General features: G+C 43.6%; 192 protein-coding genes, 8 tRNA genes, 6 rRNA genes, 5 pseudogenes and 2 riboswitches (1 of these 213 running past the window's edge). Of the genes and pseudogenes, 106 read left to right on the top strand and 105 right to left on the bottom strand.

Annotation, left to right across the window (positions count from 1 at the left end):
* Both hisC and serC read right to left on the bottom strand, forming a co-directional pair.
* Positions 1-685 carry the 5' portion of a histidinol-phosphate transaminase gene (gene hisC, locus J5A60_RS06320; protein WP_212509819.1) on the bottom strand. It extends 413 nt beyond the left edge of the window, so the window shows 685 of its 1098 coding nt (coding positions 1-685); it begins with the start codon at positions 683-685; its stop codon lies off the left edge, out of view.
* A gap of 79 nt (positions 686-764) precedes the next feature.
* Positions 765-1847 carry a 3-phosphoserine/phosphohydroxythreonine transaminase gene (gene serC / locus J5A60_RS06315; RefSeq protein WP_212509818.1) on the bottom strand — a complete coding sequence of 361 codons (1083 nt, stop codon included), beginning with the start codon at positions 1845-1847 and terminating at the stop codon, positions 765-767.
* Between the two features lie 197 nt (positions 1848-2044).
* Here serC and J5A60_RS06310 point away from each other — a divergent pair, with 197 nt between their 5' ends.
* Positions 2045-2380 carry a DUF496 family protein gene (locus tag J5A60_RS06310; protein ID WP_212509817.1) on the top strand — a complete coding sequence of 112 codons (336 nt, stop codon included), beginning with the start codon at positions 2045-2047 and terminating at the stop codon, positions 2378-2380.
* Positions 2381-2510: 130 nt separating this feature from the next.
* On the opposite strand, the gene J5A60_RS06305 is transcribed toward J5A60_RS06310, so the two are convergent.
* Both J5A60_RS06305 and J5A60_RS06300 read right to left on the bottom strand, forming a co-directional pair.
* Positions 2511-3725 (bottom strand): aromatic amino acid transporter, encoded by a 1215-nt coding sequence (locus tag J5A60_RS06305; protein ID WP_212509816.1) that lies wholly within the window; start codon positions 3723-3725, stop codon positions 2511-2513.
* A 412-nt stretch (positions 3726-4137) separates the two neighbouring features.
* Positions 4138-4401 carry a GrxA family glutaredoxin gene (locus tag J5A60_RS06300; protein WP_212509815.1) on the bottom strand — a complete coding sequence of 88 codons (264 nt, stop codon included), beginning with the start codon at positions 4399-4401 and terminating at the stop codon, positions 4138-4140.
* A 135-nt stretch (positions 4402-4536) separates the two neighbouring features.
* Here J5A60_RS06300 and nfsA point away from each other — a divergent pair, with 135 nt between their 5' ends.
* From nfsA to ycfP, 3 genes are read left to right on the top strand one after another with little or no spacing between them, the layout of a single operon-like run.
* Positions 4537-5271, top strand: a complete 735-nt coding sequence (nfsA, locus tag J5A60_RS06295) for an oxygen-insensitive NADPH nitroreductase (RefSeq protein WP_212509814.1) — start codon at positions 4537-4539, stop codon at positions 5269-5271.
* A gap of 6 nt (positions 5272-5277) precedes the next feature.
* Positions 5278-6195 (top strand): RimK family alpha-L-glutamate ligase, encoded by a 918-nt coding sequence (locus J5A60_RS06290; RefSeq protein ID WP_212509813.1) that lies wholly within the window; start codon positions 5278-5280, stop codon positions 6193-6195.
* On the top strand, positions 6192-6731 hold the full coding sequence (gene ycfP / locus J5A60_RS06285) for an alpha/beta hydrolase YcfP (RefSeq protein ID WP_212509812.1): 540 nt from the start codon (positions 6192-6194) through the stop codon (positions 6729-6731). Before J5A60_RS06290 ends, ycfP begins: the two co-directional genes overlap by 4 nt.
* Positions 6732-6783: 52 nt before the next feature.
* Here ycfP and J5A60_RS06280 read toward each other — a convergent pair whose 3' ends face one another.
* The gene (locus J5A60_RS06280) at positions 6784-7389 is read right to left on the bottom strand and encodes a hypothetical protein (RefSeq protein WP_212509811.1); all 606 of its coding nucleotides are present in this window, start codon (positions 7387-7389) and stop codon (positions 6784-6786) included.
* Positions 7390-7486: 97 nt separating this feature from the next.
* Positions 7487-8881 (bottom strand): class II fumarate hydratase, encoded by a 1395-nt coding sequence (gene fumC, locus J5A60_RS06275; protein WP_109128058.1) that lies wholly within the window; start codon positions 8879-8881, stop codon positions 7487-7489.
* A 222-nt stretch (positions 8882-9103) separates the two neighbouring features.
* Here fumC and J5A60_RS06270 point away from each other — a divergent pair, with 222 nt between their 5' ends.
* The 4 genes from J5A60_RS06270 to J5A60_RS06255 all read left to right on the top strand — a co-directional run bounded on the left by J5A60_RS06270 (position 9104) and on the right by J5A60_RS06255 (position 13306).
* Positions 9104-9550: a DNA polymerase III subunit chi gene (locus J5A60_RS06270; RefSeq protein WP_212509810.1), complete on the top strand. Its 447-nt coding sequence runs from the start codon at positions 9104-9106 to the stop codon at positions 9548-9550.
* A gap of 73 nt (positions 9551-9623) precedes the next feature.
* Positions 9624-9929: a N(4)-acetylcytidine aminohydrolase gene (gene yqfB / locus J5A60_RS06265; protein ID WP_212509809.1), complete on the top strand. Its 306-nt coding sequence runs from the start codon at positions 9624-9626 to the stop codon at positions 9927-9929.
* Positions 9920-10360 (top strand): hypothetical protein, encoded by a 441-nt coding sequence (locus tag J5A60_RS06260; RefSeq protein WP_212509808.1) that lies wholly within the window; start codon positions 9920-9922, stop codon positions 10358-10360. Before yqfB ends, J5A60_RS06260 begins: the two co-directional genes overlap by 10 nt.
* A gap of 81 nt (positions 10361-10441) precedes the next feature.
* Entirely contained in the window at positions 10442-13306 is a 2865-nt protein-coding gene (locus J5A60_RS06255) for a valine--tRNA ligase (protein WP_212509807.1), read from the top strand.
* 82 nt (positions 13307-13388) lie between these two features.
* On the opposite strand, the gene J5A60_RS06250 is transcribed toward J5A60_RS06255, so the two are convergent.
* The 5 genes from J5A60_RS06250 to J5A60_RS06230 form a co-directional block, all read right to left on the bottom strand.
* Positions 13389-14669 carry a type II toxin-antitoxin system HipA family toxin gene (locus J5A60_RS06250; protein WP_212509806.1) on the bottom strand — a complete coding sequence of 427 codons (1281 nt, stop codon included), beginning with the start codon at positions 14667-14669 and terminating at the stop codon, positions 13389-13391.
* Positions 14669-14947, bottom strand: a complete 279-nt coding sequence (locus tag J5A60_RS06245; protein ID WP_109063854.1) for a helix-turn-helix domain-containing protein — start codon at positions 14945-14947, stop codon at positions 14669-14671. Before J5A60_RS06245 ends, J5A60_RS06250 begins: the two co-directional genes overlap by 1 nt.
* Positions 14948-15101: 154 nt before the next feature.
* The gene (locus J5A60_RS06240; protein ID WP_212509805.1) at positions 15102-16157 is read right to left on the bottom strand and encodes an ABC transporter substrate-binding protein; all 1056 of its coding nucleotides are present in this window, start codon (positions 16155-16157) and stop codon (positions 15102-15104) included.
* A gap of 82 nt (positions 16158-16239) precedes the next feature.
* A riboswitch (TPP riboswitch) is annotated at positions 16240-16342 on the bottom strand.
* A gap of 67 nt (positions 16343-16409) precedes the next feature.
* The gene (locus J5A60_RS06235) at positions 16410-17927 is read right to left on the bottom strand and encodes a DHA2 family efflux MFS transporter permease subunit (protein ID WP_305825890.1); all 1518 of its coding nucleotides are present in this window, start codon (positions 17925-17927) and stop codon (positions 16410-16412) included.
* 9 nt (positions 17928-17936) lie between these two features.
* On the bottom strand, positions 17937-19097 hold the full coding sequence (locus J5A60_RS06230) for an EmrA/EmrK family multidrug efflux transporter periplasmic adaptor subunit (RefSeq protein WP_212509803.1): 1161 nt from the start codon (positions 19095-19097) through the stop codon (positions 17937-17939).
* A 195-nt stretch (positions 19098-19292) separates the two neighbouring features.
* Here J5A60_RS06230 and J5A60_RS06225 point away from each other — a divergent pair, with 195 nt between their 5' ends.
* The 3 genes from J5A60_RS06225 to J5A60_RS06215 all read left to right on the top strand — a co-directional run bounded on the left by J5A60_RS06225 (position 19293) and on the right by J5A60_RS06215 (position 21576).
* On the top strand, positions 19293-19775 hold the full coding sequence (locus J5A60_RS06225) for a Dps family protein (RefSeq protein WP_212509802.1): 483 nt from the start codon (positions 19293-19295) through the stop codon (positions 19773-19775).
* Between the two features lie 273 nt (positions 19776-20048).
* Positions 20049-20918, top strand: a complete 870-nt coding sequence (asd, locus tag J5A60_RS06220; protein ID WP_212509801.1) for an archaetidylserine decarboxylase — start codon at positions 20049-20051, stop codon at positions 20916-20918.
* A 25-nt stretch (positions 20919-20943) separates the two neighbouring features.
* Positions 20944-21576 (top strand): FKBP-type peptidyl-prolyl cis-trans isomerase, encoded by a 633-nt coding sequence (locus J5A60_RS06215; protein ID WP_212509800.1) that lies wholly within the window; start codon positions 20944-20946, stop codon positions 21574-21576.
* A gap of 56 nt (positions 21577-21632) precedes the next feature.
* On the opposite strand, the gene rnb is transcribed toward J5A60_RS06215, so the two are convergent.
* The 12 genes and pseudogenes from rnb to J5A60_RS06155 form a co-directional block, all read right to left on the bottom strand.
* Positions 21633-23612, bottom strand: coding sequence for an exoribonuclease II (gene rnb / locus J5A60_RS06210; RefSeq protein ID WP_212509799.1), 1980 nt, complete (start codon positions 23610-23612; stop codon positions 21633-21635).
* Between the two features lie 121 nt (positions 23613-23733).
* The gene (locus J5A60_RS06205; RefSeq protein WP_005703676.1) at positions 23734-24522 is read right to left on the bottom strand and encodes an enoyl-ACP reductase; all 789 of its coding nucleotides are present in this window, start codon (positions 24520-24522) and stop codon (positions 23734-23736) included.
* 116 nt (positions 24523-24638) lie between these two features.
* Positions 24639-24917 carry a hypothetical protein gene (locus J5A60_RS06200; protein WP_209364371.1) on the bottom strand — a complete coding sequence of 93 codons (279 nt, stop codon included), beginning with the start codon at positions 24915-24917 and terminating at the stop codon, positions 24639-24641.
* Positions 24918-24928: 11 nt separating this feature from the next.
* A complete protein-coding gene (locus tag J5A60_RS06195; protein ID WP_209364372.1) occupies positions 24929-25312 on the bottom strand; it encodes a phage holin family protein in 384 nt (127 codons plus the stop codon).
* A gap of 96 nt (positions 25313-25408) precedes the next feature.
* Entirely contained in the window at positions 25409-25720 is a 312-nt protein-coding gene (locus tag J5A60_RS06190) for a YqjD family protein (RefSeq protein WP_021615926.1), read from the bottom strand.
* 117 nt (positions 25721-25837) lie between these two features.
* Positions 25838-26212: pseudogene (locus J5A60_RS06185) on the bottom strand (Nif3-like dinuclear metal center hexameric protein); the annotation flags it as partial.
* A gap of 2 nt (positions 26213-26214) precedes the next feature.
* Positions 26215-26421 (bottom strand): annotated as a pseudogene (locus tag J5A60_RS06180) (exoribonuclease II); the annotation flags it as partial.
* 121 nt (positions 26422-26542) lie between these two features.
* A complete protein-coding gene (locus tag J5A60_RS06175; RefSeq protein WP_212509798.1) occupies positions 26543-27331 on the bottom strand; it encodes an enoyl-ACP reductase in 789 nt (262 codons plus the stop codon).
* 90 nt (positions 27332-27421) lie between these two features.
* Positions 27422-28177 carry a Nif3-like dinuclear metal center hexameric protein gene (locus J5A60_RS06170; protein WP_212509797.1) on the bottom strand — a complete coding sequence of 252 codons (756 nt, stop codon included), beginning with the start codon at positions 28175-28177 and terminating at the stop codon, positions 27422-27424.
* Positions 28178-28505: 328 nt separating this feature from the next.
* The gene (lysS, locus tag J5A60_RS06165) at positions 28506-30014 is read right to left on the bottom strand and encodes a lysine--tRNA ligase (protein WP_212509796.1); all 1509 of its coding nucleotides are present in this window, start codon (positions 30012-30014) and stop codon (positions 28506-28508) included.
* A gap of 49 nt (positions 30015-30063) precedes the next feature.
* Positions 30064-31162, bottom strand: a protein-coding gene (gene prfB / locus J5A60_RS06160) for a peptide chain release factor 2 (RefSeq protein ID WP_111305374.1) whose coding sequence is annotated in 2 segments (ribosomal slippage) — positions 30064-31086 and positions 31088-31162 — 1098 coding nt in all. Because the reading frame shifts where the segments join, the coding sequence is not laid out codon by codon here.
* A 140-nt stretch (positions 31163-31302) separates the two neighbouring features.
* Positions 31303-31773: a hypothetical protein gene (locus J5A60_RS06155; protein WP_048750251.1), complete on the bottom strand. Its 471-nt coding sequence runs from the start codon at positions 31771-31773 to the stop codon at positions 31303-31305.
* A gap of 193 nt (positions 31774-31966) precedes the next feature.
* Between J5A60_RS06155 and dsbC the strand changes: the two genes are divergently transcribed.
* From dsbC to hypE, 12 genes are all read left to right on the top strand, one after another.
* Positions 31967-32650, top strand: a complete 684-nt coding sequence (gene dsbC, locus J5A60_RS06150) for a bifunctional protein-disulfide isomerase/oxidoreductase DsbC (RefSeq protein WP_109128038.1) — start codon at positions 31967-31969, stop codon at positions 32648-32650.
* 12 nt (positions 32651-32662) lie between these two features.
* Complete coding sequence (gene recJ, locus J5A60_RS06145) at positions 32663-34396, top strand: single-stranded-DNA-specific exonuclease RecJ (RefSeq protein ID WP_109128037.1); 1734 nt, start codon at positions 32663-32665, stop codon at positions 34394-34396.
* Positions 34397-34403: 7 nt separating this feature from the next.
* Positions 34404-35063 (top strand): thiol:disulfide interchange protein DsbA/DsbL, encoded by a 660-nt coding sequence (locus tag J5A60_RS06140; protein WP_212509795.1) that lies wholly within the window; start codon positions 34404-34406, stop codon positions 35061-35063.
* 22 nt (positions 35064-35085) lie between these two features.
* Complete coding sequence (locus J5A60_RS06135; RefSeq protein WP_212509794.1) at positions 35086-35778, top strand: 5'-methylthioadenosine/adenosylhomocysteine nucleosidase; 693 nt, start codon at positions 35086-35088, stop codon at positions 35776-35778.
* A 150-nt stretch (positions 35779-35928) separates the two neighbouring features.
* The gene (locus J5A60_RS06130) at positions 35929-36624 is read left to right on the top strand and encodes a DUF4198 domain-containing protein (RefSeq protein WP_048750256.1); all 696 of its coding nucleotides are present in this window, start codon (positions 35929-35931) and stop codon (positions 36622-36624) included.
* 4 nt (positions 36625-36628) lie between these two features.
* Positions 36629-37129, top strand: coding sequence for a carboxypeptidase regulatory-like domain-containing protein (locus J5A60_RS06125; RefSeq protein WP_212509793.1), 501 nt, complete (start codon positions 36629-36631; stop codon positions 37127-37129).
* Positions 37130-37131: 2 nt separating this feature from the next.
* Entirely contained in the window at positions 37132-37782 is a 651-nt protein-coding gene (gene cbiM / locus J5A60_RS06120; RefSeq protein WP_212509792.1) for a cobalt transporter CbiM, read from the top strand.
* Positions 37779-38444 carry an energy-coupling factor transporter transmembrane protein EcfT gene (locus tag J5A60_RS06115; RefSeq protein ID WP_212509791.1) on the top strand — a complete coding sequence of 222 codons (666 nt, stop codon included), beginning with the start codon at positions 37779-37781 and terminating at the stop codon, positions 38442-38444. The genes cbiM and J5A60_RS06115 overlap by 4 nt, the downstream gene beginning before the upstream one ends.
* A complete protein-coding gene (locus J5A60_RS06110) occupies positions 38441-39064 on the top strand; it encodes an energy-coupling factor ABC transporter ATP-binding protein (RefSeq protein WP_212509790.1) in 624 nt (207 codons plus the stop codon). The genes J5A60_RS06115 and J5A60_RS06110 overlap by 4 nt, the downstream gene beginning before the upstream one ends.
* A 78-nt stretch (positions 39065-39142) precedes the next feature.
* Positions 39143-39949 carry a hydrogenase nickel incorporation protein HypB gene (gene hypB / locus J5A60_RS06105; protein ID WP_212509789.1) on the top strand — a complete coding sequence of 269 codons (807 nt, stop codon included), beginning with the start codon at positions 39143-39145 and terminating at the stop codon, positions 39947-39949.
* 15 nt (positions 39950-39964) lie between these two features.
* Positions 39965-41077 carry a hydrogenase formation protein HypD gene (gene hypD, locus J5A60_RS06100; RefSeq protein WP_212509788.1) on the top strand — a complete coding sequence of 371 codons (1113 nt, stop codon included), beginning with the start codon at positions 39965-39967 and terminating at the stop codon, positions 41075-41077.
* Positions 41077-42090, top strand: coding sequence for a hydrogenase expression/formation protein HypE (hypE, locus tag J5A60_RS06095; RefSeq protein ID WP_212509787.1), 1014 nt, complete (start codon positions 41077-41079; stop codon positions 42088-42090). The genes hypD and hypE overlap by 1 nt, the downstream gene beginning before the upstream one ends.
* 349 nt (positions 42091-42439) lie before the next feature.
* Here hypE and J5A60_RS06090 read toward each other — a convergent pair whose 3' ends face one another.
* The 5 genes from J5A60_RS06090 to J5A60_RS06070 form a co-directional block, all read right to left on the bottom strand.
* The gene (locus tag J5A60_RS06090) at positions 42440-42808 is read right to left on the bottom strand and encodes a hypothetical protein (RefSeq protein ID WP_212509786.1); all 369 of its coding nucleotides are present in this window, start codon (positions 42806-42808) and stop codon (positions 42440-42442) included.
* The gene (locus tag J5A60_RS06085; RefSeq protein WP_212509785.1) at positions 42801-43544 is read right to left on the bottom strand and encodes a M48 family metallopeptidase; all 744 of its coding nucleotides are present in this window, start codon (positions 43542-43544) and stop codon (positions 42801-42803) included. The genes J5A60_RS06090 and J5A60_RS06085 overlap by 8 nt, the downstream gene beginning before the upstream one ends.
* A gap of 199 nt (positions 43545-43743) precedes the next feature.
* Entirely contained in the window at positions 43744-44559 is an 816-nt protein-coding gene (locus J5A60_RS06080; RefSeq protein WP_212509784.1) for a shikimate 5-dehydrogenase, read from the bottom strand.
* 284 nt (positions 44560-44843) lie between these two features.
* Positions 44844-47135: a carbamoyltransferase HypF gene (gene hypF, locus J5A60_RS06075; protein WP_212509783.1), complete on the bottom strand. Its 2292-nt coding sequence runs from the start codon at positions 47133-47135 to the stop codon at positions 44844-44846.
* 291 nt (positions 47136-47426) lie between these two features.
* Positions 47427-48917 (bottom strand): leucyl aminopeptidase, encoded by a 1491-nt coding sequence (locus J5A60_RS06070; RefSeq protein ID WP_212509782.1) that lies wholly within the window; start codon positions 48915-48917, stop codon positions 47427-47429.
* A 152-nt stretch (positions 48918-49069) separates the two neighbouring features.
* Between J5A60_RS06070 and lptF the strand changes: the two genes are divergently transcribed.
* The 3 genes from lptF (at position 49070) to metF (ending at position 52305) form a co-directional block, all read left to right on the top strand.
* Entirely contained in the window at positions 49070-50164 is a 1095-nt protein-coding gene (gene lptF / locus J5A60_RS06065) for an LPS export ABC transporter permease LptF (RefSeq protein ID WP_048750268.1), read from the top strand.
* A 15-nt stretch (positions 50165-50179) separates the two neighbouring features.
* On the top strand, positions 50180-51247 hold the full coding sequence (gene lptG, locus J5A60_RS06060; RefSeq protein ID WP_048750269.1) for an LPS export ABC transporter permease LptG: 1068 nt from the start codon (positions 50180-50182) through the stop codon (positions 51245-51247).
* Between the two features lie 173 nt (positions 51248-51420).
* The gene (gene metF, locus J5A60_RS06055; RefSeq protein ID WP_109104167.1) at positions 51421-52305 is read left to right on the top strand and encodes a methylenetetrahydrofolate reductase; all 885 of its coding nucleotides are present in this window, start codon (positions 51421-51423) and stop codon (positions 52303-52305) included.
* 88 nt (positions 52306-52393) lie between these two features.
* On the opposite strand, the gene znuB is transcribed toward metF, so the two are convergent.
* Both znuB and znuC read right to left on the bottom strand, forming a co-directional pair.
* The gene (znuB, locus tag J5A60_RS06050) at positions 52394-53179 is read right to left on the bottom strand and encodes a zinc ABC transporter permease subunit ZnuB (protein ID WP_212509781.1); all 786 of its coding nucleotides are present in this window, start codon (positions 53177-53179) and stop codon (positions 52394-52396) included.
* 11 nt (positions 53180-53190) lie between these two features.
* Positions 53191-53964: a zinc ABC transporter ATP-binding protein ZnuC gene (gene znuC / locus J5A60_RS06045; RefSeq protein ID WP_212509780.1), complete on the bottom strand. Its 774-nt coding sequence runs from the start codon at positions 53962-53964 to the stop codon at positions 53191-53193.
* A gap of 193 nt (positions 53965-54157) precedes the next feature.
* On the opposite strand from znuC, the gene mepM reads away from it, so the two are divergent.
* A complete protein-coding gene (gene mepM, locus J5A60_RS06040) occupies positions 54158-55690 on the top strand; it encodes a murein DD-endopeptidase MepM (RefSeq protein WP_249113872.1) in 1533 nt (510 codons plus the stop codon).
* Positions 55691-55777: 87 nt separating this feature from the next.
* Here the strand turns inward: mepM and J5A60_RS06035 are convergent, their stop codons facing one another.
* The 4 genes from J5A60_RS06035 to J5A60_RS06020 form a co-directional block, all read right to left on the bottom strand.
* The gene (locus J5A60_RS06035) at positions 55778-56536 is read right to left on the bottom strand and encodes an ABC transporter ATP-binding protein (protein ID WP_212509779.1); all 759 of its coding nucleotides are present in this window, start codon (positions 56534-56536) and stop codon (positions 55778-55780) included.
* An 11-nt stretch (positions 56537-56547) separates the two neighbouring features.
* Positions 56548-57489 carry an iron chelate uptake ABC transporter family permease subunit gene (locus tag J5A60_RS06030; protein WP_212509778.1) on the bottom strand — a complete coding sequence of 314 codons (942 nt, stop codon included), beginning with the start codon at positions 57487-57489 and terminating at the stop codon, positions 56548-56550.
* On the bottom strand, positions 57479-58444 hold the full coding sequence (locus J5A60_RS06025; RefSeq protein ID WP_109058657.1) for an ABC transporter permease: 966 nt from the start codon (positions 58442-58444) through the stop codon (positions 57479-57481). The genes J5A60_RS06030 and J5A60_RS06025 overlap by 11 nt, the downstream gene beginning before the upstream one ends.
* A 75-nt stretch (positions 58445-58519) precedes the next feature.
* Entirely contained in the window at positions 58520-59419 is a 900-nt protein-coding gene (locus J5A60_RS06020; RefSeq protein ID WP_212509777.1) for a siderophore ABC transporter substrate-binding protein, read from the bottom strand.
* Between the two features lie 242 nt (positions 59420-59661).
* On the opposite strand from J5A60_RS06020, the gene cpdB reads away from it, so the two are divergent.
* Entirely contained in the window at positions 59662-61638 is a 1977-nt protein-coding gene (cpdB, locus tag J5A60_RS06015) for a 2',3'-cyclic-nucleotide 2'-phosphodiesterase (RefSeq protein ID WP_212509776.1), read from the top strand.
* An 89-nt stretch (positions 61639-61727) separates the two neighbouring features.
* Here cpdB and fdhE read toward each other — a convergent pair whose 3' ends face one another.
* Positions 61728-62645 (bottom strand): formate dehydrogenase accessory protein FdhE, encoded by a 918-nt coding sequence (fdhE, locus tag J5A60_RS06010; protein ID WP_109104175.1) that lies wholly within the window; start codon positions 62643-62645, stop codon positions 61728-61730.
* Positions 62646-62735: 90 nt separating this feature from the next.
* Complete coding sequence (locus J5A60_RS06005; RefSeq protein WP_212509775.1) at positions 62736-63851, bottom strand: pyridoxal phosphate-dependent aminotransferase; 1116 nt, start codon at positions 63849-63851, stop codon at positions 62736-62738.
* A 131-nt stretch (positions 63852-63982) separates the two neighbouring features.
* On the opposite strand from J5A60_RS06005, the gene J5A60_RS06000 reads away from it, so the two are divergent.
* The 3 genes from J5A60_RS06000 to qseC all read left to right on the top strand — a co-directional run bounded on the left by J5A60_RS06000 (position 63983) and on the right by qseC (position 66514).
* Entirely contained in the window at positions 63983-64399 is a 417-nt protein-coding gene (locus J5A60_RS06000) for a YgiW/YdeI family stress tolerance OB fold protein (protein ID WP_212509774.1), read from the top strand.
* Between the two features lie 89 nt (positions 64400-64488).
* Entirely contained in the window at positions 64489-65160 is a 672-nt protein-coding gene (locus J5A60_RS05995; RefSeq protein WP_212509773.1) for a response regulator, read from the top strand.
* The gene (qseC, locus tag J5A60_RS05990; protein WP_371817623.1) at positions 65147-66514 is read left to right on the top strand and encodes a quorum sensing histidine kinase QseC; all 1368 of its coding nucleotides are present in this window, start codon (positions 65147-65149) and stop codon (positions 66512-66514) included. Before J5A60_RS05995 ends, qseC begins: the two co-directional genes overlap by 14 nt.
* A gap of 147 nt (positions 66515-66661) precedes the next feature.
* Here the strand turns inward: qseC and argG are convergent, their stop codons facing one another.
* The 5 genes from argG to J5A60_RS09600 form a co-directional block, all read right to left on the bottom strand.
* On the bottom strand, positions 66662-67999 hold the full coding sequence (gene argG, locus J5A60_RS05985; protein WP_006718777.1) for an argininosuccinate synthase: 1338 nt from the start codon (positions 67997-67999) through the stop codon (positions 66662-66664).
* 85 nt (positions 68000-68084) lie between these two features.
* A complete protein-coding gene (locus J5A60_RS05980) occupies positions 68085-68915 on the bottom strand; it encodes an SDR family oxidoreductase (RefSeq protein WP_212509771.1) in 831 nt (276 codons plus the stop codon).
* A gap of 65 nt (positions 68916-68980) precedes the next feature.
* Positions 68981-69841 carry a phosphoribosylaminoimidazolesuccinocarboxamide synthase gene (locus J5A60_RS05975; RefSeq protein ID WP_212509770.1) on the bottom strand — a complete coding sequence of 287 codons (861 nt, stop codon included), beginning with the start codon at positions 69839-69841 and terminating at the stop codon, positions 68981-68983.
* A 221-nt stretch (positions 69842-70062) separates the two neighbouring features.
* A complete protein-coding gene (locus J5A60_RS05970; RefSeq protein WP_249113871.1) occupies positions 70063-70986 on the bottom strand; it encodes a porin in 924 nt (307 codons plus the stop codon).
* Position 70987: 1 nt separating this feature from the next.
* Positions 70988-71116, bottom strand: a complete 129-nt coding sequence (locus J5A60_RS09600) for a hypothetical protein (protein WP_256439062.1) — start codon at positions 71114-71116, stop codon at positions 70988-70990.
* Positions 71117-71824: 708 nt separating this feature from the next.
* Between J5A60_RS09600 and prfC the strand changes: the two genes are divergently transcribed.
* Complete coding sequence (prfC, locus tag J5A60_RS05965) at positions 71825-73408, top strand: peptide chain release factor 3 (protein WP_212509769.1); 1584 nt, start codon at positions 71825-71827, stop codon at positions 73406-73408.
* Positions 73409-73482: 74 nt separating this feature from the next.
* Here the strand turns inward: prfC and J5A60_RS05960 are convergent, their stop codons facing one another.
* The gene (locus J5A60_RS05960; protein WP_212509768.1) at positions 73483-74430 is read right to left on the bottom strand and encodes a bile acid:sodium symporter family protein; all 948 of its coding nucleotides are present in this window, start codon (positions 74428-74430) and stop codon (positions 73483-73485) included.
* Between the two features lie 178 nt (positions 74431-74608).
* The gene (gene glnE / locus J5A60_RS05955; RefSeq protein WP_212509767.1) at positions 74609-77542 is read right to left on the bottom strand and encodes a bifunctional [glutamate--ammonia ligase]-adenylyl-L-tyrosine phosphorylase/[glutamate--ammonia-ligase] adenylyltransferase; all 2934 of its coding nucleotides are present in this window, start codon (positions 77540-77542) and stop codon (positions 74609-74611) included.
* Between the two features lie 179 nt (positions 77543-77721).
* Here glnE and J5A60_RS05950 point away from each other — a divergent pair, with 179 nt between their 5' ends.
* The 6 genes from J5A60_RS05950 to bioB all read left to right on the top strand — a co-directional run bounded on the left by J5A60_RS05950 (position 77722) and on the right by bioB (position 85390).
* Positions 77722-79908, top strand: coding sequence for a lipopolysaccharide assembly protein LapB (locus tag J5A60_RS05950; RefSeq protein WP_212509766.1), 2187 nt, complete (start codon positions 77722-77724; stop codon positions 79906-79908).
* A 98-nt stretch (positions 79909-80006) separates the two neighbouring features.
* Positions 80007-80094: riboswitch (TPP riboswitch) on the top strand.
* Positions 80095-80221: 127 nt separating this feature from the next.
* Positions 80222-81031 (top strand): bifunctional hydroxymethylpyrimidine kinase/phosphomethylpyrimidine kinase, encoded by an 810-nt coding sequence (gene thiD, locus J5A60_RS05945; RefSeq protein ID WP_212509765.1) that lies wholly within the window; start codon positions 80222-80224, stop codon positions 81029-81031.
* A 21-nt stretch (positions 81032-81052) separates the two neighbouring features.
* Complete coding sequence (gene thiB / locus J5A60_RS05940) at positions 81053-82057, top strand: thiamine ABC transporter substrate binding subunit (RefSeq protein WP_212509764.1); 1005 nt, start codon at positions 81053-81055, stop codon at positions 82055-82057.
* A gap of 8 nt (positions 82058-82065) precedes the next feature.
* Positions 82066-83709, top strand: coding sequence for a thiamine/thiamine pyrophosphate ABC transporter permease ThiP (gene thiP, locus J5A60_RS05935; protein ID WP_212509763.1), 1644 nt, complete (start codon positions 82066-82068; stop codon positions 83707-83709).
* Positions 83693-84340, top strand: coding sequence for a thiamine ABC transporter ATP-binding protein (thiQ, locus tag J5A60_RS05930; RefSeq protein ID WP_212509762.1), 648 nt, complete (start codon positions 83693-83695; stop codon positions 84338-84340). Before thiP ends, thiQ begins: the two co-directional genes overlap by 17 nt.
* 45 nt (positions 84341-84385) lie before the next feature.
* Complete coding sequence (gene bioB / locus J5A60_RS05925; protein ID WP_109432179.1) at positions 84386-85390, top strand: biotin synthase BioB; 1005 nt, start codon at positions 84386-84388, stop codon at positions 85388-85390.
* A gap of 80 nt (positions 85391-85470) precedes the next feature.
* Here the strand turns inward: bioB and nagE are convergent, their stop codons facing one another.
* The 4 genes from nagE to J5A60_RS05905 form a co-directional block, all read right to left on the bottom strand.
* Complete coding sequence (gene nagE, locus J5A60_RS05920) at positions 85471-86937, bottom strand: N-acetylglucosamine-specific PTS transporter subunit IIBC (protein WP_109104185.1); 1467 nt, start codon at positions 86935-86937, stop codon at positions 85471-85473.
* A gap of 198 nt (positions 86938-87135) precedes the next feature.
* Positions 87136-88269, bottom strand: a complete 1134-nt coding sequence (locus tag J5A60_RS05915) for an N-acetylneuraminate epimerase (protein ID WP_212509761.1) — start codon at positions 88267-88269, stop codon at positions 87136-87138.
* A 164-nt stretch (positions 88270-88433) separates the two neighbouring features.
* Positions 88434-90284: a TRAP transporter large permease subunit gene (locus J5A60_RS05910; protein ID WP_109432182.1), complete on the bottom strand. Its 1851-nt coding sequence runs from the start codon at positions 90282-90284 to the stop codon at positions 88434-88436.
* Positions 90285-90353: 69 nt separating this feature from the next.
* Positions 90354-91340 (bottom strand): sialic acid TRAP transporter substrate-binding protein SiaP, encoded by a 987-nt coding sequence (locus tag J5A60_RS05905; RefSeq protein WP_212509760.1) that lies wholly within the window; start codon positions 91338-91340, stop codon positions 90354-90356.
* A gap of 249 nt (positions 91341-91589) precedes the next feature.
* Between J5A60_RS05905 and J5A60_RS05900 the strand changes: the two genes are divergently transcribed.
* From J5A60_RS05900 to nagA, 6 genes are all read left to right on the top strand, one after another.
* On the top strand, positions 91590-92291 hold the full coding sequence (locus tag J5A60_RS05900) for an N-acetylmannosamine-6-phosphate 2-epimerase (RefSeq protein WP_109432184.1): 702 nt from the start codon (positions 91590-91592) through the stop codon (positions 92289-92291).
* A gap of 17 nt (positions 92292-92308) precedes the next feature.
* The gene (locus J5A60_RS05895) at positions 92309-93187 is read left to right on the top strand and encodes an N-acetylmannosamine kinase (protein ID WP_048750301.1); all 879 of its coding nucleotides are present in this window, start codon (positions 92309-92311) and stop codon (positions 93185-93187) included.
* A gap of 8 nt (positions 93188-93195) precedes the next feature.
* A complete protein-coding gene (locus J5A60_RS05890; RefSeq protein WP_212509759.1) occupies positions 93196-94068 on the top strand; it encodes a MurR/RpiR family transcriptional regulator in 873 nt (290 codons plus the stop codon).
* Positions 94069-94081: 13 nt separating this feature from the next.
* Complete coding sequence (gene nanA, locus J5A60_RS05885) at positions 94082-94960, top strand: N-acetylneuraminate lyase (RefSeq protein WP_021615789.1); 879 nt, start codon at positions 94082-94084, stop codon at positions 94958-94960.
* Between the two features lie 115 nt (positions 94961-95075).
* A complete protein-coding gene (gene nagB, locus J5A60_RS05880) occupies positions 95076-95879 on the top strand; it encodes a glucosamine-6-phosphate deaminase (RefSeq protein ID WP_212509758.1) in 804 nt (267 codons plus the stop codon).
* 50 nt (positions 95880-95929) lie between these two features.
* Positions 95930-97075, top strand: coding sequence for an N-acetylglucosamine-6-phosphate deacetylase (gene nagA, locus J5A60_RS05875; protein WP_212509757.1), 1146 nt, complete (start codon positions 95930-95932; stop codon positions 97073-97075).
* Positions 97076-97191: 116 nt separating this feature from the next.
* On the opposite strand, the gene hemH is transcribed toward nagA, so the two are convergent.
* From hemH to J5A60_RS05860, 3 genes are read right to left on the bottom strand one after another with little or no spacing between them, the layout of a single operon-like run.
* Complete coding sequence (gene hemH / locus J5A60_RS05870) at positions 97192-98253, bottom strand: ferrochelatase (protein WP_212509756.1); 1062 nt, start codon at positions 98251-98253, stop codon at positions 97192-97194.
* Positions 98246-98668 (bottom strand): hotdog fold thioesterase, encoded by a 423-nt coding sequence (locus J5A60_RS05865; protein ID WP_109127984.1) that lies wholly within the window; start codon positions 98666-98668, stop codon positions 98246-98248. Before J5A60_RS05865 ends, hemH begins: the two co-directional genes overlap by 8 nt.
* Before the next feature lie 7 nt (positions 98669-98675).
* Positions 98676-101765 carry an FAD-binding and (Fe-S)-binding domain-containing protein gene (locus J5A60_RS05860; protein WP_212509755.1) on the bottom strand — a complete coding sequence of 1030 codons (3090 nt, stop codon included), beginning with the start codon at positions 101763-101765 and terminating at the stop codon, positions 98676-98678.
* A gap of 433 nt (positions 101766-102198) precedes the next feature.
* Here J5A60_RS05860 and ompA point away from each other — a divergent pair, with 433 nt between their 5' ends.
* The 10 genes from ompA to J5A60_RS05810 all read left to right on the top strand — a co-directional run bounded on the left by ompA (position 102199) and on the right by J5A60_RS05810 (position 113148).
* On the top strand, positions 102199-103236 hold the full coding sequence (gene ompA, locus J5A60_RS05855; protein ID WP_212509754.1) for a porin OmpA: 1038 nt from the start codon (positions 102199-102201) through the stop codon (positions 103234-103236).
* Positions 103237-103338: 102 nt separating this feature from the next.
* Entirely contained in the window at positions 103339-103920 is a 582-nt protein-coding gene (locus tag J5A60_RS05850; RefSeq protein WP_021615779.1) for a LemA family protein, read from the top strand.
* A 20-nt stretch (positions 103921-103940) separates the two neighbouring features.
* A complete protein-coding gene (locus J5A60_RS05845; RefSeq protein ID WP_212509753.1) occupies positions 103941-104390 on the top strand; it encodes a TPM domain-containing protein in 450 nt (149 codons plus the stop codon).
* The gene (locus J5A60_RS05840) at positions 104383-105189 is read left to right on the top strand and encodes a YgcG family protein (RefSeq protein ID WP_212509752.1); all 807 of its coding nucleotides are present in this window, start codon (positions 104383-104385) and stop codon (positions 105187-105189) included. Before J5A60_RS05845 ends, J5A60_RS05840 begins: the two co-directional genes overlap by 8 nt.
* Before the next feature lie 93 nt (positions 105190-105282).
* Positions 105283-105612, top strand: coding sequence for a Grx4 family monothiol glutaredoxin (grxD, locus tag J5A60_RS05835; protein ID WP_212509751.1), 330 nt, complete (start codon positions 105283-105285; stop codon positions 105610-105612).
* A gap of 125 nt (positions 105613-105737) precedes the next feature.
* A complete protein-coding gene (locus tag J5A60_RS05830; protein WP_048750312.1) occupies positions 105738-106190 on the top strand; it encodes a DUF441 domain-containing protein in 453 nt (150 codons plus the stop codon).
* Complete coding sequence (locus tag J5A60_RS05825) at positions 106190-106570, top strand: DUF423 domain-containing protein (RefSeq protein ID WP_212509750.1); 381 nt, start codon at positions 106190-106192, stop codon at positions 106568-106570. The genes J5A60_RS05830 and J5A60_RS05825 overlap by 1 nt, the downstream gene beginning before the upstream one ends.
* A 6-nt stretch (positions 106571-106576) precedes the next feature.
* Positions 106577-110578, top strand: a complete 4002-nt coding sequence (gene hrpA, locus J5A60_RS05820) for an ATP-dependent RNA helicase HrpA (protein ID WP_212509749.1) — start codon at positions 106577-106579, stop codon at positions 110576-110578.
* 18 nt (positions 110579-110596) lie between these two features.
* Positions 110597-111271, top strand: coding sequence for a DUF4145 domain-containing protein (locus J5A60_RS05815; protein WP_212509748.1), 675 nt, complete (start codon positions 110597-110599; stop codon positions 111269-111271).
* A 386-nt stretch (positions 111272-111657) separates the two neighbouring features.
* Positions 111658-113148, top strand: coding sequence for a YadA-like family protein (locus J5A60_RS05810; RefSeq protein WP_249113870.1), 1491 nt, complete (start codon positions 111658-111660; stop codon positions 113146-113148).
* Between the two features lie 82 nt (positions 113149-113230).
* On the opposite strand, the gene adk is transcribed toward J5A60_RS05810, so the two are convergent.
* From adk to galE, 4 genes are all read right to left on the bottom strand, one after another.
* Positions 113231-113875 carry an adenylate kinase gene (adk, locus tag J5A60_RS05805; RefSeq protein WP_212509746.1) on the bottom strand — a complete coding sequence of 215 codons (645 nt, stop codon included), beginning with the start codon at positions 113873-113875 and terminating at the stop codon, positions 113231-113233.
* Positions 113876-114006: 131 nt separating this feature from the next.
* Positions 114007-115305 (bottom strand): AmpG family muropeptide MFS transporter, encoded by a 1299-nt coding sequence (locus tag J5A60_RS05800; protein WP_371817613.1) that lies wholly within the window; start codon positions 115303-115305, stop codon positions 114007-114009.
* Between the two features lie 15 nt (positions 115306-115320).
* Positions 115321-115662 carry a hydrogenase maturation nickel metallochaperone HypA gene (hypA, locus tag J5A60_RS05795; protein WP_212509745.1) on the bottom strand — a complete coding sequence of 114 codons (342 nt, stop codon included), beginning with the start codon at positions 115660-115662 and terminating at the stop codon, positions 115321-115323.
* A 5-nt stretch (positions 115663-115667) separates the two neighbouring features.
* Positions 115668-116684, bottom strand: coding sequence for a UDP-glucose 4-epimerase GalE (galE, locus tag J5A60_RS05790; RefSeq protein ID WP_212509744.1), 1017 nt, complete (start codon positions 116682-116684; stop codon positions 115668-115670).
* Positions 116685-116955: 271 nt separating this feature from the next.
* Here galE and J5A60_RS05785 point away from each other — a divergent pair, with 271 nt between their 5' ends.
* Complete coding sequence (locus tag J5A60_RS05785) at positions 116956-118287, top strand: NCS2 family permease (RefSeq protein WP_212509743.1); 1332 nt, start codon at positions 116956-116958, stop codon at positions 118285-118287.
* Between the two features lie 52 nt (positions 118288-118339).
* Here J5A60_RS05785 and tilS read toward each other — a convergent pair whose 3' ends face one another.
* The 8 genes from tilS to guaB all read right to left on the bottom strand — a co-directional run bounded on the left by tilS (position 118340) and on the right by guaB (position 129436).
* Complete coding sequence (tilS, locus tag J5A60_RS05780; RefSeq protein ID WP_212509742.1) at positions 118340-119650, bottom strand: tRNA lysidine(34) synthetase TilS; 1311 nt, start codon at positions 119648-119650, stop codon at positions 118340-118342.
* A 44-nt stretch (positions 119651-119694) separates the two neighbouring features.
* Complete coding sequence (gene pdxY, locus J5A60_RS05775) at positions 119695-120552, bottom strand: pyridoxal kinase PdxY (RefSeq protein ID WP_212509741.1); 858 nt, start codon at positions 120550-120552, stop codon at positions 119695-119697.
* Positions 120553-120623: 71 nt separating this feature from the next.
* On the bottom strand, positions 120624-121577 hold the full coding sequence (gene accA / locus J5A60_RS05770) for an acetyl-CoA carboxylase carboxyl transferase subunit alpha (protein WP_006718686.1): 954 nt from the start codon (positions 121575-121577) through the stop codon (positions 120624-120626).
* Between the two features lie 580 nt (positions 121578-122157).
* Entirely contained in the window at positions 122158-123717 is a 1560-nt protein-coding gene (gene guaA, locus J5A60_RS05765; protein WP_212509740.1) for a glutamine-hydrolyzing GMP synthase, read from the bottom strand.
* 166 nt (positions 123718-123883) lie between these two features.
* Positions 123884-124753: a DMT family transporter gene (locus J5A60_RS05760; RefSeq protein WP_212509739.1), complete on the bottom strand. Its 870-nt coding sequence runs from the start codon at positions 124751-124753 to the stop codon at positions 123884-123886.
* 123 nt (positions 124754-124876) lie between these two features.
* A complete protein-coding gene (gene dcuC, locus J5A60_RS05755) occupies positions 124877-126232 on the bottom strand; it encodes an anaerobic C4-dicarboxylate transporter DcuC (protein ID WP_212509738.1) in 1356 nt (451 codons plus the stop codon).
* A gap of 154 nt (positions 126233-126386) precedes the next feature.
* Positions 126387-127763 (bottom strand): nucleobase:cation symporter-2 family protein, encoded by a 1377-nt coding sequence (locus J5A60_RS05750; RefSeq protein ID WP_212509737.1) that lies wholly within the window; start codon positions 127761-127763, stop codon positions 126387-126389.
* A 206-nt stretch (positions 127764-127969) separates the two neighbouring features.
* On the bottom strand, positions 127970-129436 hold the full coding sequence (guaB, locus tag J5A60_RS05745; RefSeq protein WP_212509736.1) for an IMP dehydrogenase: 1467 nt from the start codon (positions 129434-129436) through the stop codon (positions 127970-127972).
* Between the two features lie 151 nt (positions 129437-129587).
* On the opposite strand from guaB, the gene birA reads away from it, so the two are divergent.
* The 7 genes from birA to rrf (J5A60_RS05710) all read left to right on the top strand — a co-directional run bounded on the left by birA (position 129588) and on the right by rrf (J5A60_RS05710) (position 136523).
* The gene (gene birA / locus J5A60_RS05740; protein ID WP_109860067.1) at positions 129588-130520 is read left to right on the top strand and encodes a bifunctional biotin--[acetyl-CoA-carboxylase] ligase/biotin operon repressor BirA; all 933 of its coding nucleotides are present in this window, start codon (positions 129588-129590) and stop codon (positions 130518-130520) included.
* An 82-nt stretch (positions 130521-130602) separates the two neighbouring features.
* Positions 130603-130806, top strand: coding sequence for a glycine zipper 2TM domain-containing protein (locus J5A60_RS05735; protein ID WP_109860065.1), 204 nt, complete (start codon positions 130603-130605; stop codon positions 130804-130806).
* 366 nt (positions 130807-131172) lie between these two features.
* Positions 131173-132712: ribosomal RNA gene (locus J5A60_RS05730) — 16S ribosomal RNA — on the top strand.
* Positions 132713-132803: 91 nt separating this feature from the next.
* A tRNA-Ile gene (locus tag J5A60_RS05725) sits at positions 132804-132880 on the top strand.
* A 97-nt stretch (positions 132881-132977) separates the two neighbouring features.
* Positions 132978-133053, top strand: a tRNA-Ala gene (locus J5A60_RS05720).
* 307 nt (positions 133054-133360) lie between these two features.
* Positions 133361-136257 (top strand): 23S ribosomal RNA (locus J5A60_RS05715).
* Positions 136258-136407: 150 nt separating this feature from the next.
* Positions 136408-136523 (top strand): 5S ribosomal RNA (gene rrf / locus J5A60_RS05710).
* The 16S, 23S and 5S rRNA genes sit together here with 2 tRNA genes alongside, the layout of an rRNA operon.
* Before the next feature lie 203 nt (positions 136524-136726).
* On the opposite strand, the gene J5A60_RS05705 is transcribed toward rrf (J5A60_RS05710), so the two are convergent.
* From J5A60_RS05705 to J5A60_RS05650, 12 genes are all read right to left on the bottom strand, one after another.
* Positions 136727-137038: a c-type cytochrome gene (locus J5A60_RS05705; RefSeq protein ID WP_048749103.1), complete on the bottom strand. Its 312-nt coding sequence runs from the start codon at positions 137036-137038 to the stop codon at positions 136727-136729.
* Positions 137039-137046: 8 nt separating this feature from the next.
* Complete coding sequence (locus J5A60_RS05700; RefSeq protein ID WP_212509735.1) at positions 137047-137541, bottom strand: TlpA disulfide reductase family protein; 495 nt, start codon at positions 137539-137541, stop codon at positions 137047-137049.
* Positions 137531-138202: an ABC transporter ATP-binding protein gene (locus tag J5A60_RS05695; protein ID WP_006718561.1), complete on the bottom strand. Its 672-nt coding sequence runs from the start codon at positions 138200-138202 to the stop codon at positions 137531-137533. The genes J5A60_RS05700 and J5A60_RS05695 overlap by 11 nt, the downstream gene beginning before the upstream one ends.
* A 1-nt stretch (position 138203) precedes the next feature.
* Positions 138204-139343: an FtsX-like permease family protein gene (locus J5A60_RS05690; protein ID WP_109433368.1), complete on the bottom strand. Its 1140-nt coding sequence runs from the start codon at positions 139341-139343 to the stop codon at positions 138204-138206.
* Positions 139330-140655 carry an ABC transporter permease gene (locus tag J5A60_RS05685; RefSeq protein ID WP_212509734.1) on the bottom strand — a complete coding sequence of 442 codons (1326 nt, stop codon included), beginning with the start codon at positions 140653-140655 and terminating at the stop codon, positions 139330-139332. The genes J5A60_RS05690 and J5A60_RS05685 overlap by 14 nt, the downstream gene beginning before the upstream one ends.
* A gap of 2 nt (positions 140656-140657) precedes the next feature.
* Positions 140658-142076: a Fe-S-containing protein gene (locus J5A60_RS05680; RefSeq protein ID WP_212509733.1), complete on the bottom strand. Its 1419-nt coding sequence runs from the start codon at positions 142074-142076 to the stop codon at positions 140658-140660.
* A 129-nt stretch (positions 142077-142205) separates the two neighbouring features.
* The gene (locus J5A60_RS05675) at positions 142206-142727 is read right to left on the bottom strand and encodes an iron transporter (protein WP_212509732.1); all 522 of its coding nucleotides are present in this window, start codon (positions 142725-142727) and stop codon (positions 142206-142208) included.
* Positions 142728-142769: 42 nt separating this feature from the next.
* Positions 142770-144677, bottom strand: a complete 1908-nt coding sequence (locus tag J5A60_RS05670; RefSeq protein WP_212509731.1) for an FTR1 family protein — start codon at positions 144675-144677, stop codon at positions 142770-142772.
* Between the two features lie 184 nt (positions 144678-144861).
* Entirely contained in the window at positions 144862-145569 is a 708-nt protein-coding gene (locus J5A60_RS05665; protein WP_212509730.1) for a lactate utilization protein C, read from the bottom strand.
* A complete protein-coding gene (locus J5A60_RS05660) occupies positions 145569-146981 on the bottom strand; it encodes a LutB/LldF family L-lactate oxidation iron-sulfur protein (protein WP_212509729.1) in 1413 nt (470 codons plus the stop codon). Before J5A60_RS05660 ends, J5A60_RS05665 begins: the two co-directional genes overlap by 1 nt.
* A gap of 6 nt (positions 146982-146987) precedes the next feature.
* Complete coding sequence (locus J5A60_RS05655) at positions 146988-147713, bottom strand: (Fe-S)-binding protein (protein ID WP_006718553.1); 726 nt, start codon at positions 147711-147713, stop codon at positions 146988-146990.
* Positions 147714-147809: 96 nt separating this feature from the next.
* Positions 147810-149405 carry a lactate permease LctP family transporter gene (locus J5A60_RS05650; RefSeq protein ID WP_212509728.1) on the bottom strand — a complete coding sequence of 532 codons (1596 nt, stop codon included), beginning with the start codon at positions 149403-149405 and terminating at the stop codon, positions 147810-147812.
* Positions 149406-149701: 296 nt separating this feature from the next.
* On the opposite strand from J5A60_RS05650, the gene dld reads away from it, so the two are divergent.
* Positions 149702-151393 (top strand): D-lactate dehydrogenase, encoded by a 1692-nt coding sequence (gene dld, locus J5A60_RS05645; RefSeq protein ID WP_212509727.1) that lies wholly within the window; start codon positions 149702-149704, stop codon positions 151391-151393.
* A 133-nt stretch (positions 151394-151526) separates the two neighbouring features.
* On the opposite strand, the gene mrcB is transcribed toward dld, so the two are convergent.
* The 3 genes from mrcB to erpA are packed head-to-tail and all read right to left on the bottom strand — an operon-like array spanning position 151527 to position 154644.
* Positions 151527-153908: a penicillin-binding protein 1B gene (mrcB, locus tag J5A60_RS05640; RefSeq protein ID WP_212509726.1), complete on the bottom strand. Its 2382-nt coding sequence runs from the start codon at positions 153906-153908 to the stop codon at positions 151527-151529.
* A 30-nt stretch (positions 153909-153938) separates the two neighbouring features.
* A complete protein-coding gene (locus J5A60_RS05635; RefSeq protein WP_212509725.1) occupies positions 153939-154301 on the bottom strand; it encodes a YacL family protein in 363 nt (120 codons plus the stop codon).
* Between the two features lies 1 nt (position 154302).
* Complete coding sequence (gene erpA, locus J5A60_RS05630; RefSeq protein WP_109104263.1) at positions 154303-154644, bottom strand: iron-sulfur cluster insertion protein ErpA; 342 nt, start codon at positions 154642-154644, stop codon at positions 154303-154305.
* Between the two features lie 135 nt (positions 154645-154779).
* On the opposite strand from erpA, the gene map reads away from it, so the two are divergent.
* The 8 genes and pseudogenes from map (at position 154780) to J5A60_RS05585 (ending at position 162182) form a co-directional block, all read left to right on the top strand.
* Positions 154780-155583 (top strand): type I methionyl aminopeptidase, encoded by an 804-nt coding sequence (gene map / locus J5A60_RS05625; RefSeq protein ID WP_109104262.1) that lies wholly within the window; start codon positions 154780-154782, stop codon positions 155581-155583.
* Between the two features lie 66 nt (positions 155584-155649).
* A complete protein-coding gene (gene glnD / locus J5A60_RS05620) occupies positions 155650-158241 on the top strand; it encodes a bifunctional uridylyltransferase/uridylyl-removing protein GlnD (protein ID WP_212509724.1) in 2592 nt (863 codons plus the stop codon).
* 61 nt (positions 158242-158302) lie between these two features.
* Positions 158303-158678, top strand: a pseudogene (locus J5A60_RS05615) (transposase).
* A gap of 187 nt (positions 158679-158865) precedes the next feature.
* A pseudogene (locus J5A60_RS05610) lies at positions 158866-159003 on the top strand (integrase core domain-containing protein); the annotation flags it as partial.
* A gap of 120 nt (positions 159004-159123) precedes the next feature.
* Entirely contained in the window at positions 159124-161079 is a 1956-nt protein-coding gene (locus J5A60_RS05605) for a site-specific recombinase (RefSeq protein ID WP_212509722.1), read from the top strand.
* A 72-nt stretch (positions 161080-161151) separates the two neighbouring features.
* A pseudogene (locus J5A60_RS05600) lies at positions 161152-161527 on the top strand (transposase).
* A 41-nt stretch (positions 161528-161568) separates the two neighbouring features.
* Complete coding sequence (locus J5A60_RS09565) at positions 161569-161949, top strand: IS3 family transposase (protein WP_371817622.1); 381 nt, start codon at positions 161569-161571, stop codon at positions 161947-161949.
* Positions 161943-162182, top strand: a complete 240-nt coding sequence (locus tag J5A60_RS05585) for an IS3 family transposase (RefSeq protein WP_212509721.1) — start codon at positions 161943-161945, stop codon at positions 162180-162182. Before J5A60_RS09565 ends, J5A60_RS05585 begins: the two co-directional genes overlap by 7 nt.
* Before the next feature lie 88 nt (positions 162183-162270).
* Here the strand turns inward: J5A60_RS05585 and hemL are convergent, their stop codons facing one another.
* The gene (gene hemL, locus J5A60_RS05580) at positions 162271-163554 is read right to left on the bottom strand and encodes a glutamate-1-semialdehyde 2,1-aminomutase (RefSeq protein WP_212509720.1); all 1284 of its coding nucleotides are present in this window, start codon (positions 163552-163554) and stop codon (positions 162271-162273) included.
* A 126-nt stretch (positions 163555-163680) separates the two neighbouring features.
* On the opposite strand from hemL, the gene wecA reads away from it, so the two are divergent.
* The 13 genes from wecA to J5A60_RS05515 all read left to right on the top strand — a co-directional run bounded on the left by wecA (position 163681) and on the right by J5A60_RS05515 (position 173474).
* On the top strand, positions 163681-164754 hold the full coding sequence (wecA, locus tag J5A60_RS05575; RefSeq protein WP_109104254.1) for a UDP-N-acetylglucosamine--undecaprenyl-phosphate N-acetylglucosaminephosphotransferase: 1074 nt from the start codon (positions 163681-163683) through the stop codon (positions 164752-164754).
* 166 nt (positions 164755-164920) lie between these two features.
* Positions 164921-164997, top strand: a tRNA-Arg gene (locus tag J5A60_RS05570).
* Between the two features lie 31 nt (positions 164998-165028).
* A tRNA-His gene (locus J5A60_RS05565) sits at positions 165029-165104 on the top strand.
* A gap of 1 nt (position 165105) precedes the next feature.
* A tRNA-Pro gene (locus J5A60_RS05560) sits at positions 165106-165182 on the top strand.
* 186 nt (positions 165183-165368) lie between these two features.
* Positions 165369-166909, top strand: a 16S ribosomal RNA gene (locus tag J5A60_RS05555).
* 91 nt (positions 166910-167000) lie between these two features.
* A tRNA-Ile gene (locus J5A60_RS05550) sits at positions 167001-167077 on the top strand.
* Positions 167078-167174: 97 nt separating this feature from the next.
* Positions 167175-167250: transfer RNA gene (locus J5A60_RS05545), tRNA-Ala, on the top strand.
* Between the two features lie 307 nt (positions 167251-167557).
* Positions 167558-170454, top strand: a 23S ribosomal RNA gene (locus J5A60_RS05540).
* Positions 170455-170604: 150 nt separating this feature from the next.
* A 5S ribosomal RNA gene (rrf, locus tag J5A60_RS05535) occupies positions 170605-170720 on the top strand.
* Between the two features lie 181 nt (positions 170721-170901).
* Positions 170902-171828, top strand: a complete 927-nt coding sequence (locus tag J5A60_RS05530) for an SPFH domain-containing protein (RefSeq protein WP_212509719.1) — start codon at positions 170902-170904, stop codon at positions 171826-171828.
* A gap of 16 nt (positions 171829-171844) precedes the next feature.
* Positions 171845-172291: an NfeD family protein gene (locus tag J5A60_RS05525; RefSeq protein WP_109128716.1), complete on the top strand. Its 447-nt coding sequence runs from the start codon at positions 171845-171847 to the stop codon at positions 172289-172291.
* Positions 172292-172299: 8 nt separating this feature from the next.
* Positions 172300-172911 carry an NAD(P)H-dependent oxidoreductase gene (locus tag J5A60_RS05520; protein WP_212509718.1) on the top strand — a complete coding sequence of 204 codons (612 nt, stop codon included), beginning with the start codon at positions 172300-172302 and terminating at the stop codon, positions 172909-172911.
* Positions 172911-173474, top strand: coding sequence for a molecular chaperone (locus J5A60_RS05515; protein ID WP_212509717.1), 564 nt, complete (start codon positions 172911-172913; stop codon positions 173472-173474). The genes J5A60_RS05520 and J5A60_RS05515 overlap by 1 nt, the downstream gene beginning before the upstream one ends.
* A 47-nt stretch (positions 173475-173521) precedes the next feature.
* Here J5A60_RS05515 and J5A60_RS05510 read toward each other — a convergent pair whose 3' ends face one another.
* On the bottom strand, positions 173522-174457 hold the full coding sequence (locus J5A60_RS05510) for a Kdo(2)-lipid IV(A) acyltransferase (protein ID WP_212509716.1): 936 nt from the start codon (positions 174455-174457) through the stop codon (positions 173522-173524).
* Between the two features lie 117 nt (positions 174458-174574).
* Here J5A60_RS05510 and hldE point away from each other — a divergent pair, with 117 nt between their 5' ends.
* Positions 174575-176005 carry a bifunctional D-glycero-beta-D-manno-heptose-7-phosphate kinase/D-glycero-beta-D-manno-heptose 1-phosphate adenylyltransferase HldE gene (gene hldE / locus J5A60_RS05505; protein ID WP_212509715.1) on the top strand — a complete coding sequence of 477 codons (1431 nt, stop codon included), beginning with the start codon at positions 174575-174577 and terminating at the stop codon, positions 176003-176005.
* A 38-nt stretch (positions 176006-176043) separates the two neighbouring features.
* Here hldE and J5A60_RS05500 read toward each other — a convergent pair whose 3' ends face one another.
* From J5A60_RS05500 to J5A60_RS05485, 4 genes are all read right to left on the bottom strand, one after another.
* Complete coding sequence (locus J5A60_RS05500; RefSeq protein ID WP_048750547.1) at positions 176044-176424, bottom strand: SufE family protein; 381 nt, start codon at positions 176422-176424, stop codon at positions 176044-176046.
* A complete protein-coding gene (locus tag J5A60_RS05495) occupies positions 176421-177620 on the bottom strand; it encodes an aminotransferase class V-fold PLP-dependent enzyme (RefSeq protein WP_212509714.1) in 1200 nt (399 codons plus the stop codon). Before J5A60_RS05495 ends, J5A60_RS05500 begins: the two co-directional genes overlap by 4 nt.
* Before the next feature lie 5 nt (positions 177621-177625).
* Positions 177626-178102, bottom strand: a complete 477-nt coding sequence (locus tag J5A60_RS05490; protein WP_212509713.1) for a thermonuclease family protein — start codon at positions 178100-178102, stop codon at positions 177626-177628.
* 113 nt (positions 178103-178215) lie between these two features.
* Positions 178216-178301: transfer RNA gene (locus tag J5A60_RS05485), tRNA-Leu, on the bottom strand.
* A gap of 249 nt (positions 178302-178550) precedes the next feature.
* On the opposite strand from J5A60_RS05485, the gene J5A60_RS05480 reads away from it, so the two are divergent.
* The 4 genes from J5A60_RS05480 to J5A60_RS05465 all read left to right on the top strand — a co-directional run bounded on the left by J5A60_RS05480 (position 178551) and on the right by J5A60_RS05465 (position 183052).
* A complete protein-coding gene (locus J5A60_RS05480) occupies positions 178551-178961 on the top strand; it encodes a CidA/LrgA family protein (protein WP_212509712.1) in 411 nt (136 codons plus the stop codon).
* The gene (locus J5A60_RS05475) at positions 178961-179653 is read left to right on the top strand and encodes a CidB/LrgB family autolysis modulator (RefSeq protein ID WP_371817612.1); all 693 of its coding nucleotides are present in this window, start codon (positions 178961-178963) and stop codon (positions 179651-179653) included. The genes J5A60_RS05480 and J5A60_RS05475 overlap by 1 nt, the downstream gene beginning before the upstream one ends.
* 1 nt (position 179654) lies before the next feature.
* Positions 179655-181007 carry an anti-phage deoxyguanosine triphosphatase gene (locus tag J5A60_RS05470; protein ID WP_109103856.1) on the top strand — a complete coding sequence of 451 codons (1353 nt, stop codon included), beginning with the start codon at positions 179655-179657 and terminating at the stop codon, positions 181005-181007.
* A gap of 101 nt (positions 181008-181108) precedes the next feature.
* The gene (locus J5A60_RS05465; protein ID WP_212509710.1) at positions 181109-183052 is read left to right on the top strand and encodes an ABC transporter ATP-binding protein; all 1944 of its coding nucleotides are present in this window, start codon (positions 181109-181111) and stop codon (positions 183050-183052) included.
* Between the two features lie 57 nt (positions 183053-183109).
* On the opposite strand, the gene J5A60_RS05460 is transcribed toward J5A60_RS05465, so the two are convergent.
* From J5A60_RS05460 to argR, 10 genes are all read right to left on the bottom strand, one after another.
* Complete coding sequence (locus tag J5A60_RS05460; RefSeq protein ID WP_212509709.1) at positions 183110-184480, bottom strand: sodium-dependent transporter; 1371 nt, start codon at positions 184478-184480, stop codon at positions 183110-183112.
* A 16-nt stretch (positions 184481-184496) separates the two neighbouring features.
* Positions 184497-185132 carry an endonuclease III gene (gene nth, locus J5A60_RS05455; RefSeq protein ID WP_111306457.1) on the bottom strand — a complete coding sequence of 212 codons (636 nt, stop codon included), beginning with the start codon at positions 185130-185132 and terminating at the stop codon, positions 184497-184499.
* A 211-nt stretch (positions 185133-185343) separates the two neighbouring features.
* Complete coding sequence (locus J5A60_RS05450) at positions 185344-186051, bottom strand: electron transport complex subunit E (RefSeq protein WP_048750538.1); 708 nt, start codon at positions 186049-186051, stop codon at positions 185344-185346.
* Positions 186051-186662, bottom strand: coding sequence for an electron transport complex subunit RsxG (rsxG, locus tag J5A60_RS05445; protein ID WP_109858747.1), 612 nt, complete (start codon positions 186660-186662; stop codon positions 186051-186053). The genes J5A60_RS05450 and rsxG overlap by 1 nt, the downstream gene beginning before the upstream one ends.
* A gap of 10 nt (positions 186663-186672) precedes the next feature.
* Positions 186673-187764 (bottom strand): electron transport complex subunit RsxD, encoded by a 1092-nt coding sequence (gene rsxD, locus J5A60_RS05440; protein WP_109858748.1) that lies wholly within the window; start codon positions 187762-187764, stop codon positions 186673-186675.
* A gap of 9 nt (positions 187765-187773) precedes the next feature.
* Positions 187774-190167: an electron transport complex subunit RsxC gene (rsxC, locus tag J5A60_RS05435; RefSeq protein WP_212509708.1), complete on the bottom strand. Its 2394-nt coding sequence runs from the start codon at positions 190165-190167 to the stop codon at positions 187774-187776.
* Positions 190168-190761 carry an electron transport complex subunit RsxB gene (gene rsxB / locus J5A60_RS05430; protein ID WP_212509707.1) on the bottom strand — a complete coding sequence of 198 codons (594 nt, stop codon included), beginning with the start codon at positions 190759-190761 and terminating at the stop codon, positions 190168-190170.
* The gene (rsxA, locus tag J5A60_RS05425) at positions 190761-191342 is read right to left on the bottom strand and encodes an electron transport complex subunit RsxA (protein WP_212509706.1); all 582 of its coding nucleotides are present in this window, start codon (positions 191340-191342) and stop codon (positions 190761-190763) included. Before rsxA ends, rsxB begins: the two co-directional genes overlap by 1 nt.
* A gap of 153 nt (positions 191343-191495) precedes the next feature.
* Positions 191496-192389, bottom strand: a complete 894-nt coding sequence (locus tag J5A60_RS05420; RefSeq protein WP_212509705.1) for a TIGR01777 family oxidoreductase — start codon at positions 192387-192389, stop codon at positions 191496-191498.
* Positions 192390-192413: 24 nt separating this feature from the next.
* Positions 192414-192881, bottom strand: a complete 468-nt coding sequence (argR, locus tag J5A60_RS05415; protein ID WP_109432508.1) for a transcriptional regulator ArgR — start codon at positions 192879-192881, stop codon at positions 192414-192416.
* 254 nt (positions 192882-193135) lie between these two features.
* Between argR and mdh the strand changes: the two genes are divergently transcribed.
* Positions 193136-194071: a malate dehydrogenase gene (gene mdh, locus J5A60_RS05410; RefSeq protein ID WP_212509704.1), complete on the top strand. Its 936-nt coding sequence runs from the start codon at positions 193136-193138 to the stop codon at positions 194069-194071.
* A gap of 108 nt (positions 194072-194179) precedes the next feature.
* Here mdh and J5A60_RS05405 read toward each other — a convergent pair whose 3' ends face one another.
* Positions 194180-195199: a branched-chain amino acid aminotransferase gene (locus tag J5A60_RS05405; protein ID WP_212509703.1), complete on the bottom strand. Its 1020-nt coding sequence runs from the start codon at positions 195197-195199 to the stop codon at positions 194180-194182.
* A 459-nt stretch (positions 195200-195658) separates the two neighbouring features.
* Between J5A60_RS05405 and J5A60_RS05400 the strand changes: the two genes are divergently transcribed.
* The 6 genes from J5A60_RS05400 to yfbR all read left to right on the top strand — a co-directional run bounded on the left by J5A60_RS05400 (position 195659) and on the right by yfbR (position 200984).
* The gene (locus tag J5A60_RS05400) at positions 195659-196564 is read left to right on the top strand and encodes a transcriptional regulator GcvA (protein WP_006718483.1); all 906 of its coding nucleotides are present in this window, start codon (positions 195659-195661) and stop codon (positions 196562-196564) included.
* Positions 196557-197645, top strand: coding sequence for a 23S rRNA (cytidine(2498)-2'-O)-methyltransferase RlmM (gene rlmM, locus J5A60_RS05395; RefSeq protein ID WP_212509702.1), 1089 nt, complete (start codon positions 196557-196559; stop codon positions 197643-197645). Before J5A60_RS05400 ends, rlmM begins: the two co-directional genes overlap by 8 nt.
* A 133-nt stretch (positions 197646-197778) precedes the next feature.
* Complete coding sequence (nrdR, locus tag J5A60_RS05390) at positions 197779-198231, top strand: transcriptional regulator NrdR (protein ID WP_006718479.1); 453 nt, start codon at positions 197779-197781, stop codon at positions 198229-198231.
* Positions 198231-199355: a bifunctional diaminohydroxyphosphoribosylaminopyrimidine deaminase/5-amino-6-(5-phosphoribosylamino)uracil reductase RibD gene (ribD, locus tag J5A60_RS05385; protein ID WP_212509701.1), complete on the top strand. Its 1125-nt coding sequence runs from the start codon at positions 198231-198233 to the stop codon at positions 199353-199355. The genes nrdR and ribD overlap by 1 nt, the downstream gene beginning before the upstream one ends.
* 7 nt (positions 199356-199362) lie before the next feature.
* Positions 199363-200376, top strand: coding sequence for an outer membrane-stress sensor serine endopeptidase DegS (gene degS / locus J5A60_RS05380; protein WP_109103846.1), 1014 nt, complete (start codon positions 199363-199365; stop codon positions 200374-200376).
* Positions 200377-200387: 11 nt separating this feature from the next.
* Positions 200388-200984: a 5'-deoxynucleotidase gene (gene yfbR, locus J5A60_RS05375; protein WP_109103845.1), complete on the top strand. Its 597-nt coding sequence runs from the start codon at positions 200388-200390 to the stop codon at positions 200982-200984.
* A gap of 63 nt (positions 200985-201047) precedes the next feature.
* On the opposite strand, the gene J5A60_RS05370 is transcribed toward yfbR, so the two are convergent.
* Positions 201048-201827: a TOBE domain-containing protein gene (locus J5A60_RS05370; protein WP_109103844.1), complete on the bottom strand. Its 780-nt coding sequence runs from the start codon at positions 201825-201827 to the stop codon at positions 201048-201050.
* Between the two features lie 205 nt (positions 201828-202032).
* Here J5A60_RS05370 and modA point away from each other — a divergent pair, with 205 nt between their 5' ends.
* The 3 genes from modA (at position 202033) to modC (ending at position 204641) form a co-directional block, all read left to right on the top strand.
* Positions 202033-202797: a molybdate ABC transporter substrate-binding protein gene (modA, locus tag J5A60_RS05365; RefSeq protein ID WP_212509700.1), complete on the top strand. Its 765-nt coding sequence runs from the start codon at positions 202033-202035 to the stop codon at positions 202795-202797.
* 67 nt (positions 202798-202864) lie between these two features.
* Positions 202865-203593, top strand: coding sequence for a molybdate ABC transporter permease subunit (modB, locus tag J5A60_RS05360; protein ID WP_212509699.1), 729 nt, complete (start codon positions 202865-202867; stop codon positions 203591-203593).
* Entirely contained in the window at positions 203580-204641 is a 1062-nt protein-coding gene (gene modC / locus J5A60_RS05355) for a molybdenum ABC transporter ATP-binding protein ModC (protein WP_212509698.1), read from the top strand. Before modB ends, modC begins: the two co-directional genes overlap by 14 nt.
* Positions 204642-204757: 116 nt before the next feature.
* Here the strand turns inward: modC and J5A60_RS05350 are convergent, their stop codons facing one another.
* From J5A60_RS05350 to fdnG, 3 genes are read right to left on the bottom strand one after another with little or no spacing between them, the layout of a single operon-like run.
* Entirely contained in the window at positions 204758-205471 is a 714-nt protein-coding gene (locus J5A60_RS05350; RefSeq protein WP_109128682.1) for a formate dehydrogenase subunit gamma, read from the bottom strand.
* Positions 205464-206396, bottom strand: a complete 933-nt coding sequence (gene fdxH, locus J5A60_RS05345) for a formate dehydrogenase subunit beta (protein WP_212509697.1) — start codon at positions 206394-206396, stop codon at positions 205464-205466. The genes J5A60_RS05350 and fdxH overlap by 8 nt, the downstream gene beginning before the upstream one ends.
* Before the next feature lies 1 nt (position 206397).
* On the bottom strand, positions 206398-209481 hold the full coding sequence (fdnG, locus tag J5A60_RS05340) for a formate dehydrogenase-N subunit alpha (protein WP_249113868.1): 3084 nt from the start codon (positions 209479-209481) through the stop codon (positions 206398-206400).
* A gap of 239 nt (positions 209482-209720) precedes the next feature.
* Here fdnG and fdhD point away from each other — a divergent pair, with 239 nt between their 5' ends.
* Both fdhD and gntR read left to right on the top strand, forming a co-directional pair.
* Entirely contained in the window at positions 209721-210545 is an 825-nt protein-coding gene (gene fdhD, locus J5A60_RS05330; RefSeq protein WP_212509695.1) for a formate dehydrogenase accessory sulfurtransferase FdhD, read from the top strand.
* 53 nt (positions 210546-210598) lie between these two features.
* Complete coding sequence (gene gntR, locus J5A60_RS05325) at positions 210599-211597, top strand: gluconate operon transcriptional repressor GntR (RefSeq protein ID WP_212509694.1); 999 nt, start codon at positions 210599-210601, stop codon at positions 211595-211597.
* Positions 211598-211658: 61 nt separating this feature from the next.
* Here the strand turns inward: gntR and J5A60_RS05320 are convergent, their stop codons facing one another.
* Complete coding sequence (locus J5A60_RS05320) at positions 211659-212177, bottom strand: gluconokinase (protein ID WP_212509693.1); 519 nt, start codon at positions 212175-212177, stop codon at positions 211659-211661.
* Between the two features lie 212 nt (positions 212178-212389).
* Between J5A60_RS05320 and J5A60_RS05315 the strand changes: the two genes are divergently transcribed.
* Together J5A60_RS05315 and uvrD are read left to right on the top strand one after the other, a co-directional pair.
* Positions 212390-213739 carry a GntP family permease gene (locus tag J5A60_RS05315; protein ID WP_212509692.1) on the top strand — a complete coding sequence of 450 codons (1350 nt, stop codon included), beginning with the start codon at positions 212390-212392 and terminating at the stop codon, positions 213737-213739.
* Positions 213740-213906: 167 nt separating this feature from the next.
* Positions 213907-216081, top strand: coding sequence for a DNA helicase II (gene uvrD, locus J5A60_RS05310; protein ID WP_212509691.1), 2175 nt, complete (start codon positions 213907-213909; stop codon positions 216079-216081).
* Positions 216082-216130: 49 nt separating this feature from the next.
* On the opposite strand, the gene J5A60_RS05305 is transcribed toward uvrD, so the two are convergent.
* The 4 genes from J5A60_RS05305 to sfsA all read right to left on the bottom strand — a co-directional run bounded on the left by J5A60_RS05305 (position 216131) and on the right by sfsA (position 220818).
* Entirely contained in the window at positions 216131-217582 is a 1452-nt protein-coding gene (locus tag J5A60_RS05305; RefSeq protein WP_212509690.1) for a glycoside hydrolase family 32 protein, read from the bottom strand.
* A 66-nt stretch (positions 217583-217648) separates the two neighbouring features.
* On the bottom strand, positions 217649-218575 hold the full coding sequence (locus tag J5A60_RS05300; protein ID WP_212509689.1) for an aminoimidazole riboside kinase: 927 nt from the start codon (positions 218573-218575) through the stop codon (positions 217649-217651).
* A gap of 89 nt (positions 218576-218664) precedes the next feature.
* On the bottom strand, positions 218665-219852 hold the full coding sequence (gene tyrS, locus J5A60_RS05295; RefSeq protein ID WP_212509688.1) for a tyrosine--tRNA ligase: 1188 nt from the start codon (positions 219850-219852) through the stop codon (positions 218665-218667).
* 234 nt (positions 219853-220086) lie between these two features.
* Positions 220087-220818: a DNA/RNA nuclease SfsA gene (gene sfsA, locus J5A60_RS05290; RefSeq protein ID WP_006718448.1), complete on the bottom strand. Its 732-nt coding sequence runs from the start codon at positions 220816-220818 to the stop codon at positions 220087-220089.
* 299 nt (positions 220819-221117) lie between these two features.
* Between sfsA and pntA the strand changes: the two genes are divergently transcribed.
* From pntA to selD, 3 genes are all read left to right on the top strand, one after another.
* Positions 221118-222653: a Re/Si-specific NAD(P)(+) transhydrogenase subunit alpha gene (gene pntA / locus J5A60_RS05285; protein ID WP_006718446.1), complete on the top strand. Its 1536-nt coding sequence runs from the start codon at positions 221118-221120 to the stop codon at positions 222651-222653.
* Between the two features lie 11 nt (positions 222654-222664).
* Positions 222665-224089, top strand: a complete 1425-nt coding sequence (gene pntB, locus J5A60_RS05280) for a Re/Si-specific NAD(P)(+) transhydrogenase subunit beta (RefSeq protein WP_006718444.1) — start codon at positions 222665-222667, stop codon at positions 224087-224089.
* Positions 224090-224274: 185 nt separating this feature from the next.
* Positions 224275-225315, top strand: coding sequence for a selenide, water dikinase SelD (gene selD, locus J5A60_RS05275; protein WP_212510752.1), 1041 nt, complete (start codon positions 224275-224277; stop codon positions 225313-225315).
* Between the two features lie 406 nt (positions 225316-225721).
* On the opposite strand, the gene J5A60_RS05270 is transcribed toward selD, so the two are convergent.
* Together J5A60_RS05270 and metH are read right to left on the bottom strand one after the other, a co-directional pair.
* Positions 225722-226801: a hypothetical protein gene (locus J5A60_RS05270; RefSeq protein ID WP_212509687.1), complete on the bottom strand. Its 1080-nt coding sequence runs from the start codon at positions 226799-226801 to the stop codon at positions 225722-225724.
* Positions 226802-226863: 62 nt separating this feature from the next.
* Complete coding sequence (gene metH / locus J5A60_RS05265; protein ID WP_212510751.1) at positions 226864-230556, bottom strand: methionine synthase; 3693 nt, start codon at positions 230554-230556, stop codon at positions 226864-226866.
* Positions 230557-230686 lie beyond the last annotated feature (130 nt).

Below are 230686 nucleotides of genomic sequence, written 5' to 3'. Positions count from 1 at the left end.
CATAGGCTTTGGAAAGGGTGCGGCACACGATCAGGTTCGGATATTTTGCTAATAAACCGAAAGAATCCACCCGTTCGCTCTGCTCGGTAAATTCTACATAGGCTTCGTCCAATGCCACGATCACTTGCGGTGGCACTTGGGCCAAAAAGCCAGAAATTTCTACCGCACTTGAGAAGGTGCCTGTCGGGTTATTTGGGTTGGCGAGGTAAATTAATTTTGTTTTTGGCGTGATGGCGTTTAGAAAAGCTGCCAAATCGTTACCGTAATTTTTTGCCGGAATTTCTACCCGTTTGGCATTCAAGGCTTGACTAATCAACGGGTAAACAATGAAGCCGTATTGAGAATAAATCACTTCGTCCTGCTCGGAGGCAAAGGTGTGGGCGATGAGTTCAATTAAATCGTTAGAACCGTTACCAAGCGTGATTTGTTCAGGCTGTAAGCCGAATTTTTTAGCTACTGCTTGTTTGAAATAAAATCCGTTGGAGTCGGGGTAAAGATGAAGGTTGTCTAATTGTGCTTGGATAGCTTTTTTAGCACTGGGCGGTAAACCGAACGGATTTTCGTTGGATGCGAGTTTGATGATGTTTTTAATGCCTAATTCGCGTTCTAATTCTTCAATAGGTTTGCCGGCTTGATAAGGTGAAAGCGCTTTTACGCCTGCATTGGCACGATCAAGATATTGCATAAGATGCTCCGAGTAGTCATAAAGAAAAAGAAAGTGCGGTAGATTTTTACGATAAATTTCGACCGCACTTTTAAGAGGGTTATGCGTTTTCTTTCGCAAATTTTTGCATAAATTGAATCAATGCTTGTACGCCTTCAATCGGCATGGCGTTATAAATGGACGCACGCATACCGCCTAACACTTTGTGTCCTTTTAACGCTTGTAACCCTGCTGCGGTGGCTTCCGCAACGAATTTTGCGTTCAGTTCGTCATTACCGGTCGTGAAGGTGACATTCATTAAAGAGCGGTTGGCTTTTGCCACGTTATTTTGGTAGAAATCGCTACCGTCTAAATAATCGTACAACAATTTGGCTTTTGCCTGATTGCGTTGTTCGATTTCCGGTAAGGCACCGATAGACAATAAATGTTTGAACACTAAAGCACATAAATACCACGCGAACGTTGGTGGCGTATTGATCATGGAATCGCTGTTTTTCTGCGTTTCATAATTCCAAATGGATGGCGTGGCTTTACGGGCTTTGCCAATTAAATCATCACGCACGATAACAATGGTGATCCCTGCCGGGCCAAGGTTTTTTTGCGCGCCGGCGTAAATTAAGCCGAATTTGCTGATGTCTATTTTGCGGGAAAGAATGGTAGAGGAGAAATCGCCCACTAAGACAGCGTTACCAACGTTCGGCACATCAAAAATTTCCACGCCACTGATGGTTTCATTCGGGCAGTAGTGAACGTAATCGTATTGTTCGGCAATATCGCTAAAATCGAGAGATTTGACTTTGAGTTCATCGCCCGCTTCTAAAATGTTGATTTCGTCAATTTCACCAAAAGAGCGGGCCTCTTTCGCTGCGGTGGCAGACCAGTGTCCGCTGTTTAAATATAACGCTTTACCATTTTCACGCAATAAGTTCATTGGGATGGCAGCGAATTGACCGCGTGCACCACCTTGTAGAAATAACACTTGGTAGTTTTCAGGAATGTTATAGAGTTTGCGAAAATCCGCTTGGGATTGGGCGATTAATTCCATGAACAATTTTCCGCGGTGACTCACTTCCATAACCGAGGTGCCTTGCCCCTGCCAATTTAATAATTCTTGTTGTGCTTGTTCTAAAACCGCTTTGGGCATCATTGCCGGACCGGCACTGAAATTAAATACGTTTGCCATGGGATTTCCTCTGATTTAGTGAAAAATTGACTTCAGTTTTATCACCTCACCGTTTTCTAATCAATGATTTTTACGGAAATTTTTTGAATTTATCGGGAGGGGAAATAATCCCCTTTTAAAACAGGGAATTTTTTGACGAAATCTACAAAAAAGGCTACATTATCGCCAATTCATTTTTACTATAAGGGAGCAAATCAATGGAAAACGTCAACAAGTCTTTTCAGGATGTTTTGGAGTATGTGCGTATGTATCGCTTAAAAAATAAACTATTGCGCGATATGGACGATAACAATCGTAAGATTCGCGATAACCAAAAACGGGTGTTGTTGCTAGAAAACTTAGATCAATATATTCGTGATGATATGTCGATTCGAGATGTACGTACTATCATTGAAAGCATGCGGGATGATTACGAAAATCGTGTTGATGATTATATTATTCGCAACGCTGAATTATCTAAACAACGCCGCGAAATCAGTAGCAAAATGAAAAATCAAATTAATCCTTCCTGTGAATTTGCTAAAAAATCGTAAACCTTACTATTTAATTTAAAGAAACGCTGACTGAGTTCAGCGTTTTTTATGGGGTTTATTGAGAAAATAAGATAAAAATAGACCGCACTTTGAATCCCAAAATCAAAGTGCGGTCTTTTTTTAGGTGTTTTTAACCCACCACAAACGGCAGATAGCTGGCGCGGATAGCGAATGGGATGGACGTAATGATTACGCCAAGAACTAAAACGAGCATCAATGTTACTTTTCCGCCCCAGACTTTATATGGCAAATTCGGGTGAATGCGGCGCGCTTTCCATACCAGCGAAACCGGAAGAACCACGGCATAGAAAGCAAACATTTGACCCGCGTAACCTAACGCTAAAATGAAACCTTGTGGGTAGAACAACGCGAAGATGATTGGTGGGATGAACGTCATTAAACCCAAGGAAAAACGCCCTGCATTGATGTTAAAGGAACGTTTTAATAAGTCTTCAATACATTCTAATAAGCCAAGCCCCACGCCCAAGAATGAGGTGATTAACGCCAAGGTGGAGAAGATCTTCACGGCGTTTGCCATCATACTGCTTTGGGTGATGGTTAAGGTGGCGGTGACTAAGCCGTTCAACGTGGCATCTTGTTGCAAGATTTGTAGAAACTCATTTTGTGTGAGCAAACCGTGGGTGGAGAGTTGCCATAAAATGTAGGCGAACAAGGTGATACCGGAACCCACTAAAATGGATATGCGTAAGGCTTTGACATTACCGCCGAGGTATTTGTTTAAGCTTGGAATAGAACCGTGGAAACCAAACGCGGTGAAAAATACCGGGCTGGCGGAAATGATCAGCGCATTATCAATGGGCATTGCCATCAAGTTGTCGAGTTTAATTTCCGGCAACATCAAACTTAACACCATCACGAATGTGGCAATCATCACAAAGAACAACACGCGGTTAATTTTATCTACGCTGTGCGTACCGATAATGATAAACGCGCCAAAGAAAAGGGTGAAAATCAATACGGCGACTTTGCCGGAGGTATCACGATCAACGATGGTTGGCAGTGTATCGGTCAACAAAGAACCGCCGCCGCTGATGTAGGCGGCAATGAGCGCGTATAAAAAGACAATTAATACAGCGGTGGAAACAATCCGTCCCGGGCGACCGAAATATTGCTCTGCCAATGTGCCGATGCCGGCGTCACTTGGTGCAGTTTGGTAAAGTTCAACGAACAGCAACGCACTAAAGGTTAAAAGCGTCCAAAGCCCAAGTAGAAGAAATAAGGTGGCGCCAAAACCAATGCCGGCGGCGGTTAACGGCATGGCTAACATGCCTGCGCCAATCATGGTACCTGCTACGAGCAGCGTACTTCCCACTGTTTTATTCATAGATGTTCCTTATTGTGTATTTAAAAATTGACACTGATTGTATTGTAAATTTTACACTATGTAAAATAAAGAATGTGATATGACTCACAAAATGTTAATTTTCTATGAAGTTTTAGAGTGGTTTGTCTATGTTTTGGAACCTTGATTTACTAATGAACCTTTGCCATGATATGGATAAATGACTTTCAAAAGCTTGATGTATGACATATCAAAACAACATTATGCTTTTGGTTGTTGTGTAATGAATTGTTTACGGTGTAATGGTGAAATCACGTTATTGGATTAAAATAGTGAGATGGTAGTTATTTGAAAGGACAGGAAAATACCCGTCATTAAGGATATTTCTAGGTTAAAGTGCGGTTAGAAAAACGAATGGATTTTTAACCGCACTTTTGGCTTTATAAAAGAAGCATCAAGAAATGTCGGGGAATTGCTCTTGCATTAAGGCTTCAAAATCGGTGCAACCGCCAATGGATTTGTCATCAATTAATACCTGTGGCACAGTTTGTACCGGTTTGCCGATAATTTTTGCAATGTCTTCTTTTGTCATGCCCTGTTCGATGATGTCGATGTAACGATAATCAAAATTTTCCACGGCATTTTTTAGTTTTTCGGCTAAGTTTTTCGCACGTACGCAATACGGGCAACTTAAACGCCCATAAATAGTAACAAACATAATTTTTCCTTGTTGTGATTAATCAGTAGCACGATTCTACGACCTCTCTAAAAAAGAATAAAGGGGTTTTGGGGAGGGCGAGTAATTAGTGTAAGATAGGAACAAATTTGATATTTGTTACAGTAAGGAATGTTTATGTCTGAGAAAAAACTCACTTCTTCGACGTTAGATTGTATTTTAGCCCACCGTTCAATTCGTCAATTTATTCATGAACCCGTATCTGACAAGGTGATTGAGCAGCTTGTAAATGCGGCACGTTTTGCTTCTACATCTAACCATTTGCAATGTGTTTCTATCGTGCGTATCACTGATCCGGCTATTCGTGAGCAAATGATGGCGTACAGTTCCAATCAGGAATATGTGAAATCCGCACCGGAGTTTTGGGTGTTCTGCGTTGATTTCCATAAACATAAACAAATTTGCCCAACAGCACAGTTGGATTATGCGGAAGTGTTGCTCATCGGTGCGGTGGATACCGGTATCATGTCGCAAAATGTCTTGTTAGCGGCGGAAAGTTTAGGACTCGGTGGTGTGTATATCGGTTCTTTGCGTAATGAAATGGAAGCGGTCGGCAAGTTGTTAAATCTGCCGGAACATTGTTTACCGATGGTTGGCATGTGCTTGGGATATCCGGATCAGGAACCACCGACTAAACCACGTTTGCCGAAAGAAACCTTGTTCTTTGAAAACGCCTATCAGCCGTTGGATACCGCCAAACTTGACGAATATAACGCCACCGTCGCGGAATATTATCGTCAGCGTAGCAACATTGACATGGATTGGTCGCGTAATGTGATTAAGAGTTTGGATAAACCGATTCGGCCGAAAGTGTTGGCTTATTTGCAACAACAAGGTTTCATTAAAAAGTAATTTTGTATGAAGTTGTTAATGTTGTGTCGTGAGCCGCGTTTATATAGCTGTCAGCGGCTAAAACGTGCGGCGGAAGAAAACGGGCATCAAATGGATATTTTGGATCCGAATCGTTGCTTAATAAAACTCCGTAAAAATCCACCGCACTTTGCGTTGTATTACCAGGCAGATCCTGAAAGTGAAGCACAATTATTACCGCAATATGATGCGGTCTTGCCTCGTTTTGGCACGACCAGTATGCTCATGGGCTGTCGCGTGTTGCACTATTTTCAGGCATTGGGTATTCCTTGTCTGAATAATGTAGAGGCTTTTCGTCATGCTCGAGATAAGTGGCTGAGCCTGCAGATGTTATTACAACATGGCATCGCGGTGCCGGATTCTTTACTTGCCGGCATGGAAGTGGAGGCCAATCATGCGGTGCAACACATTGGCGCACCGACCATCTTGAAAACCTTAAGCGGTTCGCAAGGTATCGGTGTGATTTTGGCGGAGCGGGCACAAAGTGCGGTCAGTATTTTGGATACATTAAAGCAATCGGATGTACCCGTGTTGTTGCAAGAATTTGTAACGGAAGCCAACGGCACCGATTTACGCTGTTTCGTGATTGGCGGACGGGTAGTTGCCGCGATGCAACGTGTCGGGCAGAACGGCGAGTTTCGCGCAAATTGCCACCGTGGTGCCACTGCGGAAAAAGTGATACTGACCGAACAGGAAAAGCAAATCGCTTTAAATGCCACGAAAGCCTTGGGCTTGGATGTTGCCGGGGTGGATTTAATTCGTTCGGCAAATGGCCCGTTGGTGCTGGAAGTGAATGCCAGCCCGGGGCTTGAAATGATTGAGAAAACCAGCGGTATTAATATCGCGTTGCAGATGATTTTATATTTAGAGCAGAAAACCCGTAATCAAGTGGGAGTAATAAAATGATTATTTATTTACATGGTTTTGATTCCAGCAGCCCCGGTAATCATGAAAAAGTCATGCAGTTAAAATTTATTGATGACGACGTGCGTTTTATCAATTACAGCACATTACACCCGCGTCATGACATGACTTTTTTGCTGAATGAGGTGCATAAACTGGTGTCTGAATCGAAAGACGAAAAACCGTTGATTTGCGGTGTAGGGTTGGGTGGCTACTGGGCGGAGCGCATCGGTTTCTTGTGCGGCATTAAACAGGCAATTTTCAACCCGAATTTATTCCCGCAAGAAAATATGACGGGCAAGATCGATCGTCCGGAAGAATACGAAGACATCTCTACTAAATGCGTGGAAAATTTCCGCATGAAGAATAAAGGTCGCTGTCTGGTTTTTTTATCCGTTGAAGACGGCGTGCTGGATTCTAAACGTAGTGTGGAGGTTTTATCCCCGTATTACGACATTGTGTGGGATGAAAACGAAAGCCATAAATTCAAGCAAATTTCTCATCATTTACAGCAAATCAAGGCATTTAAAGAAGCGTAAGGTTTTGAGATAAAAAGAAGGGTAGCATTTCGCTACCCTTTATTTTTGTTTTTTAACCGAATTCCGGATTCTTGTTATTTAACGGGAAATTCGGCGGTAATTGTGGACTGGCATCATCTTCGCTCAGCGGCGCAATTTCCGGTTGCGTTTTAAATTCTTCTGCCGGCGTGGCATTTTTTTCTTTGCCTAATAATTGCGGCTGTAATTTTATAAAATTGCTGTTTGGCGCTAACCAAATGCCGGCAAATAAGCGGCTAAATTCCGGATCAAATTCATGATCTAAAATCGAGTCGTTTAACATGAAATAGCCTTTATCGGGCAACGCAATGTAACGCAATACATCGTTTGGTGAGAAATCCGGGAAAATAGCCTGCATGTCTTTTAGCCATAAATCACTTTTTGCTTTATCCGCTTTTAGAAATTCCATTTCTTTAATTAAGCTAATCGCAAAATTTTTACCTTCAACGGGCTTTTCATATTTGAAGGAAAGCATGATAGGCAATTGATTTTCCTGATATGTACCATCTTCGGTCGCCAAATCAATGGAATAAACCAAGAACGGCCCCCAGTTATAGTCGGCAGTGCCCACATTGACCCAATGGGCTGAAAGTGCGGTAGGAAATAAGCTTAAAATAAACAGCAGCGATTTTAATTTCATAAACAATCCGTCATAAAAATTTATGTGGGCGATTATAGCAAAAAAGACGGGAAATGATCCCGTCTTCTTCATTCATAACTTAATTTAACGCATCACGTTATTTTAAGCTGCCCACCATATCTTCCGGACGCACCCATTTGTCGAAGTCTTCCGCAGAAACTAAGCCAAGATTAATGGCTTCTTCGCGTAAGGTGGTACCGTTTTTGTGTGCAGTTTTCGCAATTTTCGCCGCATTTTCATAACCGATATGGGTATTAAGTGCGGTGACCAACATCAATGAATTTTCAAGTTGTTGTTTAATGCGTGGGTAGTTCGGTTCAATACCGGTTGCGCAGTGTTCGTCGAAAGAAACACAGGCATCTGCCAACAATTGAGCGGATTGTAAGAAGTTCGCAATCATTACCGGATTGAATACGTTCAATTGGAAGTGACCTTGAGAACCAACGAACGCGATAGTGGTGTCGTTACCAAACACTTGTGCGCACACCATGGTCATGGCTTCACATTGGGTTGGGTTGACTTTACCCGGCATGATGGAAGAACCCGGTTCATTTTCAGGGATTAAAATCTCACCGATACCGGAGCGCGGGCCGGACGCCAATAAACGGATGTCGTTAGCAATTTTGAACAAGCTCATAGCAAGTTGACGTAATGCACCGTGAGTTTCCACGATAGCATCATGTGCTGCCAACGCTTCAAATTTATTTTCTGCGGTAATGAACGGAAGACCGGTGAATTTAGCAATGTATTCAGCCACTTTCACATCATAGCCTTTCGGGGTGTTCAAACCGGTACCCACTGCCGTGCCGCCAAGGGCTAATTGGCGTAAGTGCGGTAGGGTATTTTTCAGTGCAAGTAAACCGAAGTGTAATTGCGCTGCATAGGCAGAGAACTCTTGACCTAATGTTAATGGGGTTGCATCCATTAAGTGCGTACGACCGATTTTCACCACGTCTTTAAAGGCTTCAGATTTTGCTGCAAAGGTTTTTTGTAAACGTTCTACGGCAGGAATAGTGGTTTCGACAACTTTTTTGTATGCGGCAATATGCATTGCGGTTGGGAAGGTATCGTTGGAAGATTGGGATTTGTTCACATCATCATTCGGGTGAATAATGGATTTTTCGCCCAATTTGCCACCGTGTAAAACGTGAGCACGGTTTGCCACCACTTCGTTCACGTTCATGTTGGATTGTGTACCGGAACCGGTTTGCCAAATTACTAACGGGAATTGATCGTCTAATTTATTTGCTAAAATTTCATCGCAAGCTTGTGCGATTAAATCACGTTTTTCAGCAGGCAACACGCCTAAATCATGGTTGGCGAATGCCGCCGCTTTTTTCAAATAACCAAAGGCTTCGATGACTTCATGTGGCATAGATGCCGCAGGACCGATTTTGAAATTGTTGCGGGAGCGTTCGGTTTGAGCAGCCCAGTATTTGTCTGCCGGAACTTGAACTTCACCCATGGTGTCTTTTTCAATACGAAATGCCATTGTAATTACCTCTTATTGATTATTAATGAAAAGTCAACCAGATTTTAACACCGCCTGACTCATCTATGAACTGAAATTACAAACAGAAAATCGGTTTTGTGACTTAGATCATAAAGTGCGGTCCGTTGGCGGCGGAAAGGTTTCGGAAATTAACATTTTATATTTAGCCCGATTTCCGCTAAAATCTTGCAATTCATTTTTCCTAATTTGGACGTGTTATTTATGCCGAAAAACGCGCAATTTTACCTGCTTTCCGACAGATCTCCTGCGCAGTCAAATTTGTCTGCTGTGGAAAGCCTTGCTTGCGATTTAGCGGCATCCGCTTGGCGTTTGGGAAAACGTGTTTTATTGGTGTGTGAAAGTGAAACCCAGGCGCTCAATATTGATGAGGCGTTGTGGCAAAGAGAACCCGACGAGTTCGTTCCGCACAACCTTTCCGGCGAAGCCACCACGTATGCCACGCCTATTGAAATTAGTTGGACGGGCAAACGCAATGCGCAAAGCCGTGATTTGCTGATTAATCTGCAACCGCAACTGCCGGAATACATTAATAGTTTTAACCAAATTATCGACTTTGTTCCTGTGGAGGAACAACCAAAAGCCTTGGCGCGTGAGCGTTATAAACAACTGAGACAGTTAGGCTGGGCGTTGAGCACGGAGCAGGCATAACGATATAAAAAAACTCCCATCTTTACCAAAGAGGAGGGTTACAAAAAACGCTTAAAAAACTGACCGCACTTTTATGAACGACATTACTTTCTACCAACGCTTTGAAGCCGATATTCTCGCCGGGCGCAAAACTATCACGATTCGAGATAAATCTGAAAGCCATTTTAAAGCAGGCGATATTCTACGTGTTGGTCGATTTGAGGATAATCAATATTTCTGCACGATTGAAGTGTTAAGTGCATCGCCGATTACCCTTGATGAACTGACGGAACAACATGCGAAGCAGGAGAATATGGGATTGGATGAATTGAAAGAAGTGATTCGGGAGATTTATCCGAGTGAAGAGCAGTTCTATATAATTGAATTTATATGCAAATAGATAAGATTAAATATAACAATTTATCAGCAAGGAAAAAAGAAATCTTTAATTTTCAAAAACTGGCTTCTATTTTTGCTGACTACGGTTTTAATTGCATTAAATTAAGTGATGATTGGGAGGGAGCAGATTTCCTTGCATATCAGGATTTAATTACATTAAAAGTTCAACTTAAATCAAGCATTATGATTTCTAAAAAATATCTCGATAAAGATTTATATATAGCTTTTCGCATAGATGATCGAGATATAAATTCTGATTGGTGTTTAATTAAACATGATATTCTTGTAAAAATTATCAAAGAAAAATTGAATTGGTTGAATACAAGCAGTTGGATAGAGAAAGGAATATATAGAGCGGGACAAGTGCCTAAAGGTATCTTATTAGAATTAGAGAAATATATTATTAATAATAAAGGTTATTTAAATCTATAATTATTGTAGGGTGGGCGAAAGCTCACCATTTCAATTAAATATCGGTGGGCTATAGCCTACCCGACAATAAAGAGAGCATCAATGACACAAAAATTCGAAATGGCAGACCGTTTTAATCCGTCTGCGGTAGAACAAGCCCTTTATCAACATTGGGAAGAGAGTGGTTATTTTAAACCGTCTGAAAATGAAAATGCGCCGAGCTATTGCATTGCAATTCCTCCACCGAACGTCACTGGTTCCCTACATATGGGGCATGCGTTCCAGCAAACTTTGATGGATACCTTAATCCGTTTTAACCGTATGGAAGGGCATAACACCTTATGGCAAGCGGGGACAGACCATGCGGGGATCGCGACCCAAATGGTGGTGGAACGTAAAATTGCCGCAGAAGAAGGCAAAACCCGCCACGATTATGGTCGTGAAGCGTTCATCAACAAAATTTGGGATTGGAAAGCCTATTCAGGCGGCACAATCAGCCAACAAATGCGCCGTTTAGGTAACTCCATCGACTGGGAACGTGAGCGTTTTACCATGGACGAGGGTTTATCCAATGCGGTAAAAGAAGTATTTGTTCGCTTGCACGAGGAAGGGTTGATTTACCGTGGCAAACGCTTGGTGAACTGGGATCCAAAACTGCACACCGCAATTTCCGATTTAGAAGTGGAAAACAAAGAGAGCAAAGGCTCCCTTTGGCATTTCCGTTATCCGTTAGCAAACGGTGCAAAAACGGCAGATGGTAAAGATTATTTAGTGGTGGCAACCACGCGTCCGGAGACCATGTTGGGCGATACGGCGGTGGCGGTGCATCCGGAAGATGAGCGTTATCAATCTTTAATCGGTAAAACGGTCGTTCTGCCACTGGCTAACCGTGAAATTCCGATTATTGCCGATGACTATGTGGATCGTGAATTTGGTACCGGTGTGGTGAAAATCACTCCTGCGCACGACTTTAATGACTATGAAGTGGGTAAACGTCACAGCTTGCCGATGGTCAACGTGTTAACCTTAAATGCGGATATTCGTGATGAAGCGGAAATTATCGGTACTGACGGCAAACCGCTTGCCGGCTATGAAGCAATGATTCCAGCTGATTTCCGTGGTTTAGAGCGTTTCGCTGCACGTAAGAAAATCGTGGCAGATTTTGAAGCGCTAGGTTTATTAGACGAAATCAAACCACACGATCTCAAAGTGCCTTATGGCGACCGTGGCGGTGTGCCGATTGAGCCGATGCTAACCGACCAATGGTATGTGAGCGTGAAACCGCTTGCTGATGTGGCGATTAAAGCGGTGGAAGACGGCGAAATCCAATTCGTACCGAAACAATATGAAAACCTTTACTTTTCTTGGATGCGTGATATTCAAGATTGGTGTATTTCTCGCCAACTTTGGTGGGGACACCGTATTCCGGCGTGGTATGACGCGGAAGGTAACGTGTATGTGGCACGTAACGAAGCAGAAGTGCGGTCAAAATACAACTTAGATTCTGCGGTTGAACTCAAACAAGATGAAGACGTGCTAGACACCTGGTTCTCATCAGGCTTATGGACGTTCTCCACTTTAGGTTGGCCGGAGCAAACCAAAGAACTCAAAATGTTCCACCCAACGGATGTGTTAATCACCGGCTTCGATATCATCTTCTTCTGGGTTGCGCGTATGATTATGTTTACGATGCACTTCGTGAAAGATGAAAATGGCAAACCACAAGTGCCATTCAAAACCGTGTATGTGACCGGCTTAATCCGTGATGAACAAGGTCAAAAAATGTCGAAATCGAAAGGTAACGTGCTCGATCCAATTGATATGATTGATGGTATTAGCCTTGAAGATTTACTTGAAAAACGCACCGGTAACATGATGCAGCCACAATTGGCAGAGAAAATCGCCAAAGCGACTCGCAAAGAGTTTGCTGAGGGGATTGCTGCTCACGGCACAGACGCATTGCGCTTTACACTAGCCGCATTGGCTTCAAACGGTCGCGATATCAACTGGGATATGAAACGCTTAGAAGGCTACCGCAACTTCTGTAATAAATTGTGGAACGCAAGCCGTTTCGTACTCACCAATGACAAATTAGATTTAAGCCAAGGCGAAATCGAATTCTCCGTGGCAGACCGCTGGATTCAATCCGAATTCAATCGCACAGTAGAAGCTTTCCGCAGCGCATTAAGCCAATACCGTTTCGACCTTTGTGCAAATGCGATTTATGAATTTACCTGGAACCAATTCTGCGACTGGTATTTGGAACTCACCAAACCGGTATTTGCCAACGGCAACGCAGCGCAAATTCGTGCAACAAGCCAAACCTTGGTTCATGTGTTGGAAAAATTGTTGCGTTTAACACACCCGCTCATGCCATTTATTACCGAAGAAATTTGGCAAAAAGTGAAAGGTTTCATGGGTATCAGCGCAGATAGCATCATGTTGCAACCTTTCCCGCGCGTGGAGGAAAACGCGTTTGATGCCGAGGCTGAAACAGAGATCAATTGGCTCAAAGAAGTGATTGTTGCCGTGCGTAACATCCGTGCCGAGTGCAACATTGCACCAAGCAAAGGCCTCGATCTGTTATTCCGTAATATTCCAGCTGACGAGCAAAAAATACTGGAAAAACAGACCGCACTTTTACAAGCCATGGCGAAGTTAGACAACGTCAGCGTACTTAAAGAGGGCGAACAAGCGCCATTAGCCGTAGCGAAGTTAGTCGGCAACACCGAAATCCTCGTGCCGATGGCAGGTTTCATCAATAAAGAAGCCGAGCTTGCCCGTTTAACCAGAGAGATTGAAAAATATCAAAACGAAGTTAAACGCATCGAAAGCAAGCTCAGCAACGAAGCTTTCGTCGCCAAAGCCCCGGAAGCGGTTATCGCCAAAGAACGCGAAAAACAAGCCGAATACCAATCCGGATTAGAAAAAATTCGTGAGCAGTATAAGGCGATTGAAGCGCTTTAACGCTAGCTATAAAAAACGTCGGTTTCTCCGACGTTTTTTCTTTTCAGAAACTAAAAGTGCGGTGAATTTCCACCGCACTTTTTTAACTTATCTTTTTCATCTGCATTTCCAATCCCATGAAAATAGGATCGACAATTTCATCAGGCAACCCATGGGTATTTATTTCACTGACTCTTGGATATAGTGCACAGATCTCATGCAAAATGTCTTCTACGGTTTCCTTTGCCAAGCCGGCAAGTTTAGCAGTATTAAAAATGTGCCGGAGTTGTATTTTATCCCATAAATAATGTTTATTTTCGCCGTGCCACGCCATTGCCATTTTGACTTTTTGCTTTTGTAGTCCGTTGTGTTTGATGAGCGGATAGGCGGACATCACGTCATAAAAAGGCGTTAGGCGATAGCGATTCTCTTGTTCCAAAAATAAACTGAAATTTTTGCCATGGCCGTCAATGGCACAAAGTAACCAAAAAATAATTTGCGCTTTAAAAAACTGCTTGCGATCTGCTTGGGCGCTGGATGAACCGTTGAGAAGCGACATAATTTGAAGAATGCTTGGCCCGCCGTCATTTTCATATTTTCGCGCAGGGGCGATGTTGAGTGCTTGGCACATATCTTCCTGTGGTAAACGAATTAGCCAACTTCTATTTTCAGACCAACGGCGATCAAAGCGTTCCACAATCAGTACTTTCATTTCACCGAAATGCTGAATTTGGCTTCGAGGAACCGGCAAACCGAAGGCTTTCATAAGATTCAAGCAAAGCCATTCATTTTCACAGCTACTGGAAAGATCAATTTGCCCTTGTGCCACCATACCAATCGGGAGTTTAAAAATATGGCTGGTCGCGGTGGAGTGCAAAGGGCGCTGCCATTGATTTTGGTAATAAAGGAGCGCTGTTTTTTCCTGAGCGCCGGCTAAAGAAATTCGGAAATCCTCGCTTTCTTCCATGCCGAGAGGAAAAGTGCGGTAGTTTTTCAGCACGTTTTCCACCTCTTTGTCATTTAACGGTTCTGCATAAATTTGACGTACCGAGCGGCTCTGCCCCTGATAAAGCTGAATTGCACCTATACAATCCTGTCCAATCGCGGAAAGCAAATCAAATGGGGATTTCGTTGAGGTTTGGAAACGTTGTTGAATGCGTGAGCGGATCTGCTCGTTGTCCGGGAGGAGATTATCGAAGAAATTGTAAACGGAATCTCCTCGATAAATTTTGTGTGACAAGGGCAGTGACAATGAAATAGGGCGCGAGCGAACAGATTCAAGCCATTTTTCTGCATACTGAAATTCAGTGGCGCCACTGGTGAGTTTTCGCCATTCACCAACTAACAAGCCATTCATGGCAACGTTTAGAATCGAGTTACTCATCACCATGCCTCATCGTCATCGTATGTTGCTGTTGGCTCTTTGATTGAATGGGCAGTATCAGATGACTTTTTACGTGGTTGCACAATAAGCTCTAGTTCTAATCCTGCCAGAATTTTAAATAGTGTTTCTAACTTAGTACGCTCCGGCTCATTTTCAAACGCTGAAATTCTAGCTTGGGTCGTTCCGGCGAGTTTAGCAACATCAGTTTGTGACAGGTCGCCTTGATAGCGAAATTCCCGAATTACATGAGAAAGCATTTTTGCGGTGGTAATAACCATTTTTACTCCTTATACGGCATAGCGTATGGAATTCACTTTATGCTTTATGGAGTATAATTTTTATTTTATATCCTGTAAAGTATAAATTATGTTTTATATCTTATGAGATATAAAACATAAAATGATTAAAATTTCCACCGCACTTTTCTCTCAGCTATTTTTCTCCTTTGACTGTTTCAACCCAACGCTCAATTAAGCGTTTGCTTTCTGCATCGGAACCAAAACGGATGAAATCAATATCCAATAATTTTAATTTGCTTGGATCGCTAGATTTAGGTGACACTTTTGCATAGATATTCGTTGGAAGTTGGTAAGAGTCAGATTCGCGCCATGGGATTTCTTGTGCTTCGGTATCAAGGACGAAGTCCACGAAGTGTTTGGCATTTTCTAGATTACGTGCGCCTTTGATGATGCTTACCGACCCTAATGTATAGCCCACGCCTTCACAAGGTAAAATGCCTTTTACCGGTGCGCCTTTGTCTTTTTCACGTACATAGCCATGCATAAAGGCAATATCAACGCCTACTTCACCGGTCGCTAAGTTGCCGGTGGCTAAGCCACTTTTGGAATATTGGGCCACGTTCGCATTGAGTTTTTTCAAGTAATCAAACGCTTTTTCTTCGCCCCAAAGCTGAACTAATGTCGTCAGAAAAGAATAGCCCGTGCCGGATACGCGAGGATCGGCATATTGAATTTGATTTTTGAATTCCGGTTTAAGCAAATCGGCAAAGCATTTTGGTTCCGGAATATTGAGCTGTTTTAATTTTTCCGTATTCACGCCAATGGCGACTTCCATTAAATAGATGATTGATGTGTAATCGCCTCGTTCATCCATTAATTTCTTAAATTGTGGCATGATGTTTTTTTGTAACGGAGAACGATAGGTCGCGAGTAAACCTTGGTCGGCGGCTTGTAAGTGCGGTTCAAATGTGCCGCCAAACCATACATCGGCTTGTGGATTTTCTTTTTCTGCTTTGATTTTACCGAGTACGGTGCCAGTGCTATTTCGTACAAATTGGGCATCGACGTTGTATTTTTCGGCAAAGCGTTTCGTAACTTTTTCACAGGTGACATTTTGTACGCTGCAATAAATGGTCAGTTTGCCTTCCGCTTGGGCGTTTTGTGTATAAAACAGCATTGGAAGTAAGCAAAGTGCGGTTGTTTTTAAGGATGTTTTTAGTGGTGAATAATTTTTAGAAAGCTTGGTCATTGATTTAATCCTTGGTGAGATTGAAAAACAAAACCAGCTAACAACTAAACGGGGAAATTGGCTGAAAGAAGCCATGGAAGCAGAGTGAAGTGCATTAGTTTCCTACGTCAGTGCTAACTGTATCAGGTTCACGGGTATTTCTCAGCTCCGTTATTTAAACCAACGGAGCACCCCGACTAACGCGCATTACTATAGGTGTTTGTTATTGATTTGTAAATAAAAGTGAAAAATATTTATTTTTTGGATCGCACTTTAGCTGCGGCTTCCAAAAGGCGGTTTGGCAAACCAGACCAAAATAAATAATGCCAAAAACAGCACGGCGGATAACCAGAAAATCTCGTTGGCGCCGAGGATAAAACCTTGCGATGTGATGTTACGGGCAAGCAGGGAAGAAGTTTGTTCTTCACCCATACCGAAACGCTCCATCATTTGGTAGTACTGTTGTGCAGTAGGGTTATACGGCGTAATGGCTTCAGTCAGCTGTGAGTGGTGAACGGCTTCACGGTTATACCACAAGAATGTCGTAAGGGAAGTACCGATGGAGCCGGCAAGGGTACGCAAAAAGTTAAACAAGCTTGAGGCGGATGCCATTTTGTGTGCCGGTAAATCGGACAGCGTAATAGTCGTAAGTGGCATGAAAAAACAGGCGACGGCTAACCCTTGCACCATTTGCGGCAGTGCTACATCGGCAAAACTCATTCCCGGCTCAAAGGTAACGGCACGCCAATAAAAGGTAATGGCATAGACCACAAAGCTGACGGTGACCAAAATACGCATATCGATTTTATGTCCAAACTTACCGATAAGAGGGGATAACAAAATAGGAAAGAGCCCTACGGGGGCGGATGCTAAACCTGCCCAAGTGGCGGTGTAGCCAAAAACCTGTTGCAACAACAAGGGAATTAATACGACGGAGCCGAGATAAATTAAAAATGCCAAGCTGGTGGATAAACAGCCCACAGTGAAATTGCGTTGCTTGAATAAGGAAATATCCACCACAGGGTTGTCGTCCGTCAGTTCCCAAATGACAAGCGCGGTTAAGGTGACGGCGGAAATGACGGCAAGGATAATGATTTCAGTGGAGTTGAACCAATCCTGTTCACGTCCTTGATCCAGCATTAATTGTAAGCAGCCTACGCCTAATACCAATAAGACTAGTCCCACCGTATCAATAGGTTGGTGCTGAATTTTACTTTCTCGTGGCATTAATATTTTCCAACTGGTACTGATAATGAACAGTCCAACGGGCACATTAATAAAGAAGATCCACCCCCAATGTAAATTATCACTGATCCAACCGCCGAGAATGGGACCGAAAATCGGTGCAACTACTATGGTCATTGCCCAAAATGCCAATGCCATGCCCCGTTTTTCCGGAGGATAGTTATTGAGTAGCAAACTCTGAGACAGCGGAATAATCGGGCCTGCCGCTAATCCTTGGAAAATACGGCACAGAATCAACATTTCCAAGCTATGGGAAATGCCGCATAGCCAAGAGGCTAACACAAAAAGTGCGGTGGAAATGAGGAATAATTTTACTTCCCCAAAACGTTTGGCAAGCCAGCCGGTAATGGGAATAGAAATGGCATTGGCGACGCCGAAAGAGGTAATCACCCAAGTGCCTTGGCTGAACGATGCGCCGAGATCGCCCGAAATCGTGGGGATCGCCACGTTTGCAATGGTGGAATCCAAGACTTGCATGAACGTGGCAAGGGATAGCGCTAATGTAATGATGCCAAGGGCTGCGCCTTCAAGGGGTTTTTGCATGATGGGCAAGCCTTAGTTTGTGTTATCGCGAATAATTTTTTCGATGAGATTTTCCACCGCACTTTGATCATAATTCAACGTATTGGTGGAATAGAGCGGCGCAGTACGTTTTTGTTGTGACAACATTTCACCACGGGTATCTGAAATATTCACTTCAACTAACGTAGATAAGCCCATACGCAACGGGTAGTTTGCGATTTGTTGTGCATCTAGGCTAATGCGAACCGGCACACGTTGCACCACTTTGATCCAGTTACCGGTGGCATTTTGGGCGGGGAGCAAAGAAAATGCGCTGCCGGTTCCCATTTCGATGCCTTCTACTTTGCCATCAAATTTCACATCATGGCCGTATAAATCAAAGGATAATTTCACCGGTTGACCGATTCGCACGTCTTTTAATTGTGTTTCTTTGAAATTGGCATCTACCCACATTTGTTCGTTGGAAACAATCGCCATTAGCGAGCTACCCACGGCAACTTTTTGTCCCACTTGCGCGCTTCGGCGCGCCACATAGCCATCGACCGGGCTGGTGATTTTGGTACGTTGTAAATTGAGCCATGCCTGTTTGACGGCACTGATGGCTTTTTGAATTTCCGGCTGCTCTTTTAGTGGCACATTCATTAATAAGGATTTATTGGCAGCAAGCTGGTTTTTCACCGCGTTTAAATTGGCCTCCGCTGTCATGACCGCTTCTCTGGCGTGTTGTAGCGATTCTTTATCAATCGCTCCGCTTTTCCCTAACTGTTCACGGCGCGCTAAATCGCCTTGTGCTTTCGTCAACGCCGTTTGGTTGGCTTGAACCGTTGCTTCCAGTTGTTTCACGGTGTAGCCAAGCTGCGAAATTTGGCGTACTGCACTTGCCAAGGTATTTTGTGCTTGGCTGAAACTCAGTTGGTAATCTGTGTCATCTAATTCAAGTAACACTTCTCCCGCACGTACAAAATCCATGTTTTCTACGTTAATTTGTCTTACGTTTCCGGCAATTTGCGAGGAAATCATCACCTGATTGCCACTCACATACGCGTCCTCAGTGGTTTGATAATTCTTAATAAAATAGAACCAATATAATCCGGCGAGGATCGCCATGAGAATAAGCAAAAAAAAGAAAATGCCTAAGGCTTTTTTGCGGGTCTTTTTAGACGTGGGGGCGGTTGGCTTGCTTGCGTCAGTCATTTATGTTCCTTTTTGATAGTTTTTAGAAATGATTATTAATAATTCCATCTTTATTATCTATCAATTCTATTCAATGTAACAATTAGCGCCATTATGTGCTTTTTTCTATACTTACGCCAACAAAAACGAACGAGGTTAAGCATTGCATCGTTCATCTTTTATAAATTAACAAAGTAAAGTATAGGAGAACATATCATGTCAAAAACATTTATTGGTTTAGATACCGCAAAATCTGAAGAATTAGCTGCAAAATTAAACGAATTATTAGCCACTTATCAAGTCTTCTACACCAACGTGCGTGGTTATCACTGGAACATTAAAGACGTGAACTTCTTTGAATTACACGCAAAATTTGAAGAAATTTACACCGATTTAGTGGAAAAAGTGGACGAAGTGGCAGAACGTATTTTAACCTTGGGCTACACACCAAACAATGCGTTTAGCCAATATTTAAGCCATTCTCGTATTAAAGAAGATATTGCTGTGAGCACTGCAGTTGCTTGCTTAAGAGGCACACTAGAGGGCTTTAAAGTGTTACTTGCTCAACAACGTGAAATTCTTGCTTTGGCGGCAGATGCCGGCGATGAAGGCACCGTTTCACAAATGAGTGATTACATTAAAGCACAAGAAAAATTAGTTTGGATGTTCCAAGCCGCTTGCCAAACTTGTGCAAACTAATTTGCGCGATTAATTAAAGAAAAACCTGCTTGATTGAGATGAAGCAGGTTTTTTTATGGGGAAAGTGCGGTGAAATTTTAGGATAGTTTATCAAATAAAAATCCTCTCATATTTCACCGCACTTTTTTGTTTCAATAAGTTGAATTGCAATTAAGCGCATTGGGAATGGTACTGTTGTTATTTGTGCGTTTGGATAAATTAAGGTTGGAAGGCGAAGAAAAGTTGATATAATCACGCCCTTATTCATTTTTATTTGTACAAGAAATAGACATTATGACGAAATTCACTTATTGGCAACGTGCGAAGGTTGCTTTTCAATACATTATGCCGCAACTGTATTTAACCCAATTCGCCGGTTGGTTTGCCCAACAAAAATGGGGTGCAGTAACACATTTCGTGATCAAGGTTTTCGCGAAGAAATACAACGTGGACATGAGCGAAGCAAAAAAAGAGAACTTTAGCGATTATGAAAGCTTCAACCAATTTTTTATTCGTGAGTTAAAAGACAACGCACGAAAAATCAATGAAAATCCGACCGCACTTTGCTTACCGGCCGACGGTCGCGTGAGCCAAATCGGGCATATTGACGATGACCGCTTATTGCAAGCCAAAGGGCATTTTTTCAGCCTATCTGATTTATTAGCCGGCGATGAAGAATTAGTTAACACCTTTAAAAACGGCGAATTTGCTACAATCTATTTATCTCCGCGTGATTATCACCGCGTCCACATGCCGTGCGATGCGACCTTGCGCAAAATGATTTATGTGCCGGGCGATTTATTCTCGGTCAATCCGTTCTTAGCGGAACACGTGCCAAATTTATTCGCCCGCAATGAGCGCGTTATTTGTGTTTTTGATACAGCGTTCGGCCCAATGGTACAAATCCTTGTGGGGGCGACCATTACTGCCAGCATGAGCACGGTTTGGGCAGGCGTCATTAATCCGCCGCGCACCGGTGAAGTCAAAGTCTGGACATATCAAGGAGACAGCGCCATCAAATTAACCAAAGGCCAAGAGATGGGCGCATTCCAATTGGGCTCAACCGTCATTAACTTATTCCCGGCGAATTCCGTGACCTTAGCAGAACATTTAGAGGTGGACGTTCCGGTAAGAATGGGCGAAATCTTAGCCACAATGAAATAGTTTTATCAACAGAAAGGAAAACAACATGACAGCAGAATTTTTCAATCAAGTGACATTAGACGATACCGAAGCCAAAGGCAGTTACGGTATTGGTTTGCAAATCGGCCAACAATTATTGGATAGCCAATTAGCGGTGAAAGCAGAAGCGGTAGCTAAAGGGATTTACGATGTGTTAAATCAACATGCGCCGGCATTAGATTTCAATGAAATCAGCCAAGCGTTACAACAATTGCAACAACAAGCTGCGGAAGCCCAACAAGCGCAATTTAAAGAAATTGAAGCCGCAGGTAAAGCTTTCTTAGAGGCGAACAAACAAAAAGACGGCGTGAAAGTCACGGATTCCGGCTTGCAATATGAAGTGTTAGTTGAAGGCAACGGCAACGTGCCATCTCCAACCGATAAAGTACGCGTTCACTACACTGGCACATTACCGGACGGTACTGTATTCGACAGTTCCGTCGCTCGCGGTCAACCGGCAGAATTCCCGGTTAACGGCGTGATCAAAGGTTGGATCGAAGCGCTTTCCATGATGCCGGTCGGTTCTAAATGGCGTTTGGCAATCCCACATGAATTAGCCTATGGCGAACGTGGCGCAGGTGCAGCCATCCCACCATTTAGTCCATTAGTCTTTGAAGTGGAATTGTTAGAGATTCTTTAATTTATCCCTCTCATAAAAAAGCCACACGCGATATTGACGTGTGGCTTTTTTTATTCCTATTTGACGACGGTTCCCACAATACTTCGGGTCGTTTCCCGCACTTCAGTGAGTTGTACACGAATTGGGTCGCCGATTTTGTATAACCGCTGATCTTTCACATAAAAAGCGATTTCATCAGGATTAATCAAAACCTCTTCTTTATTGTCGTGCAGCGTTGAGGCTGGAATAAACATGGAGGCGCCATTTTCTAGCAACATCACACGTAAGCCGCCACGGCTCACATCTTGCACTTCCGCGTCAAATTCCGGTTTTTCAGCGACTTTATCTGCTAAATAGCGACAATATAGCCAATCGGCAATATCTCGTTCTACCAAACGATTTTGGCGACGGGTTTCTTGCAAGCGGGCAAGTACGCTTTCCTCCGGTTTAGCAAAATCACGGTTGGCTAAATGGGCTTTGATTAAACGATGGTTCACCATATCCGAATATTTTCGAATCGGCGACGTCCACGTGGCGTAGCCGTTTAAGCCCAGGCCAAAGTGCGGTGCCAATTCTGCTTTAAATTCTGCGAAAGTGAGGAAACGACGCAAACGGAATTCCAAATAATCCCCTTCAATCGGTTCAATATCATGGCGCATTTCGCAGTAACCGCTTAAGGTTGCCAAATTTTCTGGTGCATAACGACTTTGTAATTCCGCTTTGTTTTCATCATTGGCTAAATTGGCTAACAAGAAATTGTGGGCGTTTTCCAAGAATTTTTTATCGAATCCGCTGTGCGTGTTGAAAATGCCGCACTGTAAGTTTTCATGTAAAAATTGGGCGGCGCAGATATTCGCGATAATCATAGATTCTTCCACGATTTGGTTGGCAATACGGCGATACTCCGCTTTAATTTCTTGCACCTTGCCGTTTTCTCCCAGCACGAAAGAATAATCCGGTTTTTCTTTAAAAAGTAGGGCGTGGGTTTTACGCCATTGCGTTCTGGTTAGGGTAAATTGGTGTAGCCAGTGAATTTGCTGTGCTGTTTCCGGATTTTCCGGCTGCCAAGCATTGTCTTTGCCTTCTAGGTAATCGGAAACATTGTTATAGGCTAATTTGGCTTTAGATTGCACTTCTGCCAATACAAATCGTGAAGGCGCGGTGATGTTGCCGGCTAAATCTGTTTGAATATAACACACTAATGCCGGGCGGATTTCGTTTGGTTTGAGGGAGCATAGCTCGTCGGACAGTTCCCGTGGCAACATCGGAATATTGAAGCCGGGCAAATAATTGGTGAAACAACGTTGTTTAGCGTCTTTTTCGATTTGTGAATTTAAACTGATATAAGCCGTCGGATCGGCAATAGCAACCACTAATTGCCAGCCGGTTTCTTCGCCGTTTGAGGTGATAGGCTCAATATACAAGGCGTCGTCCATGTCCTGCGTAGTTTCAGAGTCGATGGTGATGAAGTGAAGTGCGGTCAGATTTTCGCGCGTTTCTTGATCCTGCATTTCATAGTGATCTTGTCCTTGTACCGGTTCACGCGGTTGTTCGTGACGCGCAAGGGTCACCCACCAAGGTGCCAGTTCATCATTGGCGTGGCAAATAAATTGAGTGATTTGCGCATAGAAAAAGCGATTGTCGCGCAAAGGGTGGGTTTTTAGGGTTGCCACAACCCAATCGCCTTCCTGTAATTCTTCTTTGACCGCTTTGCTTTGTGCGGCGCCAATGGGCTGATTGATGTTAGGGTGATCAACAAGCACCTGCAATTTCTTGTCTTTATTGAACCGCACTTTCGCGATAAAACGGGTAAGCATCGGCTCGATTAAGGCTTCCGGTTCGGCTTGTTCTTTATCGCCTTGTTTTTCGATCGTGGCGCTGATTTTGTCGCCGTGCATGACTTTTTTCATGGCAGGTGGCGCAATAAAGTAGCTTTTTTTATCACATTCTAAAAAGCCATAGGCTTTATCGGAGCCTTTCACCGTGCCTTCCACACGTTCTTTGCTGTCATGAATTTGTTGTTTGAGTTGTGCGAGTAATGGATTATCTTGGAACATAATTACGTTGGGCGGATTTTTGTCCGCAGATAAAGTGAAAAACGATAACGGCAGACTGAAGTCCACCTTACAAAAGAAAAGGCAGGTCAAAAAACCTGCCAATAAATAAAGGAAGAAAAAATTATTCTTCGCCTAATTCGCCCATGGCGGTGATGCTGAAACCGGCATCAACATGGACGATTTCACCGGTGATCCCGGAGGCTAAATCAGAACATAAGAACGCCGCAGAATTGCCCACATCTTCGATCGTCACGGTGCGGCGTAATGCAGCGGTTTTCTCGAAGGTTGCCAACATTTTCTTGAAGTTTTTAATGCCGGAAGCCGCTAAGGTACGAATCGGGCCAGCAGAAATGGCGTTCACACGAATGCCGTCTTTACCTAAATCAGCTGCCATCACACGGGTTGCCGCTTCAAGAGAGGCTTTGGCTAAACACATCACGTTGTAGTTTGGAATGGCACGTTCTGCACCTAAGTAGGACAGCGTTAATAATGCCGCATTCGGATTCAAATACGGACGTGCCGCTTGCGCCATTGCCACGAAACTGTAGGCACTGATGTCGTGGGCAATGCGATAACCTTCACGGGTTGCTGCATTGACATAGTCGCCGTCTAATTGATCGCCCGGTGCGAATGCGATAGCGTGTACGAAACCATCGAATTTATCCCAATGTTTGCTTAATTCTGCAAAGCAGTTTTGAATGCTTTCATCGGTAGCAACGTCTAACGGAAGCACGATGTTTGCGCCAAATTCTTTGGCAAATTCTTCAACACGCGGTTGTAATTTTTCATTTAAATAAGTGAAAGCCAATTCTGCGCCTTGCTCTTTCATCGCTTTTGCGATGCCGTAGGCGATAGAACGATTGCTGGCGAGACCTGTAACTAAAATACGTTTACCTGTTAAGAAACCCATAATTATTCCTGTTTGTTTTAGTGAAAAAATTGGCGAAATTATACTTGTTTTGCCTTATAGGAGCAATTATCAGAGTAAGTGTTCCGATATGTTAGGGTAATTTATTAAAAGCTAATTTATTCAGATTGGTTATGCTGACTATGTTTGCCAAGTGCATAGAGCGTAACTAAGCCTAATCCAGTAACAACAATGCTGCGGGTGGTAAACAGTTTTTTACTTACTGCCGTGAATAGTAAAGAACGTATTAAGGGTTGATTTAACACTGAACCTAAGAAATTTATATTTTGGAGAGGAGATGAAATTTCTCGTTTTGTTGTATTACCCTGTGAACGTAATTTAAGTCGCAATATATTGCCCTTGAGTACTAAAAGTTCTTTTTCTTCTTCTAAACGCATTATCACTTCTCCTACTCTTGTTTGGATTTACCTATAATATTTTTTAATGCACTAATATCTTGTTGTATCTCTATTACTGTATCCATCATAAATGTTTTTTGTTTTTTTAAAAAACGCGATAACCCAAAGGCTAAAATAAAAACAATGAATAGGGAAATAACACTGATAGAGAAAAATACGGTGATTTTATTTTCTGGGGCAAGATAGGAATCTAAACCAAATAACAAGCTGATAAAAGAAACTAATAAAAGTAATGAGGAGAACAATATAATAATGAGAGATGATAATAAAGAATTTTTTAGCTGGATAAAGTCAATCCGAAGCATTTGCAAACGGATTTGTGTTAACTCAAGGGTTGTAATCAATGTATTTTTAATTTTTTGTATAATTTGCATTCCGTCTCCTTAAGAGCTGTCTGAAAGAAAAAGTGGCTGCGTAGAAAATGAGTAAACGCAGCCATTATTCAGTAGAACTCTTTTAGTAAATAGAAACTATTTTTTACTGATGAGTACGCCCAGTAATAATCCAATAACACCAGCAGTGCCGATGGCTTTGTAAGGATTTTCTTGCACTAGAGTATCGGTGCTTTTAATCACCTCTTTGGTTTTTTCAACGGCTTCTTCTTGAAGAGAACTAAATTGTCCTTTAATTGTTTTAATTTGAGAACTTAAATTTTTTTTCAATTTTTTCAGTTCTTCTGCGCCTGCTTCACTTTTTTCATTAAAAAGCTCTTCAGCATTATTTAAAATGTCATTCAGTTCTTCTAATAGTTCTTTGCGTTTTGCATCAAATTCTTTACTCATAGTGTTTCTCCTCTTGTTAAAATGTAATAATTAAAATACCAGCAGAAATAATACTTTTATTCCTACATGGTTACTATTCTATACATATATTTTATAGAGAAGTCAAGAGTAAATCAGTTATGCCGGATTATCCATATCCTTAAATTCCACCTCAAATCCCTGTTCGTTTGCCAGCCATTCACCTAACGCTTTTACGCCATAACGTTCGGTGGCATGGTGGCCTGCGGCAAAGAAATGAATTCTTTGTTCTCTAGCGGAGTGAATGGTTTGCTCAGAGACTTCGCCTGTAATAAAGGCCTCAAAACCTTGGGCTGCAGCAAGATCAATGTAACCTTGACCTCCACCGGTGCAGATGCCGATTTTGCGGATAAAGTGCGGTCCGTTTTCTGTGCAAATTAATGGTCTGCGCTTTAACATCTGTTCGATGCGTTCGGCAAATTGTTCGGCAGTTAATGGTTCTTTTAAGGCACCCCAAACAGGAATGCTGGCCGAGCTTTATCGCCTTGTTTTTCGATCGTGGCGCTGATTTTGTCGCCGTGCATGACTTTTTTCATGGCAATAGGGGAAATGAAATAGCTTTTCTTGTCGCATTCCAAAAAGCCGTAAGCCTTGTCCGTACCTTTTACCGTGCCTTCCACACGTTCTTTGCTGTCATGAATTTGTTGTTTGAGTTGTGCGAGTAATGGATTATCTTGGAACATAATTACGTTGGGCGGATTTTCGTCCGCAGATAAAGTGAAAAACGATAATGGCAGACTGAAGTCCACCTTACAAAAGAAAAGGCAGGTTAAAAAACCTGCCGATAAATAAAGGAAGAAAAAATTATTCTTCGCCTAATTCGCCCATGGCGGTGATGCTGAAACCGGCATCAACATGGACGATTTCACCGGTGATCCCGGAGGCTAAATCAGAACATAAGAACGCCGCAGAATTGCCCACATCTTCGATCGTCACGGTGCGGCGTAATGCAGCGGTTTTCTCGAAGGTTGCCAACATTTTCTTGCAGTTTTTAATGCCGGAAGCCGCTAAGGTACGAATCGGGCCAGCAGAAATGGCGTTCACACGAATGCCGTCTTTACCTAAATCAGCTGCCATCACACGGGTTGCCGCTTCAAGAGAGGCTTTGGCTAAACACATCACGTTGTAGTTTGGAATGGCACGTTCTGCACCTAAGTAGGACAGCGTTAATAATGCCGCATTCGGATTCAAATACGGACGTGCCGCTTGCGCCATTGCCACGAAACTGTAGGCACTGATGTCGTGGGCAATGCGATAACCTTCACGGGTTGCTGCATTGACATAGTCGCCGTCTAATTGATCGCCCGGTGCGAATGCGATAGCGTGTACGAAACCATCGAATTTATCCCAATGTTTGCTTAATTCTGCAAAGCAGTTTTGAATGCTTTCATCGGTAGCAACGTCTAACGGAAGCACGATGTTTGCGCCAAATTCTTTGGCAAATTCTTCAACACGCGGTTGTAATTTTTCATTTAAATAAGTGAAAGCCAATTCTGCGCCTTGCTCTTTCATCGCTTTTGCGATGCCGTAGGCGATAGAACGATTGCTGGCGAGACCTGTAACTAAAATACGTTTACCTGTTAAGAAACCCATAATTATTCCTGTTTGTTTTAGTGAAAAAATTGGCGAAATTATACTTGTTTTGCTTGTTTTGAGCAATGTAGCGATCTTTGGTTTAACCAGTTATGCTGGATTATCGATATCTTTAAATTCCACGTCAAAACCCTGTTCTTTTGCCAGCCACTCGCCCAAGGCTTTTACGCCATAACGTTCAGTGGCGTGGTGGCCTGCCGCAAAGAAATGAATCCCTTGCTCCCTCGCAGAATGGATCGTTTGTTCCGATACTTCTCCTGTGATAAAGGCGTCACAACCTTGGGCTGCAGCAAGATCAATGTAACCTTGGCCTCCACCGGTGCAGATACCGATTTTGCGGATAAAGTGCGGTCCGTTTTCTGTGCAAATTAACGGCTTGCGGTTTAAAACGCGCTCAATGCGTTCAGCAAACTGTTCGGCAGTTAAAGCTTCTTTTAAGGTTCCCCACACCGGAATGCTGACTGTGTTTTGTTCTAGCGGTTGAAGGTTGTCGATGCCGAGCAATTGGGCGAGCTGGGCGTTGTTGCCTAGCTCTGGATGAACATCTAGAGGCAAATGATAGCCGTATAAATTAATGTCATTGACTAATAACGTTTTGATTCGCTTGCCTTTCATGCCGCGAATACAAGGATTTTCGCTTTTCCAAAAATAACCATGATGAACGAGCAATGCATCGGCTTTTTGTTCAACAGCATAATCAATTAACGCTTGACTGGCAGTGACGCCGGTGATGATTTTTTTGATTTCCGCTTTGCCTTCTACTTGTAGGCCATTGGGGGCGTAGTCGTTGATGGTAGCGCTATTGAGCTTTTGATTGAGTAGATTTTCTAGGGCTAAATTGTGCATAGATGTTCTCTGAATGAAGAAAAAGAATGGCGTAATGATAATGGCTTTAGTAGGGAATAAGAAGAAAAAAATGGCCGGTGCGAATATCTTTGGTAAAGACGTGGGGGAGTGTTTGCACCGGCCACTGTGTTTAAGAATGACGACTATCTTAAATGAAAACGATCTCATTATACAAATTATTATATAGCGATCAAGTGAAATTTAACGATGTGGTTAAAAAAGTTTATTTCATATTGATGGGCTTAGTGTGTATGTAATTAACATGTTGAAAATAAAAGGTAAATAAAAAAGGAAGTCGAACGACTTCCTTTTTTTTTTTATAGGTTAATTATTTCTGACGCATTGCCGGGAATAAAATCACATCGCGGATGGATGGGGCGTTGGCGTAAAGCATGGCGAGACGGTCGATACCTAAGCCTTCGCCGGCTGTTGGTGGTAAACCGTGTTCAAGGGCGACAACGAAATCTTCATCTTTGAACATCGCTTCGTCATCGCCGGCTTCTTTAGCCGCCACTTGAGCGTCAAAGCGTTCATTTTGATCTTCCGCATCGTTTAGCTCGGAGAAACCGTTACCGATTTCACGTCCACCAATGAAGAGTTCAAAGCGATCGGTGACTTCCGGGTTTTCATCGTTACGACGTGCCAACGGTGAAATTTCCGCCGGGTGTGCCATTAAGAAAGTCGGTTGAATTAAATGATGCTCTGCCACTTCTTCAAAAATGGCGTTGACAATGCTACCTAAGCCCCAAGATTTTTGCACTTCGATACCTAAGCGAGCGGCAACTGCTTTTGCGCGATCAATATCATATAAATCTTCTTTAACGATGCCTTTGTCTGCACCGTATTTAATGGTGGCTTCGTGTAACGTGATACGCTCGAATGGTTTGCCAAAGTCAAATTCGTATTCACCGTATTTCACGATGGTTGTGCCTAAAATGTCGATGGCAAGTTTGCGTAACAATTCTTCGGTGTTATCCATTAAATCGTGGTAGTCGGCATAGGCTTGGTAGTATTCAAGCATGGTAAATTCCGGGTTGTGACGAACTGACACGCCTTCGTTACGGAAGTTACGGTTCAATTCAAATACACGTTCAAAACCGCCGACCACTAAGCGTTTTAAGTAAAGCTCAGGGGCAATACGCAGGTACATATCTACGTCTAATGCATTATGGTGTGTTACGAAAGGACGTGCTGAAGCACCGCCCGGAATCACTTGTAACATCGGAGTTTCTACTTCCATAAAGCCTTTGGAAATGAAGTAGTCACGAATACCGGCAACCACTTTTGAACGAATGATAAAAGTACGGCGGGATTCTTCGTTAGAGATTAAATCCAAGTAACGTTGACGGTAGCGCACTTCTTGGTCAGTTAAGCCATGGAATTTATCCGGTAACGGACGCAATGCTTTGGTAAGCAATTGTACTTCGGTGGCTTTAACGGTGAGTTCGTTGGTTTTGGTTTTGAATAATGATCCTTTTACGCCCACGATATCGCCTAAATCCCAGTGACCGACATCATCGGCATACACGCCCTCAGGTAGATTGTCGCGTGCAACATAAAGCTGGATTTTGCCGCTCATATCTTGGATGGTGATAAACGTGGCTTTACCCATAGCACGACGCGTCATGATACGACCGGCAACCGCAATTTCAACGTGCTGTTCTTTTAATGCTTCACCTTCTTCCGCATCATATTTATCATGCAAATCTTGAGCGAGTGCGTCACGACGGAATTGGTTTGGGAACGCATTACCTTTCGTGCGTAGGGCGGCTAATTTTTCACGACGGACTAACATTTCGCCGTTTAAATCTAATTCTTTTACTTCTTGTTCTGACATTTTTGTTTACCTTTAATTTTAAAAAACGTGTTTAAAAATGACCGCACTTTTAGAGTCCGGCCTTGAGACTGGCTTCGATAAACCGATCTAGATCACCGTCTAATACGGCTTGTGTATTGCGGTTTTCTACACCGGTACGTAAATCTTTAATACGAGAATCATCTAACACATAAGAACGAATTTGGCTGCCCCAGCCGATGTCGGATTTGTTGTCTTCCATGGCTTGTTTGTCGGCATTTTTCTTTTGCAATTCCAATTCGTACAACTTCGCTTTCAGTTGTTTCATTGCTTGATCTTTGTTCTTGTGTTGGGAGCGGTCGTTCTGACATTGCACCACAATGCCGCTTGGCATATGCGTAATTCGCACCGCACTTTCAGTTTTGTTCACGTGCTGACCACCTGCACCGGAGGCACGATACACATCGATACGCAAATCGGCAGGATTGATTTCAATATCAATATCATCGTCAATTTCAGGATACACAAACGCAGCGCTGAATGAGGTATGACGACGGTTATTGGAGTCAAACGGGCTTTTACGCACCAAACGGTGAATACCGGTTTCTGTGCGTAGCCAACCGAAGGCATATTCGCCGCTAACACGAATGGTAGCAGATTTAACACCGGCCACATCGCCGTCGGAGACTTCCATCAATTCGGTTTTGAATCCTTTGCTTTCGGCCCAGCGCAAATACATACGAAGTAACATTTCCGTCCAGTCTTGCGCTTCGGTACCACCGGAGCCTGCTTGCAAATCTACATAACAATCACACGCATCGTGTTCGCCGCTGAACATGCGGCGGAATTCCAGTTTGGCGAGTTGTTGTTCCAGTTCGTCTAATTCGGCAACGGCTTCGTTGAAGGTGTCTTCGTCTTCCGCTTCTACGGCCAGTTCCAACAAGCCGTCCACATCTTCCAAGCCTTGCTCTAAATTTTTAATGGTATTGACCACCTGTTCTAAAGAGACGCGCTCTTTGCCGAGTGCTTGCGCTTTATCTGCGTCGTTCCATACATCAGGCTGTTCCAATTCGGCGTTGACTTCTTCTAAACGCTCGGTTTTGGCGTCGAAGTCAAAGATACCCCCGAAGCACTGAAGTGCGGTCGGTTAAATCGGTGATTTTATTTTTGATAGGATTGATTTCAAACATGATGATTAACTGTGTTTAAAGACTAAATTAAGTGTGGGATTATAGGGGATTTTGCGGGGATTTGGTAGGTGATGGAATAATAAAAAACCTTATTCATAAGGAATGAATAAGGTTTTAAATTGATTTAACCTAAAACTGAATTACTCATCAGCAGGGAATTTTTCTTCTAATTGATCTGCTAATTTGTCAATAGCATCGTCTTTTGCGTTTGCTTTTGCGACAGCTTCAGGAACTTTACCAGCGTTGTCAGTAGATGGTGATTTGACTTGAGATAAAATTAGCTGAGCTACTTCTTTTTCAGCATCTACATATTCTTTATACATAGCAACAAGTGGTGAAACTTCTTCACTTTTAATGCCTAATGCTTCTAATTCAGCTACATGTTCTGCTGCTTTTTTATCAAATTCTGCAACAGCAGTTTCAGTTGCGGCCACATTGCTACTTGCAGAGGCAGTAGCAATTGCATCAAAACTTGCTTCAAGTTTTTGGCCAGCTGTTTCTTCCCAAGCTTTAAATTTTTTCACTTCTTCAGCTTGTTGAGACGCAGCGAATGCGCTAACGGAAGCTAATGTGAGTGCAGATACTGCAGCGACTTTGAAAAGTTTTTTCATTAGGATTACCTCTTATGAGTAAATTTAAGATGTAAAGTTGTTGTACAAGAAAGCTTGTACGCTTTTTAGAATATAAAAAGTTGAGTGTTATAGTCAAGTATTTTATTGGGTTAGTATAATGCGCCCAATTTTGCATAAGCCGCCAATTACTTTTATAATTCGCACTTATTTTCACAATTTAGGAACAATAGAAATGAAAAAAATTATTACCGCACTTTCTCTTTTTGCGATTTCTGTGGGGGCAACCGCAAGCGATGCCGTGTTGAAAAGTAAATTAGAAAAATTAGGCGCAAAAGACATTGAAATTCAAACCTCACCGATTAAAGGTTTGAAAACCGTTGTCAGTGATCAAGGTATTTTCTACGCCAGCGAAGATGGCAGCTATTTAATTCAAGGTAAAATTTATAAACTTACCGACAACGGCATCAGCAACGTTTCTAATAAATTGCTGATGGAAAAAGTCAATGCGTTGAAAGACGAAATGATTGTGTATCCGGCAAAAAATGAAAAACATGTTGTGACGGTTTTTATGGATATTACCTGTCATTACTGCCATTTATTGCATCAACAAGTTAAAGAATATAACGACTTAGGTATTACCGTACGCTATTTGGCCTTCCCGCGTGGTGGTTTGGATAATCAAACAGCACGTCAAATGGAAGCGATTTGGACGGCAAAAGATCCGATGTTTGCATTGAATGAAGCAGAAAAAGGCAATTTGCCGAAAGAATTGAAAACCCCGAACATGGTGAAAAAACATTATATGCTTGGTGTGCAACTAGGCGTCACCGGTACACCGACAATCATTACGTCTGAAGGTGATGTTATCGGCGGTTATTTGAAACCGGCTGATTTACTTGCTGCCTTAGAAGGTTAATGCAGGTTCTTTGTGCAAAAACGAATCTTACGCCGCGATGTGCCGGCAGGCGATAAACTTTGTGACGATCCCTTGTTGGATCGTCTTTATCGTTCGCGCCACATTAAAAACGCCAACCAATTAGACCGCACTTTAAGTGCCATGCATCATCCGAATCTCATGTCGGGCATGGATACTGCGGTAGCATTTCTTCTAGAAGCCTATCAAAAACAACAGAAAATCGTCATTGTGGGCGATTTTGATGCTGATGGTGCAACCAGTACCGCATTGGCTGTGCTCGCATTACGTCAACTGGGCTTTGCTAATGTCACCTATTTAGTGCCGAACCGTTTCGAGCAAGGTTATGGGCTCAGTGTTGCCGTGGCACAAGAGGCATTGGCTTTAGGCGTTGAACTGTTAATGACCGTAGATAACGGTGTCTCTTCTCATGAGGGCGTAGATTTTTTAAAGGCGCAAGGCGTGAAGGTGATTGTGACAGACCACCACTTGCCACCGGAAACGCTGCCGAATGCCGACGCCATTGTGAATCCGAATTTGGCGCATTGCGGTTTTCCCTCCAAACATCTGGCCGGTGTAGGCGTTACTTTTTATCTTATGCTTGCCTTGCGGGCAAAATTCCGCGAACTTGGTCTATTTGATGCAAAAAATCAGCCGAATTTCACGGAATTGTTAGATTTAGTGGCATTAGGCACAGTCTCCGATGTGGTGCCGTTAGATCAAAATAATCGTATTTTAGTTTATCAAGGCATTGCCCGTATTCGCGCCGAACGTTGTCGTTGCGGCATTCGTGCATTGGCGGAAGTGGCGAAGCGGGACGTGACCCGTTTCGTGGCGGCGGATTTAGGCTTTTCCATTGGCCCGCGTTTAAATGCGGCGGGACGGCTGGATAATATGTCCGTGGGCGTGGAGCTTTTGTTAGCCGAAAACATGGAAACGGCTCGTGCGTTGGCATTGGAGCTGGATGGTTTAAATCAAGCACGCAAGGAAATCGAGCAGGGCATGAAGTTAGAAGCCTTAACCATCTGCCAAAATTTGTTTGCAAATGCCACCGCACTTGAAACGGACATTCCCCATTCTATTGTGTTGTATCAATCGGATTGGCACCAAGGTGTGCTCGGCATTCTTGCATCACGCATTAAAGAGCAGTTTCATCGCCCGGTGATTGCGTTTGCTCAAGATCAAGGAGGCATGTTGAAAGGGTCTGCGCGTTCCATCCCCGGGTTACATATTCGCGATGTGCTGGAACGGATTTATTCACAGCATCCGGATTTAATTCTGAAATTTGGCGGGCATGCCATGGCGGCAGGATTGAGTATTCAAGAAAGCCGTTTTGACGATTTTCGTCAGATTTTTAATCAGACGGTTAGCGAATTATTGGCGGAAGACCAATTACAAGGCACGATTTGGACTGACGGTGAATTAAATGCGAATTTGTTAAATTTGGCAACGGCAGAAACCTTGCGTCAAGGTGGGCCTTGGGGACAGGCATTTCCTGAACCGATGTTCGACGGTGAATTTAAAATCCTACAACAACGCTTAGTGGGTGAAAAACACTTGAAAATGATGGTGGAACCCAAACTGGGCGGACCTTTGTTGGATGCTATCGCCTTTAACATAGATACGCGCTATTATCCTGATTTATCTATAAAAACTGCAAGATTTGCGTATAAATTAGATATCAATGAATTTCGTGGTAACCGCGATCTTCAATTATTAGTGGATTATATTGAACCATTGGAAAGTTAGGCACATTATGTCAAGGATCGGATTAGTCATCGTTTTATTCGTTCTCAGCGGATTTGCCGTTGCGCAAGAAAGCGTGTCTCATTCGCCTGCCATGGATGAAACAAACCGACCATTTGAAGATGGCAAAGATTATTTTTCCTACCAAGAACCGCTCATGTTGCCGACTCGGGAAGATAATCGCATTCCGATTCAATTCTTTTTTGATTACGATTGCCGCGTTTGTTCTTCTGCACAAGATATTCTTGAACTTTATAGTCAAATTAATCGCGATCGCGTGGTGCTTAGTGAATATCCGGTGGCAACAGCCAAAGCGCGTTTTTCTGCGACGGTTTTTTACAGTCTGCAGGCGTTAAATGCCGATAACGTGTCTTCTGCGCTAATGTTTGAAACGGCTGAAAAAAGCCAATATATCAAACTTGCTCAGCAGGAAAATCTCTTGACTTGGCTTGAGCAGCAAGGTATTGAACGTAACCTTTTTTTACAAACTTATTATTCGGAACAAGTCAAACAACAGGTGGATAACGCAGTACGTCTGACAGAAGATTACGGTGTGTTTACTTTTCCTTATGTCATTATTGACGGCAAATATGTGTTGACTGCCAGTACCTTATATAACGACGATTATGCCCTTGCGGTATTAGATTTTTTAATTAACAAAAAACAATAGCAAACAAATACAAAGGATATTTATGAAAATCGGGATTGTTGGCGCGATGGCGCAAGAAGTAGAAATTTTAGTCAATTTAATGACTGATAAGATCGTGACAAAATTAGCCTCCGGCACGATTTATGAAGGCATGATTCGCGGTAAACAAGTTGCTTTGTTGCAATCCGGTATCGGCAAAGTTGCCGCCGCCATGGGAACGACGGCGTTATTGCAGTTAACGCAACCGGATCTTGTGATTAATACCGGTTCTGCCGGTGGCGTAGCGGAAGGGTTGAACGTAGGCGATGTGATCGTTTCTACTGAAACCCAATATCATGATGCGGATGTGACGGCTTTCGGTTATGCCAAAGGGCAATTACCGGCGTGTCCGGTCACGTTTGTGTCTGATACAAAACTTGTTGAGCTGGTAGAGCGCGTTGCCACGCAATTAGGACAATATGTAAAACGTGGTTTGATTTGTTCCGGCGACAGTTTTATTCAAGGTGGTGAACGCTTGGCACAAATTAAACAAGATTTCCCGAAGGTGATTGCCGTGGAAATGGAAGCCACCGCGATTGCGCAAGTTTGTCACGCGTTTAATGTGCCTTTTGTAGTGGTTCGTGCGATTTCTGATGCGGGGGATGGTAAAGCGAATATGTCCTTTGAAGAATTTCTCCCGCTGGCGGCGAAACAATCCTCTGACATGGTTGTTGCCATGTTGGCTGAATTGAATTAATCCCTTTTCTCCGCGTACGGTGTATCGTACGCGGACGACATCTTCTGACCTATCTCTCTCATTTTTCATCTATTTTCTAAAAAACGCTTGATTCTAGAGTTACTCCATATTTTATCATGAGTCAAACTTAACGATAAAAGGAGACATCAAATGAAATTTCTAAAAACAAGCGTAATTTGCACCGCACTTTTCGCTGCATTCCTTGCTAACGCGCATAACGTTTGGTTAGAACCCGTTAAAGACGCCAATGCTGCAGGGCAATATGTGGTGAAATTTGGTCACGAACAGACAGAAGCTTACCCTGAACAAAAATTGAAAGCGATTAAGTTGCTAGATAGTAAAGGCAATGTTACTAATGCAACCTATCAATTTAAAGAAGGCGAAGCTTATCTTAATGCGGAGAAAGCCTCACAAGTGTTTATTCGTTTTGATAACGGTGTTTGGTCTAAATTGCCAAGTGGCAAATATGTAGAAAAAACCAAACAACAAGAACCGACAGCCGAACTTTCTGTGAATCCTGTGAAATTTGGTAAAGCCGTTTTACACTGGGACGAACAAGCGATGAAAGCACACGGCATGGAATACGAATTGGTGCCTCAAGCACAACCCAAAGCCGGAAAACCATTGTCGATTTTAGTGTTACACAAAGGCAAACCGGTGAAAGACATTAAAGTGGGATTGGGTGAAGATGCGCCGTTCAACTTAACCAACGACAAAGGTATCGCTGAATTTACGCCACAAGCCGGTTACAACAAAGTTTGGGCTGAATTTGAGGAAAACGTCAAAGGCAATCCGGATTACGATAGCCGTTCTATTGAATACATGTTGACCTTTGATGCCGAGTAATCGCATGAAAAAAACGTTGCGTATTCTGACCGCACTTTTTCCCCTGTTGTTTGCCCCTCATGCTTTGGCGCATGCGCTTTATGTGTTCGCCCAGTATGATGGGCAAACGGTGACGGGAAAATCCTATTATTCCGATATGACTCCTGCTGCGGAAACTTATGTGGAAGTTTTGCGCCATGGGGAAAATCAGCCATTAATGACGGGGAAAACCGATAAGCGTGGTTATTTTCATTTTCCGTTAGTGGTTGAACCGAAAGTCGCCTTAAAAGTGGTGGTTGAAGGGGAAGAAGGACATCGGGCGGCGGTAGTGGCAGATCGCATCACCGCAACGCAGAATACGCCAACTCAAGCGAATGATGAAAGCTTGTTGTTACTGCGTGGTGATATTGCGCAGTTACGCGACAAAATTTACCTGCACGATATTTTGGGTGGCATTGGTTACATCGTCGGCATTGCGGGCATCGCCGCGTGGTTAAGTGCCCGTAAATTAAGAAAAGGGCGTTAATAATGCATTTGTCGGAAGGCGTATTACATACGCCGGTGTTATTAGCAGGCGTTGCTTTGGCGGTAGTCGGTGTGGCTGTCGGATTACGTCGTTTAGAAAGTGAACGTTTGCCTTTAACAGCGTTGTTTGCTGCCGCATTTTTTGTTGCCGGCACCATTCACGTGCCTGTCGGAATCGGCAGCGTTCATCTGATTTTAAATGGCATGGCAGGTCTATTTCTCGGTTGGGCAGTCTTCCCGGCTTTTCTTATTGCGTTGTTGTTGCAAGTGCTGTTCTTCTCTTTTGGCGGCTTTGCCGTATTGGGCGTGAATTTATGCGTTATGGCATTGCCGGCGGTCGTAGCGCATTATGTATTGCGTGGTTATTTAAAGCCGGATATGGGACGCATGGCAAAATTATTCACCGGCTTGGGCGCGGGCATTATTGGTGTTGGTGGTGCCGGCGCATTAGCCTCTCTCGTTTTAGCGATAGACAGCGGCAAACATTATCAGGATTTAATCGCCTTATTGCTGTTGTCACATTTACCGGTATTCGTGTTGGACGGCATTATTAGCTACGGCGTGATTTCTCTCCTCAGCAAAATGTACCCTAGCGCATTACAATCTATTGGCACTTCACTGAACGTTGATGATAACAAACGGTGCGTACAATGAGCCCCGTTTTTCAGCGTTTTTTTTCACCGCACTTTTTTGCACCTCACTTGCGCCTGATTTACCTATTCCTTTGGGGCTTGGTGATCAGTGCCTTATCTCAACCTTCTTTGTTGCTATGGTTAAACGGCATCGCCTTAATTTTATTGGTGATCCTGATTTATTGTTGTCGTGATCCTTATTTTCCTTATCTAAAACGCTGGCTGGTCTTCAACGGATTTACCTTATTACTTTGGGCAACCTTAAGTTGGCGTATCGGCACGGAAGGCATTGAACTTAATCCCGAGGGCATGGAAACAGCCTTGTTAATTAGCTTACGCATGAACCTGTTGTTGTTTTCCGTATGGTTATTGCTATGGAAAATGAATGACACAGTGTTGGTACAAGCCATTGGTAAATTGCCCTTGCCGCCCAAATTCATTTGGCTTTTTGTCCTCACGGTGCGTTATATTGCCCTGTTAGGTGAGTTGCAACAAAAAATGGATTTGGCGATGTGTGCGCGAGGCTATCATGCCGGTTTGAATCGTCGAACGTTATATGTCACTGCACAACGGGTTGCGCTTTTACTGGTGCGTGCGTTACTCAAAGCTGAGACGGCACAAATCGCGCTCCAATGCCGCGGCTTTCGCTTTGGTGAAAAGACAAATTTAAGTGGGGAAAAATGACGGTTTTACAAGTCAACGGATTGCAAATTAAACGAGGAGAACGGCAGATTATCGACAATCTGTCTTTTCAAATTGAAGAAGGCCAACGCTTTTTTGTGCAGGGCGAAATCGGCACAGGAAAAACCACTTTATTGCTTGCTTTATTAGGCTTTGTGCCTGTTGCGCGCGGTGAGATTCGTCTATTCGGGCAATTGTGTCGAGAAGAAAAAGATTTTGCACCTTTTCGTGGCACCGTAGGGTTTTGTTTTCAGCACGCCGATGATCAACTGTTTGGTCCCACCGTGCTGGACGATGTTGCCTTCGGACCGTTAAATCAAGGCTTGTCTCACCAACAGGCGTATGCCGTTGCTTTACAGCAACTGGAACGCTTGGGTATTGCTCATTTGCAGGATCGCACTGTGCATACGCTCTCCGGTGGGGAAAAAAATTTCACAGCGTTGGCGGGCGTGTTGGCGATGCAACCGAAAATGTTATTGTTAGACGAGCCGACTAACGGATTGGATCGCAAAAATACCGAAAAACTGACCGCACTTTTGCGTGAGCTGTCACTGCCTACGTTGGTGGCGTCTCATCATCAAGGATTTACGGCTGAATTGGCTGATGATGTTCTGACTTTATGATCTCAATCAACCCGAAAAATCAAAGGTTGTGCTACCCTAGCGAGGTTTTTTGTAACCAGATAGTAAAGGGGCAATATTATGTGTACAACTTGTGGTTGTGGACATCCGGAACAAGTCAGAATCGGTGAAGTAGCACATTCTCATCATGACCATGACGGCACGCAAAGTGCGGTCAAAAATCCGAACTTTTCTCATTTCAAATTTCACTCGGTAGAATCGGCTTCTGAAGCCAGTGAAACGCAAAAACGCCTGTTAAAAGTAGAGCAGGACGTGTTAGGTAAAAATAATCAAATCGCGGCGCACAACCGCTTTCTTTTCCAGCAACAACATATTCTTGCACTGAATTTGGTGTCCAGCCCGGGTTCCGGCAAAACCACCTTACTCACCACCACGCTAAACGCGCTGAAAAATGACCGCACTTGTTATGTGATCGAAGGGGATCAACAAACGGAAAATGATGCGGATCGTATTCGTGCTACCGGTGTCTCTGCGATTCAAGTGAATACCGGCAAAGGTTGCCATTTAGATGCCCAAATGATCAATGATGCGTTGTTCAAACTTGAACCGAAACAAAACAGTCTGCTGTTTATTGAAAACGTGGGTAATCTGGTTTGTCCGTCCGAATTTGATTTGGGTGAAAAAGCTAAAGTGGTGATTTTGTCCGTGACTGAAGGTGAGGACAAACCGCTGAAATATCCACACATGTTTGCGGCGTCTAAGTTAATGATTTTAAATAAAGTCGATTTATTGCCATATCTTAATTTTGATGTGGAAAAATGTATCGCTTACGCCAAACAAGTGAACCCGCAAATTGAAGTGATTCAACTTTCCGCGACCACCGGAGAAGGCTTAAAAGCCTGGTTGGATTGGTTACAGGCACAATAAGGATTGTGGAACAAAATGCAGTTTATTGATGAGTTTCGTGATCCGAAATTAGCGAAAAGTTTAGTCAATCGCCTGAATGAATTAATGGCGAAATTGCCGCAATATACGGCAGAAAATCCGCTCTATTTAATGGAAGTTTGCGGCGGACACACCCATACGATTTTTAAATTCGGCTTAGATCGTTTGTTGCCGAAAAGCATTGAATTTATCCACGGACCAGGTTGTCCGGTGTGTGTGTTACCCATGGGGCGCATTGACGTGTGCATTGAAATTGCACAGAAACCGGATGTGATTTTCTGCACTTTTGGCGATGCAATGCGGGTGAAAGGGCGTCGTGGTTCCTTGTTGGAAGCCAAAGCTAAAGGTGCCGACGTGCGAATCGTGTATTCACCGCTGGATGCGATGAATATTGCCGTGAACAATCCTGACAAAAAAGTCGTGTTCTTTTCTCTTGGTTTTGAAACCACCATGCCGAGCGCCGCAGTGACTTTGCAGCAGGCGAATAAATTAAATATTCAGAATTTCTGGGTAGTTTGCCAAAACATCACCATCATTCCAACATTGCACAGTCTGCTTTCACAAGATTATGTGAAAATTGACGGGTTTATTGCGCCGGGTCATGTGAGCATGGTGATCGGCACGTCGCCTTATCAATCCATCGTGGATAAATACCACAAACCTTTTGTCATCACGGGCTTTGAGCCGTTAGATATTTTGCAAGCTATTGTGATGTTGGTGCAGCAATTTGTGGACGGGCGTTGCGAAATTGAAAATCAATATAAACGTATCGTGCATTCCGAAGGTAACTTGCTGGCGCAACAAGCCATGCGTGAAGTGTTCCAACTGAAAAAATCCAGCGAATGGCGTGGCTTGGGTGAAATTGAAGAGTCAGGTGTAGAACTGACCGATGCTTATAAACGCTTTGATGCAGAAGTGTATTTCCACAGCCAACCGCAACAAGTGGCAGATGACCCGAATTCTCGTTGTGGTGATGTGCTCACCGGCAAATGTAAACCTTCAGATTGCCCGTTATTTGGCACACAATGTAACCCGGACAATGCCTATGGCGCGTTGATGGTGTCCTCGGAAGGGGCGTGTGCCGCCTATTATCAATATCGGAGAGAATAATGACAGATTTCATCACCATGGCGCACGGCAACGGCGGCGGTGCCATGCAAAAACTTATTCAGGACTATTTCGTCGAAGCCTTTGATAATCCCATTCTTGCGCAGGGCGAAGACCAAGCCCGCTTGCCTTTAGCAGAGCTCATGGCACAAGGGAAACAGCTTTCTTTTAGTACCGACAGTTTCGTTATCGACCCGATTTTCTTTCCCGGTGGCAATATCGGCAAGCTCGCTGTGTGTGGTACGTTAAACGATGTGGCGGTGTGTGGTGCCGTGCCGAAATATCTCTCTTGCGGTTTTATTTTAGAAGAAGGTTTGCCGTTAGCCGAACTCAAAGACATTATTCAAGCCATGGCAAAAGCCTGCCAAGCTGCCGGTGTGCAAGTGGTGACGGGCGACACTAAAGTGGTGCAAAAAGGCGCGGTGGATAAAATCTTCATTAACACCAGCGGCATTGGCGTTATTCCGCAAGGCATCGATTGGGGTATGCATCGTATTGACGCGGGCGACAACATTATCGTCAGCGGCACCATCGGCGAACACGGCGCGACCATTCTCAACTTGCGCGAAAACCTAGGGATTCAAACGGATCTCAAAAGCGACTGCGCTGTTCTTGCACCACTCATCGATTTATTGCGCCCCATTGAGGGCGTAAAAGCGGTACGTGATGCTACTCGTGGCGGCGTAAATGCGGTGTTACACGAATTTGCCGCCGCCCAGCAATTAGGCATGCAGATCAACGAAGACGATTTACCTATCCGCCCTGAAGTCCGCGGCATTTGTGAATTACTTGGGCTAGAAGCCTTAAACTTTGCTAATGAAGGCAAATTGGTGATCATCGCCTCTCCTGAAAAAACATCTGAAATTCTGACCGCACTTCATTCCCATGAATTAGGCAAAAATGCCGCCGTGATTGGCGAAGTGACCACGGATAAAAAAGTAAGATTATTAGGCAGTTTCGGTCAGTCACGGTTGTTGGATTTACCGATGAATGAGCCGTTGCCAAGGATTTGTTAGGTTGTTCAACTTTCTTGCTTGTGCAAGAAAGTAGCAAAGAACACACCCCGGATAAATTGCTGTTCCTCCCTTTATTGCCATTTTCTTCACGGAAAATTTCGAACTCGCCACTGCGTGGCTCAAACAAAGCGAAATTTTCCTAAAAATGCCAAGTCGTTCGGGCAATTTATACGGGGATTTTATTTGAGCGTTATTGGATAAAAAGAGCGGTGGAATTTTGGATTGTTTTTTATGTGAAAAACGTTTTGGATTTCAACCGTACTTTCTTTTTCATGATGGTTCAAGCGTCCACGCTTAGACCCAAAGAAACACCAGCGTGGATGCGAGCTCTATAGGGCGAATACTGACTTTATTTAATAAGATTACTAAAACGTTCAATGTACTTTTCACATTCTAAAATATGTTGACTTGCTAACTGTTTAGTAAAATTATTCTTATCTAGAGAGTAACAAGCATTTACACGTCTATTTCTTAAACGTCTTAGTATATCTCCTAATTTTCTACCTTCTTTATCATTAATACTTTTCACTCTACCTATTAATTGTTCGTGACTACCCATTTTTTGATCATTGCAATTAATATTTTTTTCATTTAATAATAGGTACACGGTGTGATAAACATAGTAATATGAAAGTTTAATGCTTTCTCTTAATATAACTTCATTTTCATCTAGTGAGAATTCTTTTGCTGTACTCAAAAGATTATCAGGTTTAATCATTCATAACCTCACAAGATACAATGAAATTACTTAAATTAATATTAAACTCATCTTCAAATTCAATTTTCATATCTGAAATATCAAAATTACAATTCACAATATCACTAATATTTTCACTCTCTACATTAAGTATCATATATAATGAATTATCATTACCTTCAAAATATGTTCTTTTGGCTGATATTAAATTATTATTATAAATTATATATCCAACTTTTATAATAAACTTCTCAATAAGTTCTAAATTAAAGTTATTTTGATTAAAAAAATGGGTTAATAGTTTTAAATTGTTATCTTCTGGGGATTTTAATTTTGCTAATTTATTATTAATAACAAGTAGTTCATTTATGGATAGAGAAGCCATAAATGCATGATGATATCTTTGTAGTAAATCAAGATTTAAAGGATCAATAAACTTCATTCCTTCTTTTAGGTTTTCTAAAGAAAGGGATACTTCACCAACACGATTTAATGAAACTGCAAAATTATAATAGACGTAGGGATCATTTCCCAAACCAATAGCTTTTTTATAGTTAGAAATTACATTTTCTCGTTTGTTTTCTAGTGATGCTATAACACCTAATAAATCATACGCGCTTTGAGCATCTTGTTTTATTAATTTATTTGCATCACGTTTAAAGCCCTCGATAACAAGTGGAGGAATAGTTTTTTTAAATTGATATTGCAACATTCTTTTATATAGACTTGATGCAATAGACTTAGGCTGCACAGACATGATAGTTTTCTCCTTAGGTCTACTGATTCTATGTAAATTTTAAGAGAAAATCAAATAGGTGTGTAGTTTTATTACACCTATCCCCCCTTGATAGCGTACGCTTCCCAGCGTGTGCTGTAACTTCTTGAGATTAAAGGCACAGGTTATGAAACGTGCGCTAGCAAGATATTTAAAAAACACGCTCAAAACGCACCGCACTTTACGCATTTTTTCTTGCATAATCTGCCGCTTCGGCGATAAGTGCTTCGCTCGGTCTTTTGCCGGTGTAGAGTTCAAATTGTTCGACGGCTTGTAACACAATCACTTCCGCGCCGGAGATAGTTTGTTTACCGAAGGCTTGGGCGGTTTTAATTAATGGTGTGTCGGCAGGTTGAGCAACCACATCAAATGCGGTTTTGGCTTGACGGATTATGGCTTCCGGGAAGGCAAGATCGAATGCCTCTTTTCCGCCTTTCATGCCGATTGGCGTGACGTTAACGAGAATCTCGGCAGTTTGGTTGTCGAGGGAAGTGATGTAATCATAGCCATAAAGTGCGGCTAAATAGTTGCCTGTTTTTTCGTTACGGGAGAAGACGTTGAGTTTTTCAAAACCTGAGTGCTTAAACGCCGCCACGACCGCTTTCGCCATGCCACCGCTGCCATGCACGATCACGCGATCGTTCTTATTCAATTGGTATTTCTCGATGAGTTTAACAATGGCAATGTAGTCGGTGTTGTAGGCGAATAAAACACCGTTGTCATTGACGATGGTATTGACCGATTCAATGGCTTGTGCGGAAGGGGAGATTTCATCTAAAAAGGGCATGCAACTTTCTTTGAAAGGCATGGACACCGCGCTTCCGCGAATGCCTAAGGCTCGAATGCCTTTGACGGCATGTTCGATGTCATCGGTAGTGAAGGCTTTATAAATAAAATTCAAGCCGAGTTTTTGATAAAGATAATTGTGAAAGGTGGTGCCGAAATTACCGGGGCGACCGGACAGAGACATACAGATTTGGGTATCTTTGTTAAGCATAAGAAGTATTCCTTTTATAGATAAAGAAATGATGTCACGAGTATAGCAGATGGCTGTTAAAACGTTTGGAAAACCGACCGCACTTTTACGAATCATGCAAAAATAAGACGATTGAGCCCCATCTGAGCCGCCTGAGCGATTTGCAATTTTTAGGAAATTTTCGCTTGTTTGAGCGTAGCGAGTTCGAAAATTTTCGTTAAAAAAATTGCAAGTGAGCGAAGAATTGCGGTGAAGCTGGGGTCGCTTTTCTTTTGGTGACTTTTCTTTGGCGAAGCAAAGAAAAGTTACTCGGCCATCGGACGAAATCCCGATAGTTGAGCCGCGATGACTGCCTGTCCTAAACTCAATCCCCCATCTCCCATCGGAAACTGATGCGCACTCAATATCTTAAATTCAGCCAAATGTTCTTTTATCAATCGCCGTAATAATTGGTTGTGCCATACGCCACCGGAAAGCACGATTGTTTTGCACTGGTGGCGTTGCGCCTGTTGGCGAGCCAAATGAGCGAAGCCTTCTGCCAACGCATAGTGAAAAATAAAGGCTTTGTCGGCGTTGGAAGAATCGGGCGTAATCCATGCTTGCCAGAAATGGGCAAGATCCAATTTATTTTCAGCGTTAAGTGGCATTAAGGTTGGAAGTTCAATTTTATCTAGGGGCAAACTGGCGAGCGCCGATTGCGAGGCGAGCACTTCCAATTGGCAAGCGGCTTCGCCTTCCCAACTCAGTTGTGGCGGTGTGATGCCTAAGCCAAAGGCTACCGCATCAAATAAGCGACCGGCAGAGGAAATCGTCGGGCTGTTTAGGTTGCGGTCAATGGCTTTAGCGAGAAGCGGCCAGTCGTAGTCGGCACATGTTTGGGCAGAGATTTCTTGCCAATTTGGCACAAATTGATGCAAATGCGCTAACCAGTTACGCCAAGGTTGTTTGGCGGCAAGATCGCCACCCGGCAACGCCACAGCAGGTAAACCGCCTAAATAATGGCAGTGTTTTTCATCGACCAACAGACATTCTCCACCCCAAAGTTGCCCGTTTTCCCCCATACCGATGCCGTCCAACGCAAGTCCGATAACCTGTTCATGGCAATGATGTTCTGCCATCACGCTGACAATATGGGCGTGGTGGTGGAGCACTTCCACATAAGGAATTTGATGTTGTGCAGCCAGTCGTTTACCCACTTCATGGGTGAAATAACCGGCGTGGGAATCAATGGCAATAAGCTCAGGTTTGAATTGGTAGATTTGGCAAAATAGCGTGATATTCGCTTCTAATTGTGATCTCACTTTTTCGTTCGAGGTGTCGCCAATGTGTTGGCTGACAATGGCTTTATTTTGGCGCAGCAAACAGAACGTATTTTTTAAATCAGACCCCAGCGCCAGCACATTGCTAGGGCTGTGCTGATCCAACAGGGTTTCATCTGGCACATAGCCCCGAGCACGGCGTAGGGTTTCTACACCGTCGAACGCTAGTCGTACGAGGGAATCGTCGGCACGTTGTAAAATGTCGCGGTTGTGGCAGAGAAAATAATCCGCCAAATCACTTAAACATTCCACCGCACTTGTATTATCCAATACCGGCGGTTGTCCGCTTGGGTTGGCGGAGGTCATCACTAATGGGCGATTCACTTCTCTCAATAATAAATGCTGTAACGGGTTGCTTGGTAACATCACGCCGATTTCATTGAGTTGTGGCGCAATCTGTTCCGCTAATGAGGGGACTTTGTGTTTTGCCAATAGCACAATGGGCGCCGCGGTGCTGGTGAGTAATCTGATTTCTGTTTTGGTGAGCTCCTTTAAAAAAGACACATCCGGTACCATCACCGCCAAGGGTTTACTTGGGCGGCGTTTGCGGTCGCGCAGTAATTGCACGACATGAGCCTGGGTTGCATCACAGGCAAGATGAAAACCGCCGATGCCTTTTACTGCAACGATCTTGCCTTGCTGCAAGAAAAGTGCGGTGGTTTTTATTGGCGTTTTTTCATCGATAAGTTCGCCTTTCTGATCGCTTAACCAAACATGAGGGCCGCACACGGCACAGGCGTTCGGTTGCGCATGAAAACGACGGTCGGCAGGATTTTTATATTCTTCAGCGCAATCAGGGCAGAAAGGAAAATCAGCCATAGAAGTGTTTTTGCGATCGTAGGGAATGGCTTTAATAATCGTAAAACGCGGACCGCAGTGGGTGCAGTTCGTGAAAGAGTAGTGATAGCGCCGATTGGTCGGGTCAAATAAATCCTTCAAACAGGCGGGGCAAGTGGCGGCATCTGGCACGATTTGGGTATCCATGGCGTTGTTTTCGCTTTCACGGATTTCAAAGTCTTCAAAGTGCGGTGGATTTTCCCACTGTTTTTCCTGTTGCTGAATGTCGGTAATCAGCGCAAGCGGGGGCAGTTGGGTTTGCAGATCATGCAAGAATTGTTGCAGTTGTTGCGCTGTTGGTTCAAGCAGGCGGATAAGTACGCCTTGCCCGTCGTTGTTGACATCGCCGCGTAGTCCGTATTGATTCGCCAATAACCAGACGAAGGGACGAAATCCCACGCCTTGCACTTTTCCTTTTATGCGTAATTCAATGCCCTGCATATGTTTCCTGTTGTGTTTTTTATTGCTTTTAAGTATGAAAAAATATTTAACAGTATGAACAAGTTATTTACTTTTAGTGGTTTATTTTACTGGATTTATGGCTTGGCTATGAGGCGGTTTTACGAAAACCATCAAAAATGATGATCTTCGTCAAGGAATAATTCTTTTGAGATATAAGTGACCAAAGTCATGACCGCACTTTGGGATCGTTCTCAAAGTGCGGTCATTTTTTTTCATTTTTTGAAGATGTTGGCTGTGCCAGTGTTCAAAGCCTGTGCCGTTCTTCGTGTTTTATTTCACTTGATTTAACAGGAATTGTACGAGCAAGGAAACCGGTTTGCCGGTAGCGCCTTTGTTTGCGCCTTGTAGCCATGCGGTGCCGGCAATATCGAGGTGTGCCCATGGGTATTTCTTCGTGAAATTGGAGAGGAAGGCACCTGCCGTAATGGCGCCGCCCCAACGTCCGCCGATATTGGCTAAATCGGCAAAGTTGGATTTTAGCTGTTCTTGATATTCCTCGCTTAACGGCAAACGCCACGCCTTGTCGGCACTTTGTTGTGCGGCTTGTTCAAGCGCGGCTGCAATGTCGTCATGGGTGGAAACCAAACCACTGTTGTGTTGTCCTAATGCGACTACGCAAGCCCCTGTTAAGGTGGCAATGTCAATGACCACTTCAGGATCGAAACGTTCTACATAAGTGAGCGTATCGCATAAGACGAGGCGACCTTCTGCATCCGTATTTAACACTTCTACGGTTAAACCGTTCATGGTGGTGAGAATGTCGCCTGGGCGATAAGCGTTGCCGTCTGGTAAGTTTTCACAGCCAGCCATGACACCGATCACGTTTAACGACAGCTGTAGTTGTGCTAATGCATTCATCACCCCATAAACGGAGGCTGCACCACACATATCGTATTTCATTTCATCCATATCCGCAGCCGGTTTTAGGGAAATACCGCCGGCATCAAAGGTTAAGCCTTTGCCCACTAACACGATCGGTTTCGCATTCGGGTTTGGGGCATTACGGTATTCCATAATGGCTAATTTTGCCTCGTTGTGCGCTCCGCGTGATACGGCAAGATAGGCACCCATGCCTAATTTTTCCATTTCTGCTTCGTTGACAATGGTGGTTTTAATCAGCGGTGAGGTTTCGGCTAAGTTTAGCGCTTTGTCTGCCAAGTATGCCGGGTTGCACACATTCGGAGGGCAGTTTGCCACATCTTTGGCAAGGCGTACGCCGAGGGCGATTGCTGAGGCATGCTGAATCGCTTGTTCGGCGGATGCCAGCTCATCTGCGTCAACGTTAAAAATTACCTCTGAAAGTGCGGTAGATTTTTCTGCTGTTTTTTGACTTTTGAATTGAGTGAATTGATATAAATCCTGTTCGATAGTTTCAATAGCAAAGCGGATGTTCCAGTAAAGCGTCCGTTGATTAAGCGGAATTTCAGTTAAAAAACTGACCGCACTTTTGGCTTGGGTTTCTTTGAGTGCTTGTGTCGTTTTTTGCATAAGTTGCTTAAATTGACGCTCGTTGAGTTCACCGCGTTTACCACACCCCACCACGAGAAGTCGTTCGGCAGCAAGGTTTGGCACATTGCGCAATAACGTGGTTTGCCCAAGTTTGCCGCTAAGTTCACCGCTTTCCACCAAATGGAGGAGATAATTATCAGAAATCTTGTTAATTTCCACCGCACTTTGGGATAGTTTTTTTTCTTCAAAAATGCCCACAATCAGGCAATCCGTCGCTTGATTTACGGCATAATGTTGTGCGCTAAACTTCATTTTTTCCTCGCTTATTTTGCTGTTTTAAATGTCAAATTAGGGTATCATACGCCACCTATTCTTTAGGTAAGCCAAACCCGATTTGGTTTTTTCAAAGTGAAACGAATTTAATCTCTTTTGCTGAAATAGCAAGAGAAAAATAGGCAAAAAAAGTGATTTTAACCCGATATTTAACCAAAGAAGTTTTTAAAAGCCAGATTGCGATTTTGTTCATTCTGTTACTGATCTTTTTTTGTCAGCAGCTCGTTCGCGTACTGGGCTCTGCCGCGAATGGCCAGGTGCCGGCAGATTTAGTCTTTTCTTTGCTAGGTTTAGGCATGCCGACCATGGCACAACTGATGTTACCACTTTGTTTGTTCATTGCGATTTTGTTGACCTTAGGTCGTTTATACGCCGAAAGTGAAATCACCGTCATGCGTGCCTGTGGCGTCGGGTCAAAAATTTTAGTGAAAGTCGTTTTGATTCTGTCGCTATTTACCGGAGCATTGGCAGCATACAATGCATTATGGTTGAGTCCGTGGGCGATTAATAAACAAGTGGCGATCATTGAGGAAGCAAAGGCAAATCCGAATATGGGTGCCTTGTCTGCCGGTCAATTTATGACGGCAAATAACAGTGATTTTGTGCTGTTTATTGATGACATTCAAGAAAATCAAATTAATAACGTTTATGTGTTCCAAACCCAGCCAAAAGGCCAAACTAAGCCGTCAGTCATTGTGGCGGAGCAGGGGGAGTTAAAATCTTTACCAAACGGTGATCAAATCCTTCGTTTGCAAAATAGCGATCGTTTTGAAGGCACCGCGATTTTGCCGGATTTCCGCATCACTCATTTTGATGAATACCAAGCCTATTTGGGACATAAAGCGGTCGAAGATGATTCAAATGAAGCAGGTGAAATGAGCTTTATGCAACTGTTAAATGCCGATACACCAGCGATGAAAACTGAATTTCATTGGCGTTTAACCTTAATTCTTGCTGTGCCTATCATGGCATTGTTAGCCGTGCCGTTAAGTCGTGTTAATCCACGCCAAGGTCGTTTTGCCAAAGTGTTACCGGCGTTATTGTTGTATTTAATTTACTTCTTATTACAAAGCTCATTGAAATCAGCCGGTGGTGCAGGCAAATTGGATGCCTCGTTGTTTATGCCACTGGTGAATGGGGGCTTTTTCTTATTGGCGATTTTGCTCAACAGTTGGGATAGCGCATTCATGTATCGTATTCGTTATTCATTGAATAAAAAGCGCTAAAACAGGGATGACAGAATGAATACCTTAGAACGATATATCGGTAAAAGTATTTTAGGCACGATTTTCGCCACCTTGTTCATGTTAGTGGGATTATCCGCCATTATTAAATTTGTAGAACAATTCCGTAGTGTGGGGAAAGGCACTTACGACATCTTACAGGCTATTGCTTATACGGTGTTGACTATGCCGAAAGATGTCGAAACCTTTTTCCCTATGGCGGCATTGCTTGGTGCATTAATTGCCTTGGGGAATCTTGCTAGTCGTAGTGAATTAGTGGTGATGCAATCGTCAGGATTTTCACGCATACGCATCGGCATTGCGGTGATGAAAACGACTATTCCGTTGGTATTATTTACGATGGTAATTGGTGAATGGGGAATCCCACAAACCGAGCAATTTGCTCGCGATATGCGCTCCAAAGCTATTTCCGGCGGTTCTATGCTTTCGGTGAAAAATGGCATTTGGGCAAAAGACGGCAATAATTTCGTGTATGTGCGTAGCATTTCTGATGATGTGGAATTGAACGATATTTATATTTATACCTTCAATGAACAACGCCAATTAGAAAAAATGAAGCATGCAAATCAAGCATCTTTTAACAATGGCAAATGGACGTTGCGACAAGTGAATGAATCCCGTATTCAACCTGATGAAGTGGTGACCATTAATCGTTTGAATGAAGACTGGGAGACCAATTTAACGCCGGATAAACTTGGCGTGGCATCATTGCGTCCAACATCGTTGTCTATTTCGGGGTTATCGAATTACATTGCCTTCTTGAAGGAAACCGGACAGGATTCTAGAAATTTTGAGTTGACCTATTGGCGTAAATTGCTCCAACCGGTGTCGGTGGGGGTGATGATGATGTTAGCGCTTTCCTTTATTTTTGGTCCGTTGCGTAGCGTGACTGCCGGGGCGCGTATTCTTATCGGGATTTCTTTCGGCTTCTTGTTCTATGTGGTGAATGAGTTATTTGGTAAATTCAGCTTAGTGTATAACAGCACACCGCTTATTGGTGCGTTGATGCCAAGTGTACTGTTCCTGCTGATTACTTGGTGGCTGTTGGCGCGGCGTCGCAATTAGACAAAAGTGCGGTAAGAAAAAACAATGTTTTTAAAGCCCGTGATTGTCGCGGGCTTTTTACACTAAACATTAATTTCATTCATTCAATGAATGAAATATTTGAAATTGACACATATTCTCTTTCTCTTTAATTTAAATAACATCTTTGACAGAGTTGAAATGAGGTAACTTGCATGAGTTATGCAAAAGAAATTGATAATTTAAATCAACACTTAGCCGATTTGAACGGCAAAATTAACGTTTCCTTTGAATTTTTCCCGCCTAAAAATGAAAAAATGGAAAATATTTTGTGGGAATCCATTCATCGTTTAAAAGTCTTAAAGCCAAAATTTGTTTCTGTGACTTACGGGGCAAACTCCGGTGAACGTGAACGCACGCACGGTGTTGTAAAACATATTAAACAGGAAACCGGTTTAGAAGCGGCACCGCATTTAACCGGCATTGATGCGACACCGGACGAATTACGTCGCATAGCAAAAGATTATTGGGACAGTGGCATTCGCCGTATTGTGGCGTTGCGTGGTGATGAGCCGAAAGGTTATGAGAAAAAGCCTTTTTATGCCGCAGATTTAGTGACATTGCTTCGTGAAGTAGCGGACTTTGATATCTCCGTTGCAGCCTATCCGGAAGTGCACCCGGAAGCAAAATCAGCACAAGCGGATTTAATCAATTTAAAACGTAAAATTGATGCCGGCGCTAATCATGTGATTACGCAATTCTTCTTTGATATCGATAGTTATCTGCGCTTCCGTGATCGTTGTGCTTCTATCGGCATTGATGCAGAAATCGTGCCGGGCATTTTACCGGTCACTAACTTCAAACAGCTTCAAAAAATGGCAGAAATCACCAATGTGAAAATTCCTGCCTGGATGGCGAAAATGTATGATGGGTTAGATGATGACCAAACAACTCGTAATTTAGTGGCGGCAAGTATCGCCATGGATATGGTGCGCGTATTATCTCGCGAAGGGGTAAAAGACTTCCACTTCTACACCTTAAACCGTAGCGAACTCACTTATGCGATTTGCCATACTTTAGGGATTCGTCCGACGTTGTAATTTAAAAAACGAAAAAAAGCGACCGCACTTTAGATTATCCTCTTAAAGTGCGGTCGTTTTTTATGTATTTGTTGTGGTGAATGCAAATTTAATTCGGTTCTTTTTTCAGTAATGAACACAAAAAGAGAAACGTGGCGCAAATGACGACGGAGGGGCCAGCGGCGGTGTCGTAATAGGCGGATAAGGTTAACCCCATGGAAACCGCGAGCATGCTAACAAGCACGGCAACGCCAACCATGCTTTCCGGGGTGCGGGCAAAGCGCTTAGCGGCGGCAGCCGGAATAATGAGGAGGGAGGTGATAATTAATGCGCCAACAAATTTCATACTTAAGGCAATGGTTAATGCTGTTAAGATCATTAGAATAAAACGCATTCTTTTCACGTTAATGCCTTCCACTTGGGCTAATTCGGGGCTGATCGTGGTGGAAATTAGCGGTTTCCAAAAATAGATTAAGGCAGCAAGCACAACAATAGCACCAAGACTGATATAAATGAGATCGTCATAAGTGATCGCCAGTAAATCGCCGAACAAGTAGGACATCAAATCTACCCGCACATTTTGGAGTAAACCGACCGTGACAACCCCGATGGAAAGACAGCTATGCGCAATAATGCCAAGCAACGTATCCACAGAAAATTGCGTATTATTTTCCAACCAAACCATGGCAATGGAAAGCAAGATCGTGAGGACTAAAATGGCGATGTAAGGGTTGATTTGCAAAAAAATACCAAGCGCAACACCCAATAACGCCGAGTGGGAAAGCGTATCACCGAAATAGGCCATTTTGCGCCAGACCACAAACGCTCCGAGAGGCGCTGTAATCAGCGAAAGTACCATGCCTGTAATCCAGGCGGGAAAAAGAATATCAAACATAATATGAATCGTTAGTGTGAATGGGGCGATTCCATACCGCAAATATCGCCGTGCATATCATGACGATGATTGTGGTGATGGGTGTAAACCGCGATATTTTTAGAAAACTGATCGCCAAAAAAGTGAATAAACGTTGGATCGTTTGAAACAGTTTCAGGCGTGCCGGCGCAACAAATATGCTGGTTAATACACAGCACTTCGTTAGTGTCAGCCATGACAATATGTAAATCATGCGACACCATCAGAATTGCGCAATTTAATTTTTCACGGGTCTGCTGAATCAGTTGATAAAGCTCTGCTTGGCCGGTCATATCTACGCCTTGAGTAGGCTCGTCCAACACCAATAAATTCGGTTTATTTAAAATCGCTCGTGCCAGTAAAACCCGTTGCATTTCACCACCGGAAAGTTTTTGCATACTGTTGTGAATGAGATGGCTAATAGACAATAATGCCATTGCGTCTTGAATATCCTGACGACAAATTCCTTTTTTTAAGGATAAAAACTTTTCAACGGTAATGGGTAAGTTATGGTCTAAATGGATCTTTTGCGGAACGTAACCAATACGAATATTTTTGTTGTAACGCACAGATCCGGAAGTCGGTTGTTGTAGTTTGAGTAAGACTTTTAATAGTGTGGATTTACCACCGCCGTTGGGCCCCACAATAGTAATAATCGAGTTTGGGTAAATGGCGAGGTTAATATGACTGAGTGCGACTTGTTGCCCGTATTTTACATTGATGTCTTTTAATTCGACCAAGGGCACTTTTATTGCATTGATTTGCATGATGGGTTCTATTTGAGATTTCATTGGAGAAAAATTGCGCTAAAAATAGCTTATTTTTTATGATTTAACAAGTTCCCCGATAATTTATGTGTATAATTGCGCCGTTTGTCAGGAATTTCGCTTTATCCGTTGAATTTTTTTATTTTTATTGAGTCATAAGTAAACTTAGTTTATCCGTTGTAAGGAAACCACAGTGGTACAACACGTAAAATTAGCAAGAGAACGTCGCCAAAGAAAGTCGCGTATTAAAGCGCTTATTTTCTTTTTGGCGCTTTTGTTGATTTTTACCGGCTTTTTTCTGCATTTAAATGACACCGCAGAAGACAAAATCGAAAGTGTTAAAAATCCCACCTATTCGAACCTTTCGACCCAAAATACACTTTCTGATACGAATCATCTACTTCAGGAAATTCTCTCGTTAGGTGAGCTTTATCCTGTTTCTTCCTATGTCGTTTCTTTTACCAATGAAGCTGTTCAAGAAACACAAATTTTAGCCGACACCTTTAACCTCAATGCTGTAGATGAGGCCACTTCTTATGACGATGATGTGGGGAAAGACGATGAATCGGAAGAAGTCAAAACCCATGATGAATTTGATGATCTGGATACATTGCCAAGTGATGCGAAAGATGCTGTCGTGAATATTTTAGATGTTGCGGATCAAGCAATGAGAATCAAAGATCAATTTAGTCATACGGTGGTGAAAGGCGATAGCTTAAAGGATGTATTGGAACTTTCCGGTTTAGAGGATGATACCAGCAAGCAACTGATTGCTGCTTACCCTGAACTCAAACATTTGCAAGCAGGACAACAATTCTATTGGATTTTGAATAATGACGGTGAATTGGAATATTTGAATTGGTTGGTTTCACAGAAAAAAGAATACATCTACGAATTACAGTCAGAAGGCAAGTTTACCCGTCAAATTCTGGAAAAGAAAAGTGTTTGGAAACGGGAAGTATTACGTGGCGAAATGGATGGTTCTTTCGTGAATAGCCTAAGAAAATTAGGTTTAGATAATCGTCAAATTTACCAACTGATTTCTGCGTTACAGTGGCAGGTGAGTTTAAAACAACTGAAAAAAGACACCAAAATATCGATTTTAGTTTCTCGCGAATATTTGGAAGATAAACGTACCGGTCAAGGTAACGTAGAAGCTATTCATATTATGAGTGGTGGTAAAGGGTATTATGCGATTCAAGCTGCGAACGGACGTTACTATAACCGCCAAGGGGAAACCTTAGGTAAAGGTTTCTCCCGTTATCCTTTGCAACGTCAAGCGCGTGTATCTTCACCGTTTAACCCACGTCGTCTTCATCCTGTTACAGGTCGTATTGCGCCACATAAAGGCGTCGATTTTTCTATGCCGATAGGCACACCTGTGATTGCGCCGGCAGACGGTACGGTAGAAAAAATTGCATATCAGGCAAATGGCGCCGGTCGTTATGTGGTCATTCGTCATTCCCGAGAATACCAAACCGTGTATATGCACTTAAGCCATCCGTTGGTGAAAGCTGGGCAAAGTGTGAAGAAAGGGGAGCGTATTGCATTGTCGGGGAATACCGGTCGCTCAACCGGCCCGCATTTACACTATGAATTCCATATTAACGGACGCCCGGTGAATCCGCTCACGGTTAAACTTCCGGGGGGCAGTAGCGGAATGGCAACGTCTGAACGTAAACAATTCCTTGTCAAAGCCAATGAAGTAGAACGCTTGTTACGTTAGTTTTGAAAGTGCGGTGGTTTTTCCAGCTGTTTTAAAAACGTTGTGAAAATCGACCGCACTTTTTTATAAAAGCCGTACCACCATTTATCAAATATGATGTATCACTAATCTTTTCCCTTGATAATCCAACACGTCTGCATCCAAATTAAACACAGATTTTAAGTTTTCTTTCGTGATAATTTCGGTAGGTGTGCCAATCATTGCGATTTCACCGTTTTTCATGGCGACAATGGTGTCAGCGTAGGCGGCCGCCATATTGATGTCATGCACCACCATTACCGTTGTCAGTGCCAGTTCATCGGTCAGTTGGCGTAGCAAGCGCATCAGCTCGCGCGCGTGGAACATATCCAGATTATTTAACGGCTCATCAAGTAGCACATGATCGGTTTTTTGACAGAACGTCATGGCAATTAAGGCGCGTTGACGTTGACCGCCGGAAAGTTCGCTAAGAAAACGATTAGCTAACGGGGCTAATTCAAAACGTTGTAAGGCATGGTGAATAATGGCGTTGTCGTCTTCCGTTGGGCGCCCTTGATGGTGTGGGTAACGGCCGAAAATCAACAAATCTTTTACCGTAATGCGACTATGAATCACGGTATCTTGGGTGAGAATCGCCAAATTTTGCGCGATGGTACGCGAAGAGGTTGTGGCGATATTCATGTCGTTCAACCAAATTTGCCCTTGCTGAATCGGATTTAAACGCGCAATTAAAGACAGCAATGTAGATTTACCGGCGCCATTCGCACCGATTAATGCCGTAATCCCGCCATTGGGAATGGTGAGATTAATGTTATTTAAAATCGTCGCTTGATTAATTTTATAGGTTATATTTTCAATTTTTATCACAAGACATTCCTTTATTTTGCCCGTCTTAACATCAGGTAGATAAAGACTAACCCACCGACAAACTCGATAACCACGCTAAGTACACCCTGCATCTTCATCACCTGTTCAAATACGGCTTGACCGCTTACTAATGTGATGGCTGACACCATAAACGTCATTGGGATGCGAATATTGTGATGCATGGTTGGGCTGATGGCATTGACGATGGCACATACCAATAAGCCTAAAAACAGAATCGGTCCCACAAGTGCGGTGGAAATTGACACTAAAAATGCGCAGCAAATGAGTAATTGGCGGCTGAACTGATGATATTCCAAGCCTAATCCGATAGCGCGTTCACGCCCTAGTAGTAGTACATCTAATTTAAAACGTTGTTGCCAAATCCACAGGGCGCTGACCAATGTAATGACAGTACCGATCCATAATAAGGTTGGGTTCACCGTGTTAAAACTGGCAAAGGAAGATCCTTGTGCAACGGCGAATTCATTAGGATCGATCATGCGCTGTAGGAGGTTATTTACACTGCGGAAAAGCACACCGAAAATAATCCCTACCAAAATCATACGGGCGAGATCGCTGTTGTTTTTGCTGAGCGTACGGAATAACAGGAGTGCGCCAAGCAACATAAGCAAAGTTTCAAAAGCAAATTTGCCGGCCACATTGAGTTGTGTAAATCCAATCCCGCCGAAGAGAAACACTAAAATGCTTTGCACCAATAAATATAAGGAATCAAAGCCTAAAATGCTGGGTGTTAGAATCGGGTTATTAGTTAAGGTTTGGAATAGCAATGTGGATATGCCAATGGTGTAGGCCATCATCAGCAATAACAACAGTTTCTTTCCACGAAACGGCAAAATAAAATCCCAGTTACCATTGGCGTGATAGGTCATAAAAAAGACGCAAGCAAACAAGAGTAGGGCACCGAGTAATAACATGACGCGATTATTTTGCATTGGCTTTCCCCTTAAATAACAAATAGAGGAAAATCAATGTGCCGACAATGCCGAAAATGGTCGAAATCGGTACTTCATAAGGTGCGTTAATGACTCGGCCTATAATGTCACAAACTAAGACCAAATTGGCGCCGAGCAACACAACCGAAGGCAGATTTTGGCGTAATCGGTCACCGGCTAAGCGGGAAATAATATTTGGTACAACCAGGCCGATAAAGGGAATTTGCCCGACGGTGACTACGACTACCGCGGTGATCATTGCCACTACAATTAACGCAAACCACGTCATTTGACGATAATTAATCCCTAAGCCAGTACTGATATTTTTCCCCAGTCCGGTAATGCTCAGACGATCGGCCATAATATAAACCACTACGGCAAGAGCGGCGGTAAGCCATAATAATTCATAACGTCCTGCCAAAATGCCGGAAAAATCGCCGGAAAACCAAATGGACAGAGTTTGTAAGCTGTCTGTTTCGTAGGCCAGAAAGGTGGTCATCGCCTCAATAATATTGCCGAACACAATCCCTACCAACGGCACCATGAGACGTTGATGTGGCGGCAATTGCTGTAACAATAAGGTAAAAATCCCCATACCGATGAGTGCGGAGACGGTGGCGACGGACATTTTGAGAAGCAAGGCGGCGCTTGGAAATAATAGGCTGGTTAATAAAATCCCCAATGCCGCGCTTTGACTGGCGCCGATCATGCCCGGCTCAATAAAGCGATTTTTTAAGACAATTTGTAATACCATGCCTGCCACGCCAAGAGTCGCCCCCACTAAAATCACGGCGAAGGTACGAGGCAATCGACTGACTAACAGGACTTGCATTTGTTCCGGCTGAGAAAAAAATTGAGACCAATGAAAATCGGCTACGCCCACGGTAATGCTTAATGCGGCGAGTAATACAAGAATTAAAAAATTAATCCGATTTAACGTGAAAATTCCAGACATGGCGTTTTTTAGGCAATAAAAAGTTCTCTTCATTATTGCCTTAGTTTGACACAATGAAGAGAACGATAAGCGTGATTATTTTTTCTCGAAAGCGGTTTTAATCGCGTTTAAGTCCGTTTTTAATTGTTCCGCACCGCCCGGCGCTAAGTAGGAAGCGCTACTGAGATAAACGACATGACCGTTTTTCCAGGCTTTAGTGCGACGAACCAATTCATTATTCAACACTTCTTTAGCGGTTTTACCTTCTTCGCCAATAGCAGAAATGCGATCTAACACAAACAACCAGTCAGGATTGGTTTTTTCAATAAACTCAAAGCTCGCCGGTTGGCCATGACCGGTACCTTTAATGCTCGGATCCGCCATTGGTACGCCAAGTTCATCATGAATAAAACTTAAACGATAACCGCTACCGAATGCGGAAATTTTGCCACCGTTGACTAAAATAATTAAACCGTTGCCTTTGTCTTTCACGGCGGCTTTAGTGTCTTTCAATAAGGTTTCCAATTCACCTTTTAGCTTATCTGCAGCCGCTTGTTTATCAAATAAACGGCCGAAACTGTCAATGCGTTGAATGCCGCTTTCCACTAATTTATTGCCGTTATCGGTTAAATCGATCGTTTTTGCAATGGCGCTGACATCATCAAATTTTTTCGCCGTGCGGGTGCCGACAATAATTAAGTCTGGTTTTAATTCATTTAAGGCCTCTAAATTGGGTTCAAAAATAGTGCCGACATTTTTGGCTTTTTCTAGTGTTGGTTTTAAATAAGGAAGTATTTTGCCGACATCCGCCGCACCATCTACTTTTACACCTAATGCTTGCAAGGTATCAAGGCTTCCCGTATCAAACACCGCTATTTTGGCTGGCGGTGCTGCTAATGTCACTTCTCCTCGTGCCGTTGGAATCGTAATTTCTTTTGCGTAAGTAGAGACAGCGATTGTGATGCAACTTAATGCTAATAATGTTTTTTTCAACATTCTAAAACCCTTTTATTTGAAATTGAAAATTATTCTCATATATTCTATCTCAATTTAGCAAAAGGTAAATGTAAATGTTGGAAAAAATCGTTATTTCTCAATGCGGAGAAGAAGATGGAAAGATAAAAGTGCGGTTAAAAAAACGGATATTTTTCTGACCGCACTTTTCCTTTCAAAGCCCCTTTAATTTCCTTACAATAACGCCAACTTTTAACCCATTTCCCCTAATGAAGGAGTTTATTATGATGAATAGAAGACGTTTTATTCAAATCGGTGCGACCAGCGTGTTGGCGCTCAGTTGCCATCGCATGGCGTTCGCGAAAAGCGATAACCAAGTCGATTTACGCATTATCGGTACCACTGATATTCACAGTTTTTTGACGGACTTTGACTATTACAAAGACGCGCCGACAGAGAAATTCGGTTTTACCCGTGCGGCAAGTTTGATTCGCCAGGCTCGCGCTGAAGTGAAAAACAGCGTGTTGGTGGATAATGGCGATTTAATTCAAGGTAACCCGATTGCTGACTATCAAGCGGCAGTGGGCTATAAAGAAGGTAAGCCAAACCCGGCGGTGGATTGCTTAAATGCCATGCATTATGAAGTAGGCACATTGGGTAACCACGAGTTTAACTATGGATTGGATTATTTAGCCGATGCCATCAAACAGGCAAATTTCCCGATTGTGAATGCCAACGTGGTGAAAGCAGGTAGCGAGGAGCCTTATTACACGCCTTATGTGATTCAGGAAAAAATGGTGGTGGACAATAAAGGCAAGTCTCATAAGCTAAAAATCGGTTATATCGGTTTTGTGCCGCCGCAAATTATGGTGTGGGATAAAGCCAATTTAACGGGCAAAGTGGAAACCCGCGACATTGTAAAAAGTGCGCAAAAATATGTGCCGGAAATGAAGAAAAAAGGCGCGGATATTATCGTGGCGTTGGCACATACCGGCCCATCCGACGAGCCGTATCATGAAGGCGCAGAAAACTCCGCGTTCTATCTTGCCGATGTGCCGCACATTGACGCGGTGATTTTCGGTCACTCCCACCGCTTGTTCCCGAATAAAGAATTTGCAAAATTACCAAATGCGGATATTGCTAAAGGCACCGTAAAAGGCGTGCCGGAAAGTATGGCGGGCTATTGGGCGAACAATATCAGTGTCGTAGATTTAGTGTTGAGCGAGCATAACGGCAAATGGATTGTGACCGACGGCAAAGCGGTATTGCGTCCAATTTATGATGCGGAAAACAAAAAGGCGTTGGCAGAAAATGACCCGGAAATGACCGCACTTTTAAAAGAAACCCATGAAGCGACCCGTAAATTCGTGGCACAGCCGATTGGTAAAGCCACCGACAATATGTATAGCTATTTGGCATTGGTGCAAGATGACCCGACCATTCAAATTGTTAACCAAGCGCAAAAAGCTTATGTGGAAAAAGTTGCCCCAAGCGTACCGGCAATGGCGGGCTTGCCAATTTTAAGTGCGGGCGCACCGTTTAAAGCGGGCGGACGTAAAAACGATCCGACAGGTTATACCGAAGTGAACAAAGGCGAGTTAACGTTCCGTAATGCAGCGGATTTGTATTTGTATCCGAATACCTTGGTGGTCGTGAAAGTCATCGGTGAGCAATTGAAAGAATGGTTGGAATGCAGCGCGGGGATGTTTAAGCAAATCGATCCCGCGAGCGACAAACCACAATCTTTATTGGATTGGGAAGGCTTCCGCACCTATAACTTCGATGTGATCGACGGTGTCAATTACGAATACGATTTAACCCAACCGCCACGTTATGACGGCGAGTGCAAGTTAATCAATCCGGATGCACACCGCGTGGTGAATTTGACTTACCAAGACAAACCAGTGGATCCGAAAGCGGAATTTTTAATCGCCACCAATAACTACCGTGCTTATGGTAATAAATTCCCAGGTACTGGCGACAAGCACATTGTTTACGCGTCACCGGATGAAAACCGTCAAGTGTTGGCAGATTACATCAAAGCTACCAGTGAAAAAGACGGCGCAGTGAACCCACGTGCCGACAAGAACTGGCGCTTCGTGCCTATCAAAGGCAACGATAAGTTAGATGTCCGCTTTGAAACTTCACCAAGCGAACAAACGGCGCAATTTATCAAAGAAAACGCGCAATACCCAATGAAACAGGTGGGTACTGATGAAGTGGGATTTGCTGTGTATCAAATTGATTTATCTGGCAAATAATTCACTCCAAAATAAAAGGCATCCGATGGATGCCTTTTTTATTGTTAAAGTGCGGTGGTTTTTTCAAACGTTTTTTGAATTGTTTTGATTTATTCAGCCGGGAACACAAACGGATTCAAACCGCTTTTCATAAAGCCTTTTTTCTCCATTTCCATATCCAAAAAGATAGACGCCAAATCATCGGCAATCACTTCCATTTTCGGATCTTTTTCTTGGTATAAGGCTTTAAGGTAACTGTGGCAGCTTCCGCAACTTTCGCTGCGAACTGCCGCTAAATGATCATCAAGGGACCAATAATCTAAATCGCTGCTTTCTCCACAGTTTGTGCATTGTGTGCGCACCATATTCCATTCGCTTTCACATAAAGAACAGTGCATGTAGCGCAAGCCTTGATTTGTACCTAAATGAATCATGCTGGCCGTTGGAGAGGCGCTACAAACCGGGCAAAGATGTAAATCTTCGGTACTTTCTTGTTTGGCGTTGTGCGGAATTTGTTGCACTAATTGGAACCAATATAAGGATAATGCCGCCCACACAAACACCGCTTTATCGCTGGAAATAGTGGCAAATTCTTGTGCCAAGACTTTATCGGCAAGGTCTTCTAATTCACTGTCTGCGGCTTTTTCTAACCATTCGATGGTGGTGAGAATTTGGTCGTTGGCAGAAGGTTTTAATTTCTCTAAAAGTGCGGTCAATAATTTTCGCCAAATTGGGTCACGCTGCCAGTTTTTCACATCTAGTGGCTTATTTGCTAATTGCTCACCGGAAAGTGCTTGTAGTCGAGGATCTTGTGGAATCGGCATGGTTTCAAGCAATGCTAACTGCGCATCGGCAATCGCGGCGGCAAACAACAGATAATCAGCGAGTGGATGATCCTGCGCTAATTCTCTTAAACGTGCGGCACGGCGTTGATATAAGTTTTTCGGGTTGGAAAACAACAGTGGCGGCGCAGTATAAGAGGCTGCCGCTTGTTTAATTTCATTTTCAGGTAGAATTCGGATACTCATAATTTTAGGGCTTATTGTTAATAGAAAGTGAAAATTCATGCCTATTATAGGCGCATAAATTTACTGTTCAATGACCGAAACGGGTAATTTTTATTTATTTGACAGCCATTGTTTAATGCGATTTACCCCTTCTTGCAAATGCTCGATGTTGCGTGTGTAAGCAAAGCGCAAATAATGCTTCGTACCATTTTGCCCAAAATCAATGCCCGGCGTGGTGGCGACCTGAATTTCATGGAGCATTTGTTTGGCAAATTCATAGCTGTCATTAGTGTATTTGGATACATCCGCCCACAAATAAAAAGCGCCTTGCGGTTTAAATTCAATGGTAAAAATGTCTTTTAAGGCGTTATATAAAAAATCGCGACGCGCTTGGAATTGCTGTTTCACCTGCGCTAAATGCACGTCATCGAAGGCCTCTAATGCGGCATGTTGGCTTAATGTTGGTGCAGAAATAAAGATATTTTGCGCAATGATTTCCGCTTCACGCACTTTATCCTCCGGCACGATAATCCAACCTAGACGTAAGCCCGGCATACAGAAATATTTAGAAAAACCGTTGATGACATACGCTTTGTCGTTAAATTGCAAGGCGGTTGCAGCAGTTTCGTCATACACTAAACCGTGATACAACTCATCGGAAATAAAGGCAATGTCGTGCTCACGACAATAGTCGTTAAGCGCTTTCAAGCGTTCGGTGGTGTAAATATTGCCTGTTGGGTTTGCCGGCGAGGAAATTTGTAACGCTTTAATTTGATGGCGTTTTAATTGTTCCACGCTTAATTGATAACAATCTTGTTTATCCACCGGCATGAATTCCGGTTGAATATCCATCATATAAGCAAAATTTTTATAGCAAGGGTAAGAAGGATCCGTTAAACCTAATTTGTCGCCGTTATTTAAGGTAAGGGCATAAGCCACTAGGAATGCACCGCTGGTGCCGGGCGTAAGCAAAATACGATTTGGGTTAATTTTCACCTGATAAGTGCGGTCATAATACGCCGCAATTTTTTCTCGTAACGCCAGAAGCCCAAGGCTTTCTGTGTAACTAAATTGATTGTGCTGCACGGCATCTTGCAACGCGGCTTTGACCTTATCGGAAGGCGGTAAATCCGGCTGACCGATTTCAAAATGAATGGCGTTCGGGTATTTCGCTGCTTCTCGTACAATATCCATCACAATAAAAGCGGACATGTTGTCGTAACGCATAATGTTTCCTTTTTTCTCTTTTTTTAGAAAATTTTAAGCTTCTTAATCTTTTCTTAATTTTTACTTGATTTAATCGCTCTCAACAAAGCAAGGGGGCTTTGTGATAATGAACTTTATGAAGGAGATTTCAAATGAAGAAACGTAGTTTAGCAACAATTTTCGTATTAGCAACCGTTGCCGCAAGCGGCGCTTTTGCCAAAGGTGGTTTTCAAGATCTGCACGCACAACAGGCACAATATCACCACAAAGGTGAAGTCAAGCACGGTGGCTTTGTTAACAGCAATCAAACCGTCAGCAAAGCAGCAGATGCAAATACCTGGAAAGACGATCAATACATCATTTTGCAAGGTAACATTGTTAAACAAGTGGGCAAAGATGACTTTATTTTCAAAGATGCCAGCGGCGAAATCCAAGTGGAAATCGACCGTAAAGCATGGCGCGGTCAGGATATTTCCCCAAGCGATGAAGTGAAACTTTACGGCGAAGTAGATAAATCTTGGGATAAAATGGAAGTCGATATTGATCGTGTCGAAAAAATTGTAAAATAATCCGACTAAAAACAGAAAGTGGTGATGAGCCACTTTTTGTTTGTTTTTATTATGGCGATTTCTCAAGTGAAAAGTGCGGTGATTTTTTTATGCGAATTTTATTGATCGAAGACGATGCGCTTATTGGCAACGGGATTCAAATCGGTTTGACCAAATCGGGCTTTGCGGTGGATTGGTTTACTGACGGTAAAAGCGGATTGGCGGCAGCGCAAGGTGCGCCTTATGATGCGGTGGTGTTAGATTTAACGTTGCCGAAAATGGATGGCTTAGATGTGTTGCAGGCATGGCGTAAAAACGGGCAGGATGTGCCGGTGTTGATTTTAACGGCGCGAGATACCTTAGATGAGCGTATTACGGGCTTACAACGCGGCGCAGACGATTATTTATGCAAGCCGTTTGCGCTGGCGGAAGTGGTGGCACGATTGCAAGCGTTGATTCGTCGTCGTTATGGACACGCCAGCCCGATTATTCAGCATAGCTGTGTCAAATTCGATCCGAATCAACGTAAAGTATTGTTGAATGAACAAGAAATTGCATTAACCACGCGGGAATACAAACTGCTTGAGCTGTTTATGCTGAATAAAGAACGCGTTCTCACCCGTGATTTTATTGAAGAAAAACTTTATAACTGGGATGACGAAGTCAACAGCAACGCCTTGGAAGTGCATATTTATAATTTGCGCCAAAAACTCGGTAAACAATTTATTCGCACCGTGCATGGCGTGGGCTATGCCTTAGGAAAAAATGATGAAGAAGCTTAATTGGCACAAGCGTAGCCTCCGTTTTCGATTAATTGCCACTTTGTCCTTGGTGTCTGTTTTAGTGTGGTTGATCTCCACGGCGGTAGCGTGGTTTCAAGTCCGTAAAGAAGTGAATCAAGTTTTTGATGCACAACAAATTCTCTTTGCCGAACGGCTTGCTTCTTCTGATTTACGTCATCTTTTAATCGATCGCCATAACCCACAACCACGCCGTCCTTTTAAAAAACATCGTTTTGACGATGATGCATTGGCGTTTGCAATTTTTACCACCGACGGCACTATTGTGCTCAGTGACGGCGAAAATGGCGACAACTTTATTTATGCGCCTCAAAAAGGCTTTTCACTTAGTAAAATTCGTGAGGACGATGATGACTGGCGTATTTTCTGGTTACCTGTTGCCGGTGGTCGTTTAATGGTCGCCGTGGGGCAGGAACAGGAATATCGCGATGAACTGATCAATAAAATGGTATTCGGGCAAATGTGGATTTGGTTTGCCGGTTTGCCGTTTTTATTGGCTGCACTGGGATTGATTATTCGCCGAGAATTACGCAGTCTAAAAGAAGTGGGCGAACAAGTGGCGAAGCGCCCGCCGGACGACACATCTTTGTTGCCGACCGACAATCTGCCGACCGAAATTTTGCCGTTAATTCAAAATTTAAATCAATTTTTTGACCGCACTTCTGCCACCTTATTGCGTGAACGTCGTTTTACGTCAGATGCGGCTCATGAATTGCGCAGCCCGCTTGCCGCTTTGCGTATTCAAACGGAAGTGGCACAACTTGCCGGTGATGACGCTCACTTGCGTGAACAGGCATTGGAAAATCTGACCAAAGGTATCGATCGCGCAACCCAACTGATCGAGCAATTATTAACTCTTTCCCGTTTAGATAATTTGAAAGAACTGGAGAATTCACAGGAAATTCATTGGGAACAGTTAATTCCGTCGCTGATGGGGGAATTGTATTTTCATGCGGAAAAACACCAAATCACGCTGGAGTTTGAGCCAATCGCCGCGCCTCCGGTAAAAATGGGGCAGCCGTTGTTGTTGGCGCTTATGCTGCGTAATCTGATAGACAACGCCATTCGTTATTGCCCGGCGGGCAGTCAGGTCAAAGTGCGGTTGGAAAAAAATAAAATTTTGGTGGAAGACAACGGTGGCGGTGTCGATGAGGCGGATCTAGCCAAACTCGGACAACGTTTCTATCGCCCCGCCGGTCAAAATGAAAAAGGCAGTGGCTTGGGCTTATCCATTGTTCGCCGCATTGCTGAATTGCATCACTACCAACTCAACCTTTCTAACCGTAAAAATGTTGCCGGTGAACGCATCGGGTTATGTGCAGAGATTTTGTTGTAAGTCGATAAAAAGGCGGGGCTAAAAGTGCGGTGAATCTTCACCGCACTTTTTTGTTTAATGCTATTGAATAGGTTTTATGAAAACAAAAAAGCAAGCCCGAAGGCTTGCTTTTTTCCGCTGTAAAGTGCGGTCGGAAAAGAGAGCGTTTTACGCTTTTTTGTATAATTGCGGTAACGCAGAATCTTTGTTTGTCGCCAGTAAACCGGTGCGGGAATAGATACCGAGTTTGTCGCGGGTGTCGGTGATATCAAGGTTACGCATGGTTAATTGACCAATACGATCGACCGGATCAAACGGTGCATTTTCCACTTTTTCCATACTCAAACGTTCCGGATGGTAGGTTAAGTTCGGGGATTCCGTGTTGAGTAAGGAATAGTCATTACCACGACGTAGCTCTAACGTCACTTCACCGGTGACCGCGCGGGCCACCCAACGTTGAGCGGTTTCACGCAACATTAAGGCTTGCGGATCGAACCAACGACCTTGGTATAACAAGCGACCTAAACGGATACCGTTGATACGGTATTGTTCAATGGTGTCTTCGTTGTGGATGCCTGTCACTAAACGTTCGTAAGCAATGTGTAAGAGTGCCATTCCCGGGGCTTCGTAGATGCCGCGAGATTTCGCTTCGATGATACGGTTTTCGATTTGGTCGGACATACCTAAACCATGGCGACCACCAATGCGGTTGGCTTCAAGGAACAATTCTACGATGTTGTCGAAGGTTTTGCCGTTTAATGCCACCGGGATGCCTTCTTCAAAACGCACCGTCACTTCTTCCGCTTTGATTTGTACGTCTTCACGCCAGAACGGTACGCCCATGATTGGGTTGACGATACGAATACCGGAATTTAAGAATTCCAAGTCTTTTGCCTCGTGAGTCGCGCCAAGCATATTGGAGTCGGTGGAATAGGCTTTTTCGACAGACATTTTGTAATCAAAGCCGTTTTCAATTAAGAAGTTAGACATCTCAAAACGGCCACCCAATTCATCGATGAATTTTTGATCCAACCAAGGTTTATAAATTTTTAAATTTGGGTTGGTCATTAAGCCGTAACGATAGAAACGTTCGATGTCGTTGCCTTTGTAAGTACTGCCATCGCCCCAAATGTTTACGTCATCTTCTTTCATGGCAGAGACCAACATGGTGCCGGTCACCGCACGGCCTAATGGAGTAGTGTTGAAATAAGTCAAACCACCTGTCGTCACGTGAAACGCACCGCATTGGATCGCCGCAATGCCTTCTTGGGCTAATTGCGTGCGGCAGTCGATTAAGCGCGCCATTTCTGCGCCATATTCTTTGGCTTTGCGTGGAATAGCCTCGTAATCCTCTTCATCCGGTTGGCCAAGGTTCGCGGTATAAGCGCAAGGAATGGCGCCGTGTTGACGCATCCAAAGCAGTGCCGCGCTGGTGTCTAAGCCGCCGGAAAAGGCGATACCGACTTTTTCACCTTTGGGTAAGTGTTGCAAAATGGTATTTGACATATTTTCTTTCCTTATCTGTGTTTGTTTGAGTGAATGGGTTTGATAAAAGTGCGTGGTAAAAACATTTCGAAAAACAACCGCACTTTTATTCTTCTGTTGTCAGCATTAAATTCGGATCCGGATATTGGTAAACAAATTCTAATTCATGACAAATTTTTTCCGCCATGATAATGCGCTGGGGATCTTGTTCTGAGTTAATAAAGTGCGGTGGTTTTAGCCCGTATTTTTCTGCCGAATACTGATAATAGGCTTCCCGTGTTGGGTGCATTGGCGCGGCCAAATGATATAAACGATAGCCGCCCGGGGTTTCTAACAATAATTGAATGGCGCGTGCGCAATCGTCTAAATGGACTAAATTCACGGGAGAATGACCGCACTTGAGTGCTTGTTTTCCTGCAAGAGAATAAACGGGATGGCGATCGTTGCCGACTAAACCGGCAAAACGAATAATATCGCAATCAATGTCTTGCATTTTTGCCAAGCCGTTTTCAATTTCAACTAAGGCGCGCCCTATGTCACTGTCCGGCTGTGGCGTGACGGATTCATCAAAATGGGCGGAAATATCAGGAAAAACGGAGACGGAACTAATAAAAATAATGTGGCTTACGCCTTGTAATAAGGCTTCGTTAACCAGATTTTGCACGCCTTCGACATATTGATTGAGATCGAAAAAATATTGGCTTGGTGGAATATTAATGATCAGCGAATCCACATCCAGCAAGGCACTGACATCATCAGGATCCGCATTAATTTCAGGGGTAAGTTCCAAATGATAGGCTTCCAAACGCATTAAACGCATTTGTTCTACACCGTCGTGCGTGCGTTTTGTGCCTTTCACTTCCCAGCCTAGATTTTTTAAATGTCGTGCCAGTGGCAAACCTAGCCAACCTAACCCGACAATGGCGACCGACCTCATATTACTCCTATCCGGTTACAAAAAATTCCCACTATTCTAGTGCATAGCGGGAATTCCTTTAAGTGTTATTTTGTTAATAAATCCAAGGCTTCTTGGTATTTATCTACGGTCTTCTGAATGACATCTGACGGCACTTTCGGCGCCGGTGGTTGTTTATTCCAACCGCTGTTTTCCAACCAGTCACGAATAAATTGTTTATCAAAAGACGGTGGGTTTGTGCCTTCTTGATAAGTCTCTACTGACCAGAAACGGCTGGAATCCGGTGTTAACACCTCATCCATTAAGGTTAATGTGCCGTGTTCATCTAAGCCGAATTCAAATTTGGTGTCACAAATGATGATACCTTTGGTTAGGGCATATTTTGCGGCTTCGGTATAAAGGGCGATGGCTTTTTCTTTTACTTGCGCTGCTAAATCTTTGCCGATTAAGTTTTCGCACTCAGCATAGCTAATATTAATGTCGTGATTGCCGATTTCTTCTTTGCTGGATGGCGTGAAAATCGGCTCAGGCAATTTGCTTGCCTCTACTAACCCTTTTGGCAAGACTAAACCGCAAATGGTCCCTGTTTGTTTATAATCTTTCAAGCCGCTGCCGGTTAAATAACCGCGTACGATAGATTCAATTTTAATTGGGGTTAAGCGTTTGCACACCACCGCACGATCTTTTACTAAATCGGCTTCCGCTTTGGGTAACACATCGTAAACGCTGTCACCGGTAAAATGATTCGGCATAATGTGCGCCAGTTTGTTAAACCAAAAATTAGAAATTTGTGTCAGGATTTCGCCTTTACGCGGAATCGGATCATCTAAAATCACATCGAACGCCGACAATCTGTCACTGGCGACCATCAACATTCGTTTGTCATCAATTTCATACAAATCCCGTACTTTGCCGGAATAGATTTTTTTTAGACTAAGTTGTGTCATTTCATTTCCTTTTTATCTGCGTAAAAATAATGGCGCGTATTGTACCGCACTTTTTGCGCAAACGTTTGCATTTTTTGGTGAGAATTTTATTTGTGTGAGATAAGAAGGAAAGTGCGGTCAGAAAAAAACATGTTTTTAGCTGAGCTACCAACTATAAAAAGACCGATAGCTTTCGCTATCGGTCAAAAAGACAGTAGTATGTATTTTATGAATAATAAGAATTAGAACATGATACGGGTACCTAAGCCGATACGGGTTGCATCGGAAACTTTTTCACCGTTTTCTTTAACATTCGCTTTGCCGCCTTCAAGGTAAACAGCAACGTGTTTGTTAAATCTGTGGTCAACACCCATTACCCAGCCTCTGTATTTACCGTTAGCTTGGCCTTCATTTTTACCAGTACCCCATAAGTATGCACCGTAAAGGGCATTTTGTTCGGTTAAATCAACTTTCAAACCTAAGTCAAAACGGTCGATTTTTTCGTATCTGCCAACGCCAGTAGCTTTATTACCCATACTGTGTTTGAAGTTGTAGTCTCTGTGACCTTTCATTGATGTACCATGAGCCCAGTCAAAACCAACGCTAACGATTTTATATTTCACGTCAAAACCAACACCAGCAATTTTTTGTTTGTAGTCTTTAGTCATCACGTCAGCTTTTTTTACTTCGATATAGCCGGAACCGAATCTTACACCCACATCGCCCCATTGACCATCATAGAACGCACCTACGCCAAAACCTTGACCTGCATCCGCTTTGGTTTTATCTGCTTCGCCAAAGTAGTAGTCTGCAGCAAAACGGAAGCCTTCAAATTTACTAGACATAAAATGAACCGCTTTTGCTGCGCTATCGTGTAATACGTTACCACTTAATTCGTAAGAGTAGTTAGCTTTAGGAATGTGGTCACCTAAAGTTAATTGGTTACCGAAAGTCAATGAACCGATATCTTTATGTGCGAATCCACCGAATAAGCGTTTGGTGTTGATGCCATCACCAACAGTACCGTTTTGTGTGAAACGAATTTCAAATGCCGCTAATGCGCTGAAACCGTTGCCAATCTCTTGGCTTGCGCGAACGCGAACACGAGAACCACGGTCAACTAAATCAGTGCGTTTGCCACTGGTGTCGACTTTTTTATCTTTCATGTTAACGCATTTCGAATGCGCCACGTCCGTCTAATTCAACTTTTGTGCCTTCGTTTTTATAAACGACAACAGCGTTTGCTGAAGCCGCAGCCATTGCTGTTACTACTAGTGCGATAAGTGTTTTTTTCATGTTAATCACCTTGAGTTTTAGTTTTAACAAAATTGACGTTCTTATTGTATAAAATCGGATGTTTCACTCCATTTTGTTTTTATTAAATGGCGTTTTTCTCGATTTAGGTTCAACGCTAATAAAACTTTTTAGTGCTGTCAATAAACGAGAAATTTTACGTTGTTTTTAAAACCGTTATTTTTCAAATGGTTATGTAATTCTTCCATTTTGGTTTAGTGGCGAAAAGTGTTATCTGGATCACAATTTTTATATTTTCTTGATCGGCTATTTTCTACTGGATTTGATTTAACTTATTGATTTCTATTTTAATTTTTTTATTTACTAAAATGAGTGTTTAATAAAATAAATATATAAGTGATTTATTTGGGATTTCATCTTATTTTTGTGATGTTGATCACGTAACGGTTGACGGAATTCGCCTTTAAAAACAATGGGATGGGAAAAGTCTTTCACTCCATTTGAAATAAATTTTTATTTGATGAATGAAAGAGAGAATAAATTTTGTGCGTTTTTAATGCACGCCGAGTACTTATCATGGCGAAATAAAAATACCCAGAAAATACACCGCACTTTGTTGCAACGTACTCGCATTCATGCTTCTCAAACTTGAAAAAAGTGGCTAAAAAGCATATAGTTGCGCCACTTATTTTTGGACCGTCGTTTAAGGCGGTTTCTTTATTTCTTCATCAAACAACACAGACAGAACAGATGACATACCCACAAGAACAAGTTAATAAACGCCGCACTTTTGCGATTATTTCTCACCCCGATGCGGGTAAAACCACGATTACCGAAAAGGTTTTGCTTTATGGTAACGCCATTCAAAAAGCCGGTTCGGTGAAAGGCAAAGGTTCCGCACAGCACGCAAAATCCGACTGGATGGAAATGGAAAAACAACGTGGGATTTCTATCACCACTTCCGTGATGCAATTCCCGTACAACGACTGTTTGGTCAACTTGCTGGACACTCCGGGGCATGAGGATTTCTCTGAAGATACCTACCGCACTTTAACCGCAGTGGATAGCTGTTTGATGGTGATTGATTCCGCCAAAGGGGTTGAGGATCGTACCATTAAATTGATGGAAGTCGCCCGTTTGCGCGACACACCGATTATCACGTTTATGAACAAACTTGACCGTGATATTCGTGATCCGATGGAATTGTTGGATGAAGTAGAAAACGTATTGAAAATTCACTGTGCGCCGATTACTTGGCCTATCGGCTGCGGCAAATTGTTTAAAGGTGTGTATCACTTATATAAAGACGAAACTTATCTTTACCAAACCGGGCAAGGGCATACTATTCAAGAAGTGCGAATCGTAAAAGGCTTGAATAATCCTGAATTGGATAATGCCGTAGGTGACGATTTGGCACAACAATTGCGTGATGAATTGGAATTGGTCAAAGGTGCCAGCAACGAATTTGATTTAGATTTATTCCTAAACGGCGAACTGACACCGGTCTTTTTCGGTACGGCGTTAGGGAATTTCGGCGTGGATCATTTCCTTGACGGCTTAACAGAATGGGCGCCTGCGCCACAAGCCCGTCAAGCCGATGTGCGTAAAGTGTCTGCGGATGAAGAAAAATTCAGTGGTTTCGTGTTCAAAATTCAAGCCAATATGGATCCGAAACACCGCGACCGCGTTGCATTCTTACGTGTCGTGTCCGGCAAATATGAAAAAGGCATGAAACTCAAACATGTACGTATCGGCAAAGAGGTGGTGATTTCCGATGCGCTAACCTTTATGGCAGGCGACCGTGCGCATGCAGAAGAAGCCTATGCCGGCGACATTATCGGGTTACATAATCATGGTACGATTCAAATCGGCGATACGTTCACCCAAGGGGAAGAGTTAAAATTCACGGGCATTCCAAACTTTGCACCGGAATTATTCCGCCGTATTCGTTTGAAAGATCCACTCAAGCAAAAGCAATTATTAAAAGGCTTGGTACAGCTTTCCGAGGAAGGCGCCGTGCAGGTTTTCCGTCCGTTATTGAATAACGATTTAATTGTTGGGGCAGTGGGCGTGTTGCAGTTTGATGTGGTCGTTTCGCGTTTGAAATCCGAATACAACGTCGAAGCCATTTATGAAACCGTCAACGTGGCAACGGCCCGTTGGGTGGAATGTGGCGATGCGAAAAAATTTGAAGAGTTTAAACGTAAAAACGAGCAAAACTTGGCGTTAGACGGTGGCGATAACCTCACTTATATCGCCCCGACCATGGTGAACCTCAACCTTGCCCAAGAACGTTACCCTGACGTGACATTCTTCAAAACCCGTGAACATTAATTCGTTCAAAAACGTTAAAAAAAAGACCGCACTTTAAGAGATTAAAGTGCGGTCTTTTTTCTAGGTGTTTTTACTTACTTGTTTTCTTCTTCATTACCGTTTTTCAAGGTAGAGAAGTAGTTGGCTAAAATCGGGCCGGAAACGTTGTGCCAGAAACTGAACACAGCACTTGGCACGGCAGCGATTGGGTTTAAGTGTGCGGTGGCAAGTGCCGCGCCTAAACCGGAGTTTTGCATCCCCACTTCAATGGCGATGGCTTTGCTGTCGTAGTTATTTAATTTGAGTAATTTGGCTGCAATAAAGCCGATGAGGTAACCCAAACAGTTGTGCAACACAACCACGCCGAAAATCAATAAGCCGGAGTCGATGATTTTGTCTTTGCTACCGGCAACCACTGCCGCAAGAATTAAGACAATCGCGATAACAGAAACCAATGGCATGGTTTGGCTGATTTGCGACATTTGTTTTTTGAACAAGGCACGAATCACCAAGCCTAAGAAAATTGGGAAAAGCACCATTTCTAATACGGAAACGAACATCGCCGTAGCGTTAATTTCGATCCATTGGCTGGCCAACACATAGAAAATCACCGGCGTTAATAACGGCGCCAACAAGGTGGAAATAGTGGTGCAAGCCACGGAAAGTGCGGTGTTACCACGGGCTAAATAAGTCATCACGTTAGAAGATGTGCCGCCCGGGCAGGCGCCGACGAGAATCACACCGGCCGCTAAATCATCCGGCAAATTCAATGCTTTTGCGAGGACAAAAGCGATGGATGGCATAATCACAAATTGTCCGATAACACCGACAATGACGGCTTTCGGATGTTTTGCAACTTCACTGAAATCGTTGAACGTCAGCGTAATCCCCATGCCGAACATGACGATGCCGAGCAAGTAAGGAATATATTGGCGGAACCATAAAAAGGTTTCCGGCGAGAGAAAGGCGAGGAGAGCGAAAAGTAAAACCCAAAGGGCAAAGGTTTTACTGACAAATTGGGTAAATTTAAGCAATGCGTGCATAAAAAATCCTTAAAAATTAAAAGTACGAGTAGTGAAAAAAGGTAGTCAACATAGCAGAAAATAGGCGAAATGAAAAAATATTTTCGGGGCAAAAAAGGGGAAAACGTGAATTTTTTTATTTTCATAATCAATTCACGTTTTTGAGTGATGAAAAAACGTTGTTAAAAATGACCGCACTTTAACGAAACAATCGCGCCCAAATCTCTCGCACAAACGCCCGTTCTGCACAAAATTCCGACCCGTCCACCACAGAGGGTAAACCGAGCAAATTCAAATGGTGAATACGGTTTCGCAGGTCCACATAACATTGTTTTAAGCGTTCGCTGTCGGCGTCAGAAATCACGCCATATTCTGCCATGATTTCGAAAATCCGCACGTTATCTGACCAACGGGTGAGGGCGGGCTGTTGAGGCGAGTGCGCCAACACCAAATATTGTGCGATAAATTCAATGTCCGTAATACCGCCTTGGTCGGTTTTAATGTTGAATTGGGCGTCATCATGTTTTGCCAAATGTTCATACATTTTTTCCCGCATCTCGCAGACATCCTGTTTCAGTTGAACTAAGTCACGTGGGGCAGAAAGCACGTTGTGGCGAATGGTTTCAAATTCATCTCGGAGTTTCTGTTCGCCGAACACTGCACGGCTACGCACTAAGGCTTGTTTTTCCCAGGTCCAGGCTTCGTTTAGTTGATAGTTTTCAAAGGCGGTGAAAGAGCAACCAAGCAACCCCGCATCGCCGGACGGGCGTAGGCGCATATCCACGTCATATAAAATCCCGGCGCTGGTATTCATGCTGAAAATACTGACGATTTTTTGGGCTAAACGTAAATAAAATTGGTTGCTGTCGATGACTTTTTTGCCGCCAACGGTTTGGCTATTGCCGGCGGGATCATATAAGAAGACGAGATCTAAGTCAGATTTATAGCCTAATTCAATGCCGCCCAATTTGCCGTAGCCCACTACGAGGAAGTTTTTCTCTCCTTCCGCCAAATGTTCGGGCACCCCAAAACGCACGGCGATTTGTTGCCACGCCAAATTGACCACCGCGCCGATAATCGCCTCTGCCAAATAGGTAAGATGATCGCTCACTTTCATCACAGGCAACACACCGAGAATATCGGCGGCGGCAATGCGGAGCAGGGCAGCGTGCTTAAACTGGCGTAAGCCATCGATAAATTGTTCTTCGTCATCTTGCGGCAGGCGCAATAAATATTGCTGTAATTCAGAAGCGTACTCAGTAAAGTGCGGTGGATTTCGCAGGGATTTTTGATCGAGCAATTCATCGAGCAAAATCGGGTGGCGTGCCACTTGTTCCGCAATAAATTTTGATTGGGCACACAGTTCGATAAGCTGCGTCAAGGCTTGCGGATTCTCTGCCAACAGTTCGAGGTAAGTGGTACGCGTGAGAATTTTTTCAATAATCGTCAAAATCCGTGGCAGTAAAACAGGGCTGTTGGGCGTGTGTAAAACTTGTTCCAGCAGATTTGGCATTAAGCGATTGAGCACTGCCCGCCCGCGTACACCAATGGCATAACGAGGCAATTCGTTGCGAAATTGCAACAGGCGATCCAACACCGCATCTTGTTCCGCCTCCGGCACACCGTTTTGTTGTAAAATGCCGAGCAATTCCTGTTCGTCAAAATCTGCTTCGAGGAAATCTTCCCACGCATTTTCCGATGTATTTTCTTCTTGTTCATCGCCAATTAATGACTGAAAAACCGACCGCACTTTGCGCTGATGTTCTTGTAACACGGCGAGAAAACTCGCCCAATCGTGAATCGGGTAGCTGACGGAAACACTTTCTTGTTGCGCATCCCATTGGGTAAATTCCGCGCAGGCGAAGATTAAACGTTGACGATCCAATTCATTGTCTGGCAGTTGTTGGGTTTGTTGATCTTTGATGGCTTGCAGCACATTTTCCGCGCGACGTAGAAATAAATAGGCGTGGCGCAAATCGGATTCCTGTTCGATGGAAATCAAATTCAGCTTGCTCAGTTCCGGCAATAAATTCAGCAATTCGTGCTGTTGCAAGGCAATTTCCCGCCCACCGCGAATTAACTGGAAAACCTGCACGATAAACTCAATTTCACGAATGCCACCCGCGCCCAATTTGATGTTATCGGTGAGGTTGCGGCGGCGTACTTCCCGTTCGATTTTTTGTTTCATCTCGCGCAATGCTTGAATCACGCTGAAATCAATGTAGCGACGATATACAAACGGGCGCAATAAATTTTGTAAAACGGTGATATTGGGATCCGTTGCTTGCGCGCCTAAAATGCGACCTTTGATCATGGCGTAACGTTCCCAATCGCGCCCTTGATCCTGATAATACTGCTCCATGGCGTTAAAACTGAGTGCCAGCGCGCCACTGTCGCCAAAGGGACGTAAACGCATATCCGTGCGGTACACAAAGCCATCGGCGGTGTATTGATCCAACGCGTTAATCAAGCGTTGCCCCAAACGGGTGAAAAACTTCGCATTATCCACGCTGCGGCGCGCACCTACGGTTTCCCCTTGGCTTGGATAAGTAAAAATCAAATCAATGTCGGAAGAAAAATTCAGCTCAAAGCCGCCCAGTTTGCCCATGCCGAGAATATATAACTGCTGCGCGTTGCCCTGCGCATCCATCGGCGTGCCCATTTCTTCACAAGCCCGCGCATAAAGCCAATCGCGCGCACCAATAATCAGACTTTCCGCCAGTTGCGACAAGCGAATAAAAACCTGTTCCACCGTGGCGAAATTAAGACTTTGGCAAACACTCAACTTCACCATTTCTCGGGCGCGAAACAGACGTAATTCCCGATAAAGCTGTTCTTCCGTTTGCACATGCTGTAACACCTCATCTAACCGCTTGGCGTACTGGTCACAGTCCTCAAAGTGCGGTGGTTTTTCCCAACATTTTGCTAAAAACGCAGGCTGTTTCTGCCACGCCTCCGCCACAAAATCCGACATCGCCACCGCCACAGCCATCTGCCCGATATTTGTTGTGGGATCTGTTTTCTGCTGTTCGATTTGTTCAAATAAGGTGGAATCAAATTTTTCTGGAAAAGAGTGAATTAAAACTTCGGCAAGCGAATGGAGCTTATCAACAAATTGAGCAACAAAAGACATGGTGAATCCTTATGAAAAATGGTGCATAAACTTTAGCATGAAATGGGGGAGTTGGAGAATGATGAGATGTGAATCATATCAAATAATTGAAGATGCAAATTGGGGAAATAAGAAGAGGTTTGGTATGATTACCACATGAATAAAAAAATAGGTTTTTTTATTACATTAAGGGAATACCCATGCCACAAGACGGAATGAACCAATTATTTTTACGAGCCCTAGCACTAGAAGAACAAGGGAAATTAGAGGAGGCGATTGAGTTTTACCAGTTAATAAAGCGGGAAAGTTCTCCTAAATTTTTTGCTCAGGCTCAATATAATTTAGCACTTATTTGGCAAAAAAAAGGCGAGCAAGAAAAGGCGATTGCTATCTATGAAACCATTCAACGAGAAGATAACCCAAAAGCTTTTGCTAAGGCTCTGTTTAATTTAGGTTTTCTTTGGGAAGAAAAAGGCGATCAGGAAAAGGCGATTGCGGCTTATGAAGCTATTCATCGGGAAGATGATAAGGAAACTTTTGCTAAGGCTCTGTTTAATTTAGGTTTTCTTTGGAAAGAAAAAGGAGAACAGAAAAAAGCAGCGGCTACCTATCAAACTATTCAGCGGGAAGATTACCCGAAGGCTTTTGCGCGAGCTCAATTGGGTTTAGCTGAGATTTGGGAAGAAAAAGGCGAGCAGGAAAAGGCGATTGCGGCTTATGAAGCTATTCATCGGGAAGATGATAAGGAAACTTTTGCTAAAGCTCAATATAATTTGGCGGTTATGTGGGAAGAAAAAGGAGAACAGAAAAAAGCAGCGGCTACCTATAAAACTATTCAGCGGGAAGATTACCCGAAGGCTTTTGCGCGAGCTCAATTGGGTTTAGCTGAGATTTGGGAAGAAAAAGGCGAGCAGGAAAAGGCGATTGCTGCCTATGAAGTGATTCAACGGGAAGATGACAAGCAAATTTTTGCTCTTGCTCAATGGAATGTAGGGATTATTTGGGCAGAAAAAGGAGAGCAGGAAAAGGAGGTTGCAGCGTATAAGGCGATTCACCGGGAAGATTCTCCAAAACTTTTTGCTCTGGCTCAATGGAATTTAGCTAAAGTTTGGGCTGATAACGGCAAATGGAAGAAATCGGTAAATATTCTTCTAAATATAAAAAGAAGTGATTCCCAGCATTTGTATTCAAGAATTACAGAAATGTTACTTAATAGTTTTATTCCTGAATTAATTAAGAAGGGACACCGTGCTGGCAAGTTTGTTAATAATATTTTTGAAAGAGTAAAGTTTGATTATCGTCATGATATTTTAAAATTTATTTTTAAAAGTAAAGATATTCATCTTTTAAAGATATTGGACCGTGTTACAGAAATATTAAATGAACTAAAAATAGAAACTTTGGCGAGTGAGGATTTTGAGAAAAATATAGCACATTATACTCGACCATTGATTGGTTTTTCTTTATTAAATCCTACTGAGGAAAAAAGTTCATCTAAATTTAGATTGAGTACGATTAAAGGGGTGAATGATCCTACGGAGGGCACTATTTTAAAGGATTTCTTAAACTATGGTAAAAAAAGTGAAGATGATTTAATCACATTTATTAGTTGTTTTACATTTAACCACGACAGCCTTAATCAATTTAGATTGTATGGGAAAGAAAAGGGACAAGAGGCTTCAGGGATTAGTTTGGTGTTTGAGAGAGATAAATTTTTTAATCAAGAGGTGAGTGCTTTCAATACGTTAAGTCATCAAAATGCGCCTTTTAAAACGGAGGTATTTCTTGATAATAAAAAAATTGATGAAAAGCAGGGAGAGAGTAATAAGCCTAACCCTATATTGGTTTCTAAACTACCCCTTTACCGTTGCATTTATTTAGAGTCCTATTCAGATAATAAACCTTTTTATTTACAACTTGCTCAAAGAGAGGAACTGACATTTTATAGAGAAGATGAAAAGTCAAAACCTTCTACCCGCTGGAAAATATATAAGAAAAAAATAGATCAAATTGAGAAAAATGTTAGGGAGAAACTTACGGAGATAAAAGAAGAAATTTCAAAATTATCTTCAGATGAGAAAACCCATGAAATTTTAGATAAAATTCTTTTGCCATTAAGATATTTAGTGAAACATTCGGCTTTTAAAGAAGAACAGGAGTGTCGTATTATTTACATTGCTAGTATTTGTGATGATAAAATTCAAATGAATCCGGAACAGGGACAAATGTATGTTGAATACGAACAGGATGTAAAAAAGGCAATTCATAAAATATATCTTTCCTCGGGTTCTGAGAAGTATAAGGATCATTTTAGAAAGCTGCTCAATGATGAAAAAGGAAATATGGTGATGAGTTCAACGAATCCTTTTAGAGTAAAATCTTCTTAGCTTTTTGTACATTTAAAGCACCTTATTTCCCCAAGGTGCTTCTCTCCCCACCCAACAATCCCCTTGCCCTTCCTCAGCAAAATAGATAGACTGAACCCCGTTATTAGTCGGGGTGCTTTGTGCTGAGATCATACCCGTGAACCTGATACAGTTAATACTGACGTAGGAAACTAACGAGAAAATCACACTTCCTTTCTTTTTCTCCACATCTTCTTCATTCGTCATTATTGCTGATTATCTTTTTTCATTAAAAAAGGAACAATGATGCAATATGCGTTTTGTCGTTCTGTGCCGGTAAATGGCGGGGGACGTTATGAGTAAAGTCGCGCAGGCGTTGACCATTGCCGGCTCAGATAGCGGCGGTGGTGCCGGCATTCAGGCTGATTTAAAAACCTTTCAAATGCGTGGTGTGTTTGGCACCTCGGTGATTACGGCCGTCACGGCGCAAAACACCTTAGGCGTCTTTGATATTCACGCCATCCCCCTTCAAACCATTCAAAGCCAGCTGAAAGCGATTGCTGATGATTTCACGATTAGCGCCTTTAAAATCGGTATGTTAGGCACAGCAGAGATTATCGAATGTGTCGCTGAGGCATTAAATCAGTATTACTTCGGCATGTTGGTGTTAGATCCTGTTATGATCGCAAAAGGCGGTGCGCCATTGTTGCAACAAAGTGCGGTCGATTCTTTGAATACATTTTTATTGCCGTTGGCCGATGTGATTACGCCGAACTTGCCGGAAGCTAAAGCACTAACAGGCGTGGAGGTCATTGACGATCAAACGGCGCAACAAGCAGCACAAATTTTGCAGGCGCGTGGTGTGAAAACGGTGGTGATTAAAGGCGGACACAGCGCGCATTCACAAAGTGCGGTATGTCGTGATTGGGTTTTTACTCCTAGCGCACAATTTACTTTAGAACGCCCACGTTATGCGACAGCGCAAACCCATGGTACGGGTTGCACGTTCTCCGCTTGTATGACGGCGGAGCTTGCCAAAGGCGTTTCCGTGGAACAGGCAATTAAAACCGCAAAAGACTACATTACTGCGGCAATTAGCCATCCGTTAAATATCGGCCATGGACATGGACCGACCAATCATTGGGCTTATCAAAATAAAATGTAATTTAGACTGAGGAACAGACACATGAAAAAAACAACGTTAATTTTGACCGCACTTTCTTTATACACCGGTATGGCATTGGCGAATCATTACGAAGAAACCGTGAATATTTATACTTACGATTCTTTTACGTCTGATTGGGGCGCTGGCCTGAAAGTAAAACAAGCATTTGAACAGCAATTCCCACTTTGCAAGGTGAATTATATGCCATTTGAAAGCGGCGGCACGTTGTTTAACCGCGTGCGTCTGGAAGGGCATAAAACCAAAGCGGATATCGTGTTAGGCTTGGATAATTTTGTATTGGATGAAGCGAAAAAAAGCCAATTATTTGATTCAAATAGCATCGACTTAAGCCAACTTTCTTTGCCAAATCAATGGACGGATAACACGTTCTTGCCTTACGATTTCGGCACATACGCCTTTGTCTATGACAAAAATAAAGTGAAAAATCCACCGAAAAGCCTAAAAGAATTGGTAGAGCGTGAAGATTTACGTGTGATCTATCAAGATCCGCGCACCAGCAGCGTGGGACGGGGGTTATTAGTGTGGATGAATACGGTTTATCCGGCAGACCAAGTGGCGCAAGCCTGGCAACAACTTGCCAAACACACAGTTACGGTGGGCAAGGGCTGGTCTGACACTTACGGCGCATTCTTGAAAGGGGAGGCAGATGTCGTATTAAGTTACACCACTTCGCCGTTATACCATCAATTATTTGAAAATAAAGAGAATTATGCGGCAACCACGTTTGCTGAAGGCAATGTGATGCAAGTAGAATTGGCAGCGCGAATCGCAGAGCATAAAAATCAATGTGCTGATTATTTCATGGATTTTTTACTGACACCGGAAGCGCAAAAGCCGATTGTCACGGCAAACGTGATGTTCCCGGTGATCCAAGCGCCGGTTGAACCGCACTTTGATGCCCTAAAAGAAACTGTGTTGAAGCAGTCTTTTTTGAATACCTCCAATATTAGCCCAGAAACGTTGCGGAATTGGATTAATCAATGGCAAACCACATTAACTAAATAATTCGAACGATGTTTTGGTTGTCTCGTTCATTGTTTACCCGCTTATTTTTTTCTAGCCCGCAATTCCGCCCGCGTCATTATGTGGGCGGAATTAGCGTTATTTTGCTGATTTCGTTGCTTTATGGCTTTGCCATGCGTGCCGTGTTGGCGCAGGGCACTGAATTTCAGTGGCAACAGTTCTTTGCCGATCGCTATTTGCATCACGTTATTGCGTTTAGCTTCGGACAAGCGTTGCTTTCTGCGTTGTTATCCCTGTTCTTCGGTGTGCTACTCGCTCGCGCTTTTTATTATGTGGAATTTGTCGGTAAAGCCTTTTTGCTGAAAATCATGTCGCTGACTTTTGTGTTGCCGGTGTTGGTGGCGATTTTCGGCTTAATTGGCATTTATGGCGCCTCCGGTTGGATTGCACAACTCTTGCATTTTTGGGACCGCACTTGGACGGGCAGCATTTACGGCTTGTCGGGGATTTTAATTGCGCATCTTTTCTTTAACATTCCGCTGGCAACCAAACTGTTTTTACAAAGTTTGGAAAGCATTCCTTATGAACAGCATCAGTTGGCGGCACAACTGAATATTCGTGGTTGGCGTTTTGTGCGATTGGTGGAATGGCATGCACTGCGTCGTCAGATGTTGCCGACTTTCAGCTTGATTTTTATGCTCTGTTTTACCAGTTTTACGGTGGTGCTCACCTTAGGCGGTGGGCCGCAATATACCACGCTAGAAACGGCGATTTATCAGGCGATTTTATTTGAATTTGATTTGCCAAAAGCGGCAGTGTTTGCCTTATTGCAGTTTGTGTTTTGTTTGCTGCTATTTACGTTTAGTAGTCTGTTCAACACTACCTCACAAACCACGTTAAGCAGCCCGTATCGTTGGCTGAGTCCATCGAAAAGTGCGGTCAAAATTTTCCATGTTTTTTTGCTCGGCGTTTTTGTGTGTTTTATGTTGTCGCCGTTGTTAAATATTTTGTTTAGCGCACTGACATCAGGCAAGTGGCTGACGGCGTGGCACAATCCGCAACTGTGGAAAGCCTTAACCTACTCGTTAACTATTGCGCCTGCGTCCGCCTTGCTGGCATTGCTCATGGCGGTGGCATTGTTGTTACTCTCACGCCGTTTGCAATGGCTGTATTATGTAAAAACAGCGCAATTTATTCTCAATGCCGGCATGGTGATTTTGGCGATTCCCATTTTGGTATTGGCGATGGGGTTATTTTTATTGTTGCGTGACGTAGATTTTACCAATGCCCATTTATTTGCCATTGTTGTTGCGTGTAACGCCTTGAGTGCCATGCCTTTCGTACTGCGCATTTTAACTGAGCCATTCAACAACAATATGTTGTATTACGAACGTTTGTGTAACTCCCTTGGGATTGTTGGCTGGCAACGTTTTTGTCTAATTGAATGGCATTCACTTCGTACACCAATAAACTATGCGCTTGCCTTGGCATTTGCGCTTTCGTTGGGGGATTTCACGGCGATTGCGTTGTTCGGTAACCAAGAATTTACTTCGTTGCCCCATTTGTTATATCAACAATTAGGCAGTTATCGCCATCAAGAAGCTGCTGTTACCGCAGGTATTTTGCTGTTATTATGCGGTGCCATTTTTGCTTTAATTGAACATCAAAAGGAACAACATGATTCGCTTAGATAACGTATTTTTAGCTGATGACACATTGCCGATGTCGTTTGATTTGCAGGTGGCGGTAGGAGAGCGTATTGCCATTGTTGGGCCAAGCGGTGCGGGTAAAAGTACGTTGTTAAATTTAATTGCCGGTTTCGTGTTGCCAACACAAGGCAAGATTTGGTTAAACAGTGAAAACTATACGCGTAGCGCGCCGTATGAGCGGCCTGTGTCCATGTTGTTTCAAGAGAACAATTTATTTCCGCATTTAACCGTGCAACAAAATTTGGCATTGGGCTTAAAAACAAGCTTAAAATTAACCGCACTTGAGCAAGATCAGATCGAACGGTTTGCTGATGCGGTAGGATTAACATCCTTTTTATCCCGTCTGCCAAACAGTTTGTCGGGCGGACAAAAACAACGGGTCGCATTGGCGCGTTGTTTGTTGCGTGATAAACCGATTTTGTTGTTGGACGAACCGTTTTCTGCGCTCGATCCTGAGTTGAGACTGGAAATGCTCAATTTGATTGATGAACTTTGCCACAATAAAAAGCTGACGTTGTTGCTTGTCACGCACCAACCATCAGAATTGACGGGCAAAGTGGATCGTATGCTTCGCATTGAAAATGGTCGGATAAGCCAGCAAGAAAAATGCGCTTAAAATGCACCGCACTTTTTATTTACTTTGTTTTACTTAAGGAGACCTATGTCAACTAGTACCTTACAAATTTACTCCATCACACCGCATCCAACCGCAGAATATTGGTCGGTGTGCAAAGTAGAAGCCCTATTTGAAACCCCATTTTTAGATTTGGTTTATCGTGCGGCACAAGTTCATCGCAAAAACTTCAACCCGCGTGCCATTCAGCTTTCTACCTTAATGTCGATTAAAACCGGCGGCTGTCCGGAGGATTGTGGTTATTGCCCGCAATCGGCGCGTTACCATACAGGCGTCCAAAATCAAGAATTATTAAACGTGGAAGACATCGTGGCGAAAGCCAAAATCGCGAAGGCGCGTGGTGCAGGTCGCTTCTGCATGGGCGCCGCATGGCGTGGGCCGAAACCGAAAGACATTGCCAAAGTGACGGAAATTATCAAAGCGGTAAAAGCACTGGGGATGGAAACTTGCGGTACTTTTGGTTTATTGCAAGATGGCATGGCGGAAGAATTAAAAGACGCGGGCTTGGATTACTACAACCACAACCTAGACACAGCCCCGGAACATTATAGCGAAGTGATCGGCACACGCCGTTTTGACGATCGTATCAGTACCTTAGGCAAAGTGCGCAAAGCCGGCTTGAAAGTATGTTGTGGCGGGATTGTAGGTATGAACGAAACCCGCAAAGAACGAGCGGGACTTATTGCCAGCCTAGCGAATTTGGATCCGCAACCGGAATCCGTGCCAATCAACCAATTAGTGAAAATCGAAGGTACACCGCTTGCTGACGCAGAAGAACTAGATTGGACAGAATTTGTGCGCACCATTGCCGTAGCACGCATTACCATGCCAAACAGTTACGTCCGCTTATCCGCTGGCCGCCAAGGCATGAGCGAAGAAATGCAAGCAATGTGCTTCATGGCGGGAGCTAACTCCATTTTCTACGGCGACAAACTACTTGTTACCGGTAACCCAGAAGAAGACGGCGACCGTTTATTGATGGAAAAACTTGATTTAGAACCGGAAACGGAAGAGAACAAGCATCTGCGTTGATGATTAATTAAAACATATAAAAAAGCCACTTTGATTCCAAAGTGGCTTTTTTTGTTTACGGATTTTTTGGGTATTTGAAATTACTTCAATTGTCCTTTAATCGCCTCAGCAACGAATTCTGCTTCAGGACCAAGGATAACTTGTAACCCGTCGTTACCAAGTTTGACGTTACCTTTGGAACCGAGGGATTTAAGTTGTGCTTCGTCAATTTTGCTACGATCCGCCAGGGTCAAACGTAAGCGAGTGATACACGCGTCAACGGTTTTTAGGTTATCGGCACCGCCTAAAGCGTCGATAAATTTAACCGCTCTTTCTTCACGAGAATGATTGTGTTCACTTTGTTCTTCTTTTGGCTCTTCAGCTTCCTCGGTACGACCGATGGTTTTTAAGTTGAAGGCTTGGATAGCAAAGCGGAAAACGACATAGTAAATGGTGAAGAAGACTAAGCCTTGTACCAATAACATGTACCAGTCAACGGCTAATGGGTTACGTGAAGATAACACCATATCCACTAAACCTGCGCTGAAGCCGAAGCCCGCAATCCAGTGCATGCTCGCTGCGATAAACACGGAAATACCGGTTAATAGCGCGTGTAACACATAAAGAATCGGTGCCACGAACATGAAGGAGAATTCAAGCGGTTCGGTGATACCGGTGAAGAAGGAAGCAAATGCACCTGCTAACATGATGGAAGCCACTTTCACTTTTTGGCTTGGTTTTGCACATTGGTAAATTGCCAATGCCGCACCCGGTAAACCGAACATCATGACAGGGAAGAAACCAGCTTGATACATACCGGTCACACCCACCGTAGCGGTGCCTTCAGCGATGGATTTTGCACCACCTAAGAAATTCGGAATATCGTTAATACCAGCGACGTCAAACCAGAATACAGAGTTTAATGCGTGGTGTAAGCCAACCGGAATTAATAGACGGTTGAAGAAACCGTAAATACCCGCACCCACTGCGCCTAAATCTTTGATGGATTCACCGAAAGACACTAGTGCGTTGAAGATGTAAGGCCATACATAAAGCAGAATGAAAGAAAGCGCAATCATGGCGAAAGAGACCACAATCGGCACTAAACGTTTTCCGCTAAAGAAGGACAGAGCTTTTGGCAACTCTACTTGGTAGAAACGGTTGTAAAGTTCAGCAGAAAGCACACCGATTAAGATCCCGATAAATTGGTTATTGATTTTACCGAAAGCGGCAGGTACTTGAGTTGGGTCAAGATGTTGTAATTGTGCCACGCCACCCGGTGCAAGTAGAGTGGTCACCACATAGTAACCCACTAAACCGGAAAGAGCGGCAGAACCGTGTTTGTCTTTGGATAAACCGAAAGCAACACCCACGGCAAATAATAAGCCCATGTTGTCGATGATGGCAGCACCGGATTTGATGAGCAAGGCGGCAAGCTGACTATTTGCCCCCCAACCATCTGGGTCTAGCCAATAACCAATACCCATTAGTACAGCAGCTGCCGGTAATACGGCAACCGGTACCATTAAGGCTTGCCCGATTTTTTGGGCATAACTGAGAATACTCATAAGAACTCCTTTAATTTATTGATTCCATAAAATAATTTTTTAGGCCTGCGTAGCATAGCGCAATCAGATTTCTTTTTTCAAATGAAAAGGCGTGTATTTGTGAAGTTATTACAGCTCTGTTGGCGTTGTGCTAAGCAGGTTAAAAATAAAATAACGGATCAAGCGTACTTAATCCGTTAAATTGATACTAAAAGAAGATTATTCTACTTTTAATTGTTTGCCGTCATAGCTCATGGTTTGAACAGATGTTAACGCTTTGCCGCCTTCTGTTTCACCGCCGATGAGCAACACTTTGTTGTCATAAGATACGGCAACACCGTAACCGATACCTGCAGGTAATTCGCCGACAATTTTCCATTTACCGTTGTTAAGTGTGTAAATGTCTTTATGCCACGCTTTGCTCAAGCCTTTGTGAGCGTGGAGCATACCTTCTTTGAATTGTTTCACTGAACCTGGGAAGTTTGCACCACCGGTGACTAAGTAATGACCGTGGCTGTAACCTGCCATCGCACCGGCTAAACCATCTTGGCTTTGACCTTTTGGTGCAGGTAAATCAGGTAAGTTTTTCCATTGAACGCCTTTCGCCGTGAATTTACCGGAATGGGTTTCTGCAGTACGCAAGCCCGGTTTGATTTCACCGTTTACAACAACCAAGTCATTGCCTTGAATAGTAAATGCAGCACCTGCGCGACCAGAGAATGGTACACGACCTTCGTTGCGCCATTTGTTAGTGGATGGCTCATAGCTTAATAATTCAGTTGTGAAGAAATAATCTTCAGGGCGTTGTTCGAAATACGCTTTGGTGATTTCGTCTTTTTTCGCTTTGTCTTCACCTGCAGCAACAGTGTCTTGGAAGAAACCGTTGAAAATAGACAAGTTAGAACCACCCACGATATACACTTTATCACCGTGTGATGCGCCGGTAGAGCCTACTAAACCGCGTGGTGAGCGGGTTGGTAATTTGCTCCAAGTATTATCAGCCGGGTTATAGCTGTAAGCATCGTTGACTAATTGTAATTCGCCTTTTTCATTTTTTTGTAATCCGCCGAATACATATAATTTGCCGTCAACAGCCGCAGCCACCGGTTGGTTACGATCGCCACCTGGGAATACGGCGATTTCTTTCCATTGCGCGTTCGGCGTTTTTAAGTCTAATGCATAGAATTTGTCACCGCCTGTACCTAAGCCCACATAAACAGTGTCGCCAATTAACGCACCGGCACCGCTTTTAATACCGACCGGTAAGTCAGGATAAGCGGCTGCTTGTGCTGTCGCAGCAAAAGTGGTTGCAGCAAAGAAGAGTGCAGCTAATGTTGTTTTTTGAAATTTCATAATAAACCTCGTTTTTGAGTTATTGTTTGCTATTCGTAAACGGCTTGAATAGGTTTTTATGTTTTGAAATTACGGATGCTTAGACAGGTTCGCAACCGTAATCTCTTTGGTTAAGCAAAGTGCGGTTGAAATTTACTACGTTCTGCAACCGCACTTTTAGGTTCCTAAGGTATTAACAAATTCGGAATGAATGTGATGATACTTGGGAAAATGGTAATTAATACTAAAGTAACGAAAATCGGGATTAAGAATGGCAATACACCTTTCGTTACTGTGGACACGGACATGTTACCCACACGTGCGACCACGAACAATGCCATACCCATCGGTGGCGTTAAGATACCAATCATCATGTTCAAGGTTGTCATAACACCGAAGAACACAAGGTCGATACCAAATTGCATGGCGATTGGAATTAACATTGGCAATACAAGGAATTGTAATGCTAAGGCGTCAATGAACATACCGAGGAACAATAACAAGGCATTGATCATGACTAATACCATTAATGGGGAATCCGCCACAGCAACAAACACGTCTGCAATGCGCATCGCTACTTGTTCACGGGCGATCATGTCGCCGAAGAAAGTTACGGTCATAATCATTAATGCAACAACACCGGTAATGGACATCGCTTCCACGCAGCTGTTGAACAACATTTTCAAGGTTAATTCTTTATAAACGAATTTACCGATAATGACGGAGTAGGCAGCTGCAACCACCGCAGATTCAGTTGGGCTGAATAAGCCGGAGAAGATCCCGCCGATAATCAATAATGGGGTTAAAATTGCCCAGAATGCTCTTTTGAATGACGTGCAAAGTTCTTCACGGGTCGCTTTTGGTGTTCTTGGATAGCCACGTTTTTTGGAGATGTAGTAGTTCATTGCCATGAGGGCGATGGTGACTAATACACCCGGTACGAAACCGGCGATAAACAATTTTGCAATGGATTCGTTAGCGATAACACCGTAAATGATCATGGCAATACTTGGTGGAACCAATGGACCGATGATACAGGATGCTGCCGTGATACCGCCGCAGATGTCATCGTCATAGCCTGCATCACGCATCGCTTTGATTTCCAATTGACCTAAACCACCTGCATCGGCAAGTGCAGAACCGGACATCCCGGAGAACAACAAGCTTGCACCGATGTTAACGTGTCCCATACCGCCGGTATAGTGGCCAAGTAAGGCTTTGGCGAAGTTAAAGATACGTTCGGTGATACCACCGGTATTCATTAAAATCCCGGTCAGAATATAGAACGGCACTGCAAGGAGTGGGAAGCTATTCAAACTCATGGTGAGTTTTTCAGAGGCCGCATTTACTACGTTCCAACGGGTCATGGAGAAGTAAAGTAGGGTAGTGATAAATAATGACCAACCTACCGGTACGCCCAAGAACATGATGACTAACCAGAAGAGCAATGCTACATAGACCGCATTGGAACCAAATTTAACATATTCGGTTACGCGTAGCGCTTTGTACCAGTCAGGGGCAAGGAACAAAATACCTAATAAAACGACCGCACTTACGATAAAGAAGGTTGCCGGTAAATAGCTTTTGTTTTGTTTGAAGTTGTCTGCTTGCGCTTGGAAGAAGCGAACGAGCATCAATACGGCAATGATTGGTAAGGAGGCATAAATCCATTTTTCAGAAATACCGCCTAACGCATCAATCGGGAAACTGGCACCTAAATAGGTTTTGATACCAAAGTGGATAAAGAAAATCACACCGAGGAAAATCACGATTTGTACGAATGTGTTGGTGATTTTTTTGACTGCCGGTGGCATTAAGTTAGTCAAGAAGTCGATATAAACGTGCTCTTGTTTTCTGACGGCAACGCTAATACCGAGCATACCGACATAAACGAACAGCAATTTGGCAAGTTCTTCACTCCAAATTAATGGCGAGTGGAAAGCTTGTCTGAATAGAATTTGCAAAACAAGAATGCAGAATATCACGAGGAATAATGCCCCACCGATCCATTCTTCGAGTTTATTAAAGATTTTCATATTCAACTCCGTTGAATAATAAAGGAGAGAAAAAGCGTGCCTGCCGAAACAGGCACACGAATAAGAGAATTATTTGCTTACAGCTTGAATTTGTTTAAGTGCTTCTTCGCCTTTCGCACCGTTTTGTTTTACAAAGTCAGCATAGAAAGGTTTCATTGCTTCTTTGAATGGAGTGAGATCCGGATGTGTTACGGTTACACCTTGTTTTTCAAAGAAAGTCACTAATTCTTTTTCGCCGTCAACGAATAATTTGGTGTGGTATTCTGCGGCTTTTTGTGCTGCATCACGAACCACTTTTTGTAAGTCAGCCGGTAAGTCAGCAAAAGTTTCGTTACTTACAAGATAAAGTTGGTCGTTCAAAATGTGGTTGGTCATAGCCAAGTATTTTTGCACTTCATAGAATTTTTGTGCTTGAACCGTTGCCAATGGGTTTTCTTGACCGTCAACGGAGTTAGTTTGTAATGCTAAATACACTTCGGAGAATGCCATTGGTGTTGGGGATGCGCCAACGTATTTCGCATAGGCTAAGTTAGTCGCTGCGTTTGGTACGCGTAATTTTAAGCCTTTCATATCGGCAATGCTGTTGATTGCACGGTTAGAGGTGGTTTGGCGTGTACCGTTATAGGCTTGGGATAATAATGTTAAGCCTAAATCTTTGTTCATTTTTTGGATTAAATCTTTACCAAATGCGGTATCGAATAACGCTTTTTGTGCCACGCTGTAGTCAGTGATGACATAAGGTAATGCAAATACGGCTGCTTCAGGATAGAACAATTGGAAACGGGCAGATTCAGCAAAAGTGAAGTCTAACGCACCGTCTTTTAATTGTTTTAACATGGCGCGGTCGTCACCTAATTGAGAACTTGGGTAAAGTGAAATTTCGATTTTGCCGTTAGATTTTTCTTTCACTTCTTTGGCAAACATTTCAGCGGCTTTGTATTCGTTAGAAGACGTACCTGCGTTCATACCGAATTTTAAATCATACTCTGCAGCGTTAGCAGCGGAAGTCACACCTAATGCGATTGCAGTGGCAAGGAAAAGTTTTGCTAGTTTCATAAGCTACTCCTGTAATGATAGTAAGTTAATTGATGTTTTGAAACATAGTTAGATTACAACTCGGTATTCATTCTAAAGTAAAAAAATCATTTTCAAATAGATTGTGAAGTTTTATTTCAGAAATGAGAGGTAGATCACATCATTGGAAAAACACTTCAAAAAGATATTTTAAAATGAAGTATTGTTATCATATAATGCACAATGACAAGAATGACTGCCAAATGCAGCCGCAAATTAATAGGAGTTTTTATGTCATTCACTCAACACAAATTATCCCACCAAGAGGTTTTTGCCAAAATTCAAAATGGATTGATTGCGTCCTGCCAGCCGGTCGATGATGGCCCGATGGATAAGCCAGAAATTGTTGCCGCCATGGCACAGGCTTCCGTTGTCGGTGGTGCGGCTGGACTACGTATTGAGGGCGTGGACAACTTGAAAGCAACGCGTCCAACAGTCAATGTACCGATTATCGGCATTGTTAAACGCGATTTGCCGGACAGCCCGGTACGTATCACCCCGTTTTTACAAGACATTGAGGATTTAGCGCATGCCGGTGCGGATATCATTGCAGTGGATGGCACCAATCGTCCGCGTCCTGTTGATATTGAAAGTGCGGTCAAAAAAATTCATGAAATGGGCTGTCTTGCCATGGCGGATTGCTCCAATTTAGAAGAAGGGTTGTACTGTCAAAAATTAGGCTTTGATATTGTGGGTAGCACCATGTCAGGCTATACCGGTGGTGCTGTACCGGATGAACCGGACTATCAATTAGTGAAAGATTTAAAAGCGGCCGGCTGCAAAGTGATGGCAGAAGGTCGTTACAACTCGCCGGAACTTGCCAAAACAGCCATTGAGATCGGTGCGGATTTTGTGACCGTAGGATCTGCGTTAACCCGTTTAGAACATATCGTGAGCTGGTTCTCAAGTGCGGTTAATTCTGCAAATAAATAATTAAGAGGGAAAACATGATGCGTTGCTTAGCCTTAGATATCGGCGGAACTAAAATCGCCTCAGCCATTGTGTCAGGGAACCAAGTGACACAACGTCAACAAATCCATACACCGCAAGAAAACGTGGTGGAGGCAATGCATCAAACGCTCGCACAATTACTTTCGGATTATGCGGGGCAATTTGATTATGTTGCGGTTGCCTCCACAGGCATCATCAATAAAGGAATATTGACCGCACTTAATCCGAAAAATTTAGGCGGACTGGCTTATTTTCCTCTAAAACAAAGCATTTCTCAGCATACGTCAAAGCCCGTGTATTTATTGAATGATGCGCAGGCAGCGACTTATGCAGAATATCAACTGCAAGATAAAAATAACCTTCAAAACTTTGCTTTTATTACCGTCTCTACCGGCGTAGGTGGCGGGTTAATTTTAAACCACCAATTACTCACCGAACCGAACGGCATTGCCGGCCATATTGGGCATACTGTTGCGGATCCAAATGGTCCTGTGTGCGGTTGTGGTCGAGTCGGTTGTGTGGAAGCCATCGCATCAGGACGTGCCATTGAAGCGGTTTCTAAACAATGGGACGATCCTTGCGATCCAAAAGAAGTCTTTGCCCGTTTTAGAAAAATGGATGAAAAAGCGACCGCACTTGTGTCTCGTTCAGCAAAAGCGATTGCCAATTTAGTGGCGGATTTAGTGATTGGTATGGACGTACAACACGTGGTCATTGGCGGTAGCGTTGGGTTGGCTGAGGGCTATTTGCCTTTGGTGAAACAGTATTTGGCGCAAATGCCGGAAATTTATCGTTGTCCGTTGGATGCGGCTCAGTTAGGGCAAGATGCCGGACTTATCGGCGCGGCTGCATGGGCACTCACTCAAATCAATCGTTAGGAGCATTTATGGCAAAAAACGGCAGTGTACTGAATACCATTAGCTCTTTGTACCAGAGTTTAACGAAAACGGAGAAGAAAATCGCAGACGCCATTAACCGCTCGCCGGATATCGTTATGCGACACTCTTTAGCCGAGCTGGCGTCTTACTTAGATGTGGGCGAAGCCACTTTCGTACGTTTTTGTCGTACTCTTGGCTTTCGTGGGTTTAGTGATTTCAAATTGGAGTTTTCTATTGAAGTGGCTAAAACGCAAGGTGGCAAAGATAACAGTTTATTGGATACAGAAGTTACCGCAGATGATGAACCGGTAAAAATTGCCCGCAAATTGCAGTCCGTGATTAATACGGTGATGGATGAAACCATTGATTTGCTGGATCTGAATCAGCTGGAGTTAGTGGTTCGTTTCATTCGACGTGCGAATCGTGTTTTTATCTTCGGTGTGGGCACCTCTGGGGTGACAGCGGAAGATGCTAAAAATAAATTTATGCGTATCGGCATTCCGGTTGATGCGAGCGGTAACAATCACTTTATGTATATGCAAGCGGCATTGTTACAACCCAATGATGTGGCGATTGGCATCAGTCATTCCGGCTATTCGCAAGAAACCGCACATGCGTTAAAGATTGCAAAAGACAACGGTGCAACGACAGTGGCATTGACCCACAGCATGCGCTCACCTTTGACTGAACACGCAGATTTTGTGTTGGTCAACGGTAATAAACAAGGAAAGCTGCAAGGCGACTCCATTGGTACGAAAATTTCTCAATTGTTTGTCTTGGATTTGATTTATGCGTTGATAGTCCAAGCCGAGCAAGAAAAAGCGACGCAGACAAAAGAGAAAACCCTTAATGTCATTTTAGAACAACGTATTAAATACTAAACAGGAGAAAACAATGCGTGATTTAAAAGGTATTTTCAGTGCGTTATTAGTGTCATTTAATGAAGATGGCTCTATTAATGAAAAAGGCTTACGCCAAATTATTCGCCACAATATCGACAAAATGAAAGTCAATGGTTTGTATGTGGGCGGTTCTACCGGTGAAAACTTCATGCTTTCTACTGAAGAGAAAAAACAAATCTTCCGTATTGCAAAAGATGAAGCAAAAGACCAAGTGGCGTTAATCGCACAAGTGGGTAGCGTGAATTTACACGAAGCGGTGGAATTAGGTAAATATGCCACTGAATTAGGCTATGACTGCCTTTCTGCGGTAACACCGTTCTACTACAAATTCAGCTTCCCTGAAATCAAACACTACTACGACACCATCATTGCCGAAACCGGTAACAACATGATCGTTTACTCCATTCCGTTCTTAACCGGCGTAAACATGGGCGTAGAACAATTTGGCGAACTTTACAAAAACCCGAAAGTGCTTGGCGTGAAATTCACTGCAGGTGACTTCTACTTATTAGAACGTTTACAAAAAGCGTATCCAAACCACTTAATTTGGGCCGGCTTCGATGAAATGATGTTGCCGGCGGTGGCTTTAGGTGTGGATGGTGCTATCGGTAGTACATTCAACGTGAACGGTGTTCGTGCAAGACAAATTTTTGACTTGACCAAACAAGGCAAACTGGCTGAAGCACGTGAAATTCAACATGTGACCAACGATTTAATCGAAGGTATCTTAGCGAATGGTTTATATTTAACCATCAAAGAATTGTTGAAATTGGAAGGTGTGGATGCCGGCTATTGTCGTGAACCAATGACGGCAAAAGCGACCGAAGCACAATTAGCCAAAGCAAAAGAATTAAAAGCGAAATATCTCTAATTTAATGGAAAAAGAGACCGCACTTTTGCTTGTCTAAAATTGCAAACTTCGTAGGGATGGGCTTGATGCCTGTCCCTACATATAGAGAGCGCGGTCACAATAAAGGAAGTTTATTATGCGCCTCATCCCTCTACATAACGAACAACAAGTTAGCCGTTGGGCAGCACGTCATATCGTTGACAGAATCAATCGTTTTAATCCCACCGAAGAACGCCCGTTTGTATTGGGTTTACCTACCGGCGGAACGCCACTTAAAACTTACCAAGAACTGATCCGCTTAAACCAAGCCGGTGAAGTGAGTTTTAAACATGTGGTCACATTCAACATGGATGAATATGTGGGCCTTCCGAAAGAACATCCGGAAAGCTATCACAGCTTTATGCACAACAATTTTTTCAGCCACATTGATATTCAGCCGCAAAACATCAATATTTTAGACGGCAATACGGACGATCATGATGAAGAATGTCGCCGTTACGAAGAAAAAATCAAATCTTATGGCAAAATTCATTTATTTATGGGCGGCGTTGGCGTAGATGGGCATATTGCCTTCAATGAGCCGGCTTCTTCATTGAGCTCCCGCACCCGTATTAAAACCTTAACACCGGATACCATTATTGCGAACTCCCGTTTTTTTGATAACGATATTACTCAAGTGCCGAAATATTCATTAACCATTGGCGTAGGCACCTTGTTAGACGCAGAAGAAGTGATGATTTTGGCTACCGGCCATGCGAAAGCGTTAGCTGTGCAAGCCGCAGTTGAAGGCGCAGTGAACCATATGTGGACAGTGAGTGCGTTGCAATTACATCGCCATTTTGTGTTGGTGTGTGATGAACCTGCATTGCAAGAATTGAAAGTGAAAACCGTGAAATATTTCACCGACTTGGAAAGTCACGCCATTCACAGCGTGTTGTAATGTTTAGCGCAAAAGTGCGGTGAATTTTTAGATTATTTAAAGGTACGATTATGAAATATGCATTAATTAATTCCGTCATTTACACCAAAGATGAAATCCTTCGGGATTATGCGGTGGTGGTGAATGGCGAACACATTGAAGCCGTGATTCCACAAAGCGAATTGGAAAGCGGTATTAAGACCCTTGATTTAGAGGGGCATAACCTCACTGCCGGTTTTATTGACTTGCAATTAAACGGTTGTGGTGGTGTGATGTTCAACGACCAAACCAGCGTGGAAACCTTAGAAATCATGCAAGCAACCAACCTGAAATCCGGCTGTACCAGTTTCTTACCAACCTTTATTACCGCACCGGATGAAGGCATTAAAAGTGCGGTGAAAATTATGCGTGAATATTTGAATAAGCATAAAAACCAAGCACTGGGTTTGCATATTGAAGGGCCATATTTGAGCGTAGAGAAAAAAGGCGTACACCGTCCGGAATATATCCGTGAAATTTCACCTGAAATGAAAGATTTCTTGTGTGAAAACGCCGATGTGATCACGAAGCTCACTATTGCCGCGGAAAACCCAACCATCAACTATACGCCTGATTTTGTGAAAAGTGGCATCGTGGTTTCAGTCGGTCACTCTAATGCTACCTATGACGTGGCAAAAGCGGCTTTCCGTAAAGGCGCAACTTTCGCAACGCACTTACACAATGCGATGTCACCGGTCAGTTCCGGTCGTGCCATGGGCGTAGTAGGTGCCGTGTTGGATTCTGACGTTTATACCGGCATTATCGTGGACGGCGTACACGTGGATTTTGGCAATGTGCGTTTGGATAAAAAAGTGAAAGGCGACAAACTTTGTATTGTGACCGATTCTTTAGCGGCTGCCGGTGCAGGCCCTGAATTAGAAACCTTCACCTTTGTGGGGAAAACCATTTATGTGAAAGAAGGACGTTGTTATGACGGTAACGGCACGATCGCAGGTGCTTCTATCACCATGATGGAATCCATCAAAAATGCGGTGGAATATGTTGAGATTCCTCTTGCCGAAGCGATTCGCATGAGTAACCTTTATCCGGCACGCGCCATTGGTGTAGATGACCGTTTGGGGTCCGTTGAAGCTGGCAAAGTCGCTAACCTTGCTGTCTTCACGAATGATTACCACGTCGTTGGTACCGTTGTGAACGGCGAGTGGAAAGCGAATTAATCATAGCAAGAATCATAGTAAGGTGCGTTTATTTGCACCTTATAAAACAAAAGTGCGGTGGATTTTCTAAGTGTTTTTAACACCTCAAAAATCCACCGCACTTTTTTATTTTTCTTTTAATGACAACGGCTACTGAGATTGTTTGACGTTGGCACCGTAATGGTTGGAATAATGGCAATGTTTGGTGAAGCGCAGTTATTACACTTCATTTTTGCCATTTGATTAATTACTAATCTTCCCAAGGTTTCGATATGTGCTGGAGAGGCGTTTAGCGCTGGGATGTATTGATAACTTTCACCGCCGTTAGAAAGGAAATAGTCTTTATTTTCCTCAGCGATTTCTTCCAAAGTTTCCAAACAATCCACAGCAAAGCCCGGGCAAATCACCGCCACTTTCTTAATGCCCTGTGCTGCAGCGTTAGACAAAAACTCATCAGTATAAGGCTGTAACCATTCTTCTTTACCAAAACGGGATTGGAAGGTTAAACCCCATTGTTTTTCATTTAAGCCCAACCCTTGTGCCACCGCGGCTGCGGTTTGTTGGCAATGTGTGCGGTAGTAATCGCCGGTGTTTTCATAACGTAACGGAATGCCGTGAAAGGAAAACAGTAAAAACTCATCTGCCTTTAACCGTGCTTTGCAAGAATCAATGAGGGCAGAAATATAATGTTGGTTGAGCGGATAGGAATGAATAAAATCAAAGGGCACAATGCCTCGTTGCTGTTTTAATGCCTCTGCAAAAGAGTCGAACACGGCACCTGTTGTACTACTGCTGTATTGTGGATAAAGCGGGAGTACGATGATGTGCTCCACTTTTTTATCCATTAATTTTTGCACCGCACTTGGCATGGACGGATTGCCATAAGTCATGCCAATTTCGATTTCCACATCCAGTTGCTGTTGTCGGAAGAAGTCGATTAAGCCTTGTTTTTGTTGTTCGGTGAACACCATTAACGGAGAACCTTGTTCGGTCCAAATAGAACGGTAGTCTTTTGCGACTCGTTTAGAACGCAACGGCAAAATAATGGCTTTAAGTAACGGATACCATTTACAACGCGGCAAATCGACCACGCGGGGATCCGTTAAAAATTGCCATAAATAACGGGAAATATCCTTAGGACTTGGTGAGTCCGGCGTACCTAAATTGGCAAGAATGACGCCGATTTTTAAATTAGTCATGTGTAATAATAGAAAGAGTTAAACGTGAAACGCAGCACAGTTTATCTTGTGCATCTCGAATGTCAATTTGCCAAACCTGTACATTTTTACCTAAACGAATCGGGCTTGATTTAGCGCAAACATAGCCTTGTTTTACAGGATGTAAATGGCTTGCGTTAATTTCTAAACCAACCACAGCCTGATTTACTTCTACACAGCAAAAACCGGCAGTGGAAGCAACGGTTTCCGCAAGTGCAGCGGAGATGCCACCATGTAAAAATCCCATGGGTTGAGTAGTACGGTGATCCACCGGCATACGGGCTTCCAGCCAATCATCACCCTGTGCAGTAAATTCAATGCCTAAATGTGCCACGGCACAGTGCTGGCAGAAGTCATTCAGTTGTTGTAGCGTGAGGTGTTTCTTCCAAATGCTCATGGTGTCGTTATTTCAATAAAGTTAATAAGGCTTGTACAGGGTGTTTCGGCTGATAATGGGCGAAACGCTTCACTTGGCTACGACAGGAATAACCGGTTGCTAAGCAGAAGTTCGGATCTTTATTTTGCAGCTTTTTCTCCCATGAGGCTTCATAAATGGCTTTCGACATTTCAATATGCTGGGTTTCGTGCCCGAAAGTACCAGCCATGCCGCAACAGCCGACACTTTCAACCTGCAACTGCTGGTCGAAAGCGGCAAAAATGTGTTGCCATTCTTTGCCACTGTTTGGCATCGCAGTCGTTTCTGTGCAGTGTGGGAATAAATACCACTGATGCGGCTCAAAAGTGCGGTCGGTTTTTTCGGTGTTTTGGGCGGATAACAAGATGCCGTTATCCAACTGTTGCTTGAGCCATTCGTGGGCGGTCAGCACATGGAAATTACCGCGCTCAGCGCCAAGAATTTCTTGGTATTCATCTCGATAAGACAACACAATGGCGGGATCCACACCGACCAAAGGCATACCTAGTTTCGCCATACGATTAAGGAACTCAGCCTGATTTTTTGCGGTTTTGGCAAAACGGGTTAAAAAGCCCTTAATGTGTTGCGCTTTGCCGTTAGGTTTAAATGGCAATACCACAGGTTTAAAGCCCAGTTTTTTCGTTAACGCCACAAAATCGGCAACGACTTTGGCATCATAATAAGAAGTGAAAGGATCTTGTACGATAAGCAAAATACGTTGTTTTTCCACCGCACTTAAACTTTCTAATTGCTCTAATGAGGCGTTTTGATGGCCAAGTTGAATGAGTTGTTGTTGCAGATTGGGTGTCGAGAGCAACGGTAAATCCGTCATGCCTAAACATTTTTCTGCGACTTTTTGACTAAATTTAGTCGCTGTAAAATAATTGAAGAGCTTCGCTTGTTTTGCCATTAGCGGCGCAACGTATTCCACATTGGACACTACATAATCTTTGATGGGGCGCAGATAACGTTGGTGGTAAAAATGGAAGAACTTCGCGCGGAAGCTAGGCACGTCGATTTTAATCGGGCATTGGCTGGCGCAAGCTTTACACGCCAGACAAGTGTCCATTGCCGCTTTCACTTCATGGGAAAAATCGTATTCGCCACGGCGTTTTTGATAGCTGTTTTGGATTTTATGCACAATATCCGTGAGTTTTACCGTGGATTGCTTGAAATCCAATTGCGCCGGGGTAACTTGCTCATTCGCTAATAAACGCAACCATTCACGCACCATGGCGGCGCGGCCTTTCGGTGAAAAGACGCGATTTTTACTCACTTTCATTGACGGACACATGGTGCTGTGGACATCAAAGTTAAAGCATAGCCCGTTACCGTTACAATTCATGGCACCGATAAATTCTTCTTTCATTTGAACGGGAATTTGGCGATCGAGGTCGGCTCGCATTGGCGATAAAATGGAATAAAGTGCTTGTTCGCTGTTTAACGGCGTACAGATTTTCCCTGGATTGAGACGATTTTGTGGGTCAAATAAGAATTTGATGTAACGTAATTCGCGCCATAATTCGGGCGTAAAGAATTTTTCGCCGTATTGCGAGCGCATTCCTTTGCCATGTTCACCCCAAATTAAACCGCCGTATTTGCGGGTGAGTTCCGCCACCTCGTCGGAAATCTGTTTAAATAATTTAACTTGCTCTAAATCGCATAAATCTAATGCAGGACGAACGTGTAACACGCCTGCATCCACATGGCCGAACATACCGTATTGCAGATTATGGCTATCTAATAAAGCGCGAAACTCGGTAATGTAATCCGCTAAATTTTCCGGCGGCACACAAGTGTCTTCCACAAAAGGAATGGGTTTTGCCGCGCCTTTGGCATTGCCAAGTAACCCTACGGCTTTTTTCCGCATGGCATAAATACGTTCAATGGACGGCAAATGATCGCAAACTTGATAGCCGATAATATGATCTTTGCCTTCAGCAATTTTTTGATCTAATTGTGCACATAACTGCGCCACTTGTTTTTCAATTAATGCCTGATTATTGCCGGCATATTCCACAATATTTAAGCCAAGAATAGGATGTTGTGCGTCTTCTGTTAACAGTTCTTTGACGGAATGCCAAATAATGTCTTGTTTTGCCAAATTCAACACTTTGGAATCTACGGTTTCTACGGAAAGTGCATTGGCTTTGACCATAAAAGGCGCGTTGCGTAATGCCGCATCAAAAGAATTGTATTTAATGTTAATTAACGTACGATGTTGTGGTAGCGGCATTAAATCCAACGTGGCTTCGCAAATAAAAGCAAGTGAGCCTTCAGAACCTGTCAAAATGCGGGTTAAATTGAATTCGCTTAAATCATCATTAAACACATTTTTTAAATCGTAACCGGTCAGAAAACGGTTCAATTGGGGCAAATCACTCAGGATTGTTGATCGCTTGTCTTTACAACGTTGAAAAATCTCTTGATGTATTTTTTTCACATTGGCAGAGAGAGAGCTTTCTTCTGTATAGCGAAAAACGTCGTCAGATTTGACCGCACTTGTTTCCAAAATTTCGCCATTGATGAGTACGGCGCGTAAACCGAGCACGTGGTCGGAGGTTTTCCCGTATTGTAAAGAACCTTGTCCTGACGCATCCGTAGTGATCATGCCGCCTAAGGTGGCGCGGTTACTGGTGGAGAGTTCCGGCGAGAAAAATAAACCGTGCGGCTTTAGAAATTGATTAAGCTGATCTTTCACCACGCCGGCTTGCACGCGTACCCAACGTTCTTTTAGGTTGAGTTCTAAAATCTTTGTCATGTGGCGAGAGAGATCAACAATAATGTTGTTATTGATGGATTGCCCATTGGTGCCAGTGCCACCACCACGTGGCGTAAACGTGAGAGAAAGGTATTGTTCCTGTTGTGCGAGTTTGGTTAGGCGTACCACATCGGCAACGCTTTTCGGAAATAAAATCGCTTGCGGAAGTTGTTGGTAAACACTGTTGTCGGTGGCAAGGCTGAGACGATTGGCATAACTTGAGGCAATGTCTCCTTCAAAATGTTGCAATCGTAGCGTATCTAAATAATCACTGACTAATGGAGAAAGTTGAGGGATCTTTGTTAAGCGGGGTAGCATGTTGCACCACTCTATATTGGTTAATGTTTGTTTGGGATTAGGTGGAGTAAAAAGTAACCAAAGTTTAACATAGAAAATCATTTGATAAATATTAAATTTATTGAAGAAATATTGGGATGGGGTTGCAAAATAGACAAAAAGAATGTTTAATTGCTTAAAAATTAAGCAATAAGATGTCTATTTGTTTGATTTTATGTTCTTTCAGTAGGATAATGCCGCAACTTTTGAGGGGAGTTGGATATTTCTCATCAAAAGAAATAGGAAAACTTCAATCCTATTTGAAACAACATCTTAAGCTGGAAATTGTAAAAAATTTCACTTTTAGGGTTAAACGGTTTAAGATGACGGTGACACAAGTTCTTGTGTCGGTTTTCAGCTATATCAGCTGATACTTGTTTTAAAATAGATGACTAAATTAAAGAGGATCATCAAAATGAAAAAAACTGCAATCGCATTAGCTATCGCTGGTTTAGCAGCAGCAACAGTAGCACAAGCAGCTCCACAAGCTGACACTTTCTATGCCGGCGCAAAAGCTGGTTGGGCATCTGTACATCACGGTCTTAACCAATTTAAAGATGAACCAGGTCAAACAGTTAGCCGTAACTCTGAAGCTTACGGTGTGTTCGGTGGTTATCAAATCACTGATAACTTGGCTGTTGAAGCAGGTTACGAATATTTCGGTCGTGCTAAAGCTAAAACCAACGGTGAACAATATTTTAGACACACAGCGCACGGTACTACTTTAGCGCTTAAAGGCAGCTACCCGGTATTAGCAGACTTAGATGTTTATGGTCGCGTTGGTGCAGCATTAATCCGTAGCGATTATAAAGTTACTGATGGTAGTGATGTTTATAAATACCACAACCTAAAAGTATCTCCAGTATTCGCAGCAGGTGTTGAATATGCAATTCTTCCTGAATTAGCATTACGTGCTGAATACCAATGGGTTAGCCGTGTAGGCAACTTAGGTAAAGCTGAAAGAAAAGCTGGTGTTGACTCAGATACTCGTTATTCCCCAGATATCGGTTCTGTAGCTTTAGGTTTATCTTACCGTTTCGGTCAAGGTGCACCAGTTGTAGCGCCTGAAGTTGTAAACAAAACTTTCAACTTAAACTCTGATGTAACTTTCGCATTCGGCAAAGCTGACTTAAAACCACAAGCACAAGGCGTGTTAGATGGTATCTACGGCGAAATCGCACAAGTTAAAAGTGCAAACGTTAAAGTTGCAGGTTACACAGACCGTATCGGTTCTGACGCTTACAACCAAAAATTATCTCAAAAACGTGCTGAAACTGTAGCTAACTACTTAGTTGCTAAAGGTGTTTCTCAAAACGCTATTTCTGCAACCGGTTACGGTAAAGCAAACTCAGTTACTGGTAACAAATGTGACGCAGTTAAAGGCCGTAAAGCGCTTATCGCTTGCTTAGCTGATGACCGTCGCGTAGAAATCGCAGTTAGCGGTACTAAATAATTAGCGTTTTGTTAATTATTTTCAGATAAAGATAAAAAAGACCTAAACTTATGTTTAGGTCTTTTGTTTTTTAGCTAAGTTTAATGATTGTAAGGGAAAAAAATGAAAAAATGGCTTGTTCTGATTATTGTTGCCGTTGTTGCGGCCATGACCTTAATTCCAAGTTATAACGGCTTGGTTGCTGCGGAAGAACAAATTAATTCTGTGTGGGCAAATGTAGAATCGACTTATCAGCGTCGTTCCGATTTGATCCCGAATTTAGTGAATACTGTGAAAGGCCAGGCAAACTTTGAAAAAGAAACCTTGACCGGTGTTGTTGAAGCGCGTGCCAAAGCAACGCAAACCAAAATCGATCCGTCTAATTTAACGGAAGAACAATTAACCCAATTCCAACAAAATCAAAATGCGGTGGGTTCTGCGTTGTCCCGCTTATTGGTCAGCGTAGAGAATTATCCTGAATTGCGTGCGAACGAAGGCTTTATGAACTTACAAGCGCAATTGGAAGGTACCGAAAATCGCATTAATGTCGCGCGTAATAAATTCAATGAAGCAGCGCGTGAATACAACCAAAAAATTCGTACTTTCCCAACCAAAGTGGTTGCGATGATTTTTGGTTTCAAAGAAAAACCTTATTTCAAATCTGTTGCGGGTGCTGAAAATGCGCCAACAGTGAATTTTAACTAAACGGACAACAAGGTGGCGCGATGCCATTATTTTCAAAAATCCCGATAGATAAAAAACAGCTCGAGGCGGAGATTAGCTGCCTTGAGCGACAAACCTCCGCTGAATTTCGGATTTTTATCGAACGAAAAATACCGTCAAAACCGACCGCACTTTCTGTTTATGAACGTGCGTTGGGTGTTTTTTCACAACTTGAAATGCATCAAACGGCGGCGCGTAATGGCGTGTTGATTTATATTGCCTATGATGATCGTCAATGTGCGATTATCGGTGATATCGGTATTCATCAGTATGTGGGCGATGATTTTTGGCAAACAGAATGTGCCCGCATGATTGCGCATTTTAAACAAAAGCAATATACGGAAGGTATTTTGGCTTCGATGCAGAAAATTGGTGAACACTTAATTCAGCATTTTCCGGTTCAACCGGATGATAAAAATGAACTGGATAACGAGGTGATCATTCATGATTAAACGCGTATTTGGTTTATTGAGCTTAAAAAGTGCAGTCATTTTTTTCTGCATTTTTATGGCGACGACTGTTTCCGCCGTCACCTTTCCTGATTCCCCAAAACCTTTCCGTTATGTGAATGACTACACGAACACCTTATCGGAAAAGCAGCTTGGCGTATTAGAGGCTAAGTTGGTAGCCTATGGCAAAGAAACCAGTTCGCAAATTGCGGTGGTGATTATGCCGACGACCGGTGAATATGAGATTTCTCAATATGCCTTTGAATTAGGCGATAAATGGGGTATCGGGCGAAAAAATCTGAATAACGGTGTGTTGTTACTCATTGCCAAAGACGATCGCAAATTGTTTATTGCGGTGGGACAAGGCTTGCAAGGCGTGTTGACCGATGCCCTTGCATCACAAATTATTCGCAACCAAATTCGCCCTTATTTCCGTAACGAGCAGTATGCCCAAGGCATCGATAATGGCTTGGATTACATTATTGCTGCAACCAAAGGCGAATTTGCCGCACAAGCGGAAGAAGAGAATGATTTCGGGGATTTTGTGCCCTTTATCATGTTAGCGCTGTTTATTTTGATTGTGGTGATGGCGGAAATGAACAGTCGCCGACCTTATGTCACGCCAACCAATAATCATGTGCTAAATGACGTATTGCGAAAATCCATGTCAGACCGTCGTCGTAACGACAGAGATGGCGGTGGTTTCGGTGGTGGCTTTGGCGGAGGCGGTTTCGGCGGTGGTTCCGGTGGCGGATTCGGTGGAGGCGGCTTTGACGGCGGTGGCGCAGGTGGAAGCTGGTAAATAACGTAGTAAAACGCTCGACTTTTATTTGTGGCAACTTGGGTTTGTGATACAATGCGCGCGTTTTCTCATTCAATGAATACAAGGAACATTATGGAAACTCTAGATAAAATCAAAAAACAAATCAGCGAAAATCCGATTCTGATTTACATGAAAGGCTCGCCAAAATTCCCTTCTTGCGGTTTCTCTGCTCGTGCGGTGGAAGCGTTGATTAACTGTGGCGTACCCTTCGGTTATGTGGATATTTTGCAACATCCGGATATTCGTGCTGAATTACCGGCTTACGCCAATTGGCCGACATTCCCGCAATTATGGGTAGAAGGCGAGTTAATCGGCGGTTGTGACATCGTGTTGGAAATGTTTCAACAAGGTGAACTTAAAACCTTATTAGAAGAAGTCGCCGCAAGACATACGCAAGCATAAAAACGTTTTGAAATACAACCGCACTTTGGCTTCCCCAAGTGCGGTTTTTTGTTGTCTGCCACAGGGCAAATTTGATGGCTTATGCTATAATTCTCCGCAAATTTTTACCGCACTTTAGGATCAATATGTCGCTTCAATTCAATATGATTGCGTTACTTTTAGTGGTGTTAATTTTGCTCGGCATTCTTAGCCACAACAGCTCTATCACTATCTCTGCCGCAGTGCTGCTGATCATGCAACAAACGCTTCTCGCTAAATATATTCCCTATTTGGAAAAATACGGCTTGAGCATTGGTATTGTGATTTTAACCATCGGCGTTTTGAGCCCGTTGGTTTCCGGTAAAATTCAGCTTCCCGGCCTGTCGGCATTTGTCAGTTGGAAAATGTTCGTTGCCATTGCAGTGGGTGTATTGGTCGCCTGGCTTGCGGGCAAAGGCGTTCCGCTGATGGGGGAACAACCTGTCTTAGTGACAGGCTTGGTGATTGGCACCATTATTGGTGTCTCTTTTCTGGGCGGTATCCCTGTCGGACCACTTATCGCTGCCGGTATTTTGGCATTACTCATAGGAAAATTCTAATGAAAAACAAATGGTTATTTATCGCTGCATTGAGCGGTTTCTTATGTGTGACGATTGGCGCTTTTGCGGCACACGGATTAAGCAAGGTTTTAGATCCTAAAGCTTTAGCGTGGATTGAAACCGGTGTGAAATATCAAATGTTCCATACCCTTGCCATCATGGGTATCGGCATTGCGCAATTGTGCCGTGAATCATTGGTTGCCGGCAAAATGGCCAATTTCGCTGCGGGTGCATGGGCATTCGGTATTCTTCTTTTTAGCGGCAGTCTTTATGCACTCGCGCTTGGCGCAGGACAATTCCTGGTTTGGGTAACTCCTGTCGGCGGTACGTTATTTTTAATCGGCTGGTTTTGCTTGGCTTACGGCAGTTTGAAAAAGTAAATAGGTATGAAGAACAAATCAGTAAAACGTGAAGTAACCTCTTTACAGCAATCCCTTTTTTCTCAACTCAACGACATCATGCGGCTGGATCAACGCCGTTTATCCGCCCGCATTCATGGCATCGGCAAGATTAAAAGCCAAGAGGCGCAACAAGCCGTTGCGGCTGAAATCCAACAACAAATTGAACAAGCAAGATTTCGTGTAGAACAACGGAAAAGTGCGGTGCAAAATCTCATCGTTTTTCCGGAAAGCCTGCCTGTTAGCCAACGCAAAGCAGAAATTCAAAAACTGCTTTCCGAGCATCAAGTGATCGTCGTGGCGGGGGAAACCGGTTCAGGGAAAACCACGCAGTTGCCGAAAATGTGTTTGGAGCTTGGCTTAGGCAATCTCGGCACAATCGGACACACCCAACCGCGCCGTATTGCCGCCCGTTCGGTAGCTGCTCGAATCGCCGAAGAATTACAAACAGAGCTTGGCGATTTAGTGGGGTATAAAGTCCGTTTTAATGATCAGATTAGCGATAACACCCAAATCAAGTTGATGACAGACGGGATTTTGCTGGCTGAAATTCAAACGGATCGTTTCCTCAATCAATATTCTTGCCTGATTATTGATGAAGCCCATGAACGCAGCTTGAACAACGATTTTATTCTCGGTTATCTGAAACAGTTGCTACCACGCCGTCCGGACTTAAAAGTCATTATCACCTCGGCCACCATTGATGTGGAACGTTTTTCTAAACATTTTAATAACGCGCCGATTATCGAAGTCTCGGGCAGAACTTATCCCGTGGAAGTGCGTTATCGCCCTGTTGCGGAAGAAGACGATCAAGATCAGCTACAAGGCATTCTTAATGCGGTGGATGAGCTGCAAGCGGAAGGGCGCGGCGATATTTTGATCTTTATGAACGGTGAACGGGAAATTCGAGACACCGCCGAAGCCTTGCAAAAGCAAAATCTAAAACACACGGAAATCCTACCGCTCTTTGCCCGCTTGTCTGCGCAAGAACAAAACAAAATTTTTCATCCGAGTGGGCTAAATCGCATTGTGTTAGCGACCAACGTTGCGGAAACCTCGCTCACCGTGCCAGGCATTAAATATGTGATTGACCCAGGCACGGCGCGTATTTCCCGTTATAGCTATCGCACCAAAGTGCAACGCTTGCCGATTGAGCCGATTTCACAGGCTTCTGCTAATCAGCGAAAAGGTCGTTGCGGACGGGTAAGTGAGGGCATTTGTATTCGTCTTTATTCGGAAGAGGATTTTAATAATCGCTCGGAATTTACCGATCCGGAAATTCTGCGTACCAATTTGGCTTCTGTCATTTTGCAAATGACGGCGTTGGGTTTGGACGACATTGAAGCGTTTCCTTTTGTCGATGCGCCGGATAAACGGCATATCCAAGATGGCGTGAAGTTATTGGAAGAGTTAGGCGCGATTCAACCGAAAAAATATAAATCTCATGATGGCGCGCGTCTCCCGACGCGTGTCCAAAATTTGACAAATGAAAGCTCGCGTCAGGAGACGCGCGCTAGCGAATTGACAGAGAAAAAGCAAGGTTGGGAACTTACCCCAATCGGTCGCCAACTTGCCCAACTTCCTGTCGATCCGCGCCTTGCCAAAATGCTTCTAAGTGCGGTCGATTTTGGCAGCGTTTATGAAGTGATGATTATTGTCTCGGCGTTATCCATTCAAGATCCGCGTGAGCGCCCAACCGAAAAACAACAGGCTTCCGATGAAAAACATCGTCGCTTTGCCGATAAAAAATCGGATTTCTTGGCGTTCTTGAATCTTTGGCATTATGTGCAAGAACAGCAAAAAGAATTAACGAAAAACCAATTCCGCCGTCAGTGCCAAAAGGATTTTTTAAATTATTTGCGCATTCGTGAATGGCAGGATATTTATCAACAAATTCGCCTTGCTGTGCGTGAAATGGGCTTGCCGATTAATTCGGAAAAAGCAGAATATCAGAAAATTCACACCGCACTTTTAAGTGGCTTGCTGTCGCATATCGGCTTAAAAGAAGCTGAAAAACAACAATATCTTGGCGCCCGCAATGCGCATTTTGCGATTTTCCCTAATTCCGTGCTTTTCAAAAAACAACCGAAATGGGTGATGGCGGCAGAGTTGGTGGAAACCTCCAAACTTTGGGGGCGCATGGTGGCGGAAATTGAGCCGGAATGGATTGAGCCGCTTGCCGAGCATTTAACGAAAAAATCCTATTCCGAGCCACGTTGGTCGAAATCTCGTGGGGCGGTGATTGCCGATGAAAAGGTGAGCTTGTATGGCGTGCCGATTGTGGCAGCCCGACCGGTGAATTATGGCTCGATTGACCCAATAGTGAGTCGTGAGCTCTTTATTCAATCCGCCTTGGTGGAAGGGGATTGGAACACCAAGCACAAATTCTTCAAGCAAAATCAGCAACTGATTCGAGAAGTGGAGGAATTGGAACACAAAAGCCGTCGCCGTGATATTTTGGTGGACGAGCGCACCTTATTTGAGTTTTACGATCAGCGTATCGGCACTGACGTGGTGTCGCAAAAACATTTTGATACTTGGTGGAAAAAGGCAGAAAAACAAGATCCCGAGCTACTTAATTTTGAACGCTCCTTCTTGATTAACGACGATGCCGAGCAAGTGAGCAAGCTGGATTTCCCGAATTTCTGGCATCAAGGCAATCTGAAACTCAAACTGACCTATCAATTTGAACCGGGTACGGATGCGGACGGCGTGACCGTGCATATTCCGTTGCCGTTGCTCAACCAAGTGGAAATGACGGGCTTTGACTGGCAAATACCGGGCTTGCGGGAAGAACTGGTGATTGCGCTGATTAAGTCTCTGCCGAAATCTTATCGTCGTAATTTCGTGCCGGCACCGAATTATGCCCAAGCCTTTTTAGGGCGCGCCGTGCCTTTGGAAAAGCCATTGTTAGAAACGCTGATTTATGAATTGCGCCGTATGACGGGTGTCACCGTAGAAGCGGAACATTGGAATTGGGAACAAATCCCGAGCCATTTGAAAATGACTTTCCGTGTGGTGGATGAAAACGGCAAGAAAATCGCCGAATCCATGAATTTAGACGAGCTGAAATTTAGTTTAAAAGATCGTGTGCAAGAAAGTATTTCTGCGGTGGCGGATGATGGCATTGAGCAAAGTGGGTTACACATTTGGAGTTTCGCCGAGCTACCACAATGTTACGAACAAAAACAGCGCGGTTTTAGCGTGAAAGCTTTCCCGGCCATTGTGGACGAAAAAGACGCAGTGGGCATTAAACTGTTTGAAACGGAATTTGAACAAGCGGTAGCAATGCAACAAGGTTTGCGCCGTTTGTTGCTACTCAACGTGCCGTCACCGATTAAATATCTGCATGAAAAATTGCCGAATAAAGCCAAATTGGGGCTGTATTTTACGCCGTTTGGGCGCGTGTTGGATTTAATTGACGACTGCATCGCCTGTGCCGTGGATAAACTGATTGCGGATTTCGGCGGCTTTGTGTGGAACGAAGAAGGCTTTAATAAGCTACGGGATTTTGTGCGTGAAAACGTTAATGAAGTCACCGTAGATATTGCGCAAAAAGTGGAGCAGATCCTCACGCTCACACACCAACTCAACCAACGTCTCAAAGGCAAAATGGATTTTACTATGGCATTCGCCCTGTCCGACATGAAAAGCCAGATTTCAGGTTTGATTTATCAAGGCTTCGTGCAAAAAAGCGGCTACGCCCGCCTGCCGGACTTACTCCGCTATCTACAAGCCATCGACAAACGCATGGATAAACTTGCTCAAGATGTCAATCGTGATCGTGCCGTCATGTTACGCGTGGAACAAGTGCAACAAGCCTACCAACAACTCCTTGCCAAACTACCGAAATCCAAACCAATTTCTGATGAGGTGGCGGAGATTCGTTATATGATCGAGGAATTGCGGGTGAGTTTGTTTGCTCAGCAGTTGGGGACGAAGTATCAGGTGTCGGATAAGCGGGTTTTGAATTTGATTAATGAAATTTAGTAATTATGAGGAAAATATATGAATAACTATGTGGCTCCTAAATTTAATCTTGAAGCTTTTAATTGTCCATTCTGTAATGCGTATGCCCATATGGAATGGGTGAGTTATCCAGGAGGTGCATTTTCTGATTATAGTGTGGCTAGCTGTTCTAAATGTCAGAAAAAAAGTTTATGGAGAAAAGAAGTACATACCGTGCCACTTGTAGGTGTAACGATCGTAGGATTTATGATTTATCCTGATACGGGAAATGCTCCTTTTCCTGTAGAAGATATGCCCGAAGATGTTAAGGCTGATTATATGGAGGCGGCTTCTATTTTTAGCAAATCTCATCGTGGTGGAGCAGCTTTATTAAGATTAGCATTACAGAAGTTATTAAAACACTTGGGTAAAGAGGGTAAAAACATTAATGATGATATTCGTGCATTAGCAGGTGATGGTTCTTTGCCTGCTAAGGTGATACAAGTTGCAGATACCTTAAGAATTACTGGAAATAATGCAGTTCACCCAGGAACTATGTCAGATGAAGATTTTGATGATGTTGCAGAAAAAATGTTTGACTTAATTAACTTCATTGTTCGTAAAGCTATTACAGAACCAAAAGAGCTGGATGAATTATATTTGAAGACTCCTGAATCAGCTAGAAAGTCTGCAGAAAGCCAAGATGCTAGAAATAGGGCTAAGTCTGAAGAGTAAATTCAGTAAAAGGCTAATACCACGATAGAGTGGCCCCCTAGATAGCGCAAGCGTCCACGCTTGTGCTTATTTGGTCCAAGCGAGGACGCTTGAACCATCGCTCTATTTTTAGAAAGTGCGGTCATTTTTCTAATCATTTTTTTATTTGCGTCTTGTATCTTCGATTTAAGAGGGAAATCGGGAGATATGCGTATCATAGATTGATTGTGTCTTTATGTAATAATTTATGTTTATGATACCTTGGAGGTAAATACTTAATAAGCATAAAGAAATCAAATGGAGTGAATGTGTTTGTTTTTTATGCTAAAGTCTTAAAGAGAATACAGGGCTGTATTCTTCATCAGTTTTGATGGTAAGTAATGTATTTTTATTTTAGGGTGCCTATTATGAAAAATGTCAATAATTTATACAAAAATACAAGCATGAAATTATCCACGGTAGCCGTTGTGATCCTTTCTGCTTTTGGTGTTTCTACGTTTGCCAATGCAGCAAATAATTTTATTAGTGCTAGTGCTGGTGCTGAAGATGCTAAAACAGGTCTTTCAAAAGATATCGCTGTTGGTAGCAATGCTAAGGCTAATGAAGGAAACACAACTGACACTAATATTGGTGGTGCGACATCAGTAGGTGCTGATACCAAAGCTTCAGGTAGTGGTGCTACGGCACTAGGCTATGGAGCAAATGCGACAGGCTCCTATAATTCTGCATTAGGTAATCAGGCTAATGCGTCAGGGACTGCTACAACTGCAGTTGGGGTATCAAGTAATGCTTCAGGCGCTTACTCTGCTGCTTTAGGTGTGTCCTCAAAAGCAACAAATACTGGTTCAATTGGTATTGGTTTAGCAACAGAGACAGGTACTGGTGCGACAGGTTCTGGTGCAGTTTCAATCGGTAGTCAAGCTGGTGCAAGCATTCAAGATTCCGTAGCGTTGGGATCTAATTCTAAAACAACCGTAAATAGCGGTGTTCAAGGCTATGATCCATCAGCCCAGAATAAAACTGATGCAACTTGGCAATCAACGAAAGGGGCAGTTTCTGTTGGTGATGTTGACAAGAATATCACTCGTCAAATTACCAGCGTTGCCGCTGGTACAAAAGACACTGATGCAGTGAACGTGGCTCAGTTAAAATCTTTAGACGGTAAAGTTGAGAAAAACAAAGCCGATATTGCAACCAACAAAGCCGATATTGCAACTAATAAAGCTGATATTGCAACCAACAAAGCAGATATTGCAACTAATAAAGCTGATATTGCAACCAACAAAGCCGATATTGCAACCAACAAAGCAGATATTGCAACTAATAAAGCTGATATTGCAACTAATAAAGCTGATATTGCAACCAACAAAGCAGATATTGCAACCAACAAAGCAGATATTGCAACCAACAAAGCAGATATTGCAACCAACAAAGCAGATATTGCAACTAATAAAGCTGATATCGCAACCAATAAAACCAATATTACGGCTAATACAGCTAATATTGCGACTAACACGGGTAAGATTACAGCTAATACAGCTAATATCGCGACTAACACAGCTAACATTCAGACCAATGCGAATAATATTGCGGCGATTAACACTCAATTAGCGGCTAATAACAATTCCATCAATGAATTACGTGGCAATGTAAACCTCTTAAATAAAGACTTAAGAGGCGGTGTTGCGAGTGCGATTTCTCACGCTTCCGTTCCTCAATCCACGAAAGCCGGTGCGATCGGTGTGGGTGTGGGTACCGGTTTCTATGGTGGTCAATCAGCGGTTTCTCTTGGTGTGTCCGGTGTTACTCCTAATGAAAATTGGGTGTTTAAAGCCAGTGTTTCTACCAACAGCCGTGGTAACTACGGTGTGGGTGCCGGTGCGCTTTACCAATGGTAATAAACCGTTAATCCCGAGTTAATCGGAGCATAATAAAAAAGCCATTCTGAAATAGAATGGCTTTTTTGTTTGTGATGCGGAATTACGCCAAGATTTTGTCTAATTCTTTGCTGACATCTTCAACTTTTTGCGTGCCGTCTAAGCGGAAATATTGGGTGTTGCCCGCTTTGGCTTCTGCTTGGTAGTAATCCACTAATGGTTTGGTGGTGTTGTGATACACTTTCAAACGGTCTAACACGGTTTCCGGTTTGTCATCGGCACGGATAATCAAATCTTCGCCGGTCACATCATCTTTGCCTTCCACTTTCGGTGGGTTGTAAACGATGTGGTAAGAACGACCGGAAGGTTGGTGTACACGACGACCGCTCATGCGTTCTACGATCACTTCATCCGGCACATCAAATTCCAATACATAATCAATAGTGATACCGGCAGATTTCAAGGCGTCTGCTTGTGGAATCGTACGTGGGAAGCCGTCAAGTAAGAAACCTTTGGCGCAGTCAGGTTGGGCTACGCGTTCTTTTACTAAGGAAATGATTAAATCATCCGGCACTAATTGACCAGCGTCCATTAAGGTTTTCGCTTGTTTGCCTAATTCGGTGCCGGCTTTGATCGCAGAGCGTAACATGTCGCCCGTGGAAATTTGCGGGATGGCAAATTTATTCATGATGAATTGTGCTTGTGTCCCTTTTCCTGCGCCCGGTGCGCCTAATAGAATAATTTTCATGTTGTCCTCTTTTTTAAATGAAAAATAACTGAAAAAACCACCGCACTTTTCCGCTAATGGGAAGAAAGTGCGGTCGGTTTTGAAAATGTTTTATTAATCGTGGCGTATGGTTGCTTAATTCCCTAAAAATGTCAATTGCCAGCATTCGGCGTGGTGACTTTTTCGCTCCAGGGGGCAACCCAGCATAAGCAGAGCATGCCCGGGATGGCTAAAAATAAGCAAATCCAGAAGAAATGATAGTAACCCACTGCGGCAACGATTTCGCCGGACAGTGCGCCAAGCCCTTTGCTCGGTAAGGCGGCAAGGCTGGTAAATAACGCCAATTGAGTGGCGGTGTAAAGCGGGTTGGTTTCCCGTGCCATAAAGGCTACAAACGCCGCTGTGCCGAGGCCCACACCAATGTATTCACCACAAATCACAATGCCGAGCTTTAAGCGTGCTGCGTTATCTACAACGTGGAAATAATCAAATCCGGCAAGCCAAATAAAGCCACCGATAGTAATCAGTTGAATAAAACCAAAGACCCAAAGCGCGCGGTTAATGCCGAGGCGCAACATCACAATGCCGCCTGCCATGCCGGCAATAATGCTCGACCACAATGCGGTGCTTTTCACCACTAAGGCAATGTCCGTTTTGCTAAAGCCCATGTCCACGATGAATTTACTTTGTAACGTGGTGGCAAGGGCATCGCCGAATTTATACAGGAACAGAAAGGCAATAAAGCCAATTCCTGCATAAATGCCTTTACGCTGGAAAAATTCTTGTAGCGGAATGGTAAAAGCTTGATAGAACGGCTGCTTGTTTTGATGAATTTGAATTTGTGGCTCGCGACTTAAAAAGAAGGTCATAAACAGTCCGCACAGCATGAAAAGTGCAGTCAATAAAAACACCGTTTTCCATGGTAGGAACGTGGCGAGATACAATGACAGTCCGCCCGGAATCAAACCGGCAATGCGATAAGCATTAATGTGAATGGTATTGCCCAAACCCAATTCGTTATCGCGCAAAATTTCCCGTCGATAGGCATCCAACACAATGTCTTGGGTGGCGGACATAAAGGCGATGAACGTAGCCAGAAAAATGACAATCTGCATTTGTTCTTTCGGATCGTATAAACCGATCAGGTAAAGACTCAGCAGAAGCAAGAGTTGGGAAATAGCTAGCCAACTGCGACGACGACCGAGAAATCGAGGAAAATAACGATCCAGCAAAGGCGCCCACAAAAATTTGAGTGTGTAGGGTAGGGTGACTAAGGTAAAAGCCCCGATGGTTTGCACACTAATGCCATTATCCGACAACCAAATTGGCAACATCTGCAACAGCACAAAAAGTGGCAACCCGGAGCTGAAGCCGGTAAAGACACAAATCAGCATATTGCGGCTGAAAATTTGGGTGGCGAGAGAAGGCTTAATCGGTTGTTCTGTCATCATGATTTCAGGGCAATTTTATTCGACGGCAATTTCTTTAATGCGGAGTTCATCACCGCTTTGGCGTTGTAGATGCGCGCTGCTGCAATGTGGGCATGTGCTGTTATTGGCTTGAATTTCGACAAGTTGTTTGCAATCCCAACACCAAGCTTTGGCGGGAATGGAAATTAAATGAAGCTTACAATTTTCCGCCGGTGTGCCTTGCGCTGCCATTTCAAAGCCAAATTCCAATGCACTGGGTTCAATGCAAGAAAGGGCACCGACCTCCAGCCAGAGGTCGGTGACTTTATTGACATTGTGTTGTTTGCATTGCTGCTCAACAATTTCAATGATGTTTTGACACAAAGAGAGTTCGTGCATAAGGCTTAATCTCGATAGCCTTTTGGATTATTTTTTTGCCAATTCCACGTGTCTTTCATCATTTGAGCTAAGCCACGTTCTGCTTTCCAGCCCAATTCTTTGGCGGCAAGGCTCGGATCAGAATAGCAAGTGGCAATGTCGCCGGGACGACGATCCACTAATTTATAAGGTATTTGAATGTCATTGGCTTGTTCAAAGGCTTTTACCATATCTAATACAGAATAGCCTACGCCGGTGCCTAAATTATAAATGTGCAAGCCGGCATCGTCTTGATGGCGATCCAACGCTTTTAAGTGGCCAATCGCCAAATCCACCACATGAATGTAATCACGCACACCGGTGCCGTCATGGGTGTCGTAGTCGCTACCGAATACGGAAAGTTGAGGCAATTTGCCGATTGCCACTTGGCTGATATAAGGCAATAAGTTGTTTGGAATGCCATTCGGATCTTCGCCGATTAAACCGCTTTCATGTGCGCCCACCGGATTGAAATAGCGCAAAATGGTCATGCTGAATTTGGGTTCGGCTTTGGCAATATCGCGTAGGATTTGTTCCACCATAAACTTAGAGGTACCGTACGGGTTAGTCGTGCCGCCCACTTTGCAGTTTTCGATAATCGGAATGATTTCAGGATCACCGTAAACGGTGGCGGAAGAACTGAAGACGAAATTCCACACGCCGGCTTTTTTCATTTCTTGTAATAAAACCAATGAGCCGGTGACGTTGTTCATATAGTATTCAGCAGGTTTTTGCACGCTTTCGCCAACGGCTTTTAACCCGGCAAAATGAATGACGGAATGAATCGGATTTTCAGCAAAGATTTTTTGTAACAAGTCACGATCTAACACATCGCCTTCATAAAATTTTACACTCTTGCCGGTGATTTTTTTTACGCGATCTAAGGATTTTGGCGAAGAATTGCAAAGATTGTCTAATACCACGACATCTTTGCCGGCGTTTAATAATTCGACGACAGTATGCGAGCCGATATAACCGGCACCGCCGGTCACTAAAATGGACATTTTAATTTCCTCTTATTGGTAACATAAATTATGTGCTAGTATAGCACCGATTTTTTAATCAAAACATCATATTTATTAATAGGTTATTCCCTTTTAAGGAATTGTTTTCGTCGAGATTTCTATGTTGTTAAAACTAGAGCGCTTTTAGCGTTTAAGCGGCGTAAAGAGAAGAGAGATATTTTCTGCAATTTCTTGCGCAAACGTTTACTTCTTTTGGCGTTGCGGTAAAATAGCGCCTCTTTTTTTCAACGACAAATTAAAAGGTAATTTCATGTCATCTTCTCAATCTTCCGCTTTAGAAAAACGCTTTGAGTTGACTAAACGCGGTTCTACCGTACGCAAAGAAATTGTTGCCGGTTTAACCACTTTCCTTGCCATGGTGTATTCCGTTATCGTTGTGCCGAACATGTTAAGTGCGGCAGGTTTTCCGGCGGAATCGGTCTTTATTGCAACCTGCTTAGTTGCAGGCTTAGGCTCACTTTTAATCGGTTTTTGGGCTAATGCGCCAATGGCAATCGGTTGTGCTATTTCTTTAACGGCATTTACCGCGTTTAGCTTGGTTATCGGACAAAAAGTGAGTATTCCGGTCGCCTTAGGTGCGGTCTTTTTAATGGGGGTTTTCTTCACGCTCATTTCTGCCACAGGGATTCGTGCTTGGATTTTGCGTAATTTACCGGTGGGTATTGCACATGGTGCAGGTATCGGTATCGGTTTATTCCTGCTTTTAATCGCTGCAAACGGCGTTGGGCTTGTGGTGAGTAACCAAGCCGGTTTGCCGGTAAAATTGGGCGAGTTCACTGCGTTTCCGGTGATGATGTCATTAATTGGTTTGGCGTTAATTATCGGCTTAGAAAAAATGCAAGTGAAAGGCGGTATTTTATGGGTGATCATTGCGATTACCGTAGTCGGCTTAATTTTCGATCCGAATGTGACCTTTAACGGCCAAGTCTTCAAAATACCAAGTTTCGGTGAAGAGTCTTTATTCTTGCAATTAGACATCATGGGCGCATTACAACCGGCCATTTTACCGGTGGTGTTCGCTTTAGTGATGACTGCGGTATTTGATGCCACAGGTACCATCCGCGCAGTGGCGGGACAAGCGGATTTATTGGATAAAGACGGTCAAATCATTAATGGCGGTAAAGCCTTAACGTCCGACTCCGTAAGTAGCTTATTCTCCGGTATTTTCGGCACAGCACCGGCAGCCGTGTATATCGAATCCGCAGCAGGTACTGCCGCAGGCGGTAAAACCGGTATCACCGCAATCGTTGTTGGCGTATTGTTCCTATTAATGTTGTTCTTCCAACCATTAGCCTTCTTGGTGCCGAACTATGCGACAGCACCGGCGTTAATGTACGTGGGATTATTGATGTTAAGCAACGTCAGCAAATTGGATTTTGACGATTTCGTTGGCGCCATGAGCGGTTTGATTTGCGCGGTGTTTATCGTGTTAACGGCAAACATTGTGACCGGCATTATGTTGGGCTTTGCCGCATTGGTGATTGGCCGTGTGGTGAGTGGCGATTTCAAACGCTTAAATATCGGTACCGTTGTCATTGCCGTTGTTTTAGTGGCTTTCTACGCTTGCGGTTGGGCGATTTAATTCAGCCGATAAAGACAACAAAGGCGCATTTTGATGCGCCTTTTTGTTTGCCTTAATTTTGAAAAACAGTGAAAAAACCGACCGCACTTTGTAGCTTATCATCGTAGAAGATCAGCGGAATGCGTTGGCGTTGCCAAGGGGCGACGTTTAACTGTTGCCACACTTTTTTAATGTCTTTATTCACGCCGTTTGGGGTTAATTTCACCTTACCCGAATAACTAAATCGAATCCAAACTTTAGTTCCTTCTAAGGGTAAATTTAACGCTTCTTGATGTGTTTGCCCATTTTCATCCCGCCAAAGTGCGGTCATTTTTTCGGTTGTTTTTTGTAGCAACAGCGTGCCTAAATGATCCGGTAAGGAAATGGGGTGATCAAATGTTGCCTCAACATATTCCTGTGAAATATCGTTAAATATCGGCGTGAGAAATAAACGGTGTTGATAGCGGCGGACAATGTTATCGCCTAGGCGAAATTGCGGTTGCGCATCGGATTTCGCGAAAATGACATCCGAAATGATTTGCTCTAATTGCGCGAGAGAGGGGAGGGTAACGCCCCAATCTTGCAACCATAAGCGTAACAAGGCGCGTTGTTTCACCGGCGAATAGTCAGAGAAATGTTGCAGGTTAAAAGTGCGGTCATTTTTCACAATGTTTTTTTGATATTCTTCCGCTAACAGCTCATTAAGCAGTTGTTGTTGTTCATAACAATGTTGCGCGGAACGTTGCACTGCCGAATCAAAATGCGCCCAGCGTTGGCGCAATTCAGGCAATACGATGTTACGTAGGAAATTGCGATCGTATTGATTGTCCTCATTACTTTCATCTTCAATCCAACTTAGCCCTTCCTGTTGTACAAACGCCAGTAATTGTTGGCGGCTAAAATTCAATAAGGGACGAAAAATAGGCACGCCGTAAACATTGCTTTTCAACGGCATAGCCCCTAAGCCTTGCACGCCACTGCCGCGTTTTAGGGCAAGGAAAAATGTTTCAGTTTGGTCTTGTTGATGATGTGCCGTAGCGAGCCATTCAGTCGGTAAAATTTGCTGTGCAATGGCTTCATAACGGGCTTGGCGAGCCCCCGCCTCAATGCCATTTTCTGTGCTAACGTCCACGTGTTGAATTTGCAACGGAATACGAAATTGGCGGCAAATTTGTTGACAATGGGCTGACCAAGCATCGGCATTGGCGCTTAATCCGTGATGAATATGGATGGCGCGCAGCTGAAAGTGCGGTTGCTTTTCACGGATTTTCGCAAATAAAGCGAGTAGTGCTGTGGAATCCAAACCACCGCTAAACCCAATAAGAAAGTGAGTTTGGTTTGGAGCAAGTTGGCGGAGTTGCTGTGAAAATTGTTCAAGAAGCATAGGCGGATAAAATTTCCTCCCGTTGGACGGGAGGAAGTTGAGAGTTATGCAATTTTTTGTGCTTTATAGTGGCTACGCGGATGGAGGATGAGATCTCGAGCGGCAATGATTTGTAATTCATATTCGCCATGTTCTAAAGTCGTTTGCATGACATCATTGACGGCGTTTGCCATGTGTTCAAACGCCTCTACATCCGATTTGCCATTGAGTAGGTTGGCGAGGAATAAACCAGCGGTTAAATCACCTACGCCGACCGGTTCGCGATCAAACGGGTGCAACGGACGGGAAATGTGCCACATACCTTGTTCGGTCGCCAACAACATTTCAAATTGTGTTGCATCTTTGCCCACTTTGCTTAAATGCTTGACCAGCACTTTTTTCGGTCCTTTTGCCAAAATGACTTGTACGGCAGTCAGTGCCTGTTCAAAGTTTTCAACCGGTAAGCCGCTTAATTCACGGAGTTCCACCAAATTCGGTGTAATAATATCCGCTTCTGAAACAATGTTAATCAGACCTTCACGTACACCATCTGCCACGATACAGCCTTTATCTGGGTGTCCCATCACAGGATCGCATAAATAAAGTGCATGAGGATTGATGGCTTTGATTTTATGAACAGCATTGATGATTTCATCGATTTGTTCGGCAGATCCCAAATAACCGGAAACCACTGCATCACATTTTTTCAAGGCATCAATTTCATCAATGCCGCGTATGATTTCGCCGATTTGTTCTTTTGGAATGACAATGCCGGTCCATTTGCCATATTGGGTGTGATTGGAAAATTGCACGGTATTTAACGCCCAAACGTCAATACCGTGCAATTGCATTGGGAAGGTTGCCGACTTGTTGCCGGCGTAGCCATAAACCACATGAGATTGAATTGAAAGTACGTGTTTCATTGCCTTTTCTCCTTTTCTTCTCTTTTGACTACGCAGGAAAGTGCGGTGGGATTTTTATTTGTTTTTCTTTTCTATGCGTAACCGTAGCTCATTAAGCGTTGATAACGGCGATCCAACAGATTTTCTTGATTTAACACGTCTAAATCAGCTAAGTCTTCAAGTAAACGTTTTTTCAAGTTTTTCGCCATTTCAGCGTAATTGCGATGTGCACCGCCTAACGGCTCACGAACGATATTGTCAATCAAGCCAAGTTCTTTTAAACGATTGGCGGTTAAACCCATTACTTCTGCTGCGGTGGAGGCTTTATCGGCGCTTTTCCACAAAATAGATGCACAACCTTCCGGAGAAATAACGGAGTAGGTGGAGTATTGCAACATGTTGACTTTATCCCCCACGCCGATAGCCAACGCACCGCCGGAACCGCCTTCACCGATAACGGTACAAATCACCGGTACTTTTAAGAGGGACATTTCGCGTAAGTTACGTGCGATCGCTTCTGATTGACCGCGTTCTTCCGCGCCTACACCAGGGTAAGCTCCCGGGGTGTCAATGAAGGTGATAATAGGCAATTTGAAACGCTCTGCCATTTGCATGAGGCGTAATGCTTTGCGGTAGCCTTCCGGTGCCGGCATACCAAAGTTGCGTTTTACTTTATCTTTGACGGTACGGCCTTTTTGGTGTCCAATAACCATGACCGGTCTTCCGTCTAAACGCGCCAAACCACCGATGATTGCTTTGTCATCTGCAAAAGCGCGATCGCCCGCAAGTTCTTCAAATTCAGTGAAAATATGTTCGATGTAGTCAAGAGTATAAGGACGATTCGGATGACGAGACATTTTAGAAACTTGCCACGCATCTAAATTTGCAAAAGTTTTTTCGGTTAATTCAATACTTTTCTTTTGTAAGCGAGCAATTTCATCATCAAGATTAATGTCATTATCTTGGTTTGCCATGGCGCGTAAAGATTCGATTTTCGCTTCAAGTTCGGCAATGGGTAATTCAAAATCTAAGTATTCTTGACTCATTTGTAATTCCTAATTTTATGAAAAATTTGTACCGCACTTTAACAAGATTTTAGAGTGGGTGCAATCAGACGGGATATTTTATGTGTTTTTTTCATAAAAGTCATAAAATTTCATCTGGTAACACCAGCTAACACTATGTAATCAAAGTAATTTATTATCTTTATTGTATAAATGAAGAATGAAAAAAATGACTGAAATATCGACGGACACTCCAATTGACAATCTGCTAAAACGATTTTATTATGTAGTCACTTTCAAGATGAGATGTTTGAAAGTCAGGATTGGTCTCCTGAAATAAGCGGGCTGAAGGTATAGGACACTTTTAGTATCAGTTTTATGTCGCAAGCTACAAAGCATCATCAGTCAATGGTGGACTAGGTAGAAACCCGCAGGGATGCGACGCAGTATACCGCTTACTGTTAAGACCAATTCTGCTTAGTTCACCACCCAATCCTAAGTTTCATTTCTACTTAATTTCGATATTTTTTCTGACAGATGTTGGAACCGTTGTTTTTCTATCCTTGAAAAAGGTATTTTATAGAAATAAAAAAGCCCTGAAAATTCAAGGCTTTTTACTAAGTTATTCCCACTCAATCGTTGCTGGGGGCTTTCCGCTAATGTCATATACGACACGGGAAATGCCGTTCACTTCGTTGATGATACGGTTGGAGACTTTGCCGAGTAAATCATAAGGTAAATGTGCCCAATGTGCGGTCATAAAATCGATTGTTTCTACGGCGCGCAAGGAAATTACCCAGTCATATTTACGTCCGTCGCCCATGACGCCGACAGACTTCACCGGTAGGAATACGCTGAAGGCTTGGCTAGTTTTTTCATACCAACCGCTGTTGCGTAATTCTTCGATAAAGATGGCATCGGCACGGCGTAATAAATCGCAGTATTCTTTTTTCACTTCACCTAATACACGCACGCCTAAACCCGGGCCAGGGAATGGATGGCGGTTGATCATTTCAGCCGGTAAACCTAAAGCTAAACCGATTTTACGCACTTCATCTTTGAACAATTCACGCAACGGTTCGACTAAGCCGAGTTTCATATAATCCGGTAAGCCGCCTACGTTGTGGTGGGATTTAATCACATGTGCTTTGCCTGTTTTGCTCGCAGCAGACTCGATAACATCAGGGTAAATGGTGCCCTGTGCCAACCATTTTACTTTTGTTAGTTTTTTCGATTCATCATCGAATACGTCTACAAACACTTTGCCGATAATTTTACGTTTCGCTTCAGGATCAGATACGCCGGCAAGTTCGCCTAAGAAACGACTTTCTGCATCGACACGCGTGATGTTTAAGCCGAATTTATTGCCGAACATTTCCATCACTTGATCGCCTTCGTTTAAACGCAATAAACCGTTATCGACAAACACGCAATGTAAGTTTTTGCCGATGGCACGATGTAATAACAACGCGACTACAGAAGAGTCCACGCCGCCGGATAAGCCTAAAATCACTTCGTCATCGCCTACTTGCTCTTTAATGCGGGCAACGGCGTCTTCAATGATGTTTTCGGCAGTCCATTTGGTTTCGCAACCGCAAATGTTCATCACGAAATTGGTTAATAATTCCAAGCCTTTTTTGGTGTGTGTGACTTCAGGGTGGAATTGTACGCCGTAGAAATGACGGCTTTCATCAGACATTGCCGCAATCGGGCAAGTTGGTGTTGTGCCGGTCACTTGGAAGTTTTGTGGCAAGCGGGTGACTTTATCGCCATGGCTCATCCACACATCCAATTTGTTATCGCTGTCATTGAGATCAGCGAAAAGTGCGGTGGTATTTTCCATTAAAACGGAAGCATAACCAAACTCGCGGTGATCAGAGGTTTCGGTTAAACCGCCAAGTTGCATTGCCATGGTTTGCATGCCGTAGCAAATACCTAACACCGGCACACCGGCGTTAAAAACATATTCTGGCGCACGCGGGCTGTTTTCTTCTGTGGTACTTTCCGGGCCACCGGAAAGGATAATCCCCGTTGGATTGAAATCACGGATTTGTTGTTCAGTCACATCCCACGCCCAAAGCTCGCAATATACGCCGATTTCACGCACACGACGGGCGATAAGTTGGGTGTATTGAGAACCAAAGTCGAGGATGAGGATTTTATGATTGTGGATGTTGGTCATGGTTTTCTCTAACAATTTCTATATATGCTGGGATAGATTGAATTTCGGTCGCACTGTCATGACAATAAATTGTATTGCGAGCCCAAACTGGTGGCGCATTCTATCATTTCCCCCCTCTAACGTAAACGCTAGCGATTGTCTTACCACATAAAGTGCGGTGTTTTTTTCATTTATTTTTCAGTGACCCTAAATAAATGGCGAATAAGGTGATAAAGGCCCCAATCCATTGCCATACGTTAATAGATTTGTGCAGTAAAAATGCGTCGATAACGAGTGCAGCGATAGGTTCGGAAAGTAACAATAATCCGGTTAAGCCTAGACTGAGCAAAGGGATTGTGTAGGCAATCATGCCCCAGGCGATGCATTGCATAACAACGCCGTAGATCAGAATTAAACCGATGTCTGTGAGAGTCATTGGATAAAGGGAGTCGGCGTTGAATATCAGTGCCGGTAGAATTAATGCGGAGGCACCGCTAATACTGATAAGCCACATGAGTGGAAATATGGAAATCGGTTCAATGCGGTGTGCTTGGCGAATCGATGCCATGGATGCGGCGAGGCAGGCGCCGGAAAGTAATCCGATAAAGATACCGTAGCTCGCTTCGATGTTATTTTGCAATTCGGGGCTCGCAATGAGTATTACACCAACAGTCGCGATAAGCAGGCTTACAAGCTGTAATTTACTTTGCTGTTCTTGAAAAAACAGCCAACCAATAAATGCTAAAAAGAAGATTTGTAAGCTATTTAATAGGGTGGAAATACCCGGTCCGACAGCGTAAATGCTTTCATGCCAAAAGGCTAAATCAAATGCAAGAAAAATGCCTGAAGCGATTGCCCAAAATAAAGCCTTAGGTTGTTTTGGCAAGGGCTTACGATAAAGCTTCATTAAAAGCCAAAAAATTCCTGATGCAATTAGCAACCGCCAAAAGGCGATGGCGTAGGCGCCAACAGGAACAAATTTAACGATAAGGCTACCGAGTCCAAATAAGATACAGCCGATAACCAACATGGTGGCGGCAAAACGATTTGATCGCATAGATGTTATAACTGATTAAAAAGAAGATTAAAAAGAATAAGGGGCGAGATTATAACAAAAGTGCGGTGGATTTTTTTTTTGCGTTTTAAAACACGTTAAAAACCGACCGCACTTTATGCCGTATTAAACGGCAGGAATGAAGAATTCAGTGGCGATGATGACGCAAATAAAGCCGACGATCATTGGCACAGACATACGTTTTACGATTTCAAATGGTGAAATTTTTGCCATACCGGATACGGCAACTACAACGCCGGAGACCGGTGATAAACCACGACCCAGGTTGGACGCTTGTAACATCGGGATGGTTAAGTAAGCCGGGTTAGCGCCCATTTGAATGGCAAGTTTCGGAATTAATTCAGCGAAGGCGTAGAAGGCTGCATTGCCGGAACCTGTTGCCATCGTCGCCAAAATCGTAATGACGGCGAGTACCAACATCATGATTAATCCACTGCCACCGAACGTTTGTGCGGAATCAATGAGGTTCGTGATGAAGCCAATTGTGCTTAAGCTTTGGGCAAAGACTCCGGCGGCTACTAATAACATGACCACACCGGCAAAAGCATCTGCCATGCCACGATAAGCCACGATTAAGTTATCGAAGGTTTTTTTCGCGCTGAAATTACGGGCAAAGTCAATTATCGCCGTGATGATGAAACAAAGAATGATAATGGTGACAATGTGTAATTTCGGTAAGCCCCATTGGCCGTCAAACAGCAATACGCCGATAATTGGTAGTAAAGGTAAAATGGCATAGAACGTTGGCACGTCGGTTTTGATGTCGGTGACATCCAATGTGGTGGTTACCACGCCTTCTTTGCGATCTAAATAACGTTGCCAGAAGAAGTGAGCAATTGCGATACCGCAAATGGCAAAGAGGGAAACAGGCAAGCTGGTAGAGAAGGCAAATTCACTCAGTGGAATTTTGGAGATTTCCGCAGACAACACCACATCGCCCGAGGTCGGCGATAAAATAATAGAAATCGGTGAGGCACAGATTGCCGCCGCCGCGCCGCGGGAAATGCCCACGTTTACCATCACCGGGAATAACGTCGCCATCAATAGCACACCTAAGCCTGTTGCTGAAGACACGGCAAAAGACATCAGGCAAGCGAGAAAGTAGGCAAAGATCATTAAAACGTAAGGGGAGCGTACATTTTTGAGTGGTTTTGAAACAAGTTTCACTACCATATCGTTTGCGCCTAAGTGTGTCATGTAAGCAGAGAAACCGCATAACACCATGATCATTAAGCCTAAACCGCCGCTACGGTTAGACAGCAAGTATTTTACATATTCAATAATGTCTAAATAGGTTGAACCCGTGGTTTTTACATTTTCCGGCAAAATAGAATGCCCCATTAGCACGGAAAGTAGTAACAACACTAAACCGCCGAACATTAACACACCCGTGGCGGAATAGCCTTTCACGATGTAATACGCAACGAGTACAATTGCGACTAGACCGATAATTAAATCCATAATATCTCCTTAGGTTTTATTTTATAGATGCTTGAATGTAGCGAAAAAATAAAGCCGTTGTAAACGGCTTTAATTTGAAATTTTGAGGTTGATCATAAAAAGTGTGGTGTTTTTTCAGGTGTTTTTCTTACACCGCCTTTTCTTGCGATCCTTTTTATTTTTCGCTTAAGTAAATGCTTTTATCTTGTGCATCTCTTGGCAAGATTAAGTTTAATACCACAGCCGTAATACCACCGGCAGCAATGGCATTGCGGAAAACATCCGGCAGCATTTTGAACACTTCCGGCTCAAAAGCGACCCCTAAACCCACGCCGACCGCTGTGGCTGCGATAACCGCTTCGCGGCGATTGATTCCGTGAGTCATGATGATTCGCACACCGGCGATGGCGATTAAGCCGAACATTAATACCATTGCGCCACCGAGTACCGGGCTTGGAATGGTGGTGAAAGCGCGACCTACAATTGGGAATAAACCAAATAAGACTAAAATGGCCGCGATAAATTTCCCAACATGACGGGAAGCTACGCCGGTCATTTGAATGACACCGTTATTTTGTGCAAAGGTGGTGAGCGGTAAAGACCCTAAGGCAGTGGCAATCACTGACACCAAGCCATCGGCAAACACGCCGCCGCGTAAACGTTGGCGGAATTCTTCACCTTCATAAGGTTGACCGGAAACCATTGCTGTTGCCGTTAAGTCACCGACAGCTTCAAAAACACTTAATAAATAGATGATGGCAGCGACCCAAAATGCTGACCAGTCAAAAGCAAAACCATATTTAAAGGGCACTGGAATGGTAAAGATGTCCACGTCTTTTAATGGAGAAAAATCGACCATACCCAAGCATAACGCAACGATATAGCCTGCGATTAAGCCGACGGCAATGCCGCTCATGCGTAAAAACGGATTGCGCATGCAGTTAAAAATTAACACAACGACCAGTACTAAACCGGCTAAGCCGATGTTTTGTATTGAGCCAAAGGCTTCTGTTCCTTTGGCACCGAAACCGCCGCCAAAATCGGTAATGCCGATATCAATCAAACTTAAACCGATAAGTAACACCACCACACCGCTTACGGTTGGAGTAATGACGCGTTTTAAATAAGGTAAAATCCAAGCCGCACCACAAACTAAAAAAGCACCAACGAAAGAAATACCAAGCAAGGTTGAAATCATGGTGTGTTCGTCAATGCCATTTTCTTTCATGCTTAATCCCACGGCAATCATGACGCTGACAAAAGAAAAATTGACCGATTGAATGGAAAGCATGCCCGAGCCAATAAAACCGAAGCGATGCACTTGAATATAGGTACCGATACCGGATGCGACCATGGCCATGGAGACTAAGTAGGCGGTCATGTGTACCGGTAAATTGAGCGCGCCCCCGACAATCAGGGCGGGGGTAACCATCGGCACAAAAATGGCTAATAAATGGGTGATTGCACTAATTAATGCGTTAAAAAAGGGCGGTTTATCTTCGAGGCGATAGACTAAATCCGCTTCCTCTGTTTGGTGTTGAGCGTGTTCCATAAAATGATCCTTAGATACGCTGGGGTTAGGAGAATAAGAGGGCGGTATTTTAGTGAATTTTATGATGCTGCGCAAACGATTGCTTTTATGTTGAGAAAAAATATTTTATGTTTATTAAAAAGGAGTAGAAGAGAAAATAAAAAGTGCGGTCGATTTTCAAAACGTTTTTTAAATCGACCGCACTTCTTGTTAAAAATGAAACCCAATTAGCTCATACGATAGTTCGGGGCTTCTTTGGTGATGGTGACATCATGCACATGGCTTTCTTGAATACCGGCGCCACTGATGCGCACGAATTGTGCTTTTGTGCGTAAGTCATCAATGGTGGCGCAGCCGGTTAAGCCCATGCAAGAACGTAATCCGCCCATTTGTTGGTGAATGATTTCTTTGAGCAAGCCTTTATAAGGAATACGGCCTTCAATACCTTCCGGTACTAATTTGTCGGCAGCGTTATCGGATTGGAAATAACGGTCGCTTGAGCCTTTCGCCATAGCACCAAGCGAGCCCATGCCACGGTAAGATTTGAACGCACGGCCTTGATACAATTCAATTTCGCCCGGTGCTTCTTCTGTACCGGCAAACATGGAACCGACCATGACGCAACTGGCGCCAGCAGCAAGTGCTTTCGCAATGTCGCCGGAGTAACGGATACCGCCGTCAGCAATGACTGGGATGCCGCGATCTTTTAAGGCTTCAGCCGCATCAGAAATGGCGGTAATTTGTGGCACACCCACGCCGGTGACGATACGGGTGGTACAAATAGAGCCAGGGCCAATCCCTACTTTAACTGCGCTAGCACCGGCATCTGCCAAGGCAAGCGCACCTTCTGCGGTGGCGACGTTACCGGCAACAATCGGTAAATTCGGATATTTTGCACGTGTTTCACGTACACGTTGTAATACGCCTTCGGAGTGGCCATGAGAAGAGTCGATTAATAAAACATCGACGCCCGCTTTGACTAACGCATCAATGCGTTCTTCGTTGCCAGGACCTGCGCCAACCGCTGCGCCGACGCGCAAACGACCAAATTCATCTTTACAGGCATTCGGTTTTTGTTCTGCTTTTTGATAGTCCTTTAAGGTAATCATACCTTTTAATTTGAAGTTATCATCAACAATTAACACTTTTTCTACGCGATGTTCATGCATTAATTGGAAGATTTCTTCACGTTTTGCCCCTTCTTTAGCAGTAACCAAACGAGATTTCGGTGTCATGAAATCGGCAACGGTTTTGTTTAAATCAGACACAAAGCGGGTATCGCGACCGGTGATAATACCGACCAAGTTACCTTCAGCATCGACAACCGGATAACCGGCAAAGCCATTTTTCTGTGCAATGGCTTTTAATTCGCTGATGGTTAATGTTGGTGTTACCGTAATGGGATCGGATACCACACCGCTTTCAAATTTTTTCACTTTACGCACACGATCCACTTGGCGTTCAATGGACATATTTTTATGAATAAAGCCAATACCGCCTTCTTGTGCAAGGGAAATAGCCAATTTCGTTTCGGTTACCGTATCCATTGCCGCTGACAACATAGGAATGTTTAAACGAATCGTTGAGGTTAATTGAGTAGAAAGGTTAGCTGTGTTAGGCAACACAGTAGAGTGAGCTGGAACAAGAAGAACGTCGTCAAATGTGAGTGCTTCTTTTAAGATGCGTAATGCCATTGCAATATCTCTCTTTAAGTTAAAATGATGAAAAAATATTGCGGGCGGATTATACAGATCCATCCTGTATTTGAAAAGAAAAAATGATAAAAAATTTGCATTTTTAGCGTATGATAGCCATCGTTTAAACGCTGAAAAACAGGAAGGATTTATGGCGAAATTACTAGAATTACTGACAAGCGATGTAGAAAATTCATTGGAAAATTTGACCGCACTTTTAGCTTGCAGCAAAGAGGAATTATTCGCAGAAGTGCGCCAGATGGAGCAACAAGGACTGTATTTTGCGTTAGAAAATGATCATCTTTATTTGATCCCTGAATTACCTTTATTAAATGAAAAACGTCTAGCGGAGGCGTTGAAACCTTATCATGTGGTGGTTAAACCGGTCATTTCCTCAACCAACCAATATTTATTAGAGAATGTTGCTCACCTTCAAAAAGGTGATCTTTGCTTGGCTGAATATCAAACCGCCGGGCGTGGTCGCCGTGGGCGACAATGGATTTCGCCTTTTGCCGGGCAAATTATCATGAGTTTCTACTGGCAATTGGACCCTCGTAAACCTTTGGATGGGTTAAGTACCGTGATTGGCTTGGCGATTGTGCAAGCGCTAGTTGAATTGGATATGTACGGTTTTCAAGTAAAATGGCCGAATGACATTTTGGTTAATGAGCGAAAACTGGCCGGTATTTTGGTGGAAATCGTTAATCATCCAAACGGTAAATTAAATTTGGTTGTTGGTATCGGCATGAATGTTTTTCTTGGACAAGAAAAACAAATCGATCAACCTTGGGCAGAGTTGACGGAATTTTTTCCATATATTGATCGAGAGAAACTGATCATACAAATAGTCAATACCATTTATCGTTATTTAGCGCGTTTTGAACAGCACGGTATTGATGCGGAAATGCAACAACAATGGCTGGAATATGATGCCTATCTAGGTACTGAAGTGAATGTGATAAGCGAAAAAAGCACCATTTCAGGTATTGAACAGGGGATTAATGCACAAGGTCATTTATGTCTCATGACAGAAAATGGCATTCAATATTTTAATGCAGGTGAAGTTTCGTTGCGGAAAAAGTAAAACTTTCGAGAAAAAATGCGTCTAATTTTATGAGTAATCGTGAAGGTATTACTTATTTAACTTATAACTCATGAGGTTACATATGAAAAAGACAGTTAAATTTTTAGGCATTGTGACACTAGTAGTGGCATTAGGTGCTTGTAGTAATTTAAGTAAAACCCAGAAAAACACGGCTATCGGTGCGGCTGTAGGCGGGGTTGCCGGTAACATGATTGGTGGCTCAACTGGAGCAACGCTAGGTGGCGCAGCATTAGGCGGCTTAATCGGAAGTCAAGTGGGTAAATAATCGAATTCACTCAGGTTTAGCAAGTAAAGTGCGGTTAGAAATAGGTAGGTTTTCGACCGCACTTTCCTATTTAGGAATAGCTAAAAAATAATCAGTTAAAAAATATTTTGCAAAAAAACGTAAAAAGGGGTTGCAAGGGAGTGATAAATGCCTATAATACGCCCCCACAACGACGCGCCGTTGTAAAGCATAAAACCGCGCGTCGTTTTTTGTTCTTTAACAATCAATCAGACAAACTGTGTGGGCACTTGAAGATTCGTTTTTATCATTAAAGATTTTAAAATTGAACTGAATAGTGCTACGAAAAACGTTTATTTATTTATAGATAGATTACTTGGCTAGCAGTATTGAGCGATTAAACTTTTTGAACTGAAGAGTTTGATCATGGCTCAGATTGAACGCTGGCGGCAGGCTTAACACATGCAAGTCGAACGGTAACAGGAGAAAGCTTGCTTTCTTGCTGACGAGTGGCGGACGGGTGAGTAATGCTTGGGAATCTGGCTTATGGAGGGGGATAACGACGGGAAACTGTCGCTAATACCGCGTAGAGTCGAGAGACGAAAGTGCGGGACCGCAAGGCCGCATGCCATAGGATGAGCCCAAGTGGGATTAGGTAGTTGGTGGGGTAATAGCCTACCAAGCCGACGATCTCTAGCTGGTCTGAGAGGATGACCAGCCACACCGGGACTGAGACACGGCCCGGACTCCTACGGGAGGCAGCAGTGGGGAATATTGCGCAATGGGGGCAACCCTGACGCAGCCATGCCGCGTGAATGAAGAAGGCCTTCGGGTTGTAAAGTTCTTTCGGTATTGAGGAAGGTTGTTGTGTTAATAGCACGACAAATTGACGTTAAATACAGAAGAAGCACCGGCTAACTCCGTGCCAGCAGCCGCGGTAATACGGAGGGTGCGAGCGTTAATCGGAATAACTGGGCGTAAAGGGCACGCAGGCGGACTTTTAAGTGAGGTGTGAAATCCCCGGGCTTAACCTGGGAATTGCATTTCAGACTGGGAGTCTAGAGTACTTTAGGGAGGGGTAGAATTCCACGTGTAGCGGTGAAATGCGTAGAGATGTGGAGGAATACCGAAGGCGAAGGCAGCCCCTTGGGAATGTACTGACGCTCATGTGCGAAAGCGTGGGGAGCAAACAGGATTAGATACCCTGGTAGTCCACGCTGTAAACGCTGTCGATTTGGGGATTGGGCTTTAAGCTTGGTGCCCGAAGCTAACGTGATAAATCGACCGCCTGGGGAGTACGGCCGCAAGGTTAAAACTCAAATGAATTGACGGGGGCCCGCACAAGCGGTGGAGCATGTGGTTTAATTCGATGCAACGCGAAGAACCTTACCTACTCTTGACATCCATGGAATCTTGTAGAGATATGAGAGTGCCTTCGGGAACCATGAGACAGGTGCTGCATGGCTGTCGTCAGCTCGTGTTGTGAAATGTTGGGTTAAGTCCCGCAACGAGCGCAACCCTTATCCTTTGTTGCCAGCGATTTGGTCGGGAACTCAAAGGAGACTGCCGGTGATAAACCGGAGGAAGGTGGGGATGACGTCAAGTCATCATGGCCCTTACGAGTAGGGCTACACACGTGCTACAATGGCGTATACAGAGGGCGACGAAGCCGCGAGGTGGAGTGAATCTCACAAAGTACGTCTAAGTCCGGATTGGAGTCTGCAACTCGACTCCATGAAGTCGGAATCGCTAGTAATCGCGAATCAGAATGTCGCGGTGAATACGTTCCCGGGCCTTGTACACACCGCCCGTCACACCATGGGAGTGGGTTGTACCAGAAGTAGATAGCTTAACCTTCGGGGGGGCGTTTACCACGGTATGATTCATGACTGGGGTGAAGTCGTAACAAGGTAACCGTAGGGGAACCTGCGGTTGGATCACCTCCTTACCAAAGATAGACTCGACTTTAAGTGTTCACACAGTTTGTTTGATGGTTGTAGACAAGGAAAGAACAACAATATCGAAGACAAAATCCTATTGGGTCTGTAGCTCAGGTGGTTAGAGCGCACCCCTGATAAGGGTGAGGTCGGTGGTTCAAGTCCACTCAGACCCACCACTTAGACTGGTGAGTTTGGTAGATTAGTTTTTATTACATTAACTAATTTTAAACATATCAAGCCACTATGTGTGAGTGAAAGCCAAGGGATGTGATTGGGGATATAGCTCAGCTGGGAGAGCGCCTGCCTTGCACGCAGGAGGTCAGCGGTTCGATCCCGCTTATCTCCACCAATATCGTCATAGTTAAGTTTATTGAAGTATATTTTTTATCATTTTATTTGATGGTATTAAATATTGTGTTGTGTTAGTTAAAATGAATTTAACTATGATGATGGTAAGTAAGTTAACTTACATTGTTTTATCTGTTCTTTAAAAATCTGGAAACAAGCTGAAAACGAGACTTTCAAGAAAGTCTGAGTGAGAGTGATTGATAAAAGGCGATTGCTCTTAATTAACTGTTATTAATCGTAGCTGAAGTGTTTGAAAGTTGTTGTTTAATATTATTTAAATAATAAGGTAAGAATACTTGAGGTTGTATGGTTAAGTGACAAAGCGTACAAGGTGGATGCCTTGGCAATCAGAGGCGAAGAAGGACGTGCTAATCTGCGAAAAGCTTGGATGAGTCGATAAGAGGCGTTTAATCCAAGATGTCCGAATGGGGAAACCCAGTGGGTGAAGAACCTACTATCATTATCTGAATCCATAGGATAATGAGGCGAACCGGGAGAACTGAAACATCTAAGTACCCCGAGGAAAAGAAATCAACCGAGATTTTGTGAGTAGCGGCGAGCGAAAGCGAAGGAGCCTGTTAGTGATAGCGGAAGTATTAGAGGAATTGGCTGGGAAGCCGAATCGTAGAGGGTGATAATCCCGTACTCGAAAATACTTTTGTGGTACTGAGCTAACGACAAGTAGGGCGGGACACGTGATATCCTGTTTGAAGATGGGGGGACCATCCTCCAAGGCTAAATACTCCTGATTGACCGATAGTGAACCAGTACTGTGAAGGAAAGGCGAAAAGAACCCCGGTGAGGGGAGTGAAATAGAACCTGAAACCTTGTACGTACAAGCAGTGGGAGCCCGAAAGGGTGACTGCGTACCTTTTGTATAATGGGTCAGCGACTTATATTTTGTAGCGAGGTTAACCGAATAGGGGAGCCGAAGGGAAACCGAGTCTTAACTGGGCGGCTAGTTGCAAGGTATAGACCCGAAACCCGGTGATCTAGCCATGGGCAGGTTGAAGGTTGGGTAACACTAACTGGAGGACCGAACCGACTAATGTTGAAAAATTAGCGGATGACTTGTGGCTGGGGGTGAAAGGCCAATCAAACCGGGAGATAGCTGGTTCTCCCCGAAATCTATTTAGGTAGAGCCTTGAGCGGACACCTTTGGGGGTAGAGCACTGTTTCGGCTAGGGGTCCATCCCGGATTACCAACCCGATGCAAACTACGAATACCAAAGAGTGATACTCAGGAGACACACGGCGGGTGCTAACGTCCGTCGTGGAGAGGGAAACAACCCAGACCGCCAGCTAAGGTCCCAAAGTCTATATTAAGTGGGAAACGAAGTGGGAAGGCTTAGACAGCTAGGATGTTGGCTTAGAAGCAGCCATCATTTAAAGAAAGCGTAATAGCTCACTAGTCGAGTCGGCCTGCGCGGAAGATGTAACGGGGCTCAAATATAGCACCGAAGCTGCGGCATCAGACGTAAGTCTGTTGGGTAGGGGAGCGTTGTGTAAGCGGATGAAGATGGTTCGAGAGGGCTGTTGGACGTATCACAAGTGCGAATGCTGACATAAGTAACGATAAAACGGGTGAAAAACCCGTTCGCCGGAAGACCAAGGGTTCCTGTCCAACGTTAATCGGGGCAGGGTGAGTCGGCCCCTAAGGCGAGGCTGAAAAGCGTAGTCGATGGGAAACGGGTTAATATTCCCGTACTTGGTAAAGCTGCGATGTGGGGACGGAGCAGGTTAGGTTAGCGTGCTGTTGGATATGCACGTTTAAGTTGGTAGGTGGGGAGTTTAGGCAAATCCGGACTTCCTTAACACTGAGAGATGATGACGAGGCTCTACGGAGCTGAAGTAACTGATACCACACTTCCAGGAAAAGCCACTAAGCGAAAGGCTTTACTAAACCGTACTGAAAACCGACACAGGTGGTCAGGTAGAGAATACTCAGGCGCTTGAGAGAACTCGGGTGAAGGAACTAGGCAAAATAGCACCGTAACTTCGGGAGAAGGTGCGCCGGCGTAGATTGTAGTCCCTCGCGGGCGAAGGTTGAACCGGTCGAAGATACCAGCTGGCTGCAACTGTTTATTAAAAACACAGCACTCTGCAAACACGAAAGTGGACGTATAGGGTGTGATGCCTGCCCGGTGCTGGAAGGTTAATTGATGGTGTAATCGAAAGAGAAGCTCCTGATCGAAGCCCCAGTAAACGGCGGCCGTAACTATAACGGTCCTAAGGTAGCGAAATTCCTTGTCGGGTAAGTTCCGACCTGCACGAATGGCATAATGATGGCCAGGCTGTCTCCACCCGAGACTCAGTGAAATTGAAATCGCCGTGAAGATGCGGTGTACCCGCGGCTAGACGGAAAGACCCCGTGAACCTTTACTATAGCTTGACACTGAACATTGAATTTTGATGTGTAGGATAGGTGGGAGACTTTGAAGTAGTCACGCCAGTGATTATGGAGTCGTCCTTGAAATACCACCCTTTAACGTTTGATGTTCTAACGAAGATTACGAAACGTGGTCTCGGACAGTGTCTGGTGGGTAGTTTGACTGGGGCGGTCTCCTCCCAAAGAGTAACGGAGGAGCACGAAGGTTTGCTAATCACGGTCGGACATCGTGAGGTTAGTGCAATGGTATAAGCAAGCTTAACTGCGAGACAGACAAGTCGAGCAGGTACGAAAGTAGGTCATAGTGATCCGGTGGTTCTGCATGGAAGGGCCATCGCTCAACGGATAAAAGGTACTCCGGGGATAACAGGCTGATACCGCCCAAGAGTTCATATCGACGGCGGTGTTTGGCACCTCGATGTCGGCTCATCACATCCTGGGGCTGAAGTAGGTCCCAAGGGTATGGCTGTTCGCCATTTAAAGTGGTACGCGAGCTGGGTTTAGAACGTCGTGAGACAGTTCGGTCCCTATCTGCCGTGGGCGTTGGAGAATTGATTGGGGCTGCTCCTAGTACGAGAGGACCGGAGTGGACGCATCACTGGTGTTCCAGTTGTCTCGCCAGAGGCATTGCTGGGTAGCTACATGCGGAAGAGATAAGTGCTGAAAGCATCTAAGCACGAAACTTGCCAAGAGATGAGTTCTCCCTGTCTTTAAGACAGTAAGGGTTGTTTAAGACTAAGACGTAGATAGGTGCGGTGTGTAAGTGTAGTGATACATTGAGCTAACGCATACTAATTGCCCGAGAGGCTTAGCCATACAACGCTCAAGTGTTTTTGGGGTTACCCTGGACATGAGCGAGTTGGAAGGATAACAGTTAAGAGAATGGACGTAGAAGAGAGAGTTGAGAGAAGGCTTGTTTTTAGATTAAGAAGACGCGAATAAGAAGAGATAGAAATCATAAAGAATATTGGCGGCGATAGTGCGGTGGGCCCACCTGATTCCATACCGAACTCAGAAGTGAAACGCCGTAATGCCGATGGTAGTGTGGGGCATCCCCATGTGAGAGTAGGTCACCGCCAAGCCTGATACGAACCCCTGATGTGTGAGCATCGGGGGTTTTTGCTTTTTACAGCATAGGAATTTAGTCGTATTAAAAAAGAATAGAAGAAAACTGACAATAAACTATAAATGGCTGAGATAAACCATAAGAAAACCGCACTGAGATTTTTATCTAAAGTGCGGTTTTTTATAACTTTTTCGGAATTTAGGATATTAAGACAACGTACTATTGTTTGAGTGTTTGGATATAGCTTGCTACATCTTGCATGTCTTGATCACTCAGCCCTTCTTTTACGTGATTGCCGCCACCATAAATTTTTCCGCTTTTGCGATCTTGAAGTGAGCTAATAATTTTTTCTTCGTTGAAGGTATTAATAATTTGGGATTGTCCCATAGCCGATTTTTCAGCTTGTTTCCCATGACAGAGCACACATGAACGGTTAAAAATTTTTTTGCCGTGTTCTAAGTTGCCTTCAGCTTGAACGGTAGAAATAGCACTGAGTGCGATAAGAGGGAGAATAGCGTAGTAAATTTTCATGATTTTCCTTAATTTATTTTCGTTGGGGTAAAGAGTTGTTTCAGCTCCTTTTCGGGTAGCAAGCCTTCAAATTTATATATCAGTTTGCCGTTTGGGTCAACCACGAAAGAGGTTGGCGTGCCGACAAGTTGATAACGTTCGGCAGTGATTTTCATTTGATCTTTAAACACCGGCAAGGTGAGTTGTCGTTTGGTGACAATCGCTTGTGTGTCGGCCTTTTCGCCGTCGATATTCATGGCGATCAGTTGTACTTGGTTTGGGTATTTTTCCGCCCATTGTTGCAAGGTTCTTAATTCCGCAATGCAAGCGCCGCAGGTTTCTGACCAGAAGTTTATGAGCATGGTTTTGCCCTGCCAGTCGCTTAAGGTGGCTTTATTGCCTTGCAGATCGAAGGCGGCAATTTCCGGTGCGGGTTGGCCGATTTGCGCGGATTCCTCCTTGCAGGAAATACTGAAAAAAACGACCGCACTTATACCGAGAAAACGAAGGAAATTAGCCTGCATTTTTTTCCTCACGCAATAATTTGCCGTGTTGCAAATAAATAATACGATTGGTGAGTTTGCCTAAGTCCGGGTTATGGGTCACCATGACGATAGTGCGCCCCTGCCGGTTTAATTCCGTGAGTAAATTTAATACCAAATTTTCATTTGTCTCATCGAGGTTGCCGGTCGGTTCGTCGGCAAAAATGACCGGTGGCTGGTTCACTAAGGCGCGCGCAATGCACACCCGTTGTTGTTCCCCGCCGGAAAGTTGGCTTGGGCGGTGATTCATCCGATGCGCCAAGCCCACTTGATCTAATACGGCTTTGGCGGCGGCTTCATCTACCACGCTGTGATAATGTTGCGCCAGCATCACGTTTTCAAGCGCAGTTAAATAAGGGATAAGGTGAAATTGTTGGAACACCAAGCCGATTTTTTCCGCGCGGAAACGTTGTCTGCCCGTTTCGTCCAGTTGTGCGGCATCCACACCGTCTAAAATCACTTTGCCTTCGGTTGCGGTATCCAAGCCGGTGAGAATATTCATTAATGTGGTTTTACCTGAACCGGAGGCACCCATGATAGAGACGAATTCACCCTCGGCAATTTGAATATTAATGTCTTCAAGTGCGGTCACTTGGCCGAATCTTTTGTATAAATGTTGTGTTTCAATGACGGGTTTAGCCATATTATTCCCCTTTCAATACGTTGGCGGTTTGAATGTCTAAAGCGCGGCGGGTCGGTACGATAACCGCGATAAACGCCACTAATAAGGATAAAGTGATGGTAATTGGGAGCACCGGCAGGCGCATATCAATATAGGCTTTGAATACGGTTAAGCCGAGCACCTGTGCTAATAGGTAGCCGATGATTAAGCCGCATACAATGGCGCAAAGGGCGATAATCAAGGTTTCTGCGCCGATTTGTTTAATGATATCTCGACTTTTCGCGCCAAGGGCTTTTTGTAACGCAAACTCTTTCGCTCGTTCGCCCACAATGGCGATTAAGGTGGTGTTCACGCAAAGGGTGGCTAAAATCAAAATCACTACAGAAATCAAGCCCATCAAGCCTTTGATTTTATCTAAAATTTGCCCTTCGGAGGCGGAGACTTTGCGGATCGGGTGAATGTCTAAATCGGGATACTGTTGTTGCAACTGTTGGGCGAATTGATCCACTTGGCCTTGATCGTTTTTGACGTTTAACAATACGTTGGTCGCCAAGTTTTCTTTTTCTAACCAGTTTTGTGCAAAATCGAGGCTCACGATCAACATATTGTCGGTAGCATCGCCTGCTTCTACGATAGCTTTAATATTGAACTGGTGTTTATCCACGGAATTGAGGCTTAACGTGAGTTTATCGCCTACGTTTAAATTGAGCCGTTCCGCGAGAGTTTTACCGATCATAGCGTTGCGTTCGTCGAAGTTTACCCCGATAGGATTGCCTGTGATTTGCCAATAAGGCGCAAGGGTTTTCATGTCTTCAAACCACACGCCCATTATCACGATTTTTTCTAAATCACTACGTGTCACGCCATATAAATAGGGGCTTGCAGCCGTGATTAAGCCTTTCGGTGCTTGGTCAAGAATCTGTTGCACTTGATCCACTTTGATTAAATTGCCGTTGCTTGGGCCAATATAAAAATTGGCGCCGAAGGTACGCAGTTCTTGGCTCATTTTAGTGTTGATGTCGAAGTACACTGCCGCCATTGCCGTCACAATGCTTGCGCCTACCGTGAGTGCGGCAAAAATGATGAATACCCGCTGCAAGCGCAGACGCAAGGCGCGTAACACCAAGCGCCAAAACATATTGATAGGTTTATTGTCTGCCATAAAGTACCTCAATAGGATAAAGACGGGCAATACGGTGTGCCGGGAACCAAGCGCCGATCACGGCGATCAAGACGGAAAGTACCAGTACGCAAGGGATAACGATCCAGGCGAAACTGAGCGGTGCGCCAAATAACGTGGCACCGATAAAACGTGCTAAGCCCCAACCGGCAATGCAACCTAAGATACCACCGATTAAGCCGCTGATGATGGCTTCGCAATAAAACAGCAAGACGATTTGCCATTGATAGGCGCCGAGCGCTTTCATTAAGCCAATTTCTTTACTACGTTCGATAATGGTTGTAGTCATTAATGAAGCAATGCCCATGGCGGCAGCAATCAGTGCGGCAAGGGTGACGACAGCGAGTAATAATTGAATTTTTTCAATGACGACGCCTTCGGAAGCCGCAACTTGCCAAATAGGGCGAACAATCGCGCCGGAAATCGCTTCTTCTAATTGATGGGAAATAGAGGAAACGTAGGCCGTGCAATACCAACGGTCATATTCCTCTGCGGCCAAACCGTCCACATTGGCGCGGGCTTTGCGGGATAAATCATTTTCCGGTACGGTGAGCGCGGAGACTTTAATCGCCTGTACCTTGCCTTCTAATCCAAGTAAATTTTGCACCGCACTTAACGGCAAAATCAGTTGTTGTTCTTCTGTGCCGCCGGTTTTAACAATGCCTTTTACGATAGCGGTCATGTGTTGTTGAGGTGCGTTTTCTTCCGTCTGATAACTTAAAGTAATCACATCGCCGATTTTCCATTGCTGTTGTTTAGCAAGTTGGGCACCGAGTAGGGCAGGAATTTGTTCACCGAAATCATCAGTAGCATCATCTACCCATTCGCCTTCTACTTGCCAATAAGGGCTGATGATTTTTTGCCCGGTGTGGTAATCCTCTTCATCCGGCACAGGAATATTATGATCAAAAAACGTCCCGAGGATGCTCACATCGTTTTCTACGCCGTTAGCTACGCTGGCTTTTATCTGTGTGCTCAGTAGGGGCGCGAACCCCACAATGTTGTTGCGCCAGAAAATGTCTTTCACATTCGGCAGTTCTTTTTCATCTAAAAAATCTTGCGTAGCGAGGGAGCTACGGCCGCTGACATCATCCGGCAAAACGGCACTGCTAGCCGGTTCTACCAAAATATTGGCACCGTAAGATTTCAACTCTTTTGCCATTTTGTCGCCAATGTCTATGGACACGGCGAGCAAGGCGGAAATCAAACCGGCAGCGAGGAAAATGGTGACAATGGCAAGAAACTTACGCTTTAAACCGTAACGCCAAGATTGAAATAACATTCGCGCTAACATGATTATTTTTCCTCCTTGGCGGTTGTGGCTTCATCGGCTTGGTTTAAATAGGCCTCAGGATTATCACGGAACAGTTCTAAGTTCTTTTCATCAGTAAAGAAATAGGTTTTGCCTTCATGATTGTATTTGTGTTCCGTTTTAGTGTTGGTCAATTTCTTACCATTAACGGGATCCACCACTTCGATTTCAAGGATGGTGCTGAAGTAATTTAATCCTTCTTCCAAGTTTTTCTTGTTGATGACCACTTCCGTATCCGTTTGTTTCCAATCATCAATCGGCACCGGGTTACAACCACCCGGTTTGCCGATGGAAGGGGTAAACATACGGACGCCACAACCTACGCATACCACTTGGTTGCCTTCCATTACATAACCTTGGTCGCCACATAAAATGCAGGCATCGAATACGGCAGCAAGACTGAGTTTGTCGGGCAGGCGATTAATAACGAAGAAACGTACCGCTTTGCCATCGTCGGCAACCCAAAGAAAACGGTGTAATTTCCCGTCTTTTACTTGTTCGATTGGGATGTGTACGTTGTTTTCCCCATCTAAGGTGACTCTTTGAGCTTCAGAAAGTTGTGGCGGCTGGGACGCGATTCTGTCCCAATAAAGTTGGGAAACAAGGATGATAGCGATTGCGACTAAACCGTAAGCGATAATTTTGTCGGAGGTCTGTTTGGCGGCAATCGCTTTGCGTTTTTCAATCGGGTCTTGTTCTTGCTTAACTTGATGAACGCGTGGCAAGTGTGTTTTGAAAGCAAATAGGCACACAATAAATGCCAATACCGCGACGTTAATATAATTCAAATAGACGGAAATATTGCCTGATTTTGCCGCAAAACTTAACCGCACTTTTGTGAGATCTACCACTTGGAGCTTCATTAAAATCAACAAGATATCGCCCATCAATGGGGTTATTAATAGCAGTGTGAAAAGGGAGGTTAAGAAAACAGAAAGTGCGGTCGTTTTTCCGGGCGTTTTTTGTTGTTGAAATAAAATAAATAGCCAACCGGCGACAATAATGCAGAAAATAACGCCTAAAATGATCGCGCTGAATTGAAGTAAAAAGTCGGTGTTAATGACGTCTGTGCCGGTGATAGCCGCAATATTGGGATCTTTCGCCCACAAGTGTCCGGCAAGCATAGACAACATGATATGCCAAAAGGTATTGAGTTTTTGCCAATGGATAAATTGGCTGAAATAAGCAAACAATAAAATACACAATGCAATAATGGTAACAGCGAGTTTTGCACTTTGTGTTGCAGGTAAATTCAGCGAGATGAGGCTACCGATAAAAAATCCGAAAAGAGAAAGCCAAATGAGTTTTTTCACATTGGCGTTCGGGTAAGGCACCCAACTGCAACTGAGCAAAATAGAAATAGGGAGTAGGGTTTGAATGAGGAAAACAAAAAAATAGTTCATAGCTTACTCCGAAAGGGTGAATGAATCATATCGCTTATTTTTGATCAGAGATTATGCTCTAGCATAAAAAAACACCTTGAGTGATTTCAAGGTGTTTTTATTGTTATTTTTAGTTAACACCTGAAAGGCTTATTTCAAACCGGTGAATTTGAATTCATAGTTAACATCAAATGGTTTCCACCAACGGCCAACACCGGTTTCTTCGTCCGTATGGCGGTGCATACCGGCTTTTGGTGGCGGGTCAATGTGGTAGGTTAATTTGTAGTTACCCACGCCCATCATTTTGATGTTTGCACCGTAGTGAGGACCGTCGCTGGCCACCATCGGCATGAAGGTGCCGTCTTGTTTTTCACCGGTGTCGCTGTTTACTAAGGTATATTGAATGGTTAAGTAAGGCACCCATTCGCCTTCACCGAAACCGTTTTTGTTGCCTTTGGTGGCGTGAATATCCGCTTCTAAGTGAATATCGGATTTCGCTGCCGGCAAGCCCATGCCACGTGGTTCCATGTCAACCGGTTGTAAATACACGGCGGCAATTTCCATTTCGTTCATAGTCACCGGTTCACCTACTGGGAACTCTTTAAAACCTAAAGCTGCGGGTGCGGTGATCATGCCTGCTAAAAGTGCGGTGGCGATTAATGTTTTTTTCATACTTAGTTTCTCCTTAACTGAATAAGTATAGCTTGTGCGACATTAAGCAGATTTTCTGCTTTGGTACTTCATATAAATGAATGCAAAAACAGCAGCCACCAACAAGACAGCCTGCGGAACCAATGTTTCTACATAAGGATAAATACCCAACCATGAGATTTCCGTGATGCCGGAAACCAAGGTCGGTTCAAATAATTTGCCTTCGATAAGTTCCAGTACGCTTTTACCGGCAAATACAAAGGCCATTAAATACATGAATGAACCGGTGAACATAAAGAACGGTTTAAGCGGTAGTTTTACCACAGTGTAGCGCATGAGGACATAACACACGGCGAGAATTAGCACGCCAAGGAAGAAACCGCCGAAAAGATAGAAATAATCCACCGCACTTTGTGCATCGCCGGCGAGGGCATAGTAGAACAACACGGTTTCTGCGCCTTCACGATACACGGCAAGGAAACTGGTCAGCCACAGACCTACAAGAGAGCCGGTGGTGAGCGCAGTAGAGAGTTTGCCTTCCAAATAGCGTTTCCAGTTTTGCGCTTCCACTTTGGAAAGCAACCAATAGCTCATCATGAATAACATCACCACGGCAATCATCATTGTGAAGCCTTCCAACAATTCTCGGCTGGCGCCGGAATTAGAGAAAATAAGTTGGAAGATCACGGCAGTAATGAGGCTGCCGAGTAATGCCACATAGACGGATTGACGAATGACAGGCAGTTTGTCTTGATGGTTATTTTTTACTAAATATGCCACGATAGCCGCCACGATGAGTAGTGCTTCTAGCCCTTCACGCAAGATGATTAATAAGCTGTATAAGAACATGCTCCATGCAGTCTGTTCTCCGCCCTGTAACATCTCTACAGCTTTACTTAAATCTTGGCTTAATCCTTGCGCTTGTTCTTGCAACTTTTCTTTCTCTGCGCCGGCTTTCATTAAGCTCACCAAACGGGTGAAATAGCCTTCTAATTGTGTTTTGAAATTGCTGTCGCGGGAACCCACTTTGTTTTCCATGCCAGTGCTTTCAAAAATGTCAAAGTAGGTATCTTGCACCGCTAACATGGCTTTTTTGGCTTCGCCTTGCTCGTACAAGCCGATGGCTTGTTGAATGCCAGCGTTCACTTGTGCACTAACCTGCGACCAGTCTTTGTCCTGCGTGGTATCAGCGATAGTTTGATTGTTAGGTTGTTCCACTTGTGTATCACGGGTGGTTGGTAAGTCAGGCAGTTGCTCTTCAACGTCTTGTAATAACGTCGTGATTTGATAACCGAAATTGCTGATTTGATCCGGTTGTTCGCTCAGTTTGATTAAATCATAAAACTGTTGATTAAGATTGCCGGAAATGGTGGCGGAACGATTTTGGCGAATGGACATTTCCATTTCGGAGTTTTTATACCCATCGTATTGCGCTTGTTGCACCAGTTTTTTGGCGGTTGCGTAATCTTTTGCTTCATACGCAGTCATGGCTTGAGCTAATAAATCATCGATAGTTTTAAAGCTTTTTTGCCAGTGTGCAACAATCGTTGCGTTTTCATATACGCCGTGCTGACCGGAGGCATTAAGTTGGTGTCCTGCGGTTAGGGAAGGAAGCACTTCTTGTAACGCAGCTTTAAGACCATCGATTTTCGCTTTGACTTGTTCTTGCGACTGGTTTTCACCAATCATTTTACGAATTTCACCAAAGGTGGCTTCCATTTGATAGCTTTTTTGGGCAGAAAAGTTAATGCGAATCGGCCCTTCAAGATTTTCAAACACTTCAAAATAAGCCATTTGGACTTCGGTACGAGCCTCATCGACTTTATTTTCGGCATAAAGTGCGGCGGTTTTATCCAACCGATTTTCAATGTCTTGTACCCATTGCTGATAGTTATCTTCTGCATGGGTAAATGCTGAAAACAGAAGCATAAAACTAAAAAGAACAGATTGAGACCAACGGGAAAAACACATGCGCATCTCCTTGATTTACTGCATTTGCCTATAGATATAATTGATAATTATTATCCTCTAATCAATTTTTAGTGCAAGTAAATTCTTGTTTAATCTCTGAGGTAGATCACAAAATGAGCTTTTTTATGGCGCATAAAAAAGGAAAGTTTGGCAACTTTCCTTTTTATCTCATGGCGAGGATGTTTTAGTTTTGTGCTAAATCATCAATGACAAGGTAGATTTTCGCCACCGGGCCATGCACGCCGACCACTTTGATTAATTCAATATCTGCTGTGGAACTTGGGCCGGAAATGATATTAATACAAGAAGGCATACGTTCGCCTTGTTGGGCTTTGTCATGTAGGATTTTTGCTAGTTGTGCTACACGGGGTAGTATCTTGCTTTTGCGTACAACGACAATGGATTTCTCCGGTAGTAAGCTCACAGAACGGCCATGTTCAGCTTGGGAAAATAGCACGATACCTCCCGATTCGGTTAAACCATATTCGGCGTAAACAATCCCAATATTGGCTTGTTCCGATTTGGCAATGTTCGCTTCCGCTTGTTCCGGCGACCAAATATGACAAGTGTATTTTTCTTGAACCGCTTCGGTGATGCCCAGTTCTTCTAAACGCGGGTCATCGTTTAACACGATATCGCCGCCACCGTATTTTTCGCAAAGCTCAAGTGCGGTCTGTTTTGCTAACGTTTCTGACGTCACAACCACATCCACCATCATCACTTTGGCGAAGTTTACAAATTCATCGCAAAGTTCTGCTTGCGTTAAATGGGTTAGGCGTTCTGTCGGATGAGTATTCACCGGCGTTGCCATGACTTCAGGCACAGTGCGACGTTCTTTGCCCATTTTGGCTGCCAATTGATTGAGGAAGTTTTCTCTATTTTGTAAATCCATTAGTTTGCTCCTCTTTTGTTAAACCATTGACGGAAGCTTTCGCCTTCAGGTGTCGGTAAATCACGGGCTTTTGTCCATTCTGCCAAGGCACCCATTTTAATTGGCGCTTTGCCGTTCTTAATGAGTTTTCCCGCTAATTTGGCGCCGGTGTTTACACCGATTTTCCATAAGGTTGGATGTGAGTTGGCAAAGCCAAAACCGAAAATGGATAAGCGTTCCAATGCCGGCGTTTTACCTTGTTCCACCATTTTTTCACGGTGTTTTAAAATCAGTTGGGCTAATGGAATGCGTACCGGGCAAACAGAGTTACAGGCATTACATAAGGAGCAGGCATACGGCAATTCTTTGAATTCGTCATAGCCACCAAGTAATGGCGAAATCACTGCACCAATTGGACCCGGATAAATAGAACCATACCCATGACCACCGATTTGACGGTATGCCGGGCAGGTATTTAAGCAGGCACCACAACGAATACAACGTAAAACTTCTTGGAATTCGGAAGCCAGAATATCGGAACGACCGTTATCGACAATGACTAAATGGAATTCTTCCGGACCATCGGTTTCGCCGGCAAGGCGCGGACCGGTAAGCCAGGTGTTGTAGCCGGTTAATCTTGCACCCACCGCACTACGGGCAAGCATGGTAATTAACACGTCTACTTCTTGGAACGTCGGTGCTAGGCGCTCCATTCCCATCACGGCAATGTGCGTTTTAGGGAGGGTGGTGGCTAAACGTAAGTTACCCTCATTTGTGACCAAACAAACAGATCCGGTTTCCGCCACAGCAAAGTTACATCCGCTGATGCCGATGTCTGCTTCTAAGAAATCCTGACGAATTTTTTCACGCACGAAACGGGTCATGTCTTCCGGGGTTTCAGCACCTTCATAGCCCAGTTTTTCATGTAAATCCTTACGAATTTGGTGGCGATCTTTGTGAATCGCAGGTACCACAATATGAGAGGGTTTGTCGCCGGAAATTTGCAGTAAATATTCCCCTAAATCGGTTTCAATGACTTGCATGCCTTCTTTTTCCAACACGCCATTTAACCCGATTTCTTCGGTTACCATGGATTTGGATTTCACGATTTTTTTGGCATTTTTTTTCAGCGCGACTTGGCGAATGTATTCGGTGGCTTCTTCGGCGGTTTCGGCAAAATAAACCTTACCTCCGTTTTCCATGACTTTTTCGCTCAGTTGGTGCAAATAAGCATCAAGGTTTGCTAAAACGTGGTTACGGATTTGTTTCGATAAATCACGCCATTCTTCCCAGTGGCCTAACTCATCCACCATTTTTTGACGGTTTGTGCCGATAGTTTCTTGGGCTTTTACCACCGCTTTGCGCATGATTTCATTATGGACTTCGCGATCAACGCGTGCTTTAAATGCAAGATTGCTGGTTTTTAATGACATAGTTTATTACTCCTGCATTAGCACTTCTGCGATGTGCATCACTTTGATTTTGCTGCCTTCACGTTGTAGGCGACCACCGATATTGAGTAAACAGCTCACGTCTGCGCCAATTAAGTATTCCGGTTCGACTTCTTCAACGTGTTCCACTTTTTCTTTTACCATTTCACCGGAAATTTCTGCCATTTTGACCGAGAACGTGCCACCAAATCCGCAACAAGTTTGTTGATTGTGAATAGGTAACAGTTCCAAACCTTTAACGTGTTTTAGTAATGTGATCGGCTCGTCCACGATGCCAAGTTTACGGAATAGACTGCAGGAGGGGTGATAAACTGCACGACCTGGCAGATGGGCACCGATGTCGGTTACGCCGAGTTTATTGACGATAAAATCCGTTAAGTCATAGAAACGAGCGGCGACTTTTTTCGCGCGCTCCGCCCATTCCGGTTCATTGGCGCGAGTGAAGTAATCCGGGTAATTTTTAACGGCATAAACGCAAGATCCGGCAGGGGCGACGATAGGGTAGTCGTTGGCTTCAAAGGTTTCGACCAAGTTTTTCATGCCGGGAAGGGCTTGTTTGGTATAACCGCTGTTTAATGCAGGTTGTCCACAGCAACCTTGTTTTTCCAAAAAGGTCACCTGACAGCCTAACTTTTCCAGTAATAGAACGGTGTTTTTTGCTACACCGCTCTTTACTACGTCGGCAATGCAGGTCACGTAGAAATTCACATTCATAGTAATACTCCAATGTTAAAAAAGAGAAATAAGGTAAAAATTAAATGACGACCGCAAAAGTGCGGTCGTTTTTTTAGTTAATTTTATGTGTTGCCGCTACAACGTGTAGAACAACGGGATTAATAGCGTGGCACAAAGCGCAGCAATAATACCGTAAATCACCATTGGAATGATCGTTGTTTTGATGATGGTGCCTTCTTGATTTTGAATGTTTAATACGGAGGACACGGCAACGATATTATTAATACATACCATGTTACCCATCGCACCGCCGGCAGATTGTAGTGCCAAGATTAATGCGACAGATAAACCGGTGGTCTCTGCGGTGGATAATTGTACGCTACCGAAGGTTAAGTTCGACACGGTGTTAGAACCGGAGAAGAACGCACCTACCGCACCAAGGTAAGAGGAGAAAATCGTCCAGTTATTACCGCTCACTTCTGCAAAGGTACGGCCAATGATTTTCACCATAGAATGTTCGCCACCCACTAACATTAAGTTCACCATCACTAAAGCACCCATTAGGGCTATAAATGGATTTTTGGACTGTCTTAAGCTCGACGTAAAGATGTCTTTGACTTTTGCTCCGGAAACCCCGAATACCGGAATGGCAATTAATACGGTGATAACAAATGGAATTAATGCCGGCACGTAAAGCAATTTATAGCTTGAGGAAACATCAGAACCGAAGATATTTTTTAGGCTAAAGATAAGGCCTTTACTCACTTCAAATGTACCTAGTGAACCTAATACGGTAGTAAACCAAACGGTGGTGTCGTTCATCATCGCTTTAAACGGCAGTTGATGAATACGCGTCACGATTAAGAACGCAATTAATAAACCGGTAGGGAAGAGTGCCTTGATCACTTGACCGGTGGTTACTGCATTGCTATCCAACGTGTTTTCGACTTTCGCCAAACCGATATTACGATTCGCTGCCCATACGGAGATAAACAAACCGATTGCACCGCCCACTAAAGAAGGGAATTCATAGTTAACTTGTGCAATGAGGAGATAAGGCACAACGCAAGCAAATACGCTGATATAAATAAAGACCAAGTTTTTACGAATATCGTTCCAGCTGACTAATACACGAAGTGCCAGTAATGGGATGATAAGCGCGGCTACGGCGTGGATAAGTGCGGTCATGGAGCCGATTTCTAAAATCATGTCTTCAGACAATTTAAGCGGACCGAAACCGAACCAAGTTGGAGTGCCCACCGCACCGAAAGAAACCGGAACGGAGTTCATGATTAAGGCAAGCATCGCTACTTTTAACGGATTAAAACCTAACCCCATCAGAATTGGTGCGGCAATAGCGGCGGGTGTACCAAAACCACTGGCGCCTTCAATCATAAAAGCAAACGCCCAACCGATAATCATCAATTGTGCAACCGGGTTTGGGTTAATGTTACCTAACCATTTACGCATGATGTCGGTTGCACCGGACACTTCACTAAAACGGTTGAATAAAATCGCGCCGAAAATAACGGTAATTGGGGTTTGTACCGCCACAATTGCCGAGGTTACATTCGCGCTGATGGTAATAATGTCTGTATTGAAGTGCAATAAATGCACACCCATAACAAGTGTTGCAATCCAAGGTAATGCAACGTAAGACGGTAAAGCATTACGCTTCACCATTAAATAGATCAATAAAGCAATAGGTAAGACGCTTAGGAAAAAAGACATGTTTACTCCTGTTAATAATAATTAGCGATTAAAACATCGCAGGAATTCTAGGAAATACGCTTAGAAAAAATATACCTATTTGGAGAAAGTGTGATCTAGTTATCAAAAAGTGCGCATATTTTTTTAAAAAATGTGATCTATGTAACTTAATTGTTTCAGCTTTAATTAAATTAGTACTTTTGTACAAACAAGTGCGGTCTAAAAAAAGTGTGTTTTTACTGTGTTTTACTGGTTAATTTCTGTTATTCTTTTGGCGTTTTTCGTTAACGTTATTTTTAACATAAGGGTAACAATCTATGACCAGTACTTCATTAATTAGTCAACTTCGTCAAATTGTCGGAGACAAATATTTGATTACCGACCCAAGCAAATCGGAAGCCTATCGCAGTGGTTATCGTTTTGGTAACGGAAACGCTTTGGCCGTAGTCCGTCCGGGAAATTTAACGGAATTTTGGGCGATTCTTAAAGCTTGTGTGGCGGCAGATGTTATTGTTATTGCTCAAGCCGCCAATACCGGTTTAACCGGCGGTTCTACGCCCGATGGCAATGATTACGATCGTGATATTGTGATTATCAACGCGATGCGTATTTCTGGCATTCAATTAATTAATGATGCACAGCAAGTGGTTTGTTTGCCGGGCTCTACGCTAAATGAATTAGAGATTGCTTTAAAACCGCACGGACGTGAACCGCACTCTGTCATCGGTTCTTCCTGTATTGGCGCCTCGGTGATTGGCGGTATTTGTAATAACTCCGGTGGGGCGTTGGTGCAACGTGGCCCGGCTTACACGGAAATGGCGCTTTACGCCCAATTAACAGAGCAGGGAGAATTGCAACTCGTTAATCACCTAGGCATTGATTTGGGTGAAACGCCGGAAGAAATTTTAGCGAATTTGGAGAATCAACGTTATCAACGTAAAGACATTCAATTAGATTGTGGCAAAGGTCATGATCACGCTTACTGCAATCATGTGCGCCAAGTGGATGAAGACAGCCCAGCACGTTTTAATGCCGATCCGGCACGTCACTATGAGGCTTCCGGTTGTGCGGGTAAATTAGCGATTTTTGCCGTCCGTTTGGATACCTTTGTGGCGGAGAACAAGACCGCGGTATTTTATATTGGCACCAACCAAACTGAAGCATTAAATGATCTTCGTCGTCATATGTTGGCGAATTTTAAACAGCTACCGATTTCCGGCGAGTATATTCATCGTGATGCGTTTGATGTAGCTGCCAAATACGGTAAAGACACTTTCTGGGTTATCAAGAAATTTGGCACACATTGGTTGCCGAAGTTATTTGCCATGAAAGCCAAAGTGGATCGTTTGGCTAAAAAAATCAGTTTTATGCCAAGTCATTTCAGCGACAAAATCATGCAGGCGATTTCAACGGTCTTGCCGGAACATTTGCCGAAAAAATTATGGCAATATCGTGATCAATACGAACATCACTTGATTGTTAAAATGGGCGGTGATGGCGTACAGGAAGCGCGGGATTATTTAACCTCTTACTTTAAAGAGAGCAGCAAAGGCGCTTTCTTTGAATGTGATGCCGTAGAAACTCAAGCGGCGATGTTACACCGCTTTGCCGTTGCCTCAGCAGCGATTCGTTATCGTGCGATTCATGAAAAAGAGGTGGAAGACATTGTGGCACTGGATATTGCATTACGTCGTAATGATCGTGAGTGGTTTGAAATGCTGCCGCCTGAGATCGACCAAAAAATCAGTCATAAATTGTATTACGGGCATTTTATGTGTCATGTTTTCCATCAGGATTACATCGTTAAAAAAGGTCATGATTGCATGGAATTGGAGCATCAAATGTTGGAATTGCTTGATAAACGCGGCGCACAATACCCGGCAGAACATAATGTGGGCCATTTGTATGAAGCGAAACCGGCGTTGCGTAAATTCTATAAAGCGCTCGATCCAACCAACAGTTTTAATCCGGGCATCGGGCATACATCGAAGAAGAAACACTGGCAATAGCAACATCATTTTGTGAGGGATTCATGTTGTTGCGCCCTCACAAAATACATTAAAAAAAGACCGCACTTTAACACCTAAAGTGCGATCTTTTTTTTACGGTATTTTTTAAAGAGATGGATGCAAAGTTATTGCGTTAATTTGCCGGTCTTGCGTCTTCCACCGGTGCCGAATTACCTTCGTTTAACACATCCCAAACGCTTTCTTGTTTTGGTACATTATTGCTTTCAACAGCATTGGCGGAAGGTATTGTCGGCGTATATTCGGTTTGTTGGCAGAACGATTGATTTCTGTCTGCCCAAACAGGAATGGTGCGAGCACTACTGCAATCCCAACCGCCATAGGCGTTGATACCGACCCATTTAATGTCTTCCGGTTTATGAAGTTTTAAAGGTCGGGTGGTGGCACGTTTTAAATACTCTTTATAAACCTGTAACGCACCGCTGGCACCGGTGAGTTTCGTTTCACCGTTGTCGTCTCGACCAAGCCAAATGGTGGTGACGTTTTCGCCATCAATTCCGACAAACCAAGTGTCGCGAGCATCGTTAGTGGTACCGGTTTTGCCGGCTAAGTGTAAATAGGCGTAATCCGGTTGCAGGCTGTGAGCTGTGCCACGATCAACCACTTGTTGCATAGCAAAGAGCGTTTGGAAGGCGGCTTCACGTGGAACTACTTGTTTGGGCTCAAATTCGCGGGAATAAACCACATTGCCTTGTCTATCCACCACACTGTTGATGGTGTTGAGCGGAATGCTTGTCCCTTCATTAGCGATGGTTTGGTAAAGTTTGGTCACGTCATAAGGCGAAATGGCGTAGGAACCCAGCAACATTGACGGGACTTTCGGAATCGTGACTTTATCCCACCCCATGGCTTGTTGTACCGAAATCACTTTCGTTAACCCCAGCTTCATACCAATATTGACCGTTGGAATATTCAATGAGCGAACCAACGCATCCATCAGCATGACCGAGCCACTGTATTTGCGGTCGTAATTGCGTGGCTGCCAAGGCGGACTGCCTTTTACATTGATGGTAATCGGTTGGTTGTTAATCGGTGTGTTCAACCGAAATTGATCCGGATACATAAGTGCGGTCAAATAAATGGACGGTTTTACTAACGAGCCGATTTGACGTTTAGCCGATAAGGCACGGTTGAACCCGGCAAATTGCGTTTGCAGCCCGCCCACAATGGCGCGCACTTCACCGGTTTGATAATCGGCAACCACCATGGCGGATTCCAAAAACGGATTCTTATGTTTGAGCTGTAAATCGGATACGGCACTGATTACCGCTTGTTCTGCGCGATCTTGTTGTTTCACGTCCAATGTAGAGAAAATTCGCGCCCCCAGGAGATTTTCTGTCTTGCCTTCGCCAAGTTGGTGGCGTAATTCGGTTTGTAAGGTTTGAATAAACGCCGGGTATTTACGGCTAATTTTCCCTTTTTCTTGCACACCGAGCGGGCGTTGGCTCAATAATTGATACAGTTCCTCACCGATGATTTTGTGTTCCAACATCAAATGCAACACCACATTGCGGCGTTCTAGTGCATTCGTTGGATTACGCCACGGATTATAGAGGGAAGGGCCTTTGACCATGCCCACTAATAAGGCAATTTGATCTAGGCTGATTTCGCGCACGGAACGTCCGAAATAAAACTGACTGGCCAATTCAAAACCATGAATTTGGTTATCGCCGTTCTGCCCGAGGTAAATTTCGTTTAAGTAGGTTTCTAAGATACGGTTTTTGTCATAACGCCAATCGAGAATTAACGCCATCAAGGCTTCGTTAATTTTACGGGTGAGGGTGCGTTCGTTACTTAAAAATAAGTTTTTAACCAGTTGTTGGGTCAGCGTACTGCCGCCTTGCACGGTATGACCTGCCTGAATGTTGGTGATCACGGCACGCAAAATGCCCAGCGGGCTGATGCCATCGTGTTGGAAAAAACGACGATCTTCTGTCAGTAATAAGGCATCAATGAGTAAGCGTGGGTATTGTTGCAAGGAAATCGCAAGACGTTCTTCTTTGTCCGATTGCAAAATGGCAATCAATTTCGGCGCCAAGCGAAATTCATCAATCGCTTTGACGTTAATCAGATCTTCAATGACTGCCAGTTTGTCATTTTCAAAACGCAGACGAAAAACCCGTTGTGCCTCCGGTGTGTCGGGGAAAGGGAACGCACGACGCAATAAGACAATAGTGTTGTCTTCGATTTTAAAATCGCCCGGTGCTGCGATCATTGTGGTTTGGCGGTATTCGTTATCGAGCAGGAGTTGTTTAATTTGCTCAAGGCTGAGTTGGTCGCTGACCCGAACACTTTCAATACGGCTATACACTTCCGCCGGCAAACGCCAAATTTGTCCGTCCATTTTGCTGCGAATTTGCCAATCCAAATAAGCGGAATAGCAAAACAACATACAAAAGGCGGTAAATGCAATTTTTAATAGGGTCGTCGTCCAAGATTTTTGGGGCGTTGTAGAAGGTTGTTTGGAAGACGTATTTTGAGCAGGTGTTGTTGCCATGTGCGTTACCGTTTGGGCTGAATGTTGGGATTAGGCACGGATAAAATCCAAGTAAGAATGTAAAAAACGGGCAAAATCTTCAATGCCACAAAAGGCGATACTTTCATCATCGTAATAATAAAAACCGTCTTCCAATGCGTCTTGATTCTCAATGGCAAGATTATTTGCCTTCGCCATCACCTCATCTGCGTTAATGTATAAGCTGTATTCGGCACCGGTTAACACGACATCCGCCGCATGGGGGGCGGGTAAGTTTTGTAAATGAAAAAGTGCGGTGGAAATCAGTTGTGGATTTAACCGCACTTCGATGTTAAACCAGTTGGCAAAGGCTTCGTGCTCCATGGAGCACTTCGCGACAGTGTTGCCTTGATGGGAGGTAAACTGAAAATCCATATTAGATGCTGAAAGAGGATCCGCAACCGCAAGTGGATGAGGCATTCGGGTTATTCACCACAAAACGTGAACCCTCCAAGCCGTCGGTATAGTCAATGGTACCGCCGATTAAATATTGTAGGCTCATCGGGTCGATAACTAATTGCACGCCGGCATTTTCTACGGTTAAGTCACCTTCATTGACTTTTTCGTCAAAGGTAAAGCCGTATTGGAAGCCGCTACAACCGCCGCCGGTAATATAGACGCGCAATTTAAGTGCCGGGTTTTCTTCTTCGGTAATTAAAGACTTCACTTTTTGTGCCGCAGCATCAGTAAAGGTTAACGGAACGGATATCTCTGTCATATTGTGTAATTCCCCACGATTTATTTGAGGGCGTATTATCCAATAACCGACTAGTCCATTCAAGAATTTATCAAGGATTTTTCTCTGTCACAGTGCTATAATTCTGCCCATTAATTTTTAAATAGGGAGATAAACATGAGTATTCCATTAAGAACGGAAGAGGAAATTGCTAAATTACGCGAAGCTTGCAAACTGGCATCCGACGTGTTGGTGATGATTGAACCTTATGTAAAAGAGGGCGTTACCACCGGAGAATTGGATCGCATTTGTCACGATTATATGGTGAACGTGCAAAAAGTTATTCCAGCTTGCTTGAATTATCATGGTTTCCCGAAAGCGACTTGCATTTCCATTAACGAAGTGGTTTGTCATGGCATCCCAAGTTTTGATAAGCATCTGAAAAATGGCGATATTGTGAATATTGATGTCACGGTGATAAAAGACGGTTATTTTGGAGATAACTCGAAAATGTATATCGTTGGCGAAACCAATTTACGCAGTAAAAAGCTGGTGGAAGCGGCGCAAGAAGCCCTTTATGTCGGTCTGCGTACGGTTAAACCGGGCATTCGTTTAAATGAAATCGGTAGAGCCGTACAAAAATATACGGAATCTCAAACTTTTAGTGTGGTGCGCGAATATTGTGGCCATGGCATTGGGACGGAATTCCACTGCGAACCACAAGTGTTGCACTATTATGCGGACGATGGCGGTGTCGTGTTAAAACCGGGCATGGTATTCACCATTGAGCCAATGATTAACGCCGGTAAAAAAGAAGTGCGTTTAATGGGCGATGGTTGGACGGTAAAAACCAAAGACCGTAGCCATTCCGCCCAATTTGAGCACCAAATTGTGGTCACAGAAAACGGCTGTGAAGTGATGACCATCCGTGACGAAGAGATTGCCGAAGGGCGCATCCAACGTGTCATGGTGAACGTTTAATTAACCGAAATCCGCTACGTTTCCCGTGGCGGATTTTTTCTATTTCCTGCTTTTGCAAGGCAACCTATGCTTTTTCCTTACGATACCCAAGCCGAGCTCACGCCAAGTGCGGTCAAAATTCAGAGAGAAAATTTAAAACAGTTTGAACTGGCGAATTTTGACAAAATAGCCATCGATCAACTGATTGCCAATCGTACCGCGTTTTATGATCAATTCCTTTTGCACTTGTGGTGCCATTTTCAATTTGCCGACAATCCCACATTAAGTCTGATTGCCGTGGGCGGTTACGGGCGGCAGGAAATGTTTCCGCTTTCCGATTTGGATATTTTGATTTTAACCGAGCAAACACCAACGGCTGCGCTGCAGGAAACACTCGGTCAATTCGTGCAATTCTTATGGGATTGCGGTTTTAACGTTGGGCAGAGCATCCGTACCCTTGCCGAATGCGAAACGGAAGGCATGGCGGATATTACCGTTGCCACGAATTTACTGGAGTCCCGTTATTTAATCGGCAATCAAACGTTATTCAAACAGTTGGTCGCATTGGTGCAACAACCGACTTTTTGGTCAAAAACCGATTTCTGTCAGGCAAAGATTCAAGAAAAAAATGAGCGTTATCAACGTTATAACAATACGTCTTACAATCTTGAACCCGACATTAAATACAGTCCTGGCGGTTTGCGGGATTTGCATTTGTTGTATTGGATTGCCCTTCGCCACAACGGCGCCAAAAATTTGCAGGAAATTTTGCAAGCGGGATTTATTCATCCGGCGGAGTATGCTTTGTTGCTGAAAAGCCAACAATTTCTGTTTAAAGTGCGGTATGCATTGCATTTTATCTTGAAGCGTTATGACAACCGCCTCTTATTTGATCGTCAATTAAAAGTCAGCGAATTATTGGGATTCCAAGGCGAAGGCAATCAAGGCGTGGAAGCCATGATGAAGCAATTTTTTCAGGCGTTACATTCCATTTCATTGCTGAGCGAATTACTGGTCAAGCATTATCAGGAGCATTTTTTAACCCCACATGAAGTGGTGAACGAGCAAGTGCTTGATGTGAATTTCAGCTTGATAAATCAATCCATTTGTTTGCGCCATCGCCAATGCTTTGAACAACAGTCGGAAAGCATCCTCGATCTTTTCTATTATTTAACGCAATATCCGCAAGCGGAGATCCATTCTTCCGTATTACGTGAGCTGTATTTAGCGCTAGAGCAACGGCAAGGGTATTTATGCGATTTACCGATAGCACGAGAAAAATTTATTCGGTTGTTTAATCAGCCCAATGCCATCCAACGCGCATTTTTCCCGATGCACCAATATGGTGTGCTGACCGCCTATTTACCGCAATGGGGCAATATTGTCGGCTTAATGCAGTTTGATTTGTTTCATTGTTACACCGTGGATGAACATATTCTGCGTGTGATGTTAAAACTGGAAAGTTTTTTAGCGGAAGCGTCGGCACAAAATCACCCGATTTGCCATCAAATAATGCATCAAATTTCTGACCGCACTTTATTGTATATTGCCGCCTTATTTCATGACATCGCCAAAGGGCGTGGCGGTGCGCACGAATTACTGGGGGCGGAAGATATACGCGAGTTTGCCGTACTGCATGGTTTCGACCAACGCGAAACAGAAACCATGGCATGGCTGGTAGAACAGCATTTGTTGATGTCGGTGACCGCACAACGACGGGACATTCATGACCCGGAAATTGTGCTGAGTTTTGCCGAGCGTGTGCGTAATCAAGTGCGCTTAGATTATTTAACGTGCCTCACCATTGCCGACATTGTGGCAACCAATGAAACCTTATGGAACAGCTGGAAGCGTTCTTTATTAGCGACCTTATACGATTACACCACGCAACAATTTGCCCAAGGGCTGGCAACCTTGTTGGACAATCAGGCAAAGGCTGAAGAGCATCGCCACTTAGCGTTGTTAGAAATACGTGAAAAAAACACCGCACTTTCTGAGCCGCAAATTGAAAAGCTATGGCAACGTTGCCCGTTGGATTATTTTTTACGTAATTCGCCGCAGCAAATCAGCTGGCATACGCAACTGCTTGCCGAGTTTCGCGGTGATGTGTTGGTAAAAGTGAGCAATCGGTTTTCCGGTGGTGGTACGGAAATTTTTATTTATACCAATGACCGCCCGAACCTGTTTAATAAAGTCGTGAGTACCATCGGCGCGAAAAAACTCAGCATTCACGATGCACAAATTATTACCACGCAAGACGGCTATGTGTTGGACAGTTTTATTGTGACTGAATTGGATGGTGCTGAGTTGCCATTTGATCGTCGTCGCATGTTGGAAGATGCTCTGACGAAAAGCCTAACGTCAGAAACGGTGAATAAACAACGCCTGCGCGAAAAACACCATTTGGCTCATTTTCATGTGAAAACCGACGTGCGTTTTTTGAATCTTGAGAAGAACGATCAAACTGAAATGGAATTGTTCGCTCTGGATCAGGCTGGCTTGTTGGCGGATGTGAGTGCTGTGTTCTGCGACTTAGAGCTGAATTTACTTAATGCCAAAATCACCACCATTGGTGAAAAGGCAGAAGACTTCTTTATTTTAACGAACAAATTCGGCCGTGCCTTGGACGAGTCGGAGAGAGCCACGTTATTGACGCGTTTGTTGCAAATTTTAAATTAGTGTTTAAACATAAAAGTGATCTGCACCCCAAAACCTGGACACCTAATTTGAAGTGCAGATTATGTCCTACTCTTATCAATTTCGTTTGAAAATTATCAAACTCGTCACTGAACAGGATTATGGTATCCGTGAGGTGGCTAAACTTCATCAAATTTCCCACGTTCTCGTCATTTATTGGCTAAAAGCATTTCGGGAAAGAGGGCTTGATGGCGTAAAATCGCCTTATACAAACCTTAAAACACCGAAAATAGTGAAGCCAAAGATGAAAAAGAAAGACATTGAAATTCAAGAAACCACAGACTTTTCACCTAAAGCGTTTAAAAAGTTACAACGAGAGCTCGCACTTGGCTAGTGCGGAGATTGCTTACCTAAAGGAGTTAGAGGCGCTCGACCGTCAAAAACAGCGACAGAAAAAAGAAAAATCATTGAAAGATTGAAGCCAGACCATGCGTTAAGTGATTTACTTCGTGTGGCTAAAATGCCTCGTTCAAGCTTTTACTATAAAGAGATTAAGCGAAATTATCACGAGGTAAAAGAGGCTATCTTATCGCTGTATAAAAAGAACAGAAAACGAGATGGTTATCGCCCCATGACGTTTAAATTACGCCAAATGGTAAAGCGGTTCAAAGTATGAGTCGCCGAGGAAATTGCGACGATAATGCGGTGATTGAAAGTTTTTTTGCGATACTAAAATCAGAGTGCTTTTACTCACGGAGTTATCATTCAATCGCTGAATTACAGGCTGAAATTGAAGGATATTTAAGTTAACTAACCTGTCCAACTTTTTGGGGGGCAGATCGCTTTTTCCGTTAATTTTTACTTTATCCAACAGCGCTGTATAATGTCACGCTTTTGAATATAAACGATATGAGGGGGAAGCTCATGATTAAAATCGATACCTTACCGCAATTTTTGCGTAACAAAGTGGCGGAAAACGATGCCTTTGGTCTCGTGGAGGGCTTGTGCCAATTATTACGTAGCAGCCCCACAGAAAAAATTTCTCCGACCTTGCATTTGTTTAAGTTTATCTTAAAGAAAGATAAAGAATTAGGATGTTCTGTTTCGAAATTATTATGTGGTTGGTTATGTGGTTTACGCCTTTACCCCTTGTTTATTAGTAGCGGTATTCTTACACGTGGCGGTTTTGGACAGGAGATGAAAACGCGTATTTATGAGCGTTTTAACCCCTCTTTTAAAGATATTAATGATTTACGTGATATTTTTTATTTATTGTTTAGCGATAAAAATGATGCACGCTGGATTGATGCCGTTCCTTTAAAAACGTGGCGAGGCGTATTTGGCGTCTTAACCCGTTGTACAGAACAAAAAGATCGTGAACGTTTAAAAAATCATATTGAAAGTGAAGGGTTATTTGCCATTGAGATGCTTTCAATTTGGATTGCGGCTGAAGATATGGATCCTGAATTGATGCGAATGGAGCCCTCTCTGTTGAATGCTGATTCCCCTTTTGTGGCATTGCACCATGAAGTGGTGAATTGGTTACAGGCCCGCCGCCAATCAACCGTTTTTGATGATAGCCATTTACAGGTAATGTTTAGCCAATGTAAAAAATTGGTTGAGCGTTTGCAAAAACGTGGAGCTGTGGTGGGCTCTTCTTTAAATACGGCTTATTTATTGGAGCGTCTTTCTCAGACCTTAGAACGATTAGAAACCTTGATGGCGATTTTTGTTTCAAATCGCTATTTACCACGCCGAATATTGTTATTAACCGGCTGTTTTGCCCGCGCAGCAGCAGAAAAACATAGCATCACCCGATTATGGAAACAAAGCTCAAGATTAATTTCACGTAGCATTACCCAAAATGCGGGCGATCATGGCGAGCATTACATTACGCGAGATAAAAAAGAGTACTGGGCAATGTTTTATTCTGCGGCAGGTGGTGGTGTATTAATTGCACTGATGGCGCTATTTAAAACTTATTTAGGCAGCATTATTGATGATAAAGTCTGGAAAGGTCTTGCCGAAGGTTTAAATTACGGCTTCGGTTTTATGGTGATCTTTATGTTGCATTTCACGGTTGCAACCAAACAGCCAGCCATGACAGCTGCTCGTTTTGCTGAGGCAGTAGAGAAAAATCCACAAGGCAAAACATTAAATATGAAATTAGCCCAGTTATTAGTGGATGTATTTCGTTCCCAAAGCGTGGCCGTTTTAGGCAATGTAGTAGTTGCTATGGGATTAGCGGCATTAATTGCTTTTGTTTATCAACATCAAACAGGTGAGCCATTGATGAATTCAGAGAAAATAGCCTATCAATTACACCGTATTGATCCTTTAGATGGTTCTTTATGGTTCGCAGCTATTGCAGGTGTATGGTTATTCTGCTCCGGAATTATTTCTGGCTATTTTGATAACCGCAGCAATTATTTGAATATGCGCATGCGTTTAGCACAACATCCGTTATTAAAAAAATTGATGTCTGAGAAGTCTCGCGTTAAATTTGCTAATTATATGCATGAGAATTATGGTTCGCTTATTGGTAACTTCTGTTTTGGTATGTTACTTGGGCTTACCGGTTTAGTGGGATATTTAACTCATCTCCCGTTAGATATTCGTCATGTTGCATTTTCATCAGCGAATTTAGGATATAGTGCAGTCAGTGGACAATTTGCCTATCCATTCTTTTTACAATGCATTGCTTTTGTGTTGCTGATTGGTTTAGTGAATTTAATGGTCAGTTTTTCATTGACACTTTGGGTCGCACTGCGCTCTTTAAATACGGAAATTGATAGCTGGTGGGCAATTTGGCATGAAGTTTGTCAAATTGTGAGAAAACGTCCATTAAGCTTATTTCTTCCTGTTCAATTAGATAAATAATCGGCTTAAGTGATCTGCACCCCAAAATGATCTGCACCCCAAAACCTGGACACCTAATTTGAGGTGCAGATTATGTCTTACTCTTATCAATTTCGTTTAGAAATTATCAAACTCGTCACCGAACAGAATTATGGTATCCGTGAGGTGGCTAAACTTCATCAAATTTCCCACGTTCTCGTCATTTATTGGCTAAAAGCATTTCGGGAAAGAGGGCTTGATGGCGTAAAATCGCCTTATACAAACCTTAAAACACCGAAAATAGTGAAGCCAAAGATGAAAAAGAAAGACATTGAAATTCAAGAAACCACAGACTTTTCACCTAAAGCGTTTAAAAAGTTACAACGAGAGCTCGCACTTGGCTAGTGCGGAGATTGCTTACCTAAAGGAGTTAGAGGCGCTCGACCGTCAAAAACAGCGACAGAAAAAAGAAAAATCATTGAAAGATTGAAGCCAGACCATGCGTTAAGTGATTTACTTCGTGTGGCTAAAATGCCTCGTTCAAGCTTTTACTATAAAGAGATTAAGCGAAATTATCACGAGGTAAAAGAGGCTATCTTATCGCTGTATAAAAAGAACAGAAAACGAGATGGTTATCGCCCCATGACGTTTAAATTACGCCAAATGGGTTTTAATTTGAATCATAAAACGGTGTTAAAGCTGATGAACGAGTTAGGTATTCATTCCATTTTACGCAAGAAAAGACATGGGAAACGCGGGAAATTATTGCCTATAACTTTGCAACACGCCCAAAGTTTATTGGTAAAAAAGATGTTAGAACAAGGGCTTAGTAGGCTTGAACCAACAGAATGCCCGATTATTCACAGCGACCAAGGGGTATTGTATGGCTCGGCGGAATGGGGAATATGCTGAAAGGAAAAGCCGTACAGAGCATGAGTCGCCGAGGAAATTGCTACGACAATGCGGTGATTGAAAGCTTTTTTGCGATATTAAAATCCGAGTGCTTTTACTCACGGAGTTATCATTCAATTGCTGAATTACAGGCTGAAATTGAAGAATATTTAGTGTATTACAACCAAAAACGAATTAAACTTGGTTTAAAAGGATTGAGCCCGGTGCAATACCGAGCTCAATATTTAAGTTAACTAACCTGTCCAACTTTTGGGGGGCAGATCAAAGTGCGGTCAGATTTAAAAACGTTTTTAAATCTGACCGCACTTTGCGTTTTATGAATTATGCCAATTCAGCAAAAGCAATATCTGCTGCCGCTAGCGTGCGCTCGATGTCTTCATCAGAATGCGCAAGAGACATAAAGCCTGCCTCAAATGCAGACGGCGCCAGATAAACGCCTAAATCCAACATTTTGTGGAAAAAGCGTTTAAATTTTTCGGTATCGCACGTCATCACGTCTTGATAACAAGTGACTTCTTTTTTATCAGTAAAGAAAATGCCGAACATACCGCCGACATAATTGACGGTGAACGGCACTTGATGCTTATCGGCAAGCTGTTGCAAGCCTTTTACTAATTTTTCCGTTTGTTGCGCCAGTTTTTGCTCATTACCGGCTTTTTTCAATTCTGTTAAGCAAGCGATACCGGCTGCCATAGCAATCGGGTTGCCGGATAAGGTGCCTGCTTGGTAAACCGGGCCGGTTGGGGCAATGTGTTGCATAATTTCTTTCTTGCCGCCAAAGGCGCCTACTGGCATACCACCGCCGATCACCTTGCCTAAACAGGTTAAATCTGGTGTGACATTGTAGTAACGTTGTGCACCGCCAAGTGCCACACGGAAACCGGTCATTACTTCATCAATGATGAATACGGCACCATATTGATCGCAAAGTTTACGTAACCCTTGCAGGAAATCATTTTTCGGTGGAACACAGTTCATGTTGCCTGCGACAGGTTCGACAATCACGCAAGCGATGTCGTCAGGATATTGCTCGAAGACTTGTTTGACAGAGTCGATGTCGTTATAGGTACAGGTGAGCGTGTGTTTGGCAAAATCTGCCGGCACACCCGGTGAGTTAGGTTGCCCCAATGTTAATGCGCCGGAACCGGCTTTGACTAATAAGGAATCCGCATGACCATGATAGCAACCTTCGAATTTGATGATTTTATCTCGATTTGTATAGCCACGGGCTAAGCGAATGGCTGACATCGTAGCTTCGGTGCCGGAGCTCACCATTCTGACCATTTCAATTGAAGGGATAAGTTCACACACTAATTCGGCGAGTTCGATTTCCAACGGTGTCGGTGCGCCGAAACTCAAGCCGTTTTGTGCGGTTTTCATCACGGCATTTAAAATAGCGGGGTGATTGTGTCCTAAAATCATCGGGCCCCAAGACCCTACGTAGTCAATATATTGTTTGCCGTCTGTGTCATAAATATAAGCGCCTTGTGCTTTTTCAATAAAGACCGGTGTGCCGCCGACACCGTTAAAAGCGCGAACCGGTGAGTTAACGCCGCCCGGAATAACATGTTGAGCGCGGGAGAAAAGTGCGGTTGAATTTGCCATCGTTTTTATCCTTATATACAAAAAAGTGCTTTATTGTACTGAAAAAAAGGAAGGTGAGTAAAAATATTTATGTAGCCTTTTGCCTTTGTGATATCCTTTGCACATTTTATTTTCATGGGAAAACCTATGTTATTGACGTTATTTGTTACATTTCTTGGGGCACTTTTAACTTTACTTGTGATGCGCCCCGTTGCGATTAAAATCGGTTTGGTGGATAAACCTAACTATCGTAAACGCCATCAAGGCGCAATTCCGTTAATTGGCGGCATTTCATTGTTTATGGGGAATCTTTGTTTTTATCTCATGCAGTGGGATCAAACGCGTTTACCTTATCTTTATTTATTCAGTATTTTAGTCTTGCTATTAATGGGCATTATTGATGACCGTTATGACATTAGTCCTTTCTTGCGCGCAGGCGTTCAGGCATTTTTAGCCATTCTCATGATCGATATGGGGAATGTTTACCTCGATCATTTAGGGCAAATTTTAGGGCCATTCCAGCTCACGTTAGGATCTATCGGCTTAATTATTACCGTGTTGGCGACCATCGGTATCATTAATGCATTTAATATGATCGATGGTATTGACGGTTTACTGGGCGGATTGTCTTGTGTTTCTTTCGCTGCGATCGGTATTTTGATGTATCGCGATGGGCAAATGGATTTGGCTTATTGGAGTTTTGGCTTAATTATTGCAACGATTCCTTATTTAATGATGAATCTGGGGATTCCGTTGGGACCGAAATTTAAAGTCTTTATGGGTGATGCCGGCAGTACGTTGATCGGTTTTACGATTATTTGGATTCTGTTGCTAAGTACGCAAGGCAAAGGTCATCCGATGAATCCGGTGACCGCACTTTGGGTGATTGCTATTCCGTTGGTGGATATGGTGGCGATTATTTATCGTCGTTTAAGAAAAGGGAAGAGCCCATTCCGTCCGGATCGCTTGCATGTCCATCATTTGATGGTGCGTGCAGGTTTAACTTCCCGTCAGGCGTTTTTGTTAATTACCTTTGTCGCTGCATTGTGTGCCGGCTTTGGGATTTTAGGGGAAATTTACTATATTAATGAATGGATCATGTTCATTGCATTCATTATTCTCTTCTTCCTTTATTCTTATTCTATTACGAAAGCTTGGAAGATCACCCGTTGGATACGTCGAATGAAACGTCGTGCGGCTAAACGCGCCAAAACTAAATAGAAGTTAAATTTTTCACTAAAAAGTTAGAGTTAAATAAAAAATAACCAGAAATTTTATAAATTATATTCATTTTGGCTAAAAAAATAGCTGATGATAAATTTTTATAAAAAAAAACTAGACAAGCACTTTTTAAACTTTTAATATACGCCCCGCAACGACGCTTCTAGCGCTCGTAGCTCAGTTGGATAGAGCGTTGGCCTCCGGAGCCAAAGGTCGCAGGTTCAAATCCTGTCGAGCGCGCCAAAGGTCATGCGAGTTCAACTAATTAAATATGGTGGCTATAGCTCAGTTGGTAGAGCCCCGGATTGTGATTCCGGTTGTCGTGGGTTCAAGTCCCATTAGCCACCCCATCGGCGAGTAGCGCAGTTTGGTAGCGCAACTGGTTTGGGACCAGTGGGTCGTAGGTTCAAATCCTATCTCGCCGACCAATTTTAATTCTGAGGCTTCTCAGAATTTTTTGTTCTTTAACAATCAATCAGACAAACTGTGTGGGCACTTGAAGATTCGTTTTTATCATTAAAGATTTTAAAATTGAACTGAATAGTGCTACGAAAAACGTTTATTTATTTATAGATAGATTACTTGGCTAGCAGTATTGAGCGATTAAACTTTTTGAACTGAAGAGTTTGATCATGGCTCAGATTGAACGCTGGCGGCAGGCTTAACACATGCAAGTCGAACGGTAACAGGAGAAAGCTTGCTTTCTTGCTGACGAGTGGCGGACGGGTGAGTAATGCTTGGGAATCTGGCTTATGGAGGGGGATAACGACGGGAAACTGTCGCTAATACCGCGTAGAGTCGAGAGACGAAAGTGCGGGACCGCAAGGCCGCATGCCATAGGATGAGCCCAAGTGGGATTAGGTAGTTGGTGGGGTAATAGCCTACCAAGCCGACGATCTCTAGCTGGTCTGAGAGGATGACCAGCCACACCGGGACTGAGACACGGCCCGGACTCCTACGGGAGGCAGCAGTGGGGAATATTGCGCAATGGGGGCAACCCTGACGCAGCCATGCCGCGTGAATGAAGAAGGCCTTCGGGTTGTAAAGTTCTTTCGGTATTGAGGAAGGTTGTTGTGTTAATAGCACGACAAATTGACGTTAAATACAGAAGAAGCACCGGCTAACTCCGTGCCAGCAGCCGCGGTAATACGGAGGGTGCGAGCGTTAATCGGAATAACTGGGCGTAAAGGGCACGCAGGCGGACTTTTAAGTGAGGTGTGAAATCCCCGGGCTTAACCTGGGAATTGCATTTCAGACTGGGAGTCTAGAGTACTTTAGGGAGGGGTAGAATTCCACGTGTAGCGGTGAAATGCGTAGAGATGTGGAGGAATACCGAAGGCGAAGGCAGCCCCTTGGGAATGTACTGACGCTCATGTGCGAAAGCGTGGGGAGCAAACAGGATTAGATACCCTGGTAGTCCACGCTGTAAACGCTGTCGATTTGGGGATTGGGCTTTAAGCTTGGTGCCCGAAGCTAACGTGATAAATCGACCGCCTGGGGAGTACGGCCGCAAGGTTAAAACTCAAATGAATTGACGGGGGCCCGCACAAGCGGTGGAGCATGTGGTTTAATTCGATGCAACGCGAAGAACCTTACCTACTCTTGACATCCATGGAATCTTGTAGAGATATGAGAGTGCCTTCGGGAACCATGAGACAGGTGCTGCATGGCTGTCGTCAGCTCGTGTTGTGAAATGTTGGGTTAAGTCCCGCAACGAGCGCAACCCTTATCCTTTGTTGCCAGCGATTTGGTCGGGAACTCAAAGGAGACTGCCGGTGATAAACCGGAGGAAGGTGGGGATGACGTCAAGTCATCATGGCCCTTACGAGTAGGGCTACACACGTGCTACAATGGCGTATACAGAGGGCGACGAAGCCGCGAGGTGGAGTGAATCTCACAAAGTACGTCTAAGTCCGGATTGGAGTCTGCAACTCGACTCCATGAAGTCGGAATCGCTAGTAATCGCGAATCAGAATGTCGCGGTGAATAACGTTCCCGGGCCTTGTACACACCGCCCGTCACACCATGGGAGTGGGTTGTACCAGAAGTAGATAGCTTAACCTTCGGGGGGGCGTTTACCACGGTATGATTCATGACTGGGGTGAAGTCGTAACAAGGTAACCGTAGGGGAACCTGCGGTTGGATCACCTCCTTACCAAAGATAGACTCGACTTTAAGTGTTCACACAGTTTGTTTGATGGTTGTAGACAAGGAAAGAACAACAATATCGAAGACAAAATCCTATTGGGTCTGTAGCTCAGGTGGTTAGAGCGCACCCCTGATAAGGGTGAGGTCGGTGGTTCAAGTCCACTCAGACCCACCACTTAGACTGGTGAGTTTGGTAGATTAGTTTTTATTACATTAACTAATTTTAAACATATCAAGCCACTATGTGTGAGTGAAAGCCAAGGGATGTGATTGGGGATATAGCTCAGCTGGGAGAGCGCCTGCCTTGCACGCAGGAGGTCAGCGGTTCGATCCCGCTTATCTCCACCAATATCGTCATAGTTAAGTTTATTGAAGTATATTTTTTATCATTTTATTTGATGGTATTAAATATTGTGTTGTGTTAGTTAAAATGAATTTAACTATGATGATGGTAAGTAAGTTAACTTACATTGTTTTATCTGTTCTTTAAAAATCTGGAAACAAGCTGAAAACGAGACTTTCAAGAAAGTCTGAGTGAGAGTGATTGATAAAAGGCGATTGCTCTTAATTAACTGTTATTAATCGTAGCTGAAGTGTTTGAAAGTTGTTGTTTAATATTATTTAAATAATAAGGTAAGAATACTTGAGGTTGTATGGTTAAGTGACAAAGCGTACAAGGTGGATGCCTTGGCAATCAGAGGCGAAGAAGGACGTGCTAATCTGCGAAAAGCTTGGATGAGTCGATAAGAGGCGTTTAATCCAAGATGTCCGAATGGGGAAACCCAGTGGGTGAAGAACCTACTATCATTATCTGAATCCATAGGATAATGAGGCGAACCGGGAGAACTGAAACATCTAAGTACCCCGAGGAAAAGAAATCAACCGAGATTTTGTGAGTAGCGGCGAGCGAAAGCGAAGGAGCCTGTTAGTGATAGCGGAAGTATTAGAGGAATTGGCTGGGAAGCCGAATCGTAGAGGGTGATAATCCCGTACTCGAAAATACTTTTGTGGTACTGAGCTAACGACAAGTAGGGCGGGACACGTGATATCCTGTTTGAAGATGGGGGGACCATCCTCCAAGGCTAAATACTCCTGATTGACCGATAGTGAACCAGTACTGTGAAGGAAAGGCGAAAAGAACCCCGGTGAGGGGAGTGAAATAGAACCTGAAACCTTGTACGTACAAGCAGTGGGAGCCCGAAAGGGTGACTGCGTACCTTTTGTATAATGGGTCAGCGACTTATATTTTGTAGCGAGGTTAACCGAATAGGGGAGCCGAAGGGAAACCGAGTCTTAACTGGGCGGCTAGTTGCAAGGTATAGACCCGAAACCCGGTGATCTAGCCATGGGCAGGTTGAAGGTTGGGTAACACTAACTGGAGGACCGAACCGACTAATGTTGAAAAATTAGCGGATGACTTGTGGCTGGGGGTGAAAGGCCAATCAAACCGGGAGATAGCTGGTTCTCCCCGAAATCTATTTAGGTAGAGCCTTGAGCGGACACCTTTGGGGGTAGAGCACTGTTTCGGCTAGGGGTCCATCCCGGATTACCAACCCGATGCAAACTACGAATACCAAAGAGTGATACTCAGGAGACACACGGCGGGTGCTAACGTCCGTCGTGGAGAGGGAAACAACCCAGACCGCCAGCTAAGGTCCCAAAGTCTATATTAAGTGGGAAACGAAGTGGGAAGGCTTAGACAGCTAGGATGTTGGCTTAGAAGCAGCCATCATTTAAAGAAAGCGTAATAGCTCACTAGTCGAGTCGGCCTGCGCGGAAGATGTAACGGGGCTCAAATATAGCACCGAAGCTGCGGCATCAGACGTAAGTCTGTTGGGTAGGGGAGCGTTGTGTAAGCGGATGAAGATGGTTCGAGAGGGCTGTTGGACGTATCACAAGTGCGAATGCTGACATAAGTAACGATAAAACGGGTGAAAAACCCGTTCGCCGGAAGACCAAGGGTTCCTGTCCAACGTTAATCGGGGCAGGGTGAGTCGGCCCCTAAGGCGAGGCTGAAAAGCGTAGTCGATGGGAAACGGGTTAATATTCCCGTACTTGGTAAAGCTGCGATGTGGGGACGGAGCAGGTTAGGTTAGCGTGCTGTTGGATATGCACGTTTAAGTTGGTAGGTGGGGAGTTTAGGCAAATCCGGACTTCCTTAACACTGAGAGATGATGACGAGGCTCTACGGAGCTGAAGTAACTGATACCACACTTCCAGGAAAAGCCACTAAGCGAAAGGCTTTACTAAACCGTACTGAAAACCGACACAGGTGGTCAGGTAGAGAATACTCAGGCGCTTGAGAGAACTCGGGTGAAGGAACTAGGCAAAATAGCACCGTAACTTCGGGAGAAGGTGCGCCGGCGTAGATTGTAGTCCCTCGCGGGCGAAGGTTGAACCGGTCGAAGATACCAGCTGGCTGCAACTGTTTATTAAAAACACAGCACTCTGCAAACACGAAAGTGGACGTATAGGGTGTGATGCCTGCCCGGTGCTGGAAGGTTAATTGATGGTGTAATCGAAAGAGAAGCTCCTGATCGAAGCCCCAGTAAACGGCGGCCGTAACTATAACGGTCCTAAGGTAGCGAAATTCCTTGTCGGGTAAGTTCCGACCTGCACGAATGGCATAATGATGGCCAGGCTGTCTCCACCCGAGACTCAGTGAAATTGAAATCGCCGTGAAGATGCGGTGTACCCGCGGCTAGACGGAAAGACCCCGTGAACCTTTACTATAGCTTGACACTGAACATTGAATTTTGATGTGTAGGATAGGTGGGAGACTTTGAAGTAGTCACGCCAGTGATTATGGAGTCGTCCTTGAAATACCACCCTTTAACGTTTGATGTTCTAACGAAGATTACGAAACGTGGTCTCGGACAGTGTCTGGTGGGTAGTTTGACTGGGGCGGTCTCCTCCCAAAGAGTAACGGAGGAGCACGAAGGTTTGCTAATCACGGTCGGACATCGTGAGGTTAGTGCAATGGTATAAGCAAGCTTAACTGCGAGACAGACAAGTCGAGCAGGTACGAAAGTAGGTCATAGTGATCCGGTGGTTCTGCATGGAAGGGCCATCGCTCAACGGATAAAAGGTACTCCGGGGATAACAGGCTGATACCGCCCAAGAGTTCATATCGACGGCGGTGTTTGGCACCTCGATGTCGGCTCATCACATCCTGGGGCTGAAGTAGGTCCCAAGGGTATGGCTGTTCGCCATTTAAAGTGGTACGCGAGCTGGGTTTAGAACGTCGTGAGACAGTTCGGTCCCTATCTGCCGTGGGCGTTGGAGAATTGATTGGGGCTGCTCCTAGTACGAGAGGACCGGAGTGGACGCATCACTGGTGTTCCAGTTGTCTCGCCAGAGGCATTGCTGGGTAGCTACATGCGGAAGAGATAAGTGCTGAAAGCATCTAAGCACGAAACTTGCCAAGAGATGAGTTCTCCCTGTCTTTAAGACAGTAAGGGTTGTTTAAGACTAAGACGTAGATAGGTGCGGTGTGTAAGTGTAGTGATACATTGAGCTAACGCATACTAATTGCCCGAGAGGCTTAGCCATACAACGCTCAAGTGTTTTTGGGGTTACCCTGGACATGAGCGAGTTGGAAGGATAACAGTTAAGAGAATGGACGTAGAAGAGAGAGTTGAGAGAAGGCTTGTTTTTAGATTAAGAAGACGCGAATAAGAAGAGATAGAAATCATAAAGAATATTGGCGGCGATAGTGCGGTGGGTCCACCTGATTCCATACCGAACTCAGAAGTGAAACGCCGTAATGCCGATGGTAGTGTGGGGCATCCCCATGTGAGAGTAGGTCACCGCCAAGCCTGATACGAACCCCTGATGTGAGTGCATCGGGGGTTTTTGCTTTTCTGGTGGGAAGATAATAATAAACAGAAGAAGATTGTACAACTGCAGACAATAAAACCTACCTGAATTGTTATATACAAATTTTGTGCTAATTGTTATTCTTTAAAGGGTAACTGTTGATGTTTTAAGGAGAAAATTATGTATTTTTTAGATGGCTTACCAATTGCCGCTATTGTTTTTGTCGTGCTTGTTGGCGTATTGCTTTATTCTACGCTTAAGACTGTTCCTCAGGGCTATAACTGGACTATTGAACGTTTTGGTCGTTATACCCGTACTTTAATGCCTGGTTTGAATTTTGTTGTTCCATTCGTTGATCGTGTAGGTCGTAAAATTAATATGATGGAACAGGTTTTAGATATTCCATCACAAGAAGTTATTTCAAAAGATAATGCCAACGTAGCTATTGATGCGGTATGTTTCGTTCAAGTTATTGATGCACGTAATGCTGCTTATGAAGTAAATCATTTAGAGCAAGCTATCATCAACCTTACTATGACAAATATTCGTACTGTATTAGGTTCTATGGAATTGGATGAAATGTTATCTCAGCGCGATTCTATTAATAGCCGATTACTGTCTATTGTGGATGAAGCCACAAATCCTTGGGGAATCAAAGTCACCCGTATTGAAATCCGCGATGTTCGTCCTCCACATGAACTTATTGCAGCGATGAATGCACAAATGAAAGCAGAACGTAATAAACGTGCAGATATTTTGGAAGCAGAAGGGGTGCGTCAAGCTGAGATTTTACGAGCAGAAGGGGAAAAACAATCGCGCATTCTGAAAGCCGAAGGGGAAAGACAAGAGGCATTCTTACAGGCTGAAGCCCGTGAACGTGCAGCTGAAGCAGAAGCAAAAGCGACTCAAATGGTATCTGATGCTATTGCTAATGGTGATACTAAAGCAATTAATTACTTTATTGCACAAAAATATACTGAGGCTTTAAAAGAAATTGGTGGTTCGGATAACAGTAAGGTTGTTTTAATGCCTTTAGAAGCGGGTAATTTAATCGGTTCAATTGCAGGAATCTCTGAGCTATTAAAATCCGATAAAAGAACAAATTAATAAAGTAGAGGTTGGTATGGAATGGTTAACAGACTGGGGTGTTTGGCATTGGCTTATTCTTGGTTTTGTCTTGCTTATTGCTGAAATTTTAGTGCCTGGTGTTTTTCTTTTATGGTGGGGATTATCTGCCATTGTGATTGCAGTTATTACAAAATTGATTCCTACGCTACCTCTTTCTTTTCTTGCGGTAATGTACGCCGTTATTGCCAGTATTTTCAGTATTATCTGGTGGCGTTATCAACACGCTAAAGATCAAATCGATCAATCAAAAAGTGTTCTTAACCAACGGGATCATGCAATGATAGGGGCGCAGGGCAAAGTTTTGGAAATTGGTGAAAATGGTATTGGTAGAGGCGCTTTTGGCGATACTACTTGGCGAATACAAGGATGTGATTTAGCTGTCAATGACATTGTTGAAGTAACCGCTGTGGATAGCATTACATTAAAAGTTAACAAGATTTAAGGATATTAATGAAGCATTTAATTATTTTTGCTCACCCTAACCAACAAAGTTTTAATCGAGCTTTAGTAGAATGTATTGTTCAGGCATCGCATGAAATGAATGTAGAAACGATTGTGCGAGATCTTTATACGTTAAATTTTAATCCCATTTTATCTTGGGATGAATTAGGTGCTTGTCAGGCTGGTATTGTACCGGCAGAAGTGAAATTTGAACAAAGTCTGATAAAACAAGCTGATTTGATTACGTTGGTCTATCCTCTTTGGTGGATGGGATTTCCAGCAATTTTGAAAGGCTATTTGGATCGCGTGTTGAGTTATGGCTTTGCCTATCAAACTGAAAATGGTTGTTCGGTAGGTTTATTGAGCAATAAGAAAATGCAGCATTTTATCACCATGGGAAATAATCTTGAGCGTTACCAAAGTCTGAATTTTGATAAAGCGTTGCAAACCTGTTTGGTTGATGGTTTATTTAATTTCTGTGGTATTACGGATATTCAGCATGATATTTTTGGCGATATACATTTATTAAATGAAGCAGGTTATTTGAATATTTTTAATCGTGCGACACAAAAAACGCAAGAAAATCTGACCGCACTTTTAGCGAAAGAGGATAAGGCATAATGCAAGAGAACCTACAATTAAATAACTTTTCTTTGATTAGTCGATTATTTGGTAATTTATTTTATCGCCAGCCGACAGAACCTATTTTATCCGGTGTATTTGCTTGGCTAAATCAAGGTAATTTATCTCAAGTTTGGGCATTAAACGAAGATAATGACAGCCAAAAGGCGTTAGATTCATTACAAATGGCAATTGATTTAACCTTGTTAGATAAAGAATACCAAAAGCTTTTTGGTGAATCCGGAAATGTTGCAACGGAAATTTCTGCGTATGACATTTCTATTGAAGAGTTTCATGCTTTTCGTCAAGTTCGTGGTTTGCCTGAAGCCGAGGATATCGATCATTTTGCCATGTTATTGTTAACCGCATCTTGGTTGGAAGATAATGCGGATTCTTTAAGCACTCAACAGGAATTATTTGAACGTTTTCTTCTGCCTTGTGCAGCTAAGTTTTTAGTGAAAGTTGAAACACAGGCTACACTGCCGTTTTATCGTTCTTTGGCTTATTTAACGCGTGAAATTCTCTCTGCGATGGCTGATGAGTTAGATTCAGAAGCATTATAAAAAATCATTCAAAATAAAGGTGAGCTTGCGGCTCACTTTTTTTGTATCTAGTCTTTATATAAATGATTGTCTTCATTCGGTTGTGTTTTAAAGCGGCGATGGAGCCACATATACTGTTCAATGCCTTTCATAATTTCTGTTTCAATCACTTGGTTCATTCTTGCCGCAATTTCAGTTTCATCATGTAGATCAGAAAAATCGACCGGCGGAGAGATAGTGACCGTATAGCCGGAATTATCTGCGTTTCTAAGCGGCGCGAAAGGAATCACTTTACTGTTTGGAGAAGACTTTAATAAGTAATAACTACCGGTTGTTGTTGCAGCGTGAGGAACCGCAAAGAACGGCACGAAAACGGCATTTTTTCGACCATAGTCGTGGTCAGGTGCATACCAAATAATATCGCCGTTTTTTATTGCCTTAATCATGCCACGAAGATCTTTACGATCCAGCATCGCTTTATTGGAGCGTAATCTCCCTTGTGTTTGAACCCAATCAAACAATGGATTATCGTTAGGGCGATAAACCCCAATCCCCGGTTGATGAATGCCAACAATACGAGCGCCCAATTCAAGCGTTAAGAAATGTACGCCGACGAAAATGATGCCATCGGCCAAATTGTTTTGTAAATAACTAAGTCCTTCAATTTTTGACCATTTTTTTATACGGTGATCAGACCAAAACCACGCCATGCCGGTTTCAATAATCGCCATACCAGTAGAGCGTAAATTGGCGTGTAAAATCTGATGAATTTGTTGTTCAGACCAGTCAGGAAAGCAAAGTTCCAGATTACGTTTCGCGATCTTAGCGCGTCTTTTGCCCACACCGGTTTTAGCAAACAGCCAACCTAATCCATTGCCAATTTTGCATAAAATAGGGTAAGGCAGAAGTAAAATTAAGCGGAAAATACCGAGAGCGAGCCAAAAGCCCCAGTGTTTTGGATGGAGAAATTCAATTTTAAATGTCGGAAGAACTGATTTTGCCATAAGGATTACAGGGTGACTTCAATTGGTTTTTAGTTTAACGGAATTTTTAGGAAATAGCATTTCCCCTGTGGTAATATTAGCAAAATTTTTTATTTCAATAAGTTAAGAGAAAATCAAATGGGTCAATATTCTGCACAATTTAATCAGGCAAAAGTTTTGGTATTAGGCGATGTGATGTTGGATCGCTATTGGTTTGGTGCGACCAATCGAATTTCGCCGGAAGCGCCGGTGCCGGTGGTACGCGTTCAGAAAAATGAAGAGCGTGCGGGCGGTGCAGCAAACGTGGCGATGAACATTGCGTCATTAAATGTGCCGGTACAGTTGCTTGGTTTGACCGGTCAGGATGAGGCGGGTGTTGCATTAACCGCATTATTACAACAACAAAAAATCGATTGTAACTTTGTCCAATTATCTACCCATCCAACGATTACCAAGTTACGTATTTTATCCCGTCATCAACAGCTTTTACGTCTTGATTTTGAAGAAGGCTTTCAAAATGTGACAAGCGAAAATTTATTACAAAAATTAGAAAGTGCGATCAAAAATTACGGCGCTTTAGTGCTTTCGGATTACGGCAAAGGTACCTTAAATGATGTACAAAAAATGATTCAAATTGCGCGCAATGCCAATGTGCCGGTGTTGATCGATCCGAAAGGGACTGATTTTGAACGTTATCGTGGAGCCACTTTGTTAACACCGAATATGTCGGAATTTGAAGCGGTCGTGGGGAAATGTCATTCCGAACAAGAGATTATCGACAAGGGGCTGAAACTCATTTCAGACATCAATCTCACCGCACTTTTGGTGACACGTTCTGAAAAAGGCATGACCTTATTGCGTCCAAATCAACCGGTATTCCATTTGCCGACAGAGGCAAAAGAAGTCTTTGATGTGACAGGGGCAGGCGATACGGTGATCAGTGTGCTTGCAATCGCGTTAGCGGATGGCCGTAGTTTTGAAGAGGCCTGTTATTTATCCAATGTGGCCGCCGGTATTGTGGTGGGTAAATTGGGCACATCAACCGTTTCAACTGTCGAGTTGGAAAATGCGATTCATGGACGAACTATCACCGGTTTTGGTGTGATGACCGAAGATGAATTGAAACAAGCGGTTAAATTGGCAAAAGATCGTGGCGAGAAAATCGTGATGACAAATGGGTGTTTTGATATTTTGCATCCTGGTCACGTGTCTTACTTAGGAAATGCCCGTAAGCTAGGTGATCGTTTAATTGTTGCTGTGAATACGGATGAATCGGTAAAACGCTTAAAAGGGGAAGAACGACCGATTAATCATTTGGCCTCGAGAATGGCGGTGCTTGCCGGTCTTTCTTCTGTGGATTGGCTGGTTGCCTTTGATGAAGATACGCCGCAACGTTTAATTGGTGAAGTCTTGCCTGATTTATTGGTGAAAGGCGGCGACTATAAACCGGAAGACATTGCCGGTAGTAAAGAAGTCTGGGCAAACGGTGGCGATGTGAAAGTACTGAATTTTGAGAATGGTTTTTCCACATCGAACGTGATCAAGAAAATTAAGCATTTGGAAAAATAAAGCCAATAAAAAAGCGCGGGTAAACCGCGCTTTTTTGTTTATAAGTGATGCAAAATTTCTTCAATATGCTTTAAACCATTTAATCGAGTGGAACTTAACCGTTGAGCAATGCCTAATTCATTGAAATAAGTGGTTAGATCAAATTGGTGCAAAGCTTCAGCCGTTTGATTTTCAATGCGCTGCAACAAAATCCATAACAAGCCATTCATAATCCGCGCTTCGCTGTAAACTTGAAAGTGAAAAGTGCGGTCCGTTTTTTCGGTGAATTTAAACCAGACTTGCACTTCACAGCCCGGAATGGTTTGCATCGTTGCCAATTCTTCTTCATTTGGCTCAGGAAGATTTTTTCCTGCTTGAATAATCAAGCGATAGCGATCTTCCCAATGTTTTGTTTCAACTAATTGTTGTTCAATATTCATCTTAATAACTCTAAACTTTTATCTAATGCGTTAAAGAAGGTTTCGACCTCTGTGGCTACATTGTACGGCGCAAAAGATAAGCGCAACGTAGCCGTTTGTCCTAAACGCGCCAAATAAGGCTGGGCACAATGTTCTCCAACGCGTAGTGCAATCTGTTGTTCTGCGAGTAAGGTGGCTAAATCGGAAGCATTAATGTCTTCAAAAACGAAACTGACCACCGAACTTGGTTGTGGCGAATTAAAGAGTTTACATTTTTCATAATGGCTTAAGCGCTGGCGAGTGATTTCTGCTAAATGTACAGCGGAGGATTCCATTTCTGCAATATCCCATTGGCTTAGCCACGCTAACACTGCATTAAAACCAATGACGGCAGCAATATTGGGTGTGCCGGCTTCTAAACGGTAAGGCAATCCTGAAAACGTAATTTGCTCTTTGCTGACTTTGCTGATCATTTTACCGCCATATTGGAGCGGTTGTAGCAAATTGAGTGAGGATAATTTTCCGCTTAACACGCCAAGTCCGGTTGGCCCGTAAATTTTATGGGCGGAAAAAGCAATAAAATCCACATCCAATTCGGCTAAGTCGATTTTAACGTGGCTAATTGCTTGCGCTGCATCTAACAAAATTAAGGCAGAACTCTTGTCTCGAATATGCTGAATCAGTTGTTTGACTGGTTGCTGAGTACCGGTGACATTTGATGCAAAATTTAACGCCACCAGTTTAGTGTTTGGATTTAATTGTTTTAGCAAGGTTTCGGTGTTAATTAACCAACTATCATCCATCGGTAATACATGAAGTTTTGCCCTGCTTTTTTCGGCAATTTGATGCCAAGTAACGAAATTGGCGTGATGATCCGCTTCACTAATAATAATTTCATCGCCAGTCTTTAGATGTGGCAATAAGCCATTTGCAACGGTATTAATCGCTTGAGTGGTGCCCGATGTCCAAATGACGGCTTGTTCATCTTCTGCATTAATGAGATGTTTTACTTGGGTACGTGCTTGTTCATAAAGTGCGGTCTGTTTTTCATCATATTGGCTACGATGCACCGAACCGGCAGACCGGTAAAAATCCACCGTGGCATCAATGAGACATTGTGGTTTTAATGCTGTTGCGGCGTTATCTAAATACACCACCGCATCGTTATGCGTGAAATAAGGAAAATATTGACGAAATGTCATAGGCTCAAAATTCATATAGCTTACCTTTTGGAATGACGCCATAAGTGCGGTTCAATTGGAGAACGATCCTGCCATAAACCAAGGCGTTTATTTTGGGCAATTTGTTCGGCTTGGGTATAAATGGGCGTCGTCGCATATTGTTTATATGCCCAGGCCATGCCTTGCTGCACCATGATTAAATTGACATTTTGCCCTTGGGAATTATATACCGTGGCTAACGTGCGATGATAACGATCTTCTCCTGTAACCGCCAGTTTGACATGTTGTTGGTGAATGAGTGAAGCGAGTCGTTGACGAGATTTTTTACCGAAAGGTTGGTTATGCTCAGGGGCGTCAATTTCGGCTAAACGTACTTTTATCTGTTGGTTATTTGTGGTTAGGCAGCTAAAGGTGTCGCCATCAGTGATGCCTACAACACGACAGGTAAGCGTTTTTGCCTGAAGTGTAAAAGAGAGCAGCAACAGTAGAATGCAGAAAAATCCTTGTGGCATAATCATTAGCGCATTAAAAGTGCGGTCGTTTTTCTCGGTAAATTTTAAGCGGAAGGGAAGATTCAGTTACAAAAAAAGCTGCGTTTTACCGCAGCTTTCATTTTTCTGAAACTTATCATTGGTGCCTAGGGTCGGACTCGAACCGACACGTTTATTCAACGGCGGATTTTGAATCCGCTGCGTCTACCAATTTCGCCACCCAGGCAACACTGATAAGTCTCGTAAAAACGAGCGGTATTATAAGGGATTGTATTTCAGTTGCAAGTAAAAACTTTGTAATTTTATTTAACTGTATAAAATTCAACACATTTGATGATTTTTTATCTGTGAAATGTTGACCGCACTTTTTTCTTTTTCTGGCTTTATTCCCTCCACGTTTTGAATAAAAAATTCCCCTCCTAACCAAATAGGAGTAAAATTATTTTAAAGTTTAAAAAAAAGTTGAGTTTTTATAATGTATCGGAAAGTTTTTGATTTAGTCAGATCGTTGCTTGTATTGTATTTCATGTTGTATTTGGGCGAACTTATCGCCTATTACGTTCCTATTGGTATTCCATCGAGTATTTGGGGATTATTGTTACTGTTTACTTGTTTGATATTACGTATCGTCAAAGTGGAGTGGGTGATGTTTTCCTCCCGTCTTTTAATTCGTTATATGGCGTTATTATTTGTGCCGGTCAGTGTGGGAATCGTCAAATATTCCGGCTTGCTCATGGATCAAATGAAAGAATTATTAGTGCCGAATATTGTCAGTACTTGCGTGACCTTGGTTGTGATCGGTTTACTGTCTGACTATCTGTTTTCCCTCAAATCCTTTACGCACCTCAAACATAAAATCATGAAAAAACGGATGAAGGAGGAATGATGTCTTATTTTGTTTATGCTTATACATTATTGACAATTCTTGCTTTTGTTTTGGCGGTGAAAATCAATCAACGTTGGAAATCGGTGGTATTAAATAGCTTTGTGTTAACCGTGCTAATGTTAGTGGCTATCTTGTTGGCATTTCATCTACCTTATGACACCTATATGGCCGGCAATGCGCCGCTGAATAATTTATTGGGCGTGAGTATTGTTGCATTGGCGGTGCCGTTATATGAACAAATTCGTCAAATTGCTCGTCATTGGCAAATCATTTTGATTACCACCGTGTCCGCCTCTCTTTTATCTATGATTAGCGGCGCCGTATTGGCATTACTTCTCGGGGCGAAACCAGATATTGTGGCGACCATTTTACCGAAATCTATTACTACACCGATTGCCATGGCAGTATCTGAAAATTTGGGTGGGATTCCTTCGGTGGCAGCTGTTGGGGTTGTTGTTGCCGGTTTGCAAGGTTCGATTTTTGGTTATCTGCTCTTGAAAAAAATCGGGTTGAAAAATCAAGAAGCGATCGGTTTATCCGTTGGGGCGATTTCTCATGCGCTAGGTACGGTCAGTTGCATGGAAAATAATGCAAAGGCAGGGAGTTACAGTTCCATTTCTTTAGTATTGTGCGGTATCATTAGCTCAATTTTGGCACCTTTTGTCTTCAAATTGATCTACGTATTGGTATAGCATGAAAAATCAAATTAATCCCCGTTGGCAGCAACGTTTTATTGACGATAAACCACGGGAAAAAGACCACCGTCCGCCGTTTCGTCGTGATCGCGGGCGTATTCTTCATTCCGCCGCTTTTCGTTGTTTACAAGCAAAAACGCAAATTCATGCGGTGGGCGAAAATGATTTTTACCGCACTCGATTAACCCATTCTTTAGAAGTGGCACAAATCGGCAGTAGCCTTGTGGCGCAACTCAAATTTGCTGAAGCCTTTGCTACCTTGGCACAACAACTGTCTCAGGATAAAAGCGAGTTGCAAAAGCAACTTAGCCCTTTGTTGCCCACCAATGATTTAATCGAAAGTTTGTGTTTTGCGCACGACATCGGCCATCCGCCTTTTGGGCATGGTGGCGAGGTCGCACTCAATTATATGATGCGCAATAATGGCGGTTTTGAGGGAAATGCACAGACTTTTCGGTTGCTCACCAAGCTTGAACCTTACACGCCCAATGCCGGAATGAATTTAACCCGTCGCACCATTCTTGGCATTGTGAAATACCCGACCATTTTGGATGTCTCTTCCGCGCAATATGATCAATTCGCTGAAAGCCAACACAGTGATCCTCGTTATGTCAAAATCGCTGACTGGCGGCCCGGGAAAGGATTATTCCGTGACGATCTTGACATGTTTAACTGGTTGCTTGAGCCGCTTTCTGAAAGCGATCGTGCGTTATTCGGTTCACTCCAAAAAGTGCGGTCAAATCCGCAAGAGATTTTAAAGACTCGTTTTAAATCCCTCGACTGTAGCATTATGGAGCTAGCGGATGACATCGCTTATGGCGTGCATGATTTGGAAGATGCCGTCGTCGTCGGTGTGGTCAATGTGCAGCAATGGCAAGAGGCCTTGAATGCATTGAAAGACTGTCAATCAGATTGGATGCGACAACATATTGAAGATATCAGTACAAAACTGTTTTCCGATCAACATTACTTACGCAAAAACGCTATCGGTGCGTTAGTGAATTATTTCATCACCAATGTGCGTTGGAAAATTCAACCTGAGTTTAGCGATCCGCTGTTGCGTTATAACGCCGAATTACCGTCGGAAGTGGTGGGCGTGCTAAAAGTATTCAAAAATTTTGTCCAGAAATACGTGATCAATAATGTGGAAACGCAACGTGTAGAATACAAAGGTCAGCGTATTTTGACGGAACTGTTCCAAATTTTTGATTCGGATCCGCAACGCTTACTCCCAACCAACACCGCCAACCGTTGGCGGAATGCAGAAGAAAACGGTAAAAAACGCGTGATTTGCGATTACATTGCCGGCATGTCGGATGCGTATGCATTGAAAGTGTATCAGCAACTTTAAAGTGCGGTCGTTATTTATCATAAATGTGAAATGGCGCTTGCTGAGCTTGTCGAAGCATAAGTCATTTCATTACTATTTTTTTTATTTTTAAAGGATTTTTTGTGGCACTTATCAGCTTAACCAACGGATATCTTTCTTTCAGCGATGCCCCTTTATTGGATCATGCCGAACTACATATTGAGCCTAATGAGCGCGTGTGTTTAGTCGGTCGCAATGGCGCCGGCAAATCTACGTTGCTTAAAATTATTGCCGGAGATGTCATTATGGATGACGGCAAAGTGCAGTATGAAAAAGACTTGGTCGTGTCCCGCTTGGAGCAGGATCCGCCGCGCCATGCAGAAGGCAATGTGTTTGATTATGTGGCGGAAGGGATTGAGCATTTGGCGGATTTATTGAAGGAATACCATCATATTTCCGTGCAGCTAGAGCAGTATTACAGTGATCAGACGTTAAATCAGCTTGCCCAAATTCAAGCGAAATTGGAACACGCTAACGGTTGGCAATTTGAAAATAAAATCAATGAAGTGTTACAAAAATTGGAATTAAATCCGAATACTAAGCTTGCTGATTTATCCGGTGGTTGGTTGCGTAAAGCTGCTTTGGCGCGTGCCTTGGTGTGTAATCCGGATGTACTGTTGTTGGATGAGCCGACTAACCACTTGGACGTGGATGCCATCGAATGGCTAGAAAATTTCCTGATGGAATTTGGCGGGAGCATCGTGTTTATTTCCCATGACCGTTCTTTTATTCGCAAAATGGCGACCCGCATCGTGGATTTAGATCGCGGCAAATTGGTTTCTTACCCCGGCAACTATGATTTATACCTTACCGCGAAAGAAGAAAACTTGCGGGTAGAAGCGTTACAAAATGAGCTGTTTGATAAACGCTTAGCGCAAGAAGAGGTTTGGATTCGCCAAGGCATTAAAGCCCGTCGCACCCGTAATGAAGGACGCGTGCGCGCGTTAAAAGCCATGCGCGAAGAACGTCGCCAACGTCGTGACGTGATGGGCACCGCAAAATTGCAATTAGACACGTCTAGCCGCTCCGGCAAAATCGTGTTTGAAATGGAAAACGTCAGTTACGACATTGACGGCAAACAATTACTTAACGATTTTAGTACCACCATTTTACGCGGCGACAAAATCGCTTTAGTCGGCCCGAACGGGTGTGGTAAAACCACCTTTATCAAATTGCTGCTCGGTGAAATTCAACCCACAAGCGGTTCTATTCGTTGTGGTACTAAATTGGAGATTGCCTATTTTGACCAATACCGTGCTGATCTTGATCCGGAAAAATCCGTGATGGATAACGTTGCCGATGGCAAGCAGGACGTGGAAGTCAACGGCATCAAACGCCATGTGTTGGGCTATTTGCAAGATTTCTTGTTCCCACCGAAACGCGCCATGACGCCGGTAAAAGCCCTTTCCGGTGGTGAACGTAACCGCTTGTTATTGGCAAAATTATTATTGAAACCGAATAATTTATTGATTCTCGATGAACCGACTAACGACTTGGACGTAGAAACCTTAGAGCTTTTGGAGGAAATCCTCACCGATTACCAAGGCACATTGCTCATCGTCAGCCACGACCGTCAATTCATCGACAACACTGCAACGGAATGTTACATCTTTGAAGGCAAAGGCGTGTTGAACAAATACGTTGGTGGCTTCTTCGATGCCAAACAGCAACAAGCCAATTATTTCGCTCAAAAAACTGAACAGAATGCAGAGAAACAGAAAAAAGTTGAGCCGAAAAAAGAAGAAAGTGCGGTGGAAAATAAATCGGTTTCCAATAAACCCAAATCCGTCAAACTTTCTTACAAAGAACAGCGTGAACTGGAACAACTTCCGCAACTGTTGGAAGATTTAGAAGAAAAAATCACCGCACTTCAAACCGAAATCGGTGACCCGAATTTCTTCCAACAATCTCACGATGTGACGGATGCCAAGCTGAAAGCCTTGGCTGACGCCGAAGTCGAACTGGAAACGGCATTTATGCGTTGGGAAGCATTGGAAGAGAAGAAAAATTTGGCGGAAGGGAAGTAGTTAAATTGTTTGGTATGAAATAAAAAAGTGCGGTGAATTTTTACCGCACTTTTTTTGTTAAATCAGGTTACTAATAAAAATTACCAAAATAATAAACGGCACGACAAATTTCACATAGTTAAACCAAATGTTGGTAAAGAGAGAATTTGGTGTCGGAGAGAGTTCTTTTTTCGCTTCGTCTTTTAGCACGAAACCAACGAAAAGGGCGCAACCAAGTGCGGTTAACATAAACAGAATATTGCCGCTGACAAAATCAAAGGCATCGAAAATGCTTTTACCGAAGAAGGTCACGTCTTTCCACAGATTGTCGCCGAGAATTGCCGGTACGTTGCCTAAAAGGAAGATACCGCCCAAGGTCAAGATAATGGCTTTGCTACGACGCATTCTGAGTTTTTCTTGCAGGGCTGTGATAATCACTTCGTAAATGGTAATAGATGTCGTTAAAGCGGCGATAAGCAATAAGCCGAAGAAGATAATTGCAAAGAATTTACCTGCCCATAAATGGGAGAACACAATCGGCAAACTTTGGAACACTAAGGTTGGGCCTGCATTTGGTTCAATACCGAAGGTAAACAAGGATGGGAAGATCATAAAGCCGGCTAACACGGCGATAATGGTGTTACTGAAGCCGGTGATAACGGCGGTTTGGATTAAATTTTCTTCTTTATTTAAGTAACTGGATAGGGTGATTAATACGCCAAAACCCAGACTTAATGCGAAGAAAACTTGACCTAATACAAAAATAAATAATTCCGCGGTGATTTTAGAGAAATCCGGTTTGAGGTAGAACGTAATCCCTTCCATGGCGCCCGGTAAGGTCACGTTACGAATGACCATACCGATTAAGAAAATAAACAACAATGGCATTAAGTATTTCACTGAGCGCTCGATACCACCGATAATGCCTTTTGCCAAAATAATGTAATTCACCAATACGAAAAGTGCGGTGTAAATGATGATTTCAACCGGACTGTTACTGATGTGTAAATCGTAGAAATCTTTAGCTACATCTTTGGTGATCGGCACAGAAATATCGAGAGTACCGCTGATGAGATTGATGATATAGGTAATTACCCAGCCGCCAAGCACCATGTAATAAGCCATGATCCCAAATGCTCCCAATAAGCCCATGTAGCCGATGATTTTCCAGTATTTTGAAATGCCTTTACCTTTATCAAGGATCTTGTCACCGAAGGCATCGATGGAGTTAACACGTAAACGACGGCCGATGACGTTTTCTACTAAAATCATCGGGATCCCAATTAAAATCATGGCTAAACAGAACAGCATGACATAGGCACCACCGCCGTGTTCTCCCACTAAATAAGGAAAGCGCCATGTTGCGCCAAAGCCTACGGTTGCACCGGCAACGGTAAGTACATAAGTTAAGCGACTGGACCAAGTTTGTCTTTCTGATTTTGTTGTCATAAGTTTTCCTGTATTTTTAATATTCTGTTTTATTTTTATATTCACATAAATCTTCAATCATGCACGCACCACAACGAGGTTTACGGGCGACACAGGTGTAACGTCCGTGCAAGATTAACCAATGGTGGACATCCACTTTAAATTCGGCGGGCACGACTTTAATCAATTTTTCTTCGACTTTCACCACATCTTTGCCGGGAGCAAACGCCGTACGATTGCAGACGCGAAAAATATGGGTATCCACGGCGATAGTCGGGTGTCCAAATGCGGTGTTTAACACGACATTCGCGGTTTTTCTTCCCACGCCGGCAAGTGCTTCTAACGCTTCGCGATCTTCCGGGACTTCGCCGTTATGTTTTTCAATTAAGTCACGGCAGGTTTTAATGATATTTTCTGCTTTGCTATTAAATAAGCCGATAGTTTTAATGTATTCCTTTAAACCATCTACGCCTAAAGCCAAAATCGCTTGTGGCGTATTGGCGACAGGAAACAGCTTATCCGTCGCTTTATTCACCCCTTTATCGGTGGCTTGTGCCGACAAAATCACCGCAATTAATAATTCAAAGGGCGAGCTGAAATTCAGTTCCGTTGTTGGGTGCGGGTTTGCCGCACGCAGACGTTTTAGAATCTCAATTCTTTTTTCTTTATTCATACTTTTCCTTCTACTTTTTTGCTTGTGCAAAAAAGTAGCAAAAAACACACCCCAAGCTAATTTGCTTGTCTGAGCTTGGTGAGAATTTTCCTTACGGAAAATTTAGAACTCGCAACTAGGTTGCTCAAACAAGCTAAATTTTCCTAAAAATTCTCAGTCGCTCAGGCAAATTAGATGGGGACGAATTATCTGAGCATTATTTATTTTTAAACTACTTTTTTGTATCTATGATATTTTTTAACGCTAATAGCAATGCTAAACCGATAAATGCACCGGGAGGCAAAATTGCCAGTAGCAGATTACTGTCGCTATGGAAAAACTCAATTCGCATAAATGCAGCCCAATCGCCTAGCAGATTTTCAATGCCGTCAAACAGGGTGCCGTTGCCGATAATTTCACGGATAGCACCGAGAGCGACCAAACCAAGCAACATGCCCAATCCCATAGAAAAACCATCCCATGCAGAATGGGCTATGCTGTTTTTAGAGGCGAAAGCCTCCGCACGACCGATTACAATACAGTTGGTGACGATAAGCGGAATGAAAATACCGAGCGATTGATAAAGTTCGTAAGTATAAGCGTTCATCAATAATTGCACCACCGTTACTGTGCTGGCGATGATCATGACATAAATCGGAATACGAATTGCATTTGGAATGTGTTTACGGAATACGGAAACCACCGTGTTGGTACAAGTAAGCACCAGCATAGTGGCTAAACCTAAACCCAGAGCATTAGTGACGGAGTTGGAGACTGCCAATAATGGACACAAGCCAAGCAGTTGCACCACCGTGGAGTTATTGGTCCAAATGCCCTGAATGAAGATTGTTTTCCAAATGTTGTTTTTATCTGAAATATTCACCGCACTTTGAGTGTCATTTGCTTGTGAGGTTTCTACGGTCTCATTTAATTTATCCATTATTCTTTCTCTTTCGGCAAGTTGTCCAACATGGCAAGTGCCGCGCGTTTTACTTGGTTGACAACGGCACGCGGCGTAATCGTGGCGCCGGCAAATTGATCGAATTTCCCACCATCTTTTTTTACCGCCCATTCTGCCGCTTTCTCTTGGCTGATGATTTGATGATCAAAACTCAAAATCCAATTGGAAATGCGCGTTTCGATTTTATCGCCTAAACCCGGTGTTTCATGATGTTCTGTAATTCGCACACCAAGCACTTCACCGTCCGGTTTCATGCCGACTAAAATACGAATATCACCGGAGTAACCGTCATGTGCCACGCTTTCAAAAGCATAAGCGGTGATTTTGCCGTCTTTTTTGGCTGTACAGATTTTTTGAATCGCGACATTTTGCAATGCGTCGATTTTCGGTACATCACAATCTTGTGTTAAATCGTTAGTAAAGTAGTCCTGTGGAATTACTTGCAATAACAACGCCCGTTGTTGCTCTTGCATTGCTTGAGCGATTTTATCTTTAGTTAAAAAATAAACCCCACTGGATATTGCCGTGCAACAAAATGCCACGAATGCCAACAACATAGCGGATTTTGAAGTAACTTTAATGGTTTGCATGGCGAAGTCCTTATTTCCGATGGCCGGCAACGCGCGGACGGGTATAGTGGTCAATTAATGGCACACAAATGTTACTGAGTAAAATAGCGAATGCGACACCGTCAGGATAATTGCCGTAAAAACGGATTAAATATAGTAAGCTCCCCACGAGAACACCAAATACCAGTTTGCCTCGTGGCGTAATAGAGGCGGTAACAGGATCGGTGGCGATAAAAAATGCACCGAACATCATGGCACCGCTGAATAACTGTCCCGGTACGGTTAAGTGTGCACCATTGCCGAAGAGTTCGGTGAGCAAGCTCAATAGCGTAAAACTGCCTAGCATCGCCACCGGAATTTGCCAGTGAATCACCTTTTTCAGTATTAAAAAGATGCCGCCCAGTAAAAAGGCTAGGTTAATTTGCCACCAACCTTGTGCGAAGTCCCAACCGTTTTGCGTGAAAATCGGTAAGTTAGTCAATTCATAAAATGCCACTTCGGAACATATCGCATCGGTTATGCAGGAACTAGCAGAAGAATAAAAGGTTCGTACGGTATCTAACGGTGTTGCTTGCGTAATGCCGTCAATGGACGCCGTTAATTGATGAAGACTAAAACCGTCGGAAGTCAGTCCGGAGAAAATCAACAATGCCGCATCATGAAAGGTCGGCGGCTCCGCCAATAACGCAATGGGCGGCATCCAAGTGGTCATTTGTAATGGGAACGATACGAGCAGCACCACATACCCCACCATGGCAGGGTTAAACGGATTCTGTCCCAAACCACCATAAACATGCTTGCCGAGAATCACCGCACAAAATGTGCCAATAAGAATAATCCAATAAGGTGCATAAGGCGGAATCGCCACAGCAAGAATCAGTGCGGTTAAAATGACGCTAAAATCAGAAATATCGCTCAGAGCCGGTCTTTTGCGTAATAGCGAGACGCTCCATTCCAGTAATAACGCCAGTCCGATGGCTAATGCGGATTGAATCAATACGCCAAATCCAAAATAATAAATTTGCAAAATGATTGCCGGAATCATGGCGAGAATCACCCAAAACATCACGCGCGCCGTGAGTTTGCCTGAATGGGTGTGAGGTGAACTGATCATCTTAAACATGTATATTCCTTAATCCTGTTCATTTTGTTGTGCCTGTTGAGCGGCTTTTTTCGCTTTGGCACGTGCGATAGCAGCGGCAATGGCAGCTTTGCGCGGATCCGTTTCCACAGGTTTTTCATTTGAAATTTGAACCGCACTTTGTGCTGTTTCAGGTTCGGTAGAGGTTACGAGTTCCCCTTGCTGAGCGGCTTTCTTCGCTTTAGCACGTGCGATAGCAGCGGCAATGGCAGCTTTGCGCGGATCCGTTTCCACAGGTTTTTCATCTGAAATTTGAACCGCACTTTGGGCTGTTGCCGGTTCGGTAGAGGCTACGGTTTCTCCTTGCTGAGCGGCTTTCTTCGCTTTAGCACGTGCGAGTGCGGCAGCAATCGCAGCTTTGCGTGGATCCGTTTCTGCTGATTTTTCATCTGGAATTTGAACCGCACTTTGGTCTGTTGCCGGTTCGGTAGAGGTTACGGCTTCTGCTTGCTGCGCCGCTTTTTTCGCTTTGGCACGCGCGAGTGCGGCAGCAATCGCAGCTTTGCGTGGATCAGTTTCCACTGGATTTTCATCTGGAATTTGAACCGCACTTTGGACTGTTGTCTGTTCGGTAGAGGTTGCGGTTTCCCCTTGCTGCGCCGCTTTTTTCGCTTTAGCACGTGCGAGTGCGGCGGCAATCGCAGCTTTGCGCGGATCCGTTTCTGCCGGATTTTCATCTGAAATTTTAACCGCATTTTGTGCTGTTGCCGGTTCGGCAGACGCTACGGTTTCCGCTTGACGAGCTAATCGGCGAGCCTTGCGTTGTGCCATGATGTCGCTATTGTCAGGCTGAATATGGCCTTTTTCATCAATAAGGGTTTTTTGCTCAATTTGCGCATTTTCTGCAGACTCGGCTTTTTTCGCTTTTAAACGTTCTAAGGCAGCAGCGACCGGATCGACGCCTTTTTGCTGTGCTAATTCTTCACGGCGTGCTGCAGCGGCTCGTTGAGAACGCGCTTTGCGCTCTTGTTCTTCCCGTTCTAGGCGGGCTTGGCGTTGTTCAAAACGGATCTTCGCTTCTTCTGCTAATTTTGCTTTATGTTTAATTTCCCAAATTTTGGCTTTTTCTTGGCGGAAATATTGAATAAGCGGAATGTGGCTTGGGCAAACGTAGGCGCACACACCACATTCAATACAGTCTTTGAGAGAATATTCTTCCGATTTTTCGTGATTTTCGCTTCGCGCAAACCAATAGAGTTGCTGCGGCATCAGTTTTACCGGGCAAGCGTCGGAACAGGCTGAACAACGGATACAGTTTTTTTCCGGTTCCGGTGGCGCATATTCAAAATGATCCGGTGCCAATAAGCAGTTTGCTACTTTGGTCATCGGCGCATTTAAGTCAGGTAGAATCACGCCCATCATTGGACCGCCCATGAAGACCGGGAAGCGGTTGTCATATTGGTAGCCAGTTTCGCGCAATAAATGCGAAATTGGGGTACCGAAGCGTGCCCAATAATTGCCTTTATTAGGAATTTTATCGCCGGTGAGGGTAACAACGCGCTCAATTAATGGCTCATCATCAAGTACAGCTCGTTTAATGGCAAAGGCGGTTCCCACGTTTTGCATGAGTACACCAATGCTATAAGAACGTTGTCCGCTTGGTACTTCCATGCCGGTCAGCACTTGAATGAGTTGTTTTGCTGCGCCGGAAGGGTATTTGGTCGGAATGACGCGGATTTCAATATCATTAGCGCCATGTAACGCACGTTCTAAGGCAGATACGGCTTCAAGTTTATTGTCTTCTATGGCGATAACGACTTTTTCAGGGCGCAAAATATAACGCAAAATACGCACGCCCTCGATGATTTCATCGGCGTAATCGCGCATTAAGCGATCATCGCAGGTGATGTAGGGTTCACATTCTGCGCCATTAATAATCAACAGTTTAACTTGTTTTTCAGCAGAGTGAATTTTGGCGGCTGTCGGGAATACCGCGCCACCCAAGCCGGCAATACCTGCTTGATAAATTTTTTCAATCAGCTGTTCCCGAGTTTTGGTGAAAAAATCCTCGATTGGCATTTGTGGTCGCCATTGATCCAAGCCGTCTGCTTGAATATGTACGCAGGTTTCTGTCAATCCGGATGGGTGTGCTGCGACATAAGGCTCTACGGCAATGACCGTACCGGAGGTTGGTGCATGAACAGGTAAGGTGCGCCAGCCATCGCCTTGTGTCAGAGGTTGTCCTTTGAGAACCAGATCCCCAGGTTTTACCAACAGGTTTCCTGCAGTACCGGCGTGTTGTTTTAGCGGGACATAAAAATTATCGGGCAGAGGGAGCGTGCGAATAGGCGTGCCGTTAGATTGGGATTTCATATCCGGTGGATGAATGCCGCCGTCAAATTCCCAAAGTTTGCCACTGTTGAAACGTGTTAATACATCCGCCATTTATTTCCCCACAATGATTTTCTTTTCAACCGATGTGGTATCAACAATCGGAATCACTAAATTAGGATCGAATTTCCAATCCCAAGTATCAATATTTTTTTCGACTTTAATCATGGAAATACAGCTCGTTGGGCAAGGCTCAACACAAAGCTCGCAACCGGTACATAAATCAGGAATGATGGTATGCATGAGTTTATTGCTACCGATAATGGCATCCACCGGACAAGCCTGAATACATTTGGTACAGCCGATACACATATTCTCGTCAATAAAGGCGACTTTCGGTGTAGGATCTTCTGCTAAATCGTCTGTTTCCGGTGGTTCAACACCAAGGAGTTCGGCAATTTTAATGACAGTTGGTCTGCCGCCTGGAATACATTTCGTAATCACATCCCCATTGGCAATAGCTTCTGCGTAGGGTTTGCAACCGGGATAGCCACATTGTCCACATTGGCTTTGCGGTAAAATCGCATCGATTTTTTCGACAATAGGATCCGCTTCGACTTTCAGTTTTACGGATGCAAAGCCCAAAATAGCGCCGAAAATCAGCGCCAATACAACAATGGCAATGAGAACATAATAGAAAGTCGCCATTATAGTTTCACCAATCCGGTAAAGCCCATGAAGGCGAGAGACATTAAGCCTGCCGTAATCAAGGCGATAGATGCGCCGCGAAATGGCATCGGTACATCAGCGGCAACCAGACGTTCACGCAATGCGGCAAATAAGACTAAAACTAAGGCAAAACCGGCAGAGGCACCAAAGCCATAAGCCACCGATTCCGTTAAATTATGCGCAAGATTCACGTTTAACAGCGCCACGCCAAGCACGGCACAGTTGGTGGTAATGAGCGGTAGGAAAATCCCTAATAAACGATATAACATTGGGCTGGTTTTATTGATCACCATTTCGGTGAATTGCACCACCACGGCAATCACTAAAATAAAGACGAGTGTCCGTAAAAAAGTTGCGTTCAATGGCGCGAGAATATAATTATCCACCAAATAGGAACAAAGCGCCGCCACTGTCAGCACAAAGGTTGTTGCCAAGCCCATGCCGATAGCGGTTTCGATTTTTTTTGAGACGCCCATAAAAGGGCAGAGTCCAAGGAATTTCACCAACACGAAGTTATTAATCAATGCCGTGCTGATGATCAGTAGAATGTAATGTGTCATAGCGTTCAATTCGTTCGTATAAGCGGTGTATTATCGCCATTTATGGGCTTAAGAACAATAAAAAATTGGGAGAAATTCTAGCAAAAACCACCGCACTTTTTTATACGTCGAAAAGCGTATTTTGGAAAAGTGCGGTGGAAAATTCGAGAGATTTTATTTAACGGTGATTTCTTTCTGGAGGAATTGAGCAAGATCAGGATGTTCAAACTGAAACCCTTGAGCTAGCAAATGTTGTGGTACGAGATTTTGACTGTCGAGTAATAAATTTGCACGTTCGCCGAGTAACATTTTCAACATAAACGCCGGAGCGGTTGCCATGTGAGGGCGGCGTAAGGTTTCACCTAATAACACATTAAATTCGGCGTTACGTATGGCATGTGGTGCAACAAAATTAAATGCGCCCCGGCAATCGGCATTTTCCAATAAAAATAAAATGCCACGTACCATATCCTCTAAGGCAATCCAACTCCAGAACTGTTTGCCGGAACCCAGTTTTCCACCTAGTCCACAACGATATAACGGCAACATTTTTGCCAATGCACCACCTTGTGTGCCGAGTACCATGCCGGTGCGTATGAGGCATACTCGCGTGTTGGCTTTTAAGGCTGCGGCTTCCCACTGTTGACATAAGCGGGCAGCAAAATGATTTGCCGGGGGCGTATTTTCATCAATAAGTTGTTCGCCACAATCACCGTAATAACCTGTGGCGGAACCGGAAATAAAACAGTGTGGCGGATCGTCGCTACGATTTATCAGGTGTGTCAGTTTTTCGGTTAATGAAATGCGGCTAGATTCTAACCGCTCTTTTTGTGTGGTTGTCCAGCGACGAGAAAATATTGGTTCTCCTGCTAAATTAATGATCGCATCGAATTGATTAAAATGCTGAAAGTAATCCAATGTATTAATGAATTCAATGGGATAGGGGAGTTGTTGTTTGGCTTTTGCCGGATGGCGCACCAAGGCGGTAATTTGATGATTTTTCGCCAATAATGAAGGAATCAAGGCGCTTCCGATAAAACCAGTGGCGCCAGTAAGGAGAATTTTCATACAGTTTTTCTGTTTTTGTCGCACTTAAAGGGTATTTTCGAATAACTCTTGAATACGCAACATTAAGTTATTGATGTCGGTTTCTTTGGTTGGTGTCACAAAAATGGTGTCATCGCCGGCAATGTTGCCCAAAATGCCTTCCATTTTACTCACGGAATCCAGCAGACGCGCGATAAGTTGTGCTGCGCCCGGTGTTGTCCGAATGACGATAAGCATATTGTTATGATCAATGTCTAATACTAAATCTTTTAAGGAACTCCGCGTATTTGGCACGCTTAACTCACTTGGCAAGCAATAGACCATTTCCATACGGGTATTACGGGTGCGAACCGCCCCAAATTTACTGAGCATACGGGAGACTTTCGATTGATTAACTGTGCTAAATCCCATTTTATGTAATTCGGTGACAATTTCACTTTGTGAACCGTATTTTTCTTGGCGCAATAAATCTTTGAATGCTTTTGTCAGGTTATCTGGATTTTCGTTTAACATGAGCCTTTCTCTTATCAGATTAAAGTGGCTGAATTTTGCATAAAAATAGCGTTTTTAGCAAATAAATATTTACTTTATAAGGTGAAAGTGCGGTGGAAATTTAAGGCGTTTTTTATGACCTTTTTTACGGGGAAAAAGAAAAAATTTGAGTTAGATCGCACATTTGAATTTGTCTGTTTGAATTTAAACGTTGGTAGGCGTACAATTTTTACAAATTTTTAACTACCCATTTCTTACTACATGAGGAGAATGAAATGAAAGTTGCAGTTTTAGGTGCCGCAGGCGGTATCGGTCAAGCATTAGCATTATTGCTGAAACTACAGTTGCCGGCAGGTTCCGAGCTATCACTTTATGATATTGCACCGGTAACCCCGGGCGTTGCTGTGGATATCAGCCACATTCCGACCGCGGTTAAAGTGGAAGGTTTTGCCGGTGAAGATCCGACACCTGCATTAAAAGGCGCGGATGTCGTGCTAATTTCTGCCGGCGTAGCACGTAAACCGGGAATGGATCGCTCAGATCTATTCAACATTAACGCAGGCATCGTACGTAACTTAGTTGAAAAAGTCGCTGTGACCTGTCCGAAAGCATGCATTGGGATCATTACCAACCCGGTAAATACGACTGTTGCGATTGCAGCAGAAGTCTTGAAAAAAGCCGGTGTTTATGACAAACGTAAATTATTTGGCGTGACCACATTAGACGTGCTTCGTTCTGAAACCTTTGTTGCCGAATTAAAAGGCTTAAACGTTTATCGTACAACCGTGCCGGTGATTGGCGGACACTCCGGCGTGACCATTCTTCCTTTATTATCTCAAGTGCCATACGCTGAATGGAAAGAGGAAGAAATCGAGCCGTTAACTAAACGTATTCAAAACGCCGGTACTGAAGTGGTGAATGCTAAAGCCGGTGGCGGTTCTGCAACCTTATCCATGGCTCAAGCTGCGGCACGTTTTGCAAATGCGGTAGTACGCGGATTACAAGGCGAAACGGTGATTGAATGTAGCTATGTCGAAGGCGATGGTAAATATGCTCGCTTCTTTGCTCAACCGGTTCGTTTTGGTAAAGAAGGTGTAGAAGAAATTCTGCCAATCGGTAAACTTAGCGCGTTTGAGCAACAAGCGTTGGACGCTATGTTACCGACATTGCGTGCAGATATTGAATTAGGCGAAAAATTCGTTAATCCATAATTCAACTAAAAATCCCCGTAGCCCTAAGGTTATGGGGATTTTTTTATCGGATATAAATGAAAAGTGCGGTCAAATTTGACCGCACTTTTATCCTTTGGAAAGCAGAAATTAATCTACTTTCACAATCCAACCTTCTGGTGCTTCTACGTCACCGAACTGGATGCCGGTAAGTTCTTCGTAAAGGCGTTTAGTGATTGGACCCACGTCAGTTTCTGAATAGAAAACGTGGAAGTCATCGCCATATTGAATGCCACCGATAGGTGAAATAACAGCAGCCGTTCCGCAAGCACCCGCTTCGGCGAATTGGTCTAATTCATTGATATAGACATCGCCTTCAATGGTTTCCATGCCTAAGCGTTCTTTTGCCAAATAGAGCAGTGAGTATTTGGTGATACTTGGCAAAATGGATGGCGAAAGTGGCGTGATGAATTTGTTATCGCGCGTAATGCCGAAAAAGTTTGCCGCGCCCACTTCTTCAATTTTGGTATGGGTTTTCGGATCAAGATAAATGGCATCGGCAAATTTGCGTTCAGCGGCAAGTTCGTGTGGTAATAAGCTTGCCGCATAGTTTCCGCCCACTTTGACGCCACCGGTACCATGCGGTGCAGCGCGGTCATAATCGGTTACCAAGAAATTAGACGGTTTCATACCACCTTTGAAATAGGCGCCTACTGGGCAACAGAAAATGGAGAAAATGTATTCTGGTGCGGGGCGTACGCCGATGTTTTCACCGACACCGATAACGAATGGACGAAGATAAAGTGTGGCCCCGCTACCATATGGAGCGAGCCATTTTTCGTTGGCTTTAACCACTTCTTTACAGGCGCGGATAAATAATTCTGTCGGCACTTGTGGCATTAACAGGCGATCGCAGGTGTTTTGCATACGTTTCGCATTTTGATCCGGACGGAAAAGGTTGATTGAACCGTCTTTGCAACGGTAGGCTTTTAATCCCTCGAAACATTGTTGTCCGTAATGCAGCGCGGTGGAACCTTCGTGAATGTGCAATGTGCTGTCGGTGGTTAATTCACCATTGTCCCATTTGCCGTCTTTCCAATGAGCGATAAAGCGATAATCTGTTTTGATATAACTGAATCCGAGATTTTTCCAATCAAGTAAGTCTGACATGGTTTTTCCTTAATATAGATTGCGATTTAAGTCGTTTTTAATCTACACCATTCCATCAGGATTGAAAATATTTTAGTCGTAAAAACAAATGAAAAGTTTAAGTGGGAAGACTCTCGTTTGGGGGAGAGGAATAGGGCAGGAAATAACAGCAGAACTATGTTAAAATCGCCCATAAAAAACACCGCTCTTTTGGGAGCGGTGTCTGGCGAAAATGCCGAATATACAGGAAATGAAAAGAAAAAGTAACTTTCGTTACTTTGGTTTGGAAAAACCAAACAATATGCAAACACAACATCATACTTAATTCGAAAATCTTAACGGTTAAGAAATTGTGACTTAAGTATGGTTTCATTTTAAGTAGAATAAGTATAACGGGCAAAAGAGATTTTTTTATTAGATTGATAAAAAAAAGTAATCTGATTTAAATTTTTTCTAAGAAATGAATCATTGGGAAATAACATGTATAAACGTTTGCCACCTTTAAATTCGCTAAAAGCATTTGAGTCAGCCGCGAGATTTTTAAGTTTTACGAAAGCGGCGGATGAATTATTTGTGACGCAAGCAGCGATTAGCCATCAAATAAAAATTTTGGAAGATTTCTTAGGCGTTACGTTATTTAAACGTAAAAATCGTGCGCTGGAATTAACGGATTTTGGCAAAGCCTACTATGCGGACATCACCAAAATTCTGCACCGTTTAGCGGAGGCGACAGATAAATTATTCGCCTTAAAAAATGATAAGCATTTAACTATCAGCGTGCCACAAACCTTCGGTATTCAATGGTTGGTGCCACGTTTAAGCGAATTTAATAAATTATATCCCGACATTGAAGTACGTTTAAAAGGCGTCGATCAAGATGAAGGCTTGCTTAGCCAAGACATTGATATTGCGATTTATTACGGCAAAGGCAACTGGGATAACTTACAAGTGGATCGTTTGGTGGAAGAGGATTTACTGGTGCTTGCCGCACCGAAATTATTGGCACAAAAACCGATTCATCAGCCACAGGATTTAAAACATCATACGTTGTTGCATATTCATGCTCGCGATAATTGGCAACATATGGCAAATTATTTGGCATTGGAAGAATTGAATATTCAGCAAGGCCCAATCTTTAGTCATACGTTCATGGCGTTGCAAGCGGCAATTCATGAACAAGGCATCGTGCTTGCCAATCGTATTTTAGCGCAACAAGAGTTGGACAACGGCAATTTACAACCGGTATTTGATACCCATTTGCGGGATCCGAAATCCTTTTACGTGGTCAATCATTTAGATAACAGCAATGATGAGCGCATTGTGGCGTTCCGTTCCTGGATTATTCAAACCATTAATCAAGAAGAAAATAAACAAGAAAATGAATAAGTTGGCATTATATTGTCGAATGGGATTTGAGCGCGAGTTGGCGGCGGAAATCACCGATAAAGCAGCAGAAAAAGGCGTCTTTGGCTTCGCCCGTGTGACCGAAAACAGCGGCTATGTAATTTTTGAATGTTATCAGCCCGGTGAAGCGGATTTATTGGCACGAGAATTGCCCTTTCAACAGCTGATTTTTGCACGTCAAATGATCGTGGTTTCCGATTTACTGACGGATTTACCGCAGCAGGATCGTATTACTCCGATTCTTCAACAATATCATCAGATTGCAGAGACCATTCCATTAACAAACAGCAATGAATTATGGGTAGAAACCGCCGATACGAACGAAGCGAAGGAATTGCTTGGATTTTGCCGTAAATTCACGGTGCCACTGCGCCAAGCGTTGAAAAAACAAGGCTGGCTAAATGCAAAAAGTAACTTAAAGAGCGGTCTGACATTGCATGTTTTTTTCTTACAAAATAATACTTGTTATGTGGGCTACTCTTACAATCACAATCATTCCGCCCATTTAATGGGCATTCAACGCCTAAAATTCCCTGCCGATGCACCAAGTCGCTCTACATTAAAATTGGAAGAGGCGATTTTGAGTTTTATTCCACGCCAAAAAGAAGCGGAATTGCTTAACGAAACCATGTATGCCGTGGATCTCGGCGCTTGCCCGGGCGGTTGGACATATCAGTTAGTGAAACGTGGATTGTTTGTGTATGCGGTGGATCACGGCAAAATGGCAGCCAGTTTGCATGATACGGGGCGTATTGAGCATTGTGCGGAAGACGGTTTTAAGTTTCAGCCGCCGAAACGACGTAAAATTGATTGGCTAGTGTGCGACATGGTAGAGCAGCCAAGCCGAATTGCCGAGTTAATGGTGAAATGGCTGTTGAATGGTTGGTGTCACAGCATGATCTTTAATTTGAAGCTGCCGATGAAAAAACGCTATGCGGAAGTACAACAATGTCTGCAATTCATTGCGGATAAATTGTCCCAACAAGGGTTAAAATTCCAGTTACAGGCAAAACACCTGTATCACGATCGAGAAGAAATCACGGTTTACTTGCGTTTGCTATAAACGATTAGCGTGAAGTAAAACTTAAAAATTTTTGTTTTTTATACCGCACTTTGTGCAAATAATTTGTAAAATAACCGCGCTATTTACGCCAAAGTGCAGTTGTTTTTTTCGCTATTTATGATGGGAGACAAGTATGCGTTGTCCTTTTTGTTCGACAGAAGAAACCAAAGTGATTGACAGTCGTTTGGTTTCTGACGGTTTTCAGGTACGCCGCCGTAGAGAGTGCGGTCAGTGTCACGAGCGTTTTACGACCTTTGAAACGGCTGAACTAATTGTGCCGAAAGTAATTAAAAATAACGGCAATCGTGAGCCGTTTAATGAAGATAAATTACGTCGAGGCATTCAACATGCCTTGGAAAAACGCCCTGTGAGTGCTGACGATGTGGAAAAAGCCATTAGCCGTATTATTCACAAATTGCGCGCGACCGGTGAGCGCGAAGTGCCGAGTAAATTAGTGGGCACATTAGTGATGGAAGAATTAAAGAATTTAGATAAAGTGGCGTATATCCGTTTTGCCTCCGTCTATTTGAGTTTTGATAACATCAACGAATTTAGCCAGGAAATCGAAAACTTAAAGGATCATTGATGAACAAACCATTTAGCCCAAAAGATGTTGCTTTTATGCAACTGGCGCTTGATTTAGCCAAACAGGGCGAGTTCACCACAACGCCAAATCCTTCCGTGGGCTGTGTTTTGGTGAAAGATGGCAAGGTGGTCGGCAAAGGATTTCATGCGAAAGCCGGTGAGCCGCATGCGGAAGTGATGGCATTACGTGAAACCGGTGAAAATGCCCGTGGTGCAACAGCTTATGTCACCTTAGAGCCCTGTTCTCATTTTGGGCGTACGCCGCCTTGTGCGAAAGGCTTGGTTGAAGCCGGCGTGAGTAAAGTGATTGCGGCGATGTGCGATCCGAACCCACAAGTGTCGGGCAAAGGGTTACAGATTTTAAGCGATGCAGGCATTGAAAGTGCGGCGGGATTATTGGAAGAAAAAGCCGAACTGTTGAACAAAGGCTTTTTAAAACGCATGCGTACCGGCAAGCCTTTCGTGCAGTTAAAACTGGCCATGAGTATTGATGGCAAAACCGCTATGGCAAGTGGCGAAAGCAAATGGATTACCGGCGCACAGGCAAGGGCGGATGTACAGCAATATCGCGCCAAGGCTTCTGCGATCTTATCGACTTCACAAACCGTGCTGGCGGATGATCCAAGTTTAAATGTACGTTGGGAAGAATTACCGCCTAACGTAAAAGCTGACTATCCACAAGAAAAATTACGCCAACCGGTGCGTGTCATTTTGGATTCTAGCCATAAAGTGCGGTCGGATTTTAAGGTGTTTTCAACGGAATCACCGGTTTGGTTGGTCGGCGAAGATGGTTATCCCCTTGCAGGCTTTCCGGTCTTTACCGAGTACTTACAATTAGACCGAAATCAAGGTGAAACTCGTTTGCAAGCCTTGATGTCGGCATTAGGCAAACGCCAAATTAACACCCTTTGGGTGGAAGCGGGCGCGACTTTAGCAGGCGCATTAATTGCTGAAAATTTGGTGGATGAACTGATTATTTACATGGCGCCAAAATTGTTAGGCGATCAAGCCAGAGATTTATGCCATTTGCCTAATTTAACGCAACTTGCCGATGCGCCTTTATGGCAACTGCAATCTTGCGAACCTGTTGGCGATGATCTCAAGTTAATTTATATAAGAAAATGAGGAACTGATGTTAAAGAAACTTTTTCATTCGGCGATTATCGGCTTGGCTTCCGCTGCCGTGATTTTGTATGTCATGCCTAAAATCACTGACTCTCAACATGATGTTGCTTCTTACCGTGACGCCGTGCGTATTGCCTCGCCTGCCGTGGTGAATGTTTATAATCAAGCCTTTACTTCCTCTTCCTCTCAGTTTCAAGTGAATAACTTGGGGTCCGGCGTGATCATGTCAAAAGACGGCTATATTTTGACCAACAAACACGTGATTCAAAATGCCGATCAAATTGTGGTGGCATTGCAAAATGGCAACATTTTTGATGCGGCATTAATTGGTTCGGATGCGTTAACGGATTTAGCTGTGTTAAAAATCAAAGCGGATAACTTATCCACGATTCCACAAAATCCAAACCGCCCGGTGCATGTGGGCGATGTGGCGCTGGCCATTGGTAATCCATATAATTTGGGACAAAGTGTGTCGCAAGGGATTGTCAGTGCGGTAGGGCGTAGTGCGGTTGGTGAAGCACTGGGCCGCCAAAACTTTATCCAAACTGACGCATCCATTAACCGAGGTAATTCCGGCGGTGCGTTAATTAATTCTGCTGGTGAGCTATTGGGTATCAGCACGTTGAGTATAGGCAAAACCGCCAATGAAATTGCGGAAGGCTTAAATTTTGCGATTCCCATTGATTTAGCCAATGACGTCATGAAAAAAATTATTCGTGATGGACGTGTCATTCGTGGCTATTTCGGTGTGCAAACGGATATTTTATTTAGCAATGGGCAAGGGGCATCTTCGCAAGGGGTGCTAATCACCAACATTATTCCGAATAGCCCGGCTGCAAAAGCAGGGTTACAGGCAGGCGATATTATTCTGAAAATCAATGAGGTCGAGGCACGTTCGCCGGCAGACATGATGAAACTTATTGCGGATGTGCGTCCGAATACACAGGTTCAGGTTGAAATTTCCCGCTTGGGTCAAGTGTATAAGATTCCTGTGGTTATCGAAGAATATACTTTTAATTAATGGACTGTGGCATGGAACAAATTAAAACCAGTCATTTTTTTGCCTGTTTGGATCGCTTAAGATTGATTCAGCGCTGGTCGCTCATGCGCAATATTGAACGAGAGAATTTGGCGGAACACAGCTTGCAGGTGGCTTTTGTTGCCCATGCATTGGCGCTCATTAAAAACCGTTTTTACGGTGCCCAACTCAACGCGGATCGTATTACCGTGATGGCGATGTATCACGACACCTCGGAAATTTTCACCGGCGATTTGCCTACACCAATCAAATATTTCAATGAAGAGATTACGCACGCCTATAAACAAATTGAAACAGCTGCTGAGTTGCATTTAATGAGTTTATTGCCGGAAGCATTACAAGCCGATTTTTTACCCTACTTGGATACTCAATGTTTTGCAGAGGAAGAAAAGCACATTGTGAAGCAGGCGGATTTAATTTGTGCTTATATTAAGGTGAAATTTGAGCTGGAAAATGGCAATCAGGAATTTAAATCGGCAAAAGTGCGGTTAGAAAAATTGATGGCTCAATGGCAAAGCCCCGAAATGGATTATTTTTTGCAGGTATTTGTGCCGAGTTTCGGTAAATCCATTGATGAAATTACATTGTAAATTTTTTATTGCGTTTCTTACAAAAGTGCGGTGAAAAATCACCGCACTTTTTGTCTTTAGAGATTAATAAAGCGTCGCAATAATCACCTGTTCCGGATCAACAGAAGCCCAAACGGACTGATTGATTTCTACATGTTGATCTTTCGTGAGTGTTGCACAGAATTCGATGTTTGAGCCTTCTAACACTAAAATTGCTTCACCGGCTTCGCCTTTGTCAATAATGGAGGTGACCGTTGCTTTAAATTGATTTGGCAAATTCTCTTGCGGATTGGCGGTAATTTTGACCCATGGTGCTTTAAACATCACCATTACTTCTTTGTCAGATTCAAGTTTTAAACGCACCGCACTTTTTTCAGTGATAGAGACAGTCAGCGGTTTGTCAAAATCTTCTAAAAGAATGTCCACAAAACAGTGAACATCTTCAAATCTTAATGCTTGTACTTTGCCGAAAAATTGGTTTCTGGCACTGGTTTGCAAAGAAAAACGCGCCATGGCAGAGAGCAAACTGTTTAACGGCACTTTTTCATCATGCAAAATATCAAAGGCTTTTTCTTGGGTTTGTTCTAATAAGTCATAGAGTTTTAATAAACGTTGTGCATAAACGGTTAATGCCGTTCCGCCACCATTTCGCCCACCGATATTACGTTCTAACAACGGTTTCGGGCTGATTTGATTCATCGCCTCAAGGTGATCCCAAGCGCTTTTATAACTGACATTGGCATTTTTAGCCGCTTGATTGATAGAACCGCATTTTTCAATTTCTTGTAATAAACGGATGCGTTTAGGATCGGCGAAAAGGGTTTCTTTCAGTTTGATGGTGAGTAAAATTTCTGTTCCGTTCATCGTGTTCCTCAAAATTGCGCTGACGACTATATGCGGCACATCATACTATATTTCTAAAAGAATAAGAATGTTTAACCCTACCTCCGAAAGGTTAGGATATATTTTGTTTTTTAAATAATGGGTTATACACCTTTTATTTCTCTATTTTCGTTGTATAATTTATGCTATATATAATTTATTAACCAACCAAAACGGAGTTTTTACTATGTTTAAATATTCAAAAATCGCTGCCGGTTTAGCGGCGGCTTGTTTAGCATTCTCTCTTTCTGCACAGGCGAAAGTGACTGTGTTTGCTGCTGCTTCCATGACCGATTCATTAAAACAAGTGGCAGAAGATTACAAAAAAGTAAATCCAAAAGAAGAAGTGGTATTTTCTTTTGCTTCCTCTTCAACCTTAGCAAAACAAATTGAAGAAGGTGCACCAGCGGATTTATTTATTTCAGCCAGCACAAAATGGATGAAATACCTTTCAGAAAAAGGGGTAACCGTTAAAGAAACCGAAAAATTATTAGTGGGTAATGAACTGGTTTTAATCTCACAAAAAGACAGCAAATTACAAAACGTTGATATCGCAAAAGGTGAATGGATTAACCAATTAAAAGATGCTTATTTGTCTGTAGGTGACCCTGCACACGTGCCTGCAGGTCAATATGCGGAAGAAGCGTTAACCAAATTAAACTTATGGGATCAAGTCAAAGACAAATTAGCTCGTGCCAAAGACGTGCGTGCGGCATTAGCCTTAGTTGAACGTGGTGAAGCACCTTTAGGTATTGTGTATGCAACTGATGCGAAAGTAAGCAAAGAAGTGAAAGCGATTGGCGTGTTCCCACAAGATTCTTACAAACCGGCGGATTATCCGGTTACGATTTTAAAAGATCACAATAATGCAGAAACGCAAGCATTCTTGAAATACTTAGAATCACCTGAAGCGAAAAAAGTATTTGCGGATTACGGTTTCTCTGTAAAATAAGCAAACCGACTTTGACTCATTAAGCGTAGCCATTGTGCTACGCTTTGTTTATATAGGGAATTGAATTTTGCTTACAGAGTTTCTGGTGTTATTAGGCTTGAGCCCATTAGAAATCGATGCCATTCGCTTGAGTTTGGAAGTCTCCGTCAGCGCTATGGTATGGAGTTTGCCTGTTGCTGTTTTGGTGGCATGGCTTTTGGCACGAAAAGATTTTTATGGCAAATCCATTGTGGGCGGGATTATTCACTTGCCTTTGGTGTTGCCGCCGGTTGTCATTGGTTATCTTTTATTGGTTGCCATGGGACGCAATGGTTTTATCGGCAAGTATTTGTATCAATGGTTTGGATTGACCTTTGGATTTAGCTGGAAAGGGGCTGTATTAGCTTCTGCGGTGGTGGCATTCCCTTTGGTTGTGCGTGCCATTCGCCTTTCCCTTGAAAGTATCGATTTAAAATTAGAGCAGGTCGCCAGAACATTAGGTGCTTCTGCATGGCGGGTATTTTTAACTATCACCTTACCGTTATCTTTACCGGGCATTCTTGCCGGCATTGTGCTCGGTTTTGCGCGTTCTTTAGGGGAATTCGGCGCCACCATCACCTTTGTGTCCAATATTGCCGGCGAAACCCAAACCATTCCCTTGGCCATGTATTCCTTTATTCAAACACCGGGAGCGGAAGAACAAGCGGCCAGATTATGTGTCTTTGCTGTGATTTTATCGCTGATTTCTTTATTGTTATCAGAATGGTTGGCAAAACGTATGCAAAAAAGATTAGGACAAAGCGATGCTGCACATTGATGTAAAAAAACAGTTAGGTACTTTACCCCTAGAAGCGCATTTAGATATTCCATCGCAAGGTGTCACCGCACTTTTTGGTTTGTCAGGTTCGGGGAAATCTTCCCTCATTAATCTTGTCAGCGGATTGATTAATCCGGATGAAGGTGTGATTGCGTTAAATGATCGTGAATTGTTCAATTCGGCAGAAAATGTTTGTGTGCCGATCAATCAGCGCAACATAGGCTATGTTTTTCAGGATGCCCGTTTATTTCCTCATTATACGGTGAATGGCAATTTGCGTTATGGCATGAAAAACACCAGCAAAGATGAATTTAACTATATTGTTGAGTTGCTAGGTATCGGCCATTTGTTAAAACGCTATCCGATAACCTTATCCGGTGGTGAAAAACAACGGGTTGCCATCGGGCGTGCATTATTGACGGATCCGGAAATTTTATTAATGGATGAACCCCTTTCTGCGTTGGATTTACCGCGTAAACGTGAGTTGATGAATTATCTGGAACGGTTATCGAAAGAAATTAACATCCCTATTTTGTATGTGACCCACAGTCTTGATGAATTGTTGCGTTTAGCTGAGCGGGTTGTATTGCTCACTAATGGCAAAGTTGAAGCTTATGATGTGTTAGAAAGTATTTGGGAAAGTCCGCTGTTTCTTCCTTGGAAGCAAGAAAACGAACAAAGTGCGGTGCTTTCTTTGCCTGTTTTTATGCATAATCCATCTTATAAAATGACCGCACTTTCGATTGGCGATCAGAACATTTGGATTAATCAAGTTGAGGCGCAGATCAATGAGAAAGTGCGAATTTGCATTCATAGTTCTGATGTGTCGATTAGTTTGAATAAAGTAGAACAATCGAGTATTCGCAACACGTTGTATGGACGGATTGTTAAGATTTTAGAACTGGAAAATCGAGTAGATTTAAAACTGGATATTGGCGGAAAACACCTTTGGGCAAGTATCAGTAAATGGTCTTTCCATGATTTAGCGTTACAACTGGGACAATTGGTTTATGCGCAAATTAAAGCGATTTCCGTGATGTCGGCATAATTTTATTGATACATACAAAAACAGCACCTTTAAGGTGCTGTTTTCTTTTCTTTAATAGTTTGCTTCAACAAGAAGTGCGGTCAAAATTGATTGCGTTTTTTAACCGCACTTTTAGATTAGCTAAATTTCTTAAAGATGACTTTGGTCTTTTCGCCTTTCTCTTCCCGTACAACGTCTTTTTCTAACTCAGGAAGCACTTCTTCGCGATACCATTTCGGGTGGTGTTTTTTCGCCCAGCGAACGGTTACCCAGCCTTCAACGACACCACGAATGGAGCCTTTCACCCAGAATGCCATGTACATGTGTACTAGGATACCGGTGAACAACATAAAGGCACAAACAGAGTGCAACAAGATGGCGATACGCAACACCGGAATAGAGAAGTGGTGCGAGAAGTATTGACGCCACATAATGATGCCGGAGCCCATTAAGGTAAACATGGCAAGGATCAATGTCCAGAACAACATTTTTTGACCCAAGTTATATTTACCGTTATCAGCAACAGCGTGCTCGTTACCTTTTAAGACTTCAAGCATTCCTTTCGCCCAACGAATATCGTTTTTCTCCGGAATGTTATGGTGCCAGTAGAGTGAACATAAGAACACAAAGGCAATAAACATTAAAATACCGGTGAACGGGTGAATCGCACGGGCAAGTTGTGGTGTACCAAGAATTTCCGTTAACCATGCAAAGTCAGGGAAGAAGAACGCTACCCCGGTAAACATGGTTAAGAAGAAACTGATTACTAAGAACCAGTGACTTAGACGCGCTGGGAGTTTGTGACGAATGATACGGGTATCATTGGTAATCTCAAATTTACCTTTACTCATCTTTTTTGCCTCCCTCTTTATCTTCAAATTCTTCGTGATGATCTTCAACATCTTCTTCCTCATTCGGGCCTACTGTGAGGTAGTGACCGATTTCAGCAAGTGCAAGACCACCCATGGCAACCGCAGCAACCGGTTTCAGGATGTCTTTCCATAACGTAACGGTTGTGTCGATTTGTGGATCTTTCGGTAAACCGGAATACAATTCAGGTTTATCTGCATGGTGTAATACATAGATTACATGCGTACCACCGACGCCTTCCGGATCGTAAACACCGGCATTTTCATAGCCGCGCGCTTTAAGATCTGCGACACGTTGTTCCGCGTAGATTTTCATTTCTTCTTTGGAACCGAAACGAATTGCACCGGTCGGACAGGTTTTCACACAAGCCGGTTCTTGACCCACAGAAACACGGTCAACACAAAGGGTACATTTGTACACACGATTGTCTTCCGGATTCATGCGTGGAATGTTGAACGGACAACCTGCGATACAGTAACCACAACCGATACATTTGTCAGATTGGAAATCCACGATACCGTTTGCATATTGGATAATCGCACCCGGTGCCGGACAAGCTTTTAAACAGCCCGGCTCTTGACAGTGCATACAACCGTCTTTACGGATTAACCATTCTAAACGATCATTTTCTTCCACTTCGTTGAAGCGCATCACCGTCCATGCTTTTGCATTGAGATCAACCGGGTTGTCATAAATCCCCAAACATTGGGCATTCACATCAGAACGAATATCATTCCATTCCGAACAACCTACCTGACAGGCTTTACAACCGATACAGGTGGATACATCAATGAGTTTTGCCACTTCAACTTTGTGATCACGCGCACGTGGCGGCTCAGTTAAACCTGATGTAGCGGAGATCTTGATAATGTCTTGCGTTTGAACGCCTTGAGCAGTTCCAGCCATGTTATACCTCCGCCTTCTCAATATTAACTAGGAATGTTTTGTATTCCGGGGTTTGTGTGACTGATTCACCCCAAGATGGCGTTAAGGTATTGGTGGAGAAACCACGGTTACCTTTACCATTTAATACTTTCATATTCCAGTGAATTGGGATACCTACATGGTGTACTGTTCTTCCGTCAACTTCTAACGCTTTCAAACGTTTTGTCACCACAGCAACAGCTTTGATATAACCACGACGAGAGGTAACTTTTACCATATCGCCTTTTTGGATGCCTTTTTCTGCTGCAAGTGCCTCACCGATTTCCACAAATTGTTGTGGTTGCGCGATAATGTTTAATGCCGCTTGTGCCGTCCAGCTGTGGAAGTGCTCGGTTAAACGATAAGTTGTTGCGACAAACGGATACTCTTTATTTGAACCGATAAATTCACGGTCTTCTTTATAAATACGTACCGTTGGGTCGGTGACAACACTTGGGTGTAACGGGTTCGTATCAATTGGACTTTCAATCGGCTCATAATGCTCCGGTACCGGTCCACTATTGACTTTATCAACAGCAAACAAGCGGCCAACACCTTCAGCAGACATGATAAACGGACCTGCATCAGAACCTGGTGGTTGTGTGCCATAGTCAGCAATATCAAACCAGTTCCAGTTTTTGCCGTTCCATTTGATTAACTGACGATGTTTATCCCATGGATTACCGTTAATGTCTAAAGACGCACGGTTATAAAGCACGCGACGGTTTGCCGGCCATGCAAAACTCCAACCTAAGTTACAACCTAAACCGGATGGATCGGAATTATCACGGTTTTCTGTTTGGTTACCTTTTTCAGTCCATTGACCTACATAAATCCAGTTACCGGAGGACGTTGTACCGTCATCACGTAAGTGTGCAAAGGAGTTAAGTAGTTGACCTTTTTTATACATTAGGTTGCCATTTGCGTCATAAAGATCTTCTAAAGCATAGCCGTTAACTTCTTTAGCAAGTTCAGCTGATGATGGCGCATGTGGAATATTATAGTTCCATGTCATGGCTTCAAAGGACTCAATACCGCGACCACCTTCTTTCTTGTAAAGCTCATGCATTTCTTCACGGAGCATAGATAAAATCTCTACATCCGGTAAGGCTTCGCCTGGTTGATCGCAAGATTTTTGGTGCCATTGCACCCAACGACCGGAGTTAGCGATAGAACCATCTTCTTCTGCGAAACAGGTGGTTGGTAAACGGAATACTTCTGTTTGGATTTTGGACGGATCTACATCGTTCGCTTCCCCAAAGTTTTTCCAGAATTCGGAACTTTCGGTTTGCAATGGATCCATAACGACTAAGTATTTCAACTTACTCATACCTGCAACAGTTTTGTTTTTGTTCGGTAATGAGTTCAATACGTTGAAACCTTGTAAAATCCAACCGTTCAATTCACCGTCATGCATCATTTTGACATGAGTAATCGGGTCATAGACGCGATCGACTTTTGGTAAGAAGTTAAAGCCCCAACCGTTTTCTTTTGTCGCATTATCGCCATAGAAAGTCTTCATCATACTGGTGAAGAATTTTGATGTATTACGATAATAGTTTGTTTGGTTTGGCACGATGTCTTTCGGCGTAATTGCATTCATGAATTGGTCGAAGGACGTTTCTTTGTCTGTCGGTAAACGCATATAGCCAGGTAACATTGTCGGTAACAAGCCCATATCGGTTGTACCTTGTACGTTAGAGTGACCACGTAATGCGTTAATACCACCACCCGGCATACCAATATTACCCAAGAGCAATTGGATCATTGCCATGGAGCGAATATTTTGTGTACCGATTGTGTGCTCGGTAAAGCCAAGCGCATATAAGTGCGTCATGGTTTTATTTGGTACCGATGTTTTACCGATTTCTTCACAGATTTGTAGGAAGGTTTTTTGTTTTACACCGGTAACTTTTTCAACCATTTCCGGGGTATAGCGGGAAACGTGTTCTTTTAATACGTTAATGACACAACGTGGGTGTTGTAATGTCATATCACGTTTAGCATGACCATTTTCATCAAATTGGTAGTTCCAAGTTGATTTATCATACTTACCTTTTGCTTCGTCAAATCCGGAGAATAAACCGTCTTCGAACTTATAGCCTTCATTCACTAAGAAGGATGCATTGGTATAGTGTTTAACGTATTCGTGTTGAATTTGATTGGTTTCCAATAAGTAACGGATCACCCCCATTAAGAAGGCAATGTCAGAACCGGAACGAATTGGTGCGTGAAGGTCAGCTACGGAAGCTGTACGGTTAAAGCGCGGATCGACAACGATGATTTTCGCACCGTTTTTCTTCGCTTCAATGACCCAACGGAAGCCAACAGGGTGAGCTTCAGCAGGGTTACCGCCTTGAACAAGAATAAGATTGGCGTTTTTGATATCAACCCAGTTGTTTGTCATGGCACCGCGACCAAATGATGGAGCAAGACTTGCTACCGTTGGTCCGTGTCAAGTATTCGCTTGGTTACATACCGGAAGCATCCCTAACATGCGAATCCACTTATGGGTTAGCAATGCGGCTTCATTACTGATTGCCGATGCCGTCATAATCCCCGTGGTTGTCCAACGGTTGACCGTGTTGCCTTCAGCATTTTTCTCAACGAAGTTGGCATCACGGTCATCTTTCATCAAGCGGGCAATGCGTTTAATCGCATCTTGCCAAGAAATACGTTCCCATTTATCGGAACCCGGCGCGCGGTATTCCGGATATAAGGTTCGGCTTTCGCTATTGATAAAGTCTAACGCACCGGCACCTTTAGGGCATAACGCACCACGGCTGATCGGATGATCCGGGTCGCCTTCGATATGGAATAATTTAGAACGGGTATTTGTCGCGGTGTGGCCACTTAAGGTATTAGATGGTGTACCTGTACTGTACATCAACATACCGCAACTTACCGAGCAGTATGTACAGGTTTGACGCGATTCTTTCGCACGCAATAGTTTGTATTCGCGTGGCGCAGCTAAGGCCGTAGCCGGAGCAAAGCCTAACATCGCAACCGATGTTCCTGCCATACCGCCGGCACAGACCTTGAAGAATTTTCTTCTTGTGATCTGCATAAACACTCCCCACAATCAACAAAATTTGTTGTTGTTTTCAGTTTGATAGTTTTAAATTTGTATTTAACTAGATAATCTGATGGTCGTTTTTGTTAAATTTGTATTAAAATTTAGCGAAACGATGCTGAGTAGTTATGTAACAATTAAAATGCATAGTTACCTGACTAGTAGCGGCGGGTAGAATACCTATTTTTTGTACAGAAATCCATAATTAATAATGGCTATAAGGATAGAAAATTTTGAGTTGGATCAAAAAAAAATTAATTCACTTTATTAAAAAATTAACAAATGAGCAACAAAGCGGTAACAAGATTTCTATTTCTGAGAAACAAGAAATTTTAGCCACTGAAACGCCTGTGGCGTTGGTTTATAACGATATTTCTCACACAGTGATGATGTGTTCTCCACGAGATTTGGAAGATTTCGCGATGGGGTTTTCTTTATCGGAAGGGATTATTGATAAACCGAGTGATATTTATGGCATTGATATTGAAGAAGCCTGCAATGGCATTGAAGCGAGAATTGAGTTGGCGACCCGCTGTTTTGTGGCATTGAAAGATCATCGACGCACCTTAACGGGACGAACCGGCTGTGGTATTTGTGGTGCGGAGCAGATTCAACAGGTGTATAAAAATGTCAAAAAATTAGACCGCACTTTAACCTTCTGTGTGGCACAACTAGACGATTGCTTACAGCAATTACAGGACGCTCAGGAATTAGGTAAACAAACAGGCTCCACGCATGCGGCGGCATTTTTCTCCATGGAAGGTAAATTACTCGCCATTCGTGAAGATGTCGGTCGCCATGTGGCGTTGGATAAATTATTAGGTTGGCATGCCAAAGCGGACAAGCCCCAAGGGTTTATTGTTGTGACCAGTCGCGCCAGTTATGAAATGGTGCAAAAAACAGTGTCTGCCGGCATTGAAATGTTAGTTGCGATTTCGGCTTCAACAGATTTGGCGGTAGAAATGGCAGAACAATACAACTTAACGTTAATTGGTTTTGCCAGACCAGGACGCGCCACGGTTTATAGCGGTAGAGAACGTTTAGCAATTTGTGATTGATTTTGCCTTAGTCTAAAATCATCTTATTTATTCTTTAGGCTTTCTTCTTTTTTATGACAAAAAATAAACGCCCGACATTACAAGATATTGCCGATTACCTTGGCATTACGAAAATGACCATTAGTCGCTATCTACGCAATCCTGATTCAGTGGCGAATGGTACACAAGCACGCATTGCGGAAGCTATTGAACGTTTCGGCTATATTCCTAATCGCGCACCGGATATCTTGTCCAATGCTAAAAGTCGGGCAATTGGTGTGTTGGTACCGTCGTTGACTAATCAGGTGTTCGCTAATGTGATTCGTGGTATTGAGCAAATTACCGATAAAGCGGGTTATCAAACCATGTTGGCGCATTACGGTTACAGTGAAAAGAAAGAGGAACGTCGTATTGAAAGTCTGCTGTCTTACAACGTGGACGGCATTATTTTATCGGAAAGTCAGCATTCCGAAAAAACTAAAAAAATGCTCAAAGTGGCGAATATTCCTGTGATTGAAATCATGGATACCACCGAGGTTGGTATCCAACAGGTTATCGGTTTTGACAATATCGCGGCGGCACAAGCGATGGTGGAAACCATGATTAATCGTGGGCATCGCAACGTAGTTTATTTTGCGGCGCGTCAAGATAAACGCACGCGTTTACGTCAGCAAGGCTATGAAAATGCCATGGCAAGGCATCAGTTAACACCACATGTGATCGCCACTAAAGAACATTCTTCTTTTACACTAGGTGGTGAATTATTACATCAGGCACTTGAAACATTTCCGCAAATTGAAGGTATTTTTTGCACCAATGACGACATCGCTATAGGCGCTATTTTTGAATGCCAACGGCTAGGCATTCAAGTGCCCAAGCAAATTGCTGTTGCCGGTTTCCACGGGCATGATGTTGGTCAATCGATCACGCCGCAACTTGCCACGGTGATCACGCCGCGTTTAGACATCGGACGGATTGCTGCACAGGAATTACTGGCGCGAATTGACAATATTCCCGCGCAAAGCGCCATCATCAATTTAGGCTACCAGATCCATTTAGGGGAAAGCATATAAAAGTGCAGTGGTTTTTTTAGACATTTTAAAATACTTGAAAAATAGACCGCACTTTTTTGTTCTAAGAGAGATAAGGTTTCAGCGCCTGAATACAACGTTCAACCACTTCGTCAAAAGACGCATTAATATCAATAGGAATCACATCAGGTTCATCTGCACCCGGTACTTCCAGTGTTTCAAACTGACTTTTCAGCATACTTTCTTTCATGTAGTGCCCTTTGCGTTGGCGCATACGTTCCAAAATTACATCATAAGAACCGTGTAAAAATAGGAATTTTACATTGCTGTTGCCGTCACGAATTTGATCACGATATTTCTTTTTCAATGCCGAACAAACAATAATGCCTACCTCGCTTTTATGCTCCAAGCTAAATGCTGCATCCCGAATGCGCTCCAACCAAGGCGCGCGATCTTCATCGTTTAATGGATGACCTTCGCCCATTTTGATGATATTGGCACGCGGATGCAGATCGTCTCCGTCAATCAGTTTTATCCCCAGACGATGCGCGACTTCCGTCCCCACAGAGGTTTTACCGGTGCTGGATACCCCCATTAAAATAAAACTTTTACCTGCCGCCATGTGTTTCTCCTTCTCTGATTTTTAATAGACTTAGCTTAGCCTAAAAATGTTATCGGTAACAATTCTTTTAGGCTATAAAATGTCCGATTTTGCAGATGAATTAAGCATGAATATATTTTTTGTGATTATGATCACAGTTATAAATGATATCTATTTACCAATTTTGCGATAAAGAGTATGTTACCAGTAACATTCTGGCGTGAGGACGAATTATGTTAATTTTCATCATGATCGTAGCGGTACTTTTATTATTGCTACTTATCATTAAATTTAAAATGCATGCCTTTGTCGCATTGGTTTTAGTTAGTTTATTGACTGCACTTGCAGCAGGCATTTCTGTTGACAAGATTTTGCCGACGCTATTAACCGGCTTCGGCAATACGTTGGCATCGGTTGCCTTGTTGGTTGGCTTGGGCGCCATGATTGGTCGTTTACTTGAAGTGACCGGCGGAGCAAAAGTGCTTGCTGATACCTTAATCAATAAATTTGGCGAACAAAAAGCACCCTTTGCCCTTGGGGTTGCCGCCTTATTATTCAGTTTTCCGATTTTCTTTGATGCTGGTTTGGTCGTGATGTTGCCAATCGTTTTTAGCGTGGCAAAACGCTTTGGTGGTTCTGTCTTACGTTACGCTTTCCCGGTTGCCGGTGCTTTCGCCGTTATGCACGCCTTTTTACCACCGCATCCCGGTCCGGTTGCTTCCGGAGATTTGCTTGGTGTAAACATGGGGTTGATGGTGCTTGTCGGATTAATTTGTGCTATTCCAACTTGGTACATCGGGACATATTTGTTCAGTATGTATATCAGCAAAAAATTCTTTGTGGAACTGCCGAAAACCTTTTTGAATAGCTCTGCCATTAGCGAAACTTCCGTTCAAAACCCACCACCGTTTGGACGCGTGTTATTTATTTTGGTTTTACCGATTTTCTTAATTTTGTTTGATACCGGCTTAAATACGCTTAGCGTTGCAAAAGTCATCGACGGTTCAGCCTTGTGGGTGCAAAGCTTGCGTTTAATTGGTAAAACACCTATTGCTTTATTAATTACGTTGTTAATCGCTATTGCCTTATTGCGCGGTGAACGTAGCTACGAACAAATCGAAAGCCTTTGCAACAGTGCGCTCGGACCAATTTGCTCCATTATTTTGGTCACCGGGGCGGGTGGTATGTTCGGTGGCGTATTACGTGCCGGCGGTATCGGCGATGAATTGTCTGCTATGTTATCCAATACCGGTATGCCGATTATTATTGCCGCCTTTATTATTTCCATGGCGCTGCGTGTAGCACAAGGTTCGGCAACGGTAGCATTAACTACCGCCTCTGCATTAATCGCACCGACCGTTGCTGCGGCGACCGATCTTAGTCAATTGGACTTATGCTTTATCGTGATCTCCATCGCCTCAGGTGCCACAGTGTTCTCTCATGTCAATGACAGCGGATTCTGGTTAATGAGTCGTTTCTTGGAAATGGACACTAAAACCACGTTAAAAACCTGGACTATGTTGGAAACCTCAATCGGCTTTGTGGGTTTTATCATTGCATTAATCGGTAGCATTATTTTCTAATACTTCTCGTTTTACTAAAGCGCATCTTTTACGGTGCGCTTTTTTATGAAAAAACATCAGAAAAAAACACCGCACTTTCTCTTCTTTTCTCTTTCCTTCATTGAGTTTTTACCAAAACTCGCTATAATTTCGCCTGTACAAAAAAACAGTATTTGTGAGTAAAAATAATGGATTTCGCAGAATTATTAGATGGTTTAAACGATAAACAACGGGAAGCGGTGAGTGCGCCGTTGGGCAATTATTTGGTGTTGGCGGGCGCGGGGAGTGGTAAAACCCGCGTATTGACGCACCGAATTGCGTGGTTGATTGGCGTGGAGGGTATCTCCGAAGGGAGCATTATGGCGGTGACCTTCACCAACAAAGCTGCGGCAGAAATGCGTCATCGTATTGAATCCGTCTTGTCCGACGGCAATCAGCGTTTGTTTGGTATGTGGGTCGGCACCTTTCACAGTATCGCTCATCGACTTCTGCGTGCCCATCATCTTGATGCGGATTTGCCGCAAGATTTCCAGATTTTAGATTCGGAAGATCAATTGCGTTTACTCAAACGCCTCATGAAATTACATCATTTTGACGAAAAAAGTTTCCCGCCCAAACAAGCCGCTTGGTATATCAACAATAAAAAAGACGAAGGCTTGCGTCCGAATCAAATTGATGATCATCACGATCGTCAAGAACGTGAATGGATTCGGATTTATCAGATTTATCAAGATGCTTGCGATCGCGCCGGGCTGGTGGATTTTGCCGAAATTTTATTGCGCTCGTATGAATTGTTTTTACACAAGCCTCTGATTTTGCAACGTTATCAACAACGTTTTCAGCATATTTTGGTGGATGAGTTTCAAGACACCAACAAAATTCAATATGAATGGATTCGTTTGTTGGCGGGCAAAAGCGGCAAAGTGATGATTGTGGGCGATGACGACCAATCTATTTACGGCTGGCGCGGGGCAAAAATCGAAAATATTCAGTTATTTTTAAAAGAGTTTGTCAATGCACAAACCATTCGATTAGAGCAAAATTACCGTTCTACCATGAATATTTTGCAAGCGGCGAATGAGTTAATTTCCAATAACAACAACCGACTAGGGAAAAATTTATGGTCGGAAGGAAATCAAGGCGCCCCTGTAGGCATTTATGCCGCTTTTAACGAATTGGATGAAGCGCTGTTTGTTGCTTCACAAATTAAAACCTGGATTGAAGACGGCGGTAAACTCAACGATTGTGCCATTTTATATCGCAGTAACAGTCAATCACGGGTGATTGAAGAAGCGTTGATTCGTTCACAAATTCCGTATCGTATTTATGGCGGCATGCGCTTCTTCGAACGTCAGGAAATTAAGGATGCTTTGGCCTATTTGCGCTTAATTGCTAATCGCCAAGACGATGCCGCCTTTGAGCGGGTAATCAATACACCGCCACGAGGCATTGGTGATCGCACGTTGGACACCTTGCGTAATCTGACTCGAGAACATCAAATCACCTTATGGCAAGCCACCAATTTGGCGTTACAGGAAAATAAACTGGCAGGTCGTGCTGCGACCGCCTTGCTTCGCTTTATGGAATTAATCAATTCTCTGCAACGGGATACGGAAGAAATGCCGTTGTTTGCACAAACGGATTTTGTCATTAAACATTCCGGTTTGTATGAAATGTATAAACAGGAAAAGGGCGAAAAGGGCGAAGTGCGTATTGAAAACTTGGAAGAATTGGTCTCTGCCGCCCGCGAATTTATCAAGCCTGAAGAAGCGGAAGACATGACAGAACTTACGGCGTTCTTGACGCATGCTTCATTAGAAGCCGGTGAAGAACAAGCGGCACCGCATCAAGCCTGTGTGGAAATGATGACCTTGCACTCGGCAAAAGGCTTGGAGTTTCCTCGGGTGTTTATGATTGGCGTGGAAGAAGGGTTATTCCCAAGTTTCCGTTCCTTTGAAGAAGCAGGGCGTTTGGAAGAAGAGCGTCGTTTGGCGTATGTGGGAATTACCCGTGCTAAACAAAAACTCACCATTTCTTACGCGGAAAGTCGTCGTTTATATGGCAAAGAAGAACGTCATTTGCCTTCTCGTTTTATCTCGGAATTACCCCAACAATGTTTGCAGGAAATCCGTTTACGCGGCACAGTTACCCGCGCCTTAAATCAAGCCAAAGTAGGCAGTGTTTCGCCGATTGCCAATGAAAGCGAATGGAAAATGGGGCAAAAAGTAAAACATGAAAAATTCGGTTTTGGCACTGTAATCAATGTAGAGGGGGCAGACAATAATTTGCGCTTACAAATCGCGTTCCAAAATCAAGGGATTAAATGGCTGATAGCACACTTAGCAAAACTGGAAAAGGTTTAGGTTTATCGGGATAAAATAAAAAGTGCGGTGAAATTTCACCGCACTTTTTTTATCGATATTGAATGGCTTTGGGATAACCAATCTGTAACGTTAATTTTTGATTGCTTTCCACAACGTTTTTCCGTGCTTCAATAAAAAAGCGAGAGGTCATGGCTTTTTTACCGTGATTGAGAAAAATTTCCATGACAGAGTAATCAAAGAAAATTTCTACTGTTTGCAGATTCTCAATTTCGCAGAAACGTTTACTACCGAATTTTTCCATCAACGCGGTTTGTTCACTTTGGCTACGATCTAAACAAACTAATCCGTTTTCATAAGAAAGACGCAAGGATTGTCCTTGTTCATTTTGGAAGAAGGTTAAATCAAAGGCGTGATTATTCGACTCAAATTTTATGTAGGCACGATCTAAGTCTGCAATCTCGGCTTTGCTATCAAGCTGAAGCGTAGAAAGTGCGGTCAGATTTTCATACGTTTTGGCGATAGGGCGTTGGTGGATTTTGTTGCCTTCTAAGAGCAATTCTCTTGGTAGCGTTAAAGCCGAATGCCATTTGAATTTGTCTGTCGGATAGGTTAAGTCCGGCAATCCGATCCAACCGAACAGGATGGCATTTTCTGTCTTGCTAAGACCTGCAAAAGTTTGTGGTGCATAGAAATCAAAGCCTTGGTCCAGTTCGGCGATGTGTTCGGCGTGAAAGGTTAAGCCCTCCAATTTGCCGACGGCATACACCGCGTGGTAGTTATTTTGAAATTGATGAGCTTCCCGTAATTTGCCCTGTGGCGACCAAATAAACACATCTTTATTACCAAGTTTCAATAAATCAGGGCATTCCCACATAAACACCTTGTTATTATCAAAGGCAGGCAAGGAAAGTTCGCCGAGTAAACGCGGTGTATCCTCAAGATTGTCCATTTCAAAAATAATCGCCGTACCGCTGAGATCTTCCCGTTGTGCACCAAGTACAAAACGAATTTTGCCTTCTGCCGTGATAAAAGGTTTCGGATCGCGGACGTGTTCGGTATAACCTTTCGGGGCTTGATTAAGCAGACAACGTTTGGAGAGCAATTTTCCTTCTTTAGAAAAGATGGCCATATTTTGATGAGGAATGCGTTGATTTTCCGCATTACGTGTGTTGCCGGTGTAAAAGGCGACAATTTGTTCCTGCCAAATAATGGCGCCGCCCGAATAACAGCCGTGGGATTCAAACAGTTCACAAGGAATGAGATCGTCAGCGGATTGATAATGTTGGAAATCTTTGGTGATCAAATGTTTCCAATGCTTCATACCATGCAGCGCATCGAAGGGAAACCATTGATAAAAAAGGTGATATTTTTCGCCGTCAAAGATGAGACCGTTAGGATCGTTCATCAGTCCGGTTGGTGGCGCAATATGAAAGTGCGGTCGAAAATCTTTGTCTTTTAGCACGGTTTGAGCAATTTCCGCAAGCTCACCGGGTTCTGCCGCAAGGATGCTTTTGTATTTTCCATTGTTGAAAATAGCCATAAGGTTTTTCCTCGATGTTTGGGCAATTAGCACGCGTCAAAGGACGCGCGCGATTAAAGTAAAAGACTAGTTCGCCAAAAAATCGGCTAATTGCATTTTATTCGGTAGGGCAGACATCGCGCCTTTTGCCGTGGTAGCTAACGCGCCACAGGCATTGGCTTGACGGATAATTTGCTCAAGTACAGAAATTTCTTTCCAATCTGAATGTTGTGAAAGCCCGGCAAGAAGACCGCCGACAAAGGCATCGCCTGCACCTGTAGTGTCAACCGGTTTTAAGGCTTTGCCGGCAACCACATCTTGTTTACCGGCTAAATGATAGCGTGCACCGTCTTTGCCCAAGGTCACAATGATCAATTTTTTCGGATAAAGTGCGGTGATTTTTTCAAACGCGTCGCCTAGAGTTTGTGTGTCAGTGAGCAGCGTTAATTCTTCTTCTGAAAACTTCAATACATCTGCCAATGCCACCGCTTGCATAACGGTTTGCTTCATGTCGTCAAAACTTGCCCAAAGGGATTCGCGCAAATTGGGATCAAAAGAGAAGAATCCGCCCGCGGCTTTAATACGACGAATGGCTTCAAAGGTGGTTTCGCGGGAAGGATTGTTGATTAAAGCAATAGAGCAGCAATGAAGCCATTCGTTTGCTTGGAAATTCGGTAAATCCGCTACTTGCAAAAACTGGTCGGCACTTGGATTGACCATAAAGGTAAAGCTCCGTTCGCCGTTATCTAACCCGACGATAACCGTGGAAGTACGCTGTTGCGGATCAAGAATCATGTGGCTGGTTTGTACGTTTTCTTGTTGCAGGGTTTGTTGCATAAATTCGCCCAAGGGATCTTTGCCCACGCGACCGATAAACGCACTTTCACCGCCTAAACGGGCGATGCCTACCGCCACGTTTGCCGGCGCACCGCCCGCACAGCGTAAGTAATGATTTTCTCCGTCGGGGATTAAATCCACCACGGCGTCACCTAATACCCAAATTTTTTGACTCATCTTTTGCTCCTCGTGTTAACCCTAAAAAACGCGGATAAAAATAACCGCACTTTATGATGACATAAGTGCGGTTCATTTTTGTGATGTTTTTATTTCACCGTGACTTTGGCGAACTTACGTTTACCTACTTGGTAAACCGCAGTCGAAGCGCTGATAACCAGTTTGGCGTCTTCTACTTTTTCACCGTCAATTTTCACACCGCCTTGTTGTACCATACGGTTGGCTTCTGAAGTCGAAGCGACCAAGCCGGCTTCTTTTAACAAGTTGGCAAGCCCGATTTCGCCTTCAAAGGTAAATTCAGGCATGTCATCCGGCATCGCGCCTTTTTGGAAACGGTTGATAAATTCTTGTTCAGCCGCATCTGCAGCCGCGTCATCATGGAAACGGGCAATAATTTCTTTGGCTAATAAGATTTTGACATCCCGTGGATTTTTACCGTTTGCCACATCAGCTTTTAATTGGACAATTTCTGCTAATGGACGGAAAGAAAGCAGGTTATACCAATCCCACATTAAGTCATCGGAAATGGACATGATTTTGCCGAACATTTCGCTTGGTGCTTCGGTGACACCGATATAGTTGCCGAGGGATTTAGACATTTTTTTCTCGCCATCCAAGCCCACTAATAATGGCAGGGTAATTGCCACTTGTGGTTTTTGACCGGCAGATTTTTGTAATTCACGACCCACTAATAAATTGAATTTTTGGTCGGTTCCGCCTAATTCAACATCGGCTTCCAACGCAACAGAATCATGACCTTGTAAGAGCGGGTAAATAAATTCATGAATCGCAATCGGTTGATTGTTAGAGAAACGTTTTTTGAAATCATCACGTTCTAACATTCGGGCAACCGTGTAGTTGCTTGCCAAACGAATCATGCCTTCGGTGCCTAATTTACCCAACCATTCAGAGTTGAATACAATATGGGTTTTTTGCGGATCGAGAATTTTATAAATTTGTTGTTTGTAGGTTTCCGCGTTGCGTAACACATCTTCGCGGCTAAGCGGCGGACGAGTCGCATTTTTACCGGACGGATCGCCCACCATGCCGGTGAAGTCACCGATTAAGAAATAAACTTCGTGGCCTAATTGTTGGAATTGACGTAATTTGTTTAATACTACAGTGTGACCTAAATGAATATCCGGTGCGGTTGGGTCTGCGCCGAGTTTCACGCGCAATGGGCGATTTTCTTTAAGTTTTTCAATTAAATCCTGTTCAGAAAGAATTTCATCTACGCCGCGTTTTAGTTCTGCGAGAACGGTATTCATATCAGTCATGTCTTTTCCTAATGTTATTCAATTTACCGAAAGGCTACATTATAGAGATTATTCGCTAAATTTGAATTATTTTTAAGGAAAAGGGCAGATTTCAGGTGAAAAAAAACGCCTCTTGTGGGGGATGAGGCGTTGAAGTTGGAGTGATTATCTATAATTTGTTTTGGTAATTGAATGATAATTATTCTCAAAAATAATGTCAAGCACTTTAATGAAAATAATTCTCAAATAATTTGCTTAAATTGAGTTTATCTTAAGTGGTACGACCTTTGTGAGATGAAGTGCGGTTGGAATTCCCTGCGTTTTTTCAAATTCAGCGGCATACGCATAGGCTTCCACACCTTCTTTGAGAGCTTGCCGGAAAAGCGCATCGTATTTGGTATCAATATGTTTCGCGATTTGGAAATGGTCAAAACCATCATGTAAGCCACAGAAGAAAATGACGGCACGATGGCCTTGTTTTTTCATTGCGATCAATTCGCGCAAGTGTTTTTGTCCGCGTGTCGTAACAGCATCGGGAAACATGCCGAGTTTTTTGTCGTTATCTACATACGTGATGGATTTCACTTCTACATAACAATCGGGCAGATCTTTACCTTTTAGCAGGAAATCAATACGGCTGTTTTCCTCACCGTATTTCACTTCCGGGTGAATTTCATCATACATGGCGAGTTCAAGGATTTGTTTTTTCTGTAAGGCATCAAAGGTGAGCTGATTAGAGCGGTGGGTGTTAATGCAAACCATATTGCCATTTGCTAATTGCGTTAATTCCCATGAGCTTGGGTATTTCCGTGTGGCACTGTCGGAGGTGGAATACCAAACGATGTCGCCTTCTGCACCACAGCCAATCATGGCACCGGTATTGGCGCAGTGCAGCGTGGTGATATCGCCGTTTGGCAGTTGCACATCGGTTAAGAAACGTTTGTAACGACGGATTAAGGTGGCGGATTGTAGAGGAGGTAATTGCATTGTGTTTGACCTTGAGCATCAAAGTGCGGTTAAGTTTTTCAGTGTTTTTTAACTGACCGAATGTGAAACGGCAGCCAAAATATTCGCGCGCTAAGATAGCAAAGCGAGGGAGGGATTTCTAATTTTTTTATGTGCTACTACAAATTGTAATAGGGATCACATATTGAATAAAAAGCCGAAAATTTTTTTTCGTTTTTAGGGGAACAATGATAGAGTGAGGGCTAATTTGACAGCCTAGAGGTGTCATTTCGGGCGGGTAAATTTGTTACCTACATCTTAATCTATCAAAGGGAATCATTATGTTAATTGGTGTACCTAGAGAACTGCTTGATAATGAAAGTCGTGTGGCGGCAACGCCGAAAACGGTTCAGCAAATTTTGAAGCTTGGCTTCGATGTGATTGTTGAACATGATGCGGGTTTCAAAGCGAGTTTTGAAGATCAGGCATTTGTAGCTGCCGGTGCGAAAGTCGGTGATGCCGCACAGGTTTGGCAAGCGGACATTATTTTTAAAGTCAACGCGCCGACCGACGATGAAATCGCTTTAATTAAAGAAGGGGCAACCTTAGTCAGCTTCATCTGGCCTGCGCAAAATCCGCAGCTCATGGAAAAATTGTCAGCGAAAAAAATCAATGTGTTGGCGATGGATGCCGTGCCGCGTATTTCTCGTGCGCAAGCATTGGATGCATTAAGTTCAATGGCAAATATTGCCGGTTATCGTGCCGTGGTGGAAGCCGCACATGAATTTGGCAGTTTCTTCACCGGACAAATTACCGCAGCAGGTAAAGTGCCACCGGCGAAAGTGTTGGTGATTGGTGCGGGTGTTGCCGGTCTTGCCGCGATTGGGGCTGCAAACAGTCTAGGTGCTATTGTACGTGCTTTTGACTCCCGTCCGGAAGTAAAAGAACAAGTAGAAAGTATGGGCGCCAGCTTCCTTGAAATCGATTTTAAAGAAGAAGGCGGCAGTGGCGATGGCTATGCTAAAGTCATGTCTGAGGAATTTAATCGTCGCGCGCTTGCCCTTTACGCAGAACAAGCGAAAGAAGTGGACATTATCATTACCACCGCATTAATTCCGGGCAGACCTGCACCGCGCTTAATCACCAAAGAAATGGTGGAATCCATGAAGCCGGGTAGCGTGATTGTGGATTTAGCCGCAGCGACCGGCGGTAACTGTGAATTGAGTAAAGCCGGCGAAGTGGTGGTCACCGATAATCAAGTGAAAATCATTGGTTACACCGATTTACCAAGCCGTTTACCAACGCAATCTTCCCAACTTTACGGTACCAACCTGGTTAACTTGTTGAAATTGCTTTGCAAAAACAAAGACGGTCAAATCGACATCAATTTCGACGACGTGGTATTGCGTGGCGTGACAGTGATTCGTGATGGTGAAGTCACATGGCCGGCACCACCAATTCAAGTGTCTGCGCAACCGCAACAACAAGCAAAAACCGCAAGTGCGGTCAAAAAAGAGGAAGAAAAACCAACGGATCCGCGTAAAAAATACGGCATTATGGCGGCAGTGGGTGTGCTTTTCTTATGGCTCACGTCTATTGCACCGGCGGCTTTCCTTTCTCACTTAACCGTGTTCGTCTTGGCTTGTGTCGTGGGTTACTATGTGGTTTGGAATGTGAGCCATGCGCTACACACCCCATTGATGGCGGTAACCAATGCGATTTCAGGGATTATTATCGTAGGGGCGTTATTGCAAATCTCACAAGGTAATTTCTTCATTAGTGTGTTGGCGTTTATTGCGATTTTAGTGGCAAGCATCAACATTTTTGGTGGCTTCCGCGTCACTCAACGTATGCTTTCCATGTTTAGAAAAGGCTAAAGGAGAAAATCATGTCAGAAGGTTTTGTACAAGCTGCGTATATTGTGGCAGCGTTGCTCTTCATTATGAGCTTAGCCGGTCTTTCTAAACATGAAACGGCAAAAGCAGGGTGCTGGTATGGCATTATCGGGATGGGGATTGCCCTCATCGCCACCATCTTCGGGCCAAAATCCGAAGGCACATTATGGATCATCATTGCTATGGTGATTGGTGGGGCGATTGGTATTCAGCGTGCATTAAAAGTTGAAATGACGGAAATGCCGGAATTAGTGGCAATCTTGCACAGCTTCGTGGGTTTGGCTGCCGTATTGGTAGGCTATAACAGCTACGGTTTGCATGATATCCCAACCATGCCTAGCGGTTTAAATGACGTAGAACAAGCGAAATTCCTTGCAGAACAAGCCGCACTTGCCAGCGTGCATAACGTGGAAGTGTTCTTGGGGATCTTCATCGGTGCGGTGACCTTCACCGGCTCTGTGGTGGCATTCGGTAAATTAAGCGGAAAAATTAATTCCAAAGCCTTAATGTTGCCACACCGTCATAAATTAAACTTGGCAGCGCTTATTGTTTCCGCGTTATTAATGGTGGCGTTCTTAAGTGAACCGGAAAATATCTTCCCGGTATTAATCATGACCGTGATTGCCCTTGCATTCGGTTGGCATTTAGTGGCCTCTATCGGTGGTGCAGACATGCCGGTGGTGGTGTCCATGTTGAACTCCTATTCCGGTTGGGCAGCAGCTGCGGCAGGTTTCATGCTTAGCAATGACTTGTTAATCGTGACCGGTGCGCTTGTAGGTTCTTCCGGTGCGATCTTGTCTTACATCATGTGTAAAGCCATGAATCGCTCTTTCATCAGCGTTATTGCAGGTGGTTTCGGTAATGACGTTCAAGTGTCTTCCGATACGGAACAAGGCGAACACCGCGAAACCACTGCAGAAGAAGTGGCGGAATTATTGAAAAATTCCAGCTCTGTGATTATCACCCCGGGATACGGCATGGCGGTGGCGCAAGCACAATATCCGGTGGCAGAAATCACCCAAAAATTACGCGAGCGTGGCGTAAACGTGCGTTTCGGTATCCATCCGGTTGCCGGACGCTTGCCTGGCCACATGAACGTGTTATTGGCGGAAGCCAAAGTGCCTTACGACATCGTGCTGGAAATGGATGAAATCAACGATGATTTCGCTGACACCGACACCGTCTTGGTTATCGGTGCGAACGACACCGTCAACCCTGCGGCAATGGACGATCCGCACAGCCCAATCGCCGGCATGCCGGTATTGGAAGTGTGGAAAGCGGCTAATGTGGTGGTATTCAAACGTTCGATGAATACCGGTTACGCCGGCGTGCAAAATCCGCTGTTCTTCAAAGAAAACACGCAAATGCTGTTCGGCGACGCCAAAGAACGTGTGGACGACATCTTAAAAGCCTTGTAATTTGCTTTGGATGACAAGCTAAAAAATAAAAGTGCGGTGAATTTTCACCGCATTTTTGTTTCTGAGAAATGCATTTCAATTAATGAATCATTAGTTCAATAACGCTATAATTACGCCATTCGTTTAACAAAAAGGAAGTAAGCATGACAGAGCAGGCTTTGCACGCGAAGCAGAATGAATGCGTCATAACAAACGACATTCGGCTGACGCAATATAGCCACGGCGCCGGTTGAGGCTGCAAAATATCGCCTAAGGTTTTAGAGGAAATTTTGCATACCGAAATGGCTCCGTTTATTGACCCGAATCTCCTTGTCGGCAATGACACCAAGGATGATGCGGCGGTGTATGATTTAGGCAATGGTACGTCGATTATCAGTACCACGGACTTTTTCATGCCGATTGTAGACGACCCTTTTGATTTTGGACGCATTGCGGCAACCAACGCCGTGAGCGATATTTTTGCCATGGGCGGCAAGCCGATTATGGCGATTGCGGTGTTTGGCTTCCCGATTAACAAATTGCCGGCAAGCGTGGCACAACGCATTATTGACGGCGGCCGTTTTGCTTGCCAGGAAGCGGGCATTGCCCTTGCCGGCGGTCATTCCATCGACTCACCGGAACCGATTTTTGGCTTAGCCGTAACCGGCATTATCGACACTGAAAAAGTGAAACGAAACGCTACGGCACAAGCAGGCTGTAACTTGTATTTAACCAAGCCATTGGGCATCGGCGTATTAACCACGGCAGAAAAACAAGGCAAATTAAAAGCGGAACATAAAGGTTTGGCGACTAAGTGGATGTGCCAAATGAATTTGCTAGGCAGTCAGCTTTCAAACATTGATGGCGTCACTGCCATGACTGATGTCACCGGTTTCGGCTTGTTAGGGCATTTAGCCGAAATCTGCGAAGGCTCCAATCTCAATGCCGAAGTGGATTTCGCCAACATTAAAACCTTGGACGGTGTGTATGACTACATCGCACAAGGTTGCATTCCGGGCGGCACGAACCGCAATTTCGACAGCTACGGACATAAAATCGCTCCAATAACGGATTTACAGAAAGCCGTATTATGCGATCCACAAACCTCCGGTGGCTTACTCATTGCCGTTAAACCGGATGCAGAAAAAGAGGTTTTTGCCGTTGCACAAAACGCCGGTGTTGAGCTATATCCTGTCGGCAAACTCATCGAACGACAAGCTACACCGGAATTTATAGTGGTGAAATAGTCGTTAATTTTCTGATCAAAGTGCGGTCATTTTTCCAAGTGTTTTTTGAAATGAAAAACGTTTGAGGAAATGACCGCATTTTTTTAGTCATAAAAATTTATGCTAGCGCGCATTGCCTAACGCGTGCCAAAGAAAGTAAATAAAGTGCGGTGAGTTTTTGGAGTGTTTTTTAGTGAAATTAGGCACACGCTAGGAAGCGTGCGCCAACAGAGATGTGTAAATAAAGAAAGATAGCGCCAGCGTCCACGCTGGTGCTGTTTAATAAAAACATTGAGAATTTTACCCATAAGCCGTTGACAGAACCAATGTTCAAAATTCTTTGGATTTTCTAACCGCACTTTTAGATGAGAGGCACAAGCGAAGACGCTTACGCTATTGTGGGGACATCTAGAAAATATTCTAACTATTAGTTTGGAAAATAGTTTTTCAGACACTTCAGCATACTTTCATGGAGGTAGGATATGTATTCACTAGGTTTATCATTTTTTTTTTCAATATATAGTTTTTCTGTGTCTAGAAAAGTAGGAATTGGAATATTATTTTCGATAAAAATCTCATCATATTTAAATAGTTTACCCAACTTAAATAATGATTTTTCTTGTGTTACAATAAACCCTATATTAACCTCATCATTACCATCAGAATGTATAAAACTACATTCAGGAAATCTAAGTAGAAATAGATCCCAGGTTGTAGACTTAATGGTATTTAATACCTTTTCTTGTTTTGAGTTCTTATGGATTCCAAATATTTTTCCAGCACTACCATTAAAGTATTGCTTTGCTAAGTAATATTCTCTTGCAAAAATTTTACCTAACTGAGATTGCATAAAATTATCAAAAATATCAAGCTTTTCTTTTACAGTCCCTTTTGGTAGTTCAAATAAATTAATAAAGATCATCTTGATTAACAAAATCTCTATTCCTAATAGATTAATATTATTTGAATAGTTCATAATGAAATTATCAACTCTTTCTGAAGCTGTTTCATCTATAGTTTTACCTTTTAAATAAAAAAATATTTGTTCTTCATTTACTGTTTCTTTATATTCCTTGTTTTTAAGGAAAAATATTTCATCCATTAAGTATAACTTTAACAATGATTTTGTGTGTTTGATTAAATACTCTCTAACTTGAGTTTCATCCTTTTTATCAATGATACCTTTTGAATAGGCTTCCAGGTAATAGAAGTAAGGACTTAGACCCCATTTATTTTCTGTAATAAATTCAAGGAATTCAATTAAGCCATCATTTTGATAATTACCTTCTATAAATCTATGAATAGAAGACATAACATTTGAATCAAGTAAGGCAGAAGCGAAAAATTTCAAGTTGTCTATCTTTACAGCTATAATATTTTGAACAAAAAGAGAAGGTTCTTTACCAGATAAATGATCTAGTATAAAAATTTCATTACAAAATTCTTTATGTTCATCTAATAGTTTAGAACTGTTTTCTGAATCTTTTATTATCCACTTGTAGCGCATATTTATACCTTGACTTTATTATGTATTTTTATTTAACTATCGAATTTAAGTGTATTTCTTAATCACTTCATCGCCACACCTAGCCATTTCATCATCTCTCTCTCATCCCAACCTTTACGTTTGGCATAATCTTGAGCTTGGTCTTCATCGATGCGACCTAAGGTGAAATAGTTGCTTGCCGGGTGGGTGAAGTACCAACCGCAGACGGAAGCGGCCGGCCACATGGCGTAGCTTTCGGTGAGTTTCATGCCGATGCGTTGTTCGACTTCCAATAAATCCCAAATCAAGGCTTTTTCCGTGTGTTCCGGGCAGCTTGGATAGCCCGGTGCCGGGCGGATGCCGACATAGTTTTCATTGATTAACCCTTGGTTATCGAATTCTTCTTGTGTGTAGCCCCAAATGCGGGTGCGTAGTTCAAAGTGCAGGTATTCTGCCATGGCTTCGGCAAGGCGGTCGCCCACGGCTTGCAGCAAGATGGCGTTGTAGTCATCGCCTGCTGCTTTATAGCCTTCCACCAAATCCATTTCTTCAATGCCGGCGCACACGGCAAACATCCCCATCCAGTCTTTTTTACCGCTTTCGCGATCAGCGATAAAGTCGCTTAAGGCAAAGTTAAATTGGCTTTTGCTGTTTTTGCCACGTTCTGTTTGTTGGCGTAAGCCGTAAGCCGTGCCGATGGTTTGCATGCGGTCTTCATCGGAGAATAACACCACATCATCGCCCACACGTTCCGCAGGGAAAATGCCCAACACGCCGCTTGGGTTAAGTTTGTGGTTTTGTTCGAAAGCATCTAACATCGCTTGCGCATCATTCCACACGCGGCGGGCTTCTTCGCCACTTTCCGGATGATCAAAGGCATCCGGATAACCGCCCATCAAGCCCCACACGCGGAAGAACGGCGACCAGTCGATAAATTTGCGCAACTCAGCAATTGGCACGTTTTTAAATTCCACAATGCCCGTTTGTTTTGGCGTTGGTGGCACATAATCTGCCCATTCACCGCTAAAGCCATTGAAACGGTTGGCGCGCGCTTCTTCAATGCTGAGTTGTTTACGCAACGGTTTTCGGGTGGCGAAGGATTGTTGGATTTTTTCGTAATCTTTCTTGAATTGTTCCCACAATGCTGCACGGCCTTCTGGGTTCATCAGCGTGGCACACACCGTTACCGCACGGGAGGCGTTCGAGGTATAGAACACGCCATGTTGTTTGTATTTTGGATACAGTTTAATGGCGGTATGTTCTTTGGAGGTGGTCGCACCGCCGATTAAGACTGGCAAGTTCAAGCCTAAACGGGTCATTTCGCCGAGGAAGTATTCCATTTCGTCTAAAGATGGCGTAATCAAACCGCTCAAGCCGATAAGATCCGCTTTTTCCTCAATCGCGGTTTGAATGATTTTGTCTGCCGGCACCATCACGCCCAAGTCAATTACTTCAAAGTTATTACATTGCAACACCACGCTCACGATGTTTTTGCCGATGTCGTGCACGTCGCCTTTCACGGTGGCAATCACCACTTTGCCGTTGCTGGAGCCTTTTTGTTTGGTGGCGTTGATAAATGGCTCTAAATACGCCACGGATTGTTTCATTACGCGCGCGGATTTCACCACTTGCGGCAGGAACATTTTACCGTCGCCAAACAAATCACCCACCACGTCCATGCCTGCCATGAGCGGACCTTCGATGACTTCTAACGGCGTTGGCAATTTTTGACGCGCTTCTTCCGTGTCTTCGATAATGTACGTAGTAATGCCTTTCACCAGCGCGTGTTTTAAACGTTCTTCCACCGGCCATTTACGCCATTCGGCGACAGAATCGACCGCACTTTCATCGTTGCCTTGATTACGATATTTTTCTGCAATATCGAGCAATTTTTCGGTGGCATCCGGGCTGCGGTTTAATACCGCATCTTCTACGATTTCACGCAATTCAGGATCGAGATCGTCATAAATCGCAAGCTGGCCTGCGTTCACGATCCCCATGTCCATGCCTTGTTTGATGGCGTGATAGAGGAAGACCGCGTGAATGGCTTCACGCATCACATTGTTACCACGGAAGGAGAAGGACACATTTGACACACCGCCGGAAATCTTGGCGTGCGGAAGACTACGTTTAATACGACCTGTTGCGTTAATAAAATCCACGCCGTAGTTGTTGTGTTCTTCAATCCCGGTGCCGATGGCGAAAATATTCGGGTCGAAAATGATGTCTTCCGGCGGGAAGCCAAGTTGGTTGACTAAGATGTTATAAGCACGGGTACAGATTTCCACTTTGCGATCTTCGGTGTCCGCTTGTCCCACTTCGTCGAACGCCATCACGACCACCGCCGCGCCGTATTTACGTACCAGTTTGGCGTGTTCAATAAAGATTTCTTCGCCTTCTTTCAACGAGATGGAGTTCACAATCGGTTTGCCTTGCACCGATTGCAAGCCCGCCTCAATCACTTCCCATTTGGAGGAGTCGATCATCACCGGCACTTTTGCTGCATCGGGTTCGGTTGCCATAATGTTGAGGAAACGGGTCATGCATTTTTTGCCGTCGAGCAAGGCTTCGTCCATGTTCACGTCGATGACTTGCGCGCCGTTTTCTACTTGGTCGATGGCAATTTCAATGGCTTCGGCAAATTTGTCTTCTTTAATTAAACGTTTGAATTTCGCCGAACCTGTCACGTTATTACGCTCACCCACGTTCACGAACAGGCTTTCATCATCAATATTGAGCGGTTCTAAACCTGATAAACGCATGGCTGTTTTGATTTGTGGCAATTTGCGTGGCGGGATATTTTCTACCGCTTCGGCAAAGGCTTTGATGTGTTCCGGTGTGGTGCCGCAACAGCCACCGATAATGTTCACAAAACCGCTTTCCGCCCATTCTTTCAGGTGTACCGCCATGTCTTCCGCACCGAGATCGTAGCCACCGAAGGCATTTGGCAAGCCTGCGTTTGGGTGGACGGAAACGTAGGTTTCGCTGATTTTAGACAGTTGTTCAACATACTGGCGGAGTTCTTTCGGGCCTAACGCACAGTTTAAACCGAATGTCAGTGGTTTCGCATGACGAAGGGAGTTGTAGAACGCTTCGGTAGTTTGTCCTGAAAGAGTACGGCCAGACGCATCGGTAATGGTGCCGGAAATCATAATCGGCAATTCCACGCTTAATTCTTCAAACACGGTTTCAATGGCAAACACTGCCGCTTTGGCATTTAGCGTGTCGAAAATGGTTTCGATCATAATTAAATCGGCACCGCCTTCAATTAAGCCGCGCGTGGCTTCCGAATAGGCATCTACCAATTCCATAAAGGTGACGTTACGGAAGCCCGGATCATTCACGTTCGGGGAAATGGACGCAGTGCGGTTCGTCGGGCCGAGAATCCCTGCGACGAATCTTGGTTTTTCCGGCGTACTGTATTTATCCGCCGCCAAACGTGCCAGTTTCGCGCCGGCAAAGTTGAGTTCGTAGGCAATGGATTGCAAATCGTAATCCGCTTGCGCAATGGTGGTAGAGCTGAACGTATTGGTTTCGATAATGTCTGCGCCGGCTTCTAAATATTTTTCGTGAATGGCGGAAATCAACAGCGGCTGGGTGAGAGTGAGCAAATCATTATTGCCACGTAAATCCACCACACTTTCTTTAAAGCGTTCACCACGGAAATCTGCTTCGGTGAGTTTATATTTTTGGATCATCGTGCCCATGGCGCCGTCTAAAATTAAGATACGTTGGGCAAGGGCATTTTTTAGTATTTCAGTGGTGTTTTTCAAAATAAGCTTTCCGTTTGTTGTAGTTCAAATAAATGGGAGGAATAGTAGGAAGATGTGCTTGTGCTGTCAAATGTTATCTCTCTAAAAGTGCGGTGTTTTTTTAACGCATTTTTCTAGTAGACATAAGAAGAGA

Origin of the sequence: Aggregatibacter sp. oral taxon 513 (genome assembly GCF_018128305.1) — a bacterium.
Taxonomy (GTDB): domain Bacteria; phylum Pseudomonadota; class Gammaproteobacteria; order Enterobacterales; family Pasteurellaceae; genus Aggregatibacter; species Aggregatibacter segnis_A.
This window is presented reverse-complemented; position numbering and strand designations above follow the sequence as displayed.

What these genes read in the sequence shown, in the direction of transcription:
- J5A60_RS05785 (WP_212509743.1), top strand. Translation starts at nt 116,956, where the DNA reads ATGTCATCTTCTCAATCTTCCGCTTTAGAAAAACGCTTTGAGTTGACT.
- J5A60_RS05460 (WP_212509709.1), bottom strand. Translation starts at nt 184,480, where the DNA reads ATGACAACAAAATCAGAAAGACAAACTTGGTCCAGTCGCTTAACTTAT.
- nagA (WP_212509757.1), top strand. Translation starts at nt 95,930, where the DNA reads ATGAAATATGCATTAATTAATTCCGTCATTTACACCAAAGATGAAATC.
- erpA (WP_109104263.1), bottom strand. Translation starts at nt 154,644, where the DNA reads ATGACAGAGATATCCGTTCCGTTAACCTTTACTGATGCTGCGGCACAA.
- bioB (WP_109432179.1), top strand. Translation starts at nt 84,386, where the DNA reads ATGTCAACTAGTACCTTACAAATTTACTCCATCACACCGCATCCAACC.
- ribD (WP_212509701.1), top strand. Translation starts at nt 198,231, where the DNA reads ATGAACAAACCATTTAGCCCAAAAGATGTTGCTTTTATGCAACTGGCG.
- tilS (WP_212509742.1), bottom strand. Translation starts at nt 119,650, where the DNA reads ATGCTTCTTGAACAATTTTCACAGCAACTCCGCCAACTTGCTCCAAAC.
- J5A60_RS06140 (WP_212509795.1), top strand. Translation starts at nt 34,404, where the DNA reads ATGTCAAGGATCGGATTAGTCATCGTTTTATTCGTTCTCAGCGGATTT.
- qseC (WP_371817623.1), top strand. Translation starts at nt 65,147, where the DNA reads ATGAAGAAGCTTAATTGGCACAAGCGTAGCCTCCGTTTTCGATTAATT.
- J5A60_RS05675 (WP_212509732.1), bottom strand. Translation starts at nt 142,727, where the DNA reads ATGAAAAAAACATTAATCGCCACCGCACTTTTAGCAGGCATGATCACC.
- dld (WP_212509727.1), top strand. Translation starts at nt 149,702, where the DNA reads ATGACCAGTACTTCATTAATTAGTCAACTTCGTCAAATTGTCGGAGAC.
- J5A60_RS05735 (WP_109860065.1), top strand. Translation starts at nt 130,603, where the DNA reads ATGAAAAAGACAGTTAAATTTTTAGGCATTGTGACACTAGTAGTGGCA.
- uvrD (WP_212509691.1), top strand. Translation starts at nt 213,907, where the DNA reads ATGGATTTCGCAGAATTATTAGATGGTTTAAACGATAAACAACGGGAA.
- J5A60_RS05270 (WP_212509687.1), bottom strand. Translation starts at nt 226,801, where the DNA reads ATGCGCTACAAGTGGATAATAAAAGATTCAGAAAACAGTTCTAAACTA.
- J5A60_RS05860 (WP_212509755.1), bottom strand. Translation starts at nt 101,765, where the DNA reads ATGCTACCCCGCTTAACAAAGATCCCTCAACTTTCTCCATTAGTCAGT.
- tyrS (WP_212509688.1), bottom strand. Translation starts at nt 219,852, where the DNA reads ATGACTGATATGAATACCGTTCTCGCAGAACTAAAACGCGGCGTAGAT.
- J5A60_RS06205 (WP_005703676.1), bottom strand. Translation starts at nt 24,522, where the DNA reads ATGGGTTTCTTAACAGGTAAACGTATTTTAGTTACAGGTCTCGCCAGC.
- nfsA (WP_212509814.1), top strand. Translation starts at nt 4,537, where the DNA reads ATGTCTGAGAAAAAACTCACTTCTTCGACGTTAGATTGTATTTTAGCC.
- modA (WP_212509700.1), top strand. Translation starts at nt 202,033, where the DNA reads ATGTTTAAATATTCAAAAATCGCTGCCGGTTTAGCGGCGGCTTGTTTA.
- J5A60_RS06290 (WP_212509813.1), top strand. Translation starts at nt 5,278, where the DNA reads ATGAAGTTGTTAATGTTGTGTCGTGAGCCGCGTTTATATAGCTGTCAG.
- metF (WP_109104167.1), top strand. Translation starts at nt 51,421, where the DNA reads ATGAGTTATGCAAAAGAAATTGATAATTTAAATCAACACTTAGCCGAT.
- rsxA (WP_212509706.1), bottom strand. Translation starts at nt 191,342, where the DNA reads ATGACACATTACATTCTACTGATCATCAGCACGGCATTGATTAATAAC.
- rsxC (WP_212509708.1), bottom strand. Translation starts at nt 190,167, where the DNA reads ATGGCGGATGTATTAACACGTTTCAACAGTGGCAAACTTTGGGAATTT.
- J5A60_RS06135 (WP_212509794.1), top strand. Translation starts at nt 35,086, where the DNA reads ATGAAAATCGGGATTGTTGGCGCGATGGCGCAAGAAGTAGAAATTTTA.
- J5A60_RS06215 (WP_212509800.1), top strand. Translation starts at nt 20,944, where the DNA reads ATGACAGCAGAATTTTTCAATCAAGTGACATTAGACGATACCGAAGCC.
- glnE (WP_212509767.1), bottom strand. Translation starts at nt 77,542, where the DNA reads ATGTCTTTTGTTGCTCAATTTGTTGATAAGCTCCATTCGCTTGCCGAA.
- J5A60_RS05320 (WP_212509693.1), bottom strand. Translation starts at nt 212,177, where the DNA reads ATGGCGGCAGGTAAAAGTTTTATTTTAATGGGGGTATCCAGCACCGGT.
- J5A60_RS05305 (WP_212509690.1), bottom strand. Translation starts at nt 217,582, where the DNA reads ATGGCTATTTTCAACAATGGAAAATACAAAAGCATCCTTGCGGCAGAA.
- J5A60_RS06070 (WP_212509782.1), bottom strand. Translation starts at nt 48,917, where the DNA reads ATGAAGTTTAGCGCACAACATTATGCCGTAAATCAAGCGACGGATTGC.
- hypB (WP_212509789.1), top strand. Translation starts at nt 39,143, where the DNA reads ATGTGTACAACTTGTGGTTGTGGACATCCGGAACAAGTCAGAATCGGT.
- J5A60_RS05495 (WP_212509714.1), bottom strand. Translation starts at nt 177,620, where the DNA reads ATGAATTTTGAGCCTATGACATTTCGTCAATATTTTCCTTATTTCACG.
- J5A60_RS05845 (WP_212509753.1), top strand. Translation starts at nt 103,941, where the DNA reads ATGCCATTATTTTCAAAAATCCCGATAGATAAAAAACAGCTCGAGGCG.
- J5A60_RS05450 (WP_048750538.1), bottom strand. Translation starts at nt 186,051, where the DNA reads ATGGATAAATTAAATGAGACCGTAGAAACCTCACAAGCAAATGACACT.
- galE (WP_212509744.1), bottom strand. Translation starts at nt 116,684, where the DNA reads ATGTCCATTTTAGTGACCGGCGGTGCCGGTTATATCGGCTCGCATACT.
- J5A60_RS05670 (WP_212509731.1), bottom strand. Translation starts at nt 144,677, where the DNA reads ATGTGTTTTTCCCGTTGGTCTCAATCTGTTCTTTTTAGTTTTATGCTT.
- J5A60_RS09565 (WP_371817622.1), top strand. Translation starts at nt 161,569, where the DNA reads ATGCCTCGTTCAAGCTTTTACTATAAAGAGATTAAGCGAAATTATCAC.
- J5A60_RS06000 (WP_212509774.1), top strand. Translation starts at nt 63,983, where the DNA reads ATGAAGAAACGTAGTTTAGCAACAATTTTCGTATTAGCAACCGTTGCC.
- rsxG (WP_109858747.1), bottom strand. Translation starts at nt 186,662, where the DNA reads ATGCAAACCATTAAAGTTACTTCAAAATCCGCTATGTTGTTGGCATTC.
- J5A60_RS06280 (WP_212509811.1), bottom strand. Translation starts at nt 7,389, where the DNA reads ATGAAATTAAAATCGCTGCTGTTTATTTTAAGCTTATTTCCTACCGCA.
- J5A60_RS05315 (WP_212509692.1), top strand. Translation starts at nt 212,390, where the DNA reads ATGTTAATTTTCATCATGATCGTAGCGGTACTTTTATTATTGCTACTT.
- J5A60_RS05680 (WP_212509733.1), bottom strand. Translation starts at nt 142,076, where the DNA reads ATGAACTATTTTTTTGTTTTCCTCATTCAAACCCTACTCCCTATTTCT.
- J5A60_RS05690 (WP_109433368.1), bottom strand. Translation starts at nt 139,343, where the DNA reads ATGGCAGACAATAAACCTATCAATATGTTTTGGCGCTTGGTGTTACGC.
- J5A60_RS05850 (WP_021615779.1), top strand. Translation starts at nt 103,339, where the DNA reads ATGAAAAAATGGCTTGTTCTGATTATTGTTGCCGTTGTTGCGGCCATG.
- mdh (WP_212509704.1), top strand. Translation starts at nt 193,136, where the DNA reads ATGAAAGTTGCAGTTTTAGGTGCCGCAGGCGGTATCGGTCAAGCATTA.
- hrpA (WP_212509749.1), top strand. Translation starts at nt 106,577, where the DNA reads ATGAAGAACAAATCAGTAAAACGTGAAGTAACCTCTTTACAGCAATCC.
- J5A60_RS06255 (WP_212509807.1), top strand. Translation starts at nt 10,442, where the DNA reads ATGACACAAAAATTCGAAATGGCAGACCGTTTTAATCCGTCTGCGGTA.
- birA (WP_109860067.1), top strand. Translation starts at nt 129,588, where the DNA reads ATGGCGAAATTACTAGAATTACTGACAAGCGATGTAGAAAATTCATTG.
- rsxB (WP_212509707.1), bottom strand. Translation starts at nt 190,761, where the DNA reads ATGGCGACTTTCTATTATGTTCTCATTGCCATTGTTGTATTGGCGCTG.
- J5A60_RS06195 (WP_209364372.1), bottom strand. Translation starts at nt 25,312, where the DNA reads ATGCAAATTATACAAAAAATTAAAAATACATTGATTACAACCCTTGAG.
- J5A60_RS05800 (WP_371817613.1), bottom strand. Translation starts at nt 115,305, where the DNA reads ATGATGACAGAACAACCGATTAAGCCTTCTCTCGCCACCCAAATTTTC.
- J5A60_RS05635 (WP_212509725.1), bottom strand. Translation starts at nt 154,301, where the DNA reads ATGGATTTTCAGTTTACCTCCCATCAAGGCAACACTGTCGCGAAGTGC.
- gntR (WP_212509694.1), top strand. Translation starts at nt 210,599, where the DNA reads ATGACAAAAAATAAACGCCCGACATTACAAGATATTGCCGATTACCTT.
- J5A60_RS05760 (WP_212509739.1), bottom strand. Translation starts at nt 124,753, where the DNA reads ATGCGATCAAATCGTTTTGCCGCCACCATGTTGGTTATCGGCTGTATC.
- hypF (WP_212509783.1), bottom strand. Translation starts at nt 47,135, where the DNA reads ATGCAGGGCATTGAATTACGCATAAAAGGAAAAGTGCAAGGCGTGGGA.
- fumC (WP_109128058.1), bottom strand. Translation starts at nt 8,881, where the DNA reads ATGGCATTTCGTATTGAAAAAGACACCATGGGTGAAGTTCAAGTTCCG.
- degS (WP_109103846.1), top strand. Translation starts at nt 199,363, where the DNA reads ATGTTAAAGAAACTTTTTCATTCGGCGATTATCGGCTTGGCTTCCGCT.
- J5A60_RS05480 (WP_212509712.1), top strand. Translation starts at nt 178,551, where the DNA reads ATGTATCGGAAAGTTTTTGATTTAGTCAGATCGTTGCTTGTATTGTAT.
- glnD (WP_212509724.1), top strand. Translation starts at nt 155,650, where the DNA reads ATGCTTTTTCCTTACGATACCCAAGCCGAGCTCACGCCAAGTGCGGTC.
- J5A60_RS06090 (WP_212509786.1), bottom strand. Translation starts at nt 42,808, where the DNA reads ATGATTAAACCTGATAATCTTTTGAGTACAGCAAAAGAATTCTCACTA.
- J5A60_RS05470 (WP_109103856.1), top strand. Translation starts at nt 179,655, where the DNA reads ATGAAAAATCAAATTAATCCCCGTTGGCAGCAACGTTTTATTGACGAT.
- grxD (WP_212509751.1), top strand. Translation starts at nt 105,283, where the DNA reads ATGGAAACTCTAGATAAAATCAAAAAACAAATCAGCGAAAATCCGATT.
- J5A60_RS06230 (WP_212509803.1), bottom strand. Translation starts at nt 19,097, where the DNA reads ATGACTGACGCAAGCAAGCCAACCGCCCCCACGTCTAAAAAGACCCGC.
- J5A60_RS05510 (WP_212509716.1), bottom strand. Translation starts at nt 174,457, where the DNA reads ATGGCAAAATCAGTTCTTCCGACATTTAAAATTGAATTTCTCCATCCA.
- yfbR (WP_109103845.1), top strand. Translation starts at nt 200,388, where the DNA reads ATGGAACAAATTAAAACCAGTCATTTTTTTGCCTGTTTGGATCGCTTA.
- J5A60_RS05825 (WP_212509750.1), top strand. Translation starts at nt 106,190, where the DNA reads ATGAAAAACAAATGGTTATTTATCGCTGCATTGAGCGGTTTCTTATGT.
- J5A60_RS06085 (WP_212509785.1), bottom strand. Translation starts at nt 43,544, where the DNA reads ATGTCTGTGCAGCCTAAGTCTATTGCATCAAGTCTATATAAAAGAATG.
- J5A60_RS05900 (WP_109432184.1), top strand. Translation starts at nt 91,590, where the DNA reads ATGTCATTCACTCAACACAAATTATCCCACCAAGAGGTTTTTGCCAAA.
- J5A60_RS06270 (WP_212509810.1), top strand. Translation starts at nt 9,104, where the DNA reads ATGCCGAAAAACGCGCAATTTTACCTGCTTTCCGACAGATCTCCTGCG.
- cbiM (WP_212509792.1), top strand. Translation starts at nt 37,132, where the DNA reads ATGCATTTGTCGGAAGGCGTATTACATACGCCGGTGTTATTAGCAGGC.
- J5A60_RS06175 (WP_212509798.1), bottom strand. Translation starts at nt 27,331, where the DNA reads ATGGGTTTCTTAACAGGTAAACGTATTTTAGTTACAGGTCTCGCCAGC.
- mrcB (WP_212509726.1), bottom strand. Translation starts at nt 153,908, where the DNA reads ATGGCAACAACACCTGCTCAAAATACGTCTTCCAAACAACCTTCTACA.
- guaB (WP_212509736.1), bottom strand. Translation starts at nt 129,436, where the DNA reads ATGGCATTACGCATCTTAAAAGAAGCACTCACATTTGACGACGTTCTT.
- hypD (WP_212509788.1), top strand. Translation starts at nt 39,965, where the DNA reads ATGCAGTTTATTGATGAGTTTCGTGATCCGAAATTAGCGAAAAGTTTA.
- nrdR (WP_006718479.1), top strand. Translation starts at nt 197,779, where the DNA reads ATGCGTTGTCCTTTTTGTTCGACAGAAGAAACCAAAGTGATTGACAGT.
- J5A60_RS06130 (WP_048750256.1), top strand. Translation starts at nt 35,929, where the DNA reads ATGAAATTTCTAAAAACAAGCGTAATTTGCACCGCACTTTTCGCTGCA.
- J5A60_RS05815 (WP_212509748.1), top strand. Translation starts at nt 110,597, where the DNA reads ATGAATAACTATGTGGCTCCTAAATTTAATCTTGAAGCTTTTAATTGT.
- hemH (WP_212509756.1), bottom strand. Translation starts at nt 98,253, where the DNA reads ATGACTAATTTAAAAATCGGCGTCATTCTTGCCAATTTAGGTACGCCG.
- J5A60_RS05370 (WP_109103844.1), bottom strand. Translation starts at nt 201,827, where the DNA reads ATGAACGGAACAGAAATTTTACTCACCATCAAACTGAAAGAAACCCTT.
- J5A60_RS05420 (WP_212509705.1), bottom strand. Translation starts at nt 192,389, where the DNA reads ATGAAAATTCTCCTTACTGGCGCCACTGGTTTTATCGGAAGCGCCTTG.
- J5A60_RS05665 (WP_212509730.1), bottom strand. Translation starts at nt 145,569, where the DNA reads ATGGATTTACAAAATAGAGAAAACTTCCTCAATCAATTGGCAGCCAAA.
- J5A60_RS06240 (WP_212509805.1), bottom strand. Translation starts at nt 16,157, where the DNA reads ATGACCAAGCTTTCTAAAAATTATTCACCACTAAAAACATCCTTAAAA.
- prfC (WP_212509769.1), top strand. Translation starts at nt 71,825, where the DNA reads ATGACATACCCACAAGAACAAGTTAATAAACGCCGCACTTTTGCGATT.
- J5A60_RS06125 (WP_212509793.1), top strand. Translation starts at nt 36,629, where the DNA reads ATGAAAAAAACGTTGCGTATTCTGACCGCACTTTTTCCCCTGTTGTTT.
- fdhE (WP_109104175.1), bottom strand. Translation starts at nt 62,645, where the DNA reads ATGAGTATCCGAATTCTACCTGAAAATGAAATTAAACAAGCGGCAGCC.
- J5A60_RS05585 (WP_212509721.1), top strand. Translation starts at nt 161,943, where the DNA reads ATGCTGAAAGGAAAAGCCGTACAGAGCATGAGTCGCCGAGGAAATTGC.
- ycfP (WP_212509812.1), top strand. Translation starts at nt 6,192, where the DNA reads ATGATTATTTATTTACATGGTTTTGATTCCAGCAGCCCCGGTAATCAT.
- J5A60_RS05650 (WP_212509728.1), bottom strand. Translation starts at nt 149,405, where the DNA reads ATGTCTTTTTTCCTAAGCGTCTTACCTATTGCTTTATTGATCTATTTA.
- hemL (WP_212509720.1), bottom strand. Translation starts at nt 163,554, where the DNA reads ATGGCAAATTCAACCGCACTTTTCTCCCGCGCTCAACATGTTATTCCG.
- J5A60_RS06245 (WP_109063854.1), bottom strand. Translation starts at nt 14,947, where the DNA reads ATGGTTATTACCACCGCAAAAATGCTTTCTCATGTAATTCGGGAATTT.
- modC (WP_212509698.1), top strand. Translation starts at nt 203,580, where the DNA reads ATGCTGCACATTGATGTAAAAAAACAGTTAGGTACTTTACCCCTAGAA.
- cpdB (WP_212509776.1), top strand. Translation starts at nt 59,662, where the DNA reads ATGATGAATAGAAGACGTTTTATTCAAATCGGTGCGACCAGCGTGTTG.
- J5A60_RS06005 (WP_212509775.1), bottom strand. Translation starts at nt 63,851, where the DNA reads ATGCGTTACGACAACATGTCCGCTTTTATTGTGATGGATATTGTACGA.
- dsbC (WP_109128038.1), top strand. Translation starts at nt 31,967, where the DNA reads ATGAAAAAAATTATTACCGCACTTTCTCTTTTTGCGATTTCTGTGGGG.
- J5A60_RS05950 (WP_212509766.1), top strand. Translation starts at nt 77,722, where the DNA reads ATGCCACAAGACGGAATGAACCAATTATTTTTACGAGCCCTAGCACTA.
- J5A60_RS05995 (WP_212509773.1), top strand. Translation starts at nt 64,489, where the DNA reads ATGCGAATTTTATTGATCGAAGACGATGCGCTTATTGGCAACGGGATT.
- J5A60_RS05655 (WP_006718553.1), bottom strand. Translation starts at nt 147,713, where the DNA reads ATGAATGTGAATTTCTACGTGACCTGCATTGCCGACGTAGTAAAGAGC.
- J5A60_RS05915 (WP_212509761.1), bottom strand. Translation starts at nt 88,269, where the DNA reads ATGAAATTTCAAAAAACAACATTAGCTGCACTCTTCTTTGCTGCAACC.
- J5A60_RS05405 (WP_212509703.1), bottom strand. Translation starts at nt 195,199, where the DNA reads ATGTCAGACTTACTTGATTGGAAAAATCTCGGATTCAGTTATATCAAA.
- J5A60_RS05980 (WP_212509771.1), bottom strand. Translation starts at nt 68,915, where the DNA reads ATGAGGTCGGTCGCCATTGTCGGGTTAGGTTGGCTAGGTTTGCCACTG.
- J5A60_RS06025 (WP_109058657.1), bottom strand. Translation starts at nt 58,444, where the DNA reads ATGTCTGGAATTTTCACGTTAAATCGGATTAATTTTTTAATTCTTGTA.
- J5A60_RS06200 (WP_209364371.1), bottom strand. Translation starts at nt 24,917, where the DNA reads ATGCGTTTAGAAGAAGAAAAAGAACTTTTAGTACTCAAGGGCAATATA.
- J5A60_RS05910 (WP_109432182.1), bottom strand. Translation starts at nt 90,284, where the DNA reads ATGAAAATCTTTAATAAACTCGAAGAATGGATCGGTGGGGCATTATTC.
- J5A60_RS05960 (WP_212509768.1), bottom strand. Translation starts at nt 74,430, where the DNA reads ATGCACGCATTGCTTAAATTTACCCAATTTGTCAGTAAAACCTTTGCC.
- accA (WP_006718686.1), bottom strand. Translation starts at nt 121,577, where the DNA reads ATGAGTCAAGAATACTTAGATTTTGAATTACCCATTGCCGAACTTGAA.
- dcuC (WP_212509738.1), bottom strand. Translation starts at nt 126,232, where the DNA reads ATGGATTTAATTATCGGTCTAGTCGCAATTGTACTCGTTGCGTATTAC.
- J5A60_RS05515 (WP_212509717.1), top strand. Translation starts at nt 172,911, where the DNA reads ATGCAAGAGAACCTACAATTAAATAACTTTTCTTTGATTAGTCGATTA.
- J5A60_RS05970 (WP_249113871.1), bottom strand. Translation starts at nt 70,986, where the DNA reads ATGAAAGATAAAAAAGTCGACACCAGTGGCAAACGCACTGATTTAGTT.
- J5A60_RS06155 (WP_048750251.1), bottom strand. Translation starts at nt 31,773, where the DNA reads ATGAAAAAACTTTTCAAAGTCGCTGCAGTATCTGCACTCACATTAGCT.
- yqfB (WP_212509809.1), top strand. Translation starts at nt 9,624, where the DNA reads ATGAACGACATTACTTTCTACCAACGCTTTGAAGCCGATATTCTCGCC.
- sfsA (WP_006718448.1), bottom strand. Translation starts at nt 220,818, where the DNA reads ATGCAATTACCTCCTCTACAATCCGCCACCTTAATCCGTCGTTACAAA.
- ompA (WP_212509754.1), top strand. Translation starts at nt 102,199, where the DNA reads ATGAAAAAAACTGCAATCGCATTAGCTATCGCTGGTTTAGCAGCAGCA.
- J5A60_RS05905 (WP_212509760.1), bottom strand. Translation starts at nt 91,340, where the DNA reads ATGAAACTAGCAAAACTTTTCCTTGCCACTGCAATCGCATTAGGTGTG.
- J5A60_RS06310 (WP_212509817.1), top strand. Translation starts at nt 2,045, where the DNA reads ATGGAAAACGTCAACAAGTCTTTTCAGGATGTTTTGGAGTATGTGCGT.
- znuB (WP_212509781.1), bottom strand. Translation starts at nt 53,179, where the DNA reads ATGTTTGATATTCTTTTTCCCGCCTGGATTACAGGCATGGTACTTTCG.
- adk (WP_212509746.1), bottom strand. Translation starts at nt 113,875, where the DNA reads ATGAAAATTATTCTATTAGGCGCACCGGGCGCAGGAAAAGGGACACAA.
- lptG (WP_048750269.1), top strand. Translation starts at nt 50,180, where the DNA reads ATGAATACCTTAGAACGATATATCGGTAAAAGTATTTTAGGCACGATT.
- J5A60_RS05705 (WP_048749103.1), bottom strand. Translation starts at nt 137,038, where the DNA reads ATGAAAATTTACTACGCTATTCTCCCTCTTATCGCACTCAGTGCTATT.
- hypA (WP_212509745.1), bottom strand. Translation starts at nt 115,662, where the DNA reads ATGCACGAACTCTCTTTGTGTCAAAACATCATTGAAATTGTTGAGCAG.
- J5A60_RS05660 (WP_212509729.1), bottom strand. Translation starts at nt 146,981, where the DNA reads ATGTCATTAAAAACCAGCAATCTTGCATTTAAAGCACGCGTTGATCGC.
- nth (WP_111306457.1), bottom strand. Translation starts at nt 185,132, where the DNA reads ATGAATAAAGAAAAAAGAATTGAGATTCTAAAACGTCTGCGTGCGGCA.
- nanA (WP_021615789.1), top strand. Translation starts at nt 94,082, where the DNA reads ATGCGTGATTTAAAAGGTATTTTCAGTGCGTTATTAGTGTCATTTAAT.
- J5A60_RS05605 (WP_212509722.1), top strand. Translation starts at nt 159,124, where the DNA reads ATGATTAAAATCGATACCTTACCGCAATTTTTGCGTAACAAAGTGGCG.
- pdxY (WP_212509741.1), bottom strand. Translation starts at nt 120,552, where the DNA reads ATGAAACACGTACTTTCAATTCAATCTCATGTGGTTTATGGCTACGCC.
- rnb (WP_212509799.1), bottom strand. Translation starts at nt 23,612, where the DNA reads ATGTTCCAAGATAATCCATTACTCGCACAACTCAAACAACAAATTCAT.
- argG (WP_006718777.1), bottom strand. Translation starts at nt 67,999, where the DNA reads ATGTCAAATACCATTTTGCAACACTTACCCAAAGGTGAAAAAGTCGGT.
- J5A60_RS05400 (WP_006718483.1), top strand. Translation starts at nt 195,659, where the DNA reads ATGTATAAACGTTTGCCACCTTTAAATTCGCTAAAAGCATTTGAGTCA.
- argR (WP_109432508.1), bottom strand. Translation starts at nt 192,881, where the DNA reads ATGTTAAACGAAAATCCAGATAACCTGACAAAAGCATTCAAAGATTTA.
- J5A60_RS05895 (WP_048750301.1), top strand. Translation starts at nt 92,309, where the DNA reads ATGCGTTGCTTAGCCTTAGATATCGGCGGAACTAAAATCGCCTCAGCC.
- nagE (WP_109104185.1), bottom strand. Translation starts at nt 86,937, where the DNA reads ATGAGTATTCTCAGTTATGCCCAAAAAATCGGGCAAGCCTTAATGGTA.
- J5A60_RS05525 (WP_109128716.1), top strand. Translation starts at nt 171,845, where the DNA reads ATGGAATGGTTAACAGACTGGGGTGTTTGGCATTGGCTTATTCTTGGT.
- thiB (WP_212509764.1), top strand. Translation starts at nt 81,053, where the DNA reads ATGAAAAAAACAACGTTAATTTTGACCGCACTTTCTTTATACACCGGT.
- J5A60_RS06170 (WP_212509797.1), bottom strand. Translation starts at nt 28,177, where the DNA reads ATGCACAATTTAGCCCTAGAAAATCTACTCAATCAAAAGCTCAATAGC.
- J5A60_RS05700 (WP_212509735.1), bottom strand. Translation starts at nt 137,541, where the DNA reads ATGCAGGCTAATTTCCTTCGTTTTCTCGGTATAAGTGCGGTCGTTTTT.
- J5A60_RS06305 (WP_212509816.1), bottom strand. Translation starts at nt 3,725, where the DNA reads ATGAATAAAACAGTGGGAAGTACGCTGCTCGTAGCAGGTACCATGATT.
- J5A60_RS05975 (WP_212509770.1), bottom strand. Translation starts at nt 69,841, where the DNA reads ATGACACAACTTAGTCTAAAAAAAATCTATTCCGGCAAAGTACGGGAT.
- znuC (WP_212509780.1), bottom strand. Translation starts at nt 53,964, where the DNA reads ATGCAAATCAATGCAATAAAAGTGCCCTTGGTCGAATTAAAAGACATC.
- rlmM (WP_212509702.1), top strand. Translation starts at nt 196,557, where the DNA reads ATGAATAAGTTGGCATTATATTGTCGAATGGGATTTGAGCGCGAGTTG.
- J5A60_RS06190 (WP_021615926.1), bottom strand. Translation starts at nt 25,720, where the DNA reads ATGAGTAAAGAATTTGATGCAAAACGCAAAGAACTATTAGAAGAACTG.
- J5A60_RS05830 (WP_048750312.1), top strand. Translation starts at nt 105,738, where the DNA reads ATGTCGCTTCAATTCAATATGATTGCGTTACTTTTAGTGGTGTTAATT.
- map (WP_109104262.1), top strand. Translation starts at nt 154,780, where the DNA reads ATGAGTATTCCATTAAGAACGGAAGAGGAAATTGCTAAATTACGCGAA.
- wecA (WP_109104254.1), top strand. Translation starts at nt 163,681, where the DNA reads ATGTTATTGACGTTATTTGTTACATTTCTTGGGGCACTTTTAACTTTA.
- J5A60_RS05840 (WP_212509752.1), top strand. Translation starts at nt 104,383, where the DNA reads ATGATTAAACGCGTATTTGGTTTATTGAGCTTAAAAAGTGCAGTCATT.
- J5A60_RS06300 (WP_212509815.1), bottom strand. Translation starts at nt 4,401, where the DNA reads ATGTTTGTTACTATTTATGGGCGTTTAAGTTGCCCGTATTGCGTACGT.
- pntB (WP_006718444.1), top strand. Translation starts at nt 222,665, where the DNA reads ATGTCAGAAGGTTTTGTACAAGCTGCGTATATTGTGGCAGCGTTGCTC.
- hypE (WP_212509787.1), top strand. Translation starts at nt 41,077, where the DNA reads ATGACAGATTTCATCACCATGGCGCACGGCAACGGCGGCGGTGCCATG.
- J5A60_RS06020 (WP_212509777.1), bottom strand. Translation starts at nt 59,419, where the DNA reads ATGTTGAAAAAAACATTATTAGCATTAAGTTGCATCACAATCGCTGTC.
- J5A60_RS05695 (WP_006718561.1), bottom strand. Translation starts at nt 138,202, where the DNA reads ATGGCTAAACCCGTCATTGAAACACAACATTTATACAAAAGATTCGGC.
- J5A60_RS05750 (WP_212509737.1), bottom strand. Translation starts at nt 127,763, where the DNA reads ATGGAACACGCTCAACACCAAACAGAGGAAGCGGATTTAGTCTATCGC.
- lysS (WP_212509796.1), bottom strand. Translation starts at nt 30,014, where the DNA reads ATGTCAGAACAAGAAGTAAAAGAATTAGATTTAAACGGCGAAATGTTA.
- rsxD (WP_109858748.1), bottom strand. Translation starts at nt 187,764, where the DNA reads ATGTTTAAGATGATCAGTTCACCTCACACCCATTCAGGCAAACTCACG.
- thiD (WP_212509765.1), top strand. Translation starts at nt 80,222, where the DNA reads ATGAGTAAAGTCGCGCAGGCGTTGACCATTGCCGGCTCAGATAGCGGC.
- J5A60_RS05520 (WP_212509718.1), top strand. Translation starts at nt 172,300, where the DNA reads ATGAAGCATTTAATTATTTTTGCTCACCCTAACCAACAAAGTTTTAAT.
- guaA (WP_212509740.1), bottom strand. Translation starts at nt 123,717, where the DNA reads ATGACCAACATCCACAATCATAAAATCCTCATCCTCGACTTTGGTTCT.
- J5A60_RS06225 (WP_212509802.1), top strand. Translation starts at nt 19,293, where the DNA reads ATGTCAAAAACATTTATTGGTTTAGATACCGCAAAATCTGAAGAATTA.
- J5A60_RS06260 (WP_212509808.1), top strand. Translation starts at nt 9,920, where the DNA reads ATGCAAATAGATAAGATTAAATATAACAATTTATCAGCAAGGAAAAAA.
- J5A60_RS05300 (WP_212509689.1), bottom strand. Translation starts at nt 218,575, where the DNA reads ATGAGTCAAAAAATTTGGGTATTAGGTGACGCCGTGGTGGATTTAATC.
- J5A60_RS05490 (WP_212509713.1), bottom strand. Translation starts at nt 178,102, where the DNA reads ATGATTATGCCACAAGGATTTTTCTGCATTCTACTGTTGCTGCTCTCT.
- J5A60_RS06115 (WP_212509791.1), top strand. Translation starts at nt 37,779, where the DNA reads ATGAGCCCCGTTTTTCAGCGTTTTTTTTCACCGCACTTTTTTGCACCT.
- serC (WP_212509818.1), bottom strand. Translation starts at nt 1,847, where the DNA reads ATGGCAAACGTATTTAATTTCAGTGCCGGTCCGGCAATGATGCCCAAA.
- hldE (WP_212509715.1), top strand. Translation starts at nt 174,575, where the DNA reads ATGGGTCAATATTCTGCACAATTTAATCAGGCAAAAGTTTTGGTATTA.
- fdxH (WP_212509697.1), bottom strand. Translation starts at nt 206,396, where the DNA reads ATGGCTGGAACTGCTCAAGGCGTTCAAACGCAAGACATTATCAAGATC.
- J5A60_RS05890 (WP_212509759.1), top strand. Translation starts at nt 93,196, where the DNA reads ATGGCAAAAAACGGCAGTGTACTGAATACCATTAGCTCTTTGTACCAG.
- J5A60_RS09600 (WP_256439062.1), bottom strand. Translation starts at nt 71,116, where the DNA reads ATGAAAAAAACACTTATCGCACTAGTAGTAACAGCAATGGCTGCGGCT.
- pntA (WP_006718446.1), top strand. Translation starts at nt 221,118, where the DNA reads ATGTTAATTGGTGTACCTAGAGAACTGCTTGATAATGAAAGTCGTGTG.
- J5A60_RS06250 (WP_212509806.1), bottom strand. Translation starts at nt 14,669, where the DNA reads ATGAGTAACTCGATTCTAAACGTTGCCATGAATGGCTTGTTAGTTGGT.
- J5A60_RS05810 (WP_249113870.1), top strand. Translation starts at nt 111,658, where the DNA reads ATGAAAAATGTCAATAATTTATACAAAAATACAAGCATGAAATTATCC.
- J5A60_RS05475 (WP_371817612.1), top strand. Translation starts at nt 178,961, where the DNA reads ATGTCTTATTTTGTTTATGCTTATACATTATTGACAATTCTTGCTTTT.
- J5A60_RS06080 (WP_212509784.1), bottom strand. Translation starts at nt 44,559, where the DNA reads ATGCTTAACAAAGATACCCAAATCTGTATGTCTCTGTCCGGTCGCCCC.
- asd (WP_212509801.1), top strand. Translation starts at nt 20,049, where the DNA reads ATGACGAAATTCACTTATTGGCAACGTGCGAAGGTTGCTTTTCAATAC.
- J5A60_RS05500 (WP_048750547.1), bottom strand. Translation starts at nt 176,424, where the DNA reads ATGAATATTGAACAACAATTAGTTGAAACAAAACATTGGGAAGATCGC.
- J5A60_RS05685 (WP_212509734.1), bottom strand. Translation starts at nt 140,655, where the DNA reads ATGTTAGCGCGAATGTTATTTCAATCTTGGCGTTACGGTTTAAAGCGT.
- J5A60_RS06030 (WP_212509778.1), bottom strand. Translation starts at nt 57,489, where the DNA reads ATGCAAAATAATCGCGTCATGTTATTACTCGGTGCCCTACTCTTGTTT.
- J5A60_RS06110 (WP_212509790.1), top strand. Translation starts at nt 38,441, where the DNA reads ATGACGGTTTTACAAGTCAACGGATTGCAAATTAAACGAGGAGAACGG.
- J5A60_RS05350 (WP_109128682.1), bottom strand. Translation starts at nt 205,471, where the DNA reads ATGAGTAAAGGTAAATTTGAGATTACCAATGATACCCGTATCATTCGT.
- thiP (WP_212509763.1), top strand. Translation starts at nt 82,066, where the DNA reads ATGTTTTGGTTGTCTCGTTCATTGTTTACCCGCTTATTTTTTTCTAGC.
- J5A60_RS05530 (WP_212509719.1), top strand. Translation starts at nt 170,902, where the DNA reads ATGTATTTTTTAGATGGCTTACCAATTGCCGCTATTGTTTTTGTCGTG.
- J5A60_RS05865 (WP_109127984.1), bottom strand. Translation starts at nt 98,668, where the DNA reads ATGAGCATTTGGAAGAAACACCTCACGCTACAACAACTGAATGACTTC.
- thiQ (WP_212509762.1), top strand. Translation starts at nt 83,693, where the DNA reads ATGATTCGCTTAGATAACGTATTTTTAGCTGATGACACATTGCCGATG.
- nagB (WP_212509758.1), top strand. Translation starts at nt 95,076, where the DNA reads ATGCGCCTCATCCCTCTACATAACGAACAACAAGTTAGCCGTTGGGCA.